Source organism: Sphingobacterium thalpophilum, assembly GCF_901482695.1.
GTDB lineage: Bacteria > Bacteroidota > Bacteroidia > Sphingobacteriales > Sphingobacteriaceae > Sphingobacterium > Sphingobacterium thalpophilum.
This window is the reverse complement of sequence record NZ_LR590484.1, coordinates 634,387-865,072: the sequence shown is the minus strand read 5'-3', so window position 1 is coordinate 865,072 and position 230,686 is coordinate 634,387. Positions and strand designations below refer to the sequence as shown.

The window sequence follows — 230,686 nt, the reverse complement described above, 5'->3', positions numbered from 1 at the left end:
TTCACCACCCAAGGAGAGCATGGGAGTGTCCGTACATCCATCAACCACATTTACAATAAAGGGCAGTATCCGAACCAAAAATTAAATCTGACAAATATTTCGGTGACAGGGACAACCAAACTAAGCGATAAAGTTGATCTGGAAGCTCGCTTAGGATACAATCGAAGCTCGTCTTCGACGAACTTTGGTAGCGGTTACAATGACCAAGGGTATATTTATAATATCCTGGTGTGGACAGGGCCGGAATATGATTTGCGGGATTATAAGGATTACTGGCTGGTGAAGGACCAGCAGCAGAACTGGATGTATAAAGGCTGGTATGATAACCCGTACCTGATTGCTTATGAAAAGACAACACCCGAGCTGATCAACAAAATGAATGCGGCATTAACTCTGAATTATAAGCTCAATGACTGGGCAAAATTCATGGTTCGTTCGGGCTATGACTATCAGGGCAAATCAAGAACGCAAAGAAATCCGATCGGTATTTACGGTACACGTGGTGGTTTCAAAGACTGGGGTGGTTTTGACAGCAAGGGAAAATATATGAAAGGTGACTATGATGCGTTCAGTACCACCAATGATTTTATTTTCACCGCGAAAAAGAATTTTGGAAATTTTGGTATCGATGGTCTGATGGGTGGTTCGATTTTTTATCGACAGGATAATAATTTGATCTCAAAGACGGTCAACGGACTTTCTATTCCCGGATATTACTCGCTTCGTAACTCAATCGGGCCGGTCAATTCGGTAGAGTCCCGGATCAAGGAAATGCGCAACGGCATATATGGCCGGTTGTCTCTTTCTTGGCGCAATGCTGTATTTGTCGAAGCAACCGGAAGGAATGACTGGTCCAGCACATTGCCACAGGCCAACCGTTCTTATTTTTATCCTTCTGTTTCGGGAAGTGTTGTTGTCAGTGACTTTTTGTCCAGCAGGCCGGCCTGGTTGGATCTGTTCAAAGTCCGTGGATCCTGGGCGGTCACCAAATCTGTCCTCGATCCGTATGAAATCAACAGGGCTTTCACGATGACGCCGAATGTCTGGGACGGATTGCCGACAGCGTCTTACCCTAATCTGATCAAGGATTATTCGATTTCACCGACACAGCGCAATTTAACGGAATTCGGTTTTGACTTTGGTCTGCTGCGGAACCGCTTATATGGTAATTATACACGCTATTATCGTCTGCTGAAGAATGAAATTATTAAAACAGAACTTTCCGAAACTACCGGATTTACCGAACGCCTGATCAATACGCGGGAACAGGAGATGACCAAGGGGCATGAGATCACTTTGGGCGGTACGCCGATCAAACGTGAAGATTTCCAATGGGATATGATGCTGAACTTCTCGCAGAACATGCGATATTTCCATCAGATAGATCCCGAATATTCTGTAGATGCGCTGTATGTGCGCAAAGGCCTGCGGGCCGACTACATCGCGTATAGCGACTGGGAATGGTCGCCGGACGGACAGCTGGTCATAGGGGACGACGGTCTGCCGGTAAGTGCGCAGTACAAAGATCAGGTCATTGGATACACGGCCCCTAAATGGTTTTGGGGTTTTAGCAATCAATTCCGCTATAAGGATTTTTCATTCAGCTTAAGCATTGACGGACGAATCAAGGGAATGTCCTATTCGACGACGAACGATTACTTATGGAATACTGGAGCACATGTGGATTCAGATACCCAATACCGCTATGACGAGGTAGTCAACGGTAAACAGACCTTTATCGCTCCCGGAGTCAAAATCACCTCTGGAAGTGTAACCTATGACGATTACGGCCGTATTACCGAGGATACCAGGACATTTGCACCCAATGACCAGACCGTTTCATATGAGACCTATTATAGGAATGCGAGCGGTGGACGCTGGAACTACTGGGATGAAACGTTTATTAAGCTCCGTGAACTTTCGCTGAACTACCGCGTGCCCGAAAAATTTGCTTCGAAACTACGGGCCAAACGTGCCAGTGTGGGTATTACCGGGCAAAACCTTCTTCTTTGGTCCAAAGAATATCGTTTTTCTGATCCAGACCGGGGAAAAGAAGATCTCAATTCACCTTCGATGCGGTATATCGGATTTAATTTAAACCTTACTTTTTAATTCATTAATTATAGAAATATGAAAAGATTATGGACTTCATTTGCGTTGCTGGCCCTGATGGCCACAACGGGCTGCTCCAAATTTGATGAGATAAATACGAATCCCGAGACGCCTGAGACCGTCAAATCTTCGCAGCTGGCCACACGGATCGTTTTGAATCTGACGAGGCAGTCTCGCACCAAAGGATTTATGCAGCCTTATATGCTCACCAAATCCGTGATATGGTCAGAGGCCAGAGATGCCAATCAATATAACGGATGGTCCAGCTATGATCTTTCCTTGACAGGGATCAATGATGCGCATTTCATGGCGAAGTTTGCGGAAAACGAAGGCTTGGCGAAATCGTACGATGCCTTGATGCATTTTGCCCGCGCCATGAAGTTCTTTGATCAGACCATGCATGTCGGTGAGATACCTTACAAAGAGGCACTAAAAGGGGAGACGGAGAAAATTTATTTTCCGAAATACGATAGCCAGAAGGAGGTGTTTCTGGGCATATTAAATGAATTGGAGCTCGCTGACAAGCTATTTTCCGAAGGAATTAACTTCGCGGGGGATCCCCTGTTTGGCGGGAATACCGGCCGCTGGCGGAAGATCGTCAACAGTTTTGCACTGCATGTCCTGATACAGCTTAGCAATAAGGAAAATGACGTAGATCTTCAGGTAAAAAGCCGTTTCAAAGAGATCCTGACTAAAAAGCCCGTCTTTACCTCAAATGATGATAACTTTCAGGTGACACATTCGGACAAAGCCGGACAGACCTATCCATTTTATAAGATAGATAACAGCTTTATCATCTATCCTGCGGTGTCTACAGAGATCATAGACAGGCTGAAACAATGGAAAGACCGTCGCTTGTTCTATTACGCCAATCCATCCCAGCTGCAGCTAGATAACGGCAAAAAAGCGGGTGATTTTGACGCTTATACAGGTATTGATCCTGCGGTGTTGTTCTCTTCGATCAGTGGCATTATGAAAACAAAGGATTATTCACGGCTGAACGACCGTTATACCGAACTGGTGGAGGGGGAACCTACCCAGCAACTGGGGTATGCTCACCTCTGTTTTGTGATTGCAGAAGCCGCGGCGCGTGGCTGGATTGCGGATGCTGCTGTCGACTGGTATAAAAAAGGAATCGAGGCTTCGATGACCTTTATTGGGAACAATACACCCAATACAGCCCAGTATCACCACGGAATGCCTTTGGATGCGGCTTATATTACCGCGGCTGTCGCAAATTACGCTACAGCATTTCCGTCAGCACGCGAGGGACAGATCGAAGCAATTATTACCCAAAAGTATCTGGCAAGTTTTCTGCAGGGACTGATCATTCCTTATTACGATTACCGCCGTACAGGTTATCCGAAATGGAAGATCAATCCTTCATCCAATATGAATGTCAATGAGCCGTCGAAGATTCCGGTTCGCTGGAAATATCCAAATATTGAATACGAAAAAAATCGGGCCAACGTGAATGAGGCCGTAAAGCGGCAATTTAATGGCGAGGATGAAGTCAATCAGGTCATGTGGCTATTAAAGCCTTAATCTTCGTGTAACCTTACATATCTTAATAGTTAGTCAGCCCCTTAACAGGATTCTCCATCTTGTAGGGGCTTTTAATTTGGCAATGAATCTGAGATACCTACTTGACTGCTGACTATTTTTGACGTAATTTGGCGCTATACCTATATTTATATCGAACAATGAAAATAACAGCAATTGATATCTATAGATTGAGCATCCCTATGGAGCCCTTTGTAATTGCGACGGGGACGATGGATTACGCGCAGAACACGTTCATCCGTATACATACAGACACCGCTATCTATGGGGTCGGCGAATGCTCGGCTTTTCCAATGATTGTGGGCGAGACACAGGATACCTGTCTGGTTCTGGCCCGCGACTTTGCGCAGATCTGGAAAGGAAAGGACCCTTTGGCGATTTCCGAAAGGCTCGCGGAACTGGATCTTTACATTGCCGGCAACCGGACGATCAAATCTGCTTTTGATATGGCTCTACATGATCTGGCCGCAAAGCATGCGGGGCTTCCGTTGTATAAGTATTTAAAAGGTAGCCGCCGGGAGATCACCACGGATATTACCCTAGGAATCGCAGGTCCGGAAGAAATGGCGCTAAAAGCGCGGCGTCTGCAGGATGAAGGTGCCGTGATGTTGAAGGTCAAGCTGGGTAAAGATCCGAGCAGAGATGTGGCACGTATTCGTGAGATCCGCAAAGCTGTGGGGTTCGAGATGCCTATCCGAATCGACGCCAATCAGGGCTGGTCCTATGAAGATGCGTTGGAAGCCCTGAAAGGCCTGGAACCGTTTAAAATCCAGTTTTGTGAACAACCGATGCGTACATGGAACGACGCACTGCTTCCACAGCTTAGATCAGAAACGATTGTCCCACTTATGGCCGACGAATCGGTGTACTCGCATCATGATGCCGAACGTCTCTGCAAAGCCGATGCCTGTGATTACATCAATATTAAGTTTTCAAAATCTGGCGGGATACAGGAAGCTCTAAAAATTAATCAGGTGGCTGAGGAGTATGGGATCGCCTGCATGATCGGTGGCATGCTGGAGTCCCGCTTGGCTCTGGCCGCCAAAGTACACTTTGCCTATGCAGCTCCGAATGTCAAGTTCTTTGACCTGGACACCTGTATGGTAGGACACCTCGAAGATCCTGTTATCGGAGGCATACAATATGAGGGGTATAAAATCCATATTGCTGATGAGCCCGGAATAGGCGCGGATATCAGCAGTTCATTTTTGGATAAATGTGAACGATGGACAGTATAATGAAACGTTACGATGAATAGTATGAGTTGGGGAATCGGTACACAGGAAGTTGTTGTCCTCGTTATTATTATAATTTTTCTGGCCGCTGCCTATTTCATTTTTTCAAAGTTGCTGAAAAAATGAAATTGGTCAGTCTTTTTACATTTGTTAAAAAATGGGTGGCCTCGACCTGTTTTTATGCCGATAAGGAGTTAAAATAGATATTATTCAGTACCTTTGCGGTACTTATTTTTTTATAAAAGTTAGAACATATCATGAGTACTCAAAAAGGACCTATTTCTCAATTTATTGAGCATAATTACCGTCACTTTAACGCTGCAGCATTGGTAGATGCTGCGAAAGGTTACGAGGAGCATCTTTTGGATGGTGGAAAAATGTTGATCTCCCTGGGTGGAGCAATGTCAACTGCCGAATTGGGTGTTTCCTTGGCAGAAATGATTCGTCAGGATAAAGTACATTTTATTTCATGTACTGGCGCCAATTTGGAAGAAGATGTGATGAACCTTGTTGCGCACTCGCATTACAAAAGAATCCCAAACTATAGAGATCTGACTGCAGAGCAGGAAAGAGAATTGCTGGATAATCATTATAACCGTGTCACAGACACCTGTATACCAGAAGAAGAGGCTTTTCGCCGTTTGCAGAAACATCTTGAGGATGTATGGCATGCCGCTGAAGCAAAAGGAGAACGCTATTTGCCACACGAATTCCTTTATCAGGTTGTTAATTCCGGTGTGTTGGAGCAATACTATGAAATTGATCCGAAAGATTCATGGATTGTTGCAGCTGCCGAGAAAAACTTGCCTATCGTCTGTCCGGGATGGGAAGATTCCACCACCGGTAATATCTTTGCTTCAAATGTCATCAAAGGTAAGTTAAAGGCAAGCACCGTTAAATCCGGTATCGAATACATGGTATATCTGACAGAGTGGTACCGCAATAATTCAGGGGGCAAAGGGGTAGGGTTCTTCCAGATTGCTGGGGGTATCTCCGGAGATTTTCCGATTTGTGTTGTACCAATGATGTATCAGGATCTGGAATGGGAAGAAGTACCTTTCTGGGCTTATTTCTGCCAAATTTCGGATTCCACAACTTCTTATGGTTCGTACTCAGGTGCAGTACCTAATGAAAAAATCACCTGGGGAAAATTGGATGTCGATACACCGAAATTCATCGTCGAGTCTGATGCAACGATCGTCGCGCCGCTGATTTTCTCTTACATCTTAGGACATTAATCAGATGAACATACAGGAAGGAGCGAGGGATCGCTCCTTCTTTCTTTTGGACGATGTTCCTTATCTTTACCCTCGTTAATATTTTTTCAGTAATGAGCAATCTAACGACAGACAATCCGGTAGCGCTTCAAGCTTTAATGGGTGAAACGATTTTTACCAGTGGGTTTGATTTTCGGTCAGAATTAAATAAACTACAGGTACAACAAGCAGCTTCCACGACGGTAGGACAGGAGTCGCTTTTGTCAGATCCGGAAAAGAAGGACGCGACGTATATTGCTATTGGCGTCAATGAAGAATTAGCCGTTTCAGCCGGTGGGACTGCTCCATTGACCGCTTCGGTAAATCAGCTCGAAGTACTGGGCGGTGAGTTTACCTATCAGGGAAGCAAAGAGCAGGGGATACTGTTTATCCTGCGCTACGAGCAGTATCCATACTTCTCTCCGGCAGCGCTTGATGCATTTGAAAAAACAATCGGTGCCATGAAGCTAACAAAGGAAACTGTGGCGGTCGTGAATTTGGCAAATCCTCATAATCCGAATGACTTCAAGCGCATTATGCAGTTTTTTCAGCCTACGAAGATTATTTTGTTAGGGGTAGAGCCAACCTCACTGAAACTGCCCGCCATAGCGCATAATTCCTATATGAAAGGACGGGTCGCCACCGTGTTCAATACTTTCAGTTTTGAGGAAATGTTTGCCGATGTGCAGAAAAAGAAACTATTCTGGAATGAATTCAAAACATTTATTAATTCTTAATTGCTTTTTTAATTTTAGACGATCAGAAGATGCTAGAACTTGTGTTTGCCACCAACAATGCCCATAAACTGGAAGAAGTGCAGGCAATCGTAGGCAATGCTTTTACGATTAAAAGCCTGAATGATATCGACTGCCACGATGATATTCCTGAAACCGGAAAGACTTTTGAAGAAAATGCCCAGCAAAAAACAGATTATTTGGTCAACAAATATGGTCTTTATTGCTTTGGCGATGATTCGGGTCTCGAGATTGATGCCCTAAACGGAGAGCCAGGGGTCTATTCCGCCCGTTATTCGGGTTCGCGCAATATGGAAAAGAATATTGATCTTGTGCTCGAAAAACTCGGCGATAACCCCAATCGCAAAGCACGGTTCAAAACGGTGATTTCGCTGTATCTCAATGAAAAGCAGCATTTTTTTGAGGGGAGTATTGAAGGCAGGATCGTCGACGGCCGACGCGGTTCAGACGGCTTTGGTTACGACCCCATTTTTATTCCGGAAGGTTATGACAGGACATTTGCGGAGATGAGTGCTGTAGAAAAAAATGCCATTAGCCATCGAGCGATAGCCGTCGGTAAGCTAGCCGATTTCCTGAAGACGATATAACACCATGTTGAGCTGAGGGCAACGCATATAAAAAGAGCGGATCATATGCTGAGATCCGCTCTTTTTTTATTTTGTTTCTTTCGGTTTGTCGTCGCCTAGCTTATCAGCTTTGACTGGTACGACCGCGGGGCGGGTAGTTACAGAATCTTTGGCCGTGAGGTTTTTTGAGGGCTTATTCACTGTTTCAGCTGGCTTTGCCGGCGTTTTGTCCATTGCGTTCGCTGGTTTTGGGGCTTCTGTTGTTGTTTTGCTGGCTTTATTCTCGCTTGCGCTGCCGCCAGCCTTGACTCCGCCCTGCTGCTCAGCTTTACTATTACCACCGTCTTGTCCCTCTTTTTCAGTAGGAACTGTAAAGGACGCTTTTGAGAGATCCCGTTTTCTATTTAAAAGATCTTCTTTTGATTTGGGACGATCTTCCGGCCGCCAGATGAAGTTGGGCAGGAACTCTTTGTCGGCAGTGACTTCGGCGATCGGATAGACCTTTCCGTCCACTTTCCGGATAGAAACATATTCCTTGAGCTTATTGTCCTCCATCAGGATCTTAAACCGGCTGCTTCGATCATGGACCAGCTCAGTCGCAATATTCGTTTTTTCGTCGATATTGTAGAAAATATTTTCGGCATTGCCATCTACAAATAGCCGCTCCATACGGTTGTTGGTAAAGAAACTGGTGATCTTTCTTCCTTTGATCTGATTAAACTTCAGAGAGTCGCTGGTCGCATTGACCATAAACGCATTTCCGACCAGAAGGGAATTGTCCAGTTTCTGATTTTTTATTTGCAGGAATATCGTGTCGGCTGAAATCTGTGAATTTTCAGCCCACATCATCGGTTTACCCATTAGTCTGAACATGGAGTCCTGCATACCATAGTACATGGAATCGGCTACAGCCTGAAGGTCAGATTTAAATAGCCTTGCGTTGTAGTAAGCTTTTATGATCCTTGTCTTGGCGGTATCCTGAGGAACAGAATCGCGTTGTCCCGCTTGCGCATTTTTTAAGGCATCACCCATTAACTTGTCGGACTCGCCTCCTTTGGGGATTACAGCTCTCCGGCGCAGTACGCTGTCGGCTTTCAAATTTTTCTCAATCTCGATCCGGTTTTGGTCGCCTGCCACTACGGGTGTTTTTTTCGGAGCACGAGTTTTGCCTGCCGTGATCGTATCGGGTGTTTTTTTGTCAGTTTTTTCGATAGCAGGCCTTTTCAGCTCCTTTTTAAGTAGGGTATCTGTACTTTTTTGGAGGCTATCGGCGATATTTTTGATGCCGATCGAATCGGTACCGGTCATTGTGGAGTCACTTTCGCCGTAGTCGACCTCATCGTCGTCTTCGATGGCTCCGCCTTCGCGGTCCAGTTTAAAATCGCGGGCAATATAGTTCTTCCGCAAAATCAGCTGGGAGAATAAGGTGTCAGCGGTCATGAAAACCGAATCCATCTGGGAACTTTCAGGTAGATCATTTTCTCGTGGAACAGTGCCTTTCGTTTTGTCAGTAGCCGCCGTCTGGGGTGCTGCGGTTTTGCGATCTGCTTCTTTATTCTGCTGAGGTTCCTTTTCCGATTTTTTGTTCGCTTTGATTTCTTTTTTTTCCGTGGTGTCCGCTTTTTGCTGTACAGGAGAAAACGGGGATCCAGTGTTATCCTTTTGGGACGAATCTTTTTTGACAACAGAGACCACCAGCGGCTTGTCGGTCATCGTGATGGATTCACTTTTGCTATTATAGAGACCATAGCCACCATAAGCATAAAACTTGTCCAACGTGTCTACAAAGACCACGTTCTTGACCGCTTTTCCAATGCCGCCCTGGCGGTCATAAAAAAGGCTGTCGCCTTTCAGAAATTTAGTTCCTTCAGTATAAAGATTGTTTTTCGAAAAATAAGCTTGGCCAGTAGCCATATGGTAACGTCCCTTTTCCGTATATAAGTTTTCGCCTTTATTACCCTTTATGTTGGTCGGGCCATAGAATTCGGTAATGCGGGTGTTGCCGTTATATTTCATCGAGTCAGTGTATACTTTGACATTGGTAGACCGGACGACTACTTTCTGATTGAAATATGACTCACCTGTATTTTCGAAATAAGTAGCACGTTGGCTGGTGATGGTGTCGCTCCCCGACAGGATCCGGCCGCCGCTATAGTAGTTTCCGATTTTGCTTCGCATATTATAAACTAGGTGATCGGTCGTCAATGTGGATCCATTGGCGCTGACCATGCGCACTGTCCCTGTCAAGGTTGCGAGCTGCATGGCGGCCTCGTAATGCAATTTGTTGGAAAATATTTGGGTGCCGTCTGGTTGAGTGATAATCACATTGCCATAGGCTTCGAAAAATTGCCGGCCGATTTTATCGTTGTGCAGGTAACCGCTATCGGAAGATAACGTGGAGCCCAGGTGCTCATAGACAGGGCGGTAAAACATGGCATTGCCTGTTTTGGAATTGAATACGCTATAGGAAGATGATAGCAGACGCAATTCGTCCTGCTTTTGCGCCCGCGCCGCAAAGCCTGTTAAAATAAATACAATAAGGGTAAAAATGTATTGTTTCACAAGGGCAAAAATATGGATTTTAATGGCTACTTTATTGGATTTCACAAATTTTAAGATACGAATTTATCAATCCGGAAAAATATACCGTAACTTTGTTATATGAATGTGCTGGAAAGATTAATGGGCTATATCGAAAAGGAGCATTTAATGATGCCTCATGAGAAAATATTGCTCACCGTAAGTGGCGGTAAGGATTCGATGCTGATGGCACATTTATTTACGAAAGCAGGTTTTCACATTGCCATTGCCCATTGCAATTTTCAATTGCGGGGTGAAGATTCTGATTTGGATGAGGCGTTGGTCCGCGGGTTTGCCAAGGAACATGGTATTCCAATATATGTCAACCATTTTGAGACGAAAGCCTATGCCAAGGAAAGACAGATTTCGATTCAGATGGCGGCACGGGAGCTGCGCTACACTTGGTTCGAACAGCTTCGACGCGAACTTCAGTTTGACCGGATTGCTGTTGCCCAGCATCTCAACGATCACATCGAAACGGTTTTATTGAATCTTTCACGTGGAACTGGCTTACAGGGACTTCAGGGGATCTTGCCCTTACGGGATCGCATAATCCGGCCTTTGTTATTTTTAAAGGCCAGCGAAATCGAGCATTATGTCAATGAGTACGGTATTGCCTATCGCGATGATCAGTCCAACTTTTCCACAAAGTATGCCCGAAATAAAATACGGATTGATATCATTCCACATTTCAAAAAACTACAGCCTGATTTTGAGGCGGTATTTGAACAGAATATCACTCACTTTAAAGAATCTTATCAGCTGCTGCAGCAGTTTGTTGACCCTATTCGGAAAAAGCTTTTTTTGCCTACTGCAGAAGGTTGGCTTGTGCGGAAGGAAGACCTGGAGGAATACCTTCACAACTTACCCCTATTGTATGAGCTTTTCTCGGCTTTTAATTTTTCCAAGACTGTGCTGGCCGACCTGCAGGCTGCCTGGACAAAAGAATCGGGACGGGTGTTTCAGTCTGATTGTTATCACATGCTACTGGACAGAGAAGATCTTTTTATACGGAAGAAGGAGTTTATATCTTCTGACGAAGCATTGATCACTTCGGAGACGGCCACAGTAGAGTGGAAGCAATATTGCTTCCATGCCAGTATATCAAATGATCTTGCAATCATCAGGGCAAAGAATGTGGCAAAGTTTGATTATGATCTGCTGGTATTTCCCCTGACAGTCCGTTCATGGAAGATCGGAGACAGCTTTTACCCACTGGGCATGGAAGGCCGGAAAAAATTGAGCGATTTCTTTATCAACAAAAAAATAAGTCTTTTTGAAAAGGAAAATATTCCAATCCTAGTCAATGGAAATGGGGATATTCTTTGGGTCGCCAATTATCGTATGGACAATCGCTATAAGATTACCGCCAATACAAAAAAAGTCCTTACTTTAGTCTGTGATCTCAATACCCATATCTGATATCTCAATAAATAAAAGAAATGAAAGAAGGTGTACTCTATTCTGAAAACCAATACCTCGGGCGCGACCGTGTTTGGATAAGCGTACGTTTAGTGCTGGTGTTGTTCTGTTTTACAGCATTTTATCTGAATCTGGACCATCTGATCTCCAGCCAGTTATTTTTTATTGTGGGAGTAGGGATCATCCTGACTTCTATCGTCATGATGTACATGGTATTGTTTCGCACCGAAGTATTTCAGGACCATATTTTGATCAGCGGCCTCTGGTCGACCCGTGTTGTGAAAATAGATCTGGCTTCGATAACAAAGATCGAAAAGGCACCGTATAGCTCTTTCTTTTTTAATAATCCCGTTTATAACCTGCATACGAAAGGGAAAATTAAATTCTACGCAGGAGGAAAGAATGCGGTTTTCCTGACAGATAAAGATGGATTGACCTATGTACTGGGTACACAACGGCAGGAAGAGCTCTATCGTACAATACTGGAAGCGAAAGCTCGGCTGGCAAAGTCTTAAAATATGTTAATAATTTCGGATCTGACAATTTAAAGACAACAGTTTACCTCGTTATTGGTTAAATTTGAGAAAATAGCAACGAAATAACTATGGCATTTTTGAAATTTATATTTGTTACAATCGCTGTTTACTTTATAGTAAGGTATTTATTTAGATTATTCTTACCATTCGCCATGCGCAAGGCAGCTGAAAAGCTGATGAAGAAAGCGCAGCAGCAGGGGGGAGCATATAGCAGCCAAGGTCAGGGCAGCACTTTTTATTATGAATTTAGGGGGCAGACTCAGCAGGAAAGTAAACGACCACAATCAGAAGGGAAAATCCAGGTGGATTATATACCACCGAAAGAAACTCCCGAACGTAAAGGAACGGAGACTGCCGGCGAGTTTGTGGATTTTGAGGAAATAAAATAATTTTAGCGTTTTAAATAGCGTATCTTTGTGCCATGTGGCTCAAGCAACTTTCTGTTCTAAACTTTAAAAATTACTCAGAATCGTTTTTGGAATTCCTTCCCGGGGTGAATGCTTTTACCGGCAATAATGGGGTCGGAAAAACCAATCTCCTGGACGCAATCCATTACCTATCTCTTTGTAAAAGTTATTTTAATCCGATCGATTCCCAGCACATCAAAACTGGAAATGACTGGTTTATGGTGCAGGGTGAATTTGATAAAGAATCCAGCTCCGATGTCATATCCTGTAGCCTAAAAAAGAATCAGAAGAAACAGTTCAAAAAGAATAAAAAAGATTATCTACGTTTGGCGGATCATATTGGGTTATTTCCCTTGGTAATGATATCGCCCAACGACAGTATTATCGTGACGGATGGTAGTGAAGAACGACGGAAGTTTGTCGATAACGTCATCTCACAGACGGACAACAGATATCTGGATACACTGATCGCTTATAATAAGTATCTCGTTCAACGCAACAGCCTGCTGAAGCAGGCACGTCAAACCAGCGTATTGGATCTGGGCTTAGTCGAAATCCTCAATTTTCAGCTTGAAGAGGTAGGCAATATTATTTTTCAGAAGAGAAGGTCGTTCATGGAAGAATTTCAGCCCGAATTTGACCGGCATTATCGGTTTCTGACGGAGGCGGCGGAATCTGTGCAACTGGAATATGAGTCACCACTTATGACCGACTCATTTATCAATATTCTTGAAAAAAATCTCGAACGTGACCGTATTCTCGAACGTACCACTCAGGGAATTCATAAAGATGACCTGAAATTTACCATCCATGGTGGCATGCCGCTGAAAAAATTTGGTTCTCAAGGCCAGCAAAAATCGTTTTTGATTGCGTTAAAGCTTGCCCAATATTCCTATTTACAACAAAAAAAAGGATTTAAGCCTCTCTTGCTATTGGATGATATCTTTGACAAGCTGGATGACCGCCGCACCCGCAAGCTCATGCAGATGGTCTCCGAGGATGATTTCGGGCAAATTTTTCTGACGGATACCGACTCCAAAAGAATTCAGCGAATCTTTGATGAAATCAATCGTCCTGTTCGTATATTTGACATCGAAGGAGGACAAGTGAATGTATAATAAACCAAAAAAAAATGGGTTAGAATTTATCCGGTCTAGCGATGATATGACCATTAAGCAGGGCGTGGAGCGACTCCTTGAAGCCTATAAGCTGCGTCGAAAATTTGACGAAACCTCCATTGCATCGGTATGGCCTCAACTGATAGGCAAAGCGATCGCCAACCGCACGCAGCAGCTGTATGTGCGCGATAAAAAGCTCTTTGTGCGCGTAGAGTCTGCCGTGATCAAAAATGAACTCGCCTTGATGCGAAGACAGATCCTTGGCCGCGTAAATGAATATGTAGGCCATGTAATCATTGAGGAAGTGGTCATTTTATAGAATTGCGGCGTTACCCGATGTTAAACCAATTACTTCAGCATCTATTTCCTGTACCGGATTCCATAGCTACGAAATTTTTTAAAAACTTCGAACGGATAACGTTGAAACGTGGCGATTTTCTGATTAAAGAGGCTGATTATTCCTCCAGCTTGTTTGTCATAGAATCTGGTTTGGTACGTCAGTATGCATGGAGTGAAAAAGGGGGGAACAGCTCATGGATTTGAACTTTTCAATTTGGCTATTAAACGACGTGTTGAAAATGAGAACGGGTTTTCAACAGTACAGTGTTAATATAGTCGAATTATGCACATTTATTCGGGAGAGTGTACATTGAACGATTTGTGTTATTCACATTTTTGTGTGAATAACTAAAGAGTTTTGCACATTTTTCCTCTACAGCGCCTTCTGATTTTAACGTTATTCACATTTGCGTGTGAATAAATATGAGATGCAGTTACACTTATCCACATTATGGATGTGGATAAGTGCTTGTTGTTGTGAATAAGTCAGCTTGGATAGATAGAAATTTGGCCAATGTTGGAAGAAGGTATTAAGCCCTATTAGAGATACTGTTCTAAGTCACCTTTTCCTTCACGGATAATCTCGAAGTCACCGTCGGTGACATCCACAACGGTAGAGGCTACGTTATCTCCATAACCGCCATCGATGACTGCATCCACGAGATCTTGGTATTTCTCATGGATCAATTCCGGATCTGTTGAATATTCTATGATTTCATCCTCGTCATGGATGGAGGCTGTAACAATCGGGTTGCCCAGCTGTTTCACAATCTCACGGACGATATTATTGTCCGGCACCCGGATACCAACAGTTTTCTTTTTTGAACTTAGCAGTTTCGGAACCTTGGTCGTTGCATTAAAGATAAAGGTAAAAGGTCCTGGAAGTGCTTTTTTCAATACCCGAAATACCGTCGTGTCGAAAGATTTTGTGTACTGCGAAATATCCGTCAGGTCATAGCAGATAAAGGACAGATTGGCTTTCTCCGGTTTTAGGCCTCTAATCTCACAAACGCGTTCGATGGCTTTCTGTTGAGTGATGTCGCAGCCAATTCCGTAGACCGTATCGGTGGGATAAATGATCACGCCACCGCGCCGGAGAATTTCGACCGCCTGTGCAATGGCTTTTGGATTAGGGTTATCGTTATATATTTTGATCAGCATGTTGGATAATTGTATAGCGTTTTAACCATACCTCCTCCAGCCAGAGTGGCGGGGGAGTCTATATCTGATAAAAGAACAACAGCCAAAATATTTTGTTTTGGCTGTTGTTCTTTTGTTAAAATTCTGCGTTTTTCGGTGTGCGCGGAAAAGGTATAACATCGCGGATATTTGTCATTCCTGTTGTAAATAGGACGAGCCGTTCGAAGCCTACACCAAATCCTGAATGCGGCACGGAACCAAACCGGCGGGTATCCAGAAACCATTCCATTTCTTCGGCTGGGATACCTACCTCGGCCATGCGTTCCAACAAACGGTCCAGGTTTTCTTCGCGTTGTGAGCCGCCAACCATTTCGCCGATTCCGGGGAATAGGATGTCCATTGCACGGACGGTTTTACGCCCTTGCGCATCGGGCTCGTTTTGTTTCATATAAAATGACTTGATCTCCCGCGGATAATCCGTAAGGATTACCGGCTTCTTGAAATGCTTTTCAACGAGATAACGTTCGTGTTCCGATTGAAGGTCAGCCCCCCAGTCATCAATTAAATACTTAAACTGCTTCTTCTGGTTCGGTTTGCTACGCTTTAATATATCAATGGCCTCTGTATAGGTTACACGTTCGAAATCGTTTTCCAGCACGAAGTTGAGCTTTTCGACCAAGTTCAATTCCGAACGTTCTGCAGCCGGTTTTGATTTTTCCTCTTCCAATAAGCGATTTTTTAAGAACTCAATTTCCTCCGGACATGTTTCGAGTGCATATTTGATGACGTATTTTAACAATGCTTCGGCAAGGTCCATGTTGTCTTCTAATTCGTAGAAGGCCATTTCAGGTTCGATCATCCAAAATTCCGCCAGGTGTCTGGTGGTGTTCGAGTTTTCCGCGCGGAATGTGGGGCCGAACGTATAAATATTGCCAAAGGCCAGAGCGCCCAGTTCACCTTCCAATTGGCCGGATACCGTTAGATTAGTGGATTTGCCAAAGAAGTCCTCTTTGAAATCGATAGCTCCATCCGCAGTTCGTGGCGGATTATTGAGATCCAAGGTAGTCACCTGAAACATTTCACCGGCGCCTTCTGCATCCGAACCCGTGATAATAGGGGTATGCATATATACAAAATCATTTTCCTGAAAAAATCTGTGTACTGCAAAGGCCAAAGCATTGCGGACCTTGAATACTGCGTTGAATGTCCCTGTACGGAAGCGCAGGTGTGCAATTTCGCGAAGGAATTCCAAGCTATGTTTCTTCGGCTGTAAGGGATATTTTTCAGGGTCTGAATCGCCAATGATACTGACTTCAGAAGCTTTTACTTCTACTTTCTGTCCTTTACCCAGTGATTCTACCAGCTGACCTTTGACACGTACCGCAGCTCCAGTCGTGATACGTTTCAAAACATCCTCAGGTGTATTTTCAAAGTCGACTACTGCTTGAATATTATTGATAGACGAACCGTCATTGATTGCTATAAATTGATTGTTACGGAAAGTTCTTACCCAACCTTTAACAACGACCTCTTTGCCAAATTCTGTGGCATTCAATAATTCTTTTATTCTTGTGTGTTCCATTTTAGTTTTGGAGAATGACTTGTAAAAGATGCTTTTGTAAGCAACAAAAATAAGCTATTTTCTTGGCTTATTGACTATAAATTTGAGATATTCATGTGCAAGGATCCCCGCTCTGAGGCTCTAATGGAAGCAAGCGGAACTGGCCATAAAAAAACGCGGGCCAGTCTGGCCCGCGTTTATGTTTTATAAGGATGGAAAGAATTAACCTTTCAACACTTTAGTCACCAATTCGGCTGCTTCTTTCAATAGGATCGCCGAATAAACCTGAAGGCCAGACTCATCGATTAATTTTTTGGCTTCTTCGGCATTTGTACCTTGAAGACGAACGATGATAGGCACAGGGATATTGCCGATTTCGTTGTAAGCATCGATTACACCTTGCGCAACACGGTCGCAACGAACGATACCACCGAAGATATTGATTAAGATGGCTTTCACGTTAGGGTCTTTTAAAATGATGTTGAAACCAGCTTTTACAGTTTCTGCATTTGCTGTACCACCAACATCAAGGAAGTTGGCAGGCTCGCCACCAGCTAATTTGATGATGTCCATCGTAGCCATGGCTAGACCCGCACCATTCACCATACAACCCACGTTACCATCTAATTTCACGTAGTTCAGGTTTGACTCTCCAGCTTCAACTTCTGTTGGATCTTCTTCAGTGACGTCGCGCATAGCCGCGTAATCAGGATGACGGTACAAAGCGTTCTCGTCAAGATTTACTTTCGCATCAACTGCTAAAATCTTGTCGTCTGAAGTTTTTAATACCGGATTGATCTCAAACATCGAAGAGTCAGTCGCTTCATATGCTTTGTAAAGTGCAGCAACAAATTTTACCATTTCTTTGTGTGCGGCACCAGAAAGTCCAAGATTGAAAGCAATCTTACGTGCTTGGAATCCCTGTAACCCTACTTTAGGATCGATTTCTTCTTTGAAAATCAAGTGCGGTGTTTTCTCTGCAACTTCTTCGATGTCCATACCACCTTCTGTCGAGTACATAACAATGTTACGTCCTTTTGCACGGTCCAATAATACAGACATGTAGAATTCTTTGGTTTCACTTTCACCTGGGTAGTAAACGTCTTGAGCGATCAAAACTTTGTTTACTTTTTTACCCTCAGGTCCAGTTTGAGGCGTTACCAATTGCATTCCAATGATGTCAGTTGCTTTTTGTTTGACTTCATCCAAGTTTTTAGCCAACTTGACACCACCACCTTTACCACGGCCACCAGCGTGAATTTGAGCTTTGACAACAACCCAGTCAGAATTGTAGTCTTCTTTCATTTTTTTAGCCGCTTCCACAGCCTGCTCTGGCGTATCTGCTACGATACCTTCCTGTACGCGCACACCAAAGCTCTTTAGTATTTGTTTTCCTTGATATTCGTGAATGTTCATTTGCAAAATATTTGGCGTAAAAATATAATTTTTTGGGGGATAAGACAAGGAATAAATTGTTCTTTTATCTATTTTTTGACAATTCCGGTATAAAGAAGAAGTGCATCAGGAGTTTTTATTGAAACTCCTGATATCGTAAATTTATTTATCTTTGCCCTATGATGTTACATGCCAAAGGAATTCACAAAGCATACGGTTCATTACCTATTCTCAAAGGTGTTGATATCGCTGTTGAAAGAGGTGAAATCGTCAGTATTGTGGGGGCTTCGGGAGCTGGCAAAAGCACCTTGCTGCATATTATCGGTACGCTGGACAAGCCCGATCAGGGATCTATATCTATTCATGGCGTGGATGTTCAGAAACTGCGGGCAAAGAAATTGAGCGCTTTTCGAAACGAACATATCGGTTTTGTCTTTCAGTTTCATCACCTGCTACCAGAGTTTACTGCGTTGGAAAATGTATGCATTCCAGCATTTATCCATGGACAGGGACGGGCAGAGGCTGAAACGAGAGCTAAAGAGCTGCTGGATCTCCTGGGGGTTTCGCATCGTATTGACCATAAGCCTGCTGCGATGTCGGGAGGTGAGCAGCAACGGGTGTCTGTCGCCCGCGCACTGATGAACAATCCGTCAATTATTTTGGCGGACGAACCTTCAGGTAATCTGGACTCAGAAAACGCGGCCGCACTGCACCAGCTATTTTTTGACCTGCGTAATCAATTCCAGCAGACCTTCATCATTGTAACACATAATGAAGAACTGGCACGTATATCTGACCGCACCATTCATATGCGTGATGGGCTGGTGGTGGAGTAATGTACAGAGTAAAAAAAAGAATAGCATCTCTTAATGAAAAAAATATTAATCACCTTTGGCACCAGGCCTTTGGCCATGCGTGTTGCCAAAAGACTAGCTCAAGATTTTGAGATTTTGTATGCGAGTTCTGAGGAGATTCCGGAGTTGCTCCTAAGATCGGGAAAGTATTTCCGTATTCCAAAAGGGTTGCAGCCCACGTTTGCCCATGAGCTTCTTAAGTTGAGTCTGGACAAGCAGGTCGACTATGTGCTGCCATTGGGTGGTTTTGAACTGGAGCCATTGGCTGAAGCGAAAATGCTGTTTGAAGAATACCAGATCTCGCTTCTCGTCCCGGATAAAGATAAACTGGCGGATATCCCGCTGATGGAAAATCCACCGGCTGAACTGCCATACGTGCTGCTCAATAAAGGAGAAGACGTATTTGCAGCCGGGCATTATGAACAGACGCTTGATGGTCTGTTTGTGACCTCAGATTCGGGACAAGATTATGCGCTGGCCTGTGTGTCCAAGTCGTAAATTGTACAGCTGTCGCGCTGCGGCAGACATCTACATTTTGCATATAATTAATAATAGTACGCTATCAATAAATGATATTTCCGAAAGAAAAGAAAGTATATGTCTTTGAATTAGACGATGTTATTTTTCCTAAGAAAGACTATCTGCTGCAGGTTTATTATCTTTTTGCCAATTTTATCGAATTCACAGAGACCTTCCCACCTCAAGGTGAGCTGGTTGAATTTATGAAAAATCATCTGGAGACGCAAGGTGAGCAGCTCCTGTTTGAGCGTACACAAGAGGCATTTGCGTTTGATAAGAAATACAAGGAGAATTTTGAGCGGCTGCATGTGAACGCCGTGCTGCCGTTGCGGCTTCATCTATTCGATCACATCGTCACCTTATTTTCCCAACTGAGAAACGAGGGTAAGCAGATCTGTATTCTCACGAAGGGAAATCCCTTGGAACAATTGAATAAAGTGAAATTTGTGGACTGGGGTGAATTTGCTGATATGATCAAGGTTTATTTTAAGGATGAACTTCTCTTCCGTCAAATAGATCCGCTGGAATATCTGGCAGACGAATTTTCCGTGGAACCAGCTGCAATACAATTTGTGGACTAGCTTTGCAGTGACTATCTTTGTGTCATCTACCAGCTGGATGTTGTTGTTGAACATACACCCGTATATTATTGAAAAAAATTATGATTAGGGATTTAAAAGCCCTATTTTTATAGAAAGCCCTTGGATTATGAATAAAGTGAATAAGCCCGCTACGATTAAGGAAATTGCCAAGAAGCTGAAAATCAGTCCTTCCACGGTATCTAGAGCATTGAATGATCATCCAAGTATTGGATTGGTGACGACAATGCGGGTCAAAAAAATGGCTGAGGAACTGAATTATGAGCCCAATCAGACAGCAATTTTCTTTAAACAGCGCAAGACATTCACCATCGCTGTGATCTTGCCGAGTTTATCGGAACCATTTTTTTCTTTTGCCATCAGTGAAATAGAAAATGTAGCATCGGCACATCAATATACCGTATTGATGGGGCAGTCTCTGGATGATCCAGACCGGGAGGAGCAGATCCTGAAAACATTTAAAAACCATCGTGTTGATGGTATTTTGATGTCTATCGGCAAGAAAACGACGAATCTGGAATTTATCGAGAAGCTGGAATCATCCGGTATTCCGGTTGTTTTCTTCGATTGCGTCCCCAGTTTACCGCATATCAACAAAGTGCAGAGCGATCTGTCTACAGGCATGAACGAAGCCGTGGACGCATTTGTGGCACGTGGACACAAGGTTATTGCACTGGTGAACGGCCCCAGAACTTTACCGGCGAGTGAGGACCGGAAAATCGCCTATCTGTCGGCAATGAAAAGGAATGGCATGGAAATCCTCGAAAAGAATATTATTGAGACAGATTTGAGTACAGAGGGAAACGAGAAAGCCATGGAGTGTATCTTTGCAATGCCTGAGCGGCCTTCCGCAATTATTTCTTTTAATGATTTCGTCACCTTGGATCTCATGAAGGTAGCACGTCATAGGGGCCTGGTTTTAAATCAGGACATTTTCTTTATCAGCTATGCAAATTATCCGTTGTGGCAATATATGGAAAACCCGCCAATGGGGCGTATTGAGCAATTTCCGGGAATGCAGGCCCGCAAAGCTGCTGAAATTTTGTTTGAACGTATCGAAAGTCCCGACGCTGCCGATCAACAGATCGTCTTTAAATCCCGCTTGGTGATGTAAACGGATATATGTATACAAACAAAAAAAGGCAAATCGTCGATTTGCCTTTTTTTGTTTGTATAGCGTGCTCTTACAAATGAATTACTTCACCATAAGCGTCAGCACATGCCTCCATTATTGCTTCACTCATCGTTGGATGCGGGTGTATTGATTTGATCATTTCGTGGCCGGTGGTTTCCAGTTTGCGTGCTACGACAACCTCTGCAATCATTTCGGTCACATTGGCGCCAATCAGGTGTGCACCCAAAAATTCACCATATTTGGCATCGAAGATAACCTTGACAAATCCGTCTTTTGCTCCGGCTGCTGAAGCTTTTCCAGAGGCGGAGAACGGAAATTTTCCAACTTTGATCTCGTAGCCAGCTTCTTTAGCAGCTTTTTCGGTATATCCTACAGAAGCAATTTCTGGGGAGCAATAAGTACATCCCGGAATGTTGTTGTAATCGATAGGCTCTACATGCAAACCTTTAATTTTTTCAACACAAGTAATACCTTCTGCCGAGGCTACGTGAGCTAATGCCTGTCCTTTGACAATGTCACCGATGGCATATACGCCTTCGATGTTTGTTTTGTAAAAATCATCCACAACAACACGGCCGCGGTCTGTTTTGACACCAACCTCTTCCAGCCCCAGATTTTCAATATTAGGGGTGATACCCACCGCAGACAAGACGACCTCGGCTTCGATCACTTCAATACCTTTTTCGGTTTTGATGGAAACTTTGCTCAGCTCGCCAGCAGTGTCAACGGATTGCACCTCTGATTTGGTTAGGATGTTGATACCCTGTTTCTTTAAATTTTTTTCTAACTGTTTTGAAATTTCTTCGTCTTCAACAGGAACAATTCTATCCATAAATTCAACGATAGTAACCTGTGTTCCGATGGCATTGTAAAAGTAAGCAAATTCAACACCGATTGCTCCTGAACCAACAACAACCAAAGATTTAGGCTGTTTAGGAAGTGTCATTGCCTGACGGTAGCCGATGATTTTTTTGCCATCTTGTGGTAGGTTCGGTAACTCACGTGAACGGGCTCCCGTCGCTAGAATGGTATGCTTAGCCGCATATTCTTTAGTAGAACCGTCTGCACCTTTGACTTCGATTTTACCGCCTTTTTTAATTTTAGCAGTTCCGGTGATGACATCGATTTTATTCTTTTTCATCAAGAACTGGATTCCTTTACTCATTCCTTCAGCAACGCCGCGGCTTCTTTTGACAATAGCTTCAAAATCAGCTTCACCACCTTGAACATTGATGCCATAATCTGCGGCATGGTTTAAATATTCAAATACTTGAGCACTTTTTAATAATGCTTTTGTAGGGATACAGCCCCAGTTTAGACAGATTCCGCCTAATGATTCGCGTTCGATAATTGCTGTCTTGAACCCTAACTGAGCGGCTCTAATGGCAGCAACATACCCGCCTGGACCACTACCGATTACAATGATGTCGTAATTCATATAAATAAATATTCTGTAGTTGAGTGTTATAGCTTCAAATACCAAGTATGTGAACCTTATATTCATTCAAAAGTACATAATTTTTCTGATGAAAATGAACTATTTATTGTAAAATTGGCGGTTTTTAATAAAACGCTGTCGTTGTAGGGAAGACAATGTCACGCGTTGGTAAAAGGGGAAAAAATAAATAAGACATCCGTCTGAGAGTCTTATTTTTGACATTCACAATTCACAGTTTATCATTATGTTAAGAATATTTAGACAAATTGCGCTGTGGGAGGCTATTTCCACGATTTGCTTGTTTTTTATAGCCATGCCCTTGAAGTATTTCGCTGGGATTCCCGAAGCGGTTAAGATTGCAGGATCCATTCATGGTTTTTTTGTCGTGATATTCGTCGTGATGCTTATCATGTCCACTATCGAGTACAAATGGCCGGTGCTGAAAGCCGTCAAGTATTTTTTGGCATCGTTGGTTCCTGTCCTCGGCTTTTGGGTTGAATTGGATCTTAAGAAGGAGATTGAGGGAAAGAGACAGAAGTCTTAATGGTTTATAAAGAGATTATGAGTATCTTAAAGACAGGAGAGATGGCTTATTCATCTCTTCCTGTTTTCTCGATGCCCATATAAGCGTAGGTAATACTGTCCTTCCCATGAGGTGTCGGGTTCCCGTCTTCGTCCAGATTGACGAACACCAACTTTTCAATAGAGAGAATTGTTTTTCTGGAGATTTTATTTCTCACCTCACAGCGCATGGTCAATGACGTGGTGCCGAAGTTGGTGGCTTCGATGCCTAATTCCAGAATATCCCCTTGTTTTGCCGAACTCACAAAGTTGATTTCGGAGATAAACTTGGTGACTACTTTTGGATTGCCCAGCTGCACAATCGCATAGATGACTGCCTCTTCGTCTATCCAACGTAATAGTGTTCCTCCGAACAAGGTGCCATTGGGGTTAAGGTCTTCAGGTTTAACCCATTTTCGCGTATAAAAATTCATTTCGGTATATAGGTATTTATAACAAAGGGGAAAAGTTTCCTTTTCCCCTTTTGATGTTTGATTTAACAATTATGCATGTATTGCTCTGTTCGCTGTAGCTGCTAATGCGGCTTCTTTCAGCGCTTCGGTATAGGTTGGGTGTGCGTGACAAATACGTGCGATATCTTCCGCTGAAGCCCGGTATTCCATGGCTACGGTGGCTTCGCCGATCATATCAGCAGCTCGCGGACCGATCATATGTACGCCCAGGACTTCGTCTGTAGCCGCATCGGCCAGTACCTTTACAAAACCATCCGTATCGCCGGAAGCTTTTGCACGGCCGGACGCTTTGAAAGAGAAAGAACCGGCTTTATATTTTACGCCTGCTTCTTTCAGTTGTTCTTCAGTCTTGCCTACAGAAGCAACTTCAGGCCATGTATATACCACACCCGGAATTAAGTTGTAGTCTATATGTGGTTTCTGGCCGGCGATATATTCTGCAACATATACGCCTTCGTCTTCTGCTTTGTGCGCGAGCATTGCACCTGTGATCACATCACCAATTGCAAAGACGCCTTGCACAGGTGTTTCCAAGTGCTCGTTGACCGGAATTTTCTTGCCTCTCTCTTCTAACGTGATACCGATATTTTCCAAGCCCAGGCCTTCCGAGTAAGCTGTACGTCCTACAGCTACGATACAGTAGTCTCCCTCGAGCGTGATTTCTTGTCCTTTTGGATCTTCCGCAGTCACTTTTACAGTTTTACCTTTGGCCGAAGCACCGGTGACCTTATGTCCTAGATAGAATTCCATGCCTAATGACTTTTTGAGGACACGTTGTAATTCTTTGCCTAAGCCTCCATCCATAGTACCAATGATGGATTTTGCAAATTCTACGACAGAAACTTTTGAGCCCAGACGTGCATATACGGAACCTAGTTCCAGTCCGATCACACCGCCACCGATGACGATAAGGTGTTTGGGTACTTCTTTTAAATTAAGTGCTTCTGTGGAGGTAATGATTCTCTTTTTGTCCACAGGCAGAAACGGCAATGACGTTGGTTTCGAGCCGGTTGCGATAATTACATTTTTACCGGTGATCTGCTCGGTTGTACCGTCAGCTTTTGTTATCTTAATGGTGTTTTTGTCTACAAATGAACCTACACCCTGGAAACTGTCAATTTTGTTTTTCTTAAATAAGAAAGTGATACCAGCCGTGTTCTGGGCAATAACATCGTCTTTGCGGGCGATCATTTTTGCCATGTCTACTTTTAGGTCTTTTAAGCTGATGCCGAAGGCATCAAAATTGTGGGCAGCATTGTGGTAATGCTCTGAGGAGTCTAAAAGCGCTTTTGAAGGAATACATCCAACGTTGAGACAAGTACCACCAAATGTGCTATATTTTTCAATAACAGCTGTTTTTAATCCTAATTGGGCACAACGGATAGCTCCTACATATCCGCCTGGACCACTTCCGATTACAATTACGTCGTATTGCATTGATTACGTTTTAATTTTTTGTAGTACAAATTTAATGATTATTAATGGGATAGGAAATCAAAACTTACGATTTGTACCCAGAGGGAAGTGCTGAAGCATAAAAAAAGGATATTCAAACCCTGAATATCCTTTTCTATATTTTATTCTGCGACGATTTTTCCTTGCATCACACCGTAGTGACCAGGGAAACTACAGATAAAAGGATAGACCCCTTTTTCGAGGGTGAATGTGATTTTATCCGTTTCGCCGGGACCTAACAATTTGGTATGGGAAACTATCGAAGATAAAGCTGATTTAGGGATATATTCGTCCGCTGCTGCCGCAGCTGCCTCTGCTCCGAAAGTGGGTAGGTCAACACCGGGCTTCAGAATAACTACATTATGTCCCATGGATTCTTTTGGCATGGTTCCCGCATTTTTGAAGGTTAACTCCACTGGTTCGCCAGCTTTCACACGGAATAGATCCTTATCGAACTTCATTTGGTCATTACCTTCTAAAGACAAGCTGTTCGAAATAGCAACATTTTCAATTCCGGGAACAGTCTCTGCTGCTTGGTTTTCTGTTGAAGTTGTTGTTTCTGTACTTGTTGACTTGTCAGATTTCTCTGCGTTTCCGCCACATGATGCAATCGACAAAGCAACTGCAACCGCTGGTATCACAAAAAATTTTTTCATTAGAATAATTTGTTTTTAATGGCAATGAAGCTGCCGCGAACTCCGTCATTCGAGCTTTTACCCGGACGGAGGTTCATGACGGATTCATCATTGTGTTTTATAATTCTTTAAAAATAGTGATTTCATTGATATTTAGAAATTATCATTTCAATTTTGACAATAAAGTATCAATTGTTTTGTGTAATTTGATGGGATCGAAAGGTTTTCCTACAACTTCGTTAGCACCAGCATCTAAGGCTTCTTGTTGTTCGGCCTGTAATACCGAAGCAGAAATAGAGATAATAGGCATGTTTGCGATCGAAGGACTGCTGTGTTTACGGATTTCTTTGATGGCCTCAAAGCCACTCATCAGAGGCATATGGGCATCCATAAAGACCAGGTCTATGGCACGTTGGTTGATTTCCTCGAGCGCAATCTGCCCATTCGTTGCCAGTACGATTTCGCAGTTCCAGCTCTTCAGGATGTTGGCTAACATAAAACTATTCAATTCGTTGTCTTCCGCGATCAGAATGACAGGTGAATTAAATTTAGGTAATTCCGTATAAAGCACTTGGGTTTCTTTTTCTAGGGGTTTATCTTCTATTTTATCAAAAGTACATTCAAAGGAAAATGTGCTTCCACTGCCGTATGTGCTGGATGCAAATACTTTGCCGTTCAACAGGGCTGCGATGCGCTTGACAATAGCCAGCCCGAGTCCTGTGCCACCAAATTTTTTGGTGATGCTATCTTCACCTTGTTCAAAGGCAATAAATATTTTTTCCAAAGCCTCTTCTGCGATCCCTATACCAGTATCAATGACCTGAAACTGCAGGCTGATCTGCTGTTTGGTTTCATCGAGCAGGCTGATTTTTAGCGCTACGGAACCTGTAGAGGTAAATTTAAAGCTGTTGGATATAAAATTGGATAGAATTTGCTTCAGCCGAAGAGGATCTGTCAAAAAATAGCTGTTGATCCGTTCATCTATGTCAATGGAAAAATGTAAACCTTTAAAAATTGCCTTATCTATAAACAGGTTGTTGAGGTCATCGGTAATATCGTGCACCGATGTAGATTCCATATTGAGCTTCATCATGCCAGAATCGACCTTGGAGAGGTCCAGAATGTCATTGATAATATTCAATAAGTTCTGAGATGCTGAATCAAGCTTATTGATCCAGTTTTCCTGTTCGGCTGTGAGCTGTGAATTTTTCAACATTTGTGTGATCCCCATGATACCGTTGATCGGCGTGCGGATCTCATGGCTCATGTTGGCCAGGAAGGTCTCTTTTGATTTTCTGGCCAGTTCAGCCTCTTCTTTTGCCTTCAGGATAGCTTGTTTGGATTCTTCCAGTTCTATATTTTTCGCTTTAATTTCCTGTTGTATGAGCAGTTGCCGCACAAAAGATTTGACTTTTGCGACGGTCGCTTCGGGATTCAGCGGTTTATAGAGATAGTCTACAGCACCACTGTTGAGCCCCTGGATCAGGTATTTGTCCTCCTTAGAGATGGCGGTGACCATGATAGGGATAATGTGGTTCGTCTTGGGGTTTTTCTTAAGAAAGGACACGAATTCGAAACCATTGATTTCGGGCATCTGTACATCAACCAGTGCCAGATCGATCTGTTCTTTCCAGCATATTTTCAAGGCTTCGTTGGGATCGGTGCTGCTAATTATATTTACATATTCGATATCTTCCAGCAAAGCTGTGAGACTGATGATATTTTCGATTTTATCATCGACGATCAATATCTTAATCTTCTTCATTATATCAAAATCTAAATACAAGTTAGGTGAATTGCTCAATGTAGTTTTTTATGGCTTCTATACTCAGGATTTTATCGTGCGCATGGAGCTGTATAGCTGCCTCGGGCATCATGGGGACTTCTGCTGTATCCGGATCCTGCACATAGGTTGTGCCGCCATATTGTTTGATCACTAATAGCCCTGCCGCGCCGTCCTGATTGGCCCCTGAGAACAAAATTGCGGTGCAGTTCTCTTTATATATTTCGGCAGCGGATTCAAATGTCACATCAATCGATGGTCTGGAATATTGGACCGGTTCGGAGATGTCCAACGAAAAGCTATAATCAGGCTCAATGAGCAGGTGGTATCCAGCAGGTGCAAAATAGATCGTTCCATCTTCAATGCTCTCCTTGTCATCCGCTGTTTTTATGCGTTGTACCAAGGCTTTCGACAACGTCTCCTCAATGCTTGAAGCATATTTAGGATTGCGGTGTACGATGACGACTACAGGGACCTGTATAGGTCGTTCCAAAGCTTTTAGAATATTTAAGATAACGCTAAAACCGCCTGCAGATCCTGCCAATAAGAGAATTTTCCGTTCCATGGCTAACCGATTTTTTGGTAAATGTTGTATTTTTTATTCACAACTTTAAATTTAGCCGCATTTTTGTAGTTGATTAATGACTCTTTCGATCCAAGGCATAGAAAACCGAGATGACAGAGAGAATGGTAAAACAGATCCAGGACTTTTGATTGAAGTTCAGTATCGAAATAAATCAGTACGTTCCGGCAGCTGACGACCTGAAACTCATTGAATACACCGTCTGATACGAGGCTATGCTGTGAAAAAAGTATATTTTTTTTTAGACTGTTATGAATAGTCGCTGCATTGTACATGGCGGTATAATAATCCGAGAGGGAGCTTTTTGGTTCTGTTTTAATAAAATTTTCTGAGTACTCTTTTACTTTTGCCAGGGAGTAGATACCCCTTTTGGCTTTATCCAGCACTTTCGAATTGATATCCGTTCCGTAAATAAATGCGCGTTCGTACAAGCCCGCTTCCTTCAATAGAATGGCCAGGGAATAGACTTCTTCGCCTGTTGAGCATCCGGCACTCCAGAGCTTAATATGCGGGTATGTAGCCAGGTAGGGAAACACCTCTGCTTTTAAGGCTTTATAGAACTCGGGATCCCTGAACATCTCCGTGACATTGACGGTAATTTCCTGTAAGAAGTAGGTGCTATATCCCGGTTTATTGATCAAGTTGGATTTTAATTCCAGCAGATTCAGCTTATTGAGTTCCATTATTCTGGCTACTCGTCTTTTGAGCGAGGACCGTGTATAGCCTGACACATCAAAACCATGAAGGTTTTTGAGCACATCAATTATTTCCTCCAGCTCTTCGAATGTTAACATTATTGCCATTTTACTGCTTAACTCAACCATACACGCATTAAAGAAATCAGTTTATCTACATCGACGGGTTTGCTGATGTAGTCGTTAGCGCCGACAGCTATGGTCTTTTCCCGGTCGCCTTTCATAGCTTTGGCGGTTACCGCTATGATCGGCAGGTTTGCGAAGCGCTTGTTGGCCCGTATGTTTTCAATTGCTTCATAACCGTCCATAACCGGCATCATAATATCCATTAAGACGAGGTCTATGTGTTCGTTTCGCTCCAGGATATCGAGTGCTTCCTGTCCATTATTTGCGATCTCAACATTGATTTCATATCCTTCAAATACGGTGCTCAACGCAAAGATATTACGCATATCGTCATCTGCCAGCAACACTGTCTTGTTCGCCAGATTATTTTCGGCCAGCACCGATGAGCCGGGGGTAGATGGACTGTATGCTTTTTTGTTGCTCCGGATGTTATTTAAAAATAAATTCACTTCGTCTATTAAGCGGTTGTTGGACTTAGCTGATTTTAACACCATAGCCTGGCTATGCTGCACAATTTCTGAAGTCTGTTCGGGACTTAGCTCCATCGCTGTATTAATAATGATCGGCAGCTCCTTGTACTGGCTATTGGACTTGATTTCGTTGAGCAGTTCGATCCCTGGCCTGTCAGGCAAATTAAGATCCATAATGATGCAGTCAAATATCTTTTCCTGAGACAGAAGATCCAGCGCCTGCTGGGCGTCATAAGCCTGAAATATCTGTATATGCTGCTCCTCAAGGGATTGTTTTATAAAATCACTTTGAATTTCCTGGTCTTCCACCAAGAGGATTTTTTTCAGGGGATGACTAGTGGAGGCTTTGATCTTCTGGAAGGTCTCGGCCAGGGACTCTTCCGATACTGGTTTAGACATAAAACTGATGGCACCGGCGGATATAGGTTCATCATGGAGGAAGGTCCCCGCTGACATCATGTGAACGGGAATATCCTTGGTTGCCGTAGTCTTCTTCAGATTGCGCAACACTTCCCAGCCATCCATTTTAGGCAGCATGATATCCAGAATGATTGCTGCAGGCAGAAGGTTCTGGGCTTTGTTGAGCCCATCTTGTCCATCGTAGCTGAGGTAGACATCATAGCCGTTCTGAATGGCATAATCTTTTAAGATGTCCGCAAAGATGAAATCATCTTCAATGATCAGCAATCTGTTGTTTTTGTTTGCAGCATCAGCGTAAGTGGCGTTGTCTTCCCCAATTTTTGGGGATATTACAGGAGTAATGGGCGATTGCTTGTCCACTGTGGTGGATACAGCGTTTTGGGTATCCAAAAGTAATGGAAGGGCAAAGACAAAGGTACTTCCTTCGCCCACTTTGCTGTGGAGTGTAATTTTGCCCTTCAGAAGATTTGCTATTTCGCGGCATATCGACAGGCCGAGCCCTGTGCCACCATATTTGCGGCTTGTAGAGCCATCTTCTTGTTTAAAGGCATCAAAGATCAGTTCCTGTTTGTCCGGAGCTATACCAATTCCGGTGTCGCTAACCGTAAAATAAAGATGTTCTTTGTCAGCTGCTATCTTGAGCGATACGGTACCGTTCTCGCCCGTAAATTTGAACGCATTTGACAGGAGATTCTTGAGCACTTGCTGTATACGTTGTTCGTCACTGACGAATTCTTGCGGTGTACTTTCCTCGAGCTGTAATTCGAACCGGATATGTTTCGATTCGGCAGTGTCGTGAAAAAAGTCCCGGATATAGCTGATCAGATCACCGGTGTTGATGGGTTCGTTCTGTATTTCAACTTTTCCGGATTCTATTTTGGCTAAATCCAGCAGTTCATTAATGAGGTGAAGCAAGTCAGAACCGGCGCTATGGATGACAGATGCGTATTTAATCTGATCCTCATGTAAATTTTGCTTTTTATTGTCCTGCAGCAGTTTGGCCAGAATAAGGATACTATTGAGGGGAGTCCGCAGTTCATGGCTCATATTGGCCATAAATTCCGATTTGTATTTGCTGGATAGTTCTACTTCTTCGATCTTTTGGGCGACAGCCAGCCGTGCCTTTCCCAGATCTTCATTTTGAGAAAATAGCAGTTTGGCCTTCTCATCCAGCTCATTGTTTGTCTGGATAAGCTCTTCCTGTTGTACCCGCAATTCCTCCTCCGAGGCTTCCAGCAGATGGGTTTTATGGATCAGCTCCTCATTGGTTGTCCTTAACTCTTCTTGCTGCGCTTCAAGCTCTTCTGTCTGCTGCTGAAGTTCTTCGTAAAGTTCGGCAAGCTTGCCATGAGTCTGAGCTACTTTTAGAGTGACCGCAACATTGTCTTTCACCTTATCCAGGAATTTGAGCCGAAGCTGTTCCTCTTTTTCGCCAACGATCGGACAGCAGATTTCCATCACTGCGACACAATGACCTTCATAAGTAAAAGGGATGATATAGATTTCGGCCTCGATTCTGCTGGACAAAGAAGTTTCCAGAAGCAGATGGCTATGGTCGATGTCTTTGATTTTTACGACCAGGTTTTTGCAGGCCACATCACCTAAGATGCCATCGTTTTCCTTGAAGGTCTGTTTGAGCTGCTGCGAAGATGAAATACCGACTTTGTGCGATAGCTGGTATTCCTGATAATTGTCATCAAATACATAGACGGTACCACCTAGCGCCTTGGTCGTACGGATAATAGCTTCCAAGCTGATTGTCGCAATTTTTTTGTCTGTATAATCGCCACGTAGCTGCTCGTCGATATGGTTGATGGCATTCAGGATCCAGTTGTCGCTATTGGTCTGATCCTGCAGTGTGCGCAGTTGATCATTGGATTCCTTCTGACTTTTAACGGTCGCCCTTAGTACTTTGGAAATGGAAGAGATCTTGGCCAAAATAAAGAAAAATCCGCTTAATCCGATCGCAATAAACAAGTAAGTAATGTTCTGGGCAAGCTGAAGACTGTTGGCGGATTTCTCCAGTAAATTAGCCCTTTGGGCGAGAAGATCTTTGGAGAGTATATCAATCTGATTAAAAATGGCTGTTTTTTGGACACTAATCCGCTTAGAAAGATCTTCATTGTGCGCGATCTCGTACATATCTTGCTCAAAATCATAGAATGCCCTTATTTCCTTGCGGAGTAAGGCTATCTGCTGCGCCGGGAATGTATAAAACCCATCGTCGGTGTCAAATGCGTTCAACAGCTCATCATTACGCCTAAGGTCTTGCTGATAGGGAGTAAAGAGCGCGGTGTTCTTTTTTATACAATAGTTAAGTTTGGCGTCATTGACATTATCCACGTTTGTTCTGATCCGGTTAATAAGAGCAAACCGCTCTTCGGCAATCCGGACAATCGTACGTTCATTATCCAATATATGATGCAGAGAGATAAAAAAGCACAACGCGGAAATAAAAATTAGTGAAAAAGAAATCACTACTCCGATGGTAATCTGCTTTTTATAGTTTTTTTGATCCATGCAAGAATGCGTTTAATGTTCATTTTTCTGCGGGTAGTTGCCGTTATCACACCGGGAAAAAGATGTATGTAAAATAACGAAAAAACTTACTATTCCTAAAATACAGAAAAATACAAGATAGTCAGGTGCAAACGTGAAATACTTAAAAAACAAAACCCTGATGATGGGCACCAGGGTTTGTTACTAACCAATTATAAACCTAAATTATGAAAAGACTTCCTAAAGAGCTCCTAAAATTAACTTTAGTTGCTGTATTTTTTTGCCTGAAAACCAGAATGATTGTTTTATTAATCTTATATATGCTTTTAAAATAAATGTGCTTAAAAGCGTTCTGTTAGTGTTTTCATAGCGAGATAACCTTTAATTATCTTCTACAAAGATACAGTAAATAGTCCTTTCCTTCCAAATGTTTTTAACAATAAGTTGCTAATACAACTATGTTGTGACATATAAATGATATTTGGCGTATTTAAATAAAAATATGACCGTCAACGTTTCGTCTCTGTAAGAGCCGACAGTCGGATTATTGGTCGAAATCCCTTACTTTTACAAAAATATATTTTGATGGTATTGACAGAATTTAAACAGATAAAAGGGTTTGTACTGGATGTGGACGGTGTTTTGACGGATGGAACAGTGCAGGTAAACGAAAGCGGGGAGCAGTTGCGTACCTTTAATATCAAAGATGGTTACGCGATGCAGCTGGCCATTAAGCAAGGTTACCCTATTTTTATTATTACCGGCGGAGCTTCCCGTGGTGTTGAACATCGTTTAAAGGGCCTTGGCGTCCGTGAAGTTCATTTAAAGGTAGCTGACAAGCTGACGAGGTTGAGGGAGCTTGCAGATGTATATCAGTTAGAATTGAGTCAGCTGATGTATATCGGAGATGATATTCCGGACTTCAGTTGCATGCGTTCTGTGGGGCTTGCTGTCTCTCCGGCCGACGCTGTCGAGGACATTAAGAAAATTTCGCATTATGTATCGGCATTGAAAGGCGGGAAAGGCGTTGTGCGCGAGTTGATCGAGAAAGTTTTGAAGCTACAGGGCAACTGGTATGAGGATGAAATGATAAAGAGTATATAGGTATGTTAGCGAATTTAAAAAATGTGCCGGTTATTCTAGGCTCCCAATCGCCAAGGCGAAAACAGTTATTAGCAGGTTTGGGCTTTCCGTTTGAGGTCGAAGTGAGAGAAACAGATGAATATGTGGATCCTGCGCTTACGCCTCAAGAAGCTGTCCGTCACATTGCCTTGCAAAAATTGAAGGCTTTTGCGGACCGGTCGGACAGCCTGGTGATCTGCGCAGACACGGTTGTTGTTTCGGCTGCGGGGGAGATTCTGGGTAAGCCCAAAAGCAGGGACGAGGCCGAACGGACGCTGTGGAGTCTGTCCGCCGATAAGCATCTGGTCATGACGGCAGTGGCGATCCAATGGAAAGGTAGTGTCCATTCTTTTGTGGAGACGACAACAGTTCACTTCTATCCGCTGGATTCGGAAGAAATAAGCTACTATGTATCAAATTTTTCACCGTTGGACAAAGCGGGATCCTATGGTATCCAGGAATGGATCGGCTTGATCGGAATCGCGAAAATAGAGGGGGAATACAACAATGTGGTGGGCTTGCCAACAGCTAAGCTCTACCAGGAATTAAAAGGTTTAACATAGAAAAAGCGGCTGTATAGCCGCTTTTTTTGAAAACAATTTGTGTTATCGATTCCCTTTTTCATATAGGAATCGATGCACGCTCTATGGTATCTTTAACGGAGAGGACATGTACTAATTTTGCCAGCTGTCGATTATTGGAAAGCATGAGGCCTCAATTCACCCGCTATTTGATGAAATAACGGATTCCTGTATAAAACATGCGTCCTGTTAGCGGGCCCCACAGCATCGAGGTGTCAAAATAGTTTCCAAAGGGCTGATCCGCAGCAAGGATTGGGGTTTTCTGAAAATAGTTGGATAGATTTTCACCGCCAATATAGACCGTAAAGTTCTTGTCTTTGCCGAATGTTTTACTGATCTGCGCATTCATTGTCGCATAGGTTCTGGATGTTGCTGGCATCTGGTATTCTACTGGGTTGTCTAGCGTTGAAGGTATACGTTTTGGTCCAACGACATTCAAGGTGTAATCCAGGCTCCAGCCCGAGTGGTGATTGTACGCAAGGTTGACAAAGCCACGATGTTTGGCCAACAGTGGTTTGGTTTTTCTGCCGCTCTCGAAATCGGTCTGCACATCCAGGAGGCGATAAGCGAGACGCGTTTCAAAATGTGGGGCGGGCATCAAACGGAACTCTGCTTGTAAGCTGTTGGAAAATGATTTGCCACTTAGATTATAAAAATTGATCTCCCTTGGGTTTTCGTAATCTACAACAACCTGATTGGAGAAGCTGTTGTGAAAAAACTCGACAGAAGCAGAGGCTTCTCTTCCGAAGATTCGCATGCTCTGGTCCAGGGCTAGGCCGGTATTCCATGATACTTCAGGCTGCAGGCCATATGCTTTCTGATGAATATCAGGGGACTGGATGACCAGTTTTCGGCTACTTGCCAGTACAGCGGTGTTTTCTGCAAAGATATTTGCTGTTCGCTGTCCCCTTCCTGAACTAGCGCGTAAGGTCGTTCCGGATATAGGTGCATAGCGCAGGTTCACCCGCGGTGTGGTAAACCAGCCATATAATGAATTATAGTCCTGGCGTAACCCCAGTACGGCATCAAATTTTTCGGAAGGACTAAAGGTATATTCTGCAAATGCTCCCGAGACCACCTCTTTGCGTTTAAAATTCTGGTCCTTGAGATACCATTCGTCATAGTTGTCGTAATTGACGGACACACCGACCCGATATTTGTGGGCGACGGTACCGAGGATGTCCTGAAAGAGGAGGTTTGCATAACCGTTTTGTTGTTCAGAATCGTAGCTGTTCAGACCAAAGTAGCTTTTCTGATTATAGTTGGATCCCGCCAGTTGCAAGCCAACGCTACGATGTTTATTCCCCGGAAATACATAACCAATTTTGGCAAAGCCTTCAACACGCTCGATGTCAAAGCCGAGTCCATAGCGATTGGTCGTGCCTTTATCCTTTTTCTTGTCAAAATCTATTTGTCCGCCGGTACGGTCGTCATTGAGGTATTTAATGCCGAATTGTACCATAAGACCCTTTCCGTTTTCGTATAACCAACGGTTTACCCCGGAAAATAAATTTCCGATGGGCACATCCCTGAAGCCATTGTGGCTAAAGTTCATGGATTTATTATACATAAAGTTGTCATGTAATAAGACCGATGTGGACCAATGGTGCCCAATTTTTTGGGAAAGGTTCAGATTTACGTCAGTGCGCCCCATATTATTGGCATAGGCATTAAAGAACAGCCTTTCTGAGTTTTGTGGTTTTTTTAGTTCGACATTGATCTGACCGGCCATGCTTTCATAGCCATTGGCGACGGAGCCTACCCCCTTGGCGATCTGAATGGATTCTATCCAGGTGCCAGCGATGGAATTTAGGCCCAGTGGTGAGGCTAAGCCGCGGGGGCCTGGCAGGTTTTCGACAGTCAGCTGGGTATAGATTCCACTGAGGCCTAGCATCTGGATCTGTTTACTGCCGGTGACGGCATCAGCACTGATTACGTCCACGGAAGCATTGGTTTCAAAACTTTCGCTCAGATCACAGCAGGCTGCTTTGAATAGTTCTTTGCCGGTGAGTACTTCCAGTCTGGCGGGTGTCATCCTGTCGATATAGTTTGACCGGCGTGTCCCTTTAACTTCGACTTCCATCAGGACATTGCCTCTGGCGGTGATCATGACAATCTCATGGGGGTCTTTAATGGTGATGGTATCGGACCGCATGCCCACATAGCTAACCACCAGTTTGTCAAAACCGTCTTTGTGCTCTAGCTTAAACACACCGTTTTCATTACTTCTGGTATTCCTTGTCGGTAAATTTGCCCAATGCACGTTAGCACCTACAATTGGTTTGAGCTCACCTTTTTCATTCTCTTCCACCACGACACCTGTAATGATATGGGGGTGGTCATGTTCTGATTCGGTTGTAGCAGGTTGTTTTTCAGGTGATTTTCCGTCGATCAGTCGTGGGTACATACAGCATTCATGCAGCTTGGCATAAGCCTCTTCGCTTGCCACTAGGTTGTCGACGTCATGTCCGACTGCAGCGATGTTTTTTTTGATCGTTTCCAGCTGCACTTTCTCTGCATCGTAGGTTAAGAGCAGCTGATTGTTGCTGGCATTCCAGACTGCGCTAGCTACGCCGGGCAGTTTGGCTGCAGTTTCAATTCTTTTTTTGCACATGGCGCAGTTGCCGGCCACAGTTAGTGTTTTTGTACTGTCGCTCTGTGCCCAAAGGGTTGTGATGGTGATAAATAAGATTAGTGCTGTTGTGTATATTTTTTTTAACATTTGATTCATGATTCTTTAATAGTATACGGTCTTAAAAAAAGCTGCATAGCAATGCCTATCGATGAAAAAATCCATCAATACATCAGTATAATGAAGAAATGAATCAGATTCTAAAGTTTTGGTTAAGAATAAAGACAGGCTGGTTATCTTTTTGGATAAAGTATCCGAAACTAGCTACCTGGAGTAATGAGCTGTCCTCTTCGGCTGCAAACTGAAAATAGTTAATCATCCAATGGCGTATGATAACCGCCGGGGAGAAACTATTGAAGTTAAGAGTCTGAGATAAACGATTGAAGTCATCCACTTTTTGAGCAGCTATGCGTATATCTTTACAGCTGCCTTCCTGATGGCAATGTTGCTGGTTTTTATCCGATTTTGCACATAAGGGGCATGAATGAGCCGTTTGGTCTTCTGACAGTGACAGCGCCTGAGGTTCGCCCTGGCAAAAATGAAGATGCAAAGTCGCACCGCTTGCTGCGAGCAGATAGAAAAATAAGCCGATAAAGAGTGCGATCTTCTTCATTTCCACAAATGTAGATAAAATTTATATGTTTTTTTTGTAATATTTTGAATAAATGTTATAACTTGTACTGCAGAATTTATAACCAAAAACTACCGATGTTATGTGTCTTTTATTCATTAATTCCATTAGTTTATATCTGCTAGCTGTACTTTTGATCGTCAGTGCAGTGCTATTGTATAAAGGATTTTATCATGTCGTCCGCCGTATTCAGGAATAAGCGTTTCTGATGGCTTTCCTTTTGGGGAGCGGGCTAATGGACTTTGATTGTTGATTATGAAAACGGAGCCGCCTTAATAAGCAGCTCCGTTTTTTATGATCGGCTTAGCAATGGGTCGCTTTTTCCGTTTTTTCCGGTCTCGATACGACCGGCGTATTGTTCTGCAAAATCCGAATATTGTTTGCAGGTTACACGGACGTCATACCAGTGATATTGTTTGGACAGGTCGAAGCGAATAGTCGCAGTTTCCCCGCTTTTTAGCGAGAGAGGTGTGTTTCCCCGACCGTAGCTCAGATCTTCAAATAGGAGCTGATGATCCACCTCATCGCTGTTCATACAGCTGAAGATTAATTTACCCGTGAAGGTTTTGGTATTTTTATCTATTTCGTAGCGGCAGATGATTTTAATTTTTGGATGTGTGGGGCCGCCCTTAAACTCGCGATAAAAGCCATTAGGACCATGTACTTCAAACTGATACTTTCCATTTTCGAAAGATTGTATATTCCATTGGTCGGTGATGCGGTCACCGGGAGACACCGCATAGCAGCGGGAGGTTCCGGTTTCACCGTTATAAGGGGCAGCATGATATACAGTGAAGGGAGAGCCCGCGGCTCGATCACCGAACATATCATTTCGTACTTCGAACGCAATCTGATAGTTTCCTTCTGGGCGGTATTCACCATCCGCATACAATTCGTAAGGGAGCAAGCAGGAGTCACGAAGCCCCGGTTCCTGTCTTGGAAAATAAGGCGAACTGGTAGGGTTTTTCTCTATTTGCTGGACCTCCGCTGAGGATAAAGGTTTGAAGCCCATTGGAAGTCCTTTATATTTGGCTTGGTGGATTCCTCTTATAAAATGTTCGCGGTCCAATACTAATGGTTTGTTGATCAGCTCGCCGTGGTAAGGTCTGAAGGCTGAGGTGAGGTCGCCGCAGACTGCCCTTCGCCAGGCGCTGATGTTGGTCTCCCTGACTTCTTTCTTGATTTTATGGCTAATGAATTTTTCGAGAAATTGTAAGCTGGAGGTGTGATCGAATACCTGAGAATTGACCCAGCCACCTCTTGTCCAAGGTGATGCAATAATCATCGGAACCCGATACCCCAGGCCGATCACGCTCTCACGTCCACTTTCCGGATAATATTGTTCATTACGGCGGACAAATTCGACGGTCGGGTCAATCCCCGCGGAGACTTTGCCACTTTCTGGCCGGTACGGATTTGGCGGCGTGAAAGGTGCGAAATGGTCGAAATAGCCATCGTTCTCATCGTAGGTGAGAATAAAGATCGTTTTTTTCCAAATCTCTGGGTTCTGCGTCAGGATATCCATGATTTCACTAACGTACCAGGCGCCAAACCAAGGGGAGTCGGGATGATCTGAGAAAAGCTGGGGTGGCGCCAGCCAGGAGACCATCGGAAGCTTTCCCTCTTCAACATCTTTTCGAAACTGATAAAGGATATCTCCTTTGGGTATCTGTAGCTCCCGCTGCTGATCGCCTTCCTGATAGCGCATGGTCTCCAATTGCATATAATCAGGTTGTGCACTATTGTTGACAAATGCCCGCCGATGGATATCCCTTGTCCGTGCATCGAGTTTTTCGAAGTTGTCCATGCTGTACTGCTCGATTTCAGCAAGTAGCTGTCCCAGTTGCTGCTGTAGTTTTTGCTTCATATCTGCAGTCGTGGCAGTACTTATTTTTTCTTCCAGCTGTTTCTTTTTTTCGTGCAGCAGCTGACGATAGCGTGGGCTGTATTTTACCTCATATTGCGGAAAGTATTCCATAGGATTACATCCAAAATTGGCCAGCCAGCTATTGGCCTCACCGCTATAACCGGCGCTGCTGGATGAAATTTCGTTCTGATAGATTTTCCAGTCCACTCCGAGCTCAGACAGGCGTTCGGGAAAGGTTTTCCAGTTGGCTTTTCCACTAAATTCAGAATCACCATTCCATACCAGCGCCTTTCCGTTTAAATTTTCGCGGATATTTGCTGTCCAGAAATACAATCTGTTGGGGTTGGTGCCTGTGATGCTGGAACAAAAATGCTGATCGCAGATGGTGAAAGAATCGGCAAGTGAATAGTAGAAGGGTATATCTTCTCGGGTATAATAGCCCATCGTTAAGGGGAGGTCTGCAAACTCTTTAAAGCCAGAATGTTTGACATCTAACCATCTATCCATTTTACCCTCATTGCGGGCGTCGGTCTGATCCGTCCAGTTATGAGGAAGACATCCCATCCAGGTGATTTTTGAATCTTTGATATCTAGCCGGAAGGGGGCGTATGTTTCACCAGTTTTTTGCGTCTGGAACCAGACTTTATTGCGGTTTGGCTGCCGGATGGCTCTGGGATCGTTGAATCCACGAACTCCCCGGAGGGTACCAAAAGCATGATCAAAAGATCTGTTTTCCTGCATCAGCAGTACAACATGTTCGGCATCATAAAAGGAGCTTCCTAAGGCGGGGTTGATTGCCATTGCCTTGGCAATGGCCGGCGGAATAACATGAGAAAGCGAGGCTCCCCCGGCAAGCATCGCCGCTTTCTTTAAAAAATCTCTTCTGGTATCCATGTTTTAGTTTATTTGATTAACCACATTGTAGCGTTGACATTATCGCCTTCGGGAAACTGCCGTTTTAGTGCAGCATCCAGATTGGCCTCATTGTATTGTGACTCAGATAAGGGGTACTGCCAACGTTTAGGCACTTTTCCTCCGTTCAGCGTGCCCGGACCGACGCGTAGGGCCGGGATGCCTGTGCGGCGTTGCTCGATAAAAGGCTCCCAGCCAGAGTTCATATAGAAAGCAATATATTTTTGCGTAAGAATTTTGGTCAGTGCATCTCCGTTCGATAATTTGACAAGGTCTCCGGCGAGGTAGTCTTCTACAACATTTCCGGTAATTTTATAGAAAGCCATGGAGGCCGTTATCCCTTTTTGATAATGGCTGTTCACATCGCCGCTAATCCAGCTACGTTGAATAGCTTCGGCCAGGAGAAACTCCTGTTCTGCATAACTCATGAAAATCATCGGTTCGTTCACTGGGTTACGAAGGTCGACAAATCTCCTGGCAATTAACGAGGATTGAGCAGCTGTCGCCTGTTGGTCAGCCGGAGACAGGCCAGCATCTACTCCTTTGTAATTGCCGAAAATCCCCGAGGGCTTTCCGGCAATTGGGTCTGCAAATGAGAATAAGCGTGGGTCCTGGCGCTGTTGCAGCATTTCTACAAATGATTGCTCAAGAGATACGAGAGTTGACACACTTAGATGGCCAGCGGTTGGGTAATAGTTGGAAGGATCCGACGTATTGAAGACAAGTTGTGCATTGTCATTGATACTCTCCATTAAGGGATATCTGGCAGGGTTGCCGATCATGGTCTGAAATTGTTTCTTGACCGCGATCTTACTTTGGCCTTCCTTTTTTGACAGATGGATCAACAGACGCAGGCGATAGGCGTTAGCGAATTTTTTCCATTTTAGAGCATCACCGCCAAAGATGATATCCCCGTCAATCGGACCGTTGGCGGCATCCAATAACGCATTTGCCTGTTCCAGTTCCTGCAATAATCCTTCGTATATATCTTCCTGTGTATCATAAATAGGAGCATAGCTTCCTTCTTCGGCGCGTAAGGCATCCTTATAGGGGATGTCACCGAAGGTTTCAGTCATGCGCGCAAAGTAAATAGCACGAAAGAGGTGAATAAGGCCTTGAAAGTTTTTATTATCTGTCACGAGTGGCTGCAGTTTGATTAGCTGACGTAATCCATTATAACCATCAAATGACCCGCGGTTCCAATTGTAATTAATCGATTCGCTGGGTCGTTCATAATAGGTGAGGTGTCTGGATGCATAGGCCGCATTGATCGGATTATTATTAAAGATATTTTGGCAGATCCAGGTCATCAATAACGCCGGTGTTGCTTTTGTCGGCTTATTGGGATTATCTTGGTAATAATCAAATTTTTTACAACTGGTAATCACACTGAGTATGCCGAGCACGAAGAGGATATATAGTTTTTTCATGGTAATTCTCATTTTTAAAATTTGAGGTTGACATTGAAGCCGACGTTACGAATTGTTGGTTCCGCAAGTTGTAGATCGCTATAACCGTCAGGATCCATATAAGGTACCTTGGACCACAGAATCAGGTTTCTTCCTACAATGGACAAGCTCGCAGATTTAAAGGGTGTTTTAGACAGCATGTTGGCCGGCATTTGGTAGGTAAAGGTCAACTCTCGCAACTTGACAAATGTTCGTTCATACAATGCGGATTCATCAATTCCATTTGTATAACGTGCAAATACCCAATCCACATAATTTACAGGTGTTGTATTGGGCGCGAAAGTACGGGTATCATGGGTGATATTTCCCTGTGCATCATAGCTGACTTCTCCACCCGTTTGGGTTACTCCTCCAGCCATATAGGTCTTTTCTCCAAGGTATGCTTCGTCCCGATAATGGTTTGCAGTACTGGGATGCATTCCACCTTCATACATTTTTGCTTCCAGGCCATTGTATATTTTTCCACCGATACGCCCATCCAAGGCAAATGAGAACCCGAAATTCTTATAATGGAAGCTATTTTGGAAGCCGAATTCCCAATCGGGTAGAGTGTAGCCCAGGTTCACTTCCTGATTAATATATTGCGGAATCCCATTTTCGTGAACGATCTGTCCATCAGGTGATTTCTGCCATGCCCAGCCTCTATATATATCCATCCGTTCACCTACTTTTACACCACCGCGGATTTGCTCGCCTCCATAATACTCCAGTACCGTATTGCGTAACCGTGAATAATTCAGGGTAGTATTCCACTTGAAGAGCTCTGTCTGGATGGGCGATCCTGATACCACCAGTTCGATTCCCCGGCGTCGGTAACGATCCCCATTGAGCTGGAGCTGGGCGAATCCCGAAGCTAAAGATAAGGGAACCTGTACCACATTATTTGTACGATCGTAGTTAAAGTAGGTAAAGTCAACTCCGATCCTATTTTTAAAAAACCGTAGCTCGGCGCCATACTCCTGTGAAATGGTTTTGTTGGGCTTTAGCCCCGGAGGGCGTAGCGTATTGGGCAGTGTTAAGGACGGATTACCGTTCCAACGGCTTCCGATATCATAAGCTAAAAGTGCGCTATAGGCATTTATATCCGTGGTTGCATCCGTAACAGCCCCGCGTAGTTTAAAATAGGATATTGCCTCAGGTAAACTTAACATTTCGGATACAATCAAACTAAGGGATGCTGATGGATAGAAGTAGGAATTGTAAGGAGACTGCAGCGCTGATGTCCAGTCATTCCGCCCAGTCAAGCTAAGTGTAGCCATGTTGCGGTAATCAAGATCGACATAACCATATAGTCCATACACCTGTTTTTCAACGCGCTCATTGGTCGAACGTACCGGATCACGGGAATTATCAAGATTATACCACTCGGGCACGGATAAGCCGCCCGTGGTCATGGATTCCAATTTGTTATATTGATCCAGTCTTGTGCTCGCTCCCACGCTTGCCGTTAGGGTAAAATCTGTGGCGATCTTGTTGTCGTAGGTAAGCAATGCATCACTGACAAAACGCATTCGGTTGTCCCGCTTAACACTATAGTTACCGTACGGTGCTGCATCCGTTCCATAATTGATATAACTGTAGGGGATACGGCTTTCGCTGTTCGCGAAGTTGGTGGTTACACCACCGCGTACAAGCAACTTGAGATTATCGTTAAATGTATATTTGATATTTCCCTGTGAAACAATGACATCATTGGTGTAGGCTCTTTCTTTTTCGTAAGCCAAAAACCATGGATTGTTGTACCAGCTGTAATTGTAAGTTAGCTGTTCGAGTCCTTCTCTTCCAGGCTTCCAGTAATTTCGCATGTCGCGGATATCAACGTCAGGGCCCATCCATAATACGATATTATATAGATAATTGTCGGGAGAGTAGCCGCTATTGGGATAATTGGGTGAGTATTGCTTATTGTAGGAGAGTGTCGCCTCGGCATCGAGTTTACTGTTGAGTCTGAGTTTGCCTGCCAAACTTAAGGTGGTTGAATTCAAATTGGTGTTAGGGACCTGTCCTTTCTGATATAGGTGTGACAAGGAGATGCGGTAATCCGATTTGTCCGTCGTACCGGCGACGCTCACGTTGTGTGTTGTAATGAGGCCGTTGTCAAGGAAATTGTTCAGGTTGTTTTTTCCGCGGCTGATCCAGGGCAAGGGCGTCAATTTGCCTGTACCCGGGTCCAGTGGGCTATTGTATTGCGGTATCTCAACAAATCCGCTCGCTGTATTCGGATCAGGTTGATTTAATTTTGGTCCCCACACATAGCCATAAGCATCATTGACACCGCCTCCCTTTCCATCAACGAAAGCATACTTTCCATTAAATCCCATGCCATAATCCTGCTGGGTCTTTGGAATACGTAGAAAACCAGCCTGGAATTCGGTACTGGAATTGTAAGTGAGCTCAATACCGGCTTTGCCACCTTTGCCTTTCTTGGTAGTTATCATGATAGCGCCATTTTGGGCAACGGAGCCATATAAAGCGGAGGAAGCCGTTCCCTTTAGGACGGTGATATTCTCGATGTCGTCAGCGTTCAGACTCCACATATCAAAGCCGTCAGGTGCGGGAACACCGTCTATCACGATAGTAGCCGCTCCTCCACGAAGGGTGATCTCGGGATTTTCGAACAAGGTGGATTTTGTTTTGATCTGAAGGCCGGCGACTTTTCCTACCAGACTGGATGCGACGTTGGGTTCACGGGCAACCGTCAGACTTTCTCCTTTGACATCCTGTGCCGCATAGGCTACCTTGCGTTTTTCTTTATTGATACCCAAAGCCGTAACGACGACTTCAGCCATGGCGTTGCTTACGGGATTTAAGGTCACATGAAGTTCCTTACCGGTGACCTCGACCTCCTTCCTTTCATAGCCCAAAAAACTAAACACAAGTGTTGTATTGGGAGGAACCGATAGAGAGAACCTGCCACGAGCATCTGTTCGTGTCCCGATCTTGGTATCCGCTTTTGTATAAATGCTAACGCCTTCAAGGGGACCTTTTTCATCCTGGACCGTACCCGAAATCGATAACTGCTGCTGTCTATGGGCAGTAATGGTTATGGTACGGGACATTTTTTGATAAGTCAGGCCCCGTGGTGTAAGAATTTGTTCTAACGTTCCGTCTAAAGTCGCTTTTTCAACGCTGAGGTCTACTGGGGCAGTATTCTTGATAAGGTCGCTGGAATAGAAAAACTTATAATCTGTCTGCTGGGCAATTCGCCTGAGCACGTTTTCCAGCGATGTCCGTCTGACCGATAAGCTTATTTGTTGACCCGTCGTCTTCGCATTTAATCCCAAGGAAAGAAGCAAGGTGAAGATGATTGTCAATTTCATTTTTCTAAAGATTAAATAATGGTCCGTAAAAAAGCTAAATTGTCGCGTAGCTCCTTTACGATCACAGAAATATTCCATAATTTTGAAAATAAGGTTGTTTAATAATTTTTTGAACAGCTTTTTTGAATAGATCGCGGAGATGCTACCACCATCTCCGTTTTTTTTTTTTTTTGCTAATAATATTTGTTCATAGGCATTTTATTTTTTCTTTTGTTTGACTTTTAACTGGTTGCCATTGAGTTCAAAGTCTAAATCGCCTACTGAAGAGAGTATCTCCAATAGACCAGTTAATTTACCATTGCGATCCATACTACCACTATATTGACCGCTGGGCAAATTACCTTCGACACTAACCTTTAGGTCGTACCAGTTCGCTATATCTTGTAATATTTTATATAATGATTCATCCTTAAAATAGAAATATCCTTCTTTCCATGCTGTGGCGCTTTCCAGATCGACAGTCTGCAACTGTAGCACTTGCCGTGCATCAATAAAAGCTCTTTTACCGGGCGTCATGATCAACTGCTGGTCGTGGTAGTTGAGCCGTACCAGCCCCTCTACCAGTGTTGTGGATATATGTGCCGGCTGATAGGCGCGCACATTAAAAGAAGTCCCCAGAACGGAAATATTCAACTCGCCTGCCTGTACCTTAAACGGTCGGTTTTTGTCCTTTTTTACCTGAAAGAAAGCCTCTCCTTCGATTTTCACGGTGCGCTCGTCGTCCGCGAAACGGTTTGGGAAATGAAGCTTGGAATTGGCATTTATCCATACGATGGAACCATCTGGCAATTCAATTTCAAATGTTCCGGCTTTTGGAACTTCAAGGAGGTTCCAGCGCGTCGTTTCTTCAGCTGATTGGCCGCGATAGACCAAGCGGCCTTTACTATAATCCAGACTGGCATTGTACTTGCTTTTATCGGTCCCGACCGATTTGTCGAACTCCAGCTTCTCGCCATTGTACAGCGTGAGGCGGGCCTGATTTTTTCCAGGAACTACCTCTTTACTTTTTGCGATGGGCGTCTCGTTGGTTTCCACGGATCGATCAGTTATCTGTAAGGACCAGAATATGCTGAATCCGATCAAGAGCAATACGGCTGCGGCTGCAGCAAATCTCCAGAAAATCAGTTTATCAGCTCGTTGCTTTTCAGGATGTTTATGGTTTGCTAACATGGATGCCAGCTTTGCGTCTACGGTGGATACGATATCATTGATGCGCGGATCGGTAATTTCTGCATCCTCCATATTTAACTGTTCTTGGATCAGTTGACGTAAATGGCTGGCAGATGATGGGAAATCAAAATAATGCATTAGCCGTTCGATGTCTTTGGCAGAACAGCGGTTGGCGATAAAATCACGGAAGAGCCGATTCAAATTTTCCTTTTCCAATATATCTCTTTTTATACCATTACGTTCTGGCATTAAAAAGTCACTACACAAAATTTTATTTTTTTTATTTTTTAAAATTTGCTATCTGGTCAGCAGGAGCAGCAGGAAATAGGGCAGGTTTACAGGGTTCTGCAAAAACAGTAAGATTTTCTTATTGGCACGGTTTAAATGGTTGCTAATCGTATTTGGAGATATCTCTAAAAGCGCAGAAACCTCTTCATAACTGCGACCTTCGATTTTGCACAGCTGAAATACAGTACGGCATTTTGGGGGAAGTTCGGATAAGGCGCGGTTAATCAATTCTCTCCTATATTTATTGTCCAGCAGTTCATCAATATGCTGGTAAGCCCCATCCTGAATTGTAACAAGGTAGTCTTGGTAATTCCGGTCTTTGCTGACTTTGCGGTAAAAGTCAGCGACCATGTTGGCTGCGATTCGATAAAGGTAACCTTCAAAGCTGCGTTCAGCATCTATTTTGGTTCTACTTTCCCATATCTTGACGAACACATCGTGGAGAATATCTTCTGCGATATCGGGTGATTTCACAAGTTTGAGCAGTTTGGAGGCCAGCTGGTGTTTATAGGTGTTGTACAGCCATTCAAAAGCCTCCCTTTCGCCTGCATTTAAGCGAATGATCCATGAGGTATAATTCAGACCTTCTGCATTACTCTTCATTTCGCGAAGCTATTGATTGTACATTAATTGGTTGTTAACTGAATATAATCAGATTATATGCCATATCGTTGCTGGGGCCCATTATCCAAATGCAAATGAGAGCCAGAAAGATACTTCTTTTACAATATTACTAAATTACAATGCAATTTTACAACAAAATCTACGCAGAAGCATGATGCGCGAGGCCGTTTATCATGTGTCATATTCCATAGTTAGTGTCTGGGTATAAGGCGTAATAGTTGACCTATCCCAGACGCTAACCGGAATCATTTTGGAGTCGTTAGTCCTTGATAGACTTTATGAAGTCAGGAATCTGATCCATGTAGTCCTGTTCTTTTAACTTTTTAACAAATGCAGTGCCGATGATCGCTCCGGCAGTATAGGTACTAGCCTTTTGGAATGTCGCTTTATCCGAAATACCGAATCCGACAATTAGCGGGCTTTTGAGCTGCAGATCATGTATACGCTTAAAGTAGGCATGGGTATCTTCACCTACATCCAGGGTTTTGCCAGTCGTGGCATTGGCCGAGAGCAGATAGATAAAACTACGGGAAAGACTGTCTATTTTTTTGATACGTTCGGTTGAAGTCTGCGGCGTGACAATAAAGATATTGGCAATGCCATTTTTTTCGAAAGTCTCTTTATACAGTTCCTCATATTCATACATGGGCAGATCAGGAATAATAACGCCGTCCACACCGACGTTCTTGCATTCTGCGCAAAAATTGTCCATTCCGAACTGCAGCACAGGGTTTACATACCCCATCAAAAAGACGGGGATGTGTACGTGCTGACGGAGCTCGCGCAGTTCTTCAAATAGCCTTTTAAGTGTCATGCCATTTTCCAGCGCCACCTGTGAACTGTGCTGGATGACGGGGCCGTCTGCGACCGGATCAGAGTAAGGAAATCCAATTTCCAAAAAATCTGCCCCAGCTTCCTCCAGTTTTTTAGCTATACGGACTGTACTTCCCAGCTCGGGGTAGCCTGCGGTAAAATATATCGATAATAAGGGGTTGCCCGCTTTTTTTTCAATCGTTCTCATGCGTTTAAAAATCAAAGTATTTCATATAGTTGTCCAGATCCTTGTCACCTCGTCCTGACAGGCATATGACCACCGTCTCGTCTCCTTTGAACGGAATCTTCGCCAGATAAGCCAGCGCGTGGGCGCTTTCAATCGCAGGGATGATACCTTCCAGTCGCGTAAGTTCGAGACCTGCCTGCATGGCTTCGTCGTCGGTGATGCTGACGTAATTCCCCCTGCCCGAGCGGAATAACCAGGCATGTTGTGGACCGATGCCCGGATAATCCAGTCCTGCAGAAATGGAATAGGGCTCAACGACCTGGCCATCTTCAGTCTGCATCAATATGGACCTGCTTCCATGGAGCACACCTTCTTTTCCCAGTGCGGTTGTCGCAGCAGATTCTCCCGAATGAACACCGTGACCAGCGGCTTCAACGGCGTAAAGCTGAACAGATTCCTCATCCAAAAAATGGTAGAACATACCCGCAGCATTGGATCCACCACCGACGCAGGCCAGCACCATATCGGGAGTTGCCTTTCCCGTTTTTTCAAGCAGTTGCTTTTTTGTTTCCTCAGAAATGATGGACTGAAAGCGAGCGACCATATCCGGATAGGGGTGCGGTCCGACGACCGACCCGATGATGTAATGGGTATCAATAGGATTGTTTATCCAGTCGCGCAGCGCTTCGTTGGTTGCATCTTTCAGCGTTTTCGAACCGGAGGTTGCTGCGATAACTTCTGCGCCCATCATCTTCATGCGCGCAACGTTGGGCGCCTGGCGCTGTATGTCAATTTCACCCATATAGACAGCACATTGGATGCCTTTGAGCGCACATACCGTTGCGGTGGCTACACCATGCTGTCCTGCGCCTGTCTCCGCAATAATGCGTTTTTTGCCCAAACGCTCAGCCAGAAGAATCTGGCCAATGGTATTGTTGATCTTATGTGCTCCGGTATGGTTGAGGTCCTCGCGCTTTAAATAAATAGTCGTCCCATATTTTTCAGACAGGCGCTTGGCATGATATAATGGTGAAGGGCGACCAACGTAATCGCGGAGCAATTGGTTAAATTCTTCCTGAAAGCTTTTCTCTTCGATAATCTTGAGATATTCTTCGCGAAGCTCCTCCACATTCGGGTAGAGCATCTCAGGGATATAGGCACCTCCAAATGGCCCATAATATCCTTTCTCATTAACTTGATATATACTCATCTTTTAATATTGTTTATGCTTTGGGTTAATAGATTGATATCTTTTAATCCGGGTTCTACTTCGAACTTTGAATTGAGATCCAGGGCGTACAGACGTGGATCGCCGACTTGTAAGGCTTCTCCGATATTGTCTGGTCCTAATCCGCCACTGAGGAAATAGGGACAGTCTAATTTATACTGGTTTAACAGCGACCAGTCGAAGGGTATACCCGTGCCACCATAGGCGCTGCTTTTTGTGTCAAATAAAAAATAATCCACGACATCGCGGTAGGATTCCAGCTGATTCCAGTCAAAGTTATGATCGACTCCGAATGCTTTTATGACAATGGCCGATGTCTCCGCTTTCAGGGCCTGGCAGAACTCTGCTGTTTCATTCCCGTGTAGCTGAACGGCATCCAGCTTGAAATTATGAATTGTATCAACGAGCTCCGGCAGGTCAGTGTTCACAAAGACCCCCACTTTCGCGGGCTGCACGAGGTTGCGGATATATTCCCTTTGTGCTGTGCCGACATAACGTTTGGACTTCTCGTAAAATATAAAGCCGATATAATCAACCCCAAGTGCGGTTACTTCTGCAATGTTGTCCGGATATTTCATCCCACACACTTTTACTTTAACTGCCATGCTTATTGCTTAATGATTTTTTGAAAACTTCGGAGCGCTTTTCCGGACATCAGGGCTTCTTCCGCTTCGTAAAAGCAGTCGCCAAACGTCTTTTCGGGGTGAAATGTTTTAATGGCAAATGCGGCATTGGTCAATACCACATTGTTTTGCACATCCGTACCTTGATTATTCAGTATGGACAAAAATATCTGTGCTGCATCCGCAACGCTGTCACCTCCAGCCAGATACTCTGGGCGGATTGGTGTAAAACCGAGTTCTTCCATACTGTAATAATTTTCACCTTGGTTGGTGATGACTTTAAAATCACCGGTCATGGATATCTCGTCATAGCCATCCAGGGCATGTATAATTGCGTATTGCTTGTCGGTATGCTGGTACAGATAACCATATAGGCGTGCAAGCTCTAAGCTGAATACGCCAACAGACTGAAATTTTGGATTGGCTGGGTTGGTTAAGGGTCCTAACATATTAAAAAACGTCTTCACCCCCAAGGCCCGGCGGATGGGAGCAACGGTTTTCATGGCGGGGTGAAACAGCGGAGCATGGAGGAAGCATATATTGGCTTCGTCGAGCTGGCGGGTCAGTTCTTCCTTGTCGTTGCTGAACTGATAACCCAGATGTTCCATGACATTTGATGAGCCACAGCTGGATGATACACCGATATTTCCATGTTTGGCAACCTTATAACCTGCACCGGCTGTCACGAAAGAAGCGATTGTAGAGATATTGAACGTATTTTTGCCGTCGCCGCCAGTACCGCAGAGGTCAATCAGATCGTAACCGTCAAAGTCCAGTTTGAGACATAAGTCGTACATCGCGTCTCGAAATCCAGCGAGTTCTTCCACGCGGATACTGCGCATACCATATGCGGTCATGAATGCTGCAATCTGGTGACTGTCATATTTACCTCTGGCAATGTTGGTCAGGATTTCGTAAGCTTCCTGCCGCGAAAAAGTTTTGTATTCAAACAAATGGGCTAAAATTTCTTTCATATTTATTTTAAATAAAAAGGGCTTACCTTATTCAGGCAAGCCCACCATATCTTGATGTATATCAAATAATGCAATAGGAGTTTGCCACAACGTTATTCGTCGTGCCACCACCAAGCTTTATTCAATACGGTCAGTATCATTTTTCTTTTTTGTTTTTACAAATATGGTTGATACAATTGTAAAATGCAAGTCTTTTTATTGAAAAAAAATTAAAAAATCAGCATTCGACTTAAAATTGTTGTTAAAACATTCTAAAGGACACGGAGGCACAAGGTTATCGAACGGTAAATTTGTGCTGAGGGTCCGTGTAAGTGCGGTCAATAAAAAACGAAATGGGCTCTATTGTCACCTTTGGACACCAGGGTGAAAGAAGCTATTTTTTTATCTTGGACAACCGCTGCGAAAACAAAGCGTTTCAGATACCGGACAAAATAAACTTGTCGTGGGTCTATTCCTTCGAGGTCGATATCATTGGTTTCCTTACGTCCAGCCCGGGCAAAGCTGATATATTCCAGTTTACTGTTATCTTTACTCTGTATATTGATCCGAATCTCGTCTATGCTGGCCAAGAGATACTCCTGCATGTCCGCATCCATATTTTTGGAGGTTAACAGATCTTGGCTCAAAATGATGTCGCTTGCGACATCTTGGTCATTTAGGCGATGTACAAAGTTCTTCAGCACAGCTACATTGGGATCGTTATCCGCACTTTGCTGTGCAAATAATGAGCAGCAGAACAGGGTTATACAGGCTAAAAGCCATGCCTTTATCTTGAATTTCATGCATATAAGACTTGTATGCCATCCAATGGATTAATCAGCAGACAAGGATTTGTGTTTGTATTAATCGACAATGGCTCTTTCGAATGGGTATTTTTACATCTGAGCAATAAAAAACGCCTTTTACTAAAGGCGTTTTTTATTGCTTAATATTCATCTTCATTGAAGAAGAAATCATCTTTTGTTGGATAGTCGGGCCAAATTTCTTCAATATTTTCATATGGCTCACCGTCATCCTCAAGAGATTGTAAGTTTTCAATCACCTCAACTGGTGCACCCGAACGAATAGCGTAATCGATTAATTCATCTTTTGTTGCTGGCCATGGTGCATCTTCTAGATGCGAAGCTAATTCTAATGTCCAATACATATAAAAACAATTTAAGTTCTCTATTTTCGCAAAGCTATCAATTAATTTAACTTAAGCAAGTAAATCAGCTGTTATTTTTCTGTAAATAATGTAAAGTATTGGATATTAGATAGATAATATTTTAAATATTCTCAAAGTCACTACCTTTTTCCTTTAAGGCATTCAGGCGTGGCGAGACGGATTTGATATCCGGATTGGCGTAATCATTCTCTATTAGCCCGTCGCGCATGCGTACAATACGGTGAGCATGAAGTGCGATATCCTCCTCATGTGTAACCAGAATAATGGTGTTTCCTTTGGAGTGGATTTCTTCGAGCAGCCCCATAATTTCGATGGATGTCTTCGTGTCAAGGTTTCCGGTAGGCTCGTCAGCCAATATAATGGATGGATCGTTGATCAGTGCACGCGCAACGGCCACGCGCTGCCGCTGGCCACCCGACAGTTCATTGGGTCTATGGTCCATACGATGTCCCAAACCTACGCTCTCTAAGGCCGCCGTGGCTTTTTGCTCACGGTTAATTTTGTTATATCCGGCATAGATCAGCGGCAAGGCAACATTCTCCAATGCTGTGCTTTTGGGCAGCAAATTGAAGGTTTGAAAAACAAAGCCTATTTCTTTGTTTCTGACCTCGGCAAGCTCATCGTCTGACATATCGCTTACGTTTATACCGTTGAGGATATACTCTCCTCTGCTAGGCGTGTCCAGACAGCCCAATATATTCATAAGTGTGGATTTCCCTGATCCTGATGGGCCCATTAATGCAACAAATTCTCCCTTGTGAATATTGAGTGTCACGGAGCTAAGTGCATGGATGGTTTCTGAACCTATCTGATATTCACGTGCAATATCCTTGATTTCGATTAATATCTTTCCTGACATATTTTTTGGACGTTCTCTGGTTTTTGAAAATACGATTTATTCTTCATAATCCAATAAGAATGCATTTTGTCGTAAACAATTTTCTCGAGTTCGGAGGCATTGTTGTCATCAAAATCTTTGGTCTCGATGGGACTGAAAACATGAACGTTGACAATTCCGGGACGCGAACCTCGTTTGGCTCCGTCATCGAAGAAAATATCCCAGGCATTTTCGATAATAATCGGTACTATGGGCACATCATTTTGGATGGCGATGCGAAAAGCACCAGATTTAAACGCATGTAGCTGAGGTGGAAATCCGTCATCAATCTTTCCTTCAGGAAATATGACCACGCTACGGCCCTGTTGAACCAGTTCATTAGCGCGCTGAAAGGCCTTAAATGAGGAGACTTTGCTTCTTCGGGTAACCGGAATATCGATGGTTTTGAAGAAGATGCGTGTAACTGGATTTTTGAGCAGTGAAGCTTTGCCAATAAATGAAAACGGAATCGGGCACAAGTAGGTTAAGGCGGTGATATCCAGAACTGATGTATGATTCGGGCAGAGTACCATGGACCTGTCCCAGCTAAATTGCGATTCGTAGGTGACTTTAAAAAATACTCCTGCTAATGCAGAACCGCTGATCGAGATCCAGCGGCGTATACGTGCTATCGCGGCGTAATTTTTTTTTGGTTCCAGCGCTAAAAAATAGAGGTACGGGAAAAATAGGATAAAAACAAGCAGAACGGCTATAAAATACCAGTAACGATGGAGTTTTTTAAGCAATAGAACCATACAATTCGACTAATTTTGACCTAAAGTAAAAAAAGAAAATGGATATTAATATCCATTTTCTTTTTTAGTCGATTGTAAAGCCGTATTTTTTGTAAATCTGTTTGGCCACGGAGGAGGCCATAAATTTAAGGAAGTCGTCTGCTGCCTGCGTATGAGGGGCATTTTTGAGTTTTGCCGCGACATAAGTTGCTGTTGTATTTTGCGCATCAGGGATGGTAATACCCTCGACAGGATGACCAATGAGTTTTTGATAGATAACCTCGGAGGTCCACACGGGTGCTACGTCTGCCTGATTGTATAGGATGCGCATGGGGCTTTCCCGATGGTGAATTTTTGTCAGATAAGTGCGACCATCCTGAACTTTGTCCTCCATGATTTTCTTTACGAGTTGTTCGCCGCCAGCCTTTTTGTAGGATGCTTTGATCTGTTCTCCTATACCTTCCCATAAGGGATTTGGCATGCTGATTCGCACATTAGGCTTACCTAGATCGTTCAATGTTTGGATATTTGCGGGGTTGCCCCGGGGGACCATCAGGCAGATGTTGTTGTAACAGTATATCTGCGTATGGCTGAAATAGTCGGCCATTTCCTGTATGGCCCTCTTACTGGCGGTATAGATGTCAGGCTTATGGGTAATGCGTAGATTACCGATGGTAACTGAGCCGCCTTTGATCTGTTTGGCAAGGATTCCCGGAGGCAGGGTTTCGACAAATATACGCTCATACTTCGGATATTCTTTTTTGAAAGCGGTTAGGAGATCATCCACTACCATAAATTGGTTGCCGGCAAAAAAGATCGTGAGCTGTGGATTTTCAATATCACCATAGAGATCGGGAACATTATCGATCCCCGGCACAGTAAAGTTGAGTGCGGATTTGGGAGGATTGTTCCATGGTGGATCAAAACGATGTTCCTGTGCACGCAACTGGAGGTTGGGCAAGAGGGCCAGAAGCAGGCTGGATAGTACAAATTTTCTCATGCTATTATGGTTTAACAATGATCCAACCCTCATTTGCACGGAGAATAAGTTCGCCATTGCCACTGGGGACATATGCAATAAAATCAAATAATTCCTCCTTTGCGATATGTTTCTCTTGCAATGTGTTCAGGCATTGCGCTACGATTACGCCTTTTCTGACCAGTTCCTTTAAGGGCTGTTCGTATTGGCTATTCTTTTTTAGGTAGGCTTCTGTTCCTCCCGAAAAGGCAACCAGTTCAATCTGTAACCGACCTTTCAAACGAGGATCTTTCAAAACGTTGTTGATGTTACGAATAGCTTTCTCAATGGTTTTGGGGTCATTGCTGTCCAGCTGATAAATTGCTTTGTATATTTGTTCCTTGGCAACAGCGCCGGTATATTGCTGATTAGCAGTCAGTAATTTGTCACTTTGGGCTTTTGCCCTGAAGGTTGTTATCGCCAGCAGGATACAGGCGATGGTGAAGTGTTTTTTCATTTTCTTAAAAATTATAAGGTCCATGTTTATGTTGTTCTAAACTAATGTTATCGGCATAGGGGGGGTAGGGGCTATCCTTTGGTTTTTTGCCGAGGTCAGGATAATCCAGTTCTTTATTCGTTTTTTTTGGACGGTCAAAGGAATTGATGTAGGCGGCTACATCATAAGCTTCGGCATCGCTGAGCTGGGGAGCGTCGTAGGTGGCTCCCAAAGGCATATTGGCTTTAATAAAACGTGCAGCGGTGAGCAGTCTTGCCATTCCTGCGCCGTCATTATAGCTGTCTTTTCCCCAAAGCGGGGGATATACATATCCTTTTCCCCCAGCTTGCGGAACTCCTTGTCCGTCCTTTCCATGGCAGCTGATGCATTTTCCTTCAAATACGAGTTTTCCGTGTTTGAGATCGGCTGCCCGATCTGGAATATCGAGCTGCACAAATCCCTGTCCGGGCAATCTGCCTTTATTGAGTGTATTGGCACTGATGTTTTTGATATAGGTAACAATTGCGCGCATTTCCCTGCTGTTTTCCGGGATTGCGCGGCCATTCATGCTGCGTTCAAAACAGCCATTGATACGTTCCTCCAGCGATTCAACTTTATTTTCGCGGCCAATATAAGTCGGAAATACGTTGGTCAGCCCTACATAAGGTGCTGCAAAGGCTTTTGTTCCGCCATTGAGATGGCAGCTCGCACAAGCCAGTTTGTTTCCGATCTTCACTTGGCCATCATAAAAATAGTCATAAGTATTTTTTATTAACTTTTCGCCATACTTGGCCATTTCACCTTCCGGATTGTCTTTGAATGTTATCTCTTTGAATTGGGATACATGAGTGATCAGCGAGTCATTGGAAACTGCTGGCGAGTCGATCTTCCTGCTACTGGTGTCATGTTTGAGTGGAAATATACAGAGTGTGGTGCAAGTGATACACAATGCCACAATAATCCAGCTCAACGCCTTTAAGTAATTTGTTAGTTTTTTGTATTCCATTTCATCTGTTCGTTTGTACAAATCTACCGGCATGCCGGCATTGGATAAAGCGAACTTTACTTATGAGATATAACCAAATGTTATACCTTGAAATTCTGACGCAGGCAGAACTGAAGAAACTGGTTGGGCGTACCTGCCAGTCCGCCATAGAGGTGGGTAAAATAGAAATAGCGATCTATGGTCAACTCGGGGATGTCGACGATACACAATTGATTGTTCAATACCTCCTTCTGCACCGTGTGTATGGAAAGAAAAGCGAAGCTATTGCGACGCAGCAGGTAAGCTTTGATGCTCTCTGTTGAGGGCAATATCATCTCGATATGGATTTCAGATAAGTTTATATGCTTATCCTTTAATGCATTTTCAATAATTGTTCTGGTACCTGATCCTTGTTCACGTAGTACCAGTGGCAACCGTGTGATATCGGCGAGCATCGGATCTTTTAGCTGTTTTAACAGGGGATTGCCGCTATTTGTGACCAGCACGAGCTCATCTTTCATAAAAGGGATATACTTTAGGGATCTGTTGTCCGTGGATCCTTCAGTAATGCCCAGATCGAGTGTTTTATCCATAAGCTGCTCTTCGATGCTGCGGCTATTGGACTGAAATGACTGGATACGATTGTTGGGGTATTGCGTCAGGAAATCGGCTAACAAGGCCGGTAATATATATTGCGAGATTGTGGTACTGGCGCCCAAGACTAGATTCCCCTTGCGGCCGTGCTGTAGCTCCTGTATTTCCTGGCCTGCCTGATTGTACAGGTTGATAATCTGCTGGGCGTATTTATAAAGGATCTGCCCCGATTCGGTGAGATTGAGATTATTGCCTTTTCTTTCAAAAAGAGGTATGCCGAGCTTCTTTTCCAGTTCCTGGATATTTTTACTGACAGCGGGTTGCGATATGAAAAGTGCTGAAGCTGTCTTGGTAAAATTAAGATGCTGAGCAGCTGTATAAAAGACGAGTAAGCGAAAATCAAAATCCATAGAACGACAAAGGGTTATTTTTGAATGTTAAAAATAACCCTTTGTCGAATGAAAAGCTAAATTATTTGCTTAGTTCTGCGTAATATTTATGAAATAAAGGAATAGTAGAAATCCCCATGAGGTAGTTTTCAATTCCATATTTCTCATTTGGTGAATGCAGGTTATCGCTATCTAGGCCGAAACCTAGAAGCACTGTCTTCAACCCCAGTACCTCTTCAAATAAGGCAACGATCGGGATGGAACCTCCGCCACGCGTTGGGATTGGTTTAACACCGAATGTTTCATGCAGTGCTTTTTCGGCTGCTTTATAGGCTATGCTATCTGTTGGTGTCACGACCGGTTCGCCGCCGTGATGCGGTTTTACTTCTACTTTGACATAATCAGGGGCGATGCCTTCAAAATGTTTTTTAAAGAGTGCTGTAATACGTTCGGATTTTTGGTTCGGAACGAGACGCATCGAGATTTTTGCATAAGCTTTGGAAGGCAATACCGTCTTGGCACCTTCGCCGATATAACCGCCCCATATACCGTTCACTTCCAGCGTCGGACGGATGCCGGTGCGTTCGAGGGTGGTATAGCCTTTTTCACCCCAGATATTTTGAATGCCCAGATCCGATTTATAGGCTTCGATGTCGAATGGCGCTTCATTCAACGCTTTGCGTTCTGCTTCAGTCAGCTCAATGACATCATCGTAAAATCCGGGGATCGCGATGTGATTATTTTCGTCGTGCAAAGAAGCGATCAGTTTGGCCAGCACTGTTGCAGGGTTGGCGACAGCGCCACCGTATACACCTGAGTGTAAGTCTCTGTTTGGTCCAGTTACTTCCACTTCAACATAAGAGAGTCCGCGTAGACCGGTTTCCAGAGAGGGTTGTTCCATGCTGATCATGGAAGTGTCCGAGATGACGATCACATCCGCTTTAAGTCTTTCAGTATTTTCCTTTACAAAGGTGCCCAGATTGGCCGAGCCGACTTCTTCCTCACCTTCGATCATAAACTTGATGTTACATGCCAAAGCATTGTTTTTCATCATATATTCGAAGGCTTTTACGTGCATGTAAAACTGCCCCTTATCATCGGCAGAGCCGCGGGCATAAATTTTTCCATCGCGTATAGTGGGTTCAAAAGGGGGAGTATCCCAGAGTTCATATGGATCGGCCGGCTGCACATCGTAATGTCCGTACGTTAATACGGTGGGTAATGAAGGATCTATAATTTTTTCGCCATAAACGATTGGATTACCAGCGGTTGCACAAACCTCTACGTTGTCAGCACCTGCATCCCGCAGTTTCTGGGCAACGAACTCAGCTGTCTTTTGCACATCCCCCTTAAATTTGGGATCAGCACTTACCGATGGTAAACGCAATAAATCAAACAACTCATCCAAAAAACGTTGCTTGTTTGCTTCTACATATTCTTTAATGTTTTGCATATTGTTTGTATTTGAAACAAATTTACACAAATCGGCATATTTAACTCAATTTGTTGTAACCTTTTCGGGAAAGCCTGTGACTAATGTAAAAATTAAATAAAAGAAATATGGAAAAAGGGTCAGTAGCAGCAGTAGTCTGCATCGGTTTATTTACTTGTATCACGTTATGTGTCTATTTTATCATGCGTTATCGCAGTACTTCGGTAGGTATTCCAAGCGAAAAAAGGACGAAGGAACCTTCGGATTGGCAAAAACCAGGTATTCTGGTCGCGGGTATTGGTCTGGGCCTGTTTATTGTCGGCCTTCTAAACAATCTGAATACGGTGAAGCTCCAGCATTCGATCTCTGTTGGCATTGTTGTCATCTGTGCCGGAGTGGCGATGATTGTTGCCCATAATCTGGATAAAAAACAAGATATTTAACTCACTGATGGATGAAATCTATATTCGAAAAGTACTATCCGGAGATGTGGAATCTTATCGATATTTTATCAATACCTATAAAGATATGGCATTTTCAGTTGCGCTTTCCATCGTGAAGGAAGAACATTTGGCACAAGACGTCGTACAAGATGCTTTTATCAAAGGCTACCAGTCGCTGTCTTCATTTAAAGGTAGGGCAAAATTTAGTACATGGTTATACAGAATTGTTGTACATGTGGCTTTTAACAGTATCCGGCATAAAAAGTTGGAGTTTGTCAATCTAGATCTATCCGATCATGATCAAGCGCACCATGCATCGGTGCTTGATGAGATCATCGCAGGCGAAAGGAAGGAAATGATCAATGATGCCCTGGCCATTTTGCCTTCAAGAGAATCAGTTGCCTTGCGTCTTTTTTATCTGGAAGAACTATCTCTCGACGAAATTGAAGAAATAATGGGATGGACACGTGCGAATGCCAAGGTGATTTTACATCGTGCACGTAAGAATATGCAAATTGTTTTAGGGCAATTAATCCGGAAATCAGAATACTATGGATAAACAAGAAGAAAAATTCAGACAGCTCATGCAGATGGGCAAGGTCGAAATGCCATTTGATGATTTCGAAAGCCGTCTTATGGCGCGTATCAAAGATCTGGATACAGTCAAGGCGCAGGCTAAAAAAAATAAAAAATACGCGATTTTATTTTTTCTATTGGGTACGGTGTTTGGAATAATCCTGAATAATTATCTGATGGGTAAAGTGCAGGTGGCAGACATTACAAGTGCATATAAAAATTATCTGATCATAGGCTGCCAGCTATTGTTTGCCATATTAATATGCTTCTTCTGTCAGCAGTTCTGGCGGTTTCTAGCCATTTACCAAGATAACGACTAAATTCCATACTACGACAATTTTATCAGTCGGTGGTTTTATAGAAAAAAAATTAATTTCATTGTAACAAAATATAGGTTTAATCTACTAATGTTATATTGAATTCATGTACTATCTAACAATTTTATGAAAAGAGTTTTGCAAATTCTCTTCTTTTTCGTCTTTGCAGCCCATGGGCTGGCAGTAGGGCAATCCAGAATTGCCGGAAAAGTAAGTGATGTAAAAGACCAGCTAAAGTTATCCGATGCGACTGTCATGTTGCTGACGGCGAAAGATTCTATTTTGACAAGTTTTACGAGATCTGATGCAGATGGTTCGTTTTCCTTATCCAGGCCAGATACGGGCTCTTACTTGTTGATTGTGAGCTATCCAAAATATGGGGACTTCTATACAGAAATTCTGCCGGGGAGAGATTATTCACAGCTTGCGATTGGGTTGACCAACACGGCGACCCTACTCGAAGAAGTAATCGTCACCGGAAGAATTCCAATAACCATCAAAGGAGACACGACCGAGTATGATGCCGGCAGTTTTAAGGTAGAAAAGAATGCGAAAGTGGAAGACCTGCTGAAAGTGCTGCCGGGTATCACTGTCGATGCTTCGGGCAAAATTACGGCACAGGGCAAGACCGTCAAGAAGGTGCTTGTGGATGGGGAAGAATTTTTTGGTGATGACCCAACCCTGGTGACAAGAAACATTCGTTCGGATATGGTGGACAAAGTGCAGGTGTATGAGAAGAAATCAGAGCAGGCTGAACGGACCGGAGTGGACGATGGGCAGCGGGAGCAAACCATCAATGTCAAGTTAAAGGACGGCTCCAAAAATGGAATGTTTGGTAAAGCCCTTTTCGGCGGCGGAACGGACGATTATTATATGGGGCAGTTGATGTTAAATAAATTCAAAGGATCCCAGAAGATTTCGGTATACGGATTATTTGGAAATAACGGTACAACGAGTATGAACTGGCAGGACGCCCAAAAGTACGGTGGCGATTCAGGTGTGTCTTATGGCGACGATGGATCGGTTTCCATCAATAGCTTTAGCGACCCTTTTTCCGGACAGGGAGTCATCGGTGTGCCCCGTGCCATCAATTCGGGAGCAAATTTTTCCGACAAATTCGACAAGGAAAAACATACGGTCAACATCAACTATAAGTATGGCCGGCTGAGCAGCGATGGAAATGACGAAACCATCAGCAGTGGTCTGATCAATAACCGTTCATTAAAAACGGTGGATACGGAAAATGATCAGCATCGGGCGAATTTAAAATATGATCTCAAGTTCGATTCATTAAATATGCTGACCGTAAGGGGCGGTATTTCCAGAAAAAATCTCTGGTCAGACAATGAGCGGAATGCGTTTCAATTTAAACAGCGTCCGGATAGCCAGGGGGACCTCGATACAACCACGGCGGAGAAGACGCGCGAGATCATCAAAAATAATATCAATGAACTTAACTTTAGCGCCTATTATACCCATAAGTTCAGAAAAAAAGGGCGCTCGTTTACTCTGGATGGGCAGTTGAATAGAAATGAGACAAACGGTACGGGACATTTGACATCGAAGCTACATAAATATGATCTGGGACAAACCGTTTCGACGGACCAACGTAAAGTGCGGGATAATCAAAGCGAGGTCTGGGGAGCTTCCATTTCTTATACGGAGCCCTTGTCGAAGGTCTGGAATCTTGTATTAGGGACAGGGATAGAGCAGAGTAACAGTTCGTCTTCGGTTCAATCTCTCAACAAGGACGGCAATGGAAACTATACGGATTTAGACTCCCTGTTTAGTAATGATTACGATTTTGACAGAAATAGTAGCAGATATAAGCTGGCTATTGTCCATACCACGGAAAAATTCAAGTTTACTGTGGCAAATAATTTTAATCACGATAAGCTCAAACAATTCAACAATTATACGAGTCAGGGTCTTTCGAGGAGCTACTTTACGTACAACCCTAATGTGAGCGCAGGCTATTCCTTTACCAAAACAAAAGGACTTTGGATGAATTACACGGGTAAAAATCAGCTGCCATCGATGAGCCAGATTCAGCCTATCCTTGACAATTCGGATCAGATCAACCGGTATTTAGGAAATGAAAACCTGAAACCATCCTTTAGGAATTCATTAAATCTGAATTATAACTCATTTCGTGTGCTGACGGGCAATTATCTCTATGTGGGCGGAAATGTATCCCTGGAAAAGAATCCAATTACCCAAAATATTGATACCCTGGACGGTATCAATACATATACCTGGAACAACGTGAACGGAAAGACGAATACTTCGGTCAATATCTGGTCTGGGGTGTATTTTAAACTGAGCAAGAAATTAGGATTGTCCAACTCGCCGCAGTTCTACTTGAATATGAGTGATAATTACAATATGTTCAATCAACAGCTGAACAAGGTAAACACGACGAATTTTAATTTTACTTATAACTTCAAGAGAGACACGAAGACGGGGCTCAATTTTGATCTCAACCTTAGTCCGCAATACCGCATTATGAAATCCAGCCTGGAACCCACGACCAATAGTAACGGATTTGTGTTCGGTTCAAATGGTAGTGTGGAATATTTCATTACCAAAACGTTCAAGCTGTATACAAACTATAGCTATACTTACGAAGCGGCGACCAAAGCTTTTGACCAAAAATTTGAGCAGTTTTTATTGCATCCGGGAGTAAGCAAAAAGTTCCTCAAAAACGAGTCGTTGGTATTGGATTTTACGGTCAACGATGTGCTTGATCAGAACAAAGGTTTTAGCCGTTCGGCCTCGACTTCCGTTTTTACACAGCGCCGGTATGATACGATACGCAGGTATTATATGCTTAAACTATCCTGGGATTTTACGAAAATGTTTTTATAGAATAAATCGAAGCACAATGTTAAAATATATCTTTTTTTTCTTTTTATGCTGTTCGGCACTTGGGCTCAAGGCGCAATATACCTTATTTGGCCGTTCCGGAAGTATTACCTACGATAAAACCATGTACATGAAAAACATTGTCAGCAAGAAATTCATTGCCAAGGCTGATAATAATTCAAAGGTTTTTTTCGAACAGATCTTACCCAAGCTACCGGAAAACGCCGTCTTAAAGAAAACCCTGAAGTTTAATGGTCAGGAAACCTTGTTTGAACCGATCAAAAACGACCAACTGGATGAGATGGTCAAACAGTATATCATGATATTCGCTCTGGATTTCGACGCGACTACCCTGTCAAATCTGTCGGATCGTTCTTTTCTGCGATATAATGATATCGTCGGAGAAAAGATCATTGTCGAAGACACGATGAAGCGGATCAAATGGAAGATTACCGATGAATACCGGGAAATTGCGGGGTACAACTGCCGCAGGGCTAATGGTATTACGCCCGACTCTGTGTATGTCATCGGATATTACTGCAATGAGATACCGATTAGTGGTGGTCCTGAATCCATCAATGGATTGCCGGGAATGATCCTAGGCCTAGTCGTACCCAGCCAGCACGTTTCCTATTTTGCCACAAAGGTCGAACTGAGCAATGCGGTGACGATGGATAAGAAGAAGTTTGACAACAGCAAGGTGAAGCGGATGACCAGAAAGGCGATGACCGATCAGCTAACGAGTGTACTTTCACAGCACATGAACAAGGAAACGGTGCAATTTATTATGGAGCTTGGCAATTTGTAAGCTGGGGTTGCAAACCATAAAATAGTGTGTGTTTCACATAAAAAAGGCCTTTCTTCCGAAAGGCCTTTTTTATGTGAACTCAGGAAAGATTATTTTCCGCTGTTTTTCTTAGCAGTAACCTCGTTACGGATTTCTTGTGCTAAGGTTTTGATTTCTTGTAATCCTTTACGTACACGTGTACCAGCAGCAGAATTACCATTGTTGAAGAACTTGTCTGCATCAGCTTCGATAGAAGCTACTAACTCTTTTAATTTTACGTAGTTTTCCATTTTTTTATAATTATAATTTTAGTTTTTATGGTTTTTTCTAAACACTCCTTAAATATACAAAAACGAATCAAATAGAAAATATATTTCGTTTTTTTTTATCGAAAAAGCTCAAAAAAAACTATTCAACAATCTTAAGTTCGTCAATAATGTTAGTTGCGCCGGCAAATTTATCGATGATAAATAAGACATAGCGGATATCAACTGAAATTGTACGTTGTAGCTTGTGATCGAAGATCACATCTCCGGCCATTGCTTCAATATTCCCATCAAAAGCTAGGCCAATTAATTCGCCGTTGCCATTTATAACGGGTGAGCCCGAGTTTCCGCCAGTTATGTCATTGTCACTGAGGAAGTTTACTGGTAAATAGCCCTTTTTGTCAGCGTAACGGCCATAGTCCTTATTATTGTACAGATCAATCAATCGCTGTGGCAAATCGAACTCTTCATCGCCTTTTTTGTACTTGGCAATTGTTCCTTTAAGTGTGGTGTAATAGTTTTTGTCAGCATCGTTTCGGGGATCCTTTGGTAAGCCTTTGATCGTGCCGTAGGATAAGCGCAACGTACTATTGGCATCTGGATAGAACTTGCCTTTAGGGTTTGAAGCCAGTACTCCAGCTACATATTTACGGTAAGCTGCCTCAAATTTATCATGTTGCGCTTTTAATGCCGGATCTTCTTCACGATATTTCGCGATCAGTGCTGAAGATAGTTTATAAAGAGGATCGTTGGCCAGGGCGGTAGCATTTGGATTCTCGAGGTAATTGTTTAAACGTTCTGCAGATGCAAAAATACTGTTCTTCACCGCCTCTTTGATATATGCGGTAAAATCATTGTTGTTTTTCGCCGCCAGTTCAGCAATATATGGTGCGATTTTGCCCGCCTTTTTGGCGTACAGATTCAACTCATCGATCAGTACCTGCTCTTCCAAAGGCAAATACATTTTTTCGTAACCAGCGTCGATAGCTGCTTTTAATCTTGGAAGAATCTCCTTTCTTCTTGACTCGTCACCAGCAGTATATACTTCCAATCCTGAACCTATGGAGTAAGGCAATGCAGCGATCGCACTTGAACGCAACATTCCCATTAGGTAGTTGTCGTGTCTGGCATTCTCGTTTGTCGCAGCGTAATAAGCATTGATGGTTTTGATCACATCACCATACTCGGCTTTGTTAGCCGCTTTGTTTGCCCATTTGTCGAATTTAGCTTCTTCCTTAGCTTTTGTATCGGCCGTTTTATGCAGGCTTAGCGCATCGATCATTCCTTGACGGTTTTTCCAATAATTGGCTACCTGTGAGTATTTGGAAGCGTAGTTCAGCTTCACAGCCTGATCTTGGTCCATAAATTTTTTCATGGCATCCATACCCGTTTTAGAGGCTTCAACCCATGCTGGATAAGCAAACTTAACATTCTGGTTGATACCCCCTGAAGGCATCCAACGGTTGGTACGGCCAGGATAACCTAAGATCATGGCAAAATCGCCTTCCTGTATGCCTTTTAGGCTGACAGGTAAGAAGTGTTTAGGTTTTAACGGCACGTTGTCTTGCGAGTATTCGGCAGGGTTACCATTTTTATCTGCGTAAACGCGGAAAATTGAAAAATCACCGGTATGACGTGGCCATTCCCAGTTGTCCGTATCTCCTCCAAATTTACCGATGCTGTTGGGTGGCGTACCTACTAAGCGCACATCATTGTAATCTTGATAAACGAAATAGTAATATTCATTGCCTTGGTAGAAGGATTTCACTTCTACAACATATTTGCCGTTTTCGCTGTTTTCCTTTTGGATTTTAGCGATCTCGGCAGCGATGATCTTGTTGCGTTCATCTTCTGGCATGTTGTTGTTTACTAAACCGAGAATGCGTTTGGAGACATCATCCATACGGACAAAAAAGCGAACTGACAACGACTTGGGTTTTAATTCCTCGCTTTTTGTTTTTGCCCAGAAACCGTTTGTGAGGTGGTCGTTTTCTGGGGTGGAAAGTTCGGCAATTGCGCCGTAACCACAGTGATGGTTTGTAAATACCAGTCCCTGATCAGAAACAATCTCAGCAGTACAACCACCGCCAAATTGTACGATAGCGTCTTTTAAGCTGGAATTGTTAATGCTGTAGATCTCTTCGGCAGTTAAACGAAGACCTTTTTTCTGCATATCAGCCTCATTTAGACGCTTGAGATACATTAAAAACCACATTCCCTCATCGGCAAATGCAGCGAAGCTTGTTGTAATCAGCAACAAGCACATCCATAATTTTTTCATATCAACCTGATAAAAAGTTTGTTTGTACCCTACAAAAATGCTTTAATTCTATTAAAAACCAAAATATTAGACTTTATTATGTGCTATTTCCCAATTTTTATGTCAATTAAAAGTAAATGTGTGTGCTAAAGCATCCCGAGGAAAGTCAAGTGGACTCTTTTCCTTATCTTTGTCAGATGCAGCAATCATTTGAAAATTTTAAATTCAATAGACAGATCTTAAATGCGATCGCGGAGGCAGGATATGAACAACCCACCGAGATCCAGCAAAAGGCTATTACGCCAATATTAGCAGGACAGGATGTGATGGGCATAGCGCAAACAGGAACGGGAAAAACTGCTGCATTTGTGCTGCCTATGCTAATGAAGCTGAAGTATGCGCAGGGGAATGACCCGCGCGCTTTGATTTTAACACCTACACGGGAGCTGGCGATGCAGATCGAGCAAAACATTCAGCTGTTTTCGACCTACCTTGATTTACGCTCCGTTGTTTTATACGGTGGACTGGGACCGAAAACCCAGATAGAAGCATTGGAAAAAGGAGTGGATATTATCGTCGCGACTCCCGGCCGGTTCTTGGACCTGTATCTTGAGGGACATATCGTTGTCAAATCGCTTAAGTTTTTGGTCTTGGATGAGGCCGACAAAATGATGGATATGGGATTTATCAGTAAAATCCATCGCGTATTGGAAATCGTTCCACGCAAGCGGCAGAATCTGTTGTTTTCAGCGACAATGAGCGAGCTGGTGCGTAAGATCGCCGGTGATTTTTTGGCCTTCCCTACGGTCATCGAAGTGTCGGAGCAGGCGACACCGGCCAAAACCGTCAGTCAGGCCCTGTATTTTGTACCTAATCTAAAAACGAAGCTAAACCTGCTGCAATACCTCTTGAAAGACGATGAGGCTTTCACACGGTTGATCATTTTCTGTAAAACAAAGCAGGTTGCGGATAATGTTTTTCATTTCCTGGAACGTAAATATGGCCAGGAGGCCGTTCGGGTAATTCACGCCAACAAAGGGCAGAATACGCGGATCAATTCAATCAATGCGTTTAAGGAAGGAAATATCCGGATTTTAGTCGCTACGGATGTGGCAGCGCGTGGGTTGGACGTCTCGAATGTGAGTCATGTGATCAACTTTGAAGTACCTATCGTTATTGAAGATTACGTACATCGTATTGGTCGTACCGGACGCGCATTCAATGAAGGGGATGCGATCACTTTTTGTAATGATGCCGAAAAGTACTACATCCGGAAGATTGAGAAACTGATCAAGCAGCGTATTCCTGTGTATCCAATTCCTGAGGATGTTGTTGTTGAGAAAACTCCGTTTCAGGAGAAACAGGATATTGCCCGCGAGATTGACAATCAAAAGCGAAAAGATGATCCGGACTATCAGGGTGCCTTCCACGAAAAGAAATTTGTCATCAAACAGAAAGAAGTGCGGGAAGCACAGCGTTCATCGGGCTTTAAGCCCAAAGCAAAAAGTAAAGGGAAGTCTTCTGGAAGCAGGTCGTCAGGTACGAACCGTAATTCTAAAAAGCGTTAGTGCTGCATGCGGTTTACTCCTTTAAATATCGCAAGCGCGTGTTTGGTGGCTTGGTTTGTCATGGAAAATCGAGATGACGAAAAGGCACTGTTTACCTGGGGCGCCTTTTTAGTACTTCTGGTGCTTTTGCTGGCGGTCGACATCTTGTTCAGGATTCTGATCAAAGACAATAAAAAAATGTGGATATTGCAATTGGCGTTTTTGGTCTTGGCCAGCATAGCGTGTCTGATCGTCAAGGCAACATTCAGTTAATAAATTAGAAAGTAATAAAAGAGAGAGTGCACGACTCATATACTAAAATGAAGAAAGCAGAAATAAAACTACAAGTAGAGCTGGATGAGAACCACGTTCCAGAGAATATTATGTGGTCGTCCACGGATGGAGACAATGCTGAGGAATTGCCCGCAAAAGCGATGTTCCTGGCTTTATGGGATGCACATTACAAAAACTCCATGCGTATCGACCTTTGGACCAAAGATATGCCTTACGATGAGATGAAGAGATTCTTCTATGAGACCTTACAGACGTTGGGAGATTCATTCATCCGTGCTTCGGGCGGTGATCCCATGGCGGAAAAGGTTATTGGCGATTTACGTGATTATTGTGCGCATTTTGCGGATAAGATGGAAGTATTAATGCCAAAACAATAAGTGATAACTATCTTAAGAAATCCGAATTATGCAATATTTTTTGGTAAAATCAGAGCCCTTTAAATATAGCTGGGAGCAGTTCAATAAAGATGGGCAAACCTTTTGGGATGGGGTGCGGAACTATCAGGCCCGAAATAACCTGAAGGCCATGAAAGAAGGGGATCTCGTTCTTTTCTATCACAGCAACGAAGGAAAAGCGGTGGTTGGGGTTGCTAAAGTCGTGAAGGAATTCTATCAGGATCCGACCACTGACGATGAGCGTTGGGTTGTTGTTGATCTTGCTCCGGTCGAAACGCTAAAAAATCCCGTGACACTGGAAGCGATCAAAGCGGACGAGCAATTGCAGGATATTGCCTTGGTCAGACAGGGACGGCTGTCAGTCATGACGCTGAAGCCCGAAGAGTTCGATAGGATCCTGGCTTTGGGCAACCAATAGATACGACAACGATAAGGCAAAGCTTTTACACAACGAGCTGGCCGTATAAAAAGTAAGGGACAAACCTTGATTTGTCCCTTACTTTTTATTGTTATATTACTAAAAAGCTAGTTCTTTTGGCTGAATAAACTGACCAACGCTTTTAACTTTTTGGCATTCTCGGGTTTAAGTTTACCGGCGAGAATTAAACGCAGCTCCCTGCGTTGAAGAGCGTCTTCGTAAGCTTTGAGTTCTGACTCCGTCTCCGGAACCAGGGCAGGCACTGCTTTGGGATTATTATCGGCGTCAACCGCAACAAAGGTATAGTAGGCCTCATTGGTTTTTACCCGTGTGCCCTCGGGTAAATTAGAAGCGAAGATTTCCATCCTGACCTCCAATGAACTGTTAAAGGCGCGTGTTACCTGAGCTTGGATGGTCACGACCTCTCCCAGTTTGATGGATCGCTTGAAAGAAACATTGTCCACAGAAACCGTTACCACTACATTGCTACAATGCTTTTGCGCGGCAATGGCTGAGCAGATATCCATCCAGTAGAGCAGACGGCCTCCCATTAGATTGCCGAACGTATTGGTATCATTTGGCAGGACTAATTCGTTCATCTCGGTGTAGGACTCTCGCGCAAATTTCTCTAATATCGTTTTTGCCATTATCTTCTATATTCGTTGTACTGTTTGTCAATTATCTCTAAAGATTTACGAAAAGGAGTTGGAACATAGCCCAATTCTTCTTTGGATTTATTGCCATCAAATCCCGTCTGACGAGGTCTGTTATCGGCTTGCCCGATACTCGCCGCACTGATTTCTGAGATCAATGTCGTATCCAGCTTCCAATAATCTGCGATCCGATACACGGCCTCGCTTATGGACATCAGCTCGGAACCTGAAATATGAAAAATTCCCTGTGCCTTTCTTTCGATGGCCAGCTGACAGGCGTAGGCCAGATCATCTACAAAAGTAGGCATTCTCCATTGATCGTTTACTACTTTTATAGCCTCCCCCTGAGATAATTTACCTTTGGCCCACAACAATAAATTGGAACGATTGGGATCGGCATTGATACCGTATACCAAAATGGTGCGCAGGATGGCAAAACGGCAATGTGTCATTAATAAGATTTGCTCAGAAGCATATTTACTTTTTCCGTATTCACTTTGCGGATTGGGAATATCATCTTCTATGTAAAGGCTACCCTTCCTACCATCAAATACAAAGTCCGTCGAAAGATGGATCAGCTGCGTATTATTTTTTGCGCAATAGCTGGCCAAGGTCTCAACCAGATCCACATTAAGCCGCTGACAGGCTGTTTTGTCAGCTTCGCAAGCTTCTACACTGGTCATAGCAGCCGTATGGATGATAGCATCAAAAACATGGGCCGATAAAAAGTGATCCACGCTGTCTTTATCTAATAAATCAACCTGGCTGAAATCATAGCCATCCTGGTTGGGGTTCCTATTGGCACTTTTTGAAATAGCGACCACTTCATATTGAGGGGCTTTGGACAGTAGATCTACCACCTTCTGGCCCAAGAATCCATTGGAACCGGTAACGAGAATCTTTTTCATACAAGTTGCTTTAGTTGGTCCAGATAAAATCCATTTTGGCGGATTGTTTCATGATATTGTTAATCACATCCTTTTCCAGATCGAGAATGGCCTTTAATGCTTCATAATCAATCTTTTCCGCGTCATCCGTCGGCATATGATAGTCGGGGTGGCCTCCGGTGTGGAAAAATAAAACCGGGATATTCTTTTTGTAAAAAGAAGTTTGGTCCGAACCACCATTACCATCTTTGCTTAGATTGAATTTAATCGGCGCCTGAATATCATTGAATATGGTCGGCCATTGGCTGCTCGTGCCATAGCCGATGACAGCAAGGCCATTGGCGGGATTGTACCGCCCGATCATATCCATATTGAGCATTGCTGTGATTTTTTCCAGCGGAAGGGTAGGGTGTTCGGTAAAGTATTTAGACCCGACCAAACCCAGTTCTTCAGCCCCGAATGCGATAAACAATAGATTATAAGGTTCCTTTACATTATTGCTGCTAAAATAACGGGCTAGTTCTAGCAAACCTGCTGTACCTGAAGCGTTATCATCAGCGCCGTTATGTATTTTTCCTACACCTAGAGAATCTTTCGAACTGCCTTGACCACCCATGCCCAAATGGTCATAATGCGCACCTACAACAATTGTCAGCTCGGCTCCATTGTCAAGATAGCCAATAATATTATCGGCATTGCGGATGCTGTCCGCGACTTTCACCTTCCAAACCTTCGCTTTGAAAGACTGGCGGTAACCTTTTTCTCCTCTTGGCTGCAATTTATATTTCTTAAATTCCTTTTCAATATAATCTGCTGCTTTAAATACCTCTTTGCTACCTGTACCCCTGCCTTTCATCTTATCATCGGCCAGGTAATAAATATGCTTTTTTAAATTCGGGATTTCAATCTGCTGTGCATGCACCGACTTGAATAGGATAAAGCAGCAGATGCTTAGGAACATACTTATGTTTTTCATTTTTTTGATTTGATATTTAGTAGATAGACTTGCACTTGTACGCCTGCGACCGAGCCTGTGTACTACATTACGTAAGAAAAAAGAAAAGCCTTGAGATTAACAAGGCTTTTATAAGATCGTAATCGTTAATCTTCGACGATTTCACTATGAATACTTGGTTTCTCTTCTTTTTCTGTTTTGAAATACCGCTTTTGGAACAAAAGGATCAGCACTACGCCTACCGATATAGCGGAATCTGCCACGTTAAACACTGGCCTAAAGAACAGAAACTCTTCGCCGCCCCAGAAAGGAACCCATGTCGGGAAGGTACCTTCAATTAGTGGAAAGTAAAGCATATCCACAACCTTTCCATGAAGAAAGGAGGAATAACCACCTCCGGCTGGGAACAAGGTGGCTTTATCGTACCAGGTACTTTCACTAAAAATGACCCCATAGAAAGCCGAATCGATAATGTTGCCCAAAGCGCCAGCAAGAATGAGCGCGACATTTAAGATAAAGCCGCGGTTATACTTATTCTTGATCATATAGTGCAGTCCATATCCGATACCGGCTACGGCTAATATCCGGAATACGGTTAGAAAAAGTTTTCCATAGTCACCTCCAAATTCCATTCCATAGGCCATCCCATTGTTCTCAATGAAATGGATCTGGAAGAATTTGCCCAGAATATGATGGCTCTGCCCAATTGTCATTGAGAGTTTGACCCATATTTTTGACAGCTGGTCGATTAAAAGAATCGCGACAATCAGTGCGACTGGTTTCGTATAACCCTTCATTGTGTTATAAAAATGGTCTTTGCCTAAGCAAAGACCATATGATTTTTATCAAATTAATATTGTTTGTTTTTCGCTTCGATGCTCAACGTTGTGTGTGGAACAGCTTTTAAACGCTCTTTTTGAATCAGTTTTCCTGTTTCTCTGCAGATACCATAAGTCTTGTTCTCGATGCGTACCAATGCCGCCTCAAGGTTGTCAATAAACTTCTTCTGACGTGCAGCCAGCTGATTGGTCTGTTCTTTTTCCAAGGTTGCGGACCCGTCTTCCAACGTTTTGTAAGTACCTGCGGTATCGTCTGTGCCATTCGCATTGCTGTTGTTGAGCGTTGCGGTCAACGAGGAAAGCTCTTCTTTTGCTATTCTAAGCTTGTCCAAGATAATCTCTTTAAATTCTTGTAATTCTGAATCGCTATAGCGTGTTTTCTCGTTGTTGTTTGCCATAATTTAATTTTTTTGGATTAATGCCTTAAGTTCTTTGCCATCGATTTCGATGGTCTCTCCTTCAGTTAGTGAATCTTCAAATACCAATGTATCGGCTAGAATTTCGGTGCAAATATACGATAAATTTTCGTTGGCTGCATCTGTCACTTCGGGCACCATTGTTAACTTTACATGAATTCTATCTGTGACTTCAAACCCTTTTTCTTTCCTCAGATTTTGCAGGCGGTTGATCAGCTCACGCGATAAACCTTCTTTCTTCAATTCTTCGGTGATATGAATATCTAATGCTACGGTCAACTTACCCAAGTTTGCTACCTGCCATCCTTCCACATCTTCTGCTATGATTTCTACATCGCTCAATAAGATCGTATACGGCGTGTCCGCTAAAGCTAACTCGCCAGTTGATTCCAATGTGCTTATTTGATCTGCCGTCAACGATTGGATAGATGAAGAGACTAACTTCATATCCTTACCAACTTTCGCGCCAAGAGCTTTAAAATTCGGTTTTATTTTTTTCTTAATGATACCTGTGGTGTCGGAAATAAACTCGATATCTTTAATATTTGTTTCAGAAAGTATCAAATCTTTTACTTTTTCAACTTTCTCCTGAAAGGCACTGTCGAGGACCGGAACAAGAATTTTGTTTAACGGCTGACGTACATTGATTGATGTTTTCTTCCGTAAAGACAATGTCAGGGACGAAATGTCCTGGGCCAGCGCCATGCGTTCTTCGAGATCCTTGTCTACTAAAGCTTCGTTGTATACTGGGAAGTTGGATAGGTGAACAGATTCGACCTGCTCTTTGCCTGTCGCTGCATTTAGATCCAAAAATAGCCTGTCAGAAAAGAATGGTGATATCGGTGACATCAACTTCGCGATGGTATCAAGACAGGTATAAAGCGTCTGGTATGCAGAGATTTTATCTTCGCTATATTCGCCTTTCCAGAAACGACGGCGGCAGAGACGAACATACCAGTTGCTTAGATGTTCGTCAACAAAATTCTGGATCGCCCTGGCAGCTTTGGTAGGCTCGTAGTCCGCGAGGTATTCATCCACCTCTTTGGTTAGTGAATTTAATAAGGAGATAATCCAGCGGTCGATCTCGGGACGATTCTCTAAGGCAATATCTGGTTCGGTGTAAGCGAATTTATCGATGTTGGCATAGAGTGCGAAAAATGCATATGTATTATATAAGGTACCGAAAAACTTACGGCGCACTTCGTCCAGGCCTTCCATGTTGAACTTCAAATTATCCCATGGTGCAGCATTGCTGATCATATACCAGCGCGTTGCATCCGCACTATACTGATCGATCGTTGCAAATGGATCTACGCCATTCCCCAGACGTTTGGACATTTTGTTGCCATTCTTGTCGAGCACCAGACCATTGGAAACAACGTTTTTGAAAGAAACCGATTTGTACATCATGGTCGATATCGCGTGGAGGGTAAAAAACCAACCACGTGTCTGGTCAACTCCCTCAGCGATAAAATCTGCTGGATAAGCGTGGTCAAATCCTGCTTTAAAAGGAAACTCCTCGCCTTTGGCCAGTTTCTCGTGATCCAGACCCCATTGCGCATACGGCATTGCGCCTGAATCAAACCAAACGTCAATTAGATCCGGTTCGCGGAATAATTTTTGGCCAGCATCCGAAACCAGAATAATATCGTCAACATAAGGGCGGTGCAGATCCAGATGTTCGGTATCGAACTTATCCAGATATGCTTTATTTTTTGCTTTCTCTTCCTCCGATAACACATCCGAAGTCAGGGAAGCTTCTAATAGCGATCTAAGCTCGGGCAGTGAACCGACACAGATTTCTTCATTTTCGTCTTCCGAACGCCAGATCGGCAACGGAGTCCCCCAATAACGCGAGCGGGAGAGGTTCCAGTCCACCAGGTTTTCCAGCCAATTGCCAAAACGGCCGGTCCCTGTAGCTTCAGGCTTCCAGTTGATCGTTTTATTTAATGCCACCAGATCTTCTTTTACGGCGGTCGTACGGATAAACCAGCTATCTAACGGATAATAAAGTACAGGCTTGTCGGTACGCCAGCAATGTGGGTATGTGTGTTCATATTTCTTCACATCAAAAGCCTTGTTGTCTTCCTTCAGCTTGATCGAAATAAGGACATCGGTGGGTTTAAAATCCTCCTTTGCGCGCTCTTCTGCACTGTAATATTCTTCTTTGACAAAGCGTCCTGCAAAGTCGGTAATTTCCTTCACAAAACGGCCGGTACGGTCTACGGTTGGGACATCTTTACCATTTTCGTCTTTCACCAAAATCCCCGGTACACCATGTTCTTTGGCTACTCTAAAGTCATCAGCACCATAAGTAGGTGCCGCGTGAACGATACCTGTTCCGTCTTCGGTGGTCACAAAATCCCCCGGAATGACACGGAACGCATTTTTTTGCAGATCTTCATTGGTAATGTATGGCAGCAATTGTTCGTAACGCAAACCGACTAGTTCTTCACCAACAAACTCAGCGGCTACTTCCCAGGGGATGATTTTGTCGCCCAGTTTATAGTCCTGGAAGGACGCATTTTCGCCTTCGGCTTTAAAATGTTTGCTGATAAGATCCTTTGCCAATATCACGGATACAGGTGCTCCGGTATACTTATTGAAGGTCCTGACTTTTACGTAGTTTATTTTCTTGCCTACGACCAGTGCCGTATTAGAAGGCAGGGTCCATGGGGTGGTTGTCCAGGCGATGAATGCGACATCCTCGTCTTCATCATCGACCAACTTTCCGATCGCTGGATGGAGCTGCGACTTGATCAGTCTAAATTCCGCAACGATCGTCGTGTCTTTGACGTCTTTGTAAGTACCCGGTTGGTTAAGTTCATGAGAACTTAAGCCGGTGCCGGCAGCAGGCGAATACGGCTGAATAGTATAGCCCTTGTACAAAAGCCCTTTTTTATACAGTTCTTTTAGCAGATACCACAAGGTTTCGATATACTCATTTTTATAAGTGATATACGGATGCTCAAGATCGACCCAGTAACCCATTTTTGTGGTCAGGTCATTCCATACATCTGTATATTTCATGACTTCCTTGCGGCAGGCACTGTTATATTCTTCTACTGTAATCTTTTTGCCGATATCTTCCTTGGTAATGCCGAGAGCCTTTTCCACAGCCAGCTCAATCGGTAGACCATGGGTATCCCAACCTCCCTTGCGTTTTACCTGGTAGCCTTTCAATGTTTTGTAACGACAGAAAATATCTTTGATGGTACGCGCCATCACGTGGTGGATGCCCGGCATTCCATTTGCAGAAGGCGGGCCTTCATAAAATGTATAGGATTTGCTTTCGGGGCGATTATGGATACTTTTTTCGAATATTTTTTCCTGTTCCCAACGGGTCAAAATCTCTTTGCCGATTTCTGGCAAATTTAACTGCTTATATTCTTTGTACATCAGACTCTTGTATGCTTCTTTTCTAAAGGTCGCTAATTTAGTGATTTATGATGGAAAAAGAAAGAGGCCTTTGTTGCGCTAATATCATTAAATGGCAGTGAAGATCATTTTTCGAATGAAGGCTATGAATTATGTGAAGGATCAAAACAGCTAATGTTTGCAAAAAAAAAGACCGCTAAGTGCGGCCTCTTATTTGTTGAAACGGTATACGTCTTATTTAGGCAGAAAAGCTGCTTCCACAGCCGCAGGTACTTGTCGCGTTGGGGTTGTTAAATGTAAATCCTCTCGCGTCGAGTCCTGATCTGAAATCAATTTCCATGCCCGCTAAATATAAGCCATGAGCTTTATTCATGAAGATTCGAATACCTTCGATCTCATACTCGTTGTCTCCGTCTTTTTTCTGGTCAAAGCCAAGAACATAATTCATGCCGGAGCAACCACCGCCTTCTACGCCCACACGTAGGCCAAAATCATCAGAAATTTCTTGTTGATCCTTTAATTTATGGAGTTCCTTGATTGCGCCCGGCGTTAAGGAGATCGGAGCAATTGCTGTCTGTTCTGTACTCATCTTGATCATTGTTTTAGCCAATTCATAACAAAAATACATATTTTTTATGGCAATTGGTTGTATAAGAATTTTTTGACATTTTCAAAACATTCGTTCTAACCCTGTTCATGAAGCTGTTGCTATATTTTCCGGGAGATATACAGCTGATTAGCCGATTCGCATCAATATGGGGGTTTTCATTGAGAACATTTAATAAAATATGGGTTTTTGTCGATATTCTTTATGGAATATGCTATCTTTGAGGCATTAAAATAAAATACAAAATTTACTTTACAACATTTAAAAACAATGGAAAGAGATCAAGCCATTTTTAATTTGATAGCTGATGAGCTGAAACGCCAAGAGGAGGGTATTGAATTAATTGCTTCTGAAAACTTTGTGTCAAAGCAAGTGATGGAAGCTGCTGGTTCAGTGTTGACAAATAAATATGCAGAAGGCCTGCCAGGAAAGCGCTATTATGGTGGCTGTGAAGTTGTGGATGAGATTGAGAGTATTGCGATCGACCGTGCAAAACAGCTTTTCGGCGCTGAATGGGTAAACGTGCAGCCTCACTCTGGCGCTCAGGCGAATGCTGCTGTATTTTTGGCGACTATCAAACCGGGCGATAAAATCCTGGGCCTTGATCTATCTCATGGAGGTCACCTGACACATGGTTCTCCCGCAAATCTTTCCGGGAAGATCTACCAGCCATTATTTTATGGTGTAAAAGAAGATACAGGTTTGATCGATTACGAGCAGCTGGAAGAAACTGCCCTTCGTGAAAAACCGAAAATGATCATTTGTGGTGCTTCGGCTTATTCGCGTGACTGGGACTATGCGCGCATCCGTAAAGTTGCCGATGAGGTCGGTGCGATCTTAATGGCAGATATTTCTCACCCTGCGGGTTTGATCGCGCGTGGCTTATTGAACGATCCGCTTCCGCATTGTCACATCGTCACGACCACCACGCACAAAACGTTGCGCGGTCCACGTGGTGGTATGATCATGGTCGGTAAGGACTTCGAAAACCCATGGGGCATCAAAACACCAAAAGGTGAAATCCGCACAATGACCCAATTGCTGGATTTAGCGGTTTTCCCAGGTACTCAGGGCGGACCTCTGGAGCATACCATCGCTGCAAAAGCTATTGCTTATGGCGAAGCGCTATCGGACGACTATATGGAGTATATTGTTCAGGTGAAGAAAAATGCCGCGGCTTTAGCGAAGTTTTTCGTAGACAGAGATTATAAAATTATCTCTGGTGGTACTGACAATCACCTGATGCTAGTCGATTTGCGGAACAAAGATATTTCAGGTAAAGAAGCAGAAGCGGTGTTGGGTAAAGCGGGTATCACCACCAACAAGAATATGGTACCTTTCGATACACGTTCACCGTTCGTGACCTCAGGTGTTCGTTTTGGTACGGCTGCGATTACAACACGCGGTATCAAAGAAAATGAAATTGTTCAGATCGGTGAGCTGATTGATGAAGCACTGAAAAATGCTTCGGATGACGCTGCATTGGATAAAATCCATGGTAAGGTAAAAGCGATGATGGCGCAGTTTCCGTTATATAAATAAATATTTATTATATCAGATACATAGCAGCGGAGTCGCCGAACAGGAGACTCCGCTTTTTTTTTGCCTGCTGGGACCTTATCGTGTAAGGTGTTGATAAGTATATGTACTGGAACGGGAGAAAACAGTACTAGATTTATCGATAAAGTAAACGGGCAGGAGGGGGCACAAGATGAATCGCGAGAATAGTCATCATCAGCTGTGGTTATCTGGGGGTTGATGATCGGTGGAAGAATGGACTGTAAATGTTAAAAAATCTTAAAATAAAATGTAAAAATTTGATTACTCAATAATTTTACGGTAATTTGGAATAACATTAATTGATTGTTTTACAATAAGAAAGGATAACTATACGACAAACATTTACATTTTAAAACAGAACTGATAATTTTATTTGCGAACTGCTAAAAAAGTAAGTGACGTATGAGACTTTTGAAAAGTAAGAGTGATCAAGAATTGATCCAAATGTATGTCGATGGCCATGAGTCCGGCCTTGAGGCATTGTTGAATCGTTATAAATCGAAAATTTATACCTCTATATATATGAAAGTGAAAGACGAATATCTTGCTGAAGATATTTTCCAGGAGACTTTCATCAAAATCATCAACACATTAAAATCCGGTAAATATAATGAAGAAGGGAAATTTCTGCCATGGGCTATACGTATTGCTCATAACATGATTGTTGACTTCTTCAGGAAAGCAAAGCGCGCCCCCAGTATTGTTAATGCGGACGGCTTTGATATCTTTGAGGTACTTGAATTCAGCGATGAGAGCACCGAGTCAAAGATGCTGAAACAACAGGTGGATGTGGATCTGAAGAAGATGATCCAGAAGCTGCCGGATGACCAGAAGGAAGTTCTAATCATGCGTCATTTCTGTGACATGAGCTTCAAGGATATAGCCGAAATCACCGAGGTGAGTATCAATACGGCTCTGGGCAGGATGCGCTATGCGCTGAGCAACCTGCGAAAAATGATCGAGGGAACCGATCTTACTCTGCAGATGGGTTATTAAGAATACCATAAGGAAGGTGCATATCATGCACTTTCCTTCTACACACCTCTGGTGTTTGCTGCTGACCAGCCGCAGTTTCCTAAGCCATATTTCTACTGTTGACACCGGGTTCTTCCATATGAAGTATCAATATTCTGTATAAAAGCTAGTATAAGATCGCCATATTCCGTAAATTTATAATGTTAAAATGTCATCTCAGCATGCGCCGAGGGGTGGTTTTGACCGCTTTTTTGCGCCGAGTGCAGGTCGGAAGAGCTAAATTGTCAGGAATGTACGTCGTGGAACGTACTTTGATGTATAAAGGTGTACTTGATATAAAAAAATATAATTAGAAACTATGTACTGGATTTTATTTATTGGAATCATGGTAGTGAGCCTGATCGTCCAAACAAGATTTAGAAACAAATTTAAAAAGTATTCTGAGATGCCGTTATCCAACGGTATGTCGGGTGCTGAAATAGCACAAAAGATGCTTCATGATAATGGTATATATGATGTGCAGGTGTTGTCTATTCCAGACCGTCTTGGCGATCATTATAATCCTTCAGACAAAACGGTGAACCTTAGTCCGGAGGTGTATAGCGGGCGTAGTGTAGCTGCGGCAGCAGTAGCAGCCCACGAATGCGGGCACGCAGTGCAACATGCAAAAGCTTACAAATGGCTGGGTTTTCGTTCGGCGATGGTACCCATGGTCAACGTTGCATCTAAGCTGACTTCATGGGTGTTGATGATCGGTGTGATGCTGTTTGCTTTTGGGGGCAATCCCTGGTTACTCGCGGTGGGAGTCGGTGCGCTGGCCATTACAACCATATTTTCATTTATCACCCTACCGGTGGAATTTGATGCATCCAATCGCGCTTTGGCCTGGTTGAATCATGCCGGCGTTACATACAATGGTGAGGAACATGAAGGTGCCAAAGACGCTTTAAAATGGGCTGCAATGACTTATGTGGTCGCTGCGCTAAGTGCATTGGTAACCCTGTTGTACTATGCTTCTATTTTGTTTGGTGGCCGCAGAAGTGACTAAGTGTTGGGGACATTCACTTATAAGGTGTGAAAAAATGCGATTATTTTGAATAGTCGCATTTTTTATAGGGTGTTAATGAGGTTACTACAGACAATTTTTTTAACTTTGCTGTTTATATAGAATAAGACTAAGATTTTATGTTTTCAAATCTTCAAGATAAGCTAGATAGGGCCTTTAAGGTATTAAAAGGACAGGGTAGTATTACCGAGATCAACGTTGCTGAAACGATGAAAGAAATTCGCAAAGCATTGTTGGATGCCGACGTGAATTATAAAACTGCCAAAACTTTTACGGATGATGTAAAACAGAAAGCTTTAGGTCAAAATGTATTGACCAGTATTTCTCCCGGGCAATTGCTGACAAAAATCATGAATGATGAGCTGACAGAACTGATGGGGGGATCTGTTACAGAGCTGGAAACCGGAAAAAATCCGACCGTTATTCTGATTGCAGGATTGAACGGTGCAGGTAAGACTACGTTTTCTGGTAAATTGGCATTGTACCTGAAAGATAAGAAAAATAAAAAGCCCTTGCTGGTTGCTGGCGACGTATATCGTCCTGCTGCGATCGATCAGCTGGAAGTTTTAGCTGAACAGGTTGGTGTCCCAGTATATGTGAATAGGGAATCCACTGATCCGATTGCTATTGCTAAAGCTGGTGTAGAGGAAGCGAAACGAAATGGCAATAATATTGTCATTATCGATACGGCAGGTCGTTTGGCGGTTGATGAACCATTGATGGTGGAAATTACTGCTGTCAAAGAAGCGACAAAGCCAGATGAGATTCTGTTTGTTGTCGACTCCATGACCGGTCAGGATGCTGTCAATACTGCCAAGACGTTCAATGACCGTCTGGATTTTACCGGGGTAGTCTTGACTAAGCTGGACGGTGATACTCGTGGTGGTGCGGCTTTATCCATTAAATCTGTCGTCAATAAGCCGATAAAGTTTATCGGTACAGGCGAGAAAATGGATGCGCTGGATGTATTTCACCCTGACCGTATGGCATCCCGTATTTTGGGGATGGGTGACGTTGTATCCTTGGTAGAACGCGCGCAGCAGCAATTTGACGAAAAACAAGCAGCTGAACTTCAGAAGAAGATCCGCAAAAATAAATTTGATTTTAACGATTTTAAATCTCAGATACAGCAGATCAAAAAGATGGGTAACATGAAGGATCTGATGGGTATGATCCCTGGAGTGGGCAAAGCGATGAAGGATATTGAGGTGGACGACAATGCATTTAAGCCTATTGAAGCCATTATTGATTCCATGACACCTTTTGAACGCGAGAATCCGGATGTCATCGATCAAAAGCGTCGTATGCGGATTGCCAAAGGATCGGGTACAGATATCAATGAGGTAAACAAGTTGCTGAAGCAATTTGGTGATATGCGCAAAGTGATGAAACAGATGTCAAATCCGGCGATGGCGGCTAAGCTAATGCGCAATATGCCTAAAATGCCCGGACGCATGTAAAACATGTAAAAGCAACAAAACTACCATTTCAGTAGGGCATTGTATCATGATATAATGCCCTATTTTTCTGATAAATATTTCGTAATTTCAAGTTCCTCACTCGAGTAAAGGAAATAATTGTTAAATTTGTATTCATTATGGATGACCCCGCGCAATTATCGGAATACGGCAAAATCCTTATCATTCTATTGGTAGGGGCGCTGTTAGTCTGTGCGACCATTTTTCTAGCACGCCTAATCTCTCCAAAAAAAAATAATCCCATCAAATCCGGTACTTATGAATGCGGTGAAGAACCCATTGGATCGTCCTGGGTACAGTTTAACCCGAGATTTTATGTCATTGCGCTTGTTTTTCTGCTCTTTGATGTGGAGCTTATTTTTATTTTTCCGTGGGCAACTGTATTTGGTCAGTCAGATTATATCGCTGCAGATGGACGCTGGGGGTGGTTTACGTTGGTTGAAATGGCCATGTTTATTGGGATTTTGGTTCTCGGACTAGTGTTTGTCTGGAAAAAAGGAGATCTGGAGTGGGTAAAGCCACAGGTATCCTTACCCAAAGTCCGCGTTGGTATTCCTCAAAGTGCCTATGATGCTTTAAATAAGATGGAATATGCGGTAAAGGATCTTGCGCAGGCGGATGCTGAATTGAATACGTCAGTGGGAGAAGAAATGATTGCCCGTCCAAAGGCTGCTTTTAAACCAAGATTTAAGAAACCGGAGTAAGCATGAGTTTAGATAGTCAATTACAAAATAACGGTGTCGTTGTAGCTAAGCTGGATGATCTACTTAACTGGGCACGACTTTCTTCGATGTGGCCCATGAGTTTTGGTATTGCCTGTTGTGCGATAGAAATGATGGGAGCAATGGCGTCGACTTATGATCTGGACCGAATGGGAGTTTTTCCACGGCCATCGCCACGGCAGTCAGATGTCATCATCATTGCTGGGACAGTAACCTTCAAAATGGCAGACCGCATCAAGAAGCTGTACGAACAGATGCCTGATCCAAAATATGTGATCTCCATGGGGTCCTGTTCCAACTGTGGGGGACCGTACTGGCAACATGGTTATCATGTCGTCAAGGGCGTCGACAAGGTTATTCCGGTGGATGTGTATGTACAGGGATGTCCACCACGGCCGGAAGCGCTGATCGGCGCATTTATTGAACTGCAGAAAAAGATAGATAAGGAGAGTTTGTTGGGGGAACAGCTGTTCAATCAACAAGCGTAGAAAAACAATAATAGAAGATTTTAGAATCAATTATGGCAAAAGATTTTTATGGTGAACTGCAATTAGGTATTCTAGGCGGCGGACAGCTGGGCAGGATGCTGATTCAGGAAGCCATTAATTACAATGTAAACGTTCATGTGCTGGACCCCGATAAGAATGCGCCCTGCCGCAAACTGTGCAACAAATTTGAATGTGGTTCATTGGGGGATTTTGAGACCGTCTACAATTTCGGTAAAGATCTGGATATGATCACTATTGAGATTGAAAAGGTGAATGTCGATGCGCTGGAAAAACTGGAGGAGGAAGGTGTGGTGGTGTATCCTCAGTCCCGTATCATTCGGTTGATTCAGGATAAGGGATTGCAGAAACAATTTTTCAAACAGAATGATATTCCGACCTCGGCATTTCAGCTGATATCAAATCGTGATAACCTTGTCAATACTTCATTGCGTCTACCGTATATCCAAAAGCTGCGTAAGGATGGTTACGATGGCAAAGGTGTCAAGAAGATCGTCACCGAGGCGGATATTCAGAACGCGTTCGAAGAGCCTAGTCTGATTGAAGAGTGGGTGGATTTCGAAAAAGAGATTGCCGTTATTGTCGCCCGCAATGACCGAGGTGATGTGTCTACATTTCCGATGGTGGAAATGGAGTTCAATCCTCAGGCAAATCTGGTGGAGTTTCTGATCGCTCCCTCGCTGTATGGTGTTGATGTACAGCAACGGGCGGAAGCGATTGCGAAAAAGATCGCTGAGGATCTGCAGATTGTGGGCTTATTGGCCGTTGAGATGTTTTTAACAAAAAATGGCGATATCCTGGTCAACGAGCTGGCACCGCGGCCACATAACAGCGGGCACCAGACGATTGAAGGAAATTATGTTTCTCAATTTGGACAGCATCTGAGAGCGATATTCAATCTGCCATTGGGGGATACCAGATGCCGGACCAATGCGGTGATGATCAACCTTCTGGGTGAAGAAGGGTATGAGGGCCTTGCTAAATATGATGGTGTGGAGGAAGCGCTGGCGATTGAGGGAGTCTATATCCATCTCTATGGCAAGAAGTATACGAAGCCGTTCCGTAAGATGGGGCATGTTTGCATTATTAATGATGATCGCGAGAAGGCCATTTCGAATGCGAGAAAAGTACAGGAAATATTAAAAGTTAAAGCTTAATTAAAACTATGTCAATCAATAATAAGGCCCAGGTAGGCATTATCATGGGAAGTAAATCTGATCTTCCGGTGATGCAGGATGCTATCGATGTCCTGAAAGTTCTTGGGGTAACATTCGAAGTGACGATTGTCTCTGCCCACCGTACACCGCAACGCATGTTTGATTATGCGCAGAATGCAGCGTCCCGCGGGCTGAAGGTAATTATTGCTGGCGCCGGTGGTGCTGCCCATTTACCAGGGATGGTGGCGTCGATTACGCATTTGCCAGTTATAGGAGTTCCTGTAAAGTCCTCTAATTCAATCGACGGCTGGGATTCTGTCCTGTCGATTCTCCAGATGCCCAATGGCATTCCGGTGGCGACCGTAGCTTTAAACGCAGCTAAAAATGCAGGCATATTGGCTGCACAGATATTGGCAACGCATGATGCGGAAATAAGCAAAAATATTATCGCTTTTAAAGAAGAATTGGCCCGTAAGGTCATCGAAACGGCGGTAGAAGTTGAAGATACGCAGTTCTAAACTTATCTACGAAATAAAACGGGGAGCTCAAAGCTCCCCGTTTTATTTCGTAAGATTGGCCTGAACATAATCATAGCTTTTTTTAAGACTTTCCATTTTATTGGGCATATAAATGTCGTCCTGTTCAACAAAAGCATATTTTAGTCCAGCTTTAGCCTTTTCCTGGACAATCTCAGGGAAGCTGATACTTCCGGTTCCAACCTCCGTATATCTGATGTCTTTGAAAATCTGTTCGACCGGTAGGTTACCATCTTTCGGCCATTCGATGGGATTTGATTTGGTTTTGTCCATGTCTTTGACGTGCCAGAGTTTAAACCGGTTTGGAAACTTTTCGAAGAGTGATATGGGGTTTTTCCCCGCTTTTTCGGCCCAAAAGAGATCGAGTTCAAAATCAACCAGTTCGGGCTCGGTAAAAGCGATCATGACCTCTTCGCCCATGGTGTTGTTGCCCAGATCCCTGAACTCCCAGAAGTGATTGTGATAAGCTACCTTTAATCCGAGCTTTTTGGCCTGTTCGCCCGCCTTATTGAGCTGTTCGGCCGCGTAAAGATAATCATCTTTTTTAAGCGCATTGAGATCAAACATCGGCGTTACAGGTGCTATCACATACTCTTGTCCAAGCTCTTTTGCTGCATCAAAATAGATCGACAGATCTTCCTTGTCGGTATGTGTTCTGCTTAAATATTTGGACATATCGTAGTGCCCGGAATAGGTTTTCAGCCCGTTATCATCCAGAATCTTTTTCAGCTCTTTGTACGGCAGCTTCCAGAATTGCTTGGCCGTGGGGTCAATGCCATAGAGTTCAACATGTTTGTAACCAATCTTGGCTATTTGCTCCAGAGACCCTTTAGGATCCTTATCCATTAGATCGCGGATCGAATACAATTGTACCCCGATATTTTGCAATGGATTGTCACTGACAGCTGCAGCTTTATTTTGACAAGCGATAAAGTTGGGCATCAGATAAGCTGCTGAAAGACCTATTCCAGCTTGCTTTAAAAAATGACGGCGAGAATTGTTCATCATATAACTGATTATTGTTAGTGTACAATGTACAATTATTTTGTAAAAAAACAATAAAACCTATCCGAATATTTTCCGAAAGGCAGGGCGGGGTAAGTTTAATGAATAAAAAAAGGCCTGAACACATCAGACCTTTTGTATTGCTTATGCACGGGCTGTTTACACCGTCATGATATCTTTTTCTTTCAGTTCAGCCAATTTGTCGACCTTTACGATAAATGCATCGGTCAATTTTTGTACTTCTCCCTCTGCAGATTTGATTTCGTCTTCCGAAGCACCGTCATTTTTCAATTTTTTAACGGATTCGTTGGTCTCCTTACGGATGTTACGAATAGCTACACGGCCTCTTTCAGTCTCTTCTTTTACTTTTTTCACGAGTTCGCGTCTTCTTTCTTCGGTAAGAGGGGGGACGTTCAAACGGATGACAATACCGTCGTTTTGCGGGTTGAGTCCCAAGTTGGCGTCTGTAATAGCTTTTTCAATTGCGTTGATGAGCGATTTTTCCCAAGGCTGGATGACAATTGTCCTTGCATCAGTTGTATTGATGTTGGCCACTTGAGAAAGTGGGGTGGCGCTACCATAATAATCGACTGAAATACCATCTAGCATAGACGGTGAAGCTTTACCGGCACGAATTTTTGTTAATTCTGATTCGGTGTAAGCAACTGCTTTGGACATCTTGTCTTTACAATCGTCCAATTCAATTGAAATTAGTTCGTTCATATAAGATTACGTTTTTTACAGATTTAATTTATTTTACAACAGTTCCGATATGTTCTCCATTGGCAAGTTTCAGCAAGTTGCCCGGCTTGTTCATGTCAAATACGATGATTGGTAAATTGTTCTCCTGGCACAATGTAAAGGCTGTCATATCCATGACATTTAGTCCTTTCTCATAGACCTCCGTGAATGATATTTCTTCGAATTTTGTCGCATTAGGGTCTTTTTCAGGATCTGCAGTATAGATGCCGTCTACGCGTGTACCTTTCAATACCGCATCGGCGTTGATTTCGATGGCGCGCAACGAAGCGGCTGTATCGGTCGTGAAATACGGGTTTCCAGTACCGGCACCGAAAATAACAATACGGCCTTTTTCGAGGTGACGTACCGCCCGTCTACGAATAAATGGTTCGCAGATCTGTTCCATTTTAATTGCTGTTAGCAAACGTGTCTTTTTTCCGACTTTTTCAAGGGCATCCTGCAGTGCCATGCTATTGATTACAGTGGCAAGCATGCCCATATAGTCAGCCTGAACACGGTCCATACCTGATTTCTCTGCACTTAAACCGCGGTAAATATTACCTCCACCGATAACAATTGCAATTTCTAAACCCTGATCGTGAATTTCTTTGATATCATTAGCGTATTGTGATACACGGTTAATATCGATACCATAGCTTTGGTCACCCATTAAGGATTCACCGCTAAGTTTTAATAAGATACGTTTGTATTTCATAATTGTTTTTTTGGAAATTTTCCAAAGGTCAAAGATAAAATATTTTTTTTATCCCTTACGCCCTAAAGTGATATTTATTGTGCTTTTGTTGTCTGGTTGATGACCTCCTGATAATAGTGCTCGTATAGTGGCATAATATTGGACAGCTGGAATTTTTTAGCATGATTTAGTGCTGCTTCCTTGAATTTTTCCAGCCGCTCATGATCTTCCAGGATGTAGATTGCATTTTTGGCCATATCATTGACATCTCCCACATCGCTGAGAAATCCAGTTACGCCATTTTCATTCAATTCGGGCAGTCCACCGGTGTTGGACGAGACCACGGGCACTTGGCAGGCCATCGCTTCCAGCGCGGCCAGCCCAAAACTTTCCGAACTGGAGGGCATCAGGAAGAGGTCTGAGACAGATAATATTTCTTCTACGGCATCCTGCTTGCCCAGAAAACGTACATCTGTGCAAACATCAAGCTCTCTGGACAGCTCTTCTGCGTTTCTACGTTCGGGACCATCGCCCACCATCAGCAGCTTGGATGGTATGACTTCGTTGACCTTTTTAAAGATCCGGATGACATCCTCTGTATTCTTTACTTTCCTAAAGTTGGATGTATGTACCAATATGCGTTCATTGCCCGGAGCGATCGCTTTTTTGAAATGCGATCGGTCTTTGTTGCTAAATCGGTCGAGATCGATGAAGTTGGGGATCACTTTGATATCACGGGAGATATCAAAATATTGGAGTGTCTGATCCTTGAGATTTTGCGAAACGGCCGTCACGCCATCCGACTGGTTGATGGAAAATGTAACCACAGGACTAAAGCTTTTGTCTTTACCGACCAAGGTAATATCTGTACCATGCAGTGTCGTCACAACGGGAATGTTTATCCCGTAGGTGGTTAACAATATCTGTTTTGCCATGAATGCTGCGGAAGCATGGGGGATAGCGTAATGTACGTGGATCAGATCGAGCTTCTCGAAACGTACGACGTCGACCAATTTGCTGGCGAGCGCTGACTCATAAGGCAAAAAGTCAAAAAGCGGATATTGGGAGACGGCGACTTCGTGGTAATAAAGGTTTTCGGAAAAGAAATCCAGGCGCGCGGGCTGCCGGTAGGTTATAAAATGGATCTCATGTCCGCTGGCTGCTAGCGCTTTCCCTAATTCGGTTGCTACAACGCCGCTGCCACCGAAGGTGGGATAACAAACAATTCCTATTTTCATCTATTTAGTTTTTAATGCCTGATCCATTATCTTTCAATGGGTCTGGGTGGCATGCCCTGTTATTATTCAATACTGTGTTGCCGAAAGGAGAATATCATGCCTTTGGCGGTTTTGAAATATCTAGTTTTTCGTGCCGCTAATTTCGGTTATTTATGCTTAAAATAACAAAAAGCAATTGCCATAGTTTTGTGAATTTTTTGCGTACTTAAAAAGCATTATCTTTAAGTAGACATTTAAGTGGTATATGGATTATTTCATCAGCGATATTTCTGGACAGCAGTTCCCTTTGGAACAGCGCTTGTCCGGGGCATCCATTAGGCAGCCTCTTTTTAAACTGATCAAAAAAGAGCATCCGGCTTTCGGCAAGGACAAGTACATGGCGATCTCCGAGCTCAACGAGTTCAAAGAAGCCTATATCACTGAATTTCTGAAGGATGAGTCCGGGCAGCTGAGTTTGCTGGACCAACAGGTTATACAGAGCTTTAGAAATAATAAAATGATCAGTGCTCGTCTTGATCGGGAAAAACCCGAATCCGTTTCTTTAGGTGAACGTGTTGCAGACAAAGTCGCTGAATTTGGAGGGAGCTGGACTTTTATTATTTCTTTCGTTGTATTTTTGCTGGTCTGGATCGGTTTGAACATTTATTGGCTAAATAATAAGGGGTTTGATCCCTATCCATTTATTTTGCTCAATTTGATTTTATCTTGTGTGGCTGCTCTACAGGCGCCGGTGATCATGATGAGCCAGAATAGACAGGAAGATAAAGACCGGGAACGTGCACGAAATGATTATATGGTCAACCTCAAAGCCGAACTTGAGATACGGGAACTACATGAAAAGATCGATCATTTGATCATCAGAAAAGAGCAGGAACTGATTGAAGTGCAACGTGAACAGGTGGAAAAACTGAGTTTTTTGCTGAGAAAAATGACAGAAATGGAAGCGGAATTTAAGAAAAGATGAATATAGAAGGAATAATAAGTGAACTGACGTTTAAGTTTTCGAGATCAGGAGGAGCTGGGGGACAGCATGTCAACAAGGTTTCGTCTAAAGTGCTGCTGCAATGGAACGTGAGGCAGTCTGCTAGCTTTTCGGAGGAAGAGAAGACTTTGATCATGATGAAACTTTCGAACCGCATCACTAAAGAGGGGATCTTGCAGCTGGAGTCTGATACAGACCGTTCGCAGCAGCGAAATAAGGAAATAGCCGTCGAACGCTTTGTGCGGCTACTGAAAGGTGCGCTCGTTACCGAAAAGGCACGAAAAAAGACTAAAATTCCCTATTCCAGTGTTTTAAAGAGACTGGACCGCAAGAAACAGCAATCCCAGCTGAAAGCCTCCCGGAGGAAAAAATTTGATGACTAATGGTGCTATAGAAGGCGTTAGTTGTAAATTAAATGACAATAAATCAGGGTATTGTGTTTTGAACTAAAATAATAGTTGTAAAACTAAATTTTTAGTTTTACAATTGTATTGTAATCGATTACAACAGTACTGTATTTATTAAAGAGTTATGGAAGAATTTAAAGAGCTGACCAAAGCGGAAGAACAGATTATGCATGAGCTCTGGGAGATGGGGCGGGGATTTGTCAAAGATATCATTGAACGATTGCCCGAGCCTAAACCAGCTTACAATACAGTGTCAACGATAGTGCGCATTCTCGAAACCAAGGGTTTTGTGGCGCACGAGTCTTTTGGCAAAAGCCACCAGTATTTGCCAAAGATTTCAAAAGAGGAATATAAAAAAGGAATTACGGGCAAGCTGCTGAACAATTACTTTGATAATTCGCCAAAACGTATGTTATCGTATTTTTTGGAAGAGAATAAGCTGGATATGAAGGAACTGGATGATATCTTATCCATTATTCAGCGCAATAAAAGTTAACAGCAATCCCCTTTTATAAACTTTTGATTATGATTTACTTATTGATTGTCAATGTATCATTGACCATCAGCTTTATGCTCTATTGGCTGATTTTTCGAAAACTGACGTTTTTCCAGTGGAACCGGATGTATCTGATCGGGATGCTATTTTTTTCGCTGTTGGCACCTATCGGCATTTTTATTGAACTTCCGGATAGCGAAATGGTGGAATATAGGATTCCCATGGTGGATTTGGGCGGTTATCTGCACAATGCTATCAATGGATCGAAGACTCAGCCTGTTTATCTGCTGGAGATACTGACTTATGTTTATTGGATGGGCGTGGGGATGAGCTGTGTGTGGTTGCTTATACGTATCGTTTGTGTACTGCGGGAATTGTGCGATGGCCAGGGATATCATAGTTTTTCATTTTTCAACAGAATCATCATTGGCCATGCTCTAGCGCATCATAAGAGTATCGAAAGGCATGAGCTGGTTCATGTGGAACAGGGCCATTCTTACGATTTGCTTCTGTTGGAGCTGTTGAAAATTTTCAACTGGTTTAATCCGATTTTATATTTTTTTCAAAAGGAGTTAAAGTTTCAGCATGAATGTATCGCTGACGAAATCTGTTCGTCAGACAAGGTTGCTTATGCTGAACTGTTAGTGGCTCATGCGTTGCGGACAAATCAGCTGCCACTCAGGCATGAGTTTTCAAATCAATCATTTTTAAAGAAACGAATCATGATGTTATTTAAGAATAGATCAGCGGGAAAGCATAAATTGTTATATATCGCTATTCTACCGATGGTGCTGGTCATTGCCGGTTCGACGCTTATTTTAAATACAAGCAGGGCCAAGGGCCTCGTGAGCGATGTAGAGAGCTCCATTAACCAGGTCGAGGTACCGGTAGTTACACAGGCGACTGCAGGTTTTGAAGGGACGGAGGCGGCTGCAGGTTCCATAGCGCGGAAGCTTGATGGAGCGTTAGATAATGTAAAGAGTTCGCTCAAGGATAAAATAGCTAAGAGAGGCCCCGTTGACAAGCCAGCACAGCATGATACCATAGCTGCTGATCCTATAATTTTTACTCAGTTGGAGGTAATCCCAGAACCTATAGGCGGGATGAAAGAGTTTATGATATGGATCTCCAACAATTATGATTATCCCAAAGCTGCTTTGGAAAGAGGTGTGAAAGGTATCATTGAAATCTCCTTTATCGTGGAAAAGGACGGTAGCTTGTCTCATGTTAAAGTGGGGAAAGATCTAGGATATGGCACGGGCAAGGCCGCATTAAGGTTGATACGTAGCGCCAGCAAATGGAGACCGGGAATGCAGAACGGCAGAAAAGTACGTGTCGCATACACTTTACCTATCAGGTTAAACTTGGTACAGGAAAAAGATAAATGATGGGAATAAAAGGGTAAAAGTGGGCAAGGGGCGTACGAATAACTTTTAAACAAAATTTAGATGTCGAAGATTGTAAGGTGTTTTATATTATATGTCGCGGTATTTTTATCTGTATTATCGTCCTGCAAATCTTACCGCGTCGTTCCACAGGGCTACGTGATCGAAGGGGACGAGTATTTTGTCAATATCGATAAGGGGCTGACGGTATTTCTGGGGGATGATATCCTTCAGGAGAATAACTGGAACCAGAACAGAAGTCCATTGAACGTGTCAAAGGTAGGGGGTAGGTTTAGCAAACTGCTCAAACAATTACATTATTCTGATACAGCCTATAGTGTGCTATTTACGGCACATCTCCAAGGTAAATATGACTATGATCTATTGGCGGTGGTAAACAATTACCCAAATGTCAAAGGACGGAAGAATCACCTGTTGGATCTGAGCGTTCTCCAGCGGGAGGAAAATAAGGAGGGACGTTATTTTTATTCGGTGTCTACGTCAAATGACCGAAAGGTATTGCATTTTGTGATTCCTTTTAATGATAGGCTCTGGCAGGAAAAGATGGTCAGCCTGATTTTTCTGCTTCCGGCAGATTTCAATGACCTGAATTGGGCAAAAGATATCGTGATGTCTAATGTTGCGATGTATCGCAACCGCTATGTGTTTAGCCCTAGCCGGACGGAAATACTGTGTCCGGATGACGGGAGCCGGTCGCATTTGGATTATAAGATTCCGGATAAAAAAATCAATCGGGAAGACTATATGCTGATGAAAGCTTACGGCAATGTCAGCGGAAAGAGAACGCTGGTGGTTTACCGGCTCATGAATCCCAAGGATTTTAGTGGGTCATTTGTCGTCTGCAAAGGGGATTATGAAATATTATATACCACCCTGGACGATAGGGTGGTCTGGCAGGCCAAGGTGAATACGGAACGGGATATCGTATTTTAGTGGCGATGCCAAAAGTCGGCGAAGTAGCCCTGGATCTAGTAATCCAGGGTTTTTAATTTATTCTTAAGCTGCAAAACTTCGTTTTGCAGCTGCTCTATTTTCTCCAGCAGGTGACTGGCAACCTGAATTCCCTGAGGGTTTACTTCCAATTCGTAATATAAATTTGAAAAACGCTCAAGTTTTTTGAGCTCTTCTTCGTCAATGTATTGTTCTTCCTGCTGCATGATGATATGGATAAGTCCATATTCTTCCATTGTCTGCAGGAAAGTGGTTTCCACTTTCCTGGATTGACAGAAGTCGATGACTTTTATCAGAGTCGTTTCCATAGACTAATGTTTTAAATCCTTTAATTGTTGAAATAATGCCCTCTCTTGATCTGATAAATTGCCCGGCATTTTGATATTCAATGTCACGTAGAGATCGCCGAACTCGCCTTCTTTGCGATATACGGGAAATCCTTTTCCTCTGAGTCGCATTCTGGAACCGTTTTGGCTTTCGGGTTTTATTTTCAGTTTGATTTTGCCTCCATAGGTATCCAATGTAGCCTCGCCCCCTAGTATTGCGGTATACAGATCCACATCCAGAGAAGTATAGAGATCATTGCCCTGGCGTCTGAAGTTTGGGTCTGGCGTAATGTTCATCGTGATGTAAAGGTCTCCTTTTGGGCCTCCATTGATTCCCTCGGCCCCGTAGCCTTTTAATTTGATCTTCTGGCCATCTTCCACACCTGCATGAATAGTTATACGGATGCTTTTACCATTTATACTAAAGGTCTGCTGATGGGTAGTATAGGCTTGTTGCTGGGACAGCGTCAATTCGGCATTAAAATCCTGACCCCTGAACGTGCTCTGCCTGCCGCCGCCACGCCGGCTGCCAAACATCTGTTCAAAGAAATCGGAAAATTGGCCATCATCGAAGTTGCCTGTATATTCGTACGAGCCACTTCCGCCAAAGGGATTGCCACCGGAGCCAAATGGATTGCCGCCAGAAGATTGGGCATTACGATATTGCTGCTGCGCTTTTTCGTATTCTTCGCCATGCTGCCAATGTTCGCCGTACTGATCGTATTTTTTGCGCTTCTCAGGATCAGACAGCACTTCATTTGCTTCATTGATTTCCTGAAAACGTTGCTTCGCCTCGTTGTCATTGGGATTGACATCCGGATGATATTTACGTGCTAATTTTCGGTATGCTTTTTTGATATCATCCGCCGAAGCAGTTTTATCAATGCCAAGCACTTTATAGTAGTCTACAAACGCCATAAATTAAACCTCTTTTATCTTAAAGATAACAATAAGTCCAGATAAAATGTTCTATCTAGCAGCGCAAAAACCGATTTTTCACTTAGTTTTTATGCGATTGAACTTGTAAATATACCCGAGCATAAAATACTGTTTTAAAGTCATTGAATTTCCGAAATAGGTAGCGTTGCCCTGGCTTCCCCAATAATTCTGTGTATTCTGATTCAAGATATCAAAGCCTGTTAGTTTTAGCTGCGAATTGTTTTTCATTGTATAGTAAACGGAGGCGTTCAGGATATGATAGTTTCTTCGCCCGCTTAACCCACTCGCCCGATTATCCAACGCGTAGGACGTCTCTAAAGAGAAACCCTTGATCGGATAGATATTGATTCCAGCGCCAATACGATGGGTGGAATAGGTCGTTTCTATAAAATCAGGGTTATCCTTGACGGAATTCATATTCTTATTTCTGCTGTAGGTATATTTGGGTTGTATCCCGATCAGATTTTTCCAGGTCACCGAAAATTCCTGTGTGAAATTCATTCCAAGTGTATTGGTTTTATTATCCACATCATTGATAGATTCATAATTTTCATAGTTATACACACTGCTGTTCTGTGACAGATAGAAGCTCCAGTTCTCCCCAGCCTTAAAACTATATCTAAAATAATTGTAGACCGAGGAATTATATTTTGAATCTGCCAGATAGGACTGAACCGTATATTGTCCAGTTTTTAAATCACGCCAGCTTCTGGATCCGATGCTTTTATTTTCATAATTGATATTAGCGCCCAGATGCAGTTGTATTTTCGATGTATAGGTATAAAAGGAAAAGTTGATATTTTGAGTTTCGACATTGTCGAAAATAAATGATTGTAATCTTGTATACAAGGGATTTAAATTACTTTCAACGGTTTGAACCCCATTAGGGGACGGAGATTGTAAATTTTTCTGCCACAGCAAAGACAAATTCTTATAACGGAAGGTGACATTCGGTAGCCAGTATCCATTTTTAAAATTTCTGTTTTCTTCCAGTTTCTTAAGGTCAAAGTGATCATTTTTTACAGCATAGGCCGTTCCTATGTCGACAAAGATATCCTTGATGGGTTTCCAATAAAACTTGATACTGGATATGTATTCCCGGAAATTGTAATCAAAACTATTTTCAAGATTACTGCCATGCACCTTTCCATTGTTATCCCGGTCGAAATATATGGATTCTGTCTGGGACCTGTTGCTGGTATTAAACGCAAAGAATACACTAAAATTGAGTTTTTCTATGCTTTTGTTGACGTAGGTGGCGGTTGAGTTGATCGCATTGGATTTAGACCCTTCGCCTTGACTTACCCATAGTTTGGTCTCTGGATTAGGACTGTTGTAGATGGTGCTGTTCTGGTCACTAATTCCATCGGAGCTGTTATTACTATAATCGATATTGTTGCGAAAAGAAAAACTATGCTCCTTGCTGAGTTGTTTTTCGAAGTAAAAACCATGTGAATAGCTAAATTGAGTCTCCTTTGAATCTCCATCTGCTGCTGACCTATTGATACTGTCCTGTTTTGTAGTAACCGATGAAAGGGAATGTGCATATTGGCGTTCGCGGTTCACTTTAATGCTTGGTGTAAATTCGAAATAAGCCGTTGTATCGATGCGATGCCGGAAAAGAGACTTAAGATTATGGGTAAACTGTTTTTTTTGCTGCTGGTAACGGCTGGAGCTAAATTGTTCAATTGTATCGTATCGGGCAACCTGATTGGACTCGTTGGCATTTTCGGAATTGTTATGCTTAAATATGTACATGATATTGAGTTTCGTCTTCTTTCCCCAGTCGTTATTCAGATTGACTCCTGCACCGATATCATTGGCTTTGCCGGAATAATTGCGTCCGCCGAAGCTATCAAAACCATACTGTTCGGCCCGGTTAAGCCCACCTTGCTCACTCAGTTCACTGTAATCAAAACTTTGCCGGTTGATATTGTTCCCAAATGCCAGGAAACTCAGTTGCAGTGTATCCCGAAAAGTATTAAATAGTGCTCCAGCCTCGTAACGCTCCCGGGTACCTCCGCTTCCGTAAACTTTACCAAAACTGGCTTTTAGAAATTCCTTTTTGACTTTGAGATTAATGATTATAGGCAGTTTTTCTTCATCTTCCACATTGATCTTTGATTCCCCTTTGTCACGAAAAACCTGAACAGTTTTTATTAAAGAGGCATCTAGATTGCGTGTAGCAATGCGCACATCCGAGGAGAAAAAATCTTTGTCGTTGACCTTTACTTTCGACACTTCCTTTCCCTGATAATAAATGGTCCCGTCCATATTAACCTGTAAGCCGGGTAACTGTTTGATCAGTTCTTCGACATTAGCATTTGGCCTCGTTTTAAAGAAATTTGTGTTGTATTCCAAGGTATCTTTATTCATCCGGACTGGAGGGAGCACATTGACGACGACTTCATCCAGGCTCTTGGCAGCGAGCTTCAACTGACCAAAGTTGTGTACGCTGTTATGGATCGTAAAATGCTGACTATAAGCAGATGCATTGATATGTGAAACAATCAAAATAAGATCCGTTTCTGCAGGTAATCTAACAAATTCAAAGCTGCCTTTGGCATCTGTCAATAAATAGGAGATGACAGCGGAATCTTTAGGTGCAATTACAGTGACTGTCGCTTTTTCGAGCGCTTCACCAGTCGCTGATAGTACAGTTCCTACTGCTTTTCCTTTCGTTTGAGAAAAACCGGCCGTGGTTAATAGAAACAGAAAACAGAAAATAAATGGTATTTTCATAAAGGTTACAATGGCTGCTTGATTAGTAAAATTATGTGTTTCAATAATACGAATTAATAGCATCAACAAAAAGCAGGCTGGCCTCCATAAAGTAACTTTAACAAAGTTTAACAAGCAGGCCGTTTGTATCCGTGGTAAGTGTAAATTTTTTTCTAAAATCAAAAAAGGCCGAGTAAAACTGTTTTTTTTACTCGACCTTTTTTGTTCCATGTAAAACTATTTTTATTCTTTATTGCTATCAATGACTAACCGCTGATCTCTATTTGCGATCTCCCATGCCGTATAGAAGATCAGCTTCTCACGCTTCACCATCAATGGAAAATCGATTTTGTCATAGGTATCAGCCGGAGTGTGATAATCGGGATGTAAACCTGAAAAATAGAAAATCGACGGGATGCCTTTTTTTGCAAAATTATAGTGGTCCGAACGGTAGTATAAGCGCATCGGATCTTTTGGATTATCATACATATAATCCATTTCCAGCTTGGTATGTCTATCATTTTCATTTTTGTTGATTTGATAGAGCTCCGAACTTAATTTGTCTGAACCTATAGCATGTATATAGTCATGGTTTCCATGAAGGTGCTTATCATCCACACGGCCGATCATGTCGATATTGATACAGGCTACCGTACTGGACAGTGGGAATATCGGATTCTCGGTATAGAATTTGGAGCCTAGCAGACCTTTCTCCTCAGCAGCATAGGTAATAAACAGGATACTCCGTCTTGGTCCTTTGCCAGCCGCCTTAGCACTGGCGAAGGTACGCGCCAGTTCGAGTACTGCGGTGGTACCCGAAGCGTTATCATCGGCACCAAAGAATATGTTCCCTTTGGAGTCTTTGCCGTCATGGTCGTAGTGGCCTCCGATGACAAGGAGTTCATCCTTCTTGTCCGTCCCTTCGAGGTAACCCAGTACGTTAGGATCCGACAATGTTGCTGCGTTGGTGCCAAATTCTGCTTTAAAACTAGTAGTGATAGCAAAGGAGCTGGGCTGGCCAGAGCGGTTAATCTTGCCAACTACGGCGGCGAGATTCGTTCGTGCAAGATTGAGAATGTAATTGGCCGTGTGATCAGTTATATTGACCACCGGTATCATCGGTGAGGTTTCGGGTGCAGGCTGGTCTACAGCCAGATTATAACGGCCTTCAGTCGCCCGGTCTCCCGCTTGTTCCAATAATTCGCCAAGTTGGCTATTGATGGCCAGCACAAGTTTTGGTTTCTTTTTTAAAATCTCTTTGATCTTTTTATTTCGGCTTGTAGACCATTCGGAAGGTGTCTTTTTGCCGGTGATCCAAGAATTCCCTTTGTCATCGGTAGGTTCATTCTCATTAAGTAACAGGACAATTTTATTGGCAAGGTCCAGTCCCGCAATGTCTGAGTACTTGGGATCGTCTATGCCGTAGCCAATGAAGAGAATTTCATGGCTTTCAAAAAGTTTGTTTTCGTTATTGCCGATCACAAAGATGTCCTTCCCGTGTTGAAAGGGCTTATCATTGATCTTAAATTGCCTAACTTTAAAACTATTGTGAATCAGTTGCAGCGGCTGGAAATATGATCCATTGACAGGAGCCGAAAGGCCATATTTTTTGAACTCGTTCGCAATATAATCTGCCGTCAGCTGGCCCCCTTTCTGCCCGGTTCCACGTCCTTCAAAATCTACGGAAGCGAGTGTCCGGAGGTGTTTCTGTGTCGATTCAACTGTAATTTCATTGGCGTAGCTGGTATTTACGTCTTGCGCCTTTGCACAGCTCATCAGGGAGAATGCAATCCAAAATAGGTTGTATATCTTCTTCATCTGTCTATTTTCATATCGCTTCTGGACTCTTTGGGGCTGATAGCCTCAGATCAATCCATATGCACTGTTTATTTTCTCATATATAGGTGACATGCAGCGTCACATCGCTTGTCAGGCTTTAGCCACTTTTAAATTTGCCGTCCGGCAGCCTAACCGTAATCGGTATGACAACTATCAGTTCGTACACAATATAACTAAAAAAGCGGATGAAAAGTATATTTGGTCTTTCATCCGCTTCTTAAAATATGTTAATTTGTTATCAGCTACAAGCAATTTTGTTGACACGGTTTGCGTGGCGTCCACCTTCGAAGTCCGTTGTCATAAATGTTGAAGTGATTTTCTTAGCTAGATCCAGATCGATAAAGCGTGCAGGAATACAGACAACGTTTGCATCGTTGTGCTGGCGGGCCAAAGCTGCAATTTCCTCCAGCCAGCAGATGGCTGCACGAATATTCTGATGTTTATTGGCCGTGATGGCAACACCGTTGGCACTGCCACAGATCAAGACACCCGCGTCAGCTGTTTTGTTTTCCACAGCAGAAGCAACTGGGTGCGCAAAGTCTGGATAATCAACTGAATCCGCAGTGTTGGTACCAAAATCCGTTACTTCATACCCTAATTCTTTCAAAAAGTCTACCAATGCGGTCTTATATTCAAAACCAGCGTGATCACTTCCAATTGCAATTTTCTTTACGGTGCTCATTTTTATTGTATTTTATTTTTCTTGTGCTAATTTTTTTCTTTTGACATCGGCTGATACCATGATACTGACTTCGTAGAGCAGGAACATAGGTGCTGCGACTGTAAGCATGGTGATAATATCTGCCGAAGGTGTAATGACTGCTGCGATGACGAGGATAATAACCGTAGCATAACGGCGGCTGGCACGCATAAATTCAGGTGTCATAATTCCTATCTTGGAAAGGATAAATACGAGGATCGGAAGCAAGAACACGATTCCACAGCCTAAAGTCAGCGTTGCAATGGTAGAGAGATAGTTGTCAATGGTAATCTGATTGACGATCTCATCGCTCAAAGACACGTTTGCCAAAAAGTTGATGGACAATGGTACGACAATAAAGTATCCGAAAAGCGCGCCTAGGAGGAACAGCACGGTAGAGTAGAAAACGAATCCGCGTGCAGAGCGTCTCTCGATATCTGTCAAAGCAGGTTTTACAAATAACCAGATTTCAAATAGGAGATAGGGGAAGCCCATCATCAAAGCCATCAATAGACAGGAGTTGATCTGAAGCATAAATTGGCCCGCCAATTCTGTATTGATGATATTGAACGGTATTTTCTTAACACAGAAGTCAGCCAGATTAAAAGCATCTGCGGCTTTGCACATCATACGGTAGGTCCAAAAATCCAGATTTTTTGGCCCCATAATGATGTCGTTGAATACAAAATCATAGAATGTAAAAGCAATGCCCGCAAAAATACAGATGGCAATTGCTGAACGGACCAAATGCCATCTCAATACTTCAAGATGGTCAAAGAAAGACATCTCCGCTTCTATATTCTTCCCTTTATTTTTGATAGCTTGTATTAGATCTTTCGAATTTGGTGTACTCATAAAAATTGTTTGAAAACAAAAATACCATTCTTATTGTAAAGAATGGTATTTTTTATACGTGTAAAGATAATTTTATTTAATCTTCTACAGGATATTCTGTTAGGTCAAATGTTTCCATAAACTTCGTCGTGAAATTGCCGGCTCTGAAGTTAGGATCACGCATCAATCTCAGGTGTAAAGGAATGGTTGTTTTGATTCCTTCGATCACAAACTCGCTCAACGCACGTTCCATGGTGCAGATCGCTTCTTCACGGGTCTGTGCGACACAGATCAGCTTCGCAATCATGGAGTCGTAATTGGGTGGGATTGTATAGCCTGAGTAGACGTGTGTGTCTACCCGTACACCATGACCGCCCGGTGAGTGGAAATTGGTGATTTTACCCGGTGAAGGGCGGAAGTTGTTGAATGGATCTTCGGCGTTGATCCGGCATTCGATTGCATGCATTTGCGGCTCGTAATTCTTTCCCGAGATCGGTATTCCGGCTGCAACCTTAATTTGTTCTTTGATTAAGTCGAAGTTGATCACTTCTTCGGTTACAGGGTGCTCCACCTGGATACGGGTGTTCATCTCCATAAAGTAGAAGTTACGGTGTTTGTCAACCAGAAATTCGATTGTACCGGCACCCTCGTAGTTCACGGCTTGAGCACCTTTAATTGCTGCTTCACCCATTGCAGCTCTTAGTTCGGGGGTCATGAATGGAGAAGGCGACTCCTCGATCAATTTTTGATGACGGCGTTGGATAGAGCAATCGCGTTCAGATAAATGACATACCGTGCCGAACTGGTCACCGACAATCTGGAACTCGATGTGACGTGGTTCTTCGACATATTTTTCAAGGTAAATACCATCATTGCCGAATGCAGCAGCAGCTTCTACACGGGCAGAATCCCAAGCTGGCTCAAATTCTTCGTCTTTCCAGATGATGCGCATACCACGGCCACCACCACCGGCAGTCGCTTTGATAATTACAGGGTAGCCGATCTCTTTGGCGAGAGCGATACCTTCCTTTACATTGGAAATCAGACCTTCAGATCCTGGGACGGTGGGTACACCGGCCTTCTTCATCGTATCTTTAGCCTGTGATTTATCACCCATTTTTTCAATCTGCTCAGCAGTGGCACCAATAAACTTGATACCATATTCTGCACAGATTGCGGAGAATCGTGCATTCTCCGATAGGAAACCATATCCCGGGTGAATCGCATCTGCATTTGTAAGTTCAGCTGCGGATATAATATTCGGAATGTTTAAGTAAGAATCTTTACTTGGAGGGGGGCCAATACAAACTGCCTCGTCCGCAAATCTAACGTGTAAGCTATCTCTGTCAGCGGTCGAGTATACTGCCACACTTTTGATACCCATCTCGCGGCAGGTACGAATAATGCGCAGGGCGATTTCACCCCTGTTTGCAATTAATATTTTTTTAAACATTGTCTTGAATTATGAAATTTGCTAAAATGTAGCCCTTTGTAGGCTACATGGTATTCATTTACGTTATTGTAAACTACTTAGGCTCGACTAAGAATAATGGTTGATCGAACTCAACAGGTTGAGCATCGTCTACCAAAATCTTAACGATTTTACCAGAAACTTCAGATTCAATTTCGTTGAACAATTTCATTGCTTCAACAATACATAATACAGATCCTGTATTGATATCGTCACCAACATTGACGAAAGAAGGCTTGCCGGGACCAGCAGAACGGTAAAAGGTACCGATCATAGGTGATTTGATGGTAATAAGGTTCGCTTCGTTATTAGCCGGAGCAGGAGCGGCAGGCGTTGCTGCAGGTGCTGGAGCTGCAGCCTGCGCTACCTGAGGTGCTGCAACTGGAGCCACGGCGGGAACTGTTGCGGTTACATAAGTAGGCTCCTGATTTGTCTTTATTGTAATTTTAAAATCTTGCTCTTCAATCGAGACTTCATTCACACCTGATTTTGAAACGAATTTAATCAAGTCCTGAATTTGTTTGATATCCATACCCATAGTATTGTAGGTTTTGTTTGTTTCTAAAAATTCTAACTGTCAAAAGTAATAAATTATGCGAAAAAATGGGATAATTAATATGCCCATTTTAAATAGATGGATCCCCAGGTAAAGCCACCTCCAAAAGCGGCCAGGATTAAGTTGTCTCCTTTTTTCAGTTGGGATTCCCATTCCCATAGACATAGGGGAATAGTTCCACTGGTTGTATTTCCATACTTTTGGATATTGACCATGACTTTTTCTTCCGGAAGCCCCACACGTTCAGCAGTAGCGTCAATGATACGTTTATTGGCCTGATGTGGAACCAGCCAGGCAATGTCTTCAGATTTCAGGTTATTTTTTACCATCACTTCATGCGCGACATCCGCCATATTAGTGACGGCAAATTTGAAAACTGTACGCCCTTCCTGATAAGCGTAATGTAGACCGGCATCTACAGTTGCATGTGTTGCTGGATTGAGTGAGCCGCCACCTTTAATGTTGAGGTATTGCCCTCCGGAACCATCTGTCTTTAGAATGGCGTCTTGAATACCCAAACCTTCTTCATTCGGTTCCAGCAAGACGCAGCCGCAGCCATCTCCAAAAAGGATACAGGTATTGCGGTCCTGATAGTTGATCACGGACGACATTTTGTCGGCGCCCACTACAAGAACTTTTTTATGAGTACCGGCGGTGATAAACTGAGTTCCCGTATTCAGACCGAACAAGAAGCCAGAGCAGGCTGCCTGCAAGTCAAATCCCCAGGCGTTGGTGGCACCGATTTTATCCGCAAGGATGTTGGCTGTAGCCGGAAATAGCATATCCGGTGTACTGGTACAAAAAATAATTAAATCGATCTCTGTCGCATCAATTCCCCTCTTTTTCAATAACCCCTGAACGGCTGGTACAGCAAGATCAGATGTAGCAAGCCCTTCGCCCTTTAAGATGCGTCTCTCTTTGATTCCAGTTCGCGATACAATCCACTCATCGTTGGTATCGACCATAGTTTCCAATTCTTTGTTGGTCAGGATGTAATCCGGAACGTAACCATGTACAGCCGTAATTGCGGCGTGAATCTTTGACATAAATATTCTAATTGAAAATGGATCTGATGCTGTCAATGAATTTCGACTCGATCATATCTCTTGAAAATAAAACCATATTTTTAATGGCCTCTGGCGTTGAAATGCCATGACCAATAATGACAGGAGCATTCACTCCCAAGATTGGACTTCCACCGTACTGTTCGTAGTTGAATCGGTCAAAGAAATCATCTTTAAAACCTTTTTTGAGGGTCACTACATAAAATGATTCTGCCAGTTTTAACACGACGTTGCCTGTAAATCCATCACAGACATAAACGTCGGCATGATCACTGAACAGATCACGGCCTTCAGCATTTCCGATAAAGTTAATCTTGTCGTTGGCTTTAAGTAGGGGGTAGGTAGAGGTTGTTAGGATGTTTCCTTTTTCTTCTTCTTCTCCGATATTCAATAATCCTACTTTAGGATTGGATACGTTGAATACATGTTGGGCAAAAAGACTTCCTAAAATTGCAAATTGGTTCAGCATCTCGGGTTTGCAGTCTGCATTTGCGCCGACATCCAGCAAGATTCCGAAACCAGATTTCAATTTTGGGACAATTGTTGCTATGGCAGGGCGGAGCACCCCGGGAATAGCTTTAACGCTAAACATCGAACCTACAAGCATGGCTCCGGTATTGCCAGCAGATGCGAATGAGTCGATTTCTTTGTTTTTTAAATATTCAAATCCCTTCGCAATGCTTGAGTTGGGCTTTTGTGTAATTGCTTTGGTAGGATGTTCACCCATTGCAATGGCTTCTGGAGCGTCCACATATTCGAAGTCAGATGAATTTCCTCCGGCTTGATCGATAAGTTGTTTAGTCTCTTCAGTATTACCAAAAAGGACTATTTTTTGGTCTCCAGTAAGCTGTTTTTGTGCCTCGATAGCACCTGTTATCGTCGCTTTAGGAGCATAATCTCCTCCTAAAATATCTAAACCAATCTTCATCCGTTATTATTTAGTAAATCAATAATACGCAAAAAACATCCCAAAATGAAGCAAATTTCTAAAATATTGCTTGTTTGGGATGTTTTGGTGTTATGAAAGGTTTACCTTAGACAACAGCTGTATTTTCAATGATTAATTTACCGTTGTAGTACAGATTGCCGTCTACAGTGTATGCGCGGTGAGGTAAATGAACCGCGCCAGTTTCTTTACATACTGTCAAGCTCGGTCTTTCGGCTTTATAATGTGTTCTTCTCTTGTCTCTTCTTGATTTAGAAGTTTTACGTTTTGGATGTGCCATCTCGTATTTTTGTTTTTAGTTATTTTTAATATTTCTCAATGCTTCCCAACGTGGGTCGATAATTTCTTCTTCATTGTGTTCTTCTGAACCCGGCTCACTGCTAAATAAAGCCAGCATTTCAGGATCACACTGTATGCCTTGCCCTTGCTCTTCACATTTGACGATATAGGGGACAGCCAGGTTGATATACTCATACAGCAACTCGGCGATATCCAATTCATGATCGTTTTTTGACAGGATCAGCACCTCTTCGGTATTGTCTGTCCAGTCTTCGTCCGTGAATTTGACCAATATGCGCTCCTGAATTGAAACAGGTGACATAAATTCTCTAAGGCAGGTGTCGCAGGTCAACTGAATCTCACCCTGGATATCGAAGTGCAAAATCAATAGATTTTCCTGCTTTTGCAACTCCACTTCTACCTTAAGATTGCCATCTTTTACAATCGAATGTTCGTAGCAGTCAAAGAACTTTTTAGTAATGTCAAACTCAAAATTGTGCTTTCCAGCGTTGAGCCCCGAAAAGGGAATTCTGTATTGTTTTAGATGTTTCACAATCTTGCATTTGAGCCTGCAAAGGTATGTATAAATTCATTAGAATAGAAATATTTTTTTAAATATTCCCGCTCAATGTTTCATACATTCCAATAGCGTGGCTTATTCATAGTAATTTTTGCCTAACTCTATCTTTTCCCGACCATTTGCCATTCGCCATTTATTGGTGTCGCGAAGGGAATATGCACAGCCGCAATATTCTTGCATATAGAATTTTTCTTTTTTGGATATTTCCAGCATGCGTGCCGAGCCTCCTTTTTTTCGCCAATTGAAAGTCCAGTATTCCATACCTTCATGGCGTGAAGCAGCCCGTAATCCACAGTCATTGATCTGTTCCATATTTTTCCAGCGTGAAATACCCAGCGAGCTTGAAATGACATCAAAGCCATTTGCTGCGGCGTATTCTGCGGTCTTTTCAAAACGCATATCAAAACACATGGTGCAGCGGATGCCTCTTTCAGGTTCGTGTTCCATACCTTTAGCCAGTTCAAACCAATGGTCTACATCGTAGTCTGCATCAATAAATGGTATATTATGTTTGTTGGCAAACCGGATATTCTCTTCTTTGCGCAGATCGTACTCTTTGCGCGGATGAATATTAGGATTGTAAAAATAAATCGTAAAGTCGATATCTGAAGCGATCAGTGCTTCCATCACCTCTCCGGAACAAGGCGCACAGCAGGAGTGCAGCAACAATTTCTTGCCCTCTCCTGGTAATGCTAGCTTCTCCCGTACAAATTCCTTATTTTCCATAATCGTAAGTGATATCAAAATCAAAGGCAATTTTAATCAAAAAGTAGCGAAATGGCAAATCTTTCCGTTTTAGATGTTAGGGCAACAGGCCAAAAGAATCATATAAATGCATTGATATTCTTCATATATTAGTAGATTTGTATGTTTAACGCAATAAGCTATTTAGATAAAAATATATGAAATTTTCGCTTCACTCCTGTGTTATTGTATTATTTGTCAGCTTGGTAGGATTTGTCTCCTGTAAAAAACTGGATGATGAGCCGGATGACAGTGGTCGGCAAACCCTTATTTCGAGGTTGTATGTCTCTTTTCAGGACTATCAGGATGGAGGGGAGTCCAGCATTAAGAACCTCATGATCGTGGATCCGGCGGATACAACGAGTCTCACCAATATTTATCAATATCTTTCACCATCCAAAGGCGGGGGACCGGTGACATTTGACCCGCGGGTGAAAGCGATTTTTCAGGCGAGCGCCAATGATGCCGTCCTGCAGGATACCTTCCTTCGTGTCATCCCCTTCCAAAATGATATTTATGGCATCCCCGGCACTTCCGGTAATATTGGATTTACAGGTTTTAGGAACGTAAGGGGGCTGGCTTATTACCTTTTCTCGCAGTCCACAGGTACAGGAAGTGCGCCGGCAAATTCGGATTTTCTGTTAGCAGCGACCAACAATGGTACTAATTCAAGCTTATATGCGATAAGTAGGCCTACGGGTAAGACGGGGTCAAGAGGAGGAGCCAAAATCATTGATAAGCAAATTAACCTGGGGGCGATCCGTCCCACTTCGATGGTTCTTTTGAGAGGTAACGGCAGCAACGAACCCTATCTATTGGTTGGATTTAACAACGACGGCTCAAACAAAGGAGCTGGATTTGCTGTTTACACCAATTTGAAGCAAGAATTAATTGACCGGCCCAGGGATACCATTGTGAATGCAGAGAAATTTGCGCCAGCGTTAAAGGTATATATAGCGGGTAATAAAGCTAATCTGGGTTCCATAGCCTATGCTCCCCAACGTAAATTATTGGCCGTAACAACTTTTAGCGGTTCGGGAGGTAGTGCGGTTGGTGAGGTGCTGTTTTTTAATGATCCTGACAACGTATTCAAACCTGGAGGAGCATCCGAAAAAGAGGTGACCCCGGATAAAATCATTAGCGGCGGGCAAACGGGATTGGTACAGCCACAAAGCGTTGGGATTGACGACCGTGTAGAGGAGGGAAAGTATTTCTACGTTTCTGACCGATCTACCAAAAAGATTTCGCGCTTTTTGCTGACTGATCAGGGGGACGCGAAACCGGATCTCACACAAATTTATAACAACCTGACCCCAAGTTATATCTTCCTGGATGCCCGATCTGCGACCAACTTCGGTAACTAATCACTTTTAAGCAAGCAATTCGAACAGCTCTCTGATTTCCTGTTGCTTGCTTGCACTTTCGTGTTCTTCGTAAGCAGACATCAGGTTCCGAAGTGCGCGCCTGATAATCGTCACGTTATCGCAGGGATAGGTAAACTCCCGATCGGGAGTGAGGTTCAGCTGCTTTAAAAATGAATGCACATCGCTTTTTTGCATGACCTGCCCACGGTTGAAAGCGTTGATATAAAATAGGACCTCCTCATGACCTTCCTCATCCGCGTCCATGTAAGCTAGAATAAAATGCTTGGGCAGATTGATGCCATAAATAGGAATGTCTAATTTCTGCGCAATAATACTGTAGATGCAGGATAAGGTGAGGGGATTGCCCTGTTTGGTATCGAGTACCTGTCCAATATAAGAATTTTGTGGGTGATGATAGTCTTTTGTATTACCTGATAGCCCAAAAGAGCCAAAGAGCACATGGTTGATCAGATTCACTTTTTCCAGTGGACTCATATCATATTGCAGACCGCGCCAGACTTCCGTCTTGAGATCCTCTATGGTCAGCACTATTTTATGGTCTTCATAAGAAGGGTATTGATAGTTATTGAGGATGATCAATCCCTCCAGGAGATTGAATGAATTGCTTAGGTTCCAGATTTGCAGCTCATTTTTGGTCTGATCAAACTGAATCTCATGAATAATGTTTTCCAGCCGTCCTTGTACTTTTGGATCAAAGCTTGATTCCCAGAATTTTTCCAAATAAGGTACGATCTCAGGTCCCTGGCTTTTTAATCGATGTTCCACTTCCTGAATAATCTGTTGGTCGGTGTCGTCCAACAATGATATTAGCGATTTCAACTCTCTCTCATTCATCATAACGAATTTATAAAATTGATTTGACAAATGAGCAGAAAAAATCCCTACTGTAGTCAGTTACTAAGTAGGGATATCCAGGTTAATTTGGCATTCAGTTATTTGAGCTGTCCATCCAGCATATTAACGATCTTTTTTCCGTATTCGGCATTTTTTTCAGAATGAGTGACTTGTATAATGGTGACACCATCCTCGTTGAGCTGTTTAAAGAGATCCATGATTTCTTCGCCCTGTTTGGAGTTGAGATTGCCTGTAGGCTCATCCGCCAGCAGTAATTTTGGCGATCCCGCCAAGGCACGGGCGATGCCTACGATCTGCTGCTGACCGCCGGACAATTGGGCGGGAAATAGATCTTTCTTGCCGACGATGCCGAAACGGTCCAACATATCCGCTACAATGGCTTTTCTTTCCTTACCGGAAATATTCTTATAAATCAGTGGTGTTTCTATATTTTCATAGACTGTCAACTCATCCAGAAGGTGGTAGGCCTGAAATACATAACCAATATGTGTCTGATAAAGCTGTGTTCTTTTTTTTGCCTTCATTTCCAGTACATTCTCTCCCATGAAGTAATAATCGCCCTCGTCGGGCTCATCTAGCATACCGATAATATTCAGCAAGGTCGATTTTCCCGACCCTGAAGGCCCCATGATGGAGATAAAATCACCTTCAGCGATATCTAAGCTTACATCTTTGAGAACAAATGAGCGTGTACCACCTACGTTATACCACTTGAATAAATTTTTTAGTTGTATCATTTTCTAGTATTGAGATATTAGTATTGAGTATTGAGATTCTGGATGCATAAACCTTGCACTTACCCGGTATCTCTTTTTATTTGGTCTTTTATCCACTTATTCATTCCGCAGGCTGTCTACCGGATTTGTTCTCGCAAGTTTCAATGATTGAAAACTAATGGAAAGCAATATGAGGATAAATATGCAAAATATCGGAATCAAAAATGACCAGCACGATAATTGAACGTGATAAGCAAAGTTGGAAAGCCATTTGTCCATAAGCAGATAGGCTAAAGGAAGCGCAGCCCCCATCCCGATCAGAAACAGTCTGAAGAAAGGTCGATTCAATTGGATAAAGAGTAGTTGAGCCGATGCGCCTAGTACTTTCCGGATACTCATTTCTTTTTTACGCAATGCCGCTTGATAAGCAGCCATACTGAACAGACCTAAGGCAGCGATGATAACCGAGAGGCTTGTGAAACTGTTAAAAGCGACCTGCAGTTCTTGTTGTTTCCTGTGCTGTAATGCATACTGCTGGTCCATAAATGAGTAATCAAGAGGAAGGTCTTTTGCGGAGGGGTTTTTCTCCCATTCTTCTTTGACCGCATTGATAGCTCTGTCAACCAACCCTTGTTTCGTTTTGACCATAAGCGTTGTCTGGATACGCATGGCACCACATTCATTTTTTAATGAGTATATGGTGGGCTGAACCGCATTTTCAAAACCGTAAGCTTTTGTATCGTTAACTAGCCCGACAATTTCAAAGTTAACATCACAACCCTTGATTTTAGTGCCCACAGGATTAATAAGTCCCAGGCTTTTGGCTGCAGATTCGTTGATAATTGCATAATGGGCTGATGAATCGCGAAGTAATTGATCCATCGGGATATTTGTGTTACCCTGCTTACTGGAGATATTTAATGTTTTGAAATAATGCGAATCGACGCCGACATGAGCAAATGAAAAAGTTTTTTGCGCATAGGAAAATGCCATCTTAGGAGGCTGTTCTCCCTCTCCCGGAATATTTGTCGCTGACGCGGCGGACTCAATACTTGGATCATTTTCTAATCGTCGTTTTAATTGATCAAAGGTGTCTTTGTTGTAATACATCCCAATACCTTTGAAATTGACCACCTGTGCAGGTTCAAATCCTTTATCTGTCTCCTGCATATATTGCAACTGTGCCCTGATGACCAGCATGCCCGAGACAAACAGAATCGCCATGCTGATCTGGAAAGTGAGCAAGGTATTGCGGAATGCCCCCTTTTTGGGTATTGCCGTCAGTCCTCCTTTGAGGAGATGAACAGATTTGAAGCCAGAAAGTACGATGGCTGGATATATAGCCGATAGAATGGTGGTCGCTAATACGGCACCACAAAGCTGTGTGAGTGTATCGATACGCAACATATAGCTTCTGAGATCGTCATTGAACCATTTTTGGAGTATATTTCCTGTTAGTGCCAACGTAACAAAACTTAGCATCGCAGCACTGAAGGTCAGAATAAATACTTCCAATAAAAGTTGCCTGATGATTGACCAGCGTGAGCTTCCCAGTATTTTTTTGAGCACGAGTTCCTTAAGGCGGTTATCTGCTTGTGCCATGATCATGTTGACAAAATTGGACGCGGCAAGTAAGAGGATCACAACGGAGAGAATGCCAATAATCCAGGTGATGATATAAGGAGCATTACTTCCTGTTTTGGGATGTAGATGGAGGTTGGTCAGCGAATCCAGATAGATTTTGCCCTTGGCATAACCGGACGAGCGAATTTTATCTTTCAGTGCAATTTCCTTTTGATAAATCGTATTGATCTGATCGGTCAATTTAGCTATGTCTGTACCCGGCCTAACTTGAATAAATGTCTGGTACAAAAAGGGATTATTATCAGCAAAGATATCCTGTGGCTCACGGATAAAAAGGAGATCATAGTCTATCATGGATAAGCCTTGCTCTCTGATTATGCCATAGATTGTTTCCGACATTCCAAGCTCCTTGCTTAAGGCTGGGATAGAATGGGGACTGTCAAAACTTAAGTCTTCTTTTTTGAATAATTGTTCAGCGACATGCTTTTTGACCATACTCGCCTCTTTTTGATTTCTATTTTTGTACAGCGGTCCTGTCGCATTTTCGATATGAAAGATTCGTGCTGCCGAGGAGTCAATAAGTGCAGCATTTTTAATGAGGACTGTTTTTTCACCAAAAAGTGGATAACTACCGTAATTGTATACTATTTTCCTGCCAGCATAGACAATATCAGGCAGATTTTGTTTCAACAGTGGCGCAAGGGAAGGAGAGGTTTCATCTGTAAATGAACCCTCAGATTCGAGTCCAATTTGATAGATATCCTTATAATGCGGATTCCATTTATCGTAGCTCCCTTCCCGATTGATGTATTGATACGAGAGGATAAAACCCGTAAAACCCAGCGTTAACCCAATAATATTTAAGCATGTAAACCCCTTATTTTTTAACAGTTTACGCCAAGCTATGTTGAGGTCGTTTTTTGCCATGTTATCAGATTGTCAGAGTTTTGTGTTTAACTGTATCTTGTTGTGAAGTACTTCTGGTTAGGAAAAACAATCCCCTTGCCAATGTTGTAATCTCGTTATTATGAATGAATTATATTGTTTTTTCTATTGTTGTATGTTCGATTATGGACGCAAACTGTCCGTAATCGAACATACGGGGAAGGTAATTTACCTATTCATCTCTTAGGCTGTCTACCGGATTGGCACGGATGACTCTCCACGTCTGATAGCTAATGGTAACGAGGGCGATCAGGATCGCGCTTATACCCGCAAATATAAAGTAAAGCCAATTGATATGTATGCGATAATTAAAATCTGTAAGCCATTGGTTCATCGCCCACCATGCAACAGGTGAAGCGATGACCAGGGCTACAAACACCAATTTTATGAAGTCTCCGGAGAGCAGTTTCAGAAGTCTAAATGAGCTGGCACCAAGAATTTTTCTTACACCGATTTCTTTTGTACGCTGCTGCGTCACATATGTAGCAAGGCCGAAAAGCCCGAGTGACGCCACAAAGATGGCGATAACAGCAAAACAGGAAAAGATATTTTTTGCACGTTCCACGTCCTTGTACAGACTTTCAAAGCCTTCGTCAAGAAAAGTATAATTGATGTGCTGATTTGGTACAAATCTGTGCCAGGCGGCTGTTATTTCCGCCAACGTCTGTTTCAGTTGTTCTGGTTTTACCTTGATAGCTATTATGGAAGGCTGTCCACGCAGCACCATGCCGAGTCCACTAAAACCCTGACCTTTTAACGATTCAAAAATAAAATTATCGACTACACCAATCACGGTCCAGGTGCTGCCGTTGGTGATCTTTGCACCGATGGGATTTTTCAAACCCAGATCGTCGGCCAATTTTTGATTGATGATGACAGCAGTACTATCCGAGCCCATCTGGGGATCAAAATTCCGGCCCTTTGACAATTTCAGTCCGAATGTGGTAATATAATCGGTATCTATTTCCCAGAATTGCCCCTGAATGGCCATATCCAGCTCGCGGCGGCCTTCTTTCCAGAACGGGTTGCCATTTCTTTTGGCACCATCGATAGGTACAGGAAGAAAATCTCCTGTTGATACGGAAGTAACATTAGCTATGGACTTTAGTTCATTTTTAAGACTGGCTATCTTGTCGGACAACGTTCCGGCGCCATGTAGTACAATGACCTGCTCCTTGTTGAATCCCAGATCCTTTTCCAGAATGTAGTGTATCTGTTGATTCGTGATCAGGGCGCTGATGATTAATGTTATGGAGGTGGCAAATTGGAAAATCACCAAACCATTTCTAAACATGGATGATTTGGGACCAGAAGTTTTGTTTTTCAGTGCTTCGATAGGCTTGAACCGGGAAAGATATATTGCGGGATAGATCCCGGCAAGACCACCGATCAAGAGTATGGCCCCTAGCAGAGATAGCAAGAAGTAAGGCGAAGTCCACGGTATGGTCAGGGATTTGTTGGCGACATCATTAAAGATGGGCAACAGCAGCCAGCTAATGAACAAGCCAGCGACCAAGGAAAAAAGGCTATACCATATAGCTTCTGATAAGAATTGCTTTACCAACGCTTGTCTGGTAGATCCAATTGTCTTTCGGATACCAATTTCTTTGGCTCTGGTAGCAGCGTTAGCTGTCGAGAGATTGACAAAGTTGATACAGGCAATGAATAAAATAAATAACGCTATGAGTGCGAAAGTCCAGACCATGCGAATATCGCCACGGTTTAAGGTACTGACTTTATCGTCCTCCACATCCGCGGATTTAAGATGTATGTCAAGTGCATTCTGTAACCTGATTTTTGCTTGGTTGAACAGAGGATTGAGTTTGCGTCCCGATTTTTGATATGCAGGTAGATAATGCTCCTTGTAGTTTCTTAAGATCTCGTCCTCTGTCTGTTCAAGGTTCACATTTGGCCTTAGCTTAACATAAACGGTATAATTATTATTAAGCCATTGGATCTGTTCGCCCGGGTAAAATGGATCGCCTGCCAGTGACATAAAGAAGCTGTAACCCGCCAAAGTTGAATTTTGTGGCATGTCTTCGATTACGCCGGTGACCGTATACGCTTTGGATTTGTTGTTATTCAGGTAAATGGTTTGCCCGATGGGATCATTTTTGAAATATTTCGCGGCTTTACTTCTGGTAATGACTATCGTATTGGGGTTATCCAGGGCATGCGCAAGTTTCCCGAAAACCATAGGCATGGGGAACATATCCAAAATGGATTGATCAACGTAGACAAACCCATCATCGTGAAAGCTTTCAGGATTATCATTGAGGGACAGCTGATTGCTGCCCGCACCGAATAAAGGATTGGGAAGCACGCGCCCCGACTGTTCTATCGTGGGAATCTCAGCTTTCAGTGTAGGAGCTACGGGAGCAGAGAGGGATACCCAACGCTGGATTTTGCCCTCAATCGGAAGCTGTACGACGAGCCGGTAAGTCCGATCCATATCGGGATAAAATTTATTATAACTTGTCTCACTTTTGATAAAAAGTACAATGAGAATACAGATCGCAATACTAAACGCAAAACCTCCGATCTTTATAAAAGAATAGAGCTTATTTTTTGCCATACTACGCCAGGCGATTTTGAAATTGTTGCTTACCATAGCAGAAACCATATTAATGTCCGACCGACCGTGATTAGATCAAATAGACAGCTAGACCTCATTCAATAGCATTGCCATAATTGTAAGTGTCTGTTTTTTAGTGGTTTTATGTTTGGTTGTTTCCGATTTGTCTGTACGATATTGAACAGTTTCCGTTCGGTATCGTACAGACAAATCGCAATGGGCTGGAAGGCTGGCTTATTGTTCTACTTCTTTGAGCTGCAGATGATCGCAGAGCTCGTACATCATTTTCGCGGGATCGGTATCGATAGCAAGGGCGATAAGGTACATTTCATCCAGCCGTAATTTCGATGTCTCGGTCATGGTCAATTCATTGATGCGGGCTTTACTAAGTCCTGTTTTTCGGGCAATCTGGGCTTTGTTTACAGATTTCTTCGCTAAAAATTCTCCAAGTTTTGTCATCGCTTATGTTGTTTCCTCTTATTTGTATAGATAAATATATAAAATGTTATTTTTATTTATACAAATGCTTTTGTTTTTGAAATATTTTCCATTCTTTTGTATTGAAAATCTATATTATTTAAATGTGCCAATGATGAAAACAGGGAAAATTCAAAAAATAAAGGTATATAGAAGAAAATGCAAAGAGTTCCATATTGTTGTTTTATCGGATACCGATTCGGCTATGTTTTAGCGAACTGCGAAATATTGACTGAAACGAATAAGCAATTTTTAGCTGTTCACAGCAAACAGCTAAAAATTGCTGCAAAGATCCTAAGCCGTAGGTACACCAATTATAAACTTTCATTCCCAATCGGTTAATAATAAATTGCACTTTTGACTTCAACAACCTACGGCTTATTTTTTCTTATTCGTCCCTTAATTTTTCGACGGGATTAAAGCGGGTAGTCCGAAATACGATGGCACCAACCAGTAGTCCCAATACACTAAGCAATATAGCTAAGGGTAACAAGTAGGTGAATGCGTTGATTTCTATTCGGATTACATAGTTTTGCAGCCAATGTTGCATGATCATATAGCTTGACGGGACTGTGACTAGCACCGCTAGCAGGAATATACCATAGTATTCCTTTGAAAATAATAACATCAAATGGGACAATGAAGCGCCCAATACTTTGCGGATGCCAACTTCCTTGTTACGGAGATGAATCGATAGCGAAATTAAGCCCGTCAATCCCAATATGACAATCAAAAGCGATACAGCACTCGCGATCTGTGCAGCACGTTGCAGTTGCAGTTCGGTTTCGTATAGGCCTTTGATCCGGTCATCCATAAATTGATACTCAAATGGCGCATCGGGCATTAATTCCTTCCATTTTTTTTCCAGTCCTTGTACGGCCTTGGACAATTGTCCCGGTCTTAAACGAATGCTCAAGTATCTGTATTGGAAACTGTCGTGTACATCCGTCCAGATGATAGCTGGAGATGCCCGGTGAAGAGAATTTGCGACAAAATTATCGGTGATACCTACGATGGTCATCTTATTTTGTGGAGTATTTACGGCAATCTTTTGACCGATCGCATTTTCTGCATTGCTGAATCCAAAGTCTTCCATGGCTTTCTTGTTGATCACAACGGGTCTATTGGTCATATTTGTCGCCGTATTTCTGGGTAAAAAAGTGCCCGCCAATAGGGGGATTTCATAAGTCTCAAGAAAGTAACTGTCGCTGTTAATCCTTTGAACCTGTACTTCTGTATCGTTATTATTGCCAAAAGCCGCTTGCATATTGGAACCTAATAGTCCCGGGGTTTCATACGAAAGGCTTACAGACTTGACAGCCGCTGTCTGCAATAGCTCGTGCCGGACCGTTTCCATCTTCCGGATTCCAGTTTCTGACCAGTCTCTGGGGGCTTGTACAGTCAATAGATAATCTTTGTTATATCCTAAGTCGCTGGTTATAAATAGACTAACTTGTTTGGAGATTATCAAGGTACAGACCAGTAGGAGTAATGCGACGGCGAACTGAAAAAATAATAACACTTTTCGAACCAATTGCTTATCACCCAATGCGGCGAATTGATTTTTGACCGAAGCAAGTATATTGATATTGGACAGTTTAATTGCCGGATATAATCCCGCCAGTAGGCCGATCATTAAAATCGACAGCCCCAGTAAACCGAAAAAGTAACCTGGCAGACTGATTAAAGATGGAAGCTCACGCATGAGTACATGTGCAAACAGCGGGCTTACGAGGATATAGATGGGTAGACTGATCAAAGCGGCAATAGCCACGATAAGGATATACTCTGTCAACAATTGTCCGATTAATTGCAGCCTGGATGATCCCATAATTTTGCGCATGCCGATTTCCTTTAATCGCGTAATATGCTGTGCAATACTAAAATTGATGAAATTGATGATCGCCATGATCAAGATAAAAATTGCAACCCAACTCAAGGTCTTGATCATCTTTCGTATTGCGCCCTGATTGTCGTCGAGATAGTAAGTTTTTAATGGCCTTAGATTTGGCGCATATTGATCAGCAAATTCTTTATCTTTATTTTTATGGACAAGGTTCAGTATAGCCTGATCTACCTGTTGAGGTGTTACGCCTGGCTTTAATTCGATATAACCTGCTATATAAGGATTGTCCCAATTATTTATCGAACGTCCGAAATAGGTTTCGTTAGCAATAGGCAAGAAAATATCAGCATGCATACCTTTTGTTAGATCCATAATGGCATTCTGAACATCTGTTTTGACAATAGCGGTGATCGCAAAATCATGCTTCTCACCGTTGAAATTTTTAATCTGTAGATTTTCACCCAGGACATTTACCTTTCCGAAATATTTTACTGCTGCTTTATCCGTGATGGCAACTGAAAAAGGGTTGTTCAGCGCAGTATTGACATTACCAGCTAAGAGCTCAAAGCCAAACATGGTCAAAAGGCTCGGATCACCGAGCGACATACCTTCTTCATAAACTGTGTTACCGTTAGACACTATACCTGTCAATCCATCAAGGCGGTAGTAGTTGGCTACTAAATTCGGGTACTCCTCGTATAACGCCTTGGGAAGGGCACCAATTGTGGTCAAATTGATCCCAAACCCTTCTTTCTTATAGGTGCTCTGTAGTAAAAATTGTTGATCAATATTTTTTATCCTGCTATTTACCTGATGGACATCCCAGATGTAGGCGCCGACAAGTATCATAAAAGTGATGCCACAAGTCAGACCGATGAGATTGATCAGATTTTGGATTTTTTTCTTTCTGATATTCCGCCAGGCAATTTTGAAGTTGGTAAAGTTCATTATAACCGAAAAAGTATAGTAATAAAGTTAGTCCACCTACTATAGATTAACAATAGGGAGGTTAGTGTATAAACCAAATGTTTGGCCAAAAAAATAAGTTGTTGATTGTTAGTGGTTATGTCTTCACGTGAGGGAGGTGTCTGTCCGATTTTGAACAGTAAATGTTCGTAGGTGAACATTGGATTTGAACTGATGTGGCGCTGACAATAGAGCCAATCGGCTAAAAAAATGAGGGACAAATAGGCGGTGGCATTGGCTACGTTAGAGGCGGCATTGGTCACTTTTCGCAATGCCGCGACGGAAGCTTTTTTGACGGTTTGGTTCCCAATCCACTAAAACTTGCCGTTCGGACGGGTGATGCGGGCAGTGGGCGGATCAAGCTAAACCTTTGTTATTCATTCCGAAGGCTATCGACTGGATTCGCTAAAGCGGCCTTAATGGCTTGTGAACTAACCGTTAGTAATGCAATCAGTATAGCAAGTAACCCCGCAACAGCAAACATCCACCATTGTATTTCAATACGATAAGCAAAATTTTCCAACCATTTGTGCATGGCCCACCAAGCTATGGGTGAGGAAATCAGGATAGCGATAAACACAAGTTTGATAAACTGTACAGAAAGCATCTGTGTAATACCCGAAACGGATGCGCCAATAACTTTGCGTATACCGATTTCTTTACGGCGCTGATTTGCCGTAAAAATAGCTAATCCAAATAGACCGAGGCAGGCAACAAAAATCGTCAGTCCAGCGAATATACTTAACAATCTTCCTGTCTTGACCTCAGCCTGATAGGTTTGGGCATATCGTTCATCGAGGAATGAATAGTTGAATGGAATATCTGTTGCGAAGGAATCGTATAGTGCTTTCAACTTTTTGACCAGTCCTTCGGTGTCATTTGTATGTGTCTTGACAATTAGACTTCCTGCCTGATCCCCAAGTACCATGACCAATGGTGAAATCTGTTCGTGTAGGGATTTGAAGTGAAAATCTTTGACCAGCCCGATCACATTATAAGTTTTGTTGTCCTTATTGGTCAATGTGCGACCAATAATTTCGCCTTTCCAGCCCAGATCTCTTGCTGCAGTTTCATTTACGATAATGGATAAACTATCGTTACCGAAAGCTTTCGAAAAACTTCGGCCCTTACTAAGCTTCATGCCCATAGCATCAATATATTCTTCATCTACGTCATAGCGTAGCGTCTTGACCCATTTTTCTGTGTTTCCGTCTGGATAGACAAAGAAGTTGTTGTTGGCAGATTCACCGGCGGGAAGATAGGATGAACGGGAGAGATGTTTGACACGGCTGTCCTCTGATAGAAGTTTGATATAGCTTTTTTCGTTTTTACCTAAAGGCCAACTTTGGATCACAATCACATTTTCCTTCTCATAACCTAATTTGATATGTCTTATATAACGGAGTTGCCAAGTGACAACTACAGTACAGAAAATGAGTCCCACGGAAATAATAAACTGAAAAACGACTAGACCACTTCTGATATTGAACCGTTGTGTAGATCGCACCAAGCGACCCTTTAATACGGTCAAAGGATGAAAAGCAGATAAGTACAGTGCAGAATACGTACTCGAAAATAAACCGACCAATAATCCAAATGTGAGTAAGAGCGGGATCATGTAGGTGCAATCGAATTGATGAATTTCAATGGATTTACCGGATAGTTGATTAAATAGGGGAAGGCTAATGATAACGATACCAATGGCCAACAATAAGGCCAGATAGGTCAGCATAATACCTTCAGTGAGAAACTGACGGATCAAGCTGTATTTGTTGGCTCCCAAGACTTTACGTACACCTACTTCACGGCTTCTTTTGAAACCGCTGGCTGTAGATAAATTCATAAAATTGATGGTTGCTATCAATAGCATAAAGAGGGCTATTGCACTAAAGATATAGATATACCGGATATCACCAGAAGGACTGAGATCGTAGCCAAAATTGGAATGTAAATGGATGTCGGTCAACGGTTGTAAATACAGACCAATGGAATTGCCAGACTTTTTGAAATCGATATAATTCATCCCGAAACCAGCCATAAACTGAGCACCGACATGTTTGTCAAATAGTGTTGCTAAGTTTTTTTCCAGATTTTTTAGGGATGTATTTTCTTTGAGCAATGCATAAGTAAAATATTCGGATGTCATCCAGGATTTCGAACGGGAGTCTTCCAGTGCCTCCATAGATGTAAAAATATCAAAATGGAAATGCGAGTTTTGAGGAATATCCTTCATTACTCCTGTGATCTTTAAGATATTTTGGTCATCTTTAATGGTTAGATCACGTCCTATGACATTCGTAGTCCCAAAATATTTGAGCGCAGTAGATTCAGATATTACAGCCGTATATGGCATTGTTACAGCAGTAGAAGGATTACCTTTAACGAAAGGGAGAGTAAATATTTTGAAGAAGGAAGGATCTACGTAAGCCATTTGTTCATCGCGAAACACTTTATTTCCGATAGTAAACAAGGGGGAGCCACCTTGTCGCAACCGTGCTGTTTCTTGTACTTCGGCTAATTCAGCTTTCATTGTGGCAGCGACAGGCGGCATGACATGAGCCTCATTCATTGTTCCGCCTTTTACTGTACCTCTGAAGATCACACGGACGATGCGATCTGCATGTGTATTGAAACGATCAAAACTGAACTCATCAGCGACATATAGGCCTATCAGCAAACAGACCGCAATACCCATGGCTAATCCGGTGATATTGATGATCGAGGTGGAAGAATTCCTTATTAGATTTCGCCACGCTATTTTTAGATTGTTCTTTATCATAATAGGATTGTATTAGCTGTTTAGTTTTCTGCTATTCGTCCCGTAAACTATCGACGGGATTAGCTGTTGCTGCTTTAATAGCCAATGTACTGACCGTAAACAAAGCAATCAGTGTCGCTAAACAGCCTGCTAATGCAAATATCCACCATTGTATATCGATACGGTACACATAATCTTCTAGCCATTGATTCATAATCCACCAAGCAATAGGTGAGGCTATGAGCAAAGCAATACCGATGAGTTTAATGAAATCGCGGGACAGTAGCTTAATAATTCCGAATACAGATGCACCAAGCACCTTTCGGATACCGATCTCTTTTTGTTTCTGGATCGTTGCGAAGGAGACCAGTCCCAGTAAACCTAAACATGCGATGAGGATCGCCAGCCCCGAAAATAAAGCTGTCAGCTTCATCGTACGTTTTTGACCCGCAAATTTTAAGGCATACTCTTCGTCAATAAAGTGGATGTCTATCGTGTAATCTGGATTATACTTTTTAAGTAGCGACTGGATCGCCTCTATATTTGCCAATAAGCTTTTAGCTGTGTTTAGTCGGATATGGAGATAATTTGCGGGAACGATAGGGCCCTGAATCATCATTGGTTCGATGTCTTGATAAGGTGATTGCCAAACAAAATCCGCAATAACACCAACTACCTGATAGGTACGCTGGTACTCGGTACCCTTGGCTACGGTAACTTGAGTACCAAGGGGCGTGGATAAGCGCATTTTGGAAACAGCAGCTTGATTAAGTAGCAAGGCACTGGAATCAGAAGGATAGGTATAAATGTCGATATCTCGTCCCTGAATCAATTTGACCCCCATTGTCTTTGTGAAATCAACATCTGTCGCCATATTGTTAAAAACGACATCATAGTCTTCTGGTCGGTCATTGGGCCAGGAGTATCCCCAGCTATTGCTACCCGAACGACTTATCCGCCCCCAAGATTTGGTCATGCTCGAGATAATATTTTGTTGGAATAATTCATTCCTGAACGCTTGGTAATTTTTATCTAAATTTCCCTCTAAAGGTACGTATACTAGGTTGTCACGATCATATCCGCTTTCTCGATGCTCTCCAAGGCGGATCTGCTGACCGATGATAAAAGAGCATATGCCAAGACCTATCGATATGGTAAACTGTAGAGTGACAAGTATTTTTCTGGGCTGGAGACTGGATTTGGCCGTTACAATATTCCCTTTTAAGCTTTTTACCGGATTAAAAGCTGATAGCACAAAAGCTGGATATAATCCTGCGCAGAGGGAGCAGAAGAAAATCGTGGTAAGAAATAGGCAATAAAAGAATATAGGGTAATCTGTGATCGTAAGATGTCCGTTGATGAGCTTGTTAAAAGATGGGAGTGCTAAGAGAATCATCAACAGCGCTAATAGTCCAGCTAAAAAGGTTATGATAAAGGATTCCAATAGAAATTGTTGAATAAGTGATTTTTTCGATGCACCAACTACTTTGCGTAGGCCAATTTCTTTGGCACGCCTTTCGGCTCCTGCGGTACTTAGGTTGATAAAGTTGATGCAGGCTATCAATAGAATGAGTATGCCAATCAGTCCAAATAGCTGCAACGTGGTGATATTGCCCGCCACCATCTGTCCATTGATCGATTTGTTGTAGAGATGCCAACGGCTGGCAGGGTAGAGATAGATCGCTGCTTTTGTGGTGTTGTTAGTATGTTTAGCAACCAGATTTCCAATGTTCTTATTGACAGAGGCCAATAGTGCCCCTTCTTTTAGAAGCACATAAGTCTCATGATTATAGGCTGTCCATGAATCCGTAAAAGTCTTGCCCGTTTTGGCCAGGTAATCCAGAGAACAGATAAAGTCGTTTCCATAGAATCTGGAATTAGAAGGAATATCCTCGATAACCGCTTCAACAGTTAGGGAAACAGTGGTGTCCATCTCGACCCGGCGTCCAATGATATCTACCGTACCAAATAATTTTTTGGCAGTAGAAGCAGTTAGCACTAATGCATCGGGACGGGATAATGGGTTGGAAGAATTTCCTGTTAGGATTTTGAAATCGAAAAGTTTTAAAAAAGCTGCGTCTACCGCTACCCCTGAGGAGCTGAGGCCCGGTTCAGCATCGTGGTGGATAAGGTGGTTAATATTCGAGGTACGCACCACGTGTTCGATTTCAGGATGTTCCTGTTGTAAGATAGGACCGAGTACATGCGGGGTACCTCCCCAAGTATGCTGATTACCATCAAATACATCTCTTGTATATACTTGATAGAGACGGTCTGTTTGGGAGTAGAATCGGTCAAATCTTATTTCTGAATTGATCCAAAGGGCGATTATCAAAGAGACTGCCATCCCCAAGGCCAGCCCTAGGATGTTAATAAAAGAGTATCCTTTGCTTTTCCAAAGGTTCCGCGCGGCGGTTTTGATATAGTTTTTGATCATGTTTCTAATATTGAGATCTGAGCATTGAGATTTTGGTTGTGCAAGCCGAAAGCCTACGAACCTAGTCTATTGTCCCAGATCTGTCATCTCATGTCTGTCATTTATAATTATCTTCGATGAGCTCGCAAGCTCGGTTTTTAATCATTATATTGAGGTTTTGACTTTTTCATAATCTACTGTTTGGCCAAGCAATCTATCCTAGTTGATAGTGCTATGCTGATCATGTATACTATAATTCGTTAATTCAATCCGTTTGCCATATATATAACTTGTTGACTATTAGATGTTATATGTTTTAAGAACCTGTTGTATGTTCGGAAGCGGACAGTCTACTGTCCGTCGCCGAACATGTGTATTACTCGTTCCGGAGGGTGATCCCCGGATTGGCCAATGCTGCTTTAATGGCTTGATAGCTGACCGTTATCAGGGTAATGCCGAGAGCCGTCAATCCAGTAAGGCCAAATACAGTCCAGGTAATTGAAATACGATAGACATAATTTTCTAACCATGTTTCCATTAGCAGATAGGCAAGAGGGGCTGCGATGAGAAAACTGGTCAATGTCAACCAGATATATTCCGTGCATAACAATTTCCATAAACCAACTTCTGAAGCTCCGAGCACCTTGCGGATACCAATTTCTTTTTGCCGTTGTTCCGTTAGGAAGGTGACCAAAGCATATAGCCCAAGACAGGAGATCAGTATGGCGAGCGCTGTAAAAATACTGGTCAGGCTTTTGATGATTTCCATCTGTTCAAATTGCCTAGCATATTCTTTATCCGTGAATGTATAATCAAAAATGAGATCTGGATCAAAGCGATTAAATTGCTGAGCGATTTTTTTCATCGTTTGATTCATATCTTGTTGCTCATTCAGTCTAAGTGTTATTTTGTCTTTTGGCAAAAAGTCAAGAAAATAGGCGGTTGGTGTAATGGATTTGAACGGGGATTCTGATAGCGTGTTCTGTATGACACCTATAATCGTATAATTGATTCCTCTCTTGGATAGCTGTTTGCTTGTCAGATCCGTCACTCCCATAAATTTGGCCGCCGCTTCATTGATAATTACACCCGTAGAATCTGTGTTGAAATCCCTAGAAAAATTTCTTCCCTTCAAAAAGTTCCATTGTACGGTTTTGGCAAAGTGTTCGTCTACGGTGAAAATTCCCATAATGGATCCTTCTTTTGTTTCATTCCCTTGCCAGTTAAAACCACCACCAGTTAAAGATAGCCGATTAATGGAGCTGGAAGAAAGAGAGGCATCTTCTATCAAACGGCTATCGATCAGTTCTTTTCGCAGGGCCGCAAAGTTTTTGGTAATTAATGCGCTGCTACTTTTGACGTTCACTAGGTTTGAAGTGTTGTAGCCAATCGGACGATCTTTTGTATAGTGCAATTGTTTTATCACCAGATAGGTAGCAATCATTAGAAAGATGGAAATAGCAAGCTGCACGATTACCATTCCCTTTCTAGTCTTGAATCCATTTTTGCTAATATTCATTTTTCCTTTAAGCGCAAGGATCGGGTTAAAAGAGGATAAGAACAGCGCGGGATATAGTCCTGCGAGAATACCTATAACGAAAGTTCCGAATAGAGCATACAGATAGAATTGACCGCGATTAAATGGAATGCTTAAGGAGGTATTCGTTGCAGCGTTAATCCATGGGAGCAGCAAAGTACTTAATAGGATTGCGATCAAAAATGCACAGGATACGGATAAGATGGATTCAACTAAAAAGCCGGTGATCAGCTGCCAACGGTTTACACCGACAGATTTTAGAATACCGATCTCCTTTCCTCTCTTTAGACTGCGGGCTGTACTGAGATTAATAAAGTTTATACTGGCCAACAAAAGAATAAATATACTTATCCAGGCAAACATCCATACATATTGAATCTGCCCCCCGGCATTTTTACCATTCTTGAACGAATCATATAGATTCCACTTGGACATAGGATGCAGTAAAATCTCGGGGTTTATATCAGTTAGATTTGTTCTAAAGATGCTGGTTAGCTTATGCTCAAGTTCCCGGATATTTTGCGTATCCGCGATTTTGCCATAGGTACTAAAAAAACAGTTTGACCATCTTTCGATACCCTCATTTTTCCTGAGGTAATCTACAAAAGGTAGAACATACTCCAGTTTGTGAAATGTATTGTTTTCTGGAATGTCCCTAAAAATACCTTGTATCGTATATTGTTCTTTTCCGTTGAGCTGTATAGTTTTTCCGATAACATCTGAAGTCTCCGATAAGCGGTTGGCTAATGATTCAGAGATAATCAAGGTGGAAGCTGCGGTTGGGGTAGCGATATTTCCTTGTATAGCTTCAAGGGAGAATAGTTCCGAAAATTTGCCCATTGCGTAAAAGCCTGTTGCATTCAATTTTTTGTCCCCCATTTTAATGGCCTTACTTTCCGCATCAGTAATCAATGTAACATCTTGGATTTCATCTTTAAAATCCGATTCCAAAACCTTCGCCAGGGGGATAGGAGTGGAAGTTCCATCTGTCGATTTTTCATTGTTGAAAGTACCGGTCATCATCAACTGATGGATCGTATCATAGTTTTTATAATAATGGTTGAAGGAAAACTGCTTCAGGATCCACAGCGTACTCACCAAAGCAACTGCAAACCCCAGGGATAGTCCGACAATATTGATGACTGTATTTAAGGGAGTGCGTTTAAGATTTCGTAACGCAGTTTTTAAAAATAGCTTTATCATGGTGCTTGTTTTTTCTTTCTATTCATCTCGCAGACTCTTAACCGGACTAGCGACTGCTGCCTTAACAGATTGAAAACTGACTGTCAATAATGCAATGGCAATTGTCGCGCTGCCAGCAAACAAGAAGATCATTATCGGTACGGTGATTCTGAATGCAAAGCCTTCAAGCCAGCTTGTGGTAAAGTATAACGCTATGGGGATCGCGATAATATTTGCAATGAGGACCAATATCAAAAACTCCTTATTCAGCATTTGTATGATGTTCAATACCGTCGCTCCCAATACTTTGCGAATGCCGATTTCCTTCGTTTTTACCTGTGCGGTATAGGTGCAGAGGCCTAAAAGTCCCAAACAGGAAATTAATATAGCTATAGAAGCAAAGAAATTGAATAATGTACCCTGTTTTTCTTCATTGGTATATTGCTTCTGGTAGCTTTCATCCAAGAAACTATAGCTAATGGGCATATCATCGTAATAACTTTTCCATACCTCTTGTAGACTTGCCAGGGCCTCTTTTGTGTCGGCTGCATTTGTCTTTAGATACAACATGCTGCAATCTTTGGGGCTATATTGGAAAACCATTGGTTCGATTTTATACCGGGCGCTTGCGTAATTAAAGTCTTTTACCACACCAATGATCGTCCCCGGCATGGTACGGATGCGCAACCTACTACCAATAGGGTTTTTTAATCCCATCTCGCGAACGGCAGTTTCGTTGACGATAAAATGTGCTGAATCTGCAGCTGAACCTGTAAAATTCCGACCCTGTGCCAACCTGATTTTGAAGAAGTCGAGCGTATATTGGTCAGAATAAGTGATGCTGAACCAAAGGTTTGAATTGCTGGGTTTGCCTTCCCAATCATTATCTCCTGTGGAACTACCCCCATAAACCATATCCCGGCCGAGCCGGATGACATCGTTTACACCTCGGGCTTTTAGAAGCTCGCCTTTGGCCGCATCAAAATGTTCTGCCATCTTTTTGCCCATGAGGACGGTCACAATATGATCTCTCTCGTAGCCAATATTTCTATGGCGCATATATTCCAATTGGCGCCCGACGACGATAGTCATAGTAACCAGTACAATCGAAACAGTAAATTGCAAGATGACCAATATCTTCCTGAAATTTGATTTTTTTATGCTTGTTCGCCCTTTTATAACGCGGATAGGCTTGAAGTTGGAAAGGAGCAGCGCAGGATAGACACTTGCCAGGATAAGGGTGGCCAAGAGCATCAAAAGTATGTAGCTCCAAATCTGAATGTTAGAAAGAGTGAGAGTCACATGTTTGCCAGAGAAGTTGTTAAAGAGCGGCAGAAAGATGAAAGCTAATGCAATTGCCGCCGCAGCAGCGATAGCAAATAAAAGTGTCGTTTCCAGTATGAACTGAAAGAAGAGTGCTTTTCGGTCTGCTCCGATAACCTTTCGAATGCCGACTTCTTTGGCACGATGCAATGAGCGCGCAGTCGAGAGATTAATATAATTGATGCTCGCTATTAGTAGGATTAATATGGCGACTCCGATAAAGATGCGGACGGTCCCGATGCCACCGTCACTACCATCCATTTGGTATAGATGCATTTTGGCAAGCTCCTGGGTGATATAGGGGACCTTACCATCTTCAGGTTTGGCCTGCCCGTGAATTTTCTGTAATTTTTGGGCCACGGTAACCGCATCGGCGTCAGGTCTTAATCGAAGATAAGTTTCGAATGCAAAGTTGGACCAGTCCTCGTCCATTGATGACAAATATGTTTTATTGTCATAGGTTGTTTTGGTCTTGATATATGCTTGTTCATTGTATCGCGATAGGGGTAGGAGCACCTGGAATTGAAATGTTGAGTTGTCTGGATAATCAGCGATGACCCCCGACACCGTGCACAAATCTTCCATGCCCATGATGATCGTCTTCCCAATAGGATTTTCTTCACCAAAATAACGCTGTGCAGTGCGGGAGGTAATCACAACAGAATTGTTGTCAGGAAATGGTTGCTGTTGATTGCCTTGAATTAACGGAAAATCGAATACTGAGAAATAGCTCGGGTCAACGAAAGCAAAATCTTTTTCGTTGAATCTTTTGTCCTTGTATTTAATTGCGGCATCACCAATTCTAAAGATACGCACAGCATCGTCTACTTCCGGAATCTCTTTTTTTGCCAAGGATCCCACAGGAGCGATAATCGCCTTAAATATGCGTTTGGATATTCCTGTACCGCCCTCGATGCCGATTCTATAGATATTGCGGTGCTGGCTATGGAACCTGTCAAACGATAATCCGTCCTGAATCCACAACAGTAGGAATATTCCTACCACTAACCCTGAGGTCAGTCCCAGAATATTAATGGCGCTATAGAACATATTGGAAAAAATACTTCGCCATGCGGTTTTGATGAAATTTCTGACCATGATTTCCTTTATTTATTCATCTCTCAAACTATTTATCGGATTTGCTTTTGCGGCGGAAACACTTTTTGTTGATAGGACAAAACTTGCGAAAGCGATCAGCCCAAGAGCCGACAGTCCAAATGTCCATGGACTTATGGTTGTGCGGTAAGCGAAATCATTTAGCCAGCTATGCATGAAATAATATGCGATCGGAAACCCGATCAAGCAGGCAATGGCTACTAGCGAGAGCAGGTTTTTAAGTAGTAAAAAGGTGATTTGTGCGACAGAGGCTCCCAGGACTTTGCGTATGCCAATTTCTTTTGTTCTTTGGTTTGCGGTGAAAGTCGTAAGACCAAATAATCCCAGAGATGCGATTAAGATCGAAAGCCCCAATGCCCAAGACAGGAGTTTGGATAGCTGCTTCTCCTGATTGTAGAACTTTTGAATTATTTCATCGACAAACCGGAGGTCAAGCTCATCGTCAGGAAATAACACTTTGTAGTTTGCCGATATTTTATCGATGGCGTTTTTCCAATTTTCCGGGTGTTGCTCGTCCAGGGCAATATGAAGTACATAACCTTGTTTATTGCCGATATATAAAACCGGTTTTACCCCCTGGCGCGCGGATGCGAGGTCAAAATCCTCCATAACACCGACGATGGTATTCTGACCGTTCTCAAATGTTTTTCCGATGGCATCTTGTGGGTTTTGAATCTGTAATAATGCTAGTCCTTTTCGATTGATCAGAACTTCATTGGTTGAGTCGCGCAGCTGAATATTTTTACCTGCCACAAGTGGTATTTTATAAACCTTTAGGTAGTCTTCGTCACCAGAACGGCTATCAAATGTCAGTGGTTCCTTTTCTGCAGACTGATCGAAGCTCATGGAAGTTGTCATAAATCCATTCATGGCTGGGGCGATATTACCAAAGCTGACGGCTTTCACTTCAGGGAGCTTTCGAAGCTCATTTTTTAGCGCCACCCCTTTATCAGAATTTTGGAATGCTCCGGGAATGTAGATATTAAGAACAGCGTTCCGTTCAAAGCCCATATCTCTATGGGATACATAATCTATCTGCTGAATCACGACCAGCACACAGATCAGAAAGGATTGAGCCATGACAAATTGAAAGACGGTCAGCACTTTGCGGATCCATGCACTACGGGATAGTTTGGTGTTTTTGGCCAATTGGTTTTTGAGCGCTAAGGCAGGAGCATATCCTGTCAGCACTCCTGCTGGATAGAAGCCTGCCAGCAGGGTTACGACAAAAAGCTGAGCCAGCAAAAATAGAACGATAACTTTTTTGTCCAGCAATTCCAGACTTAAATTTTCTGGTATAAATCCTTCAAAAACCTGTAGGAACAATGGCAGTAAAACAACGGCCAAAATGGTCGCGACCAAGGTAATTAAAAATGTTTCACATAAAAATTGCTTAACCAATGTCGATTTTGGGCTTCCGAGCGTTTTACGTATTCCGATTTCTTTGGCCCTTTCGATAGACTGCGCTGTGGATAAATTCACGAAATTGACAGCACCTAATGCTAAGAGAAAGAAAGCCAATAGGACCAGATTGCGAAGTGTTTCGGGTTTGGTCGCTTCATAATTAAAAGCTGTGTTGAAATGTACGTCAGCCAATGGCTGTAATTCTAACTTATCCGTATTTTTCTCGCCGATTTTATATTTGTGCTTTTTAAGTAGCCTATTGATGTTGTTTTCTACTGCATGAGCTGAGGTGCCGGGCTTTGTTTTTATCAGAACCTGGTGGGCATCGGATATGCTGTTCCAGGCTTCCCAATTAAACATTTGCTTTAGGTTATGATCTTGGGCAATTGTGGCAACTGAAATAAAGCTGTCAAAACTGAAGTCAGAGTTATGTCTGGCTGTTTCGATTATTCCGACAACCCGCAATGGTATGCTGTCTGCATAAACTATTGTTCTACCTAGTGCATCCAGCGGCGGGAGACTGCCATAGAATCTCTCCATCGTTTTTCTTGTCAATACGATGGTTCCTGGTTTGTTCAGTTGCTCTGCATCTCCAGACAGCCACTTATTAGGGAAAATGTTAAAATATTGGCTGCTAACGAAAGTAATACGTTTTTCTTTCGGAAATGTCTGATACTTGTCCGTTGCCGATGCGACTTTCAGTTTCGAAATAGGGCTGCGGTAGATCGGAACAACGGCTTCCAGATTTGGCAGTTCGTCCTCCATAGTTCTTACGAGAGGAACGAATACGCCCGCGTTTTTAAAATCCCCATTATTGACGACCCGATAGATCTGATCGCGGTCTGGTACATGGCGATCAAAACTATAATCATACTGAATCATTAAAAAAATCACCAATGTCGCTGTAATACCAATCCCTAGGCTCAGCACATTGATAAACGTGATCAACTTATGTTTTTTCAAAAAGCGATAAGCTGTCTTTAATGAAATGCTAACCATTGCTGTGTATCTTTAATTTCTTAAAAAAGTTGTTAAACTCATTCATCTCGTAAGCTATTTACCGGATTTGCATTTGCAGCTTTAAAGGTCTGAAAGCTCACCGTAATTAAGGCAATCACAACTGCAGCGAAACCTGCAAAAGCAAACATCCACCATTTGGGCTGTATATGATAAGCGAAGTTATCCAGCCATTTATTCATGGCGATCCAGGATAAAGGTGTTGCAATGCATAGTGCTACAACCAATAATCTGATAAAATCTGAAGTAAGGAGTAGCACCAGATTATAGATGGATGCTCCCAGCACTTTTCGGACACCAATTTCTTTCGTCCGCTGTTGGGCTGTATAGGTCACCAGCCCTAGCAGTCCTAAGCAGGCGATGAACAGAGCAAATCCAGAAAATGCGGAAAAAAGCCGCCTGAAATTGAAATCCGCCTCATACTGCCGGTTAAAACTTTCATCCAAAAAACTATATAAGAAGGGGCGGTGCGGAACAAGTTCAGTCCACAATTTACCTATCCGTTCAATTGTTTCCGACTGATTTGCACGTCCTATTTGGAGGGTGAGATATCGGCTGCTGCTGGGCTCGAGCCGTAAGGCCAGCGGCTCAATTTTACGGTGTAAAGAAAGGTAGTTGAAGTCTTTTACGACGCCAATAACCGTTCCTTCTTTTCCCCACTGCCGAAATTGCTTGCCGATAATATCCTGAGGATTTTTATAACCCCAGAGTTTGGCTGCGGCTTCATTGATCACAAGAGAATGCGCAGTATCTGCCGGGAAATCTCTTGAATATGCTCTTCCCGCCGCCATTTTTACACCGATATTTGGAATAAAGTCGACATCTACTTCATAAAGAAAAGGGGCAAATGAGGTCATTGTACCATCTTCGGAAATGATTTCCGTCCCTGCATTAGGAAGAAACGTCCCGGGGACCGTACGTGAGGCGGTCACCGATAGTATGTCTTTATCTTTGGCAAACATTGATTTGATGGCTTCGAGGTTGTTATTGACCTTTTCGTCAAAATTATAATCAATTACAAGCCGTTGTTCTTTTTGGAATCCCAGATCCTGCTGTTGCAGTTGATTTAGTTGGGAGAAGACGATTACTGTTCCGGCAATCAATGCAATGGAAAGGCAAAATTGGAAAACAACTAATCCTCTGCGTACCAAGGCGCCCCCTTTACTGTTACCAAAGGTTCCCTTGAGCACCTTTATAGGGTTAAAGCTGGCGAGGACCAAAGCTGGGTAACTTGCCGCTAAAATCCCTGTGAACATTGTTGTCAGTATGAATATTGACCAGGTGGTGCTGTTCTGTAAGGCTGAATAGTTGATTTGTTTACCTGAGAATGCACCTAAAAATGGGAGGCAGGCCAGAACGATTACTATTGCCAACATTCCGCTTATCAGCACAAGTGTAAGGGATTCGGACATGAACTGGAAGATCAGGCTGCTTCTGCTAGCTCCGACGTACTTTCGGACACCGACCTCTTTCGCCCTTTCCATTGACCTTGAAGTGGCTAGGTTCATAAAATTGACGCAGGCGATGAGCAGGATAAATCCGGCAATGATCCCAAATATATATAAGTTTTGATAACTGCCAGTGGTGCCGGGCTGCCGGTCTGCCGCTGAATGCATATAAGCACTAAGCAAGGGTTCGATATGGAAATTATATCTCGCATTTGTATTTCCGTCCAGCGGAAGATGACGTTGAAGAAAATCTGGAATTTTTTGATTAAACTTGCCGGCGTCAAATTGCTTCGAAGTCAGAAAATAGGTGTAAAAGTCGACATAGTCCCAACCCTCCTTTTCGAAGATGCCGGGGCGCTGCTTTCTAAAAGTACTCATGGAAAGTAGGGCATCGAAAGTGAAGTGTGAATTTGCAGGTATATCTTGCATGACGGCAGTCACTTTATATGATCCCGCATTCGCCCGGCCCGCTGCCAGCCCGCCTTCCAAAGTTTTACCGATAGGATTTTGATTTCCAAAATACTTTTTGGCTGTACTCTCCGTCAATACCACCGTATAGGGATCTTTTAAGGCTGTATGCGGATTACCTGCAAGTACTTTCCAGCTGAATACATCAAAGGCAGTAGAATCCATGAAGAATACGTTCTCTTCCTGAAACTTTTTGTTCCCCTGTCTGAGCAAGATGGAGGTCTGACCAGAAAATTGAACCACCTTTTCGATTTCAGGAAAATCGGATTCGAGTGCCTCACCAATAGGAGCGTTACCCCATATTTGTTCCTGTTCGTTTCCACTTGGATCTTTGTATTCGTGAACGATGCGGTAAATACGCTCTTTGTTGTCATGATATCTATCGTAAGATAGTTCGTTCTGTAGATATATAACAATTAATAGGCAGCAGGCTAGCCCCATTGCCAGTCCAATGATATTAATCGCCGCATATCCTTTGTTTTTAAGGATATTTCGAAATGCTATTTTTATATAATTCTGTATCATTTTGGTCTCGTCGAAGTTATCGTATAAAGCTATCAAGCTTTTTATTCATCTCGTAAACTATCTACTGGATTAGCGCGGGCTGCACTCAATGCATGATAACTCATGGCCAGAAATGCGATGCCAAGGGTTATTATTGCCGGAATTGTAAACATCCACCAGCTCAGCTCAATTCTGAAGGCAAAGTCGCTTAACCATCTGTTGACTGCCAGCCATGCGATCGGGGTGGCTATTAAAATGGATATTATAATCAACTTCATATAGTCTTTCGATAGAAGTAATATGATTCCACTAACTGTACTGCCTAGAATTTTTCGGATACCTATTTCTTTTGTGCGCTGATGGGTCGTTAATGTCACCAACCCGATCAAACCTAAACAGCTAAGAAGAATGGTGATTGAGGTAGATAAATTAATAATTCTGTATAAACGATAATCTGCTTCATAGAGTTCTTTTATATGTTGATCATAAAACTGGTAGGTAAAAGGCGCTTTGGGGTAGACCGTCTTCCAGTCTTTCTCTATCGCCGCAAAGGCTGCCGGCCATTTACGGGAATCGGTACCTAATTTGATATTAATATTTTGCAGCATAGCTTTATTCGTCGTTAACTGCATCGCTACGGGGTCCAATGTCGCATGGAAATTAAAGTTGTGGAAGTTAGCCAATACGCCGACAATGGTAGTGGGTCTGTCGTTTACCGACACATGTTTACCCACGGCCTCTTGTGGAGATTTGAAACCAAACTTTTTTATAGCCATTTCATTGACAAGTATTCCGGATGTGCTGTCGGAACGTGTAAGCGCGCGTCCTGCCAACAGCTTCATACCGAACACATCGAGATAATTTTCTTCGACATATTTAAAGGGCATGTTGACCAAGACCTCGCCGGTATCACTCTGCATGATGATATTATTCCCCCACTGGTCGTTGTTCATCGGAAGATGACCTAGCGATACATGGTCGATTTCGGGATATTTTTGCAGGAGCTGTTTCAGCAAGAAAGGACTATTTCCGGAGTCTTCTGCTTTTTTATAAGGAAGCGGGATGGTAATAACGGCTTCGTCCTGAAAGCCTGCATCGCTGTTTAGTGCATGCTTCAACTGTAAACCCATAATTATCGTTAGTACCACAAAAGCCTGAGCAATGACGAATTGACACACGATGAGTACTTTTCTCAAGGAAAGTCCGCCAAAAGATAATTTGTCCGTTCCATTTGCTTTCATCACATCGACCACATGTACCTTATTGATCAGATAAGCTGGGTAGAGACTGGTAGCGAGTGTTAAAACGGTAATAAGTAAAGCTAGAAAGATGAAAAGGGGCAGATAATCTGAGAATGTATTGATATCTACTGGAATATAGGAATAGAACGCGGCTTCAAACAATCTCACCAATGGCCAGGAGAATATCAGACTTAACACGCATGTGACAAATGTCTCTTTGATAAATGCGAGGATTAGATGTTTTGGCTGTTCGCCTAATGTCTTGCGAATGCCAATTTCCCGTGACCGGGAGGGAATCCGAGCTGTGGTTAGATTAATGTAATTGATACTGGCGAGGGTAAGCAGGAAAGCAGCGATGCCGACAAGCCCGAGTAATATCTGTTTGTCGCTGCTATTTTGAATAAACTTATTGAAATGCAAATCTGTGAGCGGAGCTAATTTATATCCCGGCGTTATATTATATTGTTTAAATTTATCGCCGACCATCTCTTTGACCTTCTTGGTCGCTGCTGCTGTTACTTGAGAAGGCCTACCGTTGTCAGCCAATTTAACGTAAACTTGGAAATTTGAGCTTGAATTCTCCCAATTATCGACCTCCTGAGGATTTGGTTTTACACGAATAAATTCTTTGTTGGTAAAGCTGCTCGGAAAGTCAAGGTCAGCCACGATACCTGTAACCGTTAGCGGTTGATCGTCATATAGGATGGTCTTCCCCAATAGCGTTTTTAGATCAGTATCGTTGAAATATTGTTTTGCTCTTGATTCCGTCAATATGATTTCATTGATATTTTTGAGTGCTGTACTGGGGTTTCCTACAAGCCATTTATAGGGAACAAGTTTAAAGTAATCGGCAGTAACAGATACTATTTTCTGCTGATCATTGAATTCCAATATATCCCGACCCGACTGTATCTTTATACTTTCAAATGATCGGTTAATAACTGGTGCAATAAGCTCTAGCCCTGTTATTTCGTTCTTTAGATAAGCACTTAGAAAAGAAGCTAAAGGGTAAGGCGTCCCATCGAAATGATGTATATTCTCCCCTTCTTTAAATGCGGAGTATAGCTTGTAGATGCGTTCTTTTTCAGGATGATGCTGATCAAAACTTATTTCGTAGTTGACAATGCGAAATACAATCCAGCATGCACTGATCCCCACAGCTAATCCGATGATATTTAGGAAGGTAAAGAGACGATTGTGCCGCCATTGTCTCCAGATTAATTTTAAACCTTTCATCATTTTTTGATGTTAAACTTGTTTAATATGCAAAGTTCTTAAACTATAAGGCCCGCTAAAATCAATTGCGTTAGCTAGCTTAAGGACGAGGTTTCCATGATCACCTGACCGTCCAGCATACGAATGACACGGTCGGCAAATTTGGCATCATGTTCACTGTGTGTTACCATTACGATGGTCGTGCCCGCCTCGTTGAGTTCAGTGAGAAGCTGCATCACCTCATTACCATTATTGGAATCGAGGTTACCTGTAGGCTCATCGGCAAGGATCAATTTAGGGTTATTTACGACCGCGCGGGCGACAGCAACGCGCTGCTGCTGACCTCCAGACAACTGTTGAGGGAAGTGATTGCGCCGGTGCATTATCTGTACTTTTTCAAGGACTTCTTCAACGCGTCTTTTGCGTTCTGCTGCAGGTACATTGGTGTAGACAAGTGGCAGTTCGACATTTTCAAACACTGTCAGTTCATCAATTAGATTAAAGCTCTGAAAGACAAAGCCGATATTGTGCTTCCGCAGGTCTGAACGACCACGTTCTTTGAATTTGGCCACTTCTATATCGTTAAACAAGTAACTGCCTTCATCCAGATCATCCAGTAGGCCGATGATATTTAATAGTGTAGATTTCCCGCAACCGGAAGGCCCCATGACGGCAACAAATTCGCCTTCTTTGACATGGATGTTCAAATTATTCAATGCGACTGTCTCTACTTCTTCAGTGCGGTAATACTTTTGAAGATTTGTTATTTTAATCATATTTTTTGTGCTCATCGTTCGTTATTTTTTGCCACAATTGCTTTAGGCAGTAATTATTCTGTTTAATATTATTTGTTTACATTGTTTATTTGTAAGAAATCTGAATTTCCGTCTTTTATCCTATGTTGAAACCTAACTTTATCATTTAATATTTAGCTCCTGCACTTTGTCGTAGGTCTCATAGCTGGATACGACCACTTTATCGCCTGGTTGTAAGCCTTTTATAACTTCGTAGTATTCGGGGTTTTGTCGTCCCAGTTGGATATCCACGCGATAAGCAGTGCTTCCGTTTTTATCCAGCTTGAATATCCAGTTGCCACCAGTTTGCTGATAGAATCCCCCTTTTGCCAATAACAGAGCTTTGGTCTCGTCGCTTAATGCAAGACGAATCTGTAAAGTCTGACCACGACGAATTCCCTTAGGAACATCATTGATGAATTCCATATCCACCTGGAATCGGCCATTGGTGACTTGGGTATATACCTTCTTGATACGTAACTTATAGGTTTTGTCACCAATGGAAAACTCGCCCTGCAAGTCCGGAAAAATGCGGTTAATATAGTGCTCGTCAATATCGGCCCGTACTTTGAATCCAGTCAGCACGTCGATTTGTCCCAACCGTTCCCCGGCGTTTTTGTTTTGTCCAATTTCTGCATCGAAGGAGGTCAATTGTCCGTCAACAGGCGCTCTAACGATAAGATCACCAATTTTTCTTTTCATCAGTTCCAATGCGCTCTGTGTACGTTGGTAGGTCTGCTTATCCTGATTGGCTTTTTGCGCATTGGAGATCTCGTCCTGTTTGAGGATCTGTTTGGTCAAATTGACCCGTTCTTTTTGATAGTTATATTCGTTCTGAGATTTTTCGAATTCCTGTGTACCAATAGCTTTTTCGGTGAGTAATTTTCTGTTTAGGTTATAGACACGTTCAGCTTCTCGATAAGCCTGTTCTACATCAGCCATCTGGTTTCGGTTGTTAATCGATGCTTGTTGTGCATTGGTCTGCGCAATTTGGGACTGTGTTAAGAGATTCAGTACTTGTGTTTCTTGTTGTACCAGGGTAAGCTCCTGATCCGTATTGGAGAGACGCATAATAGGATCACCTTTCTTTAAGATAGTACCATCTTCCACAAATTTTTCTTCTACACGGCCGCCCACAGATGCGTCGAGGTAGATGCTGCTGATTGGAAGTACTGTGCCGTTGATAGGAATGAATTCCTGAAAATTTCCATTTTTTATTTCGACGATAGAGATGCGTTCAGCTTCAACGTTGAGCTTGCTCTTGCCCGAGGTAAAATAAAAGCTGGCTCCTATTAACCCAACAATGCCCGTAATTCCTACAATGGTCATGATACGTTTGCTATTCCACTTCTTCTTTTCTAAAGGTCTGTCCATAATTTAATATCAATTTGGTATGTAACTATGAAAGCTGTGCCAATAATTTAATGTATTGATTTGTAGTCGTTTACTTTGTTTTACTTCTTGTTTGGTGTTCGATAGCGGACACTTCTTGTACGAAGACGTACAACTGTCTTTTTTTGTTATCCATTGCGGTAACTGAAACGCTTTGAACAACTATAATCACAGACTGTGCTGAGGTCTAAAGGTTTTTGATACAATTATCCTTATTGGGTTATTTCCCTGATCTTATTCGTCGTATACTATCGATCTTTTAAGATGATTACTCGGTTGGATATTAATAACATCAAGTATTTTAGGGTCATATGAAAGTCTTGGGGATAGTAATTTTTAATTACAGCAAATTAGGACCAAATAGTGATCAAGTCCTTCTTTCAAACAGTGGTTATTCAGTGCTCGTTCAGTGCTTGTTCAGTGGTTACTCAGTGCAAACTGAACAACTAGTGAATGATCACTGTCTAAAAAATGAGTGAAAATTGTTAGTAGATATAAGTTGATATGAAGATGTTTCGGTTTTTGCGGCGAACTATCGAATTGTAATTGTCCAACTACGCACACCGACTGTCCATTAATGAACATTTTTCAAAATTCATTTTTTGTATTAATTTGATATTTAATGTTTTAGTTGTTTGGCATGGCGATGGTCAGCAAGAAAATAAAACATGGATATGAAGAGAGTCTATATATATACTACGTTATGTTTTTTATTGAGTTATGGCAGCGCAAAAGCGCAACAGGCTGAGCAGGGACTATCAGAAAGAGAGACCGGGACATCGATAGTCACAACGGGCGACAATAAACAAATGACCAAACGAACTTTAGCTGAATGTATACAATTAGCTGTAAAAGCCAATCCAACCCTATTGCAGAATGAACTGGATGTGAGGCGTGCAGAGGTGAATTTAGCACAAGCTAAAGCGAATAGACTTCCCGATGTAAATGCAAGTCTACAGCATAGCCTGACATCTGGAAGATCGCAGGATAATTCTACCCTTCAATATATTTCATCCAACAATTCGACAGGGAATTTTTCCTTGGGTGCAAGTCTTCCACTATTTAGAGGGTTTCGTCTATTTAACGAAATTCGGATGCGTGCTGATGCAAAGACTGCCGGTAAATTGACTTTTGATACGCAGATTAATGCTTTAAAACTGGATGTTATTACTGCTTATATCCAAAGTTTGACTGCTCAGGATATATTGAGACAATCCGAAATGCAGACTGAGGTAACCCGGGAACAGGTTCGCCGGGCGGAGACGATGCATAAGGAAGGTGCCATCAACCCGGGAGACTACTTTGATTTGAAAGGACAACTGGCCAACGATGTTAATATGGTTGAGAATAACCGGCAGTTACTCTATAGTAGCCGAGTGAAACTCGCCACCTTGCTAAATATGGATGAAAATCAATTGGGAGAATTGGATAACCTAAGAATGCAGGAAAGCGGGCAACGACTGGATGCGAAACAGCTATATGAAATGGCTGTTGCTCAATTGCCCGATATGCAGGCGCTGGATTATCAGATTAAAGTGGCGGAGCGGAATATTAAGATTGCGAAATCATATTATTATCCATCGTTGAGTTTGAGCGCTGGTTTAGGCTCCAATTATTCTAAATTGGGGATTCAAGGGACGTATTGGTCACAAATGCGTAATAACGTCGGAAAGTCTATTTCTTTAAATCTCTCTGTTCCTATTTTTAATCATTTACAGGTTTACAACAACGTCCGTTTAGCGAAGTTAGATCTACAAGCAGCTAAGTATCAAAAAGAGATTCAGGCAAATATTTTACGGTCTGCCACATCCAATGCTGTTTTTAATTTGCAGAACGCCAGTAACATGATTACACAATTACGTAGTCAAAATGAAAATTATGCGGAATCTTTCCGCATAGCTAAAGTCGTATTCGAACTGGGAAACAGTAATTCTGTTATCTTTCTTACGGCCAAAAATAAATACGACAGTAGTCAGATTCAATTGCTTGTGAAGCAATATGAATGGCTGCTGCAAAAATATATCAACGATTATTACGCAGGCTCGTTAAATTTATAGTTATCTTAGTGTCTGAAAGAAGCCAGGGAGTATGAAAAAAGCATCTATTTTAGTAGTCGACGACGATCAAGATTTATTAACGGCAGCGAGAATTCTGCTCAAACCCAAAGTTAGTCATGTCCAGGTGGAAACTAATCCGGAAAATCTGATCGGACATCTGGACAAAATGCCTTATGACCTCGTGCTTCTGGATATGAACTTCAAGAGCACCATCAATACAGGAAATGAAGGCTTGTATTGGTTATCACGGATTAAAGAAAAATTTCCCCATGTTCATGTGATTATGATCACTGCTTATGGCGCCGTGGATCTAGCTGTTAAGTCCCTAAAGCAGGGCGCAGCTGATTTTGTTGTCAAGCCATGGGAGAATGAGCAGCTATTGAACACAATTGAAAGTACGCTCGCCGAGTCAAAAAATAAAGAGAAGAAAAATAAAAGCTCACTACTAAGATCTAGCAATAGCCCTGATCTTATTGGCAATTCGCCGGTGATGGATGAATTGCAGTATAAGTTGGAGAAGATTGCACCTACAGATGCGAATATTCTCATTCTGGGCGAAAATGGTACTGGTAAGGACCTGATTGCTCAGGCCATCCAGCGCAGGTCACTGCGTGCAGATCGTGTTTACGTAAAGGTCGATGTGGGGGCATTGACAGAAACGTTGTTTGAGAGTGAACTTTTTGGCTATAAGAAAGGAGCGTTTACAGATGCCCGCGAGGACCGTCAGGGCAGGTTTGAAGCAGCAAACGGCGGGACGTTATTTCTCGATGAAATCGGAAATATATCTCTACAGCAACAAGCTAAGCTACTGACTGTGCTTCAAAATCGCCAGGTCACACCGCTAGGTTCTTACCAGGCTATTCCTGTCGATATACGTTTGATCTCGGCAACAAATGTTCCTCTCAAGCAACTGGCTGATGAAAGCCGGTTTCGAAAAGATCTGATCTATCGCATCAATACAGTGGAGATCCAGGTGCCGCCCTTGCGGGAGAGGGGAGAAGATATCAAGGTGCTGGCGGCATATTTTTTGGATATCTATGCAAAAAAATACAATAAAAGAATTGAAGGTTTTGAGCCGGATGCCATAAAAAAGATGTTTGCTTATCATTTTCCGGGCAATGTGCGTGAGCTTCAATACAGTATAGAGCGGGCGGTGATCATGGCTGACCAGATCAGCATTGCTGGTAATGACTTGTTTTTTTCTCCCATTGAGCAGCAGGCCGAAATGCCTGTTGCTGCAACCATGCCCGGTAGTCAAAATCTGGAAGAGCTGGAACGCAAAGCAATCAAGTCGGCCATCGAACGATACAATGGAAATATCAGCAAAGCCGCCAAAGAGCTGGGACTTACCCGTGCCGCACTCTACAGACGTCTGGAAAAATATGATATCTAGTCTATGAGTCGGGGTAAACTATTCAATGCCATGAAGATTGTTCTGCTTCTGGCCGCTTCGGTTGCGGTAGCTTACTTGGGCATCAAGCGAGAATATGTGCAAGCATCCCTGATTTTTTGTATCATGCTTTATCTTGGTTTTAGTCTGTATGCGCAGTATAATTTTTTGGTTCGTCAACTTGTCGAGTTTTCAGAAGCAGTCAAATACCGTGATTTCACACGGAGGTTTCTGGTAAAAAATCCGAAGTCTGTTGAAGGACAGCTTTTCTTTGCATTTAATCAGATCAATGAAACGTATAAGGAGATTAGTATCAAACAGGAGATACAACATCAATACCTTGACCGTGTGATCAATATGTTGAACTCAGCCATTATATTCTATGAAATTGGCACAGGCAAAGTGATGTGGGTAAACGACGCTTTTAAGCAGCTTTTTCATTTGCCGCACCTTGGAAATATAGCAGGGCTAAAGAAAAAAAATCAGGATCTATACGAGAAAACAATGCAGCTCGACCATGGGCAGCAACAGATGGAATCCATTCAGTCCAGCAAAGGAAAAATTAAGCTCCTGATTCAAAGTTCAAGTTTTGAGACACAAGATGCAGTTTTCCGCATCGTGGTTTATCAGAATATCAATGAAGCTATCGACGAGACGGAAACAAAGGCCTGGCATAAATTGCTGCGTGTACTTACGCACGAAATCATGAACTCCATTGCTCCGATCAGTTCATTGGCCGAAACACTCAACGGCCGTCTGGACCATTTTAGAGGACAGGAAGATATCGAAGACCTGAAAACAGGCATATCCACAATCAAGCGCCGGAGTGAAGGTTTGCTTCATTTTGCAAAGAGCTATCGTATGATCAATAAAGTTGATCAGCCACAGGTAGCGCCAATTCAGGTATCCCAGCTATTTGAACATATTTATCAGCTGCTGGAGCCTACGCTCATCCAGAGGAATATAGACGTGGACATCATTTTAAAAAACACCCGTCTTGTGCTGTATGCCGACGTAAATCTCATCGAGCAGGTTATTATCAATATGATGCTGAATGCCATCGATGCAGTCAAGTCAAAAGCGGCGGGATATATCAGCCTGTCGGCACTGGAAATTGATGGCAGGATACAGATCAGGATTGAAGATAATGGGGCCGGAATCCCAGCGGATCTGCAGGAACAGATATTCACACCTTTCTTTACCACAAAGAAAACAGGGACAGGGGTCGGACTCACCCTGAGCAAACAAATTATGCTGCTCCACAAAGGAACGATTTTCCTCAATAGTGTGGAGGGAGCAGGGAGTGTGTTTATCCTGCAATTTTAGATTACTATGTTCCATGTGAAATAACAACGCGATCTGCTATTGTTACTGGTTCTGAAGAGGACTAGAAGCGAACTTTTGTACCGAAAGAATTTAATTGTATTTAACCTTAAATTTCTCGATGTTTGCAGCGCAATGAAATACCATCTGAAGTATTGGCTACATTATCTTTTATCTCACAGTCGTCATGGGACACATTCCCCATTCGTATACAAACTGGTAGATGAAGTGATCTACCAAGACGAGCCGCCGGAGGCGTATTTGCAACTGCCTGCCGGGGTCAAATGCTGGCGTAAAGTAGAGCGAAAAAAGTATCTTTTGATCAGCCGCCTGTTAAAAGCCTTTGCTTATGATCAGTTCGCGCTAATGGTTGATGAGGATGCAGTAGATTACCGGGATTTGTTTGAAAGACAATGTGGAAACTATTCGTTCCGCAACATCTCTTACATAGACCAGGATAATCCGGTAACGGATTTTGTCGCAGCGGCCAGGGACCGTGATATGCTTATTGTCAATGAGCCCCATTTGAACACTGCGCGGGAGCTTTATTGGAATAAGTTAAAGGTTGACGACAGAGTCGTAGTGACGGTCGATCTCTACCATTTGGGACTCGTTTTCTTTAGAGCGGGACAACGGAAGGAAAACTTCTTCATCAGATTTTAGCTGCCTGAGAGGCTTAAAGCTTGTGGCCCTCATTTGAGAATCAAATAATTTTATTATACAATCATAATAGCCTGTCATGGTCCTAGACAGGCTTGTTAAAGATAGTGTTTAATTAAAATGCTTCACTTAAGGATAGATAGAATCCGGACTGACGTTTCTCTCCGGCTCGCCGTTCACCATAAGAATAATCAAATCGGATGCTGCTGTTATGTTCAAGGCTGAAGAAGTAGCGTAGCCCGCCACCATAACTGGGTACATAGCGGCTGCTGTTTTCTTTGGAAAAGGTGGAACCAAGCCCAGAAAAACCCACGATACCAAAGCGCGGGTGGAAGCGGTAACGTAGTTCGGCCTGCGAAGCCAAGTAATTTTTGTCGCGATAACGACCCAAATAGTAGCCCCGCATGATCATGTCGCCGCCAAGTTCACGATAGTTATAGAAAGGTACTGTTTTACCAAATGTGGAGCGGAAAATTCCCTGTACTGCTAATGTAAGTTGCCGATGCAGGGGAATGAAGCCGCGGAGGTCTATATCCAAGTTGAAACCGTTAAAATCTGCGCTGGTCCATAATTTGGGAGCATAGGCAAGACGCAATTTCGCATAATAGCCGCGGGTGCTGTAAGAGACATTGTCGCGATTATCAAATAGCTGCGAAACACCTAGGAGCAGCTGCTGTCCGCCGTTTTTCCCAATGAGTCCGGACTGATTAAATATGTAATCATTGCTATCACTGCGAATGCTAAAATCATCGAATTGAACATTGAGGCCCGAATACAGGTTTTTTCCCACTTTTTTCTCTGCTTCCAACTTGATCCGAAACAGTTTTTGCGCGATGCGCTCTTCGTCTGCTTTCCAAGTATCCATGCCGATCCCGTAATAATTGAAGGGCCAGTCGCGGTAGCGGATTTCGCTGATAAAATGATAGTCATTATTTTTTGTCCACAGATCGGTTTGAAATTTGAAGTTGGATTGGTGTTTGGAAGTAAATGTCCCCATGAGCAACATCGTGGAGGTGCGTATATGGGGGTCCGACTTGTCGAGATAAAAATTATAGGAGCTCGACAGTCCGTATTCCACACCAGTCTCCTGTGCATATCCAACAGCAGGCAAAACCATGAAACTGCCCGAACGCGTCGAATCTTTCTCTGCTGAAAGGAATTTTTTACTCAGTCTTTGAATAATATTTTGACCCTTCAAATCGCCTGCCCCAGCTATTAGCAGTGTCAACACCGCGGTATAGCGGGTCAGCTTTGAAAGTGATTGGGATAAAATTTGCATGCCCAAAGATAGTATATTAGGCAAATAACCAAAATAGGTAAATATGCAATGAAAAATTATTGTGCTGCGTATCAGTATAATTGCTGAAAAGTGTCGCTTTTTTTTGAGAAATATTTTTGTAAAGTGAGTTTTGTGTCTATCTTTGCATCAGCAAACAAGGGAACAACGGTTCATCACAACAAAGTTTGCTTAGTTCTTTAAATGAAAAAAAAGTAAAAAATAAACTTGCAAACGTCAAAAGTAAATTCGATATTTGCACTCGCTGAAAAGATAAATCGTCTGACTAGGTGTTGATAGAACGTAAGTTTTTAAAGATATTAGAAGCCTCTTTAGCTCAGCTGGTAGAGCAACTGACTTGTAATCAGTAGGTCATTGGTTCGATCCCGATAAGAGGCTCCAAGTGTAGCGAAAGCTACAGGTCTGGAGGGGTTCCAGAGCGGTCAAATGGGACGGACTGTAAATCCGTTGCTTCGGCTTCGAAGGTTCGAATCCTTCTCCCTCCACACTTTTTTTAATTGGAGTTTAGATTTACTCTAGTTTCTAGTTGTTAAGCGGAAGTAGCTCAGTTGGTAGAGCGATAGCCTTCCAAGCTATAGGTCGCGAGTTCGAACCTCGTCTTCCGCTCAAAATTTTCAAGTATTAAATTTAGTCTCTATCTTCTTTGATAATAATGTATCTAAAGGTGGGGGCATTAATACGTAAATGAGGTTTTTTAGTAAGCCGAAGTAGCTCAGGGGTAGAGCACTTCCTTGGTAAGGAAGAGGTCGTGGGTTCAAATCCCATCTTTGGCTCGTACTTGTGTAAGTTAAGCAAGAGTATATAACAAATAGAAATAATTTATAATTACTAATTCGCATAAACATGGCAAAAGAGAAATTTGACCGTAGTAAACCACACTTAAACATTGGTACTATCGGTCACGTTGACCACGGTAAAACTACAACTACAGCTGCTATCACTAAAGTATTGGCTGATAAAGGTTTGTCAGAAGCTCGTTCATTTGATTCAATTGACTCTGCTCCTGAAGAAAAAGAGCGTGGTATCACAATCAATACTGCACACGTAGAATATTCTACAGCTAACCGTCACTATGCACACGTTGACTGTCCAGGTCACGCTGACTACGTTAAAAACATGGTAACTGGTGCTGCTCAGATGGACGGTGCTATCATCGTAGTTGCTGCGACTGATGGTCCTATGCCTCAAACTCGCGAGCACATCTTGTTGGCTCGTCAGGTAGGTGTTCCTGCGTTAGTAGTATTCATGAACAAAACTGACTTAGTTGATGACCCTGAGTTGTTAGACTTAGTTGAAATGGAAGTTCGTGAGTTGTTATCATTCTACGAATTCCCTGGTGATGACATTCCTGTAATCAAAGGTTCTGCTTTAGGTGCATTGAACGGTGAGCCTGAGTGGGTTGATAAAATCATGGAATTGATGGATGCTGTTGATAACTACATTCCAATTCCTCCACGTTTGACTGATTTACCTTTCTTGATGCCAATCGAGGACGTTTTCTCAATCACAGGTCGTGGTACAGTTGCTACAGGTCGTATCGAAAGAGGTGTAATCAACTCTGGTGATCCAGTTGAGATCTTAGGTATGGGTGCTGAGAACTTGAAATCTACTGTAACAGGTGTTGAGATGTTCCGTAAAATCTTAGATTACGGTGAAGCTGGTGATAACGTAGGTCTATTATTACGTGGTATCGAGAAAACTGATATCAAACGTGGTATGGTTATCTGTAAACCAGGTTCAGTAACTCCTCACACAGATTTCAAAGCTGAGGTTTATGTATTGTCAAAAGCTGAAGGTGGTCGTCACACTCCTTTCTTCAACAAATACCGTCCTCAGTTCTATTTCCGTACAACTGACGTAACTGGTGAGATCTCTTTACCAGAAGGTACTGAGATGGTTATGCCAGGTGATAACGTTACAATCACTGTTAAGTTGATCAACGCTATCGCGATGGAAAAAGGTCTACGTTTCGCTATCCGTGAAGGTGGTCGTACAGTAGGTGCTGGTCAGGTAACTGAAATCTTAGCGTAATCTATCGATTATTCTAAATACAAAATAAGCTAATCGACTGTGGTTGATTAGCTTATTTTTTTCAACGAAATTTTTGTTGATTTTTAATAAAAAAAAGATAAAAAAAAGTTGTGTTAGATAGTTTAAAACACTATATTTGCAACACAAAATAAGAAATACACGGGCATAGTTTAAAGGTAGAACGAAGGTCTCCAAAACCTTTGGTCTGGGTTCGAGTCCTGGTGCCCGTGCTTAATAAACAGATAAACTAAAATGGCAAAAGTACTTGATTTTTTTAAAGACTCTTATGTAGAGATCACTGAGAAAGTGACTTGGCCTACATGGTCACAGTTGCAAAGCTCAGCTGTTATTGTGCTTGTTGCGTCTCTTCTTATTGCATTGGTTGTCTTTGTGATGGATAAAGCATCGAGTGTAGGGTTAGAGTTCTTGTACGGTATTGCTTCTTAATTTTCAATAATATTTATGGCAGATCAAGGTTTAAAATGGTACGTAGTTCGTGCTGTAAGTGGGAAAGAGAAGAAAGTAAAGCAATATATTGATGCCGAGGTTAGTCGTTTAGGTATTGAGCACTTGGTTCCTCAAGTGTTGATTCCGATGGAAAAATATTACTTGATGCGCGATGGTAAGAAGGTTGCCAAAGAACGTAACTACTATCCTGGATATGTGTTGTTAGAGGCCGCTCTTGATGGTGAATTAGAACACATCATCAAAAATATCAATAGCGTCATTGGGTTCTTGGGTGATAAGGCAGGTAATGCTGTGCCTTTGCGCCAATCTGAAGTAAACCGCATTCTAGGTAAAGTGGATGAGATGGCAGAGCAAGGTGAAACTATCAATGTCCCTTACTATGTGGGTGAGACTGTAAAGGTAAACGATGGTCCGTTTAATGGTTTCACAGGTGAAATTGAAGAGGTACATGAGGATAAAAAGAAGTTGATCGTCATGGTGAAGGTTTTTGGCCGGAAGACTCCTCTCGAATTGAACTATATGCAAGTCGAAAAAGAATAAGATTAGTAATTAACGATAGAGAAAAGCTTTTCATGAAAATTGAAAGGCTTTTTTTGTTTCTTAGGCTAATGAAAAGGCCAGCGGACGGAATGCAGGCCATTATAGTTGGTGAGAAAATCGGAGCGGCTGCTAATCGTTACAGTGGCAAAATAGCTTCCGGTGCTTAGATTGCAGAAATCCCATTTGCGTTGGAGACTGAGGGGGATGGATGTAGAGCCATACTGCCAATTTTGAAGGGAAACGACAGGAGGGAAATCCGTGACGTCGTGTCGGTACCTCGCGTGGATGATGTTGTTCGTGGAGCAGATACGGTATTTGTTTAATATATAACTCGAGGTTGTGGTATATATGATTCATATTTTCTATTTTTAAGGAGTTACTAAATTTAAATATGGACCTAAAAAATTGTAGCTATAATCGCTGTTTTAGCGTTTGTGTATATCTTTTATCTAATGTCGGTGAGATTATTCGAGGATTTGAGGATGGTTTTAACGCGGGCAGAAACTAATAAGAACCTTATAATTAATATACATGAAAAAACATTTTATTCTTCTATTACTCTTCTTTTTTGTCACTTTTGGTGGCTTTGCTCAGGGCAATTCGATGCTATGGAAAATTTCTGGGAATGGACTTAAACAAGACTCCTATTTGTTCGGAACGATCCATATGCTGTGCCCCGATGATTTTGAAATTAAACAGAAATGCCTGGATGCCATTAATTCGAGTCAAAAAATCGTTTTTGAAGTTGATCTGTCAAAACCTGAAAACATACAGGTCGTGCAGGCTTTCGCTGCTCCGGACCCTGATTTTGTGAAACAGTTTGAAGAAGCAGATGTGAAAAAAATGGATAGCATCTTGGTGTCTCAACAGCTTTCTATTAAGCTATTGGACTATATGTCACCCGTGACTGCCATGTCTTTATTCGCGATGAAAGGTTTTAACTGCCCTGATCCAACCAAAATGAAATCCTATGAAATGGACTTGGCTGCGCTGGCAAAAGCGCAGGGAAAGGCTGTTGGTGAGCTTGAAACTCCTGATTTTCAATTCAATCTATTAAAAGATTTGATTACGCCAAAGTTATTTATGGAGTCCGTGTTTCAGTTGGATAAGTATCCTGCGCTGACAGCTAAGATGGTAGCGGCCTATAAGAATGAAAACTTAACTGAGTTAACGGAATTGATTCAGGATCCGACTTGGATGACAGCTGAACAGAAAGAAAAGCTCTTGGCAGGACGGAATGTAAACTGGACAACGATTATTCCGGATTTAATCAAGGAACAAAGCTGCTTCGTTGCTGTAGGAGCTGGACACCTGTCTGGTGAAAAGGGTTTGATCTCACTACTTCGTAACAACGGATATACTGTGACGGCGGTCAATTAAAAACATTGTCCTATGTGAAAACGGGATGATTCTAGCATATTGGAACACCGGTTAGCATATCCGTGAGGAAAAATCATAAATTCCTGAAAAATTAAAAGTTAGATACTTGCAGGATTCAAATCTTCTTGTTAACTTTGCACCTCGGTTGTTGATAGTTATGCTGTCGCGCCGATAAATGTTACGTTATTTGCTTCCAACTTACTAACAGACATTTAACATATTAAATTCAAAACAAAATGGCAAAAGAAGTCAGTGCGTTAGTAAAATTACAAGTTAAGGGCGGAGCTGCGAATCCTTCACCTCCAGTAGGACCTGCATTAGGTGCTAAAGGTGTGAATATCATGGATTTCTGTAAGCAGTTCAATGCTCGTACGCAAGACAAACCAGGTCAAGTATTGCCTGTTGTCATTACAGTTTATGCGGATAAGTCATTTGATTTTATCATCAAGACTCCACCGGTAGCAGTTCAGTTGAAAGACGCTGCTAAATTGAAAAGTGGATCTGGCGAGCCTAACCGTAAAAAAGTTGCGGCTATCACTTGGGAACAAGTTGAGACAATCGCTAAAGATAAAATGCCTGATTTAAATGCATTTACTGTAGAGGCTGCTATGCGAATGGTAGCTGGTACAGCACGTAGTATGGGTATTACTGTATCAGGTAATGCTCCTTGGAACAATTAATTAAGAAATCAATTTAAGAAAAGTGGCTAGATTAACAAAAAATCAAAAAGCGGCACTATCCAAAATTGAAGCTGGTAAAGCATACTCTTTGAAAGAAGCTTCGGCTTTAGTTAAAGAAATCTCATTGACCAAATTTGATGCTTCTGTGGATATCGACGTTCGTTTGGGCGTAGATCCTCGTAAAGCTAATCAGATGGTTCGTGGTATTGCGACATTACCTCACGGTACTGGTAAAACTGTTCGTGTTTTAGTTTTATGTACGCCTGATAAGGAAGAAGAAGCTAAAGCGGCAGGTGCGGACTACGTAGGTTTAGATGATTACATCAGCAAAATTGAAGGTGGTTGGACTGACGTTGATATCATTATTACTATGCCTAGTGTTATGGCTAAAGTTGGTAAATTGGGTCGTATTTTAGGTCCAAGAAACTTGATGCCTAACCCTAAAACTGGTACAGTTACGACAGAAGTTGGTAAAGCTGTAACAGATGTAAAAGGTGGTAAGATCGATTTCAAAGTTGACAAAACCGGTATCATCCATACTTCTATTGGTAAAGCGTCGTTCGATGCAGATAAAATATATGATAACGCCTTAGAGGTATTACAAACTCTAGCTCGTTTGAAACCATCTGCAGCAAAAGGAACTTACTTTAAAAGTATTCACATTTCCTCAACCATGAGTCCTAGTATTCATATTGAGACTAAATCAGTAGCAGGTATTTAATCATGAGAAAAGAAGAAAAACAAGAAATTGTTCAAGCTTTGGCCGAACAGATTAAATCTTACGGTAACTTCTATATTACCGATACTGCTGATTTGAGCGTTGAGAAAGTGAATGGCATTCGTCGCAAATGTTTTGAGCAAGGTATCGAAATCAAAGCGGTAAAAAATACGTTGATCAAGAAAGCGTTAATTGAAGCTGGTGTTGATTCAGAGGAGTTATTTGATACACTTAAGGGTGCGTCAACATTGATGTTCGCTGAAACAGGTAATGCACCTGCTAAATTAATCAAAGAGTTGCGTAAATCTGGTGACAAACCAGTATTGAAAGCAGCTTATATCGATTCAACTGCATTCGTTGGAGATAATCAATTGACTACACTAGTTAATCTTAAATCTAAAAACGAACTTATCGCAGACGTTATCGCATTGCTTCAATCTCCTGCGAAAAATGTTATTTCAGCTCTTCAATCAGGAGGAAATACGATTTCAGGTTTAGTAAAAGCTTTAGAAGAAAGAGGTTAACGAATCCTCTCGAACATAAACATTCGTTACAATTTAATTAACAATATTTAATAAAGAACATTCAAAAATTCAAAATAAAATGGCAGATTTAAAACAACTTGCTGAACAGTTAGTTAACTTAACAGTAAAAGAGGTTAAAGAATTAGCTGATATCTTAAAAGACGAGTATGGCATCGAGCCTGCTGCTGCTGCTGTTGCTGTAGCTGCTGCTCCAGCTGAAGGTGGTGCTGCTGCTGCTGAAGAGAAAACTTCATTTGACGTTATCTTGAAAGAAGCTGGTGGTCAAAAATTGGCTGTAGTTAAATTGGTTAAAGATTTAGCTGGATTAGGCTTGAAAGAAGCTAAAGATTTAGTTGACGGAGCACCTAAAGAATTAAAAGCTGGTGTATCTAAAGACGAGGCAGAAGCTTTGAAAAAACAATTAGAAGAAGCTGGTGCTGTTGTTGAGATTAAATAATCTCAATTAATTAGCCCTAAAAGGTTTAGACTCTGACGATTTTTCGTCAGAGTCTATTCCTATTTATATCAATACGCCACTATGCTGTGTATATGCTGGGCACAGTGGACACGTGGTTTACAGCATACATGTAAGCGCAGTTTTTTTAAAACTAAAATTCATATTCCCTTGGCAAACAATAATATTCAACAAGAAAGAATAAACTTTGCGACAAGTAAGAAAGTTTTGGATTATCCGGATTTCTTAGATGTGCAATTGGAATCTTTCAAGGAGTTTTTTCAATTAGAAACTACTTCTGACAACCGCCATCAGGAAGGGCTGTTCAAGGTATTCTCGGAAAACTTCCCTATTTCTGATTCAAGAAACATTTTTGTGCTAGAGTTTTTGGATTATTTCATTGATCCTCCCCGTTATGATATCCAAGAGTGTATCGAGCGTGGCCTGACTTATAGCGTTCCGTTAAAGGCTAAGTTAAAGTTATCTTGTAATGATGAAGAACACGAAGATTTCGAAACTATTGTTCAGGATGTGTATTTAGGGACTATCCCTTATATGACTCCTAAAGGTACTTTCGTGGTAAATGGTGCAGAACGCGTAATTGTGTCGCAATTACACCGTTCACCAGGCGTTTTCTTTGGTCAAAGTAGACACACAAATGGTACTAAACTTTATTCTGCAAGGGTAATTCCTTTCAAAGGATCTTGGATCGAATTTGCAACAGACGTTAATAACGTTATGTACGCATATATCGATCGTAAAAAGAAATTCCCAGTTACTACCTTATTGCGTGCTATAGGTTACGATTCAGATAAAGATATCTTGGAGTTGTTCGACTTGGCGGATGAAGTAAAAGTTAGTAAATCTGGTCTTAAAAAATATGTTGGCCGTCGTTTAGCGGCTAGGGTATTGAAAAAATGGGTAGAAGATTTCGTGGATGAGGATACTGGTGAGGTAGTATCGATTGACCGTAACGAAATTATCCTTGAGCGTGAAACTGTTCTAGAGGAAGATCACATTGATTTGATCATTGAAGCTGGTGTTAAGTCTATTATCCTAGCGAAGGACGATGAGTCAAATAATGCAGATTATTCTATTATATATAACACTTTACAAAAAGATACTTCTAACTCGGAGAAAGAAGCGGTAGAGCATATCTATCGTCAATTGCGTAATGCTGAACCACCAGATGAGGAAACAGCACGTGGTATCATCGATCGTTTATTCTTCTCTGATAAGCGTTACGACTTAGGTGATGTGGGCCGTTATCGGATCAACCGTAAGTTGAAACTGGATACACCGGACGATATCAAAGTTTTAACACGCGAAGATATCATTGCAATTGTGAAGTATTTGATCAATTTGATCAATTCTAAAGCGGAGGTGGATGATATTGACCACTTATCGAACCGTCGTGTCCGTACTGTGGGCGAACAATTATATGCGCAGTTTGGTGTAGGTCTATCTCGTATGGCCCGTACTATCCGTGAACGCATGAATATTCGCGATAACGAGGTGTTTACACCTACGGATTTGATTAACGCACGTACTTTGTCGTCGGTAATCAATTCATTCTTCGGAACAAACCAGTTATCTCAGTTTATGGATCAAACCAATCCACTTGCTGAGATCACACACAAGCGTCGTTTGTCAGCCTTGGGTCCAGGTGGTCTTTCCCGTGAGCGCGCAGGTTTCGAGGTGCGTGACGTTCACTACACACATTATGGCCGTCTTTGTACGATTGAAACACCGGAGGGACCAAACATCGGTTTGATTTCTTCCTTGGCAGTGCACGCGAAAATCAACCATTTGGGCTTTATTGAAACTCCTTATCGTAAAGTGAAGGATGGTAAAGTGGTGGTTGACGAGCCTGTGGTTTATTTATCAGCGGAAGATGAAGATGGAAAAACAATCGCACAAGCGAATGCTTTGTATGATGACAAAGGTAATTTCGAAGATGCGAAAGTTAAAGCGAGATATGAAGGTGACTTTCCAATTATCGAGCCGGAAATGCTTGATTATATGGACGTCGCGCCAAACCAGATTACCTCTATTGCGGCATCATTGATTCCTTTCTTGGAGCACGATGACGCCAACCGTGCGTTGATGGGTTCGAACATGCAACGTCAAGCTGTACCTGTATTGCGTCCGCAAGCCCCTATCGTAGGTACTGGTCTTGAAGGCCGTGTAGCGAAAGACTCACGTACGTTAATCAATGCCGAAGGTCACGGTGTGGTAGAATACGTAGATGCTGACGAAATTAAGATCCGTTATGACAGAACTGATGATGATCGTCTCGTATCATTTGATGATGATGTCAAAACATATAAATTGATCAAATTCAAGAAGACCAACCAAAATACTTGTATGAACTTGAAACCTATCGTGAAGAAAGGTCAGCGAGTGGAGCCAGGACAAGTATTGTGTGAGGGGTATGCTACTGAAAATGGTGAATTGGCGCTGGGTCGTAACTTGAAAGTAGCATTCATGCCTTGGCAAGGATATAACTTTGAGGATGCGATCGTAATCTCTGAGCGTGTTGCAAAAGAAGACTGGTTTACTTCTCTTCACATTGAGGAATTTGAACTTGAGGTTCGGGATACCAAACGTGGTGAAGAAGAATTAACAGCGGATATTCCTAACGTATCTGAAGAAGCGACAAAAGACTTGGACGAAAACGGTATTATCCGTATCGGTGCAGAAGTTGGTGGTGGTGATATCTTAATCGGTAAGATCACGCCGAAAGGTGAGTCTGATCCTTCTCCAGAGGAGAAATTATTACGCGCAATCTTTGGTGACAAAGCCGGCGATGTAAAAGATGCTTCATTGAAAACTCCGCCTTCATTGAAAGGCGTTGTGATCGATACCAAGTTATTCTCCCGTGCGAAAAAAATGTCCAAAGAAGTTGAGCGTAAGACTCTAGAGAAATTGGAAGTTGCTCACGACAGAGCCGTTAAATCCTTGAAAGATCGTTTGGTTGAAAAGTTATTCACCATCGTGAATGGTAAGACAAGCCAAGGGGTATACAATGTATATAAAGAGTTGTTGGTAGCTAAAGGTGCTAAATTTACACAAAAAATCTTAGCAGAATTGGATTATAACAACATCAACCCAATGGGATGGACAACTGACGAAGATAAAAACGAGCTGATCAAAATGGCTCTTCATAACTACAATATCAAAATTAATGAAGAGTTGGGATCGTTCAAACGTGATAAATTTGCCGTGTCTGTGGGTGATGAACTTCCATCAGGAATTGTGCAGATGGCCAAAGTTTACGTTGCTAAGAAACGTAAGTTGAAAGTAGGGGATAAAATGGCCGGTCGTCACGGTAACAAAGGTATCGTTGCACGTATCGTACGTGATGAGGATATGCCATTCTTAGAAGACGGTACACCAGTTGATATCGTGTTGAACCCACTGGGGGTACCTTCACGGATGAACTTAGGACAGATCTACGAAACCGTATTGGGTTGGGCTGGTCAAAAATTAGGTGTTAAGTTTGCGACGCCTATCTTTGATGGTGCTGAAATGGATCAGGTACAAGATTGGGTGGCGAAAGCAGGTTTACCAAAATCTGGACGTACTTATTTGTACAACGGATTGACAGGAGACCGTTTCGATCAACCGACAACAGTGGGTGTTATCTACATGTTGAAATTAGGTCACATGGTTGATGATAAAATGCACGCACGTTCAATCGGTCCGTACTCATTGATCACACAACAACCTTTGGGTGGTAAAGCACAATTCGGTGGTCAACGTTTCGGTGAGATGGAGGTTTGGGCATTGGAAGCATTCGGTGCATCTAACATCCTTCAAGAGATCTTGACCGTGAAATCGGATGATGTGGTTGGTCGTGCCAAAACTTACGAAGCGATCGTTAAGGGCAACAATCTTCCAACGCCATCGGTACCAGAATCGTTCAACGTATTGGTACACGAGTTACGCGGATTGGGTCTAGATATCACATTGGATTAATTAAGCAATTAGGGCTTTGAAGGGCTCCAGTCCTTCAAAGCTTCTTTATACAGCTTTAACTTTTGTATAAGTATGTCTTACAAAAAAGATAATAAAATTAAAAGCAACTTCACTTCGATTACGATCAGCTTGGCTTCTCCAGAGACTATTTTGGAACGCTCAAGTGGTGAAGTTACAAAACCAGAGACGATTAACTATCGTACCTACAAACCCGAACGTGACGGTTTATTCTGTGAGCGTATTTTCGGTCCGGTAAAGGACTACGAATGTCACTGTGGTAAATACAAACGTATCCGTTACAAAGGTATCGTGTGTGACCGTTGTGGTGTTGAGGTAACTGAGAAAAAAGTACGTCGTGAGCGTATGGGACACATCAACTTGGTGGTTCCTGTCGCGCATATCTGGTACTTCCGTTCTCTTCCTAATAAAATTGGTTATTTATTGGGACTTCCTACCAAGAAATTGGATATGATCATTTACTACGAACGTTATGTGGTTATCCAGGCTGGTATCAAGGAAGAAGACGGTATCAACTTTATGGACTTCTTGACGGAAGAAGAATATTTAGATATTTTAGATACCTTACCAAAAGAAAATCAATATTTAGACGACAACGATCCTCAAAAATTCGTTGCTAAGATGGGTGCTGAGGCATTGGAAGATTTGTTGAAACGTATTGATTTGGATCAATTGTCATACGATTTACGTCACCAAGCTGCCAATGAGACTTCACAACAACGTAAAAATGAAGCATTAAAACGTCTTCATGTTGTTGAAGCTTTCCGGAGCTCACGTGAGAATATCGAGAACCGTCCAGAATGGATGATTGTGAAAATTGTTCCGATTATCCCACCGGAATTACGTCCTTTAGTGCCTTTGGATGGGGGCCGTTTCGCGACTTCGGATTTGAACGACTTATATCGTCGTGTGATTATCCGTAACAATCGTCTGAAACGTTTGATCGAAATCAAAGCTCCTGAAGTTATCTTACGTAACGAAAAACGTATGCTTCAAGAAGCGGTAGACTCTTTGTTTGACAACTCACGTAAAGTGAACGCTGTTAAGACAGAAGGGAACCGTGCATTGAAATCTTTATCTGATATTTTGAAAGGTAAACAAGGACGTTTCCGTCAAAACTTATTGGGTAAACGTGTGGATTATTCTGCTCGTTCGGTAATTGTTGTGGGTCCGCACCTAAAATTACACGAGTGTGGTCTTCCTAAAGATATGGCTGCAGAGCTATACAAGCCATTTATCATCCGTAAGATGATTGAGCGTGGTATTGTAAAAACTGTAAAATCCGCTAAAAAAATCGTTGACCGTAAAGATCCTGTCGTATGGGATATCCTTGAAAATGTATTGAAAGGCCACCCTGTATTACTTAACCGTGCGCCTACGCTTCACCGTTTGGGTATCCAGGCTTTCCAACCGACTTTGGTCGAGGGTAAAGCTATTCAGTTGCACCCATTGGTGTGTACAGCATTCAACGCCGATTTTGACGGTGACCAGATGGCGGTTCACTTGCCTTTAGGTAATGCTGCAGTTTTGGAGGCTCAAATTTTAATGTTGGCTTCACACAATATTTTGAACCCAGCGAACGGATCACCAATCACTGTACCATCTCAAGACATGGTATTGGGTCTTTATTATATTACTAAAGGCCGGAGAAGTGCAGGTGACCATATCGTGAGAGGTCAAGATATGACTTTCTATTCGGCAGAAGAGGTAATTATTGCTCTAAACGAGAAAAAAATTGACCTTCATGCTTGGATTAAAGTCAAAACAAAAGTTAGACAGAAAGATGGAAGCATCGTTGATACCTTATTGGAGACAACAGTAGGTCGTGTGATCTTTAATCAGGTTGTTCCTGATGAGATGGGCTTTGTCAACGAATTGCTGACTAAAAAATCTTTGCGTAATATTATCGGTGAGATCGTGAAGACTACGGGTATGGCCCGTGCTGCACAGTTCTTGGACGATATGAAAGAATTAGGTTATCAAACGGCGTTCAAAGGCGGGCTTTCGTTCAACTTGGAAGATTTGAATATTCCTGCTGCGAAAGCTGAGTTGATCGCTCAGGCGACCAATGAAGTTGAGGAGGTAATGAACAACTATAACATGGGTTTCATTACCAACAACGAACGTTACAACCAGATCATCGATATTTGGACACGTATCAATAACCGATTGACTGCACACGTAATGGATATTCTTTCCAACGATAACCAAGGGTTCAACTCTGTGTATATGATGTTGGATTCTGGAGCCCGTGGATCGAAAGAGCAGATTCGTCAGTTATGTGGTATGCGTGGTTTGATGGCTAAACCTCAGAAGTCTGGTACTTCAGGTGGTGAAATTATCGAGAACCCGATCTTGTCAAACTTTAAAGAAGGTTTGTCCGTATTGGAGTACTTTATCTCTACCCACGGTGCGCGTAAAGGTCTTGCCGATACGGCGCTGAAAACGGCGGATGCGGGTTACTTAACGCGTCGTTTACATGACGTAGCGCAGGATATGATTGTGGTGGAGCAAGATTGTGGAGGTTTACGTGGTATTTATACAACGGCATTAAAAGACAACGACGATATCGTTGAGCCATTATACGATCGTATTTTAGGACGTACACCGTTGCACGACGTGGTGCATCCGGATACTGGAGAATTAATTGTTGCTGCAAATGAAGATATCACTGAAGAGATCGCGGATACAATTGAGAAAGTTGGCATCGAAGGAGTTGAGATCCGTACAGTATTGACTTGTGAATCTAAACGTGGTGTGTGTGCTTGTTGTTATGGTCGTAACTTAGCTTCTGGTAAACGCGTTCAACTGGGTGAAGCTGTCGGCGTTATTGCTGCACAGTCTATCGGTGAACCGGGTACACAGTTGACACTTCGTACGTTCCACGTAGGGGGTACGGCATCTAACATCGCCGCCGACTCGAGCATCATTTCTAAATACGATGGTAGAATCGAATTTGAAAACGTACGTACGGTTTCGCAGACAGGTGAGAACGGCACACATCAAGTTGTCTTAGGACGTTCTGGTGAGGTTAAAATCATCGATGCACATAATAAAATTGTTTTCCAACAGAATATCCCGTACGGTTCGCAGTTGTTCGTAGAAGACGGCAGCACAGTATCTAAGGGCGATAAATTGGTGGAATGGGATCCATATAACGCTGTCATTATCTCTGAATTTGCCGGTAAGGTGGAATTTGATGCAATTATCGAAGGTGTAACCTATCGTGAAGAGTCTGATGAGCAAACCGGCCACAAAGAGAAAGTAATTATTGAGACACGTGATAAAACGAAAAACCCATCTATCAAGATTTTAGATAAGTCAGGAGAAGTTATTCGTACGTATAACATACCGGTTGGAGCACACGTTGCAGTCGCTGACGGTGTTACAGTAAAAGAAGGTGGTATTTTGGTTAAGATTCCGCGTTCAACAGGTAAGACTCGAGACATTACGGGTGGTCTTCCACGTGTGACTGAATTGTTTGAGGCGCGTAATCCATCGAATCCTGCTGTTGTTACTGAAATTGACGGTGTGGTTTCATTAGGTGGTGTTAAACGCGGTAATCGTGAAATATCTATCGAGTCTCGCGATGGTCAGATCAAGAAGTATTTGGTGCCACTTTCGAAGCATATCCTTGTTCAGGACAATGACTTCGTGAAAGCAGGTATGCCGTTGTCAGATGGCTCAATTTCGCCAGCGGATATCTTGGCTATCAAAGGACCGGCGGCTGTTCAGCACTACATTGTCAATGGTATCCAAGAAGTATACCGTCTGCAAGGGGTGAAGATCAATGACAAGCACTTCGAAACGATTGTTCACCAGATGATGCAGAAAGTCAATATTGAAGACCCGGGAGATACACGTTTCTTAGAGAAAGAAGCCGTAAATAAATGGGATTTCATGGAAGAGAATGATTCGCTATTTGACAAAAAGGTCGTTGTTGACGCCGGAGACTCTAACAACTTGCGTCCAGGACAAATCGTTTCTTTACGTAAGTTGAGAGAAGAGAACTCTAGTTTAAAACGTCGTGACCTGAAACTTGTGGAAGTTCGCGAAGCAATTCCAGCGACCTCAAGCCCATTGTTACAAGGTATCACTAGAGCTTCATTGGGTACGAAATCGTTCATCTCGGCGGCTTCCTTCCAGGAGACAACGAAGGTGTTGAACGAAGCTGCTATCGCAGGTAAACGTGACAATCTATTAGGTTTGAAAGAGAACGTAATTGTCGGTCACTTGATTCCTTCTGGTACAGGTATTCGCCAATATAGCAACTTAATCGTTGGTTCCCGTGAAGAATACGATCAATTGTTAGCTTCGAAAGAAGAAGATTAATCTCTTGATAGATTATCTTAATATAGAGGGTTCAAGTGTATACTTGAACCCTTTTTTTTGATAATAGTATTGTTGGTTTCACCTAGTTATTGATGGAAGATCGTTTACCCGGAGAATAACCTAGCCGCAGTCGGTTTTCAAGGAAATTGTGCGAATATGTGGGTGTTGCCTAGCTGTATCAGTGGTATACTGAAAATACTTTCGCCAAGAATACAGGGAGTTAGGTTCTATATCGAAAAATAATAAACAAAAGTCTTGGAAGTTTGTTCCAAAAGTTTCTATCTTTGCACCACTCCGCAAGGGAGGGCGGGCTGCTCCGGAAGAAGCAGCCATGAAAAAAGAAGGGTTCAACGGTAGCTGAACGCGGAAACCGGAAAAAGAAAGCCAAAAAAAACTTCAGAAAGTTTTTGGAAGTCCGGAAAAGATTCCTACCTTTGCAGTCCCGTCGGAAACGGCGGGGAAACAAAAAAAGATAAAAGAGGGCGCAATGCCATCGGAATACAGCGGATACGGAAGTTGAAGCGCATAAAGTTCTTTAATAACACACAATCATGTAGCGTGACGAGTAGGCAGACAGACGAAAGTCGGAAGTCATGGAACAGATTCAAGTAATCCGTTCAATTCGGTCCGAGATCAGAGATATTAAAAAAAGAATTCTGATTATTATAAATAGTCGGAATCAAAAACTTCATTTTACAATGGAGAGTTTGATCCTGGCTCAGGATGAACGCTAGCGGCAGGCCTAATACATGCAAGTCGGACGGGATCCATCGGTAGCTTGCTATCAATGGTGAGAGTGGCGCACGGGTGCGTAACGCGTGAGCAACCTGCCTCCATCAGGGGGATAGCCTCTCGAAAGAGAGATTAACACCGCATAACATAATGTTCCGGCATCGGGATATTATTAAATATTTATAGGATGGAGATGGGCTCGCGTGACATTAGCTAGTTGGTAGGGTAACGGCTTACCAAGGCGACGATGTCTAGGGGCTCTGAGAGGAGAATCCCCCACACTGGTACTGAGACACGGACCAGACTCCTACGGGAGGCAGCAGTAAGGAATATTGGTCAATGGGCGGAAGCCTGAACCAGCCATGCCGCGTGCAGGATGACTGCCCTATGGGTTGTAAACTGCTTTTGTCCGGGAATAAACCTCCTTACGAGTAGGGAGCTGAATGTACCGGAAGAATAAGGATCGGCTAACTCCGTGCCAGCAGCCGCGGTAATACGGAGGATCCGAGCGTTATCCGGATTTATTGGGTTTAAAGGGTGCGTAGGCGGCCTGTTAAGTCAGGGGTGAAATACGGTGGCTCAACCATCGCAGTGCCTTTGATACTGACGGGCTTGAATCCATATGAAGTGGGCGGAATAAGACAAGTAGCGGTGAAATGCATAGATATGTCTTAGAACTCCGATTGCGAAGGCAGCTCACTAAGCTGGTATTGACGCTGATGCACGAAAGCGTGGGGATCGAACAGGATTAGATACCCTGGTAGTCCACGCCCTAAACGATGATAACTCGATGTTGGCGATAGACAGCCAGCGTCCCAGCGAAAGCGTTAAGTTATCCACCTGGGGAGTACGCCCGCAAGGGTGAAACTCAAAGGAATTGACGGGGGCCCGCACAAGCGGAGGAGCATGTGGTTTAATTCGATGATACGCGAGGAACCTTACCCGGGCTTGAAAGTTAGTGGAGGATGCAGAGACGCATCCGTCCTTCGGGACACGAAACTAGGTGCTGCATGGCTGTCGTCAGCTCGTGCCGTGAGGTGTTGGGTTAAGTCCCGCAACGAGCGCAACCCCTATGTTTAGTTGCCAGCATGTTATGGTGGGGACTCTAAACAGACTGCCTGTGCAAACAGTGAGGAAGGTGGGGACGACGTCAAGTCATCATGGCCCTTACGTCCGGGGCTACACACGTGCTACAATGGACGGTACAGCGGGCAGCTAGCTGGCAACAGCATGCTAATCTCTAAAAGCCGTTCACAGTTCGGATCGGGGTCTGCAACTCGACCCCGTGAAGTTGGATTCGCTAGTAATCGCGTATCAGCAATGACGCGGTGAATACGTTCCCGGGCCTTGTACACACCGCCCGTCAAGCCATGAAAGTTGGGGGTACCTAAAGCATGTTACCGCAAGGAGCGTGTCAGGGTAAAACCGATAATTGGGGCTAAGTCGTAACAAGGTAGCCGTACCGGAAGGTGCGGCTGGAATACCTCCTTTCTAGAGCATCGCGGACCGTTGCCCGTCACGTACCACATGATTGAAAAGAAGAAAACATCAGAAGAAAGTGCCCTCCCCTTAAAGGAGCGGTCCCGGAAGGAGAGATGGAATAATACAGCTAGTCCCGTAGCTCAGTTGGTCAGAGCACTACACTGATAATGTAGGGGTCAGCAGTTCAAATCTGCTCGGGACTACTTAAAGAGATCTGAGAATAGAGCTGTGAGAATAGGGACAAAGTAAAGAGTCTGCTGTCTCCGGTCTACAATCTGATATCTGAAACAAAGGGGAATTAGCTCAGCTGGCTAGAGCACCTGCCTTGCACGCAGGGGGTCAACGGTTCGAATCCGTTATTCTCCACGAGATAGTATATAGTATTTAGTATATAGTATTTAGAGATGATATGGCGACATATAATGATCTTGATACTAACATCTAACTACTTATATCTACCAAAGAGTTCTTTGACATACTGAAAGAGAAAAAAAATTACAAGAGAAGACAACAGTAGAGACAATGCTGGTATGTGTCTGATGTGATGAGGAGATATCCGGTGAATACCGGAGGAATCATTGCGTAGCATGCCGGTATATATATCAAAAGCAGCCGCATAGTGGCAAAAGGCTATGCCGGTGAAGAAAGTAAATAAGGGCACACGGGGGATGCCTAGGCTCTCAGAGGCGATGAAGGACGTGATAAGCTGCGATAAGCCACGGGGATCGGCAAATGCGAACTGATCCGTGGATTTCCGAATGGGGCAACCCGGCATGTTGAAGACATGCCGTATTATACGCGAACGCGCTGAACTGAAACATCTAAGTAGGCGTAGGAGAAGAAAATAACAATGATTTCCCAAGTAGTGGCGAGCGAACGGGAAAGAGCCCAAACCGTGCATGTTACGGCATGTGCGGGGTTGTAGGACCACGATATTGTACTGTGCTATGAACTGGAAGCAGGTGGGAAACTGCGCGACAAGGGTGAGAGCCCCGTACAGGTAAAGAATACAGACATAGTGGTATCCTGAGTACCGCGGGACCGGAGAAATCCTGTGGGAATCTGCCAGCACCATCTGGCAAGGCTAAATACTCCTGAGAGACCGATAGTGGACCAGTACCGTGAGGGAAAGGTGAAAAGAACCCCGAACAGGGGAGTGAAAAGAACCTGAAACCGTGTGCTTACAAGCGGTTGGAGCAGATAGATTCTGTGACAGCGTGCCTTTTGCATAATGAGCCTACGAGTTACTCTTGTCTGGCAAGGTTAAGTCCTTCAGGGACGCAGCCGAAGCGAAAGCGAGTCTTAATAGGGCGCATAGTCAGATGAGGTAGACGCGAAACCCTGTGATCTACCCTTGGGCAGGTTGAAGTTGCAGTAACATGTAATGGAGGACCGAACCGATAAACGTTGAAAAGTTTCCGGATGACCTGAGGGTAGGGGTGAAAGGCCAATCAAACTGGGAAATAGCTCGTACTCCCCGAAATGTTTTTAGGAACAGCGTGAGAACTGAGTCTGTCAGAGGTAGAGCTACCGATTGGGTGCGGGGGAGTCAAATCCTACCAAATCCAGACGAACTCCGAATGCTGACAGATATGTCTTGCAGTGAGGCTTTGGGTGCTAAGGTCCAAGGCCGAGAGGGAAAGAACCCAGACCATCAGCTAAGGTCCCCAAATCCGTTCTAAGTTGAACTAACGAGGTCCGGCTGCCCAGACAGCTAGGATGTTGGCTTGGAAGCAGCCATTCATTTAAAGAGTGCGTAACAGCTCACTAGTCGAGCGGCCGGGCGTGGATAATAAACGGGCATCAAGAACGGTACCGAAGCTATGGATTTGTACTGAAAGATGTACAACTGGTAGGGGAGCATTCCATCGCCGGGGAAGCACAGTGGTAATGCTGTGTGGAGGTTATGGAAAAGCAAATGTAGGCATAAGTAACGATAAGGCGGGTGGGAAACCCGCCCACCGAAAGACCAAGGTTTCCTGATCAACGTTAATCGGATCAGGGTCAGTCGGGACCTAAGGCGCACCCGAAGGGGGCAAGCCGATGGACAACTGGTTAATATTCCAGTACTCTTTTTAACTGCGATGTGGTGACGGAGTAGTGACACTGCCGCGAACTGACGGAATAGTTCGTTGAAAGGCGTAGGTATTGGAGCTGTAGGCAAATCCGCAGCTCCAGCTGAAACCCGATAGTACAGCAAAGCTCCGGCGGCGCTGATAGAGCAGGTAAGCAGACTTCCAAGAAAACCCGCTAAGCTCCAGGTTAAGAAGACCCGTACCGCAAACCGACACAGGTGGTCGAGGAGAGAATCCTAAGGTGCTCGAGTGAATCATGGCTAAGGAACTCGGCAAAATGGCCCTGTAACTTCGGGAGAAGGGGCGCTGTCTCAGCGATGAGCAGCCGCAGTGAAAAGGCCCAGGCGACTGTTTAACAAAAACATATGGCTTTGCAAAATCGGAAGATGAAGTATAAGGCCTGACACCTGCCCGGTGCTGGAAGGTTAAGAGGGGATGTCATCGCAAGAGAAGCATTGAATCGAAGCCCCAGTAAACGGCGGCCGTAACTATAACGGTCCTAAGGTAGCGAAATTCCTTGTCGGGTAAGTTCCGACCTGCACGAATGGTGTAACGATCTGGGCGCTGTCTCAGCCATGAGCTCGGTGAAATTGTGGTATCGGTGAAGACGCCGGTTACCCGCAACGGGACGGAAAGACCCCATGCACCTTCACTATAGCTTAACATTGGGACTGGGTACAGGATGTGTAGGATAGGCGGGAGATATCGAAGCGGGTTCGCCAGGATCCGTGGAATCGCCCTTGAAATACCGCCCTTTCTGTATCCGGTTTCTAACTCCGCAGAGCGGAGGACATTGTTTGGTGGGTAGTTTGACTGGGGTGGTCGCCTCCAAAAAGGTAACGGAGGCTTTCAAAGGTAAGCTCAGTACGCTTGGTAACCGTACGTGGAGTGCAATGGCATAAGCTTGCTTGACTGTGAGACCTACAAGTCGGACAGGGTCGAAAGACGGACATAGTGATCCGGTGGTTCTGTATGGAAGGGCCATCGCTCAAAGGATAAAAGGTACGCTGGGGATAACAGGCTGATCTCCCCCAAGAGCTCATATCGACGGGGAGGTTTGGCACCTCGATGTCGGCTCGTCACATCCTGGGGCTGGAGAAGGTCCCAAGGGTTGGGCTGTTCGCCCATTAAAGTGGCACGCGAGCTGGGTTCAGAACGTCGCGAGACAGTTCGGTCCCTATCTGTTGTGGGCGTTGGAAGTTTGGGTGGATCTGACCTTAGTACGAGAGGACCGGGTTGGACAGACCTCTGGTGAACCTGTTATGCCGCCAGGTGTACGGCAGGGTAGCTACGTCTGGAGCAGATAAGCGCTGAAAGCATCTAAGTGCGAAACTGGCCACGAGATGAGACTTCCTGACAGGGCCGTAGGAGATGACTACGTTGATAGGCCACAGGTGTAAAGGTTGAGAGACCATAGCCGAGTGGTACTAATAGCCCGAAGCTTTCTCATGCAGACAGACACTGTTGTCTTCCTCTTTAATTTTTGGACACTCTTTCGGTATATATGTCAGTATGGTGCGTGCTGCCGGACCGGTATTTTTCCCTGCGGAGGGAAGCTGAATACCATCATCCAGCTGCTTGCTACCATAAATGATCTTTAGGTGCCTATATCGGCGGTGTCTACCTCTTCCCATTCCGAACAGAGCAGTCAAGCCCGCCAGAGCCGATGGTATTGCCGTAACAGGTGGGAGAGTAGGTCGGTGCCTTTTTTTACACGGAAGCCCTTGCTGGAAACAGTCAAGGGCTTCTTTCGTTTACAGCGGACCTGCTGCGCGCAGCGGGATGACCGGTGGGAACCAATGTTTTTCCTTTTCTGATTAGTAATTGTAGAAGATATTCTCTAATTTTAGCCATAGAGCAATAAATATAAAATGAAAACGAAACAGATATTCCCCTTTAGTATTTTAATAATTTTCTTATTTGCAGGTACTCCATCACAAGCGCAACAGCAGCCTTTGGATGATGGAGTTCTGAGAGTTTTGGCGATAGGAAACAGTTTTTCAGAGGATGCCATAGAGCAGAATCTTTATGAATTAGCCAAGGCAGGCAAAAAGAAGATTGTCATTGGTAATCTGTATATAGGTGGAGCCCCTTTGAGTCTGCATGTCAACAATGCAAAGGAAGATAAGCCAGCTTATCGATATCGGAAAATTAATATGGATGGTCAGATGTCTGAAAAATCCAATCAGCGCCTCTCAGAAGCGCTTAAAGATGAAGCCTGGGATTACGTCAGTTTTCAGCAAGCGAGTCCGTTATCGGGCAATTACGACTCTTACGCAAAAGACTTACCTACCTTATATGAATATGTTACTAAACAAGTAAGATTTCCGGAGACAAAATATATATTACACCAGACTTGGGCATATCAAAATGGCTCATCCCATGAAGGATTCATTAAGTATGACCGTAGCCAGGGGAAGATGTATGCAGATATTGTAAAGACATCTGCGGACGTATTTAGTTGGGGAAATTTTGAAATACTGGTTCCTTCGGGAACGGCGGTACAGAATGCACGGACGAGTTTCATTGGAGACAATTTTACCAGGGATGGATATCATCTAAATTTGGACTATGGCCGTTTCGTAGCCGCTTGTACTTGGTACGAAGCATTATTTCATGAACCTGTCAAAAGCAACGCCTTTTTGCCACTTAAAGTAACGTATATAGAAGGGCAGATAGCACGAGAAGCGGCGCATAAGGCTGTTCATGCTCCTTATAACGTGACACCTCTGACGTATTTTCAATTTATGAATTAAAAGAACTATGAGCATCAAGAAGAGTTATTTAATCGAACTAGAGAGGGAGACAAAAAATACGCGTAGTATATTAGATCGTATACCGGATGACAAGCTGGACTGGCGCCCACATGAGAAGTCAATGAGTCTTGGTGAATTGGCAGCCCATATCGTTGAAGTACATAACTGGGTATCTAAAGCTCTGCCCAAGGACCTGTTTGATTTCAAAGTAGATTATCAACCCCTTAGAGTAGCTTCAATAGAAGAACTAAAAAGCATTCTATCGGAAGGACTCGAAGCGAATAGAGCCGCGATTGAGACAATGGCCGATGAAGAATGGTTTAAAGATTGGGTGTTAAAAGCGGGTGAATATGAAATAGCCCGCCTGCCTCGTGCAGGAGCGATGCGTTTTATCATTAATAATCATATTGTCCACCATCGCGGACAGCTGACAGTTTATTTGCGACTATTAAATATTGCGGTGCCGGGATTATATGGGCCTTCGGCCGATGAAGCCATGCTTATCTAAGATCCGGAAGTATTACGTATATGTTGACAAAAAATAATCAAATAAAAACGGGAACCTGAATCGATTCCCGTTTTTATTTGGATTGTGAACAGTCACATTATTTAGCTAATTCTTCAGCAATTGCTTTTCCGATTTCAGCCGGAGATTCGACAACACGGATTCCACACTCACGCATAATTTTCATCTTAGCAGCAGCTGTGTCATCTGCCCCCCCCACGATTGCACCAGCGTGGCCCATGCGACGTCCCGGAGGCGCTGTTTGGCCGGCAATAAATCCAACAACAGGCTTAGTGCCATTTTCTTTAATCCAACGGGCGGCTTCAGCTTCCATTCCACCACCGATTTCGCCGATCATGATGATAGCTTCAGTTTCAGGGTCATTCATTAATAATTCAACAGCTTCTTTTGTTGTTGTACCGATAATTGGGTCACCCCCGATTCCGATTGCTGTTGTGATTCCTAATCCAGCTTTTACAGTCTGATCTACTGCTTCGTAAGTTAATGTTCCTGATTTAGAAACAACACCTACGTTACCTTTTTTGAAGATAAATCCTGGCATGATACCAATTTTAGCCTCACCTGCTGTAATGATACCAGGGCAGTTTGGACCGATTAAGCGGGATTTTTTATCGCTCAAGTATGATTTTACCTGGATCATGTCTTTTGTAGGAATACCTTCAGTGATACATACGATCACTTCGATACCAGCAGCTGCAGCTTCCATGATCGCATCTGCAGCAAATGCTGGAGGTACAAAGATAATAGAAACATTAGCTCCTGTAGCATCTACTGCATCTTGAACAGTATTGAATACAGGACGGTCTAAGTGCTGTTGACCTCCTTTACCCGGAGTCACACCACCAACTACATTTGTTCCGTACTCAATCATCTGAGTAGCATGGTAAGTACCTTCGTTTCCAGTAAAACCCTGAACGATTACTTTTGAATCTTTATTAACTAATACACTCATTTCTTCTTTAAATTTTGCACACAAATCTACTATTTTGCTTTCTAAAATGGAAGTAAATGTAGGTAGGAATGTGGCCATTATTGATAAAATTTTACTTAAGATTGCGTTTTTGGATAAAATCCCAGAGGATAATGCCTATTGCGACAGATACATTAAAGGAATGTTTCGTTCCATATTGGGGGATTTCAAGGCAAATGTCAATTCTTTTCATTACTTCCTCGTCGACACCATTGACTTCATTACCAAAGATGAGTGCGTATTTTTTTTCGGTATCGGGTTCAAATTGGTGTAACATGACGCTATCATCCGCTTGCTCGATAGCAACTATGATATAACCATCAGCACGCAGCTGGTCTACGATAGTAGCAGTTTCTTTATGATATTCCCAAGTGACAGATTGAGTTGCTCCCAATGCTGTTTTTTCAATCTCCCTATGTGGCGGTGTACCCGTGATCCCGCATAAGTATATTTTTTCAATAGCAAATCCGTCAGCTGTACGGAAGGCCGAGCCTACATTATGCATGCTGCGTACGTTATCCAAAACGATCGCGATAGGAGTTTTCTCTTGTTTTTTAAACGATTCAACGTCTGCGCGTTGAAGTTCATCCATCGATAATTTCTGCATACGGCAAATATACTAAACCTAAAAAATAAAATAGATTTTGAATATTGGAAATAAGGTGTTATTTTTGCAGTCCGAATTACAAGAAAAATAGAATAAAAAATTAGCTAAAAAAAATGGCAAATCATAAATCAGCGATCAAAAGAATTAGAGCAAACGCTACTAAACGTTTAAGAAACCGTTACCAAGCAAAAACTACACGTAACGCAATCAAAAAATTACGTAATACTACTTCAGCAGAAGATGCAAAAGCATTATTGCCTCGCGTAATTTCTATGCTTGATCGTTTGGCAAAGAAAAATGTGATCCACAAAAAGAAAGCTTCTAACAACAAATCGAAGTTAACTAAATTCGTTAACGGTTTAGCGTAAGCTTTCTGTATAGATATTGAGGGGTACAGCATGCTGTATCCCTTTTCTTTATGTTATATACTTTGGATTTCTCTTTCCAAGCGAATAGTAATAAAAAAAAGCATCATTTATGATGCTTTTTTTTATTACTATTCCTTTTTCAGAGCAGTTTTATCTCTCATTGCTGTAGGTTGGGCAGCAACTCAGCTATGACTTTTTTAAGTTTATTAGAATCCTTCATATAGGGTTCGAGATCATAAAGCTCAACTTTTTTGAAGTCAATAGGATGGCTTTCACTTTGCAGTGAGATGGTTCCTTTTTTCAATAATTGACCGTCTCTTTTAACTGCCGGGTTAAAGTCCGTCACGTTGCCGCCACCGATCTGAGGCTTTGTATACTGTAACACAACCTTGTCCTCGATAATATGCTGTACTAAAGAGTCTCCTAAGACGAGAAAGTCTGCTGTAACCCATTGGTCTCCAGCATATGTTTTTGATTTTGAACTCAGGCAGTGTGGCGTAAATAGTTGATTGTTGATAACAACGTTCGTCCCGGGTGTACAGAGATTACTTGTAGTGCGTTCATCTTTTCCATTGCCGCCCAAAAGCTGCCCTTCGATAGATATCGGGAAATCTTGGTCCACGCCCATTGTTTTGGGATCCTGGCCGTGCAGCATCGCTCCGCTATTGCGCCAAGCCCAGCCTTCTCCACCGGGTGCCTGTTCACCTACGAATCGATAGGTGACGCGTAACAAATAGGCAGAGAATTCCTTGTTATAAAACAAATGACCATACTGAAAATTAAAATTGTCGTATCCGTCGTATCTTACTTTTAACAGACCATCTTCTACTCGAAATGTATTTTTATAATTATCCCCGACTTGATGGTTCCGTATTTTTGGGGTCCAGTTCTTTAAATCTTTCCCATTGAATAACTGAATGGGTTTTGGTTTTTTATCTTGTGAATGGGCAAATAAGGAGGTGCTAAGTAATAAAATTCCAGCACTATAGATTATATGTTTAAATTTCATCCTGAATTAGGTTTATTGACCTAAATTAGGGAAACATTTTTAAATTAACAATTCTTTTTGTTTGACATATTCGCTCGGACGGATACCGACAACCTTATTGAAGGTATTACTAAAGGTAGGCAGGCTGTTGTATCCAACTTTCAAAGCGACTTCATTGACGCTCAGCTTTTCGTCCAATAGCAGTTTCAGGGCTGTCAGCATACGCAATATTGTATAGTATTGAATAAAGGACATATTCAACTCCTTTTGAAACAATCGCGCTAAGGTACGTTCGCTGATGTTGAAAAGGCCAGCGAGCTTTTTAAAATTTACATTCTCTTCGATATTTTCTTCCAGGTACCGAACTATATCTTTTAGTTTTTGATGATTCGGGTAGGGTAAAGCCAGTGGAAGCTCGTGCAGGGATAACTCCGGGAGAATAAGTTTAAACGCTGTTGCTATGCTGTATTTCGGTTCTTCAACAGGAAATATATTGCCATTCCAACGGTTGGTAAACATAATTAATTCAATAAGCAGGTCATTCACTGGATAAATGCCCATCTTGCTGTAAAATGCCGTATCACTGACTGTTTTCGGAAAGTAAAGATTCCGCATAACAACTTCAGGTGTACTTGGATGTATACTGTGTTTTATACCTGCAGGTATCCACAAATAATGTCGGGCGGGAAGAAAATAGGACTTTTCGTCGGTCTTTATAAAGACAACACCACCTTCAGTATATAAAAATTGGTCCTTGTTGTGAGAGTGCTCAGTAACATAGCTCTCAGCAATGATAGCATGATGACAGTAAATGCTATCTTCAAAAGCGTCGACCTCTGTCATGTAATAGCGGTTGACATATTTTGCCCCCGCCGTGGTATCTTTTACGTTCATTTTCTTTATAAAAACTACTTTACAAAGGTAAGATTTTTTTACCAGACCCGCTGTCTGCGTCACAAAGGTGAGTGTATGCTTACTATAGAGTTTCAGGTTATACGTTGGAAAGTTAGTGTTTACTCACAAGGAGAAATCTTAATGCTTTTTTATCTTATTGGTTTTCAGGCTTATATTTTTTTTTGTTCCGATTAAAAAAAAATGATATTATGGTGTTGCATCGTTTAATATATTGATTATTAATAATTTAAGATTATTGCGGCCAAAATGAATAATTTTGTGTCGAATGGGAATAATTCTGATGGAGAAAAAAGTGGTAAAATTGTTTGCCAATAATTAATAAAACCGGCATAATATCTTTAAAATAAAGGTATAAAATAGCGCTCAATTGTTTAAGTTTACATGACAAGCGTATCAAATTAAATTATACTGTTATGGCTTACGAAAGAATAAAAATTCAAAGCTTGCACGATAAAGTTATTACAGCGACTGAAGCAGCGAATCTATTTGAAGATGGTATGGTTGTGGGATCAAGTGGTTTTACCAAAGCAGGTGATAGCAAGGTTGTATTGCCAGCCTTGGCTGAACGGGCCAAAACAGAACCTTTGAAAGTAACTTTAATTACGGGAGCTTCGCTGGGACATGGTACTGATGGCAAATTGGCTGAAGCTGGTGCGTTGTCAAAGCGCATGCCATTTCAGGTCGACCGTACGCTCCGCAACAAGATCAATTCGGGAGAGGTGCTGTTTATCGATCAGCATCTGAGCGAAACGGCGGAATTGCTCCATAATAAAAACCTACCACAGGTCGATATTGCTGTATTGGAAGTGGCGGCTATCGAATCTGATGGAAGCATTGTGCCTACCACTTCTGTTGGCAATTCCACTACTTTTGCAGCTTTGGCGAGACAAGTAATTTTAGAAGTCAATACCGCGATTCCAACAGCAATTAAAGGGATACATGATATTTATCAAGCGGAGGACTATCCGCGACGAAACGTGATTCCGATCGTTGCTCCTGAAAATAAAATCGGACGGAAGACCATCCCTTTGGATCCAGGTAAGATCGTCGGGATCGTTTTCACGAATGAACTGGATAGCCCGGCAGACATTGCCGAGCCTGATGTGAAAACAACGGCTATTGCGCAGCATATTTTACATTTTTTTGAAAATGAAGTCGAACTGGGGCACTTATCAGAGAGCTTGATGCCACTTCAGGCTGGAATTGGCAAGGTAGCGAATGCGGTTTTAACTGGATTTATCCACAGCAAATTTCATAATTTAACCATGTTTTCAGAGGTACTGCAAGATAGTACCTTCGATTTGATTGATGCAGGAAAACTGGATTTTGCGTCAGCGTCTTCAATCACCGTATCTGCAGAATGCTATTCACGGATATTTGATCACTTAGATAAATACCGTGACAAAATTGTACTTAGACCCCAGAATATTTCGAATACGCCGGGATTGATCAAACGTTTAGGGATTATTGCTATTAATACAGCGATTGAATTTGATATCTATGGTAATGTAAATTCAACGCACACGTCGGGTACGAATATTATGAACGGCATAGGGGGATCCGGAGATTTTGCGCGTAACGCCTATCTCAGCATTTTTGTGACACAAGCTGCATCCAAAGGAGATACAATCTCCCATATTGTTCCGATGGTATCCCATGTAGACCATACCGAGCATGACGTGGATATTTTGGTGACTGATTATGGACTAGCGGATCTGCGTGGTCTGGCTCCTCGCGAACGGGCAAAGGTCATCATTGAAAATTGCGTACATCCAGACTATAAAGAACAGCTCAGAGATTACTACCATCGCGCCTGTGAACGTGGCGGGCATACGCCGCATCTATTGGAAGAAGCGCTCAGCTGGCATATCAATTTAAGAGAAAAAGGAACGATGAAAATGTCCTAATTACTTGGCAAGTTTCAAGGGAAATTGATTATGGAGGCTGACATTATCACAAGGGCTGTACTTTCCAAGTATAGCCCTTGCCATTGTATCAATTTTAGAAAGTTTTTTCAGATGGTATGTGTATTCATTGCTTGCTCCGGCTGATACCCATACTAAGTTCAAAACCATTGGCTCACTGCAGGCGAGCCAATGCACTAGTTATGAGCTCCCCAGCACAATTCTTGCGCGTAATTTTTTCCATTATCAGAATGTCCTACTTTTTAATCTTATCAGATATTGCGAAAACTCTTCGGTCATGAGCATATCTGTTATGCCAATTTTTTTGCATGGTCGTGCTTTTGTTAGTCCACGTTTTGTTTTATGTCGGTGTTGAGGTGAATCCATAATGTATAAAAAATGCTGTTCCTCCAAGATACATGTCTTGTAAAATCGTAGATTTGATATAACGGATGAAAACCAAATAACGGGTTGGACTGTAATAGGATTATACCAAGCCATAGCAAAATGAAATTAAGGTCAGATTTACAATTGCACAAACTGGGTGACAAGAATATACTAGTCGATCCTAAAAAAGATAGTCTAGATACAGATAGAGTATTTACTTTCAATGAAACAGCAGTACAAGTTTGGCTGGAATTGCAAGGGAAGGAGTTTAATATAGAGAGTATCACGGCCTTTTTATTGGACAATTATGAAGTAGAAGAACATGTTGCGGAGCGTGATGCGAAGGTGTTGATTAAGCAATTTGAAACACAGGGCTTCTTAATTTGATCGAAGTGTATGTAGTTTAATTGAACGACCAGAGTCTTTTCTTCGCTAAATTAAATGAGAAATTTTTATGATTACAACAAAGTATTTTAATTATAAACAGATATTCAATCTTGCTGGAGTGCATTTGCTTTGGCTTACAGGATGGTGTTCTTTAGTTGCTGTGATTTATTATTTCTTCAACTGGCAATGGATGATCATTCCGTGGGTGCCTGTCGCCTTAATCGGAACGGCGGAAGCTTTTTATGTGGGATTCAAAAATAATCAGGCTTATGACCGTCTATGGGAGGCTCGCAAAATATGGGGTGGAATTGTCAATGCAAGCCGGTCGTTTGGAGCGATGCTGTATGCTTTTAATACCCAACAGGGTGATCAGGATCAGTTGGAGGAAATACGCAGAAAAATGATCTACCGCCACATTGCATGGCTATACCAGTTTCGCGAGCAGTTGCTTGTTCCGACCGAGTGGGAGCATATCAGCATGAAAAAACATATTGGCGCAATGAACGTAAAGCGGCATAGACTAATCAAAGCTGGATTTCCCGATTATAGCCGTACACCGATTTTTTTGCATAAATATCTCTCGGCAGAAGAATTTGAATTACAGTCGACCTATAAAAATTTTGCCACCTACCTGATCGCCCAGCAGGCCAAGGATATTAATTCGCTAAAAAATGATCAGATTATCTCTGACTTTAATCAAACACAATTGCAGACTTGCCTCAATCAATTTTACGATTACCAGGGTCAGGCCGAACGCATCAAAAAGTTTCCGTCGCCAAGACAGTTCGCCAGCACTGCATTTGTGTTTAATGTGATTTTGATTCTTTTGTTGCCTCTTGGCTTGGTTAACGAATTTGCTAAACTGGGGGATTGGGGCATCTGGACAAGCATTCCCTTTTGTGTGGTAATAGGATGGATTTATATCGTCATGGAACTGGTGGGAGATTATACGGAAAATCCCTTTGGGGGGTTGATGTTTGACATCCCCATGCTCTCCATCTGCAGGACAATCGAAATTGATCTGTTGCAAATGGCCGGGGAGGAAAACCTACCGGAGCCTATTGCCTCGAAGAACGGTGTTCTCGTGTAGGTGATTTAAACAGAAATAACCAATGTGTTTTTTATTTCTGCATCATAAAAGAGCTGTGGGTGCTGGCAATGTGCTGCAGTGATGTGAGCTTTACTTTTTCTCTTTTGGATCCTAAAAGCTATTATATAAGGGGTTTTTTCTTGGGATTGGCATCGAAATATTCTTTTTTGAATTGGAACATCTGGGCCATTTTTTTTGCTCGCCATTTAGCTTCATTTGCTTTTTCACCTGTAAATAAGCGATCTACAGTGGCTTCAAATAGCTGAAGCCATCGTTCAAAGTGCTGGGCATCAATCGGTAGACTGATATGCGGTGGGAAAGGACTACCGAAATAGGTGTGCTCATCCAAAAGAACCGTCTGCCAGAAGCTGTACATTTTTAGTAGGTGCTTTGGCCAATTGTCCTGGATGCGCTCATGGAAAACGGGACCTATCAAATCATCATGACGAACAGCGTCATAAAATTGATCGACTAGCATTTTGATGTCGTTGATATCTTGAACATCCTGCTTCTCCTGATATGGCAACTTTTCCATCGTAACTTTGTTTTTACGAGAATAAAATTAATAAGATTAAACCATACTTGGATCATGTGGATGTAAAGTTGCCAGAGGAATATGTTGTAATTCTATTTTATTGTCAGTAATTTAATTAAACATTTAGGGCAAAACATATATGGGAAAGTACTTCTTGTTTATCCTATTTTTAATGGGAGGATATGCTGCGCAAGCGCAAATCACAAATATTGGTGTGAATAAAGAAAATTTCGAATCATCAGGTTTTCCATTTAAGGGAAAACGTGTTCTGCAGGTGGAACACATTGAGACTGCGAAAGAAGATAACTATATTGTCTTTTCAAAAGAAGAACGGGGTGCTGATCCGGATAGACTGTATGTACAGCAATTTCAGCGAAAAGAAGGGATGTGGGTGCCGATCGTCGAAGAAACCATTCAGGAAGATGGTATTATTATGTCTGTTTGGGAGTCACGAAAAGCTTTTTTTGATGCCGATAAGGATGGAAGGTTGGATGCCCTGTTTATTTATTCTAGACATCCAAAAGATAATATACAACAGCAGTTGAGCTGCATTGCATTGATATTATATAAAGGGCAGTTTTATCGTTTGCGGGCGGATGTGGATGACGGTTATCAAAAAACATCTTACTCCGATAATTATGCTTCCTTGCCTACAGAAATAAAAGAAAGTGTAGAACGTTATTGGGAGAATCTGGACAAACGCTAATCGAATTAAATCGGACAGATGCACCGAAACGACGCATCTGTCTGTCGTCTTATTATCTCAATGGATGGACGCCAAGAGTTGCTTTTCTTCGTCGGTATGGGGTGTGCCGATCACATAACGGGAGATGTGCTGCTGCTTGAGCAGGTCTATAGTGCGTACCACATCTTTTGTACGGGCTTCTTTGCTTGGCTTAATAAGTACGATCATATCTCTGGTATTGGGCATGGTGCTGATTGTCGCTTTTAATTGTGCAATCACGGAGGTAAGCCCGTTTTCCAAATTAGCTGGTTTTTTCGAAAAGGCGATTGGTTTTTTTGAAATCGCCATGATACCACATAAATTTTCCTTCGCCCAAAACGATGGTTACGGTACGGTTTTCATCAATCAGAAGAGGTGGTGTATTATCCTTGCTCTTATCAGGCATCGCGATATCCATCGCCGCCGGTTTGTTTAATGTAGTGGTTAGCATAAAAAAGGTGATTAAAAGGAACGCGAGATCGACCATCGCGGTAAGATCGACCTTGGGAGCTGACTTTGCAGTTCTCATTTTTTTCTTGCCGGTTTCCGGTGCTTTTTGATTCAATTCTGCCATGCTTACGGTTTTTAGGTTATGGATTCATTGTCACTCGTTAATATGATGCGAAATGATCAAAGATTCCATATTTTTTGATTAAAACGATGCTCAACAAAACCGCGATGGCACCATCTCAGTTTAAAAAAGTAATTTTCGTAAGATCATTAAGCTATTTTGCTGCATAACTACGTCACATAATTAAAGTAGATATTAGCACGGAGGTAAAAGTCGTTTTTTGATGTAAATCCATATAGAATGTAAAAAGTCTTTCCGAGATGAGAGCCTTTTTTTGCGGAGAGTGAGCTATTTATCGCATCGCACATTCCCCTGCTATAATCTTCGATATAAGGTTGGGACGTCGGCCAACCCTTCTGGTTCGGATCAATTTGTCTGTAAAATAAAAGATCCCTCATCTTTTGATGAAGGATCCTTCTGCGAAGAGTGAGGGATTTATCGCGTCCCACATCCCCGTGCTAATGTCTGCGATGATAAAGTTCGAACCCCCGGCCAACCCTTCTGGTTCGAATCCATATAGAACCGAAAAAGCCTTTCATTGCTGAAAGGCCTCTTGTGCGGAGAGTGAGGGATTCGAACCCCCGAACCTGTGACAGTTAACGGTTTTCAAGACCGCCGCATTCGACCACTCTGCCAACTCTCCGCGACAAAAGTAGAAATTCTAAATAGATTTACAAAACTTATTTTACATTTTTCCTGATCAGTTCGGGATACTACGGGTTCGTTTAAATTGGCCTTGAACGAAACGTTCAGTTACATGGGCAATCTCTCGAGTTCGAATCAATTTGTCTGTAAAATAAAAAATCCCACATCTTTCGATGAAGGATCCTTCTGCGGAGAGTGAGGGATTTATCGCGTCCCACATCCCCATGCTAATGTCTGCGATGATAAAGTTCAAACCCCCGGCCAACCCTTCTGATTCGAATCCATATAGAACCGAAAAAGCCTTTCATTGCTGAAAGGCCTCTTGTGCGGAGAGTGAGGGATTTATCGCGTCCCACATCCCCATGCTAATGTCTGCGATGATAAAGTTCGAACCCCCGGCCAACCCTTCTGGTTCAAATCCATATAGAACCGAAAAAGCCTTTCATTGCTGAAAGGCCTCTTGTGCGGAGAGTGAGGGATTTATCGCGTCCCACATCCCCATGCTAATGTCTGCGATGATAAAGTTCGAACCCCCGGCCAACCCTTCTGGTTCAAATCCATATAGAACCGAAAAAGCCTTTCATTGCTGAAAGGCCTCTTGTGCGGAGAGTGAGGGATTCGAACCCCCGAACCTGTGACAGTTAACGGTTTTCAAGACCGCCGCATTCGACCACTCTGCCAACTCTCCGCGACAAAAGTAGAAATTCTGAATAGATTTGCAAAACTTATTTTTGCTGCCCCTTCTTATCATTTGAAAATGAGCTAGATTGTTTTTATCAGCGCTAGGCAGAGATAATCTCGTGGCAATGTTTTTTTATATTGGTAGCGATTTTATCAATCGGCAGATCGTCCTGATCTACTCCAAATGGTTCTTCTATGGATTCTCCGATCAATTCCAGCGAAGCTAATACGTATAAAATAAACGGAACAGCCACGACAACGAAATATCCGATAGAAAATACATAACCAATAGGAAGTGTCATGGTATAAAAGATGATGAACTTTTTGATGAAAGCACTATAGGACAATGGAATTGGTGTATTCTTGATCCGCTCGCATGCTCCGCACACATTGGTCATGGATACAATCTCCTCATTCAGTATAATGAGCTGATCTCCGCTGACAATGCCGGTATTATAGAGCTCGTTTATTTTCTGAAAAATCATGTTCGACACCTGATTAGGACCATGTTTTTTACTGTCCAGCGACTTTAATTCGGGATGCTCATTTTCGTCAAGCATAAATTTGGTGTAGTCAGACCGCAAAAAGTCATATAATGTCTCTGCGAATAGGGGAATAGCTTTACGGAAAAAGCTGCGGTTCACTTTGTCTTCTTCGGATAGAATAGCATTGAGTTTATACGAAAATGCTCGACTGATATTGGTCAGCGTGCCCCACTGTTTACGGGCTTCCCACCAGCGGTCGTAAGCTGAATTCGTGCGGAACACCAGCAATAGGGAAATGACAAAGCCTAACAGATTATGGACAATGGTAATGTTCTTAACCCAGCTTTTTTCATTTAATTTAAGGTACTCGAGCTCGAGATAGGCGATCCCCCAAGAATAAATGGCAATTAAAATGAGAAAGGGCAATAGCTTTTTAAAGGTATCTGATTTGTGTAGCTTGAAAGTTGCTGACAGCCAGTCTTTAGGGTTGTATACAATCATATACAAAAATATAAATTGTTGGGAAAACTTTGTGAGTTTATTATGATTGCCGTAACTTCATCTCGTATGACGCAGCAGCGAACAAAACGAACGAAGGCGACGGTGAAGCACAAACCGGCCCGTGAGACCAAATGGATATGGACAGCGGGGGCGATGCTTGTTTTTTTTCTGGCGCTAATAGCCTGGCATTACAAAGCTGGTATAATCTATTACTTTCGGACGATAACCTCTAAAAGCCGAACCTTGGCAAAGGATGTCAAGTACGATATCCGGAATATCGAAATCATGAGTAAGCACAATGATAAGGTATTTGGGATAGATGTATCAACCTATCAGGACAATATTGATTGGCAAAAGGTAAATACAATAAACGACCAGTTTCCCATCGACTTTGTCTTTATACGGGCAACAATGGGCGAGAAAGGGGTAGACGATAAGTTCAGCAGAAACTGGTCCAAAATAGAAAATAGAGCAATCCTAAGGGGAGCTTACCATTACTTTCGGCCGAATGAAAATTCAGTCAAACAGGCCAAAAATTTTATCCGTAAGGTCAAACTCCGGCCAGGAGATCTACCGCCAGTACTGGATATCGAAGAGCATCCAAAGCAACAATCGATGGATAGCCTCAAGGTAGGTTTAAAACGATGGCTTAACGAAGTGGAATCGCATTATAAGGTCAAGCCTATTCTCTATTCTGGGGACAAATTTTATAGCGATTTTTTGGAAAGGGAATTTGCAACATACATCCTCTGGATTGCCAACTATAATTTTTGGATTGAAAATCCGAAAGACCACTGGGCGTTTTGGCAGTTTTCCGAAAAGGGCACCGTAACAGGCATTCGTGGTAATGTAGATTTAAATATCTATAATGGTAAAATTGAAGAATTGGAAAAATTGCTTATTCCGTTTAAATAAAAAAATGCGAAGATTTTTAATGATTATCTTTACCACAGGTCTGCTTATTTGGGGCGGAGGTTCACCTGCTTCGGCCGGACAGGAAAATACCTGTTGTTTTTTGTTTGGTGTAGCCCAGGATGTCCCGACGCTCAGCGTCGAACAATTTAAAAGGTACCGTAAGCAGACTGACGTCATCGTATTGGATACACGCTCCGGTGATGAGTTTTTAAAAGGCTTTGTTCCCCAGTCTGTCAATATCGGTTTCAAGGGGCCTTTCGATACTTTTTTGATGCGGGTGTTTCCGGATAAGAGCCAGAAGCTGCTCGTTATTGTTAAAGACGTGGAGAGGGATGCAGTATTACAGCGGCTGCTCGGATTGGGATATACCCGAGTTATTGGTACTCTGATCGGTGGGATTATCGAGTGGAAACACAGTGAGGGGGTGGACTCTATACCAAATATCACGGTAAACGAATTTTATAAAAAATCAGATCAAGGTCATATTGTTGATGTTCGTACTCCTGAAGAATTTGATCGCGGACATATTGACAATGCAATGAACATTCCGTTGTCGGATTTCGCTAATTTTGGAAATACGCTTAAGGAAGATGGCGAAGCGATGTTTGTACACTGTCAGTCAGGATATAGAAGTGCGGTTGCTGTCTCCATTTTGCGCGCAAAGGGGTTTAAACATATTTGCAATATCCAAGGAGGATATAAGGCATTAAAAGAAGAAATAAAGGAGAATAATAATGGCAACTTTTGACCAGATTATACAATCAAATTCACTGGTTTTGGTGGATTTTTTTGCGACGTGGTGCGGTCCATGCCAGACTATGGCGCCAATATTACAGGATGTAAAGGAGTTTTATCAGGAGGATTTGTCTATCATCAAGATAGACGTCGACAAAAATCCGAAAATTGCCTCTATCTATAAGGTAAGCGGTGTCCCGACGTTTTTGCTATTTAAAAATGGGCAGCAGGTATGGCGGCAGAGCGGAATGATCCCGAAGATGGAATTGCACAAGCTTATTGATCAGGTGAAGTAATTAAGGTGAAAAAGATAAGGCGTTCAACAATCGATTGAACGCCTTATCTTTTGTAATGATTCTCTGGTTTTAATAGGTAGTGTTATATTGCACTATATATTAAAATTCATCGTCATCATCGAAGTCCTCCAATCCTCCAATCGAGTCGATTTCTGAAATATCGAAATCATCATCGAAATCATCATCGTCGTCATCAGGTCCATTGAAAGATGCGAACTTTACTTCTTCAAGATCTTCGTTAGCTAATATTGCCGTGTTCATAAAATAATACTTTATAGTTTCTTATTCGATGTTGTAAAATTAGAGAAGAAAACGATTTTTTAAAACTTTTTTTGAAAAAAATATCGTCCTTTATTTTTCTGTTAATCAGTATGTTGAACTCGTTTTTAAAAATAAAAATTTATTTCATTTTATTTACTCATTAGTTTCGCCAATTGCGTTGTCTTCTGTCACAATATCTTTAAGCTGCGGTAAATCGCGGACACCATTGATTCCGAAATGATCCATGAATTGTTGACTAGTGGCGTAAAGCAACGGTTTGCCAATACTGTCAGCCTTACCTGCGATCTTAATCAATTTCTTTTCCAATAGCCTTTGAATAGAGTAGTCACAGCTCACTCCCCTAATTTGTTCAACTTCGAGCTTTGTAATTGGCTGTCGATAAGCAATGATGGCCAGCGTTTCCAGCGCAGACTGACTCAGTTTCCGCTTATTACTATGGTTCTGTAACTGTTGTATCGATTCGTGGTAAATAGCTTTTGTCAGGAACTGATAAGAATTGTTGATATACCTTAATTCCAAAACGTAATCTTCGTCTTGATATTTGGTTTCGATTTTCTTGATCAGTTCTCTCAGCTCTTCCCTAGAAATCTCAATAGCGAGCGCTTCTTGCAAAATCTGCTTGATGTCGCCCAGATCGATTCCTTCTGCAGAAGCAAATATGATTGCTTCAATATTTCTAATGACGTCTTTCAATGTAAATATTAATAGTTAATCACTTGTTCGACCATATGCGCCGGAAGTTCCCTGAACTCATATTTTTGCGTTCTCAACTGCGGCTCAAAGCCTGCTTCCAAGATAGCCTCTTGTATGGACTTTGAGGTAAAACGGTGTGGCGCACCAGCTGCCGATACGACGTTTTCTTCAATCATAATGGAACCGAAATCGTTAGCTCCGGCATGAAGGCAGAGCTGCGCTGTTCTTTTGCCAACAGTAAGCCAGGACGCTTGGATGTTTTTAATGTTGGGTAGCATAATTCTGCTTAAGGCAATCATGCGGATATACTCTTCGCTGGTTACGTTGTTGGTAATGCCGCGGAGCCGTTTCAATAAAGTACCATCATCTTGGAAAGGCCAAGGAATAAAAGCGATAAAGCCGTAGGCGTCTTTTGGTTTTTCTTCCTGTACTTCCCGAATCCAGACGAGATGTTCAAACCGTTCTTCTATGGTTTCTATGTGTCCAAACATCATTGTCGCAGAAGTAGGCAAATTTATTTTATGTGCGGCACGCATCACATCAAGCCATTCCTTTCCGCCACATTTTCCTTTCGAAATAAGTCGTCTGACACGGTCGTTAAGGATCTCCGCGCCGGCGCCCGGAAGAGAATCCAGACCAGCAGCTTGTAGCTGGGTGAGCACATCGATATGACTCATATTTTCCAGTTTGGAGATATGAGCGATCTCGGGCGGGCCAAGCGAATGCAATTTTAGTGTAGGATAAAGATCCTTTAGCTGCTTAAATAGATCCTTGTAGAAATTAATACCTAAATCGGGATGGTGGCCTCCTTGCAATAATAACTGGTCACCACCATATTTAAAGGTTTCTTCGATCTTCTGTTTGTAACTTTCGATATCAGTGATATAGCTATCCTCGTGTCCGGGTCGACGAAAGAAGTTGCAAAACTTGCAATTCGCAACGCAAACATTGGTGGTATTGACATTTCGGTCAATCTGCCAGGTTACTTTGCCATGTGGCACTTGTATCTTTCGCAATTCATTGGCTACAAAAGTCAAATCAGCTGTAGGGGCGTTTTGATATAAAAATACACCCTCTTCCTTGGAGAGGAACTCAAATCGGAGCGCCCGTTCTAATAAATTACTTGCATTCATTTATCACAAATATAAGTACCTTTTGGCGTATTTATATGTATTTGCAGAATATTTGACATTCTGATTTGATACGAAGGTAGGATGGGTAAAAGCACAACAGAACGTGACTTTTTGTAACAAAAATATAGACAACACCTTAGTGTATAAAATACAATATTTTGATTTATAACGTGTTGTAACTTAAATTTATTTTTTTCTTTCTTTTTACATTTATTATTCTTTACATTTATTTAACAGATTTTAACATTTCTGTAAAATAACCAACGAGTAAATAATGATAACCAAAAAGCGTAGACCAATAGCAATTGATATTGCGGGAGGTTAAGCGGAGTAACCAAACTAAAAGACCAACATAGAACCAAATAAGAAACAATAAACATAGATTTTTTAAACCACCTATTTAAAATTATGATGAAAAAAACGGACAAAAATTGCTGTTTTGATCTCATATTGGGCCAAAAGTTCAATAAGAGGTTCCTGCTGATGAGCTCTCTACTCATAGCAGGAGGAATGACTGCTCAGGTAACTGCCAATGGGCTAGTGGCTCATAAGCGAGTTGAGGTCGTTTCACTGGTGAAAGTCAGGGGATTTCAAGAGACACCAATTAAGGGTGTGGTTAAAGATGCTGCTACTGGTGAGCCAATCAGCGGCGTTTCGGTGAAAGTGAAAGGCTCGAGTAGAGGTACATCTACCGATCCTAATGGTGCATTTACTATTGAGGGGAAGGTAGGCGATGTGCTGGTCGTAAGCTATATTGGTTATAGCAGTTCAGAAATAACTATTGCTGGAAAAGCAGATTTGACCATTTCGCTCAACTCTTCGCAAGACGCCTTGGAAGAAGTGGTTGTGACTGGATATTCTGCGCAACGTAAGAAGGATCTGACTGGAGCTGTGGCGGTTGTCAATGTGAAGGATCTTAAAACAACTCCTGCTGCCAGTGCGGTGGAATCATTACAGGGCCGGGCAACTGGGGTGCAGATTGTGGTTGATGGTGCTCCCGGTTCCACGCCGCAGATTAAGATCCGTGGATATAGCACAATCAATAACAACGAACCGTTATATATTATCGATGGTGTTCCTTATGAAGGAAAATTAAGCTGGCTGAATCAGAGCGATATAGAGTCTATGCAGGTGCTAAAAGACGCCTCAGCAGCTTCTATCTATGGTTCACGTGCAAATAATGGGGTTGTCATTATTACGACTAAAATCGGACGGGAAGGAAAGCCGCAGTTTAATATCGAATCCTACTACGGAGTACAGGTACCTAATAGTTCGAGATTCCCCAAAATGCTTACACCTCAACAGTTACTGGATATAGAAAATAGACTTAACGGCACGAACAATAAGCTTCCAGATTATCTTATAAATGGTCCTCAGGTAGGCGGTAAAGATGTGATTACGGATGCTGATATCGATATGTCAAAGTATAAATATGATGCAAATAGCCGTGCAGATTTCTTCCAGATAACAAAAGCGAATAAGGCGGGTACGAATTGGTTTGAGGCCCTATCCCAGAACGCACCGACACAATCTCATCAGCTCAGCGTGTTGGGCGGAGGCGAAAATGCCTCATATGCAATTTCGGGTGGCTATCTTAAACAAAAGGGAACAATTATCCATACAGGGTTTGAGAAATATAATATCCGATCCAATACGCGCTTTTCAGCTTTCAACAATAAGTTACGCTTCGGTGAAAATATACAATATAGTTTTACAGAAGGATTCGGGGTCGGGGTGAATACAAATACGGCCGGAGACTACATAGGTGAGGGTAGTGTGCTAGGTTTCGCGTATCGCATTCATAATATTATTCCTGTATATGATGAGGGTGGAAATTTTGCCGGTTCTGTAGGCGGCCAATATGGTAATGGTGAAAATCCTGTTGCTATCGCTTATCGCGCAAAAGATAATAAGAATAGAAGCAATATGTTCTTTGGTAACGTCTTTGGTGAATTTGACATATTGTCGGGCCTAACATTCCGGAGCAGTTTTGGTATGAAGTATGAAAACTACAATGGTATAGCATATACGTATCCTAATCCCGAATTTACCGAAGGTAGCTTTAATAACGGAATTAACGAATACTTTGGATTGAATAAAGAATGGACATGGACGAATACGTTAAATTATAAAGCCACATTCAATGAAGCACATACACTGAATATTTTGGCAGGCACGGAAGCCATTCAGAACAGAAATAGACAGATCAGAGGTAAAGGCAATGGATTCTTTACCATGTCAACCTTAGATTATCTCTATTTGGATGCAGCAACTACTGGACGAGTGAGTGAAGGTGCTGGTTCTGTTGGTGCCCTATTTTCTATTTTTGGAAAAGTGGATTATTCCTACAGAGACAGGTATATCTTGAGTGCAACCATCCGTCGGGACGGGTCTTCGAACTTTGGTACTAGTAATCAATATGGAACATTTCCCGGAGCAAGTGCTGCCTGGCGTCTTTCTCAAGAAGAATTTATGAAAGATATTCCTTGGCTCTCGGATTTGAAAATAAGAGCAGGATATGGTGTGACAGGTAACCAGCGAATTCCTTCCAATCAGTTTTTGAACCGTTATCAGGTCGCCATTAACTCCTCTTCTTATCCAATCGATGGAAATTTGGGTTCGGGAATGTGGCAGAATGCCTATAGCAATCCAGATGTAAAATGGGAGCAGGTGTCGGCATTGAACTTTGGTTTGGATTTTACCTTATTACAAGGAGATTTTGATGGATCTTTCGACTGGTATAACAAAAAAACCAAGGACATGTTATATTTGCTGCCCCTGCCCGCTGTTGCTGTTGGCCGTGCCGCATCACCTTATGTAAATATTGGCGATATGCAAAACAAAGGGATAGAACTGTCTCTTAATTACCATTATGGTAGACGCCAGGAAAGTCCATTCACGTTGGATCTGTCAGGAACGATCTCACGCAACGTTAATAAGATCGTGGCCTTGGCACCTTCTGTAACTCAGCAGATATACGGTAGCTTCAGGAGTATGGAGACCTCTATCTTAAGGCCGGGTGAAGCACTGGGCTCTTTCTTTGGGTATAAAGTGATTGGAATCTATTCGGAAGCTGATATTGCGGATAATAACGTAGCGAAATATGAAGATGGCAGATCTAGGGTTGGAGGTTTGAAATTTGAGGATATTAACGGTGACAAGAAAATAGATGCTGCGGACCGGACCGTAATCGGAAGTCCACATCCTGATTTTGTATATTCCTTTAACATCAATGCGGCTTATAAAAACTTTGATTTTATGGCATACTTCTATGGCTCTCATGGAAACAAGAACTATGAGGCGACACGTTACTTTACAGATTTTGGCGTTTTTAGAGGACAGAAAAATGTACGTGTGTTGGATGAATGGAGTCCCAATAACAGCTCAAGCATGATCCCATCACAGGTGAATAATGCATCGCCGTATGAGTATGCATCGTCTAGCTACTATGTTCAGGACGCTAGTTTCCTGAAGCTAAAGAATCTTCAGGTTGGTTACAATTTTGACACCAACAGAGTTTTTGGCAATAACACCGGAATCAAAAAGCTTCGCGCTTATCTAGGGGTGACAAACCTTTTCACTATTACAAAATATGAAGGTTTAGACCCTGAGGTTACTGCGACGCCTTCAACCTATCCTGCCTTAGGCGTTGATTTCGGTGTATATCCACAAGCACGACAGTACATGCTTGGTGTGAGCCTTGGATTTTAAGGGTTTAGTGATTTAAGTTTAAATTGATTGAAATGAAAAAAACAAATATAATAACAGTTCTAGGGTTATCATTGACCTTATTTGCATCTTGTGGAAAGTCTTTTCTCGAACGAGATCCGCAAGGGGAGCTGCCCGAATATCAGATAATAAATGCAAAAGGTATAGAAGCTTCTTTGATAGGAGCGTACGGTATCTTAAACGGAAATGTGAATGGAACCTGGGGCAATTACTCCTCCGCGCCTAGCCAATGGCTGTTCGGCGAAGTAGCGGCAGATAATGCTCACAAAGGATCTGAAGCAACAGATCAGCCGAATATGAATTTAATTGAATTCCATACACCTAATAGTTCGAACGATAACTTAAGTCAGATGTGGGAGGTCTATTATGAAGGAGTGTCAAGAGCAAACAACACATTGCGCATTTTAAAACAGGACCAAGCAGGCGACAAGACGGTTACTGCCGATAGGGCGGTGGAGATCGAGGCGGAGGCTAGGGTATTGCGCGCGCATTATTATTTCTTTCTCTGGCGTGTGTTTAAAAACCTCGTTTACGTGGACGAAAATATTACTTATGAAGAAGCGAAGACCAAACCGAATAAAGATGATGTGTTGCCTAAAATAATTGATGATCTGAAATTCGGAATAGACAAACTTCCGGCAACTAAAATCAACAAGCAGTCGGGCCGCATGGACCAGATTATTGCCAAAGCTTATTTGGGTAAGGTGTACTTATATCAGAAAAAATATGCAGAGGCGCTCACATTATTTAAAGATGTCATCGGTACTAAAGATATTCGTACCATGCCTTACCAAAATAATTTTGATGTGCTGACAGAAGATGGACCTGAAGCTTTACTCGTATCAAAACATGCTATCAATCCGGATGGATCGGGTGATAATGCGAACGTGGGTGATATGTTGTCTGGATTAAATGGAAGTAACCCAGTAGGCTGCTGTGGATTTTATCAGCCAACTATAGACTTGGTCAATGCATACAAAGTAGGAGCGGATGGTCTTCCGCTTTTAGATGGTAGCTATCGCGATAATCCGTATAAATCCGATTTTGGATTGTCAGATGATGATAAGAAAAAGTATAAATTAAATGTAACTATGCGCTTTGATCCTCGATTGGACTATACCGTCGGACGAAGGGGGGTACAATTTCATGATTATGGTGTAATGCCAGGTGATGCCTGGATTCGTGAGGCAAGTTCCGGAGGCCCTTTTGTGGGAATCAAGACAATGATTCCTCAGAGTTTATTTGGGGGACATACTGCTGCAGGTGCGGCTTATATAACAGATCTGGATGTCAATATCATCCGCTTAGCGGATGTCATATTGATGGCAGCTGAATGTCAGGTTGAATTGGGAGATTTGGACGGTGCTCTTAAATCCGTTAACTCCATCCGTGAAAGGGCTGCAAAATTGCCTCCAAAACTGACGGGGGATGGTGTGCCCGCCGCGGCTTACAATGTAAAGCCTTATCCATCTTTCAAGGATCAAAATCAAGCCCGCAATGCCGTGCGCTTTGAGCGAAGATTGGAGTTGGCCTTGGAGGGACATCGCTTTTATGATCTGGTGCGCTGGGGAGAAGCAAAAGCTGTGCTTGAAAGTTACTCAGCTTTTGAGGGCGGTATTATCTCGCGTTATAAAGGACTGGTTTTTGGAAGCCGAAACGAGTACTTCCCGATTCCACAAGCACAAATTGATAGAAGTGGTGGTGCTTTAGTACAAAACCCAGGCTATTAACAATCGGCATATAACTAAAAAAGGAGGAAATCAATTCCTCCTTTTTTTATTTTAACGGTTTGTATCCGAATTTTGGCAATAGGTGAAAAGGACTTGTCGCGCTTTTTTGTATGTTTGAGCTGATGAAAAATTATCTGCGCTCCATCCTGCTATTTTTGATGGTTCCATGTCTTATACATTCGGTACATTCCCAGGAATTCGAAGACCTCTACCGGATGTTTCAGGAATCGAAGATACTGAATGATCATTTTTACGGATTTTCGCTATATGATCTCCGTTCCGATAGGTTCGTTATGGATATCAATGGCAATAAACATTTTACGCCGGCTTCCAACACCAAAATGTATACCACCTATGCAACGCTTGAACTCCTGGGAGATTCGATACCTGGATTGGAGTATGTGGAGAGAGGTGACTCGTTAGTAGTCTGGGGGACCGGAGATCCTACTTTTTTACATAATAGATTGGATACACGGGTGGTCTATAATTTTCTGAAGAAAACCGACAAAACAATCTATATTGTGCCCGGAACAATGAAAAATAAGTTCTACGCACATGGCTGGGCAATGGAAGATTACGAGGCGTATTATCAGCCTGAAATAAGCACATTTCCAATTTATGGAAATGTCGTGACCTTCCGCCAGAAAGGTTATAATCGCCTGGTTACATCCCCCGCAAGTTTTCAAAAGCTCCTGGATGTCCTGGCGGAACCTAAGCAGGGAGGCTTCGAACTCTCCCGCTCCTTTAGAGATAATCGCTTCTGGATGTCCAAACGAGCTGTGCCAGAAGATTACGTCAATGAGGTACCTTTTATTTATTCTGATACTTTGTTTATTCGGCTATTGTCGGACACCCTTGGCAAGAATGTGCAGTTATTGGATTACGCGAAACCAAATGATACCAAAATTCTGTATTCAGGACTGACCAAAGACCTCCTCCGGGAAATGATGCTACCCAGTGATAATTTTATTGCCGAACAGTTTCTGATGATGTGTTCATGGCGACAGTTTGGGCAGTTTGATACTTATCTGGTACGTGACTGGATGAAAAACAATGTGTACAAGTTCTTTTCCAACGAAGTGGCCATTTTTGACGGATCTGGCTTATCGTCCTATAATAAAGTGACTCCCAACAATAATATCGATCTGCTGGTGTTACTAAAAAGTAAGATTCCGGATGAAAAAGAACGGTTCCGGCTATTCCCGGCCGGTGGGGTGGACGGTACATTAAAGAGGACCTACAGCAAGGATCTGGGTGTACCCTTCGTCTTCGCCAAAACGGGCACCATCACCTCTGTTTACAATCAGAGCGGGTATTTAATAACAAGATCCGGCAGACGCTTTGCCTTTTCGTTTATGAACAATAATTACATCGATGATCAGGCAGCTGCAATTCGTAAAGAAATGGCTAAAATAATTACTTATATTCGTCAAACTTATTAAGCCAATTTACATGCAAGCAATTGAAAAAAACAATAAAAAATTGATCCGGTCCTGGGCCATGTTTGACTGGGCTAATTCTGCTTATAACCTTGTCATTACCTCCACCATCTTTCCGGTTTACTATACCACGATTACGACTACAAAAGAGCATGGTGATGTGGTTAATTTTTTCGGCTTTGAAATTGTCAATACCGCATTATCCAATTTCGCACTCGCGGTAGCTTATTTGTTGATGTCCTTTTCATTGCCTTTTATATCCTCCTATGCTGATGCACGGGGACTGAAGAAACAAATCATGAAATTTTTTACCTACATGGGGGCAATCTCCTGTATGTGTTTATTTTTCTTCAAACTTGAAACGCTGGAAATCGGAATAATCTGTTTCGCTTTAGCTGCAATGGGCTATATCGGAGGTGTGCTATTCAATAATTCATATTTGCCGCTACTGGCGACTGTGGATCAACAGGACCGCGTGAGTGCCCAAGGGTTTGCTTTTGGTTATATAGGCTGTGTTACCCTACAGATACTTTGTTTTATCGTAGTGCTGAAGCCAGTATGGTTCGGTATCACTGATCCTTCTTTGCCAGCACGGATATCTTTTCTAATGGTCGGATTGTGGTGGTTGGGATTCTCCATGATACCTTTTAAATACCTGCCCAAAATTGAAGCGTCGGCAAACAATACGGATAAAAGCTTTGTGCAGAATGTAAGGGATGAATTTACTTATGTAACTCAGAAAATAAAGGGCATTCCGGAGATTAAGCAGTTTCTACCTGCTTTTTTCTTTTATGCTATCGGCGTACAGACCCTCATGATTGTCGCCTCATCCTTCGGTGAAAAAATTCTTCATCTTGGTGCTGAACGGTTGATCGCTACGATTCTTTTGATTCAGCTGGTCGCTATATTGGGAGCGTTTCTGATGTCTTATTTATCAAGAATCTATGGGAATATCAAAGTGTTGATTGTGGTTGTCATGTTGTGGATCGCGATATGTATAGCCGCATTTTACTTGTCTACGGCCTTGCAATTTTATATTATTGCAGCACTGGTTGGTTTAGTGATGGGCGGTATACAATCTTTATCCCGGTCAACCTACTCTAAATTGATTCCTGCCGATATCAAGGATACAACAGCCTTCTTCTCTTTTTATGATGTGACAGAAAAAGTAGCGATCGTACTTGGGCTGTTTTCCTTTGGACTGATCGAGCAGATCACACACAATATCCGTTACTCTGCTTTGGTCTTGTCTGTGTTTTTTGTAATTGGATTGTTACTTTTGATACGGATATTAGTATCCAATAAATCTTAATTTTATTGATTGAATTAAATATGAAAGTAGAACTTTTTGTTCCTTGTTTTATAGACCAGCTTTATCCGGACACTGCTTTTAATACGATCCGTTTGTTGGAAAAAGCGGGTTGTGAAGTGGTCTATAATCCTGATCAGACTTGCTGTGGCCAACCGGCCTACAATGCTGGATTTTGGGACGATGCGAAACAGGTCGGCAAGAAGTTCCTCGATGATTTCTCAGGACAGCACCTGATCATATCACCCTCAGCCTCCTGCACTGGTATGGTCAGACATGGTTACAGCGATCTATTTGCGAATTCGGCCGATTCTCACCAGTGTCATAAAATACAACAGCAGGTAATGGAAGTTTCCGATTTTCTAGTCAATGTACTGAAAAAAGAGTATTTTGGGGCTGAATTGGAGGGTGTAGCGGTGTATCATGATTCTTGTTCGGCACTGCGTGAATGCAAAATTAAAAATGAACCTAGAAAGTTGCTGAGCAGGGTGTTGGGGCTGGAAATGGTAGAGGTCAAGGACAGCGAAACTTGCTGTGGTTTTGGGGGTAGCTTTGCCGTTAAATTTGAAGGTATATCAGCGGCCATGGCCGAGCAAAAGGTTCGTAACGCCATGGCACTCAATGCCGATTATATTATATCAACAGATTCTTCCTGCTTATTGCAATTGCAGGGATATATTGATAAACATAAATTACCCATTCAGACTCTGCATCTTGTGGATGTACTGACGACTGGCTGGGGAAATATATAAATAACACACTTTAAATCTAAACACATGAATTCGAGAAGAGATTTTCTAAAAAACCTTGCATTAGCTTCTGCTGGTATCGCATTGGCGCCATCGTTGGAAAGTTTTGCCACCGCAAAGAAAGATTGGTTTGACATTTCCTTAGCTGAATGGTCCTTACATAAAACGTTATTTAAAGGTGATCTGAATAATTTGGATTTCCCAGTTGTGGCAGCCAAAAAATATGGTATATATGGTGTTGAATATGTAAATCAGTTCTTCAAGGACAAGGCCAATGATAATAACTATCTAACAGAGCTTAACATGCGCGCCAAAGATAATGGTGTCCGCAATGTCCTCATCATGGTGGATGGCGAAGGGAACCTAGGTGATGAGGATGAAACTAAAAGGAAACAAGCTGTACAGAATCATTATAAGTGGATTTCAGCCGCAAATTTTTTGGGTTGTCACGCTATCCGTGTGAATGCCGCCGGTAAAGGCACTCCCGAAGAGGTTAGCAAACGTGTGGTTGAGAGTTTGACGGCATTATCGGATATCGGAAAAAAAGCAGGTATCAGCATCATTGTAGAGAATCACGGTGGTATATCGTCCCACGGTGACTGGTTGGCTAAGACATTAAAAGCTGTGGGAAGTAAATACTGTGGCAGCTTGCCGGATCTCGGTAATTTTTATGAATATGATCGTTATCAAGGGGTAGCAGACCTGATGCCTTATGCGCATGGTGTCAGTGCAAAGACACATGACTTTGATGCCAATGGAAATGAGACGCAGATCGATTATGAACGCATGCTGAAAATCGTGAAAAAGGCGAAGTTTAAAGGTTATATCGGCATTGAATATGAAGGAAGTAAATTAAGCGAGGAAGAAGGTATCTTCGCTACTAAAAAATTATTGGAGCGCCTGCGCCCGCTAATTTAATTGAAAGCCGCGTTTCTCTAAAAAGGGAAATGCGGCTTTTCACTGGAGCTAGGCTCATGCCGGACCGCTGGTCTGCGCCTGTCTCTATCATCATCCCATATATTAACTATAGTTGTTACAGAACCTTTCGTTGTTTATCGTATCATAGCAGATATTCAGCTGGGGATAAAAAGGGATAATCGACATCACACTACCTGATATTGAAAAATAAGAATTGAAAACATGAATTTGGAAAAAGATGCTGTTCTGGAGTCCCATCTAACTCAAGTGGGGGCTGAACATGTATTGGTGAAAGGACATCCCGCAGGCTTATTTGTATTGTTTTTTACTGAAATGTGGGAACGCTTCAGTTATTATGGGATGCGAGCCCTATTGGTCAACTTTCTGGTTTCTACGATTGCCCAGCATGGCTGGGGCTGGACCAATTCAGAAGCCATGAAACTATATGGTCTATATACCGGCATGGTCTTTTTAACACCATTATTCGGTGGGATTATTGCTGATCGCGTCACCGGATATAAAAAGTCTATTATGGTGGGGGCGATAATCATGACCTTAGGGCATCTGTCGATGGCCATGGAAGGTTTTAGCAAGAACTTTTTTCTAGCTGGGCTGATGCTCATCGTTCTTGGGAATGGTCTTTTCAAACCGAATATCTCCTCGATGGTGGGTAAACTGTATCCTGACAAAGGGGGCAAAAAAGACGCTGGATATACGATTTTTTACATGGGCATCAACGGAGGAGCCTTCCTCGGCATGATGTTATGTGGTTATATTGGCGAGAAAATTGGCTGGCACTTCGGCTTTGGACTCGCAGGGATCTTTATGTTCTTGGGGATGCTGCAGTTTTATTTCGCACAGCGTATTTTTGGGACAATAGGTAACAGTCCGGAGAAAGCGGAGATAATGCTGGAGCAGTCCGTAAAAGAAGACGAACATCCGAAGCACATTGTGCGTGACCGCCTATTGGTAATTGCTATTTTTATGTTTTCCAGCATCGTGTTCCATCTAGCTTTTGAACAGGCAGGTGGATCGATGACTATATTTGCAAAGAATTATACACAGCGCCTGTTGAGCGGAGGAGCTGCAACGATTTTTAAATGGGCTGACTTTGCATTGACGATAGTACCTATTGTCGTGATCACGGGCGTACTCTATGTATTGGCAAAAAAGATAATCCGTAAATATCCGCTCATTATACTTTTTTCAGGGATTTCATTTGTTATCATCTGGTCTCTATGTCTCTGGAAGGTGTACCGTGAATACCATGGTATGGACTCTGAAGTTACCGTTTCTTGGTTTCCTATGCTCAATTCCTTCTTTATCATTACTTTAGCTACATCTTTTAGCAAGATATGGGAAAAGGTATGGAACCCTTCCGGCCCGATTAAATTTGCCATGGGCCTCACATTGGTAGGAGTTGGCTTTGCCGCATTGTCTGTGGGGAGCGCCGAAATACCGACAGGGGCGAAAACTGCTTCGGTAAGTATGATCTGGCTGGTGGCCGCTTATTTTTTTCATACCGTAGGCGAACTGTGCATTGGCCCCGTGGGATTGTCGTATGTCAGCAAGCTGTCACCAAAGAAATTTTTGGGACTGCTGTTTGGTTTTTGGTTTTGTGCCAACGCCATTGCCAATTTTATTGGTGGCTTTATCGGATCTTACATCGATAACATCACCAGTTCTCATTCCATGTCGTATTTCTTTGCAGTATTTACCATAATACCGATGATTGCAGCGGTATTGCTGATTCTAGGAAATAAAAAAATAAAAAAGATGATGCATGGAATTGATTAATTCATAGAAAAATAGTGTATATTCAAGCAATTTTTAACAAAATAAAAACAAAACCTGAGTTATAAAACAATTATCGAAATTATATGAATCAAGAAAAAGATCAAGTTCTTGTAGCACATCTGGCCAAACAGGGGATTGATGACAAGATGGTGAAAGGGCATCCTGCCGGATTATTCGTGCTATTCTTTACAGAAATGTGGGAGCGTTTTAGCTACTATGGTATGCGTGCGCTTCTGGTTAACTTTCTAGTCTCCACGATTGCACAACAGGGCTGGCAATGGACAAATGAAGAGGCAATGAAATTATATGGGGTATATACCTTCGCCGTTTACCTCACACCGCTCTTTGGGGGCATGATTGCTGACCGCTTGACGGGTTATAAAAAAGCGATACTTATAGGCGCTTTGATCATGACTCTCGGGCATGCCTCAATGGCCTTGGAAGGTATTTCTAAAAGTTTCTTTTTTCTTGGTTTAATCTTGATGATTTTGGGGAACGGGATGTTCAAACCCAATATATCTTCCATGGTCGGTAAGTTATATCCCGATACGAGCCCTAAAAAGGATGCGGGCTATACTATTTTCTATATGGGTATCAACGGAGGTGCATTTTTAGGTATGTTGCTCTGCGGTTATATTGGTGAGAAAATCGGCTGGCATTATGGGTTTGGATTGGCTGGTGTGTTTATGTTTTTTGGGATGATCCAATTTTACTTTGGGCAGCGTATTTTTGGAATTGTAGGTGAAACTCCAAAGGCCATTCAGGCGGACCATGACAAAAAGATGAGTGTCAACAAGGAGGAGGAAGAAACGATTCCGGCAAATATTGTGCGTGACCGTCTGGTAGTCGTTGCGGTTCTGATGATAGCCAGTATCGTGTTCTTCTTGGCGTTTGAACAAGCAGGCGGTTCGATGACAATTTTTGCAAAAGATTATACACAGCGCCTGCTCAGTGGAAATATGGCCATTGGTTTTAGATGGCTGGATGCTGCCCTAACCATATTCCCTATCATGGTCATCACCGGTGTACTTTTTTCGCTGGCTAGAAAGGTGTATACCAAGTATCCACTGACCATTATTTTTACCGCTATCTCCTTTGCCATCATCTGGGTTTTGTGTATCTGGAAAGTGCACCGCGAATTTACAGCAGTGAATACGGAGGTAACCGTGTCTTGGTTCCAGATATTAAACTCGTTCTTTATTATTACACTTGCATCGAGTTTTAGTAAGTTCTGGGAGAAGGTATGGAATCCCTCGGGCCCGATTAAGTTTGCGCTGGGTTTAATATTGGTGGGCGTAGGTTTTGCAGCCCTGTCATATGGAAGCCTTTCTATTCCACAAGGAGCTAAAACAGCCTCTGTAAGTATGATCTGGCTGATATTAGCCTATTTTTTCCACACTTCCGGCGAGTTATGTCTTTCTCCTGTAGGCCTTTCCTATGTGAGTAAATTGTCACCAAAGAAATTCTTGGGCCTCTTATTCGGTTTTTGGTTTTGTGCGTCTGCAATAGCAAACCTGATCGGTGGATTTTTGGGTGCATATATTGATAAGATAACCGCAACACATTCGATGTCCTACTTTTTTGGCATCTTTACAATCGTACCCTGTATCGCAGCTTTAATTCTGATTTTATTAAATCCAGTACTGAAAAGAATGATGCACGGGATCAATTAATAACGTACGTATCATAGTTAGAATACATAGTAACCGAGGGGCGGTCCAACTTATTACCGGCCCTCGGTTTTGAGCACTAAGATTCCATGGGTGCGTACTGCAGGCGCAGATGCCAGTGGTTTGTTACTCTTCTATTTTCAGTAACAGCTTGTCTATGCGGTTGCCGTCCATGTCCAGTACCTCAAACACCAAATTTTTAAAACGTACACGCTCTCCTTCTTCCGGAACATGATCCAGTAATAAAAATACTAGGCCGCCCACGGTCGTGACGTTGTTGATGTCATCTTCATCTTCCTCGGAAAGACCTACCTCAAATTCGTCAAAAAGATCTTCGACCTGATACTGTCCATCCACGACATAGTCTCCACTTTCAAGCTGCCGTATGGAGGGACGTATACTGATGTCACTTTCCGTAATATTTCCCACCAAATCGCCGACGATATCACGTAGTGTAATGATGCCTTGGGGCGAACCATATTCATCTATGACCACAGCTTGATGCACCTTGGACGTGCGCAATATGTTCATGATGCTATAAGAAGAACTGAATTCGTTGACAAATTTTATCGGAAGCAGCACCTCCTGAAGATTAAACGGTTTGTTCTCTAGGCACTGCCGTAGCAAAGACTTGACATGAACTACCCCTTTAATATTGTCCAGACCACCTTCACAGACGGGATAGATCGAGTGATCGTTATTCAGGATTACCTCTCTGTTTTCTTCAAAGGAGTCCTCTAGGTCCAAGAATACAATATTTTTGCGGTGAGTCATCAGGTTTATGGCTTTCTTGTCTCCCAGGCTTAGAAGACGGTCAACAATGTCATGCTCAATACCTTCAATGACACCACTGTCTACACCTTCGTCGACCAGCGCTTTTATCTCCTCTTCTGTGACGCTGTTACCTGTACTTTTAATGTTCAGGATCTTGACAATAAACTCCGTGGATGCGCTTAAAAGCCAGACAAAGGGTCTGACGATCTTGCTAAGCAGGTTCATTGGGTAGGCGATAAACATGGCGTATTTTTCGGGGATAGCCATACCGATACGTTTGGGGACCAGTTCACCAAGCACCAGGGAAAAGTAAGTGATAACGAGCACGACCAAAATGACGGCTAATTGCTGGCTGTAGGGGGCAATGATGCTGGATTTGTTGAAGATTTCAATGAGATAGGCCGAAATACTGCCGCCCGAAAAGAATCCTGTTAGAATGCCAATCAGGGTGATCCCTATTTGTACTGTCGAAAGAAAACTGTTGGGCGACTCTTTCAGATGGAGAGCGATTTTCGCGGCTGGATTATTTTTATCGCTTTCGGCCTGCAGCCGCGCTTTTCTGCTGGACACGATAGAAATTTCGGATGCGGACAGTACTCCGTTTAGGATAATCAGTATGAGGATTATAATTGCTTCAGTGAGCATAATGTGTTGAAAGTTGTTTACTAATGCTAATTTAAGAAAAAGACAGCCTAAATCGTAGAATAATCGCTTTATAAAGCAAAGAAGCTGCATCTTTGTGAGATACAGCTTCTTTTATCGGGGATAAATTTTTGAAATTACATACCGCTGTCATCCAGCATAAACGTGTTCTTTTTAGTTTTCCATTTCCCTCTGGTAAAGTCCGGAAACTCGAGCGTTTTGTTACCCTTCTTGATGGATTCAGTAGAAAGCGGAAATACAGCACTCATGGTGACAGAGTCGTATACGTCAATAGGCGTTTGTACCTTTTGCTTAACAGCTTGAATGAACGCATTGAACACAAACCAGTCCATACCGCCGTGACCGGATCCTGTCGCTAGTTCTTCATATTTTTTCCAGATTGGGTGATCGTATTTTTTTACCCATTCATCTGCTGGATCCCATGTATGCGGCTTGGATTTGCCTTCGATATGGATGCCCTTGGCAACGTCCATCCAGATGCCCTCGGTTCCCTGCACACGGAAGCCGATAGAATAGGGTCTTGGCAGGTGGGTATCGTGTGTCAGCAACATCGTCTCTCCGTTGGCACACTGAAGCATCGTCTGCGTGATATCTCCGTTTTTGTAATCAATTTTGCTGTTTGGATGGCCCGGCGAAACTTTATTTACATAGGCCGCCAAACCACGTGCTTTGCTTGAGTAAGAGGTTAAGTGTGTGAATCTATTGCCTTTGTTGATATCTACAAATTGCATGATCGGGCCTAAGCCATGCGTAGGGTATAGGTCGCCGTCTTGGTCGATGTTAAATTGTGTGCGCCATTGAGCTTCAGAAATCGCCTTTGGCCCGTATTCCACACCGTGACCGTAGTAGTTCTTTCCATCATTGAATAGCACTTCTCGCAGGTCGTGCTGGTAGCCCCCTTCGAGGTGCAGTAATTCACCGAAAAGTCCTTGTCTGTGCATATTTAATACGGCAAGTACATCGCGGCGAAAAGCAACATTTTCTAGCGTCATGTAAGGCTTTCCGGTTTCTTCTGATGCTTTGACGACATCCCAGTGATCTTGTACTGTTAGACCTGCGATTACTTCGCAGCCAACATACAGGCCTGCTTTCATCGAATCAATAGCTTGGTCTTTATGAAACTGCCAAGGCGTAGCGATGATGACAGCATCTAGCTTTTCATTGCTCAGCATTTTTTTGTAAGCATCTACGCCGCCGGTATATTCTTTAGGTAATTTGGTGCCCTTCGCATTGAATTGTTTGCGACACTGGGCAAGAGATTCTTCTTGCGTATCACATATGGCTACAATTTCTAAATCGTCTCTATTTAAGGCTATCTGAACATGGTTACGTCCGCGAAGGCCGACTCCAATGAAACCGATTTTAATCTTTCCAGTTGTCTGGGCAAAAAGATCTGTGCTTGACAGGACACCGATTCCAGCCGTAGTGATGGCCGTTGATTTAATGAAATTTCTTCTATCCATTGTTTTGAGATATGAGGAGTTGTATATTAGTTATTTAACGCCGTAAAACCGTCTAAGCGACTGGCTCTTATCAACAAATATATTATTTCATTTCCTATAAATGAAAGTGCAAACGATTGTCTAAAATTATTTAATTTCATGCAATCGTTTGATTGAAATAAAAATTATCATTTATTAATTCAATTTGTGATATTGCAGGCACATTGATGATTTAAAAAACATAGTTTAATGTCTGATTTTAACCAATTAGTAGTAGAGAGCGCAGCAAAACAATTTACGTTAGAAGGAGATATCATTTCAGTACAGCCTTTTGGTTCCGGTCATATCAATGATACGTATCGTGTAGTAAGTTCTGTCAATAACGGCATATCCTATTTATTGCAGCGGATTAACCATCATGTTTTTCCAAATGTGGATGGCTTGATGCACAATATCGCTATTGTGACCAAGCATCTGAGTAAGAAGGTAAAAGTTGCCCAAGGAAAGAGAGTGACAGATCATGTGCTGACGATCATTCCCACAGTAGAAGGAAAATTATATACAAAAGATAGCCAGGGCAACTACTGGCGCATGTTTATTCTGATTGAAGATACAAAGAGCTACGATATTGTGGAGACAGAGGTGCAGGCAGCAGAGGGGGGGCGTGCTTTTGGACTGTTTCAGAAACAGCTTTCTGACTTGGATGCATCTCAGATCGTTGAAGTACTTCCCAATTTTCACAATATAGAATTCAGGCTCGACAACCTCAGGAAGGCCATCGAAACGGATGTCTGTCAGCGCGTCGACGCGGTGAAGAACAAATTAGATTTTATCTTTAGCCGCGAAGGACGGATGAAAACAATTCTGGATCTGGGAAACAAAGGCGCATTGCCTGTGCGGATTACACATAACGATACTAAGTTTAATAATGTGCTTCTGGATATCCATGACAAAATGCAATGTGTGATCGACCTGGATACGGTAATGCCCGGATATGTAGCCTATGATTTTGGAGATGCGATCCGAACCATTATTAACCCTGTTGCGGAAGATGAAAAAGATGTTTCCAAGGTTGTGCTCAATCTGGGTTTATATAAAGCGTATGCCGAAGGGTACCTGGAAGAAGCAAACGCATTTTTGACCACCCTGGAGAAGGAAACATTGGTCGATGGTGCATTTTTATTGCCTTATATGCAGGGTGTACGTTTCTTGACCGACTATCTGGAAGGGGACCATTATTATAAAACCAAATACGATGAGCATAACTTAGTGCGTACCAACACACAATTGAAGTTAGTCGAGGAAATGGAGAAGAATGAAGAGTTTATGCGCAAAGTAATCTTTGATTCTATCTAGCGATTTTATACCTTTAAATTTATGAATAAACTGACTATCCTTCCGATCCTCTCAAACCTGTCCGGTAAGGAGGATTTCTACCAGTTGTCGGCACTTGCTGAAAATCTGGAGTGGAATACCTTATCCTATTGCAACTGGAGCGAATCCTATCCCTATCAGCCATACGTACGGTTCAGGATCGGATACACGGAGGACGCATTTCTATTGCAGTTTGATGTGGAAGAAGAGCAGATGCGTGGAAGTTATTCCGAAATGAACCAAAATGTCTGGGAAGATAGCTGTGTAGAGTTTTTTATTTCATTTGATGAGGGGAAAACCTATTACAACATTGAATTTAATCTGATTGGTACAGGTCTCATCGGTTATGGATCCGCAGACAAGTCGACCCGGAATAGACTGAGTGCCGAAGAAATCGGTTCTGTGCGAACATTTTCCATGATTGAGCGTTATGGTGAAAAGAAGCATTGGAGCATGATCCAACTTGTTCCATTTGCCGTTCTAAAGCTTAGCAATTCAGATGATCTGAAAGGTAGGAAAGTGCATGGTAATTTCTATAAATGTGGTGATAAGTTAAAAAATCCGCATTTTTTATCCTGGAGCAAAATAGACAATCCAACTCCTAATTTCCATTTGCCTCAGTTCTTTGGGGAATTGATCTTTGGATAGAAGTTGGATTGTGGAAGTGTCTATGCTTATTGGTAAACAGATTCTTTTTTGAATTTTTTTGCCAATAATGCGTATACCAATACACGGTATTTATTTTTATTGGATTTACCAATGGCTGCGATCACCTCTTCCAATGCTTTGTCTAAATCCGGCCCATCTTTTAGCCCCAATTTTTTAATTAAGAAATTTTGTTTGACACGATTAAGTTCATCGGGATCTGATGCAGCGATAGTCTCCGAATCTGGATTATAAATGGAAGGTCCGATCGCCCTTGTTACTTTGGCAATAAAGGCTTCATCCAATGATAAACCTAATTTTTTGGACTCTGCAGTGTATGCTGCGATTTTTTCATCTAATTTGCTCATAATTATGTAAACGATTTAATTGTAGTAAGTTAAATTAATGAAAAAAAGTTGGAGAACAAAATAATTCTTGGGAGATTAATAAAGATTGTTACATTTGTACGCAGTTGATGCCGGTAACTCAAAGTGTGGAAAAATTCCCTGAATTATTCTGAATAACTGTTGCAAGTTACATTTTTATAAGTTATCTTTGCACCTCAATAATTGAATATACGTAATCATAATAATAATGAAAAAAGATTTGCACCCTTCAAATTACAGATTAGTTGTATTTAAAGATATGTCAAATGACTATGCTTTTCTTACCAAATCTTGTGTTGAAACCAAAGAAACTATTCAATGGGAAGATGGTAATGAGTACCCAGTTGTAAAATTAGAGATTTCTCATACATCACACCCTTTCTATACAGGTAAGATGAAATTGGTTGATACAGCTGGCCGTATCGATAAATTCCGTAACCGTTACAACAAGAAATAATTGTAGCAGATCTGTATATTACAATATCAAGAACTCGATAAATATGATTTGTCGGGTTTTTTTTATTACTTTTATTTTGTGAAAATCTTTTTTGTAGACAGCTCAGAGACTGTTCAGCCATTGGGCAAGCTTAGCCACCCGGTAGCTTTTTTTGATAAAAAGAGTTTATATCCGTTTACCTTTATCAAATCCTGTTTAGACTTGCGTGTAGGAATTCTTACGCTCAAAGAGAAGTGGATTAAGCTGGCGTCTAAACTAGCGCTTGAGCTGATATGCGTTGGAGATAGCAGAGGCGAAGAGGGCTTAATCTGGGTTTCAGCGAATGTTGTTCCATCCGCACCATTACTCAAGGTTATCCAAGGGATGGCTGCCGGTGATGTCCTGCAACAGAAAGGGCAGGCTGTGGCTGTTCGCTATAGCGTCAAAGGCGATTATTCCCTCCGCGATTTGCCGGTAAGGGTCAGTCTTCTACAAGGGGTCGAAGACCTATTCTTGACAGTGGGAGCTGAAATTAGAAGCGACTTCGGCCTGCTGGTCGAAGAACAGGTGCAACCTCTAGTGTCATCGACCAATCAATTGCTCGGTACAGCCTTTTCTATTGGCGCAGATGTATCTATGGAGTGTGCTACTCTTAATGCGATGGACGGGCCAATCTATATTGACGAAGGGGTCACTATTATGGAAGGAGCCCGTTTACGTGGACCTTTATATCTTGGACAAGGAGCCGTTGTAAAGATGGGGGCTACAATTTATGGTAATGTTTCCGTTGGCAAACAGAGTGTAGTGGGCGGTGAGGTCGGTAATTCGGTCATCGGCGACTTCTCTGCCAAAGGGCATCATGGCTATCTGGGCTGTTCGGTTGTCGGCGACTGGTGCAACCTTGGCGCTGGCACCTCCAATTCGAATCTGAAAAACAACCTCAAAACGGTGTCGATTTATGACTATAGGCAAGAAGCCTTTCGCGACACCGGTCTCCTCAAATGTGGCGCTTTTATCGGTGACTATTCAAGGCTGGGCATAAATTCAGCTCTAAATACGGGGACAGTAATTGGTATGGCAAGTATGCTGGCAGATACAAGTTTTTATGCTAAATTTGTACCGTCATTTGCATGGGTGTTCGATGGCGATGTACAGCCCTATCGCCTGGACAAATGCATGGAGTATCTGGAAGAGTTATACAAATCAAAAGGGCAGAAGCTTCCAGAACAGATCAAAAGGGAATTGAATCAACTTAACAGAAATATCATTAAATCGTAAAAATCATGCGTAAAAAAATCGTAGCTGGTAATTGGAAAATGAATTTGGACTATCAGTCTGGACTAAGTCTGTTTTCCGAGATTATCAATATGGCCAAAGATGAGGTGATTGGCAATCAACAATTGGTCGTGTGTAGCCCATTTATTCATTTGTCAAGCCTTGGACAATTATCGAAAAATATTGCTAATGTGAATATCGGCGCGCAAAATATTCATCAGGCGGAGTCTGGAGCCTATACAGGCGAGGTGTCTGCAGTACAGGTTAAATCAGTTGGGGCTTCACATGTAATTTTGGGGCATTCGGAGAGACGCGCATATTTCGGAGAGACAGATGCATTGTTAGCGACTAAAGTTGATGCTGCACTTAAGCATGACCTGACACCAATTTTCTGTGTTGGCGAAACAAAAGAAGAACGCGAGTCCGGCGATTTCTTTACTGTAATTAAAACACAATTGGCAGATGGATTGTTTCACTTATCCAAAGAGGCTTTTGAAGCGATCGTTTTAGCATATGAACCGGTCTGGGCGATTGGTACCGGACTTACAGCGAGCCCTGAACAGGCACAGGAAGTCCATGCATTTATTCGTAAAGTTATCGCTGAAAAATACGGGCAGGAGACCGCAGATAATACAAGTATACTATATGGTGGATCATGCAATCCGGGAAATGCAAAAGATTTATTTGCACAGGCGGATATCGACGGTGGTCTCATTGGTGGTGCTTCTTTGAAATCGCGAGATTTTATAGATATTGCCAAAGTGTTTAACGGCTAATTTAAAAAAATGAAATACCTGGAGGTTATCTTTCAAATGCTATCTGGTGAAGAATGGCAAAAAGATCTGTTGATAGCAGATTTGGCGGACATTGGTTTTGATACTTTTGAAGATACCGAATCTGGATTTGCAGCCTATATCCCGGCTGCAAATCTAGATTTGCAAGCTTTAGAAACGTTGATGCTCAATCTTGACGAAGGAATTGAGGTGAACTATAAAGTCAACGAAATTGAAAATCAGAATTGGAACAAGCTTTGGGAAAGTAATTTTAATCCCATTGAAGTTGGTGGACAGTGTTATGTACGGGCAACTTTTCATGACACGAAGCCTGATTTTCCCTATGAAATAATTATTGATCCAAAGATGTCTTTCGGGACAGGTCACCATCAGACTACTTCGATGATGTTGCAGTACATTCTAGAGGATGAGTTTGAGGGTAAGGCAGTTCTGGATATGGGCTGTGGAACAGGTATCTTAGCGATACTGGCATCAAAAAAAGGTGCTAACCCCATATTAGCGGTAGACTATGACGAGATCTGTGTCGATAGTGTGCGTGAAAATAGTGTGCTGAACCAGGTGGATAATATCGAGCCCCTTTGTGGCTCGTATGAAGTTTTGGAGGGCAGGTCGTTCGATAGTATTCTGGCAAATATTAATCGGAATATTCTGTTGGAACAATTGCCTCAGTATGCGCACAGTATACAGCACAATGGAGCATTGTATCTGAGCGGTTTTTATGAGCAGGAAGATTTGCCTATGTTGCTGGAGGCAGCACAATCTTTGGGCTTTGAGTTTGTCTCCAAAAAAGTTTTAAATAATTGGTGTGCAGCCAAGTTTGTGAAACGGTAATAGAGCTATGCGTATTCATTTTATAGCGATAGGCGGAAGTGTGATGCACAACCTTGCAATTTCATTGGCCAAGCAAGGGCATCAGGTTACGGGATCCGACGACCAGATCGTAGAACCTTCACGGTCTCATTTGATTGAAGCGGGCTTATTGCCGGATCAGCTGGGATGGTTTGAAGAAAGAGTAACTGATGATATCGATGCCGTGATTTTGGGCGCCCACGCCCAGGCAGATAATCCCGAGTTAAAGAAAGCGCAGGATCTGGCGCTTAAAATCTATTCTTTCCCTGAATTTGTTCAAGAACTTTCACAGGATAAAATCCGTGTAGTCATTGCCGGTAGTTATGGTAAAACGACGATTGCAAGTATGGTCATGCATGTCATGCGTTATTTAGGCAAGGAGTTTGACTATCTGGTCGGTGCACAGTTACGCGGCTTCGACAGGCTGGTCGATATTACCAAACACAACAAGGTAATCATTATCGAAGGAGATGAGTATGTGTCCTCCAAAATCGACCCTAAGTCCAAGTTTTTATACTATAAACCAAATATTGCATTGATTTCTGGCATCGTTTGGAATGAGTATAATTCGAAATTATCAAAAGAAGACTATATTCAGCAATTTGAAGATTTTATCGACACCATCCCCTCTAAAGGTACATTAATCTACAACAAGGAAGATGCTGTGCTACAAAAGGTCCTGCAGGACACCAAAGACTGTAAGATCAACAGACATGGATATAAAATTCCGGAGTATACAATCAATAAGGGAATTACCTATATCAATACACCTGAAGGAGACGTGCCGCTACAGGTATTTGGAAAGCACAATTTATCCAATATTGCAGGTGCTTATACTGTTTGCGAATGGCTGGGCATCAAGAAGAAAGATTTTTTTGAGGCCATCAAAAGCTTCAATACATCTATCCGCTATTTGGAGTTTGTAGCAAGCTCAGAGGGGTCTGTGGTCTATCAGGATTATGCATGTAATGCGGATAAGGTCAAGTCTAGTATTCATGCGGTTAAAGAGCAATTTCCTAATCAGAAACTGGTCACAATTATCGAATTAAACTCTTATGATAGTTTAGACTCGTCATTTTTGTTACAATACGCAGACTCTATGAAAGAGTCGGATGTATCTGTGGTCTATGTCAATATCAACTCCTGTAAGGAGCTGAATAAAGATGTGGAAAGTGTACCTGAAAATATTAAGAAAAGTTTTAACAATCCTGATTTAGAGGTTGTTGTAAGTTTGGATGGACTTTACTCCTTTCTGGATGGCGTTAAATCTAGGGGTTACAATTTACTGCTTATGAGTTTAAATAATTATAATGGGGTTAACCTCTCAGTGCTCGCAGATCGTTTTTTTCGGGATTTTTAAAGAAAAAAATATAATTTAATGTAAATTAATTTTTAAATGCTATTTTTGTTTGCTATTTTTGTTTAAAATATCTACCAGATGAACGCATTAGGAAAAAAAATTAGATTACTTAGACACCAAAAAGGGTGGAGTCAAGAAGATGTTGCAAAGCGATTGGATATCTCAATCCCAGCATTTTCTAAAATTGAAACAGGAATTACAGATGTCAATCTGTCTCGCCTAAATCAAATTTCAAAATTATTCAATTTGACAGTTGTTCAACTATTATCGACCTCCGATTCGGAAGAAGATAAAGAGTATGTCAACGAGGTAAATGCACTAACGCAGAAGCTGCAGCAGCGCGATACTGAAGTGATTGAACTTCAAAAAAAGGTCATCGACCTTTACGAGCAATTGCACAAAAGATAGGGCATATTAAAATTGTTACTTAAAAGGCGATCCAACGGATTGCCTTTTTTTGTTTATGCAACTTTATTTTGGTCAAAAGTGATTTTGTTTTTGTTTCTTTGTAAGTATTTTATAAAAAAATAAAGGTTGACTACTTATGGGGAGATTAAACGGGGAAGCAACAACAATCCCGTCGAACGATTTTTTTAAATCCAATGTACTCGGACAGCGCTCAGGCCTGTTCGTGCTATTCTTTACAGAGATGTGGGAACGGTTTTCGTTCTATGGCATGCGCGTTTTACTAATACAATTTTTAACCGCAGCAGTGATTCACGGAAGCCCTTTCTCAGGCTGGGCTTGGACTGCACAACAGGCTGGTGCACTATACGGAACCTACGCCATGATGCTCTATCTGACACCGATTCTCGGGGGGATCATTGCCGATAAATATATCGGATCCCGAAAGGCAGTAATTATCGGAGCGCTTATCATGACCTTGGGACACGCAGCAATGGCTTTCGATACAGCTATCATGTTTTTTTTAGGACTCGTCTGCCTGGTTGTGGGTACAGGTTTTTTCAAGCCCAATATGCCTTCGATATTAGGTGAAATGTATAAAGATCTACCGGAAAAGAAAGATGGTGCATATACTATATTTTATATGGGGGTGAATGCCGGAGCTTTCTTTGGCATGATGCTGTGTGGTTATATCGCCGAAACTTATGGCTGGCACTGGGGCTTTGGATTAGCTGGTATATTTATGTTTTTAGGTACTCTGCAATTTGCATTTGCTAAACCACTTATGGGGAACCTGGGCGTGTTGGACAAAGTGACAGCAGACAATTTGGTAGTAGAAGAGAGTAAGGAGCCGCTCGACGATACCGATACTAAAAATCCTTTTACGCTGCGGGACTACATTCTTATAGGTATAGTATCCATTATTGGCTTTGTATATGCATTTAATGATCCTTTATCAAAAAATGGGATAATCGATGTCTTCTCCGGATTAGATACCTCCTTTTTAAGAGGACAATATCTGATGGTAATTATCGCTTTAGTGCTATTCATTTATCTGTTTGTATCCCGAATTTTGCGGTATGACAAAGTAGTCCGTGATCGGATGTTTGCGGTGGTGCTGTTGGCTTTTTTTCTGATTTTTTTCTTTATGAGTTTCGAACAGGGAGCGACATCTTTGGTCTTAGTTGCGCGTGACAATATTGATCGGGCCCTTACCGGAACAGCATTGACAACATTCAACGTAGTTAATGGCTTATTGACCATTGTGCCCCTATCTATTATTACATGGGTATTGGTAAAACTGGCGCGCGTCACCTGGAATAAAATTGCATTATCGAATATCGTTTTATTTGTCTGCTTTGCACTGATCTGGGGCGCAGCGATCTGGATGCTTTACAAAGAGTTTAATAAAGAGGCGTCTGAGATCAAGGTATCTTGGTTCTCCATCCTCAACTCCTTTTTTATTATTGCGCTAGCCTCTACCATATCTAAAATCTGGGAATCTAAATATAATCCGTCTGCAGCGTTCAAATATGGCTTTGGATTAATTCTGGTTGCTATCGGATTTCTGATCATTGGTTTAGGCTCCTGGGGTATCGCGCCGGGCACAAAAATCTCTATGGTATTTCTGGTAATGACCTACCTCTTCCATACTTTGGGCGAATTATTTATTTCTCCTGTGGGCTTATCGTATGTATCCAAGTTGGTTCCAGCACGGATGCTAGCTTTTATGTTTGGAATATGGTACCTCGCTATTGCCATTGCTCAGAAGGTGGCAGCAGTTTTGGGAGGCCAGGTGGAAGCTATTCAGCAAGAGTATTCTTTAAGCCACTTTTTCTTCTTGTTCACAGCAATTCCCGCCCTGGCCGGATTGCTCGTTATGCTGTTCAATCCTTTGATCAAAAGATTGATGCACGGAATTAAATAGTAAACTATACAAGCTTCTTTTGCGAAAGAAGCTTTTTTGATTAATATAAAATTAACTATGGAGGCGAGTAAACGCGAGTCGTTAGAAGAGATTCAAAATTTTGAAGGAAAATATCCAAAACAAATCTGGAACCTGTTTTTCTCGGAAATGTGGGAAAGATTTTGCTTTTATGGCATGCGAGGGATGTTGGTATTCTTTATGATTTCACAGCTGAATTTTGCTGAAAAAGAGGCTAATCTTCAGTATGGTGCGACACAGGCATTCGTATATGCATTTACGTTTATCGGCGGCCTGTTTGCCGATAAGATTTTAGGTTTTCGAAAATCGCTATTTTGGGGGGGATTATTAATGATCGTAGGTAGCGTTTTTCTAGCTACAGATCCACATCAGTATTTTTTCTTTGGCCTTTCGTTTATCATCATTGGTACGGGTTTTTTTAAACCAAATATTTCAACGATGGTGGGTGAATTGTACAGGGAAGGTGATAATCGGCGGGACGGTGGTTTCTCCTTGTTCTATGCCGGAATAAACCTGGGTGCCTTCTTAGGAGGCTACGTTTGCGTGGCTATCGGGAAAGGTTATATGCTGACTTCGATCATTTCAGAAGCGCATCGCTGGAATGTAGCGTTCGGCTTAGCTGCAGTGGGGATGCTGATCAGTTTGGTTAATTTTCACTTTACCAAAAAACATCTTGGCCCTATTGGTCTACAACCGGGAGATCCAGAAGCTATCGTGAAAACTAAGGCGTTACCTCGATGGGTGGAATACGCTGTATATGGGCTGACATTGCTCTTTATACCCGTTATTCAGATTATGGTGTCCAAGACGCAATATACCGATTATTTCATGTACACCATTGGGCCGTTGACGCTGCTGTACCTCTTTTATGAAATGTCAAAAGTGAGTCGCGAAGAACGTAACAAATTGGTTGCGGCGCTCGTATTTATTCTGTTTTCAATTATTTTCTGGGGAATATATGAGCAGAGCGGCGGTTCCTTGAGTATTTTTGCTGCTAAGCACCTGAACGATTCCCTGTTGGGGGTAGTGACCCTCGATCCCAATGGCGTGAACAACTCCGGCGGCGCGTTATTTATTATTGCCCTGGCCCCTTTGTTTGGACTATTTTGGATCTGGTTGGCGAAGCGGAAACTTGAACCGAATACAATTATCAAGTTTGGTCTCGGATTTGTTTTCTTAGGTTTGGGCTATTATGTGCTTTTCGCGACACGATTGTTTGCCCACGATGGAATGACGTCATTGGATATCTTTACACTCGCGCTATTGGTAATAACGGTAGGTGAGCTTTGCCTTTCTCCGATCGGACTTTCTATCATGACTAAACTGTCTCCAGCAAAATTGCAAGGAATTATGATGGGGATGTGGTTTTTGGCCAGTGCCTACGGTCAGTACGTTGCTGGCTTGATCGGCGCGAGTATGGCCGAGACAAAAGAAGGCAGCTCCCTGGCGGATAACTTGACAACCTATACGGAAAGTTACAAGCAACTGGGTTTATATTCGTTGATAGCAGGTGTCGTCCTTATCGCTTTATCGCCGGTCGTACGTAAACTAATGGGCAACGTCAAATAGGGAAGCATTCCGCAAAATTCCATTAAGGTCAACATAGAATACTTGCGGAAAGGAAGAATATTCACAATGGCTAAATAAAAAAAGCTTGACTAAAATCAAGCTTTTTTTATTTAGCCATAAATCCATTTGAATTTATATTCTTTCTCCGGAATCTTCATCCGATCAGCCAACCTTGTAAGGCGGTCCGGCAGTTTGAGAAGGTAGTCTCTCGCTTTCTCTCCTTTATCATTTAGGCCTGACACTTGATCAATTTTCCATTCCTTGTTTAGTTCTTTTAGGATATCCACGTAATCGAGGGCTGTATAGACTCCGAGTCGCTGTGCAGCATCTGAAAAATGGGCAAATGCCTCTCCCTGAGGCTCACCGGATTCCCTCAAAAACTGTGCTGGCATCACGATTTTCTTGCGCATCATATCTTCAAATGCAATCATGACTTCACTTGGGTCAACTGTTATTGCTTTCGATATGAAGGACATATAGGCTTTGGCATGACGGGCTTCATCAGAAGCAATGACACCGCACATCTTTGCTAGCAACTTGTCTCCACTTTTCTTAGAAAGCCCAGCAACTCGACGGTGTGACACATTAGTCGCCAATTCCTGAAAAGAGGTATAAATAAAATTGCGGTAAGGATCTGCTCCTGTACCAATATCAAATCCATCCTGAATAAGATATTGCGTAGAAATTTCGAACTGACGCATATCTATTCTTCCGGATAAATAAAGGTATTTATTTAATAGGTCGCCGTGCCGGTTTTCTTCTGCAGTCCATGCACGCACCCACTTCATCCAACCGCCCTGTTCATTTTTGTCAACATCTTCAACCATCGTCAGCCAGGACTCGTAAGTTGGCAGAGCCTCCTCTGTTATCGTGTCACCTATTAATACTGCAACTAAATCATATGGAAGTTCCTTAGCACTTTCCTGTAAATCTCTTATTTCCTCAAAAAACGTATCCCTCGAAGCATCTGGAAGAAAATCAGCAGGTTGCCACATTTCTTCAACAGGCTTCAGGTATTCGCTCATCTCATTCAACATGAACGGTTCCAAGTAGGCCATCACTTCTTTACGTGACCCTTCGGGTATATTTAGAGGTAATTCTTGCATATTAATACAAAGGTAACTAAATAGCGTCAATAAATTATATAAGGACAATAGAATTGTGAAAAATCGCAGGAGATGGCGTATTTTATGGATAATTGCACGCGTTCAGTGTTTATGACAAAGCTGTTACAGCATGCATTAGAGTATATTTATCGACAAAAGATCGATATTAAGTGATGCTGAAAAAAAACGTGTGTGGCGTTATTTGGGGCATATTTACGGACAATGCGAAAGGAATACTTGATAATGACATAAAAAACAGATTGCCGGTCCTGTATTCGATAAAATACTATTAACTTTGTATAAATTATTTAGACTGCTTTGGAAACATATAATATAGATAAAATACGTGCAGATTTCCCGATTTTAAAAAGAGAGGTAAATGGTAAGCCCCTGGTCTACTTGGACAATGGTGCCACGACGCAGAAACCTGTATCCGTTATCAATTCGATAGCGCATTATTATAGCGATATGAATAGTAATGTGCATCGCGGGGTTCATTATTTAAGTCAGATTTCAACAGATGCTTTTGAGGTAACCCGCAGGAAGATTCAGTTTTTCATCAATGCGCCGGAGGACAGACAGGTGATCATTACCAAAGGCACCACAGATAGTATCAATCTGGTGGCAACTTGTTATGGCAGAGCTTTTATCCAAGAAGGCGAAGAAATTATCCTTTCCGCCATGGAACACCATTCCAATATCGTACCTTGGCAGATGCTCTGTGATGAAAAAGGTTGCAAGATCCGTGTTATCCCGATGAATGATAAGGGCGAATTGGATATGGATGCCTATCGTGGACTGTTTAACGAACGGACCAAGCTTGTGGCGGTAACCTATGTTTCTAACGCATTAGGTACCATTAATCCTGTCAAAGAGATGATTTCGATCGCCCACGCACATGGAGCGGTCGTACTGGTGGATGCAGCTCAGGCTATACAGCATATCCAGGTGGATGTGCAGGATCTGGACGTGGACTTTTTGGCATTTTCGGGACATAAAATGTACGGACCTACAGGAGTCGGAGTATTGTACGGCAAAGAGGAACTGCTGAATGCCATGCCTCCCTATCAGGGCGGAGGTGATATGATTAAAGATGTCACTTTTGAAAAAACGACTTACAACGAACTTCCTTTTAAATTTGAAGCCGGTACCCCCAATATCGAAGCGGGCATATGTCTGAATGAAGCCATCGATTATATCAGCTCGATTGGTTTAGCACATATCGAGGCCTATGAACACGATCTGCTGGTCTACACACAAGAAAAATTAAGCCAGATTCCGGGTATACGTTTTATAGGTACCGCAGATCAAAAATGTTCGGTGATCTCCTTTATCATAGAGGGCACCCATCCCTATGACGTTGGGGTAATTTTGGATAAACTGGGTATTGCTGTACGCACTGGTCACCACTGCGCACAGCCGGTAATGGACCGCTTTGGCATTCCGGGAACAATCCGGGTTTCTTTGGCCCTTTATAATACGAAAGAAGATATAGATATTTTGATAGCAGGCATTCAGCGTGCCGTAAATATGTTAGTTTAATAAAAGTAGTTATGACTATTAATGAGATACAAGATGAGTTAATTGAAGATTTTGCTTTCTACACCGACTGGATGGAAAAATATGAATACATCATCCAGCTGGGTAAAGAAGTCCCTTTGATTGATGAACAATATAAGACAGATGAATATATTATCAAAGGATGCCAATCCAAGGTGTGGTTATATCCTGAAATGAAAGATGGCAAAGTATATTTCACTGCGGATAGCGATGCTATTATTACAAAAGGGCTTGTGAGCCTTATGGTAAAAGTGCTGTCAGGGCATACGGCCAAAGAAATTGTGGAGGCTGAGCTATACTTTGTTGACCAGATCGGTTTAAAAGAACATTTATCACCGACACGTGCAAACGGACTGCTGTCTATGATCAAGCAGATGAAATTATACGCGGTGGCCCTGCAGGTCAACGCTTAGAAAGATCACGATCGTGCACATGAGCAAAGAGGTGAACGGTTTCTTTGCGCATGTGCGACAAGGATATCGTTGTTAGACGGACCGACCTCACCTCTAAATTGGATCATTTCAAAAGGTCTTTGATCAGAATCTTGTTCATTTTCATTAATGCTTCAACGGCTCCGGGTTGCTGAAGATAATCTGCGATCTGTTCTGGTACAATTTGCCAGCTTACACCAAACTGGTCTTTGCACCATCCACAGCGACTTTCGTTTCCCTGCTGTGTGATTTTGTCCCAATAATAATCTATTTCCTCCTGATCCTTACAGAGGATGGTCATCGAAACGCCTTCCGTAAAGGTAAAGTCCTGCTTGACCCCACTATCCATCGCCATAAGCGTGAAGCCATTGACAACGAATTGAGTATGCTGGACCGAGCCTTTAAATTCTCCTTCAGGGTAGCGTAAGATACCGTTGCTCTGAAAATCCTTAAATAGATCTTCAAAAAAATGGAGCGCGGCTTCGCATTTACCTTGGTGAGCACCGCAATACATCAGTGTAGGGACAATCGCCTGTTGGTTCGTATCGCTCAGTTTACCTTGATAGAGTTGCCAGTTAACACCATACTTGTCTGCTAACCAGCCATAGTATGAACTCCAAGGGTAACTGTCGAGCGGCATCAGAATATGGCCATCTCGGGAAAAAGCAGCCCAGACACGGTCTATTTCTTCTTTTGATTCGCAGATCACCATAAAGGAGATCGAGGGATTAGCTTTAAACATCGGGCCGCCGTTGATACCGATAAACCGGATACCGTTTAATTCGGCTTCAACCACGATAGAAGAGGTGCTTTGGCAGTGGCTGTTCGGGAAAACCTGACAGTATAAATCAAAAGCCTCTTGGGCATTTTGGTCAAACCAGATAGAGGGAATAATTGAATTTTTCATGAAAGCTATTTTTAGAAAATCTCATTATCTATATTTATCATTCAGCCCTTTATTGGCAAGGATCAGTGGTTTTATTTTTTCTAGCCGGGATAGTTTGGTTTTTTGCTGTTTAGCATCATCGATATACTCGATATACTCTTTTTGCCTCCCGGGGCTGAGTGCTTTAAACTGTTGATACAGTTCGGAATCAGCTTCTAACATGTCTAGCAATATCCCCGAAGGTGCTTTTACAGGGGTCTTGACTGGTTTAAGCTCTTTACCTTGTTCAATCGTCTGAATGGATTCCAGGATATAGTTTTCGATTTTGGCACTGTCCATTTGGCTTACGTCTTTAAAACGCCATTGCCGGAGTGCTTTGGTTTTCCCCTCCGACGCATTGATCAGCACCTGTTCTTTGTCCATCAGAAAAACGCCGTTATAAAACCACAGGGAAAAGAAATGTTTGAAGCCACCCCAGCCAATAACGTTCTTTCCCTTATACGTATAGACGGAGCTGCCCCATTTAAACTCTTTTTTCAAGGGCATCTTTTGTATGATCTGCTGCATCAGTTCTTCTGCATCCTGCCATTCCCCACGGCTTTTGTGCCAATTTGGTCCCTGCTTATTGTTTAACTTTTCAACATTGAACGCTACAATAGCCCGGATAATAGTTTCGGGAACAGGCTGATCTATTGGAATCTGTATGGCGCCTTTAGACGTTTTGAATGCTTTTAACTGCTCCGCAAAATGTGCAATAGCCTCCGGACCCGGATACAGGCCGAGATGCTGTTTATTCATTGCAAAATGGATCAGATTACCATGAAATCGAAATGTGGGCATCTGATAAGAGATGGTCTCTGTTGCCGAATCAGGTACCACCTCGGCAAGAAGCCGTCGGATCTTTATAAGGTAATTTTTCTTCTCACCTTCGAATTGATTGATATATTCGTCAATTGTCGAAATGCTATTTGCCATAATCTGCTTCTAGTTTTTGATGCTTCAGACTGATCTACCTGATGCTATCTGCTTTTGTCCTGAGCTAGCTATTGTAACTATAGAGTCGTCGATACAATATTCTGTATAAGCCCCTTTGTTTGTTGTCATTTATCGTCTTTGCAGGCTATATTAAATTCTGTTTTTACGGTTGTTGAAACATAAAATCGAAGGCAGCGGTCCTTAGATTAATACCGTATTCTAGATAGGCTTTAAGACAAGCCAGAAAATTTGCCCAGCCTTCCGTCTGCCGCATCATGATCAAAATACCGTCCTTGTCATTGTTCATTTCATGTTCCGTAATTTTGACAACCGTTGCGCTATCGCCATAAGTAGACAAGTGGATTTCGACCAACTGGCCAGCAGTGCCCCCGCTCCAGTCAAACGAAATATAAGAATCAGCCTCGATGGTCTTCCCCGTTACTGGGAAACTCTCTGCGAATTCGGGAAAGGTCCAATCAATAGTCTTTCCCGTCTCAAGACGTCCCGTGGAACCTTTAATAAAATAGTGACTCATTTTATTGGGGTCGACAATTGCTTCAAAAACTTCGTGAATAGGTTTTTGAATCTGAATACTGGCTTTGGCAGTTAGCTTTTCCATGTCATTGATTTTTTTAACAAATATTGTACAAATACTGATTACTTGTAGCTTTCTGTGATAGAAATATTTTTTGCAGTACAGTTAGACTTTGTGCCCATCCTAATTAACAGTTTAGTAGAGCATAGGTTTTTTAACATGGCTGATTTTAGATGCCCATTCCACTTAAATGGGGCATTATGTCTTGGGTCGGATGAATTTATGCGCCGGCGAGTGCGGGTGGCTATAAAAATCGCTGTATGGTTCTTCATGGTCAATAATAAAAAAAGAAACAAAAAAGGTTAATCATTTGATCAGCCTTTTTTTGTGGTCCGCGGGGATCATCAATATATTTTTACAATGATCTGATATTCAGTTTTTTTTATTTATACTTAAAGCAATGGACACCATAAAGGACACCACATCAAATGATTTTAAATGAACTATTTTAGTTAAGTCGTTAACTATGCTACAAGATAATAGCGCATTAGTAGTTAACCAAGCAAATCTGAAAATTTTTAATTGTTAAAATTAGTGCTTTTCATCCTAAAAATTTCAAAAGACCAAGGGTGGACGGCGGATTGCAAATTTAGTTTTCGATTTTATTTGGGCAAACGTATTGACACCTAAAAAATTTTGCCCAGCTTTTAAAGACAAAAAGCTGAATGGCATAACGACCAAAGAAGTTTCCATTTAGGCTATTCTAACAGGTTCAATGAACTTATAACACCATTAGAATACGCAAATTTGGTGTACGATATGTTTGGTTCCTATTTGGTAGAAACCTTTAAAAAGATTACCAGGGCGGAGCTTGACAGCATTAAATCACAATGGACATTGATACTATCAATCAATTTCCGTTCCCGGCATCCTTCGATGCACAGCAGTATAGTAGTGATAACGGAGGAGTGGAAAAGCGGATGGTGAATTTCGTTATAGATGAAACATCAGAGGCATTTATGTTCAGGGATAAGTATCTGGAGCATTATGGGTTTTAATGATTTAAACGAAAAAAGCGTGCCTTAGCACGCTCTTTGTGATCCCGCTGGGACTCGAACCCAGGACCCATACATTAAAAGTGTATTGCTCTACCAGCTGAGCTACGGAATCCTTTCCGTTTTTGAAAGTGATGCAAAGGTATGAAAAGTTGTCGTTGCTTCCAAATGTTTTTGGTCTTTTTGCAGATATAATTTGTAACAGGTTAAAAATTACTTGGTTATTCTTTATTGCGATGGATCGTCATCGGGGAAACCACATCGACATTATCTCTAGGCAATTCAGAGCAGGTTTGTTTTGGGACTATTCCAATCATACGAAAAAAGCCGGCGAGGTAATGCCGGCTTTCTCAATATCTTTAGCGTCGAGAAAAATCTTATTCTGTCACAACACCCATATTGCTGAACTTGTCGATCCGCTCTTTGATAAGGGTGTCGCTATCTTTAGCGGTCAGCTCTGCCAAGTCTCTTAACAACTGTTCTTTTAAATTGCTTGCAGCTTTTGCAGGATCCTGATGTGCGCCACCTAGCGGTTCAGGAATAATCCCATCGATCAATCCATTCCCCAACATGTCATGAGCAGTCAACTTCAGTGCCTCTGCAGCTTTTTCCTTATGATCCCAACTGCGCCAAAGGATGGAAGAGCATGATTCAGGTGAAATAACCGAATACCACGTGTGCTCCATCATATAGACACGGTTACCCACACCAATGCCCAGAGCACCACCGGACGCGCCCTCGCCTATTACAATACAGATAATAGGAACTTTAAGTACAGACATCTCCATTAAGTTGCGGGCGATAGCTTCACCTTGTCCACGTTCTTCAGCTTCCAGTCCGGGATAAGCTCCCATGGTGTCAATAAGAGTGATGACCGGTTTATTGAATTTCTCGGCCATCTTCATCAGACGTAGGGCTTTCCGATAACCTTCCGGATTTGCCATTCCAAAATTATGGTACTGACGCTCTTTGGTGTTTTTTCCTTTTTGGTGTCCAATAATCATGACGGCATTACCATCGATGGAAGCCATTCCCCCGACAATAGCTTTATCGTCTTTGACCGTCCTGTCGCCATGCAGTTCGACAAATTCATCACAGATGGCTTCGATATAGTCGTATGTCTGGGGGCGGTCCGGATGGCGTGACATTTGCACATTCTGCCATCCAGTTAAATTGCTATATATTTCTTTTTCCGTAGAAGCAAGTTTTTCCTCAAGCTCACGAATAGTCGCACTCATGTCTACCTGAGTTTTCTCGGCAACTTGTGTCACCTTTTCAATTTGCAATTGCAAATCTGCAATCGGCTTTTCAAAATCAAACGTAGTTTTCATATATCTATTTTATGAAAATATTCAGGGGGCTAATTTAGCGCATTTTTTCCGAAATTAAAATTAGAGCGTACAATATCATTGGAAATCCTTTGTTACATTTGTATTATAATCATAGCGGTGGCTTAGTTTTTGATGGTAGGCCAGTGAAAAATGTTGACTTATGCTGAATAAATACTTTTACTTTCTTTTCCTATTGATTTCACCTGTATTGGCGCGGTCAGAAAGCTATCCAGAAGTGCTCTTTGACAACAGTATTATTAATGGTAGCTATGCCAAAAGCATAGCACATTATACCGGTGAATCCTGGATACAGAATGTGGGGCACAGTTTACCCATTTCCGATAGTCTGTTTTTTACTCCGGGTAATTCCCTTTCGCTGCGTTATGTCTCTTCGCCCAACGGCAAATGGGAGGCCAGTATACTGAATGATAAACAGAAATTTCAGTATATGATTGCGAAAGATGATCATTTGACCTTTAAATTGTTTATTCAGAGCAATACTGAAAAAGGACAGCTGCCTAAGGTGTCTCTGCAACAAGGCGACGTACGTACCGCGGCTTTGGACCTAGCGCCTTATATCGATGATTTTTCCTATGACACATGGCTCAACGTCTCAATTCCCGTCACTAAGTTTGAAGGTATAGGAGTGGGGAGGGCGGTGTCGGCCCTACTGTTGGAACAAAATGGCAGCGCTACAATTACGCATCAGCTTTTTATTGACCAAATTGAATTTCTGCCCAAAAACTATCCGAAAGTAAAGCTGTCATCGGCAGCTATTTTATCGAAGGTAGCTGCTGTAGATAAGCAGGTTGAACTCGTCTGGCAGTTGCCGCTGACGCCGAGTATCCGCTATGTGAAAATCTACCGTTCAGAAGACAGGGAGAATTTTCAACCGATCGCCATCCTGCCGATTTATGTCCAGAAATGCCTGGATAGAGTCAACGAGTATAATAAAAGCTATTATTATAAAATTGCCTGGGTGGATTATAACTATGTCGAATCACCGTTCTCGGATGTAAAGGAAATACAGACCAGAAAGGGTACCGACGCCGAGATGCTTACGTTTATCCGGGATGCTCATGTTAACTATTTTATCGATAATTATGATGTAAACAGCGGTATGTATCTTCCCGATAGGGGGAACAGGCAGGCTATCGTTTCGACAAATGAAACTGCCTATGCAGTATTGGGACTGTTGGTAGCCTGCGAGAATAAATTGATGTCTAGACAAGCTTTACTGTCACGCCTCTCCCGCATGGTTAAATTCCTGAATGCTGCCCAGAATCATCAGGGAATCTTTACTGCATACTATGACGGAAGGCACGGTATACCTTATTATCGTGATTCAATTCCAACTTACGATGTGCGTGCAACCTCACATTTGATGGAATCTTTATTGATCGCCAGGGAGTATTTCTCCAAGGAGGATCCCCAGGAGAGGGAGCTGAGAAATACCATTACTGAGCTTTGGAAACGAATAAATTGGAATTATTTTACCGATACGGCTAATCCGGATGTACTGTGGAACAAATGGTCGCCTATTGATAGTACTTCGCGGGCCCAGCCTTTGGGCGGTTTTAATGAGAGTTTGAGTACCTACATTTTGGCGATGTCTTCTCCTACACATCCCTTAGCACCTTCGGCTTATATGAATGGATTTGCCACCAGACACGTCGATACGCTGGATTTTGTAGATTCTGTCGAGCTATTGGCACCCGAGCTAAAAGTGAACCCAAATGATACACTGACTCAACCATCGAGCACTAATCCCTTAATGGGAAATGCAGGTACGACCGGTACTTCGATTTATGCGGACGACAAGGTGATTTTTGCGAAAAGTATTGCTGGAGGTAACCTGACCGAATCCCTTATGTCAGTATACAGACCTTTTCTAGTTATGAATCCTACCGGAAAAACGGATAACTTTGTGGACTACAAGAAATACCTGTCCGATTATATACTAGCCTATAAAAGACGGGATAATGAGCTGAACATCGGCACAAGGTTTACTGATATCTGGGGGGTGGAACAAGCCGATAATAGCTATCAGGGATATCTTGTCAACCCGGCTATAGCAATAGCTTCTTATCCTTTCGAAAAGGAAATAGGTTTAAAAGCCTTACGCAAGTTTTATGAAGAGTATGCAGATGTGCTGTTTACGCAATACGGTTTTAGGGCATGGATAGATCTTAAAAATAATGATGTTTCTGAAAGCTACCGCGCGCGTAACCAGGCTACAATTGCGGTGATGCTTGAGAATGCACATTCAGGTATGATCTGGAAGCTGTATGAGCAGATCCCTGAGATCAGAAAAACACTGGAAACTGTCTATGTGAAGAAATAGATTTGTTACGATATAACTGAGGATAGGGACATGTTTTTGGACTTTTTTCCTTATATTTACAGTACTTAAATCGATAATATATACGTTAAGAACGATGCTTAGAAAAAATAATTGGGGAGTATTAGCCATATGTGCAAGCTTATCGTTATTTTCCTGTAAACAGCAGGCGATCGTGGTTAATCCCGGTGCTGTTGTGACCAAAGATGGAACGGATGATGGCTTGAAAAACGTAAAAAAAGACTTTAATGATGCTAAAAGAACAGATGAAGGAATCAAGTTCAGTATTTCATCTGATTTGTTGTTCCCGACAAATTCTTCTTATCTTTCTGAAAAAGCGAAAAGTGAAGTAAGCAAGCTGGCCTTGATATTGAAAGAGAACAATAACAAAATTAAGGTGGATGGCTATACGGATGCGACTGGTACAGTTGAATATAACCAGTGGCTGTCTGAAAAAAGAGCCGCGTCAGTGAAGAAATTTTTAGTTGATTCAGGGGTGCAGGAATCCCGAATTACAGCAAAAGGATTCGGACAGTCAAATCCTGTGGGGGATAATAAAACTCCTGAAGGCCGTCAGAAAAACAGACGCGTAGAAGTCACCATTTTAGACCAGAAGTAAAACTGTCAGGATTTTTTTCTGATTTAAAAAGCGAGATATTTTCAATATATCGCTTTTTTTATGTTATCATGAAACTGCAGCAGAGAGCTGCAGTTTGGCCATACCAAACTTATGTTAACGATAAAACGGGGAATTTGTTGGAAAATAATAAACCGTGTCAAGACGATAAACCGCTTATACCAAACTTTAAAGAAGCCGTCCGGTTTTGGTTTGTCTTGGGCTGGATAAGCTTTGGCGGTACGACCGGACATATTACCATCATGCACGATTTTTTGGTCGACAAGAAGAGGTGGGTCAGCAGCAAAAAATTTTTTCAGGCCCTCAATACGTGCATGTTACTGCCCGGACCCGAGGCTCATCAGCTCAGTATTTATCTGGGCTGGAAACTGCATGGTCTCAGGGGCGGCATCTTGGCTGGCTTATTTTTTATTATGCCTTCTTTACTGATCATATTCGGGCTTTCGTTAATCTATGTGTATTTTGGCCATTCCACTTTTCTAAGTGCTTTATTTTCGGGATTGAAACCGGCTGTCCTTGCCATTATATTATTTGCCACTTATCAGGTGGGACGCAAGTCTTTATCCAGCTTATGGCATTACAGCGTTGCCTTGGCGGCATTTTTACTTAGTTATCTGGCAAAAGTTCCAATGCCGTGGATTATCTTGGGAGTGATCATCTTAGGTCTGGTAGCCTATTTCTTCAAGATAACAGGCGCACAGCCCCAGCCTGTAGACTCCGGGAAGGATGTTATGGAAAGCCAATATCCTGTCAACTCTTTGCAAAGTGTGCCGCCCGCCAGTATTCGAAAGATCGCCTTTCAGTTGTTTGTATTTTTCATGCTATGGCTGGGGCCTTTTGCATTTTTACTTTTGTTTATGCCGGATGCTCGGTTCTGGCAGTCCTTGTCTTTTTTGTTTACCAAATCAGCCTATCTGACAATTGGAGGGTCATATACCGTTATCCCTTTTGTGGCACATGTGGTGACGGAAAAGCTTTTGTGGCTTTCAAAAGCACAGATGATCGATGGTTTTGCGCTGGCCGAAACCACTCCCGGACCTCTGGTAATCGTATTGGCATATGTAGGATTTATGGCGGGGTTCAACTACTTTGGCCATTCCTATGCAATGGCATCCATCGGACTCTTGGCGACCGCTTATTTTACTTTCCTGCCCAATTTTGCATTGATCTTTGTAGGGGCACCCTTAATGGAACGGTCACAAAAAAGTTTGGCTATCCAGTACGTGCTCTCCTTGGTCACGGCATCGGTTGTCGGTGTAATCGTCAATTTAGCCTGTTATCTGGGAACAAGTATTTTATTTCCTAAAGGAGAGATTTTGTTGTCGGATGTGGATTGGGCAGCCTTATGTTGGGTAATGCTATCGCTTCTGCTGTTATTCAGATACCGGATAGGAATGCTGCCACTCATTCTGCTGAGCTTGGTTTTCGGAATAGTATTGTATGCAATAATATAAAACAAGAAAAGCCCACCTGATGATGAGCTTTCTTGTACCTAGGGCGGGAATCGAACCCGCACTCGCTTTAGGGCGAACAGGATTTTAAGTCCTGCGTGTCTACCAGTTCCACCACCTAGGCAGGTGAGCGAAAAACGAGATTCGAACTCGCGACCCCAACCTTGGCAAGGTTGTGCTCTACCAACTGAGCTATTTTCGCTTGGAATTTTATTTCAACTTTAAAGGAACCGCGTGTTCCTTTTTGGTGATGCAAATATAGATCGAAAATTCAATATTGCAAAATATTTATTTACTTTATTGCTATGTTTTTTATAACTCCTTTGAAGTCAGTATGGAAAAAATTAGATCGCTTTCAAATCCCCGGGACAGTGCAAACTGATACACTTTGTTTTTGATTGTAAATGCATCTTTGTTTCCGATTTCACGGATTTTTTTATCGATTATATTTTCAAGGATAGCTTCGTATTCGTCCGGTTCAATCTGTTTAAAAGCGATTTTAATCAACTGCTCAGAAACTTTCTTCGCCTTTAATCCTTGTTTGATCTTTATTTTTCCCCAGCCTTTCATACGTAGTTTTCCGGTGCAGTAAGCCACGGCAAAGCGCTCTTCGTTCAGAAAATTATCGGCAATTAAATTGGCAATGACATTTTCGACATCCTCTTCGTGTAGTCCCCACGTATACAGTTTGTCCCGCACTTCCTGCTGGGATCGCTCTTGGTATGCACAGTAGCTTTCCGCTTTCAGCTGCGCCTGACGCGGCGTGAGTATCTTTTTGTGTTTTCTTTCCTCTTCGAACATATTGTCAAAATTTCAAAAATAATATGAAATAACTAAAAAAATGTTCAGTTTTGGTTCAATCAAAATTTCAGGAGAATGTACAAAATATCGGAAGTCGTCCAAGTTTTACATCCTAATCGCGCATTTATTATCGATCCCAGTTCTTTAGTCCAGCACATATTTTACGATAGCCGCAAGATTGTACAGGCCGATCTCGGTGTGTTTTTTGCACTGCAAAAAAATAGGGATGGACACGGTTATGTACGGGAAGCTTATGATAAGGGGGTAAGAAGCTTTGTATTGCAGACTGATGAAGAGCAGGAAAAGCTTTTTCCGGATGCTAACTTCATCTGGGTGGATGATAGTCTTGATGCCCTGCAAGCACTGGCGGCTTTCCATCGGCAGCAGTTTAGTTATCCCGTGATCGGCATTACTGGAAGTAACGGTAAGACGATTGTCAAAGAATGGTTATACCAACTGATGTCACCCGAATACAGGATCTACCGTAGTCCGAAAAGTTACAATTCGCAGCTGGGCGTAGCGCTTTCGCTGTGGGGTCTTTCGGAACAGTATACGCTCGCGATCATCGAGGCAGGAATATCAGAACGGGGAGAGATGGCGCGGTTGGAAGATATGATTAAACCGACCGTTGGCCTGTTGACCAATATCGGTGTTGCCCATAAAGCAGGGTTTTCCTCCAAGGAAGAAAAGATCGCAGAAAAGCTCCTCCTCTTTAAGGACGCGGAGACCATGATCTTTCCCAATAGCTACGTCGAGAACATTCAGTTACCTTATCGGCCACGAAAATTTTCATGGGGATATGATGAGGGCCTGTCATTAGAAGTCTATTCCGTCAAGCAGCTCAATCAGAGGAGTACCATGGTCACATTATATCATGGTGGAAAGACATTTGCGGTGGAAGTGCCGTTTGTCGATAAAGCGAATGTTGAAAATGCGATCAGCTGCATTGCTCTGATGTTGCGTTTTGGTTATGAAACGGGAGTGATCGCTTCCAGAATTAAGGAACTGCAGCCCGTCGCCATGCGGCTTGAACTTAAAAAAGGAAAAAGGAACAGCTCGATAATCGACGATTCATATAGTAATGATCTGGATGCGCTGCAGATTGCGTTGGAGTTTTTGAACCAACAGCGGCAGCACGCCCGTAAAATATTAATTCTGTCTGACTTGCCGGGAGTAAGTTTAGCAGACGCAAAAAGCCTGGCGAAGCTCAAGCGACTCTTGGGGGAATATCGGCTGGATAAGCTGATACTGATTGGAGAAGTATTACCTCAGCTGGCAGATCAGTTTGATGTGCCGTCGATATCTTATCGCGGAACCGTTGAATTTTTAGCGGATTTTAGGTCGTTACAGTTTGAAAACTCAACTATCCTATTGAAAGGTGGAAGGGAGTTTCATTTCGAACAGATCAGCAGGCTGCTGGTTGCTAAGTCGCACGATACAGTCCTTGAGATCAACTTGAATGCGATGGAAAATAATCTGAACAGCTACCGTCAGTTATTGCCCAAAAACGTCAAGCTGATGACTATGGTAAAGGCTTTTTCCTATGGTAGTGGAAGTTTTGAAATTGCCAATCTTTTGCAGTTCAACGGAGTCGATTACCTCACTGTGGCTTTTGCAGATGAGGGGGTAGATCTGCGGGGAGCGGGTATCACCCTTCCTATTGTGGTTATGAGTCCTGATGAAAATACATTTGAATCTATTGTACAGCATCAACTTGAACCTGAAATCTATAGTTTTAGAATTCTAAACACTTTTTTGAGTTTTTTAAAGGATAGAGGGATTACGACATATCCCGTTCACATCAAAGTCGATACGGGAATGCATCGCCTTGGCTTTATGCCTGAGGAAGTAGACGAGCTTGTCGCCATACTAAAAAGAGATTCGATACTCGAGATCAGATCTGCATTTTCACATTTAGCGTCTGCGGGGAATGAAAAGGATAATGCATTTACACAGCAACAAATCGATCTTTTGGAACAATTTACTGCCCAGCTCAAAGCAGGGATCGGGTATCCTTTTCTCAGACATATTGCTGCCACATCCGGAATAGAGCGCTGGCCGCAGGCCTATTTTGATATGGTACGTCTAGGGATCGGACTGTATGGCATAGGGGCCGAACGTCAGGACCTGCCGTTGCGTGAGGTCAGCACGCTAAAAACAAACGTGACGCAAATAAAACACTTGCCCGCAGGGGAAACAGTGGGCTACAACCGGCACGGTGTGCTGAAGCGAGATAGCAATATAGCCACGATCAAAATTGGCTACGCAGATGGCTATGACCGGCGTTTTGGCAACGGTGTAGGTAAGATGATGGTCAACGGATATCTGGTACCGACTATTGGTGATATTTGTATGGATATGTGTATGCTGGATGTGACGGATGCCGACATCGCTGAGGAAGATGAAGTGATTGTCTATCCGGATATTAAACTCGCGGCCGAATCTATCGGAACCATCCCGTATGAACTTTTGACAAGTATTTCGCAGCGGGTAAAAAGAGTATATTTTTATGAATAATAAAGGATATTCTGCATTTTTGTACAAAAAAATTGAATTACTGACCCATGCTTGGCAAATTTTTCAGAGGATTTATTAATTATTTGATCCGTGGTATTCTGGTGGTTGTACCATTAGCCGGAGCAATCTTTTTGATTGTATGGATTGTCGCATCAATCGATTCAGCACTCAATCTGACCGAACATTTTCTCCAGGATGAAAAGGGACATCCGTTATACATTCCTGGAATCGGAATTCTTACGGTAATTCTGGTACTTGTTCTGGCGGGTGTTATATTTACCAATTTCGTGACCGATCCGATAAAAGTATGGATCAATCATCAAATCAAACGTATACCGCTCCTGAATACCCTATATACTTCGATTAAGGATTTCACAGAAGCGTTTGTGGGCGATGCCAAAAAGTTTAACGAGCCTGTGCTGGTGACGGTCAATGAATTTGGGCTCAAAAAGATCGGTTTTCTGACGCAGCATGATCTGAAAAGCATCGGTCTGGAGCATGAGGTCATGGTATATTTTCCCTATTCTTATTCTTTTGCAGGGCAGGTGGTCATAGTCAGCGGTGACAAAGTCAAAAAATTGGACATGTCTCCGACAGATGCCATGAAGCTTGTGGTCTCCGGTGGTGTTAGTGGAATAGCACACTAGCTTCATCAATAGGGTCGTGCTTATAAAAAAGCTGAAAACGCAAATCGTTTTCAGCTTTGGTTTTTCAAGAGCGTGTCTAATCAGATTTCTTTTGTCCTAAGGTGGGATTGACCGGCGGAATAGGGATATAGCCGTCATCACCCGGGACGCTGGGAAATTCGTGCTGTTCCCATTTGGCGCGTGCGGCTTTTAATGTTTCTATATCCGAGGCCACGAAATTCCAGTCTATATAACGTTGTTCGGCGAAAGGCTCGCCTCCAAATATATAGACTGCGCTGCCAGCCGCCATTTCAAATTCACAAAGTTTTGCATCTTTAGCGATCAGAATCTGTTTCGGGCCAAATTCTTGCCCCTCGGCCTGTACTGAACCATGAAGGATATATAGACCGCTTTCACCATATAAATGTTGTCCCAATTTGATACTGCTGTCTTTTTCTGCTTTGACTTCGATGAGGTATAGCGGGCTATATACAGGTACTTCGGAGCGATGGCCATTAATTTCTCCAGCGATTAAGCGGTAGCTTGCATCGCCTTCTGTCCAGTGTGGCAGTAGCGGCTCCTCAATATGGACGAAGCTTGGTTCCATCCGTTCGAGATCCTTGGGCAATGCTACCCAGATCTGTAGTCCGTGAAGGTCGTGGGGAGTTGAACGGAGGTAATCTGGTGTACGCTCCGAATGCGTGACGCCCTTTCCGGCTGTCATCCAATTCACAGCGCCCGGCTTTATTTCCACTGCATTGCCCAGACTGTCGCGATGCATGATGCTTCCTTCAAAAAGATATGTCAATGTCGATAAGCCAATGTGAGGATGTGGTGCAATATCCATGAAATGCGGTTCCGCAATATGGTCAGGCCCCATATGGTCAATGAATATAAAAGGGCCGACCATACGTTTTTGCCTAAAGGGAAGTAGCCTGCCAACTAGGAAATTGCCGATGTCTGCGGCTCTTTCCTCAATAACTATTGCAATATTTGACATAATGATTCCTTATTTTTGTGTGTAATCTATAGCAATTTAAACAATGTCGACTATAATCAATCGCATTCTGCGTAAAAAGAGTGTAAGAAATATCGAAGCGCTGGCCTTAGCAAATAGATTGTCATTTACAACTAGTCAGCTTGACCATTTTTTGCTGGGAAAGGTCATGGCAGCTGGGACCTCCGAATGGACGGCTTATGCGGCGCTTCAGCAAAAGCTTTTGATGCTCGACGTTGATCGCCCGATCCCTATGGAGGAGGAGGTCGAGATTTTGATTGCATATCTGACAATTGTCGAAACGCTAATGCCAGATGGATTTTTATTGAAATGGGATAACCGTTTTCAGTCCGACAGTGCGGTAATGCTGCCGCCGCTGTTGTTGTTTCCTATGATACAGCATGCTGTGGCAAACGGCTATAACAGAACGTCCTCTCACCCCATACGAATTCGTTTGTCCGGTTCTGACAAAATCCTGCTGCTTGACGTCAGTCACCGTGTGAACCCTTATCTGGACGGTCAATTTGATACAACCTTTCTGAGGGATTTTCAGCAGCGGCTCCAATTCCTGTTTCCTGAACAGCATAGCCTACTATTAAATAGCAATAGCAATACCTGCCGGGCGACCCTGACGATCCGGTTTTAAATGATCTCAAAATGCTTCAATGCATTCCAGATGCCATTGTTGTCAACATCGTTTGTGATATAGTCGGCAATTTCTTTTACTTCGGGATTTGCATTTCCCATGGCAATGCCGATCTGCGTGTGCGCGAGCATCGTAATGTCGTTGCCACCATCTCCAAACGACATCGTCTCTGACAGCTGGATACCGAAATGGTCCAAAAAGACGTCTATCCCAACTTTTTTGCTCTGTCCTTTCGGGTTGACATCGGCGAAGACCGGCGTCCATCGGGATGCGACAGAGTTCGGCATCACTTGTTCCATGAATTCGGCTTCCTCCTCGGGGCCAATAAATACATTGACCTGCATGACGGAGTCCAGATCAAAGTTCTCTTCATAGTTGCGGACGGGTGGTGTCGGAACGTTGACCTGCTGGAACATTTCTAGTACAGCAGGGCTAATCTGATTTAAGGTGATTTCTTTTTCTGACATAAAAGAAAAGGTGAGCTCTTTGTGGTATTTAGCATAGTCTAAAAGTGACCGGATATCCGCGGAGGCAATGTTATTTTTGTAGATTACCTGTTCCTTCTTAGTGAGGCAGTAACCGCCATTAAATGTGATGTATCCATCAAAATCAAGGTGTCGGATATGCTGTAGTTGGTTGAACGAGCGGCCTGTTGAAACAAATACTTTAATATTTTTCTGCTTTAACAATTGAAAAGCCTGTATAGTGGAGTTTGGAATCTGATGCGTTTTGAAACTTAGCAGCGTCCCGTCTATATCAAAAAAAATTGCTTTAATCATTATATTTGGAATCAAATTCAAACCTAACTAAAATCAGTTTTATATACAAGGGCAAAGCGTGAGCATAAGAAAAGATTATTTGTTCGTATGCGCTCGTCTGTGATGGCGGAACTGGTAGTGGATTTTCGCAAAAATCTGACATAATCTTCTCTAAGAATTTCGTAAATTTCAAGTTCAGAAAACCGCAAGTGTTGTTGTGTTTAATCTATTGTATTAAAGAGTTTTAGAATTATATGTATATTATTTTCGATACCGAGACCACCGGTTTGCCGAAGCGTTGGGATGCGCCGATTACTGATACGGATAACTGGCCACGTTGTATTCAGTTGGCATGGCAGGTACATGATGAGATGGGAAAGTTGGTCGAACATCAAGATTTTTTGATTAGACCGGATGGATTTGATATACCCTATGACTCTGAAAAAATACACGGTATATCGACCGCATTGGCCGCGGAGCAAGGATTACCGTTGCCAGAAGTGCTGGAAAAATTTAATGCAGCTTTAAGCAAAGCTAAATTTGTGGTGGGCCAGAACATCGGGTTTGACCTCAACATTATGGGCTGTGAATTCTACCGTTATGGTGTCGATTCCAATATGGCCAGTATGCCTGTTCTGGATACCTGTACCGAGGTTACTGCGGAGTTGCTGAAAATTCCGGGGGGCCGTGGCGGTAAGTACAAATTGCCAAATCTAACTGAATTGCATTCGTATTTGTTTGGCGTGCCATTTGCCGAAGCACATAATGCTACTGCAGACGTCGAGGCCACCACACGCTGTTTTCTTGAATTGGTCAGACGAGAAGTGTTCACTGCGGAGGAACTGCAGGTAGATTCAGGTTATTTTGTTGACTTCAAGGTCAGGAATCCGGGACCTATTCCTACTACAGGGCTGAAGCATATTAATTTAAAGGCTGCTTCGGATGCAATTAGGAAACGCACCGAACCAGAAGATGTCAGCATTGTTGTAGATGCAGAAATGCTTAAGGCATTGGGTCAAGCCAAGTTTGCTCATCTGCACAATCATTCGCAGTTTTCCATCCTGCAGTCGACCATGTCATACGACAGGCTGGTATCCGCTGCAATAAAGGACAAAATGCCAGCCGTTGCACTTACCGATCATGGCAATATGATGGGGGCGTTTGAGTTTGTATCGAGGGTAATTAATCACAACAAGGATGTTGAGGCGCAGAATGCTGAGGCAGTGGCGAATGGACAGGAGCCTACTGGTCAGATTCTTAAGCCAATTGTCGGCTGTGAGTTTTTTGTCTGCGAAGACCATAAAGATAAATCCCGAAAAGATAATGGTTATCAGATTGTGATGCTGGCCAAGAATAAGCGGGGATATCATAATCTAGCTAAATTAGCGTCTTTTGCCTATACCGCCGGATTTTATTATGTACCCCGTATAGATAAAGATCTGATCCTTCAGTATAAAGAAGATATTATTGTACTCTCAGGTAACCTGCAAGGCGAGGTGCCCAGCAAAGTGCTGAATATTGGTGAGAACCAAGCAGAGGAAGCTCTATTGTGGTGGAAGGAGCATTTCGGCGATGATTTCTATCTCGAGTTGATGCGCCACGGCCAGGAGGATGAAGATCGGGTTAACCAGACCTTGGTTAAATTCTCCCGTAAATACGATATTAAAATAGTCGCCACCAATAATACCTATTACGAAAAGAAAGGCGATGCCCATGCGCATGACATCTTGTTGTGTGTGAAAGATGGGGAGAAGCTTTCAACGCCAAAAGGCAGAGGGCGCGGCTTCCGCTTTGGTCTGCCTAATCAGGAGTACTATTTTAAATCTTCTGACGAGATGAAAGCTCTCTTCCAGGATCTGCCTGAAGCGATTATCAATATTCAGGAGATTGTTGATAAAGTGGAAATTTACAAACTAAACCGGGATGTATTGCTGCCTAAATTTGATATTCCTGAGGAGTTTCAGGTTGAAGCGGATAAAGAAGATGGCGGTAAACGGGGTGAGAATAAATACTTGGCACACTTATGTTATGTTGGCGCACAAAAACGCTACGAAGTGATCACGGACGATATCCGCGAACGCCTGGATTTTGAACTGGCCACCATTGAGAAGACGGGTTATCCCGGGTATTTCCTGATCGTACAGGATTTTATCGCGGCGGCGCGTGACATGGGCGTATCTGTCGGTCCGGGGCGCGGCTCTGCAGCTGGATCTGCTGTAGCCTATTGTCTGGGTATTACTAACATCGACCCCATCAAATATGATTTGCTATTTGAGCGTTTTCTGAACCCCGACCGGGTGTCTATGCCGGATATTGATATTGATTTTGATGATGAAGGGCGTGGACGAGTGATGCAATATGTGATTGATAAATACGGCGCCAGTCAGGTAGCTCAGATCATTACTTATGGCACTATGGCCGCTAAGTCCTCTATTAAAGATACCGCTCGTGTGCTGGACCTTCCTCTTGGGGATGCCAACGAAATTGCGAAATTGATTCCGAATCTAAAGCTTTCCAAAATTTTTACACTGGACGATGCGGGGTTAAAGGAAAAGCTGCGGTCCGAAGAGATAGAAGCAGTCAACAGATTGAAAGCTATCGCAGACGGTGCGGGGCTTGAAGCGGAGACCATCCGGCAGGCACGTGTATTGGAGGGATCGGTCCGCAATACTGGAATCCATGCCTGTGGTGTCATCATTACACCGGATGATATCACCAACTTCGTTCCTGTGTCTCTGGCAAAAGACTCTGATCTGTACGTGACACAGTTTGACAACCACGTGGTCGAGAGTGCCGGATTGCTGAAAATGGACTTTTTGGGGCTGAAGACCCTGACGCTCATTAAGGATACCGTGGAAAACGTGAAACTCAGCCACGGTATCACACTAGACCCAGACAAATTTCCGATCGATGATGTCTTGACATATGAGCTATTCCAACGCGGTGAAACCATAGGTGTGTTTCAGTACGAATCTCCGGGAATGCAAAAATATATGCGGGACCTGAAACCTACCGTGTTTGCGGATTTAATCGCGATGAACGCCTTATATAGGCCGGGGCCGATTGAATATATTCCTAGTTTTATTAAGCGGAAACACGGAATAGAGCCCATTGTGTATGACCTGGAAGCCTGCGAGGAATATTTGAAGGAGACCTATGGAATTACTGTATATCAGGAGCAGGTGATGTTATTGTCTCAGAAGCTGGCGGGCTTTTCCAAAGGTGACGCCGACGTTTTGCGGAAAGCAA

General features: G+C 42.6%; 189 protein-coding genes, 12 tRNA genes and 3 rRNA genes (2 of these 204 running past the window's edge). 103 read left to right on the top strand and 101 right to left on the bottom strand.

From position 1 onward, the window contains the following. The 6 genes from FGL37_RS03775 to FGL37_RS03750 all read left to right on the top strand — a co-directional run. On the top strand, window positions 1–2,112 hold the 3' portion of the coding sequence (locus tag FGL37_RS03775) for a SusC/RagA family TonB-linked outer membrane protein (RefSeq protein ID WP_028072543.1). The gene continues 1,245 nt to the left of window position 1, outside the view; the window shows 2,112 of its 3,357 coding nt (coding positions 1,246–3,357); its start codon lies off the left edge, out of view; it ends in the stop codon at window positions 2,110–2,112. Window positions 2,113–2,130: 18 nt separating this feature from the next. Beyond that, window positions 2,131–3,657, top strand: coding sequence for a SusD/RagB family nutrient-binding outer membrane lipoprotein (locus FGL37_RS03770; protein ID WP_028072544.1), 1,527 nt, complete (start codon window positions 2,131–2,133; stop codon window positions 3,655–3,657). 158 nt (window positions 3,658–3,815) lie between these two features. Then, complete coding sequence (locus FGL37_RS03765; RefSeq protein WP_028072545.1) at window positions 3,816–4,913, top strand: mandelate racemase/muconate lactonizing enzyme family protein; 1,098 nt, start codon at window positions 3,816–3,818, stop codon at window positions 4,911–4,913. 254 nt (window positions 4,914–5,167) lie between these two features. After that, window positions 5,168–6,148 (top strand): deoxyhypusine synthase family protein, encoded by a 981-nt coding sequence (locus FGL37_RS03760; RefSeq protein ID WP_028072546.1) that lies wholly within the window; start codon window positions 5,168–5,170, stop codon window positions 6,146–6,148. Window positions 6,149–6,240: 92 nt separating this feature from the next. After that, a complete protein-coding gene (locus FGL37_RS25675) occupies window positions 6,241–6,903 on the top strand; it encodes a hypothetical protein (RefSeq protein ID WP_028072547.1) in 663 nt (220 codons plus the stop codon). Between the two features lie 29 nt (window positions 6,904–6,932). Next, a complete protein-coding gene (locus FGL37_RS03750; protein WP_028072548.1) occupies window positions 6,933–7,508 on the top strand; it encodes a non-canonical purine NTP diphosphatase in 576 nt (191 codons plus the stop codon). A 66-nt stretch (window positions 7,509–7,574) separates the two neighbouring features. On the opposite strand, the gene FGL37_RS03745 is transcribed toward FGL37_RS03750, so the two are convergent. Further along, window positions 7,575–10,094: an OstA-like protein gene (locus FGL37_RS03745; RefSeq protein ID WP_232048626.1), complete on the bottom strand. Its 2,520-nt coding sequence runs from the start codon at window positions 10,092–10,094 to the stop codon at window positions 7,575–7,577. Window positions 10,095–10,148: 54 nt separating this feature from the next. Between FGL37_RS03745 and tilS the strand changes: the two genes are divergently transcribed. The 5 genes from tilS to FGL37_RS03720 all read left to right on the top strand — a co-directional run bounded on the left by tilS (window position 10,149) and on the right by FGL37_RS03720 (window position 13,869). Beyond that, a complete protein-coding gene (gene tilS, locus FGL37_RS03740) occupies window positions 10,149–11,489 on the top strand; it encodes a tRNA lysidine(34) synthetase TilS (protein ID WP_028072549.1) in 1,341 nt (446 codons plus the stop codon). Window positions 11,490–11,509: 20 nt separating this feature from the next. Then, window positions 11,510–12,004, top strand: a complete 495-nt coding sequence (locus tag FGL37_RS03735) for a hypothetical protein (RefSeq protein WP_028072550.1) — start codon at window positions 11,510–11,512, stop codon at window positions 12,002–12,004. 89 nt (window positions 12,005–12,093) lie between these two features. Beyond that, the gene (locus FGL37_RS03730; RefSeq protein WP_028072551.1) at window positions 12,094–12,414 is read left to right on the top strand and encodes a DUF4834 family protein; all 321 of its coding nucleotides are present in this window, start codon (window positions 12,094–12,096) and stop codon (window positions 12,412–12,414) included. Between the two features lie 32 nt (window positions 12,415–12,446). After that, complete coding sequence (gene recF / locus FGL37_RS03725) at window positions 12,447–13,550, top strand: DNA replication/repair protein RecF (protein ID WP_028072552.1); 1,104 nt, start codon at window positions 12,447–12,449, stop codon at window positions 13,548–13,550. Further along, window positions 13,543–13,869, top strand: coding sequence for a DciA family protein (locus FGL37_RS03720; protein ID WP_051607386.1), 327 nt, complete (start codon window positions 13,543–13,545; stop codon window positions 13,867–13,869). The genes recF and FGL37_RS03720 overlap by 8 nt, the downstream gene beginning before the upstream one ends. A gap of 560 nt (window positions 13,870–14,429) precedes the next feature. On the opposite strand, the gene FGL37_RS03715 is transcribed toward FGL37_RS03720, so the two are convergent. The 3 genes from FGL37_RS03715 to sucC all read right to left on the bottom strand — a co-directional run bounded on the left by FGL37_RS03715 (window position 14,430) and on the right by sucC (window position 18,006). Next, window positions 14,430–15,050 carry an L-threonylcarbamoyladenylate synthase gene (locus FGL37_RS03715; RefSeq protein ID WP_028072555.1) on the bottom strand — a complete coding sequence of 207 codons (621 nt, stop codon included), beginning with the start codon at window positions 15,048–15,050 and terminating at the stop codon, window positions 14,430–14,432. A 115-nt stretch (window positions 15,051–15,165) separates the two neighbouring features. Then, a complete protein-coding gene (gene asnS, locus FGL37_RS03710) occupies window positions 15,166–16,611 on the bottom strand; it encodes an asparagine--tRNA ligase (protein ID WP_028072556.1) in 1,446 nt (481 codons plus the stop codon). Window positions 16,612–16,812: 201 nt separating this feature from the next. Continuing rightward, a complete protein-coding gene (gene sucC / locus FGL37_RS03705; RefSeq protein WP_028072557.1) occupies window positions 16,813–18,006 on the bottom strand; it encodes an ADP-forming succinate--CoA ligase subunit beta in 1,194 nt (397 codons plus the stop codon). A 161-nt stretch (window positions 18,007–18,167) separates the two neighbouring features. On the opposite strand from sucC, the gene FGL37_RS03700 reads away from it, so the two are divergent. From FGL37_RS03700 to FGL37_RS03685, 4 genes are all read left to right on the top strand, one after another. Continuing rightward, on the top strand, window positions 18,168–18,821 hold the full coding sequence (locus FGL37_RS03700; protein ID WP_028072558.1) for an ABC transporter ATP-binding protein: 654 nt from the start codon (window positions 18,168–18,170) through the stop codon (window positions 18,819–18,821). A gap of 33 nt (window positions 18,822–18,854) precedes the next feature. Beyond that, window positions 18,855–19,337, top strand: coding sequence for a hypothetical protein (locus FGL37_RS03695; protein WP_028072559.1), 483 nt, complete (start codon window positions 18,855–18,857; stop codon window positions 19,335–19,337). Between the two features lie 71 nt (window positions 19,338–19,408). Then, window positions 19,409–19,939, top strand: coding sequence for an HAD family hydrolase (locus tag FGL37_RS03690; protein ID WP_051607387.1), 531 nt, complete (start codon window positions 19,409–19,411; stop codon window positions 19,937–19,939). Window positions 19,940–20,066: 127 nt separating this feature from the next. After that, on the top strand, window positions 20,067–21,071 hold the full coding sequence (locus FGL37_RS03685; protein WP_028072560.1) for a LacI family DNA-binding transcriptional regulator: 1,005 nt from the start codon (window positions 20,067–20,069) through the stop codon (window positions 21,069–21,071). Between the two features lie 70 nt (window positions 21,072–21,141). Here the strand turns inward: FGL37_RS03685 and lpdA (FGL37_RS03680) are convergent, their stop codons facing one another. Beyond that, a complete protein-coding gene (gene lpdA, locus FGL37_RS03680) occupies window positions 21,142–22,530 on the bottom strand; it encodes a dihydrolipoyl dehydrogenase (RefSeq protein WP_037534757.1) in 1,389 nt (462 codons plus the stop codon). Between the two features lie 244 nt (window positions 22,531–22,774). Here lpdA (FGL37_RS03680) and FGL37_RS03675 point away from each other — a divergent pair, with 244 nt between their 5' ends. After that, the gene (locus FGL37_RS03675) at window positions 22,775–23,074 is read left to right on the top strand and encodes a DUF3817 domain-containing protein (protein WP_028072562.1); all 300 of its coding nucleotides are present in this window, start codon (window positions 22,775–22,777) and stop codon (window positions 23,072–23,074) included. A gap of 46 nt (window positions 23,075–23,120) precedes the next feature. On the opposite strand, the gene FGL37_RS03670 is transcribed toward FGL37_RS03675, so the two are convergent. The 7 genes from FGL37_RS03670 to FGL37_RS03640 all read right to left on the bottom strand — a co-directional run bounded on the left by FGL37_RS03670 (window position 23,121) and on the right by FGL37_RS03640 (window position 32,251). Continuing rightward, window positions 23,121–23,525: an acyl-CoA thioesterase gene (locus tag FGL37_RS03670; protein ID WP_028072563.1), complete on the bottom strand. Its 405-nt coding sequence runs from the start codon at window positions 23,523–23,525 to the stop codon at window positions 23,121–23,123. Window positions 23,526–23,594: 69 nt separating this feature from the next. Further along, the gene (gene lpdA, locus FGL37_RS03665; RefSeq protein ID WP_028072564.1) at window positions 23,595–25,001 is read right to left on the bottom strand and encodes a dihydrolipoyl dehydrogenase; all 1,407 of its coding nucleotides are present in this window, start codon (window positions 24,999–25,001) and stop codon (window positions 23,595–23,597) included. 140 nt (window positions 25,002–25,141) lie between these two features. Beyond that, window positions 25,142–25,675: a plastocyanin/azurin family copper-binding protein gene (locus tag FGL37_RS03660; protein ID WP_028072565.1), complete on the bottom strand. Its 534-nt coding sequence runs from the start codon at window positions 25,673–25,675 to the stop codon at window positions 25,142–25,144. A gap of 142 nt (window positions 25,676–25,817) precedes the next feature. Further along, window positions 25,818–27,419: a hybrid sensor histidine kinase/response regulator gene (locus FGL37_RS03655; RefSeq protein WP_028072566.1), complete on the bottom strand. Its 1,602-nt coding sequence runs from the start codon at window positions 27,417–27,419 to the stop codon at window positions 25,818–25,820. Window positions 27,420–27,441: 22 nt separating this feature from the next. Further along, a complete protein-coding gene (locus FGL37_RS03650) occupies window positions 27,442–28,002 on the bottom strand; it encodes a chemotaxis protein CheB (RefSeq protein ID WP_028072567.1) in 561 nt (186 codons plus the stop codon). 2 nt (window positions 28,003–28,004) lie between these two features. After that, window positions 28,005–28,814 (bottom strand): CheR family methyltransferase, encoded by an 810-nt coding sequence (locus FGL37_RS03645; RefSeq protein WP_028072568.1) that lies wholly within the window; start codon window positions 28,812–28,814, stop codon window positions 28,005–28,007. Window positions 28,815–28,831: 17 nt separating this feature from the next. After that, window positions 28,832–32,251, bottom strand: coding sequence for a hybrid sensor histidine kinase/response regulator (locus FGL37_RS03640; protein WP_028072569.1), 3,420 nt, complete (start codon window positions 32,249–32,251; stop codon window positions 28,832–28,834). 564 nt (window positions 32,252–32,815) lie between these two features. Between FGL37_RS03640 and FGL37_RS03635 the strand changes: the two genes are divergently transcribed. After that, window positions 32,816–33,334, top strand: a complete 519-nt coding sequence (locus FGL37_RS03635; RefSeq protein ID WP_037534706.1) for a KdsC family phosphatase — start codon at window positions 32,816–32,818, stop codon at window positions 33,332–33,334. Between the two features lie 2 nt (window positions 33,335–33,336). Beyond that, complete coding sequence (locus tag FGL37_RS03630) at window positions 33,337–33,915, top strand: Maf family protein (protein ID WP_028072571.1); 579 nt, start codon at window positions 33,337–33,339, stop codon at window positions 33,913–33,915. A 163-nt stretch (window positions 33,916–34,078) separates the two neighbouring features. On the opposite strand, the gene FGL37_RS03625 is transcribed toward FGL37_RS03630, so the two are convergent. From FGL37_RS03625 to FGL37_RS03530, 20 genes are all read right to left on the bottom strand, one after another. After that, a complete protein-coding gene (locus FGL37_RS03625) occupies window positions 34,079–36,655 on the bottom strand; it encodes a TonB-dependent receptor domain-containing protein (protein ID WP_028072572.1) in 2,577 nt (858 codons plus the stop codon). Between the two features lie 103 nt (window positions 36,656–36,758). After that, a complete protein-coding gene (locus FGL37_RS03620; protein WP_028072573.1) occupies window positions 36,759–37,178 on the bottom strand; it encodes an HYC_CC_PP family protein in 420 nt (139 codons plus the stop codon). A gap of 310 nt (window positions 37,179–37,488) precedes the next feature. Then, the gene (locus FGL37_RS03615; RefSeq protein WP_028072574.1) at window positions 37,489–39,957 is read right to left on the bottom strand and encodes a phosphocholine-specific phospholipase C; all 2,469 of its coding nucleotides are present in this window, start codon (window positions 39,955–39,957) and stop codon (window positions 37,489–37,491) included. An 8-nt stretch (window positions 39,958–39,965) separates the two neighbouring features. After that, window positions 39,966–41,405, bottom strand: a complete 1,440-nt coding sequence (locus tag FGL37_RS03610) for a SusD/RagB family nutrient-binding outer membrane lipoprotein (RefSeq protein ID WP_160169561.1) — start codon at window positions 41,403–41,405, stop codon at window positions 39,966–39,968. A gap of 14 nt (window positions 41,406–41,419) precedes the next feature. Next, window positions 41,420–44,764: a SusC/RagA family TonB-linked outer membrane protein gene (locus FGL37_RS03605; protein ID WP_160169562.1), complete on the bottom strand. Its 3,345-nt coding sequence runs from the start codon at window positions 44,762–44,764 to the stop codon at window positions 41,420–41,422. Window positions 44,765–44,962: 198 nt separating this feature from the next. Beyond that, window positions 44,963–46,150, bottom strand: a complete 1,188-nt coding sequence (locus tag FGL37_RS03600; protein ID WP_160169563.1) for a FecR family protein — start codon at window positions 46,148–46,150, stop codon at window positions 44,963–44,965. 81 nt (window positions 46,151–46,231) lie between these two features. Then, entirely contained in the window at window positions 46,232–46,825 is a 594-nt protein-coding gene (locus FGL37_RS03595) for an RNA polymerase sigma factor (protein WP_051607389.1), read from the bottom strand. Between the two features lie 280 nt (window positions 46,826–47,105). After that, window positions 47,106–47,867 (bottom strand): tryptophan synthase subunit alpha, encoded by a 762-nt coding sequence (gene trpA / locus FGL37_RS03590; RefSeq protein WP_028072579.1) that lies wholly within the window; start codon window positions 47,865–47,867, stop codon window positions 47,106–47,108. A 4-nt stretch (window positions 47,868–47,871) separates the two neighbouring features. Continuing rightward, entirely contained in the window at window positions 47,872–49,056 is a 1,185-nt protein-coding gene (trpB, locus tag FGL37_RS03585) for a tryptophan synthase subunit beta (RefSeq protein WP_028072580.1), read from the bottom strand. After that, complete coding sequence (locus FGL37_RS03580; RefSeq protein ID WP_037534709.1) at window positions 49,053–49,679, bottom strand: phosphoribosylanthranilate isomerase; 627 nt, start codon at window positions 49,677–49,679, stop codon at window positions 49,053–49,055. Before FGL37_RS03580 ends, trpB begins: the two co-directional genes overlap by 4 nt. A 2-nt stretch (window positions 49,680–49,681) precedes the next feature. Then, a complete protein-coding gene (trpD, locus tag FGL37_RS03575; protein ID WP_028072582.1) occupies window positions 49,682–50,671 on the bottom strand; it encodes an anthranilate phosphoribosyltransferase in 990 nt (329 codons plus the stop codon). 317 nt (window positions 50,672–50,988) lie between these two features. Next, a complete protein-coding gene (locus tag FGL37_RS03570) occupies window positions 50,989–51,453 on the bottom strand; it encodes a hypothetical protein (RefSeq protein ID WP_051607390.1) in 465 nt (154 codons plus the stop codon). 143 nt (window positions 51,454–51,596) lie between these two features. Continuing rightward, a complete protein-coding gene (locus FGL37_RS03565; RefSeq protein WP_028072584.1) occupies window positions 51,597–51,818 on the bottom strand; it encodes a DUF2795 domain-containing protein in 222 nt (73 codons plus the stop codon). Between the two features lie 121 nt (window positions 51,819–51,939). Beyond that, on the bottom strand, window positions 51,940–52,698 hold the full coding sequence (locus tag FGL37_RS03560; RefSeq protein ID WP_028072585.1) for an ABC transporter ATP-binding protein: 759 nt from the start codon (window positions 52,696–52,698) through the stop codon (window positions 51,940–51,942). Further along, window positions 52,680–53,471, bottom strand: a complete 792-nt coding sequence (locus FGL37_RS03555; RefSeq protein WP_051607391.1) for a lysophospholipid acyltransferase family protein — start codon at window positions 53,469–53,471, stop codon at window positions 52,680–52,682. The genes FGL37_RS03560 and FGL37_RS03555 overlap by 19 nt, the downstream gene beginning before the upstream one ends. Window positions 53,472–53,535: 64 nt before the next feature. Beyond that, entirely contained in the window at window positions 53,536–54,450 is a 915-nt protein-coding gene (locus tag FGL37_RS03550) for a substrate-binding domain-containing protein (protein ID WP_028072586.1), read from the bottom strand. A gap of 4 nt (window positions 54,451–54,454) precedes the next feature. Further along, complete coding sequence (locus FGL37_RS03545; RefSeq protein WP_028072587.1) at window positions 54,455–54,925, bottom strand: DsrE family protein; 471 nt, start codon at window positions 54,923–54,925, stop codon at window positions 54,455–54,457. A gap of 4 nt (window positions 54,926–54,929) precedes the next feature. Further along, a complete protein-coding gene (locus FGL37_RS03540; RefSeq protein ID WP_081818041.1) occupies window positions 54,930–55,910 on the bottom strand; it encodes a c-type cytochrome in 981 nt (326 codons plus the stop codon). Between the two features lie 80 nt (window positions 55,911–55,990). Further along, entirely contained in the window at window positions 55,991–56,893 is a 903-nt protein-coding gene (locus FGL37_RS03535; protein WP_028072589.1) for a LysR substrate-binding domain-containing protein, read from the bottom strand. Between the two features lie 61 nt (window positions 56,894–56,954). Next, the gene (locus tag FGL37_RS03530; protein WP_028072590.1) at window positions 56,955–58,325 is read right to left on the bottom strand and encodes a dipeptidase; all 1,371 of its coding nucleotides are present in this window, start codon (window positions 58,323–58,325) and stop codon (window positions 56,955–56,957) included. A 107-nt stretch (window positions 58,326–58,432) separates the two neighbouring features. Between FGL37_RS03530 and FGL37_RS03525 the strand changes: the two genes are divergently transcribed. The 5 genes from FGL37_RS03525 (at window position 58,433) to FGL37_RS03505 (ending at window position 63,313) form a co-directional block, all read left to right on the top strand. Next, window positions 58,433–58,747, top strand: a complete 315-nt coding sequence (locus tag FGL37_RS03525) for a hypothetical protein (RefSeq protein ID WP_138096666.1) — start codon at window positions 58,433–58,435, stop codon at window positions 58,745–58,747. A gap of 7 nt (window positions 58,748–58,754) precedes the next feature. Further along, window positions 58,755–59,306, top strand: coding sequence for an RNA polymerase sigma factor (locus tag FGL37_RS03520; RefSeq protein ID WP_028072592.1), 552 nt, complete (start codon window positions 58,755–58,757; stop codon window positions 59,304–59,306). After that, window positions 59,299–59,643 (top strand): hypothetical protein, encoded by a 345-nt coding sequence (locus tag FGL37_RS03515; RefSeq protein WP_028072593.1) that lies wholly within the window; start codon window positions 59,299–59,301, stop codon window positions 59,641–59,643. Before FGL37_RS03520 ends, FGL37_RS03515 begins: the two co-directional genes overlap by 8 nt. 123 nt (window positions 59,644–59,766) lie before the next feature. After that, window positions 59,767–62,508: an outer membrane beta-barrel protein gene (locus FGL37_RS03510; RefSeq protein ID WP_028072594.1), complete on the top strand. Its 2,742-nt coding sequence runs from the start codon at window positions 59,767–59,769 to the stop codon at window positions 62,506–62,508. A gap of 16 nt (window positions 62,509–62,524) precedes the next feature. Continuing rightward, complete coding sequence (locus FGL37_RS03505; RefSeq protein ID WP_051607393.1) at window positions 62,525–63,313, top strand: GLPGLI family protein; 789 nt, start codon at window positions 62,525–62,527, stop codon at window positions 63,311–63,313. A gap of 89 nt (window positions 63,314–63,402) precedes the next feature. Here the strand turns inward: FGL37_RS03505 and FGL37_RS03500 are convergent, their stop codons facing one another. Then, entirely contained in the window at window positions 63,403–63,582 is a 180-nt protein-coding gene (locus FGL37_RS03500; protein WP_028072595.1) for a BF3379 family histone-like protein, read from the bottom strand. A 118-nt stretch (window positions 63,583–63,700) separates the two neighbouring features. After that, the gene (locus tag FGL37_RS03495) at window positions 63,701–65,839 is read right to left on the bottom strand and encodes a S46 family peptidase (RefSeq protein ID WP_028072596.1); all 2,139 of its coding nucleotides are present in this window, start codon (window positions 65,837–65,839) and stop codon (window positions 63,701–63,703) included. A gap of 176 nt (window positions 65,840–66,015) precedes the next feature. Between FGL37_RS03495 and FGL37_RS03490 the strand changes: the two genes are divergently transcribed. From FGL37_RS03490 to FGL37_RS03475, 4 genes are read left to right on the top strand one after another with little or no spacing between them, the layout of a single operon-like run. Then, window positions 66,016–67,386: a DEAD/DEAH box helicase gene (locus FGL37_RS03490; protein ID WP_037534713.1), complete on the top strand. Its 1,371-nt coding sequence runs from the start codon at window positions 66,016–66,018 to the stop codon at window positions 67,384–67,386. 60 nt (window positions 67,387–67,446) lie between these two features. Beyond that, on the top strand, window positions 67,447–67,638 hold the full coding sequence (locus FGL37_RS03485; RefSeq protein WP_028072597.1) for a hypothetical protein: 192 nt from the start codon (window positions 67,447–67,449) through the stop codon (window positions 67,636–67,638). Window positions 67,639–67,685: 47 nt separating this feature from the next. After that, a complete protein-coding gene (gldC, locus tag FGL37_RS03480) occupies window positions 67,686–68,036 on the top strand; it encodes a gliding motility protein GldC (protein WP_028072598.1) in 351 nt (116 codons plus the stop codon). Between the two features lie 28 nt (window positions 68,037–68,064). Further along, a complete protein-coding gene (locus FGL37_RS03475) occupies window positions 68,065–68,472 on the top strand; it encodes an EVE domain-containing protein (protein WP_028072599.1) in 408 nt (135 codons plus the stop codon). Between the two features lie 107 nt (window positions 68,473–68,579). On the opposite strand, the gene FGL37_RS03470 is transcribed toward FGL37_RS03475, so the two are convergent. The 7 genes from FGL37_RS03470 to FGL37_RS03440 form a co-directional block, all read right to left on the bottom strand. Further along, on the bottom strand, window positions 68,580–69,119 hold the full coding sequence (locus FGL37_RS03470) for an acyl-CoA thioesterase (protein WP_037534715.1): 540 nt from the start codon (window positions 69,117–69,119) through the stop codon (window positions 68,580–68,582). Then, window positions 69,119–70,033 carry an SDR family oxidoreductase gene (locus FGL37_RS03465; RefSeq protein ID WP_028072601.1) on the bottom strand — a complete coding sequence of 305 codons (915 nt, stop codon included), beginning with the start codon at window positions 70,031–70,033 and terminating at the stop codon, window positions 69,119–69,121. The genes FGL37_RS03470 and FGL37_RS03465 overlap by 1 nt, the downstream gene beginning before the upstream one ends. A gap of 10 nt (window positions 70,034–70,043) precedes the next feature. Then, window positions 70,044–70,988 (bottom strand): M20/M25/M40 family metallo-hydrolase, encoded by a 945-nt coding sequence (locus FGL37_RS03460; protein ID WP_028072602.1) that lies wholly within the window; start codon window positions 70,986–70,988, stop codon window positions 70,044–70,046. Window positions 70,989–71,113: 125 nt separating this feature from the next. Then, window positions 71,114–71,764, bottom strand: a complete 651-nt coding sequence (locus FGL37_RS03455; protein ID WP_028072603.1) for a lipoprotein signal peptidase — start codon at window positions 71,762–71,764, stop codon at window positions 71,114–71,116. Between the two features lie 53 nt (window positions 71,765–71,817). Further along, complete coding sequence (locus FGL37_RS03450) at window positions 71,818–72,204, bottom strand: TraR/DksA family transcriptional regulator (RefSeq protein WP_028072604.1); 387 nt, start codon at window positions 72,202–72,204, stop codon at window positions 71,818–71,820. A 3-nt stretch (window positions 72,205–72,207) separates the two neighbouring features. Continuing rightward, entirely contained in the window at window positions 72,208–75,621 is a 3,414-nt protein-coding gene (gene ileS, locus FGL37_RS03445) for an isoleucine--tRNA ligase (protein ID WP_028072605.1), read from the bottom strand. Between the two features lie 217 nt (window positions 75,622–75,838). Continuing rightward, entirely contained in the window at window positions 75,839–76,189 is a 351-nt protein-coding gene (locus FGL37_RS03440) for a HesB/IscA family protein (RefSeq protein WP_028072606.1), read from the bottom strand. A 288-nt stretch (window positions 76,190–76,477) separates the two neighbouring features. On the opposite strand from FGL37_RS03440, the gene glyA reads away from it, so the two are divergent. The 8 genes from glyA (at window position 76,478) to purE (ending at window position 84,189) form a co-directional block, all read left to right on the top strand. Further along, on the top strand, window positions 76,478–77,749 hold the full coding sequence (glyA, locus tag FGL37_RS03435) for a serine hydroxymethyltransferase (protein ID WP_028072607.1): 1,272 nt from the start codon (window positions 76,478–76,480) through the stop codon (window positions 77,747–77,749). A gap of 420 nt (window positions 77,750–78,169) precedes the next feature. Beyond that, the gene (locus FGL37_RS03430; RefSeq protein ID WP_028072608.1) at window positions 78,170–78,763 is read left to right on the top strand and encodes an RNA polymerase sigma factor; all 594 of its coding nucleotides are present in this window, start codon (window positions 78,170–78,172) and stop codon (window positions 78,761–78,763) included. A gap of 337 nt (window positions 78,764–79,100) precedes the next feature. After that, window positions 79,101–79,790 carry a zinc metallopeptidase gene (locus FGL37_RS03425; protein ID WP_028072609.1) on the top strand — a complete coding sequence of 230 codons (690 nt, stop codon included), beginning with the start codon at window positions 79,101–79,103 and terminating at the stop codon, window positions 79,788–79,790. 137 nt (window positions 79,791–79,927) lie between these two features. Beyond that, window positions 79,928–81,268: a signal recognition particle protein gene (gene ffh / locus FGL37_RS03420; RefSeq protein ID WP_028072610.1), complete on the top strand. Its 1,341-nt coding sequence runs from the start codon at window positions 79,928–79,930 to the stop codon at window positions 81,266–81,268. A gap of 137 nt (window positions 81,269–81,405) precedes the next feature. Next, window positions 81,406–81,990 (top strand): NADH-quinone oxidoreductase subunit A, encoded by a 585-nt coding sequence (locus FGL37_RS03415; protein ID WP_028072611.1) that lies wholly within the window; start codon window positions 81,406–81,408, stop codon window positions 81,988–81,990. 2 nt (window positions 81,991–81,992) lie between these two features. Continuing rightward, on the top strand, window positions 81,993–82,496 hold the full coding sequence (locus FGL37_RS03410) for an NADH-quinone oxidoreductase subunit B (protein WP_028072612.1): 504 nt from the start codon (window positions 81,993–81,995) through the stop codon (window positions 82,494–82,496). Window positions 82,497–82,528: 32 nt separating this feature from the next. Continuing rightward, window positions 82,529–83,671 carry a 5-(carboxyamino)imidazole ribonucleotide synthase gene (locus tag FGL37_RS03405; protein WP_028072613.1) on the top strand — a complete coding sequence of 381 codons (1,143 nt, stop codon included), beginning with the start codon at window positions 82,529–82,531 and terminating at the stop codon, window positions 83,669–83,671. 8 nt (window positions 83,672–83,679) lie between these two features. Continuing rightward, window positions 83,680–84,189 (top strand): 5-(carboxyamino)imidazole ribonucleotide mutase, encoded by a 510-nt coding sequence (gene purE / locus FGL37_RS03400; protein WP_028072614.1) that lies wholly within the window; start codon window positions 83,680–83,682, stop codon window positions 84,187–84,189. Between the two features lie 42 nt (window positions 84,190–84,231). On the opposite strand, the gene FGL37_RS03395 is transcribed toward purE, so the two are convergent. The 4 genes from FGL37_RS03395 to bshA all read right to left on the bottom strand — a co-directional run bounded on the left by FGL37_RS03395 (window position 84,232) and on the right by bshA (window position 87,885). Then, window positions 84,232–85,215: a sugar phosphate isomerase/epimerase family protein gene (locus FGL37_RS03395; protein WP_232048624.1), complete on the bottom strand. Its 984-nt coding sequence runs from the start codon at window positions 85,213–85,215 to the stop codon at window positions 84,232–84,234. 156 nt (window positions 85,216–85,371) lie between these two features. Continuing rightward, entirely contained in the window at window positions 85,372–85,935 is a 564-nt protein-coding gene (gene frr, locus FGL37_RS03390) for a ribosome recycling factor (RefSeq protein WP_028072616.1), read from the bottom strand. 28 nt (window positions 85,936–85,963) lie between these two features. Continuing rightward, window positions 85,964–86,668, bottom strand: coding sequence for a UMP kinase (gene pyrH / locus FGL37_RS03385; protein ID WP_028072617.1), 705 nt, complete (start codon window positions 86,666–86,668; stop codon window positions 85,964–85,966). Window positions 86,669–86,742: 74 nt separating this feature from the next. Further along, entirely contained in the window at window positions 86,743–87,885 is a 1,143-nt protein-coding gene (gene bshA, locus FGL37_RS03380) for an N-acetyl-alpha-D-glucosaminyl L-malate synthase BshA (RefSeq protein WP_028072618.1), read from the bottom strand. Window positions 87,886–88,129: 244 nt separating this feature from the next. On the opposite strand from bshA, the gene FGL37_RS03375 reads away from it, so the two are divergent. The 5 genes from FGL37_RS03375 to FGL37_RS03355 all read left to right on the top strand — a co-directional run bounded on the left by FGL37_RS03375 (window position 88,130) and on the right by FGL37_RS03355 (window position 92,109). Beyond that, complete coding sequence (locus FGL37_RS03375) at window positions 88,130–88,849, top strand: DUF1003 domain-containing protein (protein WP_028072619.1); 720 nt, start codon at window positions 88,130–88,132, stop codon at window positions 88,847–88,849. Next, the gene (arfB, locus tag FGL37_RS03370) at window positions 88,846–89,250 is read left to right on the top strand and encodes an alternative ribosome rescue aminoacyl-tRNA hydrolase ArfB (RefSeq protein WP_028072620.1); all 405 of its coding nucleotides are present in this window, start codon (window positions 88,846–88,848) and stop codon (window positions 89,248–89,250) included. Before FGL37_RS03375 ends, arfB begins: the two co-directional genes overlap by 4 nt. Before the next feature lie 148 nt (window positions 89,251–89,398). Further along, on the top strand, window positions 89,399–89,770 hold the full coding sequence (locus tag FGL37_RS03365; protein WP_028072621.1) for a BlaI/MecI/CopY family transcriptional regulator: 372 nt from the start codon (window positions 89,399–89,401) through the stop codon (window positions 89,768–89,770). A gap of 29 nt (window positions 89,771–89,799) precedes the next feature. Then, complete coding sequence (locus FGL37_RS03360; protein ID WP_051607394.1) at window positions 89,800–91,158, top strand: M56 family metallopeptidase; 1,359 nt, start codon at window positions 89,800–89,802, stop codon at window positions 91,156–91,158. A 60-nt stretch (window positions 91,159–91,218) separates the two neighbouring features. After that, window positions 91,219–92,109, top strand: a complete 891-nt coding sequence (locus FGL37_RS03355) for a hypothetical protein (protein ID WP_028072622.1) — start codon at window positions 91,219–91,221, stop codon at window positions 92,107–92,109. Window positions 92,110–92,144: 35 nt separating this feature from the next. On the opposite strand, the gene FGL37_RS03350 is transcribed toward FGL37_RS03355, so the two are convergent. From FGL37_RS03350 to FGL37_RS03290, 13 genes are all read right to left on the bottom strand, one after another. Beyond that, the gene (locus FGL37_RS03350; protein WP_028072623.1) at window positions 92,145–92,435 is read right to left on the bottom strand and encodes a chaperone modulator CbpM; all 291 of its coding nucleotides are present in this window, start codon (window positions 92,433–92,435) and stop codon (window positions 92,145–92,147) included. A 3-nt stretch (window positions 92,436–92,438) separates the two neighbouring features. Next, window positions 92,439–93,371, bottom strand: a complete 933-nt coding sequence (locus tag FGL37_RS03345) for a DnaJ C-terminal domain-containing protein (protein ID WP_028072624.1) — start codon at window positions 93,369–93,371, stop codon at window positions 92,439–92,441. A gap of 78 nt (window positions 93,372–93,449) precedes the next feature. Then, complete coding sequence (locus FGL37_RS03340) at window positions 93,450–96,134, bottom strand: peptidase associated domain and porin domain-containing protein (protein ID WP_028072625.1); 2,685 nt, start codon at window positions 96,132–96,134, stop codon at window positions 93,450–93,452. Window positions 96,135–96,356: 222 nt separating this feature from the next. Further along, window positions 96,357–97,931, bottom strand: coding sequence for a M28 family peptidase (locus FGL37_RS03335; RefSeq protein ID WP_028072626.1), 1,575 nt, complete (start codon window positions 97,929–97,931; stop codon window positions 96,357–96,359). A 259-nt stretch (window positions 97,932–98,190) separates the two neighbouring features. Then, window positions 98,191–98,634 carry a ribose 5-phosphate isomerase B gene (gene rpiB / locus FGL37_RS03330; RefSeq protein ID WP_028072627.1) on the bottom strand — a complete coding sequence of 148 codons (444 nt, stop codon included), beginning with the start codon at window positions 98,632–98,634 and terminating at the stop codon, window positions 98,191–98,193. 12 nt (window positions 98,635–98,646) lie between these two features. After that, a complete protein-coding gene (tatC, locus tag FGL37_RS03325) occupies window positions 98,647–99,507 on the bottom strand; it encodes a twin-arginine translocase subunit TatC (protein WP_028072628.1) in 861 nt (286 codons plus the stop codon). A gap of 76 nt (window positions 99,508–99,583) precedes the next feature. Continuing rightward, window positions 99,584–100,939, bottom strand: a complete 1,356-nt coding sequence (accC, locus tag FGL37_RS03320) for an acetyl-CoA carboxylase biotin carboxylase subunit (protein WP_028072629.1) — start codon at window positions 100,937–100,939, stop codon at window positions 99,584–99,586. Window positions 100,940–101,012: 73 nt separating this feature from the next. Beyond that, a complete protein-coding gene (gene accB, locus FGL37_RS03315) occupies window positions 101,013–101,495 on the bottom strand; it encodes an acetyl-CoA carboxylase biotin carboxyl carrier protein (protein WP_028072630.1) in 483 nt (160 codons plus the stop codon). Between the two features lie 74 nt (window positions 101,496–101,569). Beyond that, complete coding sequence (locus FGL37_RS03310) at window positions 101,570–102,559, bottom strand: beta-ketoacyl-ACP synthase III (RefSeq protein ID WP_028072631.1); 990 nt, start codon at window positions 102,557–102,559, stop codon at window positions 101,570–101,572. Between the two features lie 7 nt (window positions 102,560–102,566). After that, complete coding sequence (gene plsX, locus FGL37_RS03305) at window positions 102,567–103,505, bottom strand: phosphate acyltransferase PlsX (RefSeq protein WP_028072632.1); 939 nt, start codon at window positions 103,503–103,505, stop codon at window positions 102,567–102,569. A gap of 106 nt (window positions 103,506–103,611) precedes the next feature. Beyond that, complete coding sequence (gene rpmF / locus FGL37_RS03300; RefSeq protein ID WP_081818039.1) at window positions 103,612–103,803, bottom strand: 50S ribosomal protein L32; 192 nt, start codon at window positions 103,801–103,803, stop codon at window positions 103,612–103,614. Window positions 103,804–103,818: 15 nt separating this feature from the next. Next, window positions 103,819–104,355, bottom strand: a complete 537-nt coding sequence (locus FGL37_RS03295; protein WP_028072633.1) for a YceD family protein — start codon at window positions 104,353–104,355, stop codon at window positions 103,819–103,821. A gap of 102 nt (window positions 104,356–104,457) precedes the next feature. After that, entirely contained in the window at window positions 104,458–105,108 is a 651-nt protein-coding gene (locus FGL37_RS03290) for an epoxyqueuosine reductase QueH (RefSeq protein WP_028072634.1), read from the bottom strand. A 176-nt stretch (window positions 105,109–105,284) separates the two neighbouring features. On the opposite strand from FGL37_RS03290, the gene FGL37_RS03285 reads away from it, so the two are divergent. Further along, on the top strand, window positions 105,285–106,490 hold the full coding sequence (locus tag FGL37_RS03285) for a hypothetical protein (RefSeq protein WP_028072635.1): 1,206 nt from the start codon (window positions 105,285–105,287) through the stop codon (window positions 106,488–106,490). A 6-nt stretch (window positions 106,491–106,496) separates the two neighbouring features. Here FGL37_RS03285 and FGL37_RS03280 read toward each other — a convergent pair whose 3' ends face one another. From FGL37_RS03280 to FGL37_RS03210, 15 genes are all read right to left on the bottom strand, one after another. Beyond that, window positions 106,497–107,348, bottom strand: coding sequence for a transglutaminase-like domain-containing protein (locus FGL37_RS03280; protein ID WP_317132222.1), 852 nt, complete (start codon window positions 107,346–107,348; stop codon window positions 106,497–106,499). Window positions 107,349–107,443: 95 nt separating this feature from the next. Continuing rightward, window positions 107,444–108,103, bottom strand: a complete 660-nt coding sequence (locus tag FGL37_RS03275; protein ID WP_028072637.1) for an ABC transporter ATP-binding protein — start codon at window positions 108,101–108,103, stop codon at window positions 107,444–107,446. 96 nt (window positions 108,104–108,199) lie between these two features. Beyond that, window positions 108,200–110,593, bottom strand: coding sequence for an ABC transporter permease (locus FGL37_RS03270; protein ID WP_028072638.1), 2,394 nt, complete (start codon window positions 110,591–110,593; stop codon window positions 108,200–108,202). A 190-nt stretch (window positions 110,594–110,783) separates the two neighbouring features. Beyond that, the gene (locus FGL37_RS03265) at window positions 110,784–113,186 is read right to left on the bottom strand and encodes an ABC transporter permease (protein WP_232048623.1); all 2,403 of its coding nucleotides are present in this window, start codon (window positions 113,184–113,186) and stop codon (window positions 110,784–110,786) included. Window positions 113,187–113,420: 234 nt separating this feature from the next. Next, window positions 113,421–113,645: a helix-turn-helix domain-containing protein gene (locus FGL37_RS03260; protein WP_028072640.1), complete on the bottom strand. Its 225-nt coding sequence runs from the start codon at window positions 113,643–113,645 to the stop codon at window positions 113,421–113,423. Between the two features lie 406 nt (window positions 113,646–114,051). Further along, a complete protein-coding gene (locus FGL37_RS03255) occupies window positions 114,052–116,457 on the bottom strand; it encodes an ABC transporter permease (protein ID WP_028072642.1) in 2,406 nt (801 codons plus the stop codon). A gap of 391 nt (window positions 116,458–116,848) precedes the next feature. Further along, on the bottom strand, window positions 116,849–119,254 hold the full coding sequence (locus FGL37_RS03250; RefSeq protein WP_028072643.1) for an ABC transporter permease: 2,406 nt from the start codon (window positions 119,252–119,254) through the stop codon (window positions 116,849–116,851). A gap of 31 nt (window positions 119,255–119,285) precedes the next feature. Then, a complete protein-coding gene (locus tag FGL37_RS03245) occupies window positions 119,286–121,670 on the bottom strand; it encodes an ABC transporter permease (protein ID WP_028072644.1) in 2,385 nt (794 codons plus the stop codon). Window positions 121,671–122,025: 355 nt separating this feature from the next. Further along, the gene (locus FGL37_RS03240) at window positions 122,026–124,389 is read right to left on the bottom strand and encodes an FtsX-like permease family protein (protein ID WP_028072645.1); all 2,364 of its coding nucleotides are present in this window, start codon (window positions 124,387–124,389) and stop codon (window positions 122,026–122,028) included. Between the two features lie 18 nt (window positions 124,390–124,407). Further along, window positions 124,408–126,789: an ABC transporter permease gene (locus FGL37_RS03235; RefSeq protein ID WP_028072646.1), complete on the bottom strand. Its 2,382-nt coding sequence runs from the start codon at window positions 126,787–126,789 to the stop codon at window positions 124,408–124,410. Window positions 126,790–126,801: 12 nt separating this feature from the next. After that, entirely contained in the window at window positions 126,802–129,210 is a 2,409-nt protein-coding gene (locus FGL37_RS03230; protein ID WP_028072647.1) for an ABC transporter permease, read from the bottom strand. A 38-nt stretch (window positions 129,211–129,248) separates the two neighbouring features. Next, on the bottom strand, window positions 129,249–131,669 hold the full coding sequence (locus FGL37_RS03225; protein ID WP_028072648.1) for an ABC transporter permease: 2,421 nt from the start codon (window positions 131,667–131,669) through the stop codon (window positions 129,249–129,251). A 41-nt stretch (window positions 131,670–131,710) separates the two neighbouring features. Beyond that, complete coding sequence (locus FGL37_RS03220) at window positions 131,711–134,128, bottom strand: ABC transporter permease (protein ID WP_028072649.1); 2,418 nt, start codon at window positions 134,126–134,128, stop codon at window positions 131,711–131,713. Between the two features lie 71 nt (window positions 134,129–134,199). Further along, the gene (locus FGL37_RS03215) at window positions 134,200–134,880 is read right to left on the bottom strand and encodes an ABC transporter ATP-binding protein (protein WP_028072650.1); all 681 of its coding nucleotides are present in this window, start codon (window positions 134,878–134,880) and stop codon (window positions 134,200–134,202) included. Window positions 134,881–135,021: 141 nt separating this feature from the next. Further along, window positions 135,022–136,272: an efflux RND transporter periplasmic adaptor subunit gene (locus FGL37_RS03210; protein ID WP_028072651.1), complete on the bottom strand. Its 1,251-nt coding sequence runs from the start codon at window positions 136,270–136,272 to the stop codon at window positions 135,022–135,024. A gap of 692 nt (window positions 136,273–136,964) precedes the next feature. Between FGL37_RS03210 and FGL37_RS03205 the strand changes: the two genes are divergently transcribed. From FGL37_RS03205 to FGL37_RS25480, 4 genes are all read left to right on the top strand, one after another. Further along, window positions 136,965–138,347, top strand: a complete 1,383-nt coding sequence (locus FGL37_RS03205) for a TolC family protein (protein ID WP_160169564.1) — start codon at window positions 136,965–136,967, stop codon at window positions 138,345–138,347. Window positions 138,348–138,378: 31 nt separating this feature from the next. Further along, the gene (locus tag FGL37_RS03200; RefSeq protein WP_028072652.1) at window positions 138,379–139,740 is read left to right on the top strand and encodes a sigma-54-dependent transcriptional regulator; all 1,362 of its coding nucleotides are present in this window, start codon (window positions 138,379–138,381) and stop codon (window positions 139,738–139,740) included. Window positions 139,741–139,743: 3 nt separating this feature from the next. Beyond that, entirely contained in the window at window positions 139,744–141,063 is a 1,320-nt protein-coding gene (locus tag FGL37_RS03195; RefSeq protein ID WP_028072653.1) for a sensor histidine kinase, read from the top strand. Window positions 141,064–141,288: 225 nt separating this feature from the next. Then, on the top strand, window positions 141,289–141,723 hold the full coding sequence (locus tag FGL37_RS25480) for a hypothetical protein (protein WP_232048622.1): 435 nt from the start codon (window positions 141,289–141,291) through the stop codon (window positions 141,721–141,723). 112 nt (window positions 141,724–141,835) lie between these two features. On the opposite strand, the gene FGL37_RS03185 is transcribed toward FGL37_RS25480, so the two are convergent. Then, on the bottom strand, window positions 141,836–142,999 hold the full coding sequence (locus FGL37_RS03185; protein WP_028072655.1) for a BamA/TamA family outer membrane protein: 1,164 nt from the start codon (window positions 142,997–142,999) through the stop codon (window positions 141,836–141,838). A gap of 323 nt (window positions 143,000–143,322) precedes the next feature. On the opposite strand from FGL37_RS03185, the gene FGL37_RS03180 reads away from it, so the two are divergent. The 22 genes from FGL37_RS03180 to FGL37_RS03075 all read left to right on the top strand — a co-directional run bounded on the left by FGL37_RS03180 (window position 143,323) and on the right by FGL37_RS03075 (window position 165,696). Beyond that, a tRNA-Thr gene (locus tag FGL37_RS03180) sits at window positions 143,323–143,398 on the top strand. 23 nt (window positions 143,399–143,421) lie between these two features. Beyond that, window positions 143,422–143,502, top strand: a tRNA-Tyr gene (locus FGL37_RS03175). Between the two features lie 48 nt (window positions 143,503–143,550). Further along, a tRNA-Gly gene (locus FGL37_RS03170) sits at window positions 143,551–143,623 on the top strand. A gap of 95 nt (window positions 143,624–143,718) precedes the next feature. Next, window positions 143,719–143,790 (top strand) — tRNA-Thr (locus FGL37_RS03165). 70 nt (window positions 143,791–143,860) lie between these two features. Then, a complete protein-coding gene (gene tuf / locus FGL37_RS03160) occupies window positions 143,861–145,048 on the top strand; it encodes an elongation factor Tu (protein WP_028072656.1) in 1,188 nt (395 codons plus the stop codon). Between the two features lie 159 nt (window positions 145,049–145,207). Further along, window positions 145,208–145,278: transfer RNA gene (locus FGL37_RS03155), tRNA-Trp, on the top strand. A gap of 22 nt (window positions 145,279–145,300) precedes the next feature. Then, the gene (gene secE / locus FGL37_RS03150) at window positions 145,301–145,495 is read left to right on the top strand and encodes a preprotein translocase subunit SecE (RefSeq protein WP_028072657.1); all 195 of its coding nucleotides are present in this window, start codon (window positions 145,301–145,303) and stop codon (window positions 145,493–145,495) included. Window positions 145,496–145,510: 15 nt separating this feature from the next. Beyond that, window positions 145,511–146,056, top strand: a complete 546-nt coding sequence (nusG, locus tag FGL37_RS03145) for a transcription termination/antitermination protein NusG (RefSeq protein ID WP_028072658.1) — start codon at window positions 145,511–145,513, stop codon at window positions 146,054–146,056. A gap of 531 nt (window positions 146,057–146,587) precedes the next feature. Next, window positions 146,588–147,436 carry a TraB/GumN family protein gene (locus FGL37_RS03140; protein ID WP_028072659.1) on the top strand — a complete coding sequence of 283 codons (849 nt, stop codon included), beginning with the start codon at window positions 146,588–146,590 and terminating at the stop codon, window positions 147,434–147,436. A gap of 236 nt (window positions 147,437–147,672) precedes the next feature. Then, a complete protein-coding gene (gene rplK / locus FGL37_RS03135; RefSeq protein ID WP_028072660.1) occupies window positions 147,673–148,116 on the top strand; it encodes a 50S ribosomal protein L11 in 444 nt (147 codons plus the stop codon). A gap of 22 nt (window positions 148,117–148,138) precedes the next feature. Then, window positions 148,139–148,837 (top strand): 50S ribosomal protein L1, encoded by a 699-nt coding sequence (gene rplA / locus FGL37_RS03130; RefSeq protein ID WP_028072661.1) that lies wholly within the window; start codon window positions 148,139–148,141, stop codon window positions 148,835–148,837. A gap of 2 nt (window positions 148,838–148,839) precedes the next feature. Then, window positions 148,840–149,358, top strand: coding sequence for a 50S ribosomal protein L10 (rplJ, locus tag FGL37_RS03125; protein ID WP_028072662.1), 519 nt, complete (start codon window positions 148,840–148,842; stop codon window positions 149,356–149,358). A gap of 79 nt (window positions 149,359–149,437) precedes the next feature. Further along, the gene (gene rplL / locus FGL37_RS03120; RefSeq protein WP_002992785.1) at window positions 149,438–149,815 is read left to right on the top strand and encodes a 50S ribosomal protein L7/L12; all 378 of its coding nucleotides are present in this window, start codon (window positions 149,438–149,440) and stop codon (window positions 149,813–149,815) included. Window positions 149,816–149,983: 168 nt separating this feature from the next. Then, the gene (gene rpoB, locus FGL37_RS03115) at window positions 149,984–153,793 is read left to right on the top strand and encodes a DNA-directed RNA polymerase subunit beta (protein ID WP_028072663.1); all 3,810 of its coding nucleotides are present in this window, start codon (window positions 149,984–149,986) and stop codon (window positions 153,791–153,793) included. A gap of 72 nt (window positions 153,794–153,865) precedes the next feature. Next, window positions 153,866–158,143 (top strand): DNA-directed RNA polymerase subunit beta', encoded by a 4,278-nt coding sequence (rpoC, locus tag FGL37_RS03110; protein WP_028072664.1) that lies wholly within the window; start codon window positions 153,866–153,868, stop codon window positions 158,141–158,143. A gap of 695 nt (window positions 158,144–158,838) precedes the next feature. Further along, a 16S ribosomal RNA gene (locus FGL37_RS03105) occupies window positions 158,839–160,366 on the top strand. Window positions 160,367–160,486: 120 nt separating this feature from the next. Beyond that, window positions 160,487–160,560, top strand: a tRNA-Ile gene (locus FGL37_RS03100). Between the two features lie 89 nt (window positions 160,561–160,649). Beyond that, window positions 160,650–160,723 (top strand) — tRNA-Ala (locus FGL37_RS03095). Between the two features lie 275 nt (window positions 160,724–160,998). Beyond that, window positions 160,999–163,882: ribosomal RNA gene (locus tag FGL37_RS03090) — 23S ribosomal RNA — on the top strand. Between the two features lie 147 nt (window positions 163,883–164,029). After that, a 5S ribosomal RNA gene (gene rrf, locus FGL37_RS03085) occupies window positions 164,030–164,141 on the top strand. The 16S, 23S and 5S rRNA genes sit together here with 2 tRNA genes alongside, the layout of an rRNA operon. 162 nt (window positions 164,142–164,303) lie before the next feature. Then, window positions 164,304–165,188 (top strand): DUF4886 domain-containing protein, encoded by an 885-nt coding sequence (locus tag FGL37_RS03080; RefSeq protein WP_028071669.1) that lies wholly within the window; start codon window positions 164,304–164,306, stop codon window positions 165,186–165,188. Window positions 165,189–165,195: 7 nt separating this feature from the next. After that, window positions 165,196–165,696, top strand: coding sequence for a DinB family protein (locus tag FGL37_RS03075; RefSeq protein ID WP_028071670.1), 501 nt, complete (start codon window positions 165,196–165,198; stop codon window positions 165,694–165,696). A gap of 97 nt (window positions 165,697–165,793) precedes the next feature. Here the strand turns inward: FGL37_RS03075 and sucD are convergent, their stop codons facing one another. Both sucD and FGL37_RS03065 read right to left on the bottom strand, forming a co-directional pair. After that, the gene (sucD, locus tag FGL37_RS03070) at window positions 165,794–166,666 is read right to left on the bottom strand and encodes a succinate--CoA ligase subunit alpha (RefSeq protein ID WP_028071671.1); all 873 of its coding nucleotides are present in this window, start codon (window positions 166,664–166,666) and stop codon (window positions 165,794–165,796) included. A 91-nt stretch (window positions 166,667–166,757) separates the two neighbouring features. After that, window positions 166,758–167,291, bottom strand: a complete 534-nt coding sequence (locus tag FGL37_RS03065) for an RNA methyltransferase (RefSeq protein WP_028071672.1) — start codon at window positions 167,289–167,291, stop codon at window positions 166,758–166,760. A gap of 113 nt (window positions 167,292–167,404) precedes the next feature. Here FGL37_RS03065 and rpsT point away from each other — a divergent pair, with 113 nt between their 5' ends. Next, complete coding sequence (rpsT, locus tag FGL37_RS03060) at window positions 167,405–167,659, top strand: 30S ribosomal protein S20 (protein WP_028071673.1); 255 nt, start codon at window positions 167,405–167,407, stop codon at window positions 167,657–167,659. 157 nt (window positions 167,660–167,816) lie between these two features. Here rpsT and FGL37_RS03055 read toward each other — a convergent pair whose 3' ends face one another. Beyond that, window positions 167,817–168,668 carry a 3-keto-disaccharide hydrolase gene (locus tag FGL37_RS03055; RefSeq protein WP_028071674.1) on the bottom strand — a complete coding sequence of 284 codons (852 nt, stop codon included), beginning with the start codon at window positions 168,666–168,668 and terminating at the stop codon, window positions 167,817–167,819. Between the two features lie 39 nt (window positions 168,669–168,707). Beyond that, on the bottom strand, window positions 168,708–169,541 hold the full coding sequence (locus FGL37_RS03050) for a helix-turn-helix transcriptional regulator (RefSeq protein ID WP_037534231.1): 834 nt from the start codon (window positions 169,539–169,541) through the stop codon (window positions 168,708–168,710). Window positions 169,542–169,975: 434 nt separating this feature from the next. Between FGL37_RS03050 and scpC the strand changes: the two genes are divergently transcribed. From scpC to FGL37_RS03035, 3 genes are all read left to right on the top strand, one after another. Continuing rightward, complete coding sequence (gene scpC, locus FGL37_RS03045; protein ID WP_028071676.1) at window positions 169,976–171,469, top strand: succinyl-CoA:acetate CoA-transferase ScpC; 1,494 nt, start codon at window positions 169,976–169,978, stop codon at window positions 171,467–171,469. 504 nt (window positions 171,470–171,973) lie between these two features. Further along, a complete protein-coding gene (locus FGL37_RS03040) occupies window positions 171,974–172,240 on the top strand; it encodes a PqqD family protein (RefSeq protein ID WP_028071677.1) in 267 nt (88 codons plus the stop codon). Between the two features lie 67 nt (window positions 172,241–172,307). Beyond that, window positions 172,308–173,330 carry a bestrophin family protein gene (locus tag FGL37_RS03035; RefSeq protein ID WP_028071678.1) on the top strand — a complete coding sequence of 341 codons (1,023 nt, stop codon included), beginning with the start codon at window positions 172,308–172,310 and terminating at the stop codon, window positions 173,328–173,330. A 121-nt stretch (window positions 173,331–173,451) separates the two neighbouring features. On the opposite strand, the gene FGL37_RS03030 is transcribed toward FGL37_RS03035, so the two are convergent. Next, on the bottom strand, window positions 173,452–173,865 hold the full coding sequence (locus tag FGL37_RS03030) for a group III truncated hemoglobin (protein ID WP_028071679.1): 414 nt from the start codon (window positions 173,863–173,865) through the stop codon (window positions 173,452–173,454). Between the two features lie 139 nt (window positions 173,866–174,004). Between FGL37_RS03030 and FGL37_RS03025 the strand changes: the two genes are divergently transcribed. Then, complete coding sequence (locus FGL37_RS03025) at window positions 174,005–174,571, top strand: hypothetical protein (protein WP_028071680.1); 567 nt, start codon at window positions 174,005–174,007, stop codon at window positions 174,569–174,571. A gap of 57 nt (window positions 174,572–174,628) precedes the next feature. Here FGL37_RS03025 and FGL37_RS03020 read toward each other — a convergent pair whose 3' ends face one another. From FGL37_RS03020 to FGL37_RS03000, 5 genes are all read right to left on the bottom strand, one after another. Then, on the bottom strand, window positions 174,629–174,850 hold the full coding sequence (locus tag FGL37_RS03020) for a hypothetical protein (RefSeq protein ID WP_051607270.1): 222 nt from the start codon (window positions 174,848–174,850) through the stop codon (window positions 174,629–174,631). Between the two features lies 1 nt (window position 174,851). Beyond that, window positions 174,852–175,163: an ExbD/TolR family protein gene (locus FGL37_RS03015; RefSeq protein WP_051607271.1), complete on the bottom strand. Its 312-nt coding sequence runs from the start codon at window positions 175,161–175,163 to the stop codon at window positions 174,852–174,854. Window positions 175,164–175,718: 555 nt separating this feature from the next. Then, window positions 175,719–175,803, bottom strand: a tRNA-Ser gene (locus FGL37_RS03010). Between the two features lie 605 nt (window positions 175,804–176,408). Beyond that, a tRNA-Ser gene (locus FGL37_RS03005) sits at window positions 176,409–176,493 on the bottom strand. A 94-nt stretch (window positions 176,494–176,587) separates the two neighbouring features. After that, entirely contained in the window at window positions 176,588–177,472 is an 885-nt protein-coding gene (locus FGL37_RS03000; protein WP_028071303.1) for a bestrophin family protein, read from the bottom strand. A 42-nt stretch (window positions 177,473–177,514) separates the two neighbouring features. On the opposite strand from FGL37_RS03000, the gene FGL37_RS02995 reads away from it, so the two are divergent. From FGL37_RS02995 to trxA, 3 genes are read left to right on the top strand one after another with little or no spacing between them, the layout of a single operon-like run. Then, entirely contained in the window at window positions 177,515–178,387 is an 873-nt protein-coding gene (locus tag FGL37_RS02995) for a glycoside hydrolase family 25 protein (protein ID WP_232048621.1), read from the top strand. A gap of 4 nt (window positions 178,388–178,391) precedes the next feature. After that, window positions 178,392–179,135, top strand: a complete 744-nt coding sequence (locus FGL37_RS02990) for a rhodanese-like domain-containing protein (protein WP_160169530.1) — start codon at window positions 178,392–178,394, stop codon at window positions 179,133–179,135. Further along, a complete protein-coding gene (gene trxA / locus FGL37_RS02985; RefSeq protein WP_028071305.1) occupies window positions 179,122–179,418 on the top strand; it encodes a thioredoxin in 297 nt (98 codons plus the stop codon). Before FGL37_RS02990 ends, trxA begins: the two co-directional genes overlap by 14 nt. Window positions 179,419–179,517: 99 nt before the next feature. On the opposite strand, the gene FGL37_RS25330 is transcribed toward trxA, so the two are convergent. From FGL37_RS25330 to mqnC, 3 genes are all read right to left on the bottom strand, one after another. Next, on the bottom strand, window positions 179,518–179,679 hold the full coding sequence (locus tag FGL37_RS25330) for a hypothetical protein (RefSeq protein ID WP_162835074.1): 162 nt from the start codon (window positions 179,677–179,679) through the stop codon (window positions 179,518–179,520). Window positions 179,680–179,832: 153 nt separating this feature from the next. Then, entirely contained in the window at window positions 179,833–180,393 is a 561-nt protein-coding gene (gene scpB / locus FGL37_RS02980; protein ID WP_028071306.1) for an SMC-Scp complex subunit ScpB, read from the bottom strand. A gap of 8 nt (window positions 180,394–180,401) precedes the next feature. Next, complete coding sequence (gene mqnC / locus FGL37_RS02975) at window positions 180,402–181,526, bottom strand: cyclic dehypoxanthinyl futalosine synthase (RefSeq protein WP_028071307.1); 1,125 nt, start codon at window positions 181,524–181,526, stop codon at window positions 180,402–180,404. Window positions 181,527–181,934: 408 nt separating this feature from the next. Between mqnC and FGL37_RS02970 the strand changes: the two genes are divergently transcribed. The 8 genes from FGL37_RS02970 (at window position 181,935) to FGL37_RS02935 (ending at window position 194,870) form a co-directional block, all read left to right on the top strand. Next, window positions 181,935–185,237: a SusC/RagA family TonB-linked outer membrane protein gene (locus FGL37_RS02970; RefSeq protein ID WP_081817956.1), complete on the top strand. Its 3,303-nt coding sequence runs from the start codon at window positions 181,935–181,937 to the stop codon at window positions 185,235–185,237. A gap of 32 nt (window positions 185,238–185,269) precedes the next feature. Beyond that, on the top strand, window positions 185,270–186,985 hold the full coding sequence (locus tag FGL37_RS02965) for a RagB/SusD family nutrient uptake outer membrane protein (RefSeq protein WP_028071309.1): 1,716 nt from the start codon (window positions 185,270–185,272) through the stop codon (window positions 186,983–186,985). A 122-nt stretch (window positions 186,986–187,107) separates the two neighbouring features. Beyond that, entirely contained in the window at window positions 187,108–188,427 is a 1,320-nt protein-coding gene (locus FGL37_RS02960; RefSeq protein ID WP_232048620.1) for a D-alanyl-D-alanine carboxypeptidase, read from the top strand. A 10-nt stretch (window positions 188,428–188,437) separates the two neighbouring features. Further along, on the top strand, window positions 188,438–189,736 hold the full coding sequence (locus FGL37_RS02955; protein WP_028071311.1) for an MFS transporter: 1,299 nt from the start codon (window positions 188,438–188,440) through the stop codon (window positions 189,734–189,736). Window positions 189,737–189,756: 20 nt separating this feature from the next. Beyond that, window positions 189,757–190,485, top strand: coding sequence for a (Fe-S)-binding protein (locus FGL37_RS02950; RefSeq protein ID WP_028071312.1), 729 nt, complete (start codon window positions 189,757–189,759; stop codon window positions 190,483–190,485). A gap of 24 nt (window positions 190,486–190,509) precedes the next feature. Then, window positions 190,510–191,400 carry a TIM barrel protein gene (locus tag FGL37_RS02945; RefSeq protein ID WP_028071313.1) on the top strand — a complete coding sequence of 297 codons (891 nt, stop codon included), beginning with the start codon at window positions 190,510–190,512 and terminating at the stop codon, window positions 191,398–191,400. Window positions 191,401–191,622: 222 nt separating this feature from the next. Then, entirely contained in the window at window positions 191,623–193,197 is a 1,575-nt protein-coding gene (locus FGL37_RS02940) for a peptide MFS transporter (RefSeq protein WP_081817957.1), read from the top strand. A gap of 83 nt (window positions 193,198–193,280) precedes the next feature. Continuing rightward, window positions 193,281–194,870 carry a peptide MFS transporter gene (locus FGL37_RS02935; protein WP_051607212.1) on the top strand — a complete coding sequence of 530 codons (1,590 nt, stop codon included), beginning with the start codon at window positions 193,281–193,283 and terminating at the stop codon, window positions 194,868–194,870. Window positions 194,871–194,993: 123 nt separating this feature from the next. Here the strand turns inward: FGL37_RS02935 and FGL37_RS02930 are convergent, their stop codons facing one another. Next, a complete protein-coding gene (locus FGL37_RS02930) occupies window positions 194,994–196,286 on the bottom strand; it encodes a hemolysin family protein (protein WP_028071316.1) in 1,293 nt (430 codons plus the stop codon). 134 nt (window positions 196,287–196,420) lie between these two features. Beyond that, window positions 196,421–197,767, bottom strand: coding sequence for a Gfo/Idh/MocA family protein (locus tag FGL37_RS02925; RefSeq protein WP_028071317.1), 1,347 nt, complete (start codon window positions 197,765–197,767; stop codon window positions 196,421–196,423). A gap of 228 nt (window positions 197,768–197,995) precedes the next feature. Between FGL37_RS02925 and FGL37_RS02920 the strand changes: the two genes are divergently transcribed. Both FGL37_RS02920 and FGL37_RS02915 read left to right on the top strand, forming a co-directional pair. After that, entirely contained in the window at window positions 197,996–199,102 is a 1,107-nt protein-coding gene (locus FGL37_RS02920) for a phosphotransferase enzyme family protein (RefSeq protein ID WP_028071318.1), read from the top strand. 21 nt (window positions 199,103–199,123) lie between these two features. Further along, a complete protein-coding gene (locus FGL37_RS02915) occupies window positions 199,124–199,768 on the top strand; it encodes a carbohydrate-binding family 9-like protein (protein WP_028071319.1) in 645 nt (214 codons plus the stop codon). A gap of 26 nt (window positions 199,769–199,794) precedes the next feature. Here FGL37_RS02915 and FGL37_RS02910 read toward each other — a convergent pair whose 3' ends face one another. After that, window positions 199,795–200,133 carry a DUF2853 family protein gene (locus tag FGL37_RS02910; RefSeq protein WP_028071320.1) on the bottom strand — a complete coding sequence of 113 codons (339 nt, stop codon included), beginning with the start codon at window positions 200,131–200,133 and terminating at the stop codon, window positions 199,795–199,797. 226 nt (window positions 200,134–200,359) lie between these two features. On the opposite strand from FGL37_RS02910, the gene FGL37_RS02905 reads away from it, so the two are divergent. The 8 genes from FGL37_RS02905 (at window position 200,360) to FGL37_RS02870 (ending at window position 208,784) form a co-directional block, all read left to right on the top strand. Further along, entirely contained in the window at window positions 200,360–200,608 is a 249-nt protein-coding gene (locus FGL37_RS02905; RefSeq protein WP_028071321.1) for a type B 50S ribosomal protein L31, read from the top strand. 78 nt (window positions 200,609–200,686) lie between these two features. Then, a complete protein-coding gene (locus FGL37_RS02900) occupies window positions 200,687–201,865 on the top strand; it encodes a putative sugar nucleotidyl transferase (RefSeq protein WP_160169531.1) in 1,179 nt (392 codons plus the stop codon). Between the two features lie 5 nt (window positions 201,866–201,870). Then, window positions 201,871–202,638 carry a triose-phosphate isomerase gene (tpiA, locus tag FGL37_RS02895; RefSeq protein WP_028071322.1) on the top strand — a complete coding sequence of 256 codons (768 nt, stop codon included), beginning with the start codon at window positions 201,871–201,873 and terminating at the stop codon, window positions 202,636–202,638. Window positions 202,639–202,647: 9 nt separating this feature from the next. Next, window positions 202,648–203,487 (top strand): 50S ribosomal protein L11 methyltransferase, encoded by an 840-nt coding sequence (gene prmA, locus FGL37_RS02890; RefSeq protein WP_028071323.1) that lies wholly within the window; start codon window positions 202,648–202,650, stop codon window positions 203,485–203,487. Between the two features lie 7 nt (window positions 203,488–203,494). Continuing rightward, window positions 203,495–204,865, top strand: a complete 1,371-nt coding sequence (locus tag FGL37_RS02885; protein ID WP_028071324.1) for a Mur ligase domain-containing protein — start codon at window positions 203,495–203,497, stop codon at window positions 204,863–204,865. A 78-nt stretch (window positions 204,866–204,943) separates the two neighbouring features. Further along, window positions 204,944–205,273 carry a helix-turn-helix domain-containing protein gene (locus FGL37_RS02880; protein WP_028071325.1) on the top strand — a complete coding sequence of 110 codons (330 nt, stop codon included), beginning with the start codon at window positions 204,944–204,946 and terminating at the stop codon, window positions 205,271–205,273. A gap of 136 nt (window positions 205,274–205,409) precedes the next feature. Further along, window positions 205,410–207,197: a peptide MFS transporter gene (locus FGL37_RS02875; protein WP_051607216.1), complete on the top strand. Its 1,788-nt coding sequence runs from the start codon at window positions 205,410–205,412 to the stop codon at window positions 207,195–207,197. Between the two features lie 57 nt (window positions 207,198–207,254). Next, on the top strand, window positions 207,255–208,784 hold the full coding sequence (locus FGL37_RS02870) for a peptide MFS transporter (protein ID WP_037534056.1): 1,530 nt from the start codon (window positions 207,255–207,257) through the stop codon (window positions 208,782–208,784). Window positions 208,785–208,894: 110 nt separating this feature from the next. Here the strand turns inward: FGL37_RS02870 and FGL37_RS02865 are convergent, their stop codons facing one another. Then, window positions 208,895–209,890: an acyl-ACP desaturase gene (locus tag FGL37_RS02865; RefSeq protein ID WP_028071328.1), complete on the bottom strand. Its 996-nt coding sequence runs from the start codon at window positions 209,888–209,890 to the stop codon at window positions 208,895–208,897. A gap of 318 nt (window positions 209,891–210,208) precedes the next feature. Between FGL37_RS02865 and FGL37_RS02860 the strand changes: the two genes are divergently transcribed. Further along, the gene (locus tag FGL37_RS02860) at window positions 210,209–211,432 is read left to right on the top strand and encodes a cysteine desulfurase (protein ID WP_028071329.1); all 1,224 of its coding nucleotides are present in this window, start codon (window positions 210,209–210,211) and stop codon (window positions 211,430–211,432) included. 11 nt (window positions 211,433–211,443) lie between these two features. Beyond that, the gene (locus FGL37_RS02855; protein WP_028071330.1) at window positions 211,444–211,863 is read left to right on the top strand and encodes a SufE family protein; all 420 of its coding nucleotides are present in this window, start codon (window positions 211,444–211,446) and stop codon (window positions 211,861–211,863) included. A 103-nt stretch (window positions 211,864–211,966) separates the two neighbouring features. Here the strand turns inward: FGL37_RS02855 and FGL37_RS02850 are convergent, their stop codons facing one another. The 3 genes from FGL37_RS02850 to FGL37_RS02835 all read right to left on the bottom strand — a co-directional run bounded on the left by FGL37_RS02850 (window position 211,967) and on the right by FGL37_RS02835 (window position 214,361). Next, the gene (locus tag FGL37_RS02850; RefSeq protein ID WP_028071331.1) at window positions 211,967–212,788 is read right to left on the bottom strand and encodes a VOC family protein; all 822 of its coding nucleotides are present in this window, start codon (window positions 212,786–212,788) and stop codon (window positions 211,967–211,969) included. Window positions 212,789–212,812: 24 nt separating this feature from the next. Further along, on the bottom strand, window positions 212,813–213,742 hold the full coding sequence (locus FGL37_RS25515; protein ID WP_197734449.1) for a DUF1801 domain-containing protein: 930 nt from the start codon (window positions 213,740–213,742) through the stop codon (window positions 212,813–212,815). A gap of 163 nt (window positions 213,743–213,905) precedes the next feature. After that, entirely contained in the window at window positions 213,906–214,361 is a 456-nt protein-coding gene (locus FGL37_RS02835; protein ID WP_028071333.1) for an SRPBCC domain-containing protein, read from the bottom strand. An 806-nt stretch (window positions 214,362–215,167) separates the two neighbouring features. Here FGL37_RS02835 and FGL37_RS25325 point away from each other — a divergent pair. Beyond that, on the top strand, window positions 215,168–215,335 hold the full coding sequence (locus FGL37_RS25325) for a hypothetical protein (protein ID WP_160169532.1): 168 nt from the start codon (window positions 215,168–215,170) through the stop codon (window positions 215,333–215,335). A gap of 39 nt (window positions 215,336–215,374) precedes the next feature. Here FGL37_RS25325 and FGL37_RS02830 read toward each other — a convergent pair. Continuing rightward, window positions 215,375–215,447: transfer RNA gene (locus tag FGL37_RS02830), tRNA-Lys, on the bottom strand. A 262-nt stretch (window positions 215,448–215,709) separates the two neighbouring features. After that, the gene (locus FGL37_RS02825; RefSeq protein ID WP_028071334.1) at window positions 215,710–216,663 is read right to left on the bottom strand and encodes an acetyl-CoA carboxylase carboxyltransferase subunit alpha; all 954 of its coding nucleotides are present in this window, start codon (window positions 216,661–216,663) and stop codon (window positions 215,710–215,712) included. A 160-nt stretch (window positions 216,664–216,823) separates the two neighbouring features. Here FGL37_RS02825 and FGL37_RS02820 point away from each other — a divergent pair, with 160 nt between their 5' ends. From FGL37_RS02820 to chrA, 3 genes are all read left to right on the top strand, one after another. After that, window positions 216,824–219,007, top strand: coding sequence for a glucoamylase family protein (locus FGL37_RS02820; RefSeq protein WP_028071335.1), 2,184 nt, complete (start codon window positions 216,824–216,826; stop codon window positions 219,005–219,007). Window positions 219,008–219,101: 94 nt separating this feature from the next. After that, window positions 219,102–219,623 (top strand): OmpA family protein, encoded by a 522-nt coding sequence (locus tag FGL37_RS02815; RefSeq protein ID WP_028071336.1) that lies wholly within the window; start codon window positions 219,102–219,104, stop codon window positions 219,621–219,623. Between the two features lie 137 nt (window positions 219,624–219,760). Then, window positions 219,761–221,095: a chromate efflux transporter gene (gene chrA / locus FGL37_RS02810; protein ID WP_051607226.1), complete on the top strand. Its 1,335-nt coding sequence runs from the start codon at window positions 219,761–219,763 to the stop codon at window positions 221,093–221,095. Between the two features lie 35 nt (window positions 221,096–221,130). Here chrA and FGL37_RS02805 read toward each other — a convergent pair. The 3 genes from FGL37_RS02805 to FGL37_RS02795 all read right to left on the bottom strand — a co-directional run bounded on the left by FGL37_RS02805 (window position 221,131) and on the right by FGL37_RS02795 (window position 221,893). After that, a tRNA-Leu gene (locus FGL37_RS02805) sits at window positions 221,131–221,216 on the bottom strand. Between the two features lie 5 nt (window positions 221,217–221,221). Then, a tRNA-Gly gene (locus FGL37_RS02800) sits at window positions 221,222–221,294 on the bottom strand. Window positions 221,295–221,404: 110 nt separating this feature from the next. After that, window positions 221,405–221,893 carry a regulatory protein RecX gene (locus FGL37_RS02795; protein ID WP_028071338.1) on the bottom strand — a complete coding sequence of 163 codons (489 nt, stop codon included), beginning with the start codon at window positions 221,891–221,893 and terminating at the stop codon, window positions 221,405–221,407. A 75-nt stretch (window positions 221,894–221,968) separates the two neighbouring features. Here FGL37_RS02795 and FGL37_RS02790 point away from each other — a divergent pair, with 75 nt between their 5' ends. Together FGL37_RS02790 and FGL37_RS02785 are read left to right on the top strand one after the other, a co-directional pair. Continuing rightward, entirely contained in the window at window positions 221,969–224,410 is a 2,442-nt protein-coding gene (locus FGL37_RS02790) for a bifunctional UDP-N-acetylmuramoyl-tripeptide:D-alanyl-D-alanine ligase/alanine racemase (protein WP_028071339.1), read from the top strand. Between the two features lie 47 nt (window positions 224,411–224,457). Beyond that, window positions 224,458–225,057: a DUF502 domain-containing protein gene (locus tag FGL37_RS02785; protein ID WP_028071340.1), complete on the top strand. Its 600-nt coding sequence runs from the start codon at window positions 224,458–224,460 to the stop codon at window positions 225,055–225,057. A 76-nt stretch (window positions 225,058–225,133) separates the two neighbouring features. On the opposite strand, the gene FGL37_RS02780 is transcribed toward FGL37_RS02785, so the two are convergent. Beyond that, window positions 225,134–226,036 (bottom strand): pirin family protein, encoded by a 903-nt coding sequence (locus tag FGL37_RS02780; protein WP_028071341.1) that lies wholly within the window; start codon window positions 226,034–226,036, stop codon window positions 225,134–225,136. Window positions 226,037–226,079: 43 nt separating this feature from the next. On the opposite strand from FGL37_RS02780, the gene FGL37_RS02775 reads away from it, so the two are divergent. Further along, entirely contained in the window at window positions 226,080–226,679 is a 600-nt protein-coding gene (locus FGL37_RS02775; protein WP_028071342.1) for a LytS family sensor histidine kinase, read from the top strand. Here the strand turns inward: FGL37_RS02775 and FGL37_RS02770 are convergent. After that, entirely contained in the window at window positions 226,676–227,458 is a 783-nt protein-coding gene (locus FGL37_RS02770) for a Cof-type HAD-IIB family hydrolase (RefSeq protein ID WP_028071343.1), read from the bottom strand. The two genes, FGL37_RS02775 and FGL37_RS02770, sit on opposite strands and share 4 nt — an antisense overlap. 233 nt (window positions 227,459–227,691) lie before the next feature. Between FGL37_RS02770 and dnaE the strand changes: the two genes are divergently transcribed. Then, window positions 227,692–230,686 carry the 5' portion of a DNA polymerase III subunit alpha gene (dnaE, locus tag FGL37_RS02765; RefSeq protein ID WP_028071344.1) on the top strand. The gene runs 1,424 nt beyond the window's last position, so 2,995 of the gene's 4,419 nt are visible here — the first part of the coding sequence; its start codon is at window positions 227,692–227,694; its stop codon lies beyond the right edge, outside the window.

Excerpts from the sequence above, each read along its gene's own strand:
- FGL37_RS03610 (WP_160169561.1), bottom strand. The coding sequence starts at position 41,405 with ATGAAAAAACTATATATCCTCTTCGTGCTCGGCATACTCAGTGTGATT.
- FGL37_RS03055 (WP_028071674.1), bottom strand. The coding sequence starts at position 168,668 with ATGAAATTTAAACATATAATCTATAGTGCTGGAATTTTATTACTTAGC.
- rpiB (WP_028072627.1), bottom strand. The coding sequence starts at position 98,634 with ATGAGCACCGTAAAGAAAATTGCAATTGGAAGTGATCACGCTGGTTTT.
- FGL37_RS03540 (WP_081818041.1), bottom strand. The coding sequence starts at position 55,910 with ATGGAATACAAAAAACTAACAAATTACTTAAAGGCGTTGAGCTGGATT.
- FGL37_RS03615 (WP_028072574.1), bottom strand. The coding sequence starts at position 39,957 with ATGGATACCAGAAGAGATTTTTTAAAGAAAGCGGCGATGCTTGCCGGG.
- FGL37_RS02785 (WP_028071340.1), top strand. The coding sequence starts at position 224,458 with ATGCTTGGCAAATTTTTCAGAGGATTTATTAATTATTTGATCCGTGGT.
- trpD (WP_028072582.1), bottom strand. The coding sequence starts at position 50,671 with ATGAAAGAAATTTTAGCCCATTTGTTTGAATACAAAACTTTTTCGCGG.
- tilS (WP_028072549.1), top strand. The coding sequence starts at position 10,149 with ATGAATGTGCTGGAAAGATTAATGGGCTATATCGAAAAGGAGCATTTA.
- FGL37_RS25330 (WP_162835074.1), bottom strand. The coding sequence starts at position 179,679 with ATGAACACGGCAATATTAGCTAACGAAGATCTTGAAGAAGTAAAGTTC.
- lpdA (WP_028072564.1), bottom strand. The coding sequence starts at position 25,001 with ATGCAATACGACGTAATTGTAATCGGAAGTGGTCCAGGCGGATATGTA.
- accB (WP_028072630.1), bottom strand. The coding sequence starts at position 101,495 with ATGGGTATGGATATCAAACAAATTCAGGACTTGATTAAATTCGTTTCA.
- FGL37_RS03465 (WP_028072601.1), bottom strand. The coding sequence starts at position 70,033 with ATGAAAAAGATTCTCGTTACCGGTTCCAATGGATTCTTGGGCCAGAAG.
- FGL37_RS03640 (WP_028072569.1), bottom strand. The coding sequence starts at position 32,251 with ATGGATCAAAAAAACTATAAAAAGCAGATTACCATCGGAGTAGTGATT.
- FGL37_RS02935 (WP_051607212.1), top strand. The coding sequence starts at position 193,281 with ATGAATCAAGAAAAAGATCAAGTTCTTGTAGCACATCTGGCCAAACAG.
- FGL37_RS02915 (WP_028071319.1), top strand. The coding sequence starts at position 199,124 with ATGAATAAACTGACTATCCTTCCGATCCTCTCAAACCTGTCCGGTAAG.
- rplJ (WP_028072662.1), top strand. The coding sequence starts at position 148,840 with ATGAGAAAAGAAGAAAAACAAGAAATTGTTCAAGCTTTGGCCGAACAG.
- rpmF (WP_081818039.1), bottom strand. The coding sequence starts at position 103,803 with ATGGCACATCCAAAACGTAAAACTTCTAAATCAAGAAGAGACAAGAGA.
- FGL37_RS03410 (WP_028072612.1), top strand. The coding sequence starts at position 81,993 with ATGAGTTTAGATAGTCAATTACAAAATAACGGTGTCGTTGTAGCTAAG.
- arfB (WP_028072620.1), top strand. The coding sequence starts at position 88,846 with ATGAATATAGAAGGAATAATAAGTGAACTGACGTTTAAGTTTTCGAGA.
- FGL37_RS25675 (WP_028072547.1), top strand. The coding sequence starts at position 6,241 with ATGAGCAATCTAACGACAGACAATCCGGTAGCGCTTCAAGCTTTAATG.
- FGL37_RS03245 (WP_028072644.1), bottom strand. The coding sequence starts at position 121,670 with ATGATCAAAAACTATATCAAAACCGCCGCGCGGAACCTTTGGAAAAGC.
- FGL37_RS03635 (WP_037534706.1), top strand. The coding sequence starts at position 32,816 with ATGGTATTGACAGAATTTAAACAGATAAAAGGGTTTGTACTGGATGTG.
- FGL37_RS03365 (WP_028072621.1), top strand. The coding sequence starts at position 89,399 with ATGGAAGAATTTAAAGAGCTGACCAAAGCGGAAGAACAGATTATGCAT.
- rpsT (WP_028071673.1), top strand. The coding sequence starts at position 167,405 with ATGGCAAATCATAAATCAGCGATCAAAAGAATTAGAGCAAACGCTACT.
- ileS (WP_028072605.1), bottom strand. The coding sequence starts at position 75,621 with ATGTACAAAGAATATAAGCAGTTAAATTTGCCAGAAATCGGCAAAGAG.
- FGL37_RS03550 (WP_028072586.1), bottom strand. The coding sequence starts at position 54,450 with ATGAGAAAATTTGTACTATCCAGCCTGCTTCTGGCCCTCTTGCCCAAC.
- FGL37_RS03645 (WP_028072568.1), bottom strand. The coding sequence starts at position 28,814 with ATGTTAACATTCGAAGAGCTGGAGGAAATAATTGATGTGCTCAAAAAC.
- FGL37_RS03505 (WP_051607393.1), top strand. The coding sequence starts at position 62,525 with ATGTTAAAATATATCTTTTTTTTCTTTTTATGCTGTTCGGCACTTGGG.
- pyrH (WP_028072617.1), bottom strand. The coding sequence starts at position 86,668 with ATGAAATACAAACGTATCTTATTAAAACTTAGCGGTGAATCCTTAATG.
- asnS (WP_028072556.1), bottom strand. The coding sequence starts at position 16,611 with ATGGAACACACAAGAATAAAAGAATTATTGAATGCCACAGAATTTGGC.
- FGL37_RS03730 (WP_028072551.1), top strand. The coding sequence starts at position 12,094 with ATGGCATTTTTGAAATTTATATTTGTTACAATCGCTGTTTACTTTATA.
- FGL37_RS03715 (WP_028072555.1), bottom strand. The coding sequence starts at position 15,050 with ATGCTGATCAAAATATATAACGATAACCCTAATCCAAAAGCCATTGCA.
- purE (WP_028072614.1), top strand. The coding sequence starts at position 83,680 with ATGTCAATCAATAATAAGGCCCAGGTAGGCATTATCATGGGAAGTAAA.
- FGL37_RS03570 (WP_051607390.1), bottom strand. The coding sequence starts at position 51,453 with ATGAAATTCAAGATAAAGGCATGGCTTTTAGCCTGTATAACCCTGTTC.
- FGL37_RS03735 (WP_028072550.1), top strand. The coding sequence starts at position 11,510 with ATGAAAGAAGGTGTACTCTATTCTGAAAACCAATACCTCGGGCGCGAC.
- FGL37_RS03750 (WP_028072548.1), top strand. The coding sequence starts at position 6,933 with ATGCTAGAACTTGTGTTTGCCACCAACAATGCCCATAAACTGGAAGAA.
- FGL37_RS03770 (WP_028072544.1), top strand. The coding sequence starts at position 2,131 with ATGAAAAGATTATGGACTTCATTTGCGTTGCTGGCCCTGATGGCCACA.
- FGL37_RS03495 (WP_028072596.1), bottom strand. The coding sequence starts at position 65,839 with ATGAAAAAATTATGGATGTGCTTGTTGCTGATTACAACAAGCTTCGCT.
- FGL37_RS03605 (WP_160169562.1), bottom strand. The coding sequence starts at position 44,764 with ATGAAATTGACAATCATCTTCACCTTGCTTCTTTCCTTGGGATTAAAT.
- FGL37_RS03455 (WP_028072603.1), bottom strand. The coding sequence starts at position 71,764 with ATGAAGGGTTATACGAAACCAGTCGCACTGATTGTCGCGATTCTTTTA.
- FGL37_RS02790 (WP_028071339.1), top strand. The coding sequence starts at position 221,969 with ATGTACAAAATATCGGAAGTCGTCCAAGTTTTACATCCTAATCGCGCA.
- FGL37_RS03050 (WP_037534231.1), bottom strand. The coding sequence starts at position 169,541 with ATGAACGTAAAAGATACCACGGCGGGGGCAAAATATGTCAACCGCTAT.
- FGL37_RS03265 (WP_232048623.1), bottom strand. The coding sequence starts at position 113,186 with ATGGCAAAAAATAAGCTCTATTCTTTTATAAAGATCGGAGGTTTTGCG.
- FGL37_RS03140 (WP_028072659.1), top strand. The coding sequence starts at position 146,588 with ATGAAAAAACATTTTATTCTTCTATTACTCTTCTTTTTTGTCACTTTT.
- FGL37_RS03500 (WP_028072595.1), bottom strand. The coding sequence starts at position 63,582 with ATGGAAAACTACGTAAAATTAAAAGAGTTAGTAGCTTCTATCGAAGCT.
- FGL37_RS03670 (WP_028072563.1), bottom strand. The coding sequence starts at position 23,525 with ATGAATTTTTATACGCGAAAATGGGTTAAACCTGAAGACCTTAACCCC.
- FGL37_RS02825 (WP_028071334.1), bottom strand. The coding sequence starts at position 216,663 with ATGAAAACTACGTTTGATTTTGAAAAGCCGATTGCAGATTTGCAATTG.
- FGL37_RS25515 (WP_197734449.1), bottom strand. The coding sequence starts at position 213,742 with ATGGCAAATAGCATTTCGACAATTGACGAATATATCAATCAATTCGAA.
- FGL37_RS03240 (WP_028072645.1), bottom strand. The coding sequence starts at position 124,389 with ATGATAAAGCTATTTTTAAAAACTGCGTTACGAAATCTTAAACGCACT.
- FGL37_RS02835 (WP_028071333.1), bottom strand. The coding sequence starts at position 214,361 with ATGGAAAAGCTAACTGCCAAAGCCAGTATTCAGATTCAAAAACCTATT.
- tatC (WP_028072628.1), bottom strand. The coding sequence starts at position 99,507 with ATGAGTACACCAAATTCGAAAGATCTAATACAAGCTATCAAAAATAAA.
- FGL37_RS02880 (WP_028071325.1), top strand. The coding sequence starts at position 204,944 with ATGAACGCATTAGGAAAAAAAATTAGATTACTTAGACACCAAAAAGGG.
- FGL37_RS03675 (WP_028072562.1), top strand. The coding sequence starts at position 22,775 with ATGTTAAGAATATTTAGACAAATTGCGCTGTGGGAGGCTATTTCCACG.
- FGL37_RS03270 (WP_028072638.1), bottom strand. The coding sequence starts at position 110,593 with ATGGCAAAAAACGACCTCAACATAGCTTGGCGTAAACTGTTAAAAAAT.
- mqnC (WP_028071307.1), bottom strand. The coding sequence starts at position 181,526 with ATGAATGCAAGTAATTTATTAGAACGGGCGCTCCGATTTGAGTTCCTC.
- tuf (WP_028072656.1), top strand. The coding sequence starts at position 143,861 with ATGGCAAAAGAGAAATTTGACCGTAGTAAACCACACTTAAACATTGGT.
- FGL37_RS02820 (WP_028071335.1), top strand. The coding sequence starts at position 216,824 with ATGCTGAATAAATACTTTTACTTTCTTTTCCTATTGATTTCACCTGTA.
- FGL37_RS03030 (WP_028071679.1), bottom strand. The coding sequence starts at position 173,865 with ATGGAAAAGTTGCCATATCAGGAGAAGCAGGATGTTCAAGATATCAAC.
- FGL37_RS02770 (WP_028071343.1), bottom strand. The coding sequence starts at position 227,458 with ATGATTAAAGCAATTTTTTTTGATATAGACGGGACGCTGCTAAGTTTC.
- FGL37_RS03535 (WP_028072589.1), bottom strand. The coding sequence starts at position 56,893 with ATGGATTTTGATTTTCGCTTACTCGTCTTTTATACAGCTGCTCAGCAT.
- ffh (WP_028072610.1), top strand. The coding sequence starts at position 79,928 with ATGTTTTCAAATCTTCAAGATAAGCTAGATAGGGCCTTTAAGGTATTA.
- FGL37_RS02955 (WP_028071311.1), top strand. The coding sequence starts at position 188,438 with ATGCAAGCAATTGAAAAAAACAATAAAAAATTGATCCGGTCCTGGGCC.
- FGL37_RS03415 (WP_028072611.1), top strand. The coding sequence starts at position 81,406 with ATGGATGACCCCGCGCAATTATCGGAATACGGCAAAATCCTTATCATT.
- FGL37_RS02925 (WP_028071317.1), bottom strand. The coding sequence starts at position 197,767 with ATGGATAGAAGAAATTTCATTAAATCAACGGCCATCACTACGGCTGGA.
- accC (WP_028072629.1), bottom strand. The coding sequence starts at position 100,939 with ATGTTTAAAAAAATATTAATTGCAAACAGGGGTGAAATCGCCCTGCGC.
- FGL37_RS03255 (WP_028072642.1), bottom strand. The coding sequence starts at position 116,457 with ATGAACTTTACCAACTTCAAAATTGCCTGGCGGAATATCAGAAAGAAA.
- FGL37_RS03690 (WP_051607387.1), top strand. The coding sequence starts at position 19,409 with ATGATATTTCCGAAAGAAAAGAAAGTATATGTCTTTGAATTAGACGAT.
- nusG (WP_028072658.1), top strand. The coding sequence starts at position 145,511 with ATGGCAGATCAAGGTTTAAAATGGTACGTAGTTCGTGCTGTAAGTGGG.
- FGL37_RS03720 (WP_051607386.1), top strand. The coding sequence starts at position 13,543 with ATGTATAATAAACCAAAAAAAAATGGGTTAGAATTTATCCGGTCTAGC.
- rplL (WP_002992785.1), top strand. The coding sequence starts at position 149,438 with ATGGCAGATTTAAAACAACTTGCTGAACAGTTAGTTAACTTAACAGTA.
- FGL37_RS02930 (WP_028071316.1), bottom strand. The coding sequence starts at position 196,286 with ATGCTCACTGAAGCAATTATAATCCTCATACTGATTATCCTAAACGGA.
- FGL37_RS02940 (WP_081817957.1), top strand. The coding sequence starts at position 191,623 with ATGAATTTGGAAAAAGATGCTGTTCTGGAGTCCCATCTAACTCAAGTG.
- FGL37_RS03765 (WP_028072545.1), top strand. The coding sequence starts at position 3,816 with ATGAAAATAACAGCAATTGATATCTATAGATTGAGCATCCCTATGGAG.
- frr (WP_028072616.1), bottom strand. The coding sequence starts at position 85,935 with ATGAACGAACTAATTTCAATTGAATTGGACGATTGTAAAGACAAGATG.
- FGL37_RS03430 (WP_028072608.1), top strand. The coding sequence starts at position 78,170 with ATGAGACTTTTGAAAAGTAAGAGTGATCAAGAATTGATCCAAATGTAT.
- FGL37_RS03560 (WP_028072585.1), bottom strand. The coding sequence starts at position 52,698 with ATGTCAGGAAAGATATTAATCGAAATCAAGGATATTGCACGTGAATAT.
- FGL37_RS03280 (WP_317132222.1), bottom strand. The coding sequence starts at position 107,348 with ATGATGAATGAGAGAGAGTTGAAATCGCTAATATCATTGTTGGACGAC.
- trpA (WP_028072579.1), bottom strand. The coding sequence starts at position 47,867 with ATGAGAACGATTGAAAAAAAAGCGGGCAACCCCTTATTATCGATATAT.
- FGL37_RS03220 (WP_028072649.1), bottom strand. The coding sequence starts at position 134,128 with ATGATGAAAGGTTTAAAATTAATCTGGAGACAATGGCGGCACAATCGT.
- FGL37_RS03660 (WP_028072565.1), bottom strand. The coding sequence starts at position 25,675 with ATGAAAAAATTTTTTGTGATACCAGCGGTTGCAGTTGCTTTGTCGATT.
- FGL37_RS02885 (WP_028071324.1), top strand. The coding sequence starts at position 203,495 with ATGCGTATTCATTTTATAGCGATAGGCGGAAGTGTGATGCACAACCTT.
- FGL37_RS02855 (WP_028071330.1), top strand. The coding sequence starts at position 211,444 with ATGACTATTAATGAGATACAAGATGAGTTAATTGAAGATTTTGCTTTC.
- FGL37_RS03215 (WP_028072650.1), bottom strand. The coding sequence starts at position 134,880 with ATGATTAAAATAACAAATCTTCAAAAGTATTACCGCACTGAAGAAGTA.
- FGL37_RS03630 (WP_028072571.1), top strand. The coding sequence starts at position 33,337 with ATGTTAGCGAATTTAAAAAATGTGCCGGTTATTCTAGGCTCCCAATCG.
- FGL37_RS02795 (WP_028071338.1), bottom strand. The coding sequence starts at position 221,893 with ATGTTCGAAGAGGAAAGAAAACACAAAAAGATACTCACGCCGCGTCAG.
- secE (WP_028072657.1), top strand. The coding sequence starts at position 145,301 with ATGGCAAAAGTACTTGATTTTTTTAAAGACTCTTATGTAGAGATCACT.
- FGL37_RS03040 (WP_028071677.1), top strand. The coding sequence starts at position 171,974 with ATGAAATTAAGGTCAGATTTACAATTGCACAAACTGGGTGACAAGAAT.
- FGL37_RS03440 (WP_028072606.1), bottom strand. The coding sequence starts at position 76,189 with ATGAGTACAGAACAGACAGCAATTGCTCCGATCTCCTTAACGCCGGGC.
- FGL37_RS03015 (WP_051607271.1), bottom strand. The coding sequence starts at position 175,163 with ATGGCAGAATTGAATCAAAAAGCACCGGAAACCGGCAAGAAAAAAATG.
- FGL37_RS02850 (WP_028071331.1), bottom strand. The coding sequence starts at position 212,788 with ATGAAAAATTCAATTATTCCCTCTATCTGGTTTGACCAAAATGCCCAA.
- FGL37_RS02910 (WP_028071320.1), bottom strand. The coding sequence starts at position 200,133 with ATGAGCAAATTAGATGAAAAAATCGCAGCATACACTGCAGAGTCCAAA.
- FGL37_RS03350 (WP_028072623.1), bottom strand. The coding sequence starts at position 92,435 with ATGGAAACGACTCTGATAAAAGTCATCGACTTCTGTCAATCCAGGAAA.
- FGL37_RS02775 (WP_028071342.1), top strand. The coding sequence starts at position 226,080 with ATGTCGACTATAATCAATCGCATTCTGCGTAAAAAGAGTGTAAGAAAT.
- trpB (WP_028072580.1), bottom strand. The coding sequence starts at position 49,056 with ATGAGTATATATCAAGTTAATGAGAAAGGATATTATGGGCCATTTGGA.
- FGL37_RS03075 (WP_028071670.1), top strand. The coding sequence starts at position 165,196 with ATGAGCATCAAGAAGAGTTATTTAATCGAACTAGAGAGGGAGACAAAA.
- rpoC (WP_028072664.1), top strand. The coding sequence starts at position 153,866 with ATGTCTTACAAAAAAGATAATAAAATTAAAAGCAACTTCACTTCGATT.
- FGL37_RS03375 (WP_028072619.1), top strand. The coding sequence starts at position 88,130 with ATGGATTATTTCATCAGCGATATTTCTGGACAGCAGTTCCCTTTGGAA.
- FGL37_RS03195 (WP_028072653.1), top strand. The coding sequence starts at position 139,744 with ATGAGTCGGGGTAAACTATTCAATGCCATGAAGATTGTTCTGCTTCTG.
- FGL37_RS03650 (WP_028072567.1), bottom strand. The coding sequence starts at position 28,002 with ATGGAACGGAAAATTCTCTTATTGGCAGGATCTGCAGGCGGTTTTAGC.
- FGL37_RS03225 (WP_028072648.1), bottom strand. The coding sequence starts at position 131,669 with ATGATACAGAATTATATAAAAATAGCATTTCGAAATATCCTTAAAAAC.
- FGL37_RS03475 (WP_028072599.1), top strand. The coding sequence starts at position 68,065 with ATGCAATATTTTTTGGTAAAATCAGAGCCCTTTAAATATAGCTGGGAG.
- FGL37_RS03625 (WP_028072572.1), bottom strand. The coding sequence starts at position 36,655 with ATGTTAAAAAAAATATACACAACAGCACTAATCTTATTTATCACCATC.
- FGL37_RS02950 (WP_028071312.1), top strand. The coding sequence starts at position 189,757 with ATGAAAGTAGAACTTTTTGTTCCTTGTTTTATAGACCAGCTTTATCCG.
- FGL37_RS03760 (WP_028072546.1), top strand. The coding sequence starts at position 5,168 with ATGAGTACTCAAAAAGGACCTATTTCTCAATTTATTGAGCATAATTAC.
- sucC (WP_028072557.1), bottom strand. The coding sequence starts at position 18,006 with ATGAACATTCACGAATATCAAGGAAAACAAATACTAAAGAGCTTTGGT.
- FGL37_RS03210 (WP_028072651.1), bottom strand. The coding sequence starts at position 136,272 with ATGGACAGACCTTTAGAAAAGAAGAAGTGGAATAGCAAACGTATCATG.
- FGL37_RS03470 (WP_037534715.1), bottom strand. The coding sequence starts at position 69,119 with ATGGCAAAAACGATATTAGAGAAATTTGCGCGAGAGTCCTACACCGAG.
- FGL37_RS03555 (WP_051607391.1), bottom strand. The coding sequence starts at position 53,471 with ATGGTTCTATTGCTTAAAAAACTCCATCGTTACTGGTATTTTATAGCC.
- FGL37_RS03520 (WP_028072592.1), top strand. The coding sequence starts at position 58,755 with ATGGATGAAATCTATATTCGAAAAGTACTATCCGGAGATGTGGAATCT.
- FGL37_RS03485 (WP_028072597.1), top strand. The coding sequence starts at position 67,447 with ATGGAAAATCGAGATGACGAAAAGGCACTGTTTACCTGGGGCGCCTTT.
- FGL37_RS03460 (WP_028072602.1), bottom strand. The coding sequence starts at position 70,988 with ATGAAAAACATAAGTATGTTCCTAAGCATCTGCTGCTTTATCCTATTC.
- FGL37_RS25325 (WP_160169532.1), top strand. The coding sequence starts at position 215,168 with ATGGACATTGATACTATCAATCAATTTCCGTTCCCGGCATCCTTCGAT.
- FGL37_RS02875 (WP_051607216.1), top strand. The coding sequence starts at position 205,410 with ATGGGGAGATTAAACGGGGAAGCAACAACAATCCCGTCGAACGATTTT.
- plsX (WP_028072632.1), bottom strand. The coding sequence starts at position 103,505 with ATGAAGATTGGTTTAGATATTTTAGGAGGAGATTATGCTCCTAAAGCG.
- FGL37_RS03340 (WP_028072625.1), bottom strand. The coding sequence starts at position 96,134 with ATGAAAATACCATTTATTTTCTGTTTTCTGTTTCTATTAACCACGGCC.
- glyA (WP_028072607.1), top strand. The coding sequence starts at position 76,478 with ATGGAAAGAGATCAAGCCATTTTTAATTTGATAGCTGATGAGCTGAAA.
- FGL37_RS03025 (WP_028071680.1), top strand. The coding sequence starts at position 174,005 with ATGGGAAAGTACTTCTTGTTTATCCTATTTTTAATGGGAGGATATGCT.
- FGL37_RS02870 (WP_037534056.1), top strand. The coding sequence starts at position 207,255 with ATGGAGGCGAGTAAACGCGAGTCGTTAGAAGAGATTCAAAATTTTGAA.
- FGL37_RS03360 (WP_051607394.1), top strand. The coding sequence starts at position 89,800 with ATGATTTACTTATTGATTGTCAATGTATCATTGACCATCAGCTTTATG.
- gldC (WP_028072598.1), top strand. The coding sequence starts at position 67,686 with ATGAAGAAAGCAGAAATAAAACTACAAGTAGAGCTGGATGAGAACCAC.
- FGL37_RS03395 (WP_232048624.1), bottom strand. The coding sequence starts at position 85,215 with ATGATGAACAATTCTCGCCGTCATTTTTTAAAGCAAGCTGGAATAGGT.
- FGL37_RS03525 (WP_138096666.1), top strand. The coding sequence starts at position 58,433 with ATGGAAAAAGGGTCAGTAGCAGCAGTAGTCTGCATCGGTTTATTTACT.
- FGL37_RS03205 (WP_160169564.1), top strand. The coding sequence starts at position 136,965 with ATGAAGAGAGTCTATATATATACTACGTTATGTTTTTTATTGAGTTAT.
- FGL37_RS03580 (WP_037534709.1), bottom strand. The coding sequence starts at position 49,679 with ATGGCAGTTAAAGTAAAAGTGTGTGGGATGAAATATCCGGACAACATT.
- FGL37_RS03530 (WP_028072590.1), bottom strand. The coding sequence starts at position 58,325 with ATGCAAAACATTAAAGAATATGTAGAAGCAAACAAGCAACGTTTTTTG.
- FGL37_RS02945 (WP_028071313.1), top strand. The coding sequence starts at position 190,510 with ATGAATTCGAGAAGAGATTTTCTAAAAAACCTTGCATTAGCTTCTGCT.
- FGL37_RS03510 (WP_028072594.1), top strand. The coding sequence starts at position 59,767 with ATGAAAAGAGTTTTGCAAATTCTCTTCTTTTTCGTCTTTGCAGCCCAT.
- FGL37_RS02970 (WP_081817956.1), top strand. The coding sequence starts at position 181,935 with ATGATGAAAAAAACGGACAAAAATTGCTGTTTTGATCTCATATTGGGC.
- FGL37_RS02815 (WP_028071336.1), top strand. The coding sequence starts at position 219,102 with ATGCTTAGAAAAAATAATTGGGGAGTATTAGCCATATGTGCAAGCTTA.
- FGL37_RS02920 (WP_028071318.1), top strand. The coding sequence starts at position 197,996 with ATGTCTGATTTTAACCAATTAGTAGTAGAGAGCGCAGCAAAACAATTT.
- FGL37_RS03065 (WP_028071672.1), bottom strand. The coding sequence starts at position 167,291 with ATGCAGAAATTATCGATGGATGAACTTCAACGCGCAGACGTTGAATCG.
- FGL37_RS03250 (WP_028072643.1), bottom strand. The coding sequence starts at position 119,254 with ATGATAAAGAACAATCTAAAAATAGCGTGGCGAAATCTAATAAGGAAT.
- FGL37_RS03545 (WP_028072587.1), bottom strand. The coding sequence starts at position 54,925 with ATGAAAAAACACTTCACCATCGCCTGTATCCTGCTGGCGATAACAACC.
- FGL37_RS03685 (WP_028072560.1), top strand. The coding sequence starts at position 20,067 with ATGAATAAAGTGAATAAGCCCGCTACGATTAAGGAAATTGCCAAGAAG.
- FGL37_RS03290 (WP_028072634.1), bottom strand. The coding sequence starts at position 105,108 with ATGGAAAATAAGGAATTTGTACGGGAGAAGCTAGCATTACCAGGAGAG.
- FGL37_RS03235 (WP_028072646.1), bottom strand. The coding sequence starts at position 126,789 with ATGGTCAGAAATTTCATCAAAACCGCATGGCGAAGTATTTTTTCCAAT.
- FGL37_RS03355 (WP_028072622.1), top strand. The coding sequence starts at position 91,219 with ATGTCGAAGATTGTAAGGTGTTTTATATTATATGTCGCGGTATTTTTA.
- FGL37_RS03405 (WP_028072613.1), top strand. The coding sequence starts at position 82,529 with ATGGCAAAAGATTTTTATGGTGAACTGCAATTAGGTATTCTAGGCGGC.
- FGL37_RS02905 (WP_028071321.1), top strand. The coding sequence starts at position 200,360 with ATGAAAAAAGATTTGCACCCTTCAAATTACAGATTAGTTGTATTTAAA.
- lpdA (WP_037534757.1), bottom strand. The coding sequence starts at position 22,530 with ATGAATTACGACATCATTGTAATCGGTAGTGGTCCAGGCGGGTATGTT.
- sucD (WP_028071671.1), bottom strand. The coding sequence starts at position 166,666 with ATGAGTGTATTAGTTAATAAAGATTCAAAAGTAATCGTTCAGGGTTTT.
- FGL37_RS02865 (WP_028071328.1), bottom strand. The coding sequence starts at position 209,890 with ATGCAAGAATTACCTCTAAATATACCCGAAGGGTCACGTAAAGAAGTG.
- FGL37_RS02995 (WP_232048621.1), top strand. The coding sequence starts at position 177,515 with ATGATTGCCGTAACTTCATCTCGTATGACGCAGCAGCGAACAAAACGA.
- FGL37_RS03285 (WP_028072635.1), top strand. The coding sequence starts at position 105,285 with ATGAAATTTTCGCTTCACTCCTGTGTTATTGTATTATTTGTCAGCTTG.
- FGL37_RS03035 (WP_028071678.1), top strand. The coding sequence starts at position 172,308 with ATGATTACAACAAAGTATTTTAATTATAAACAGATATTCAATCTTGCT.
- FGL37_RS03450 (WP_028072604.1), bottom strand. The coding sequence starts at position 72,204 with ATGGCAAACAACAACGAGAAAACACGCTATAGCGATTCAGAATTACAA.
- FGL37_RS03200 (WP_028072652.1), top strand. The coding sequence starts at position 138,379 with ATGAAAAAAGCATCTATTTTAGTAGTCGACGACGATCAAGATTTATTA.
- FGL37_RS03700 (WP_028072558.1), top strand. The coding sequence starts at position 18,168 with ATGTTACATGCCAAAGGAATTCACAAAGCATACGGTTCATTACCTATT.
- FGL37_RS02960 (WP_232048620.1), top strand. The coding sequence starts at position 187,108 with ATGAAAAATTATCTGCGCTCCATCCTGCTATTTTTGATGGTTCCATGT.
- FGL37_RS02965 (WP_028071309.1), top strand. The coding sequence starts at position 185,270 with ATGAAAAAAACAAATATAATAACAGTTCTAGGGTTATCATTGACCTTA.
- FGL37_RS03595 (WP_051607389.1), bottom strand. The coding sequence starts at position 46,825 with ATGAAGAGTAATGCAGAAGGTCTGAATTATACCTCATGGATCATTCGC.
- FGL37_RS03000 (WP_028071303.1), bottom strand. The coding sequence starts at position 177,472 with ATGATTGTATACAACCCTAAAGACTGGCTGTCAGCAACTTTCAAGCTA.
- FGL37_RS03335 (WP_028072626.1), bottom strand. The coding sequence starts at position 97,931 with ATGAAGAAGATATACAACCTATTTTGGATTGCATTCTCCCTGATGAGC.
- FGL37_RS03345 (WP_028072624.1), bottom strand. The coding sequence starts at position 93,371 with ATGGCGTTTGTAGACTACTATAAAGTGCTTGGCATTGATAAAACTGCT.
- FGL37_RS03490 (WP_037534713.1), top strand. The coding sequence starts at position 66,016 with ATGCAGCAATCATTTGAAAATTTTAAATTCAATAGACAGATCTTAAAT.
- FGL37_RS03655 (WP_028072566.1), bottom strand. The coding sequence starts at position 27,419 with ATGAAGAAGATTAAGATATTGATCGTCGATGATAAAATCGAAAATATC.
- FGL37_RS03080 (WP_028071669.1), top strand. The coding sequence starts at position 164,304 with ATGAAAACGAAACAGATATTCCCCTTTAGTATTTTAATAATTTTCTTA.
- recF (WP_028072552.1), top strand. The coding sequence starts at position 12,447 with ATGTGGCTCAAGCAACTTTCTGTTCTAAACTTTAAAAATTACTCAGAA.
- FGL37_RS02780 (WP_028071341.1), bottom strand. The coding sequence starts at position 226,036 with ATGTCAAATATTGCAATAGTTATTGAGGAAAGAGCCGCAGACATCGGC.
- FGL37_RS03695 (WP_028072559.1), top strand. The coding sequence starts at position 18,855 with ATGAAAAAAATATTAATCACCTTTGGCACCAGGCCTTTGGCCATGCGT.
- FGL37_RS03565 (WP_028072584.1), bottom strand. The coding sequence starts at position 51,818 with ATGTATTGGACATTAGAATTAGCTTCGCATCTAGAAGATGCACCATGG.
- FGL37_RS03185 (WP_028072655.1), bottom strand. The coding sequence starts at position 142,999 with ATGCAAATTTTATCCCAATCACTTTCAAAGCTGACCCGCTATACCGCG.
- FGL37_RS03515 (WP_028072593.1), top strand. The coding sequence starts at position 59,299 with ATGGATAAACAAGAAGAAAAATTCAGACAGCTCATGCAGATGGGCAAG.
- FGL37_RS03310 (WP_028072631.1), bottom strand. The coding sequence starts at position 102,559 with ATGTCAAAGATTCACGCCGCAATTACGGCTGTACATGGTTACGTTCCG.
- bshA (WP_028072618.1), bottom strand. The coding sequence starts at position 87,885 with ATGAAAATAGGAATTGTTTGTTATCCCACCTTCGGTGGCAGCGGCGTT.
- tpiA (WP_028071322.1), top strand. The coding sequence starts at position 201,871 with ATGCGTAAAAAAATCGTAGCTGGTAATTGGAAAATGAATTTGGACTAT.
- FGL37_RS03275 (WP_028072637.1), bottom strand. The coding sequence starts at position 108,103 with ATGATACAACTAAAAAATTTATTCAAGTGGTATAACGTAGGTGGTACA.
- FGL37_RS03260 (WP_028072640.1), bottom strand. The coding sequence starts at position 113,645 with ATGACAAAACTTGGAGAATTTTTAGCGAAGAAATCTGTAAACAAAGCC.
- FGL37_RS03620 (WP_028072573.1), bottom strand. The coding sequence starts at position 37,178 with ATGAAGAAGATCGCACTCTTTATCGGCTTATTTTTCTATCTGCTCGCA.
- FGL37_RS03230 (WP_028072647.1), bottom strand. The coding sequence starts at position 129,210 with ATGGTTAGCATTTCATTAAAGACAGCTTATCGCTTTTTGAAAAAACAT.
- FGL37_RS02990 (WP_160169530.1), top strand. The coding sequence starts at position 178,392 with ATGCGAAGATTTTTAATGATTATCTTTACCACAGGTCTGCTTATTTGG.
- scpC (WP_028071676.1), top strand. The coding sequence starts at position 169,976 with ATGGCTTACGAAAGAATAAAAATTCAAAGCTTGCACGATAAAGTTATT.
- FGL37_RS03425 (WP_028072609.1), top strand. The coding sequence starts at position 79,101 with ATGTACTGGATTTTATTTATTGGAATCATGGTAGTGAGCCTGATCGTC.
- trxA (WP_028071305.1), top strand. The coding sequence starts at position 179,122 with ATGGCAACTTTTGACCAGATTATACAATCAAATTCACTGGTTTTGGTG.
- prmA (WP_028071323.1), top strand. The coding sequence starts at position 202,648 with ATGAAATACCTGGAGGTTATCTTTCAAATGCTATCTGGTGAAGAATGG.
- rplK (WP_028072660.1), top strand. The coding sequence starts at position 147,673 with ATGGCAAAAGAAGTCAGTGCGTTAGTAAAATTACAAGTTAAGGGCGGA.